The following is a 225,898-nucleotide window of genomic DNA, read 5'->3' as shown; positions in this document are numbered from 1 at the left end:
CATCCATCGGCGACTTCAACGGCATCAAAAACATCGGTAACATTGAACTGACCAACGACACAGCCATCACCCAAGTGTCCCAAATCCAGTTGAATGACACCATCGTTGGTGCCCTGGTTGACAGCTACCAAGCTGCTAACACCACAACCCACCTCGAACGTCTGACGATTCGTGCCATCGACAACTTCAACGTTGCAAACGCAACTGTTGGTGTCTCCATCGATGCCGGTGCCTTGACAGCACAATCTTCACTGGACGTCACACTGGGCCGTGGTGCCAACTTCCTGAGCCTGGGTGCTGGTGCTGACCGCGTTGTATTGCTGGGTAACTATGTTGCCGGTACTTACAACGTGACAGAAAACGGTGTTGCTCTGAATACAGAAGCCACAGCAACAGGCGTGGCACGTATCGTGACAGACACCATCAATCTGGGTGCAGGTAACGATACACTGGTTACTTACGGTGCGCTCAACCTGACAGGTGCTACATTGTCCGGTATCGAAGCGATCCAGGCGAACTCTGCTCTGGTCATCACTGCTTCTGAGTACGCTGGTCTGGTAGCTGCGCGTGCAGCATTGAGCCTGAGCACACCAGTGATCACGTTCAGTGGCAGCATGGTGCATCAACTGACGATCGTTGATGATATCGTTGGCGCCAACAACATCGATCTGTCCCTGATCTCGGTCACAGGCGGCTCGTTGATATTTGACGTGATCAATCAGTCCAATGCAACGGGTGGTGGCGTGAACAACACGACAACATCCAACGCAGTGATCGTATCTGGTGGTGCGTCCGCCAGTGCTGGTACAGTCGGTCTGACCCCAACGAACGGCGGTACTGCTGCCCTGACATCGCCTAACACATTGACGAACGGTGTTGATCTGTTCAACAATGCAACAGCGGGTCTGTTGAATGCAAACTTCGGTGGTATTGCTTACGCAAATCCAACATTGAATGCAGCAACCACATTGACTACAACACAAGCCAACCTGGCTGCTGGTGATGTGATTGCTTTCGGTACAGCAACAACTGACACATTGGCATTCTCAGGTGCGGTAACGAACTTGACCGTGTTGACTGGTAGCTCTATCAATGGCGTCACAGTCGGTGGTGTGGAAGTGCTGCAACTGGATAACGCGATCAACTCTGTTATCGTTACTAGCCAAAGCGTTGCTGGTTTGACGATTGTCGGTGGTACAGCATCTGATGTGGTGAATGTAACTGCTGTTGCAGCCGCTACAAACATCAATACTGGTGACGGTAATGATAATGTGACGATTGCAGGTTCTGCAGCAACTGCCGCAGCTGTATTTAATCTGGGTAACGGTAACGATACCTTCACGATTACTGGTGCCGCGACATCTGCAACTAACCTCAATGGTGGTGCAGGTACGGACACGATTGTGTTCGCTACAGCAGGTTTGATTACTGACGCTAACTTCACACTGGTATCGAATGTGGAAGTGGCATCGGTCAATAATACAGCTGCAGATAATGATGCACCTGATACATTGGCAGCTATCGCTGGTATCCGTACTTTGTTGCTGCAAAATAATGCCGCAACTACAGTGACACCAACGGCTTCTTACAATGCGATCGTTGCTGCCAATCCAGCAAGCAATGTGTTCACCATCAATGCAAATACCTTTACTGGTACAACGCTGTTGACGCTTGGTGCCGCAGTTACAGGTAATGTTGCTGTACTCGAAACAAGTGGTGGTTATTTCACAGCCGCAGGTTCCACAGCCAATGTGGATTGGACTGGTGCTGCTGGTGTTGCTACGCAATCAGCCATCGGTGGTAATGGTACGAACACATTCCGCCTGGGTACTGGTCTGGAAGCAACAGATGTGATCACGGGTGGTACTGGTGCAGATACAGTGATTGTTACTGGTACAGGTACAGGTTCTGCTGGTATCACTGCTGTTGAAACTATCCAGTTCAACGCAACTACTGCAGGTCAAACACTGAACACTGGTGCAATTGGTACTGGTTTGACTTCGATCACTGCTGCTGGTTCTACTGTTGGCGTCACTATCAACTCGTCTTTGTTGACTTTGACGACTACAACGATCACTGGCTCTGGCTTCGCAGATACCATTACTTCTGCTAACGTAGCGCAAACAATCAATGGCGGCGCAGGTATCGACGCGATTACTTTGGGTACAGGTTCCCAAACAGTCGTATTGGCAAATGCTGCAGCTAATGCGGATACCATCACTGGTTTCCTGGTTGGAACAGATAAACTGCAAGTCTCCAAAGCCTTGTTTGCTGGCTTGACTTCTGTTGTCGGCAACGGCTTCTCTGTTGCAGCTGAGTTCGTTTCTAATGCTACTGGTGCTGCTGTTGGTACCAATGCGCAATTTGACTACAACACTGCAACTGGTGTTCTGTCTTATGATGCAGATGGTACTGGTGCTGGTGCTGCAGTGACTGTTGCAACTTTGACTGGTCTCCCAGCCATCGTCGCTACCGATATCGTTATTGTTGCTTAATAACGCAGGTAGTTACAACGTGTTGTGACCTTGGCTACTTTTAGGCGACATCAAAAGTAGCTGAGTCGTAACACTCATTAAGGCCCATCTCCTTCAAAGGGATGGGCCTTATGTTTATTGAGTGTGTGTTTGGCTTCGGCAATATTTTTGGCCGATCAATAAAGACGCTAAAAATAAACATGCGCTCAGTGCTTGAAAATTATTAAGCACGCCCTAATTTGTTAGCGACGATCTAGTAAAACATCTAGAGTGCGCGAGTCAGCAACAAGCGAAGTGATCAGCACCAATGCAGTGATTTATTTTGCAGTGCTAGCCATTTTAAATGTGAGTATATTTTTTGGAGTTGTAAAATGTTTCTAAATGCTCAAACCCTGGACAAGACCCTGCATGGCTCTTTACGCTTTCAACCAGCAGCCGATTTTGCGTTTGCACGTAGCTTGGCTACTGCACCATTGGCGCCAATAGAAATTGCAGAAGCGGCCGAGTTTTACCCTGTTCTGTTCACGCCTAATGGCTTGTTGAATGCGGTTGCGGTTCTCGGCTTAAGAGAGCGTAATGTGTTCCTGAATGAAAAAAATCAATGGCTCGGTACCTATGTGCCGGTCCATGCACGTCGTTATCCATTCATTTTGGGGCGTGTTGCCGATACGGACGAGTATTTGCTGGCAGCGGATATGGATGCACCACAATTCAATACCACTGAAGGCGAACTGGTATTCACAGACAAGTCTGAATTGAATCCTTACTTCGATAAAGTGATTGAGTTGCTCAACACGTATGAAAAAAACCTGCGCGAAGGTCGTGTAGTCATGAATGAACTGGAAACAAGCGGTGTTTTGGTAGCCAAAGATCTGAGTTTCCGCGAAGGCCACGAAGTACACCTGATCGGTGGCTTCCGTGTGGTTGAGCGCGAAAAAGTCATGGCCCTTGACGACGCTACCCTGGCACGTTGGGTACGTAATGGCTTGATGGCATTGCTGGAACTGCACTGGGCTTCTTTCCGTCACCTGCCGAAAGTGGCTCTGGCTTCTTCTCGCCCAGACCAGGTTCAATAATTGACATGTTGTCGTGAATGACTACAAAATGGGGCAAAGTTTGCCCCATTTTCTTTGGCCCAATGCTCTCAAATGAATAGCCTGAAATTACTCCATGTTGGCTGCGGGCCGCAAAACAAGGCAGGAACCACACCGTATTTCCAGTCCGATGACTGGCAGGAAGTGCGGTTTGATATTGATGCAAGGGTGAACCCGGATATACAGGGCACACTGACCGATATGAGTGCGGTAGCGACTGGTTCCATTGATGCCGTCTATTCCTCGCACAATATTGAACACCTGTATCCGCATGAAGTCGCTGTCGCCCTGAGTGAAATATTACGTGTGCTGAAGGATGATGGTATTTTCGTCGTCACTTGCCCGGATTTAATGTCGGTCTGCAAGCTGGTTGCCGAAGACAAATTGCTCGAACCCGCCTATATTTCGCCAGCCGGACCGATTTCACCGCTGGATATCTTGTATGGCCACAGAGCCGCCATGGAAAAAGGTAATCTCTACATGGCGCATCGCTGCGGATTTACCCAAAAAGTATTGATGAATGTCCTGGCTGGCGCAGGTTTTAAAACCGTAGTTGTTGCTTCACGTGCAGCGGCGTTTGATTTGTGGGCGGTTGCCAGCAAGAATGCCAGACCAACCCCTGAAATGGAAAATCTATTGCGCGCCCAGCTTAAATAAATGGTTTTGCAAAGATCGCGATGCGGAAAAAATCCTGTTCTGCGAGACGCCCTCGAGCAGTCATCAACATCGAGGGGGATCTTGGGAACTGCAAGCCACACAATAACGCATGGATGTTCTGGAGATGTTTTTCAAGACTGATGGTGGAAAAGCCAGGTCGAACCAGAAATGACATATTCATGACCATCATTTGCGCCTGGACGGCGCGCCGGAAGCATACAAACACCTACCTGCAATCGGCACAGGCTAGACAGACCGGTTTTCAGCAAAATCACTGAAGTCCATGCGCTGATTGACGTTTATAGTGTGATAATCAAGTTTGTTCGTTATTCTGCCTATCCGCACCATGAAAATTCTGTTTGTTCATCAAAACTTCCCGGCTCAGTTCACCCATCTGGCACCAGCGTTGGCGGCCGATGCGTCGAATGAAGTCCTGGCCCTGACGTTGCAGAAAAACGCGCCAGCGTTATGGAATGGCGTGAAAATCATTTCCTATCAGGTGGCGCGCGGGACGTCGAAAGAGATTCACCCCTGGCTGGCTGACAGTGAACCCAAGGTCATCCGTGGTGAAGCGGCCATGCGTGCTGCCCTGCAAATGCGTGAAGCAGGATTTAGCCCCGATGTCATCATTGCCCATCCGGGTTGGGGTGAGAGCCTGTTCCTGAAAGAAGTCTGGCCGAATGCCAGAATGGGACTTTATGGCGAATTCTTTTATCATCCCAGAGGGGCAGATGTCGGGTTTGACCCCGAATTTCCCACCACTTCCATCGATCAGGTATGCAAGGTCCGGCTCAAGAATATTAACAACCTGCTCAATATGCCACTGGCAGATGCGGCCATTTCACCGACACACTGGCAAGCCAGTACCTTCCCCAGTTCATTCCGGGAGCGTATCAGCGTCATTCATGACGGCATTAATACCGATTTGATTGTCCCTGATCCGGGAGTATCCTTGAGCCTGGGTAATGGCCTGGTCCTGACCCGCGATGATGAGGTGATTACCTTCGTCAATCGTAACCTGGAGCCATACCGCGGTTACCATATCTTCATGCGTGCCTTGCCGCAGATCTTGGCCGAGCGTCCTAATGCCCGGGTTTTGCTGGTGGGAGGCGATGACGTCAGCTATGGTGCCAAATCTGCTACCGGGCAATCCTGGAAAGATATCTTCTTCAATGAAGTGAAGCACCTGATGCCAGAAACGGCACTGAAGCGCATTCACTTCCTGGGCATTATTTCTTACCAGCATTTTATTCCTTTGTTGCAGTTATCACGGGTGCATGTCTATTTGACTTACCCCTTTGTGCTGTCATGGAGCTTGCTGGAAGCCATGAGTGCCGGTTGCGCCATTGTTGCATCCGATACACAACCTCTGCGCGAAGCAATACATCACGATCAAACCGGTCGCCTGGTGAACTTCTTCGACGTTGCGGGATTGGCAAAAGAAGTGTGTGACTTGCTGGAGCAGCCTGATGCCAGACAAAGGCTGGGGGCCAGTGCAAGGCATTTTGCCCGGGAATTTTATGATTTGCAGCGTGTTTGCCTGCCCGCGCAGCTGGAATGGGTGCAGCGCCTGGCAACCGAAACAAAAGTTAACAATGCTGTGGATATATCGGAACAATCGCTGGTAAACACAGCCGGAATTGAGTTAAAATAAATCTATAGCCAGCAAGACCATTAAGAACTCGCGCCCCACAACGGATATTGTGGGGCGTTTTTTTATTTGGTGCCCGGCCTCTAGCGCACAAGCGCTACCCCTTCGTCACATGAAATTATGCATGGTTTCTGTGACTCCAATCACAAAACTGGCGACTATTTTCTCTCGGAAATAGCCTGTCTATGGTCGTTCTTTACATTTTCTTCTTCTTTTTTCAAAAAAATTAAAACGATAGGATGAGGGAGTATGTCATTAATTTCATTGGAAATTATCTATATACAGGGGGGGGTATATGGAATTTGCAAAGAAGCGTCAACAAAACACATTTAAAATCAAATTTACTTGTGTTACGCTTTCGAAAAATGTGATGTAGGTCACATTTAATTGATTTGTGAACAGGGATAATGCGGCCTTGTCTTGAAGCGCACTATAGTGACAAGTAGTGACCGTGCATCTTCATGCTGACATCAAGCGGTATCCCAATTAAATTGGCTGTTTTTAGCACTTGAATGTGCAAAGAATACAAATGATCTCGAAACTTAAAGCCCCACAAACTGAAATTGCACAAGTCTTGATGACTTTCAGGAGTGCATTTAGAACCGTTGGCATTTTCAGTGCCATCATTAATTTACTGATGCTGGCACCATCCCTGTATATGTTGCAGGTATATGACCGCGTTTTGCAAAGTCGCAATGAAATTACTTTGCTGATGCTGACCATGTTGATGCTGGGTGCTTATGCATTGATGAGCTCGCTGGAATATATCCGCAGCTTCGTCGTGATACGCCTGGGTGCCAAGCTCGACATGCAAATGAACAAGCGTGTATATACCGCAGCGTTTGAGCAAAACCTGAAACGTGGTGGCGGTAATGCCGGCCAGGCTTTGCAGGATTTGACGCAAATCCGCCAGTTCCTGACTGGTAGCGGTTTGTTCGCTTTCTTTGACGCACCCTGGTTCCCGTTTTACCTGGCGGTTATTTTCATGTTTGACGTCTACTTGGGCCTGTTCGCTCTGGGTGCGGTGATCATCATGGTGATCCTGGCGTATGCCAATGAAGTGGTGTCCAAAAAACCTCTGGCAGAAGCGAATGCCATGGCGATTATTTCCAGCAATCTGGCCACCAACAACTTGCGTAATGCAGAAGTGATTGAAGCCATGGGCATGTTGCCCAATCTGATGTCACGCTGGTTCAAATTGCATGGACGTTTCCTGCAATTGCAGGCAGAAGCCAGTGAAAAATCCGGCATTATCACCGCGATCAGTAAATTTGTACGTGTTTCGGTACAGTCGCTGGTACTGGGTTTTGGTGCATTGCTGGTAATCGAAGGCAAAATGTCACCAGGTATGATGATTGCCGGTTCCATCCTGCTGGGTAAGGCAACCGGTCCTATCGATCAATTGATCGGTGTCTGGAAACAATGGAGCAGTGTCAAGAGCGCCTATGACCGTCTGAATGAATTGCTGGGTGCAAATCCTGCACGCAAGGCCGGTATGGATTTACCTAAACCACAAGGTGCCCTGTCTGTTGAAGGCGTTACAGCAGCGGCTCCAGGTTCTACTGTGGTTGTGTTGAAAGGTCTTGGTTTCGCATTGCAACCAGGTGATGTACTGGGCGTGATTGGCCCTTCAGGTTCTGGTAAATCAACGCTGGCACGATTGCTGGTTGGCGTGTGGCCTGCCGCTGTCGGCAAAGTGCGTCTGGACGGTGCCGATATCTATCAATGGAATAAAGACCAGTTGGGTCCGAATATCGGCTACCTGCCGCAAGACATTGAGCTATTTGGCGGTAGCGTCGCAGAAAACATCGCCCGTTTTGGTGACGTGGATTCAGAAAAAGTCATCCTCGCGGCCAAGCGCGCCGGCGTGCATGACATGATTCTGCATTTTCCTCAGGGCTATGACACTCGTCTGGGTGATGGTGGTGCAGGTTTGTCAGGTGGACAGAAGCAGCGTATCGGTCTGGCGCGTGCCATGTATGACGATCCTTCACTGCTGGTTCTCGATGAACCGAACTCCAACCTCGATGATGTCGGTGAACAGGCATTGGTGACGGCGGTTAACGATTTGCGTCAGCGCGGTAAAACCATCGTGCTGATTACCCATCGCACCACCATCCTGGGTGCAACTACCAAATTGTTGCTGTTACGCGATGGTGCTGCTCAGGCTTTCGGTCCGCGTGACCAGGTATTGGCTGCACTGAATCAGGTTAATCAGCAGCAGTTGCAACAAGCCCAGCAAGCACAGGCTGCGGCGCAGCAGCAGGCAGAAGCACAGCAGGCGCAAGCTCAGGGCGGTCTGCAGTCTGCAGCGTCGGAACCACCGGCAGATACACAAGCAAGAATTGATGCCAGCGTCCAGGCACAAACGGATGCTACAGCGGAACAGGAATAATCATGAAAAATGCACTGGTTAAGAAAAACATAGTCACCGATGTGGCAACCCGGCCTGTAGAAGTGCTGGAAGTGAATACGGACGCACGTAGCTACTCTCGCCTGGGATGGATCATCATCCTGATTGGCGTGGTCGGCTTCCTGTTGTGGGCATCGCTGGCCAAGCTGGACAAAGGCGTGCCGATGAGTGGTAACGTGGCTGTGGCATCCAGCCGCAAGGTCATCCAGCATCAGACTGGCGGCACGGTGGATGAGATCCTGGTCAAAGATGGTGATGTGGTTCAGGCTGGTCAGGTTTTGGTGAAGATGAACAACGTCAACGCCAAATCCGCAGCAGAAATCGCCCGTGTACAATTGTTCACGGCGCAGGCCATCGAAGCGCGTCTGACTGCCGAACGCGAAAATGCGAAGTCCATCCGTTTCCCTAAAGAACTGGATGAAGCCAAGAATGATCCGCGAGTAGCCAGCAACATATTGTTGCAGCAACAATTGTTCACTACACGTCAAATCTCCATACAAAGTGAACTGGGTGCGCTGGATGAAAACATCAGTGGCCTGAAATCGCAGTTCAAAGGCCTGGAAGAATCCATGGTCAGCAAGAAGCAGCAATTGGTGTTCCTCAAAGAACAGCTCGACGGCATGCGTGATCTGGCCAAAGATGGTTATGTTGCCCGTAACCGCCTGTTGGATCTGGAGCGTACTTATGCCCAGGTGAATGGCAGCATTTCTGAAGATATAGGCACCATGGGCCGTGTATCCCGTCAGGTGACTGAAATTACCCTGCGCAAATTGCAGCGTCAGCAAGACTATCAGAAAGAAATCCGCACCCAGTTGTCGGATGTGCAGAAAGAAGCAGAGTCCCTGCAAAACCGTCTGACTGCCCTGGATTTTGATCTGGGCAATGTCTTCGTCAAAGCGCCGGTCGCAGGTACCATCGTTGGTTTGAATGTATTTACGCAGGGCGCGGTAGTGCCTAGCGGCTTCAAATTGATGGAACTGGTTCCACAAGATGACAAACTGATCGTTGAAGCGATGTTGCCAGTAAATCTGGTCGACAAAGTACACAAAGGCCTGAAGACAGAGCTGATTTTCTCTGCCTTCAATACCAATACCACACCGCATATTCCTGGCATCATTACTCAGGTATCGGCTGACCGCACTGTCGATGAAAGAACCGGTCAGGCATTCTACAAGGTACGTGCCGAAGTCGCACCTGAAGGCATGAAGATGATTACCAATCTGAACATCCGTCCGGGTATGCCAGTAGAATTGTTCGTTAGCACTGGTGGTCGCACGATGATGAATTACCTGCTGAAGCCAGTGATTGATCGTGCCAAAACCGCGATGACGGAGGATTGATCATGACTACATCCAGGATGCGTCTTAAACTGGTTGCGGCTGCTTGCGGTATCTGCCTGTTGTCTGCCGGTTCTGCGTCGGCGATGGGTCTGATGCAGGCGTATGAATCAGCGCTGGTGAATGATCCGACCTACCGCTCGGCGGTGTCGGAAAACATCGCTGGCAAGGAATTCAGGAAGATAGGCCGCGCCGGCTTACTGCCTACCGTGCAGTATAACTATGGCACGGCCAAGAATCAGGCTGAGATTACCCAGCCTAATCCTTATATATCCATACAGCCTGGTGTTCCGACTATCACCAATAACTATGATTACACCAGCCTGACGAATACGCTGTCCTTGCGCCAGACCCTGTTCAGTCTGGACACGACAGCACGTTACAGGCAGGGTATTGCCCAGACCAATTACAGCGATGCGCTTTTTACCGCACGCAGTAAGGATCTGATGATACGTCTGGTTGCTTCCTACGCCGATGCCAAATATGCGGAAGACCAGCTAGACCTGTTCCGCGCACAGCGCAATGCCTTTGCCGAACAGAAACGCATCAATGAACGCATGTTTGAAAAAGGTGAAGGCACCAAAACAGACATGCTGGAAACCCAGGCCAAGCTCGACGTTGCAGAAGCACAGGTGATTGAAGCGCAAGACAATCTGCTGACAGTACGTAATACCCTGGCGGCCATCGTCGGGGCGGAAGTGACGCAGCTTGACGGTTTGCGTCCGGATTTTCATATCATGTCAGTGGTACCCGCCAGTTTTGACGAGTGGATGAATATCGCGAATGAAAACAATCCTGAAATTATTGCCGGCAAATATTCGATCGAAGCTTCTGAAGAGGAAATCAACAAGAGCAAGGCTGGCCATACACCACGCCTGGAATTGAATGCAAGCTACAACCGTGCGATATCCGACAGTCTGGTCAACCGCAGTCAGGATCAGACCATCAAAAGCATCGGTGTGCAACTGGTCATTCCTCTGTATTCAGGTGGTTACGTGAATGCGATCAGCAATCAGGCGGTCGCCAATCGCGACAAGGCCAGGGCTGAACTGGACGCTACACGCAACAGGATTCTCATCGAATTGCGCAAGCAATTCAACGCCATGCAAACGGGCGTCACCAAAATTGACGCCTTGCAGAAATCAGTCAACTCGGCAACTTTGCTGGTGGAAGCCACCAAGCAAAGTGTCAAAGGTGGTGTGCGCATCAATCTGGACGTACTGAGTGCAGAACAGCAACTGGTGGCAACAAAACGTGATCTGGCGCAAGCAAAATATAACTACCTCATCAGCTTCCTGAAACTGCGCGTGGCTGCAGGTAACTTGACGATGGATGATTTGCAGACTGTATCAGCTTACTTTTCACCTTTGAATTAATCCTTGCTCGCCAGATTCACGAGGTCAACACGGCCTAACTTGGCAAGCAGCAAATAAAAAACGCAGCTAACAAGCTGCGTTTTTTTTGCCGGCCTTGATTAACTCGCCAGTTTCTTTTTCAGTAATTCATTCACCTGGGCTGGGTTGCCTTTACCCTTGGTCGCCTTCATCGCCTGGCCGACCAGGGAGTTGAATGCCTTTTCTTTACCCGCGCGGTATTCATCGACAGATTGCTGGTTGGCAGCCATGACTTCGTCGATGATTTTTCCGAGAATATTAACATCAGAAATTTGTCCGCCTATGGACGCGATCATTTTGTCGACTGCACCTACATCTTCAGATGGTGCCTGCCACATGGCAGCAAACACTTCCTTGGCAATCTTGTTGGAGATCGTGCCATCAGCAATGCGCTGCAACAGAACAGCCAACTGCGCTGCAGTCACCGGGATGGCGCTGATGTCCAGGCCTTCGCGATTCAGGGTTGCTGCCACATCACCCATCAACATGTTGGCAGCTGGTTTGGCTTGTGCTGCACCGGCGATGGTCACTACGGTTTCAAAATAAGTGGCCATGCCTTTGGATTGCGTCAGCACAGTGGCATCATATTCAGGCAAACCATATTGCTCGATAAAGCGCTGGCGCATGGCAGATGGCAGTTCCGGCATGGTGGCCCGTACTTGTTCTACCCATTCGCGGCTGATCTTCAGTGGTGGCAAGTCGGGATCAGGGAAGTAGCGATAATCCATCGAATCTTCCTTGCTGCGCATCGAGCGTGTTTCCTTTTTGTCCGGATCGTACAGACGTGTTTCCTGGACGACCTTGCCGCCGTCTTCTATTAACTCTATCTGGCGACGAACTTCAATATTAATCGCCTCTTCGAGGAAACGGAAAGAGTTCAGGTTCTTGATTTCGCAACGTGTGCCAAATTCTTTTTGACCAACCGGACGCACAGAAACGTTGGCATCGCAGCGGAAAGAACCTTCCTGCATATTGCCATCACAAATGTCCAGCCAGGTCACCAGAGAGTGCAATGCTTTTGCATAGCCAACCGCTTCAGCTGCACTGCGCATGACAGGTTCAGTGACGATTTCCAGCAAAGGCGTACCCGCACGGTTCAGGTCTATGCCTGTCATTCCTTGCGCTGCACCATGCATGGATTTGCCAGCATCTTCTTCCAGATGGGCGCGCGTTAATTCGATGTTCCTGAATTCCGTCTTGCCATCTTTTTCAAAGACGCAAGGGACAAACCCACCTTGCACCACCGGGATTTCAAACTGGCTGATCTGATAGCCTTTTGGCAGATCAGGATAGAAATAGTTTTTACGCGCAAAGATGGATTCCGGTGCGACCAGCGCACCGACTGCCAGGCCAAACTGTATGGCTTTTTCTACCGCGCCCTTGTTCATCACCGGCAATACACCAGGCAAGGCCAGATCCACCGGGCTGGCCTGGGTATTCGGCTCGGCACCAAACTGTGTCGACGAACCGCTGAAAATTTTGGAGTTGGTCTTGAGTTGTGCATGCGTCTCAAAACCGATAACGACTTCCCATTGCATAATAATTCCTTGTCTTGTTGCCTGATGCGGCCAGCTATTTACCGGTGAAGAGACTGCGTGAGAAACCGGATAGGTGGCCCATCAATTGATTTTATTGATCCTGCTTGCAACTGCCGGTTTTGACATCCAAATACATGGCCCTGCCAGGGAGAATTTCAAGTTCATTGCGGTGCGCGGGCATGCCAGTCTGTCACCTGCTGGAACTGGTGCGCGACATTCAACAATTTCGCTTCATCGAAATAATTGCCGATCACTTGCAAGCCGACCGGGCGTTTCGCATTTTTCTCACCCTGTCCAAAGCCGCAAGGGATGGACATGCCGGGCAAGCCGGCCAGGCTGGTCGATAAAGTGAAAATGTCCGCCAGATAGTTGGCCACAGGGTCATCTGCCTTGGAACCCAGGTCCCAGGCTACAGTCGGTGCCACCGGCCCCATGATGACATCGCATTTCTCAAAGGCCGCAGCAAAGTCTTGTGCGATCAGGCGGCGGATTCTTTGTGCCTGCAAATAATAGGCATCATAGTAGCCATGTGACAGCACATAGGCACCGACCAGGATGCGGCGTTTGACTTCGGCACCAAAACCTTCGGCACGCGACTTCTTGTACATGTCTTCGAGGTCTTTATAGTCCGCTGCGCGATGACCGTAACGTACGCCATCAAAGCGGCTCAGGTTCGACGAAGCTTCTGCTGGTGCGATGACGTAATACACAGGGATGGACAACTCGGTTTTCGGCAGTGAAATTTCCACCAGTGTCGCACCCAGCTTTTCATATTCGGCCAATGCAGCCCGCACAGCCTGTTCCACATCAGTTGCCAGGCCAGCAGAGAAAAATTCTTTCGGCACACCTATGCGCAGGCCTTGCAGCGACTTGTTCAGGTCACGGTTGAAATCTTCCTTCTTGCGTTCCAGCGAAGTCGAATCCCTGGCGTCGAAGCCTGTCATGGCATTCAGCAAGATGCCGCAATCTTCAGCCGTCTGGGCGATAGGGCCACCCTGATCAAGGGAAGATGCAAAGGCGATCATGCCATAGCGTGATACGCTGCCATAGGTGGGCTTGATACCTGTCACACCGCAAAACGAAGCTGGCTGACGGATGGAGCCACCGGTATCCGTTGCCGTAACGGCAGGTGCAAGACGTGCAGCAATCGCTGCTGCCGAACCGCCGGAAGAACCACCAGGTACGGCCGTCTTGTCCCAGGGATTTTTCACCGCACCGAAATAGGAATTTTCATTCGATGAACCCATGGCAAATTCATCGCAGTTCAGCTTGCCCAGGGTGACCGTGCCAGCCTTGTTGAACAGATCAACCACGGTAGCGTCAAAAGGACTGACATAGTTTTCCAGCATGTGTGAACCGGCAGTTGAGCGCCAGTCGCGGGTCACGAAAATATCTTTGTGCCCGATAGGGATGCCAGTCAGTGTCGTCGCGTCGCCCGCGGCCAGGCGCGCATCAGCCGCAGCAGCTTGTTTTAATGTCAATTCCGGATTGACATGCAGGAAGGCATTCAGGTCACTGGCAGCAATGCGAGCCAGGTAATGTTGGGCCAGTTCAGTGGCAGACACCTGCTTGCTGTGCAGCATGGCGGATAATTGCGAAATAGTCTTGGTATGCATAAGTGAATGTAAGACTTATTCAGTCTCTATAACCTGGGGTACGAGGTAGAGGCCATCCTGGGTGGCAGGCGCGGGTTTCTGGTAGTCTTCGCGATGATTGCTTTCGCTGACCACGTCTTCACGCAGGCGCAATGCCAGTTCTGGCAACAGCGCCGCGATCGGGTGGCTCAGCGGGGCAACGCCGGTGGTATCAACGGCTTTCAGTTGCTCTACCATCGAAAAAATGCCATTCAGTTTTTCCAGGGTGGAGATTCGCTCCGCTTCTGAGGTTTCTATTTTTGCCAGATTGGCAATTCTTATCACATCTTCAAGTGTCAGCGACATAGTTCAGGGGCGCAAAGCTGCGCGAAAAAGAGTATCAAAAAATACAAAAACCGATAGTCAACAGAAAGCTGAATTTTAGGTGTTGATATCGAATAAATTTATACAGATTATAAGGTAGAATGCCGGGTTAATACCCCAAATGCCTCGCTAAAATCCCTTAACTTGCTCAGATAGTCGCTTGGACAGATGATGGCAGGCAGGAGACAGGTGAGCTTGGGGCTAAAAGTTCGGTAGCGCGTTCCTTCAAAACATGGGCGTGCCCACAATCAGTTAAATACAGGACAATACATGTTTGGTTTTTTACGCAGTTATTTTTCAAATGATCTGGCGATCGATCTGGGAACAGCCAACACGCTGATTTATGTTCGCAGCCAGGGTATCGTACTCGACGAACCGTCCGTTGTGGCAATACGCCAGGAAGGCGGCCCTAACGGCAAAAAAACCATCCAGGCAGTAGGTAAGGAAGCCAAGCAGATGCTGGGCAAGGTGCCTGGCAATATTGAAGCCATCCGGCCGATGAAAGACGGCGTGATTGCCGACTTCACCGTCACCGAGCAGATGCTCAAGCAATTCATCCGCATGGTGCACGATACCAAATTTTTCAAACCTTCGCCGCGCATCATCATTTGCGTACCTTGCGGTTCTACCCAGGTTGAGCGTCGCGCGATTCGTGAATCGGCACTGGGTGCGGGTGCTTCCCAGGTCTACCTGATTGAAGAACCGATGGCGGCGGCGATCGGTGCCGGCTTGCCGGTATCTGATGCAACCGGTTCCATGGTGGTTGATATCGGTGGCGGCACTACCGAAGTCGGTATCATTTCCCTGGGTGGCATGGTCTATAAAGGCTCTGTGCGCGTTGGTGGTGACAAGTTTGATGAAGCCATCGTCAATTACATCCGCCGCAATTACGGCATGCTGATCGGTGAGCAAACCGCAGAAGCAATCAAGAAAGCAATCGGCTCGGCTTTCCCTGGTTCCGAAGTCAGGGAAATGGAAGTCAAGGGACGTAACCTGTCCGAAGGCATCCCGCGTTCTTTCACCATCTCCAGCAATGAAATTCTGGAAGCCCTGACAGACCCGCTCAACAACATCGTATCCGCCGTTAAAAACGCGCTGGAACAAACACCGCCAGAACTGGGTGCAGATATTGCCGAAAAAGGCATGATGCTGACCGGTGGCGGCGCACTCTTGCGCGATCTGGACCGTTTGCTGATGGAAGAAACCGGCTTGCCAGTCATCGTGGCAGAAGACCCGCTTACTTGCGTGGTGCGCGGTTCTGGCATGGCGCTGGAGCGCATGGATAAACTGGGTTCGATTTTTTCCTACGAATAAACAGTCGCATGCAGGAGCAAAGCAGATTGAAAATCTGCTTTGCTCCTGGTGCCATTGCCAATACGTGAATACGTGATAAGAGCCGCTGCTGCGGTTCTGACCAACTGAAAAAACCTCGATCAGGCTATTTCTGCTTATAAAAACTGGTTAACACTGGTTATTGAGAATCACCGGTAAAGTATGGATTACAGCCCACCACCACTCTTCAAACAAGGCGCGTCTGCCCGCGCCAGAGTGGTCTTCTTCGCCGTCCTGGCGATTTTTCTTCTGGTTGTTGATGCCCGTCTTAAATCACTGACCCTGGCCAGGCAAGTACTGGGTACCGTGCTTTACCCTGTGCAGATGATAGCGGTCATGCCGCGTGATACCGTCAAGCGGGTTTCCGATTACTTTGTGTCGGTGACTGCGCTGGAAAAAGAAAATACCCAACTGCGCCGGCAACAGACACAAAATGCCGATACCATGCAACAGACTGGGCAATTGCTGGCGGAAAATAACCGTTTCCGCAAATTGCTGGAAGCGCGTGAACGCCTGCCCGTTAAATCTGTCATGGCCGAGATCATTTATGATGCCCGCGACCCGTCAACCCGCAAGGTGATTATCGATCGCGGTATCAAGCATGGCGTGGCGCTCAGCCAGCCTGTGATTGATGACCTCGGTGTGGTTGGCCAGGTCACCAGAGTGTTTCCATTGACAGCAGAGGTCACTTTGCTGACGGATAAGAATCAGGCCATACCGGTGCAGATCATCCGCAATGGCTTGCGCAGCGTTGCCTATGGACGTGGGCAATCCAGTTACCTGGACATGCGCCTGACCGCCAATGCCGATATACAAAATGGTGATCAACTGGTGACTTCCGGTATTGATGGTGTCTATCCCGCCGGTCTGGCGGTGGCCAGGGTGGTACAGGTGGAAAACAAGGCCACCACCACCTTTGAAAACATCCTGTGCGTTCCCGCTGCCGGTATTGACCGCAACAAGCAGTTACTGGTGCTGATGGTATCCATGGACAATCTGCCTCGTCCTGATACAGAAGATGTGCGTGCCAAGAAAGAAAAACTGAATCGCAAGGTGACGCGTGATGCTGCTGCACCGGTTTCCGATGTGCGTCCGGTCGATCAGCCTTTCAATCAGCCGCCCAAGGATGCGCCAGCCAATCCGGTTAAAGATGTACCCGCCAAGGATAATCTGGTCAAGGATGTGCCGCTCAGCCAGCCTGCTAACCAGCCAGCCAACCTGACCAAAGACGTGGCCGTTAAAGATCAGCCAGTCAAGAATGTACCTGTCAAAGAAAGCCCGCTGGCACCCAGCAAGGAGAAAGGACAATGAACAGTCCCCATTACATACTGTTACCAGTTAGCCCATTCTTTATTGCACTCAGTTTTGCGGTTGCTTTTTTCCTCAATTTCCTGCCCTGGGGTAGCTGGATAGGGATACCGGATTTCGTTGCCCTGGTACTGGTGTTCTGGACCATTCATCAGCCGCGCAAGGTAGGCATAGGCGTGGCATTTGCCATGGGCTTGCTGATGGATGTGCATGACTCCGTCAATCTTGGTGAAAACGCATTGGCTTACACTTTGCTGTCGTATTTTGCGATCATGATACACAGGCGCGTGTTGTGGTTTCATCCGCTTACCCAGTCACTGCATGTATTCCCGCTGTTCCTGTTTGCCCAGGTAGTGCAGGTGACAGTACGCCTGCTGGTGGCGCCGAATGCCCATTTCCCTGGCTGGATGTATTTCCTGGTCAGCATCGTGACCACCGCCTTGTGGCCAGTCGCCACCTTGCTGTTGCTGGCACCGCAAAAAAGGGCGATTGATAAGGACGATACCCGTCCTATCTAGCATGGGTGCGCTGGTTCTGCCCACCCCGCATGAGCAACTTGCCGAATTGCATCTGTTAAGTTAGTCCCACATTGACCCTATGACCGAACTCAAGAACACGGAACGCGAATTACATTATTTCCGCATGCGCCTGCTTTTCATTGGCGTATTTGTGTTCCTGTGTTTTGCTGCGCTGATTTCGCGTTTTGTCTGGTTGCAGATCATCAAGCATAATGACTATGCCTTGCTGGCAGATGAAAACCGTATCGATATCGTACCGGTCGTGCCCAATCGCGGGCTGATCATGGATCGTAACGGCATCATCCTGGCGCGTAATTATTCTGCGTACACGCTGGAAATTACACCATCCAAAATCCGCATTGATCTGGATGTACTGATCGATCAACTGGCAGTACTGGTCGATATACAACCCAAGCACCGCAAGCGTTTTCGCAAGTTGCTGGAAGATTCCAAAAGCTTCGAAAGCCTGCCTATACGTACCCGCCTGACCGATGAAGAGGTCGCCCGCTTTACGGCGCAGCGTTTTCGCTACCCCGGTGTCGATATCCAGGCCCGTCTGTTTCGTCAATATCCACAGGGTGATGCAGCATCCCACGTGATTGGCTATATCGGTCGCATCAGCCCCAAAGATGCCGAAATTATCGATGAGATGGAAGACGCCGCCAATTACAATGGTACGGATTACATAGGCAAGGAAGGGCTGGAAAAAAGCTACGAAAAAATCCTGCACGGTAATACCGGTTTTGAAGAAGTGGAAGTATCGGCCGGCGGGCGTGCCGTTAGGGTATTGTCACGATCTGCCCCCACGTCAGGAAAAAACCTGATCTTGTCGGTGGATATAGAGCTGCAAAAAATCATAGAAGAAGCATTTGGCGAACGCCGTGGTGCACTGGTGGCGATAGAACCGGTCACTGGCGACGTATTGGCATTTGTGTCCAAACCCACCTATGACCCGAATCTGTTTGTAGAAGGTATCGATCAGCAAAGCTGGACTGAATTGAACTCCTCGGAAGACAAGCCACTGCTGAACCGGCCACTGACAGGTGCCTATCCACCGGGGTCCACCTATAAGCCCTTCATGGCGCTGGCTGCACTGCAACTGGGCAAGCGTACCATGACGCAGGCGATTGCTGATCCGGGTTATTTCACTTTCGGTAACCATACATTTAAAGACGATAAGGTAGGCGGGCATGGCATGGTAGACATGTACCGTTCCATCGTGCAATCCTGTGATACCTATTACTACATGCTGGCGAACGACCTGACGGTGGATGTCATGCATGATTTCATGGCACCATTTGGCTTCGGGCAAAAGACCGGCATTGATCTGGAACATGAACGCACCGGTCTGCTGCCATCTACGGCCTGGAAGCGTGCGACTTTCAAAAAGCCCGAGCAAAAACGCTGGGTGCTGGGTGACACGATCTCTCTGGGTATTGGACAGGGGCAAAATACGTTCACTCCTTTGCAAATGGCGCATGCTGTCGCCACCCTGGCTAATAATGGCGTGGTCATGCGGCCGCACCTGGTCAAAATGACGGAAGACCCACAAAGTCGTCAGCGGACGTTAACCGTGCCCAAGGAAAGTTATAGAATTCCACTCAAGCAGGAAAATATTGATTTCATCAAAAACGCCATGGTGGGTGTGACCAAGGAAGGGACATCGGCAAAAGTTTTTATGAATGCCGAATATGTGTCCGGTGGTAAAACTGGTACAGCGCAGGTGGTCGGTATCAAGAAGGGCGAAATCTATAACGCCAAACGCATCACAGCACGTCATGTGGATCACTCTCTGTATATCGCATTTGCCCCGGCCGACCAACCCAAAATCGCCATCGCGATTATTGTGGAAAATGGTGGTTTTGGGTCGGAAGCGGCAGCCCCTATCGTACGCAAGGCGCTGGATTATTATCTGTTGGGAAAACGTCCACAGGACAAGGACAGCAAAGACCCTGTGCCTCTACCGAAATCCCAAAGTGATATGGCCCTGTACCGTTCCGATGCAGAAATAAAAGCACCTGCCGAACCAGACCCGGGGCCGAAGCCCGGTGGCGAAACCAGCGGTAATAAGGATTGATCATGCAAAGACGCGGTATTAACTGGCATTTTATCCGCTCGCACATTCTGGTATTTGATGCGACGCTGGCGATTTTGATTTTCTTGATCATGTCCATCGGCATCGTCACGCTGTATTCTGCTGGTATTGATTTCCCTGGGCGCGTGGAAGATCAATTGAGGAACATCCTGGTTTCCTTCATCATCATGTGGATAGCTGCAAATGTGCCACCACAAACCCTGATGCGCTTTGCCATTCCCATCTATACCTTTGGTATCGCCCTGTTACTGGCGGTGGCAGCCTTTGGCATGGTAAAAAAAGGGTCAAGGCGCTGGCTTAACGTCGGTATGACCATACAGCCTTCCGAAATGATGAAGATCGCCACACCGCTCATGCTGGCCTGGTATTTCCAAAAACGCGAAGGGGCTTTGCGCTGGCGCGATTTTGTCATTGCCGCCGTCATCCTGGGCATACCAGTGGCCTTGATTGCCAAACAGCCTGATCTGGGAACGGCCATGCTGGTTGTCGCCGCCGGTTTTACCGTGGTGTTTCTGGCAGGGCTGTCCTGGAAGTTTCTGCTGTCGCTGGGTGTTGCTGCCGCCCTGATTATCCCGACGGTGGTCTGGCCCATGATGCATGACTATCAGCGGGACCGCGTCCTGACCATGCTGGACCCGAACCGGGATCCACTGGGCAAGGGTTTTCATATTATCCAGTCCACCATTGCTGTCGGGTCGGGCGGGTTGCATGGCAAGGGTTTTCTGAAAGGTACCCAGGCCCATCTGGAATTCATACCCGAACATACGACCGATTTCATTTTTGCCGTTTTCTCTGAAGAATTTGGTTTTGTCGGCAATGTGATACTGGTCAGCCTGTATTTTCTATTGATCTTACGTTGCCTGATGATTGCGGCAAATGCACCCACCATGTTTGCACGTTTGATGGCCGGTGCCGTGACCATGATATTCTTTACCTATGCCTTTGTGAACATGGGCATGGTGAGCGGCATCGTGCCCGTGGTCGGCGTACCCTTGCCATTTATGAGCTATGGTGGCACGGCCCTGGTCACCCTGGGTATGGGCCTGGGTATCATGATGAGTGTGCAGCGTAACCGTAAGCTGGTGCAAACATGAAAACAGTCGGTACAAAAAAAAATCGACAGGGCAGCCTGCTCCTGGCCAGCCTGGCCAGCCTGATCTTGCTGGCGGCCTGCGGCAGCGCACCGAAACAACATGTCATCATCGCCGACAATCAGCGCCCAGCTACCAGTAGCAAACCCGCTAGCGGCAACCAGGCTGCCACCGCACCCAAAGCCAATTCCGGAAAAGGTGCCTACTACAAGGATGACGGCCCCGGTGATAACCCGCCCGAAGGGCTGGAAAACACGATAGACCCGGTACCCATGGTGGAAGATTTTTCCCGTTCGGGTAATAAACCCTATGTGGTATTTGGCAAAACCTATACCCCGATTGCAGACAACAGCACACCCTTTGTACAGCGCGGCATAGGCAGTTGGTATGGCAAGAAATTCCATGGGCAGAAGACATCTTCCGGTGAGCTGTATGACATGTATAAAATCACTGCTGCCCATCCTACTTTGCCGATTCCTTCGTATGCACGGGTCACCAATTTAAATAACGGCAAGCAGATTATTGTACGCATCAATGACCGTGGCCCCTTCCACGCCACCCGCATCATTGATCTGTCATACACCGCCGCGCTGAAGCTGGATGTCATCGGCAAGGGTAGTACCCAGTTGGAGGTGGAACGTCTGTTGCCTGCCGATATAGAAAGAATGGCAGAAAACCGCAAGAACCAGCCGCCAGCAAGGCCGGTGACCGTGCTTGCCACCGCTAGCCCGACACCGGTGCCGGTAAGGGAAGAAGCCCTGGCCCGGCCAGCAGAAAAAACACCCAGTATGAGCATGGAAGAATTGCTGGCCGCGCAGGAAAGCCGGCCGGTAGAAAAATTGCCGGCACCAACAACTGCCCCGGTGGCATCAACAGGCAGCGCCTATTACATACAGTTTGGTGCTTATGCGTTACGGGCCAATGCCGAATCCATCATGAGCCATCTGAAGGGCAGGGCAACCAGCCTGCTGCCAGGTTTTGATATTGTCCGGCAGGGCAGTTTGTACCGTCTGGTCAGCGGCCCATTCAATAGCCGCTCTGAAGCCAACGCCGCGATTGCCCAGGCCAATGAACTGGGCGTGGGTCGTCCCATGGTGGTACAGCGCTAGTAGATATCGGGAGCTGGTTCAGTTTTTTTCAGCATCCTGCTTCATTTCCAGTGCCAGTTGATACAGGGCGTTTTTCTTTTGCCCCGTCAATTGCGCGGCCAGTGATGCTGCCTGTTTGACCGAGCATTCTTCCAGCAGGATAGTCAATACGCGCCGGGCATCCGCCTGTTGATCCTCTGCTACTGCCGCAGCAGCTTCGATCAGGATCACATATTCACCTTTTTCGCGATGGCTGTCAGCTGCCAGCCAGGCTGCGGCTTCACTTAGTGGGCAACGGTGGATCTCTTCAAAAAGTTTGCTGACTTCACGTGCCAGCACGATACGTCGTGTCGGGCCAAAAATCGCCAGCATGGCTTCCACTGATTCGATGATGCGATGTGGTGCCTCATAAAAAATCAGGCTGGCAGCCACATTACTCACTTCGCGCAGCATGCTCTCGCGCTGGCCTGCCTTGGCGGGCAAGAAACCGACAAAATAAAACCGGTCGTGGATCAGGCCGCTGGCCGACAGGGCGCTAATGGCGGCCGAAGCACCAGGCAGAGGTGTTACCGGCAGCCCCGCCAGTTTGATGGCATCGACGATTTTGGCACCAGGGTCGGATACGCCGGGCGTACCAGCATCCGATACCAGGGCGATGCGGTCCCCTGCCTGCAGGCGTTGCAGGATTTTTTCTGCCACTTCACGTTCATTGTGTTGATGGGCTGCGATCAATGGTTTGCTGATGCCATAACGCGTCAGCAATTGCGCCGTATTGCGGGTATCTTCACAGGCAATCGCATCGGCCAGCGACAGCAAATGCAGGGCACGCAAAGAAATATCCGCGACATTCCCAATTGGCGTGGCGACTACATATAATGTACCAGCCGGATAATTTTGCCGGGTTACCGTTTCTATGATGCTGGCACTTGTGAACAGTGCATTTTCAGTCGTGGTCATGCGCGCTCGTTCCTGTGCATAGAGAGAGGCAGTTGCAATAAGCTATGGTCCGTAGTGATGGGCCGCAGAACATTGCAACAACTCATTTGTTAAATCAATTTATCAGGATTGTACGCCAATGAGACCTACCCTGACCGCACAACCGCAAGCTGACCAGCCGCAGGATGATCGCCGTACCAGCCGTCGTCGCAGTGGCGATGAAGCCGAAAACCAGGCACTGCTGTATTTGCAAAAAGCGGGCTTGAAGCTGGTGCTGCAAAACTTTTCCTGCAAAGGGGGAGAAATTGATTTGATCATGCTGGATGGTGCAACACTGGTGTTTGTCGAAGTCAGAAAGCGTAGTTCCATGCAGTTTGGTGGTGCCGTGGCCAGCGTCACGCCGGCCAAGCAAAGACGCATGGTACATGCGGGGCAGGTATATTTGCTATCAAAAAAGTCGCAGGCGGCCTGCCGTTTCGATTTGATCGCGATGGATGGTGACAGCATCAACTGGCTGAAAAATATTATTGTCGCCTGAAGAATGCGGAAAAATGGCGACAAGTGTCACCAACAGACAGTAAAACATCGTTTCTGCCTGATATGTTGAACGAATATCCTTCCTCACCATGGATATCCCCATGCCGCATGGTGGTGCTCAGGTCCTGGAATTTGCGATAATTGCTTGGTCAGGCCCTGCCTGCCGTATAATTTGACGCACTATGACAAACCAACGCATATTGGCGCACTTCCGGGAAAGTGCCGAATTAAAGATGAGGGCAGCTGCCGAATTGGCCCTGCCTATTTCACAAGCCGTGGAACTCATGTTCCTGGCACTGTCTAACGGTAACAAGATACTCGCCTGCGGCAACGGCGGCTCAGCCGCGGATTGTCAGCATTTTGCGGCTGAACTGGTAGGACGTTTTGAACGTGAACGCCTGCCCTTGCCTGCCATGGCGTTGACAACCGATACATCCATATTGACTGCTGTGGCGAATGATTACAGTTTTCAGGAAGTGTTTTCCAAGCAGGTGCAGGCATTCGGGCAGTCTGGCGATATCTTGCTGGCCCTTTCCACTTCAGGCAATTCTGCCAGCGTGGTCAATGCGGTCAATGCTGCGCTTGAACGGGATATGCGTGTGATTGCGCTGACTGGCAAGGGTGGTGGTGAAATCAGGAATATCCTGACTGAGGCAGACGTACATATATGCGTACCGCATGAACGTACTGCACGCATACAGGAAGTTCATTTATTGGCCATACACTGTTTGTGTGACGGCATAGATGCCGCATTATTTGGAGGTGATGTAGATGAGTAAAAAAACCTGGAACATGTTTGTCCGTCCCATGGCGACGCTTGGGCTGTGCTGTGCTGCCGCCATGAGCCTGCAGGGCTGCGTGGAAATGGTGGTTGGCAGTGCGGTAGTCGGCACCTTTGCCGCAACTGATCGCCGCACTTTTGGTGCGCAGACCGAAGACAAAGCCATTGTGATCAAAGGCGAGACCCGCATTCCGCGTCTGCTTGGAAAAAATGGTCATGTCAACGTCAATTCATTTAACCGTCGCGTCTTGCTGACCGGTGAAGTCGTGGATGAAAATGCCAAGGCCGCGGCAGAGCGCGAAATGCAGGCCATAGACGGTGTTGTTTCAGTCATGAATGAACTGCAGGTTGGCGGCTCGTCAGATTTCGCTGCACGCTCCAACGATACCTTGCTGACCACCAAGGTCAAAGCAACCTTCGTTGACAACAAGGAATTGCAGGCGAATGCCATCAAGGTCGTGACCGAGGCCGGTGTTGTTTATCTGATGGGCAGGGTAACCCAGCGTGAAGGTAGCCTGGCTGCCGATCTGTCCAGCAGTATCAGTGGGGTTCGCAAAGTGGTGAAAGTGTTTGAATACATCAGCGAAGCGGAATGGAAAGAATATCAGGCCACGCCCAACAAGACGGAAAACAAGCCCGAAAACAATAATTAATTGAATTTGTAAGCAAGCAAGACCGACATGTTGTCGGTTTTGTTTTTTGAAAGGAGGCGCAGTGTTCTTGCTGTAGTGCATGAAACTGCGCCGGCAAATCTTTCTGCCCACATGCCCCTGCCCTTCATCTTTGACAGGAGAAATCATGTTCGCATTGGTATCGCTGGTCGTCGCTGCCCTGCTGGTATTTTGGGTGATCGGCGTCTACAACCGCCTGATCTTGGCACGCAATCATTTCAAGAATGCCTTTTCACCTGTTGATGCACATCTGAAACAACGTTATGAGCTGATACCAAACCTGGTCGAAGTCGCCAAAGGCTATATGAAGCATGAGCGCGAAACGCTGGAGGCCGTCATCATGGCGCGCAATCTGGCTGTGACCGCAATTGGCAATGCCAGTGCAGATCCGTCCAAAGCCAGGGCAGTACAGCAACTGGCAGCTGCCGAAGTGGCACTGATCGCCGCCTTGGCCAAAATGTACGCTTTGTCCCAGTCGTATCCTGATCTCAGGGCCAACCCGCACATGGTGCAGTTGAGCGAAGAGCTGAGCAATACGGAAAGCAAGATCGTGTTTTCACGCCAGGCCTACAATGACAGTGTCATGCAGTACAACATCAGCATCGAACAGATGCCTGGCTCGGTGATTGCAAAGCTGTTCTTCTTCCGTGCCGGCGCACTGCTATAAGCAATGTGCGCTGTTCATTGCATGGTGGTTCAGGTACGGCCGACGATAGACGCAGTCGCCATCAATTCGTCAATCAGCGCCAGCAAAATCTTGCCTGACATGCGATGTGGTTCCAGTACCGGCAAGGGTGAATATTTCAGCAGGATGGAGGGATTGATTTTCCCCATATTCGCCTGACCCATGGTCCAGCCTGAATAGCGGCGTTCAAGAATTTCTTCATAGTCGAGCAAGATCACGTCCGTGTGGCGAGGGTCGCGCAGGATATGGCCATACAGGGTGTTGACCGCGTCGCGGCCACCTTCCAGCACCTGCATGAAGACCTGGTCGCTGTGACAGAGCACACCGGTGATGCCGAATTGTGGATTGTGCAGACGTGACTGGCTGACGATGGATTGCACCATGTCGCAGATTTTATCGTCAACAGCGCGGCTGGCATAAAGTAGGCGTACTAGCATGGTCAATTCCGGTTAGCGTTTGATCAGAGATAAAAATTCACGGCGCAGGTTCGCATCCTTGAGGAAGGAACCATGCATCACACTGTTAATCATGGCCGTTTCCATGTCCTTGACGCCACGCCAGTGCATGCAAAAGTGATCTGCTTCCATCACCACGGCCAGGCCATCGGGCTGCATTTTTTCTTGCAGGGTGTCGGCCAGTTGTACCACGGCTTCTTCCTGTATTTGCGGGCGGCTCATGACCCATTCGGCGATGCGGGCATATTTCGACAGGCCGATCAGGTTTGAATGCTCATTCGGCATGACCCCTATCCAGACCTTGCCGATAATCGGGCAAAGATGATGCGAGCAAGCGCTGCGTACCGTGATCGGGCCGATGATCATCAATTCGTTCAGGTGCGAGGCGTTCGGGAATTCAGTGACGGAAGGCATGGGCACATAGCGCCCCTTGAACACTTCCTGGATAAACATCTTCGCCACCCGTCTGCCTGTATCCTGGGTGTTGTGATCGCTTTCGGTATCAATCACCAGGCTTTCCAATACGGCACGCAATTTTTCTTCCACTTCTGCCTGCAATTCCTCCATTTCGCCTGCTTCGATGAAACGGGCGATATTGTCGTTGGCGTGAAAGCGGGTTTTGCTGGCCGTGATACGTTCACGGATGCGCTGTGAAACAGGGACGTTGACAGCTTTGTAAGCGAGGGGCGTATCGTTGGACATGCTGAACTAACCAGATATAAAAGGCTTATGGTAACTGAATTGCCGGATCGGCGTCGTTGGCGCGGTCCCTCAGGGCTTCACGCTCGGCCTTCCATTGCGGCAGGCATTGCGCACAAAAACAACTGGCGTCGGTGTTCAGTTTACCATCAGGCAAGCTGCTCAGGGCGATCGGCGGCAGGGCTGTACACCAGCAAGGCTGGCCAGTCTGGTCCGCCATGGCGCAGGTAAACGCCGTCTGGCAACGTGGACAAATGCTCATTCGCCGCCGTCCTGCTTGTCAGGCTCTGTCGACGCCAAGGTCCACAAGGCAGATTGCCGCATGGCTGTGCGCATGAAGGACATTTGCCCATTGAAACTGGTGCAATAATCGCATATGGCCAGATGCATTTTCAATTTGCTGCGTTCGGACAGGCTCAGTCGCCGGTCCATTCCTTCCGAAATAAGCTGGTGTGCCTGTTTGCAAGCGATAAATAATGACATGTGTTTTCCTCTGCTACTTGTGGCCGAACCAGTTCAGGTCCAGGCATTCACGCAACCGCAGACGTGCGCGATACAGCACTACCCAAAGATTAGACGTGGTCAGTTCCAATTCCTTACAAATTTCTTCTGTCTCCAGTTCCAGCCACTCACGCATCATGAAAACCCGGGCAGTTTTGGCCGGCAAGTTTTCAAGACAGACTTCCAGTACGCGGAAAAAGTCTTTTTGTTGTAAAGCTGCTTCCGGTGCACCCCAGCCAGAAGGGGTACCGATGACGTGACCATTAGCATTAAATAAACTGTCTATCAAGTCGTCTTCGGATTCGTCTTCTTTTGTTTCCAGCGGTTTTTCTTTTTTCAGGCTGCGCAAGTGATCAATGATTTTGAACTTCAGTATGCCGGTGACGTAGGTGCGCAATGAAGAATTACCGGCAAAGCTGTCCGGTTTTTCTAGCACAGCCAGCAATGTTTCTTGCACGGCATCTTCTGCCGCGCTTTCATTTCGCAGTTGCAATTGTGCAAAGCGAAACAGGCCGGGACGCAAAGTTTCCAGCTGTTGGTGCAGATCTGTTATGGATGGCATAAGTTTCGTAACTGAATTGAAAAAGCTTTCGCTGCAATTCCTGTAAAATTCGGGTTAGATAAAATAACCTATTTTTCAGGACTTTCACAAAATTGTCCCCGTAAGAATCTGTTTACGATCTGTAGCGAGCGAGTGTGCGTGCATCAGCGGAGTGAAGAGCCGCGCATGAGCCCCGCTCGCGCTTAAGATAGTAAACAGGTTCTAAGACGTAGTAGCGACGACAACAGTAGCATTGGTCGACCGGGCGCTGCAACACAACTGGGGTGATTTTCTGAAAGTCCTGCTCATCATCTCTTCAGGATACCGTTATATGAGTGATTTGAATGCTAACACGGCAGAAGCGTCTGCAACCGAAGACAGACTGGCAGGCGTAGAACCTGCCATCAAAGCCGAAATCCTGGCGGAAGCCCTGCCGTATATCCGTAAATTCCACGGTAAAACCATCGTCGTCAAATACGGCGGCAATGCGATGACTGAAGAACGCCTGAAACATGGCTTTGCCCGCGACGTCATCCTGCTCAAGCTGGTAGGCATGAATCCTGTCGTGGTCCACGGTGGTGGCCCGCAAATTGACAATGCCCTCAAGAAGATGGGCAAGCAGGGTACCTTCATCCAGGGTATGCGTATCACCGATGAAGAAACCATGGAAGTGGTTGAATGGGTACTTGGTGGCGAAGTCCAGCAGGACATCGTCATGTTGATCAATCACTACGGCGGTCAGGCCGTGGGTTTGACTGGTAAAGACGGTGGCCTGATCCGTGCCCGCAAGATGATGATGCCGGATCGTGAAAACCCGGGTGCCATGCTGGATATCGGTTTTGTCGGTGAAATTGATGCAATCAACCCGGCGGTTGTCAAAGCGTTGCAGGATGATGCCTTTATCCCCATCATTTCACCCATAGGTTTTGGTGAAGATGGTCAGGCTTACAACATCAATGCCGACCTGGTTGCTGGCAAGATTGCCGAAATCCTGAAGGCTGAAAAGCTGATCATGATGACCAACATCCCTGGCGTAATCGACAAGCAGGGCAATCTGGTCACCGATTTATCTGCCCGTGAAATTGATGAAATGTTTGCCGATGGCACGATTTCCGGCGGCATGCTGCCGAAAATCTCGTCAGCGCTGGATGCTGCCAAGTCAGGCGTGAACACTGTGCATATCATCGATGGCCGCATCGAACATTCGCTGTTGCTGGAAGTGTTGACCGAGCAGGCTTTCGGTACCATGATACGCAGCCATTGATGGGCGGATTGTCTGTAGGCGGAGTGTCAGTCTGATGCGAAGACGCTCCGCGCCCCTGTGGCTGTTTGATCTCGACAATACCCTGCACAATGCTTCGCACGCGATTTTCCCGGGCATCAACCGCAATATGAATGCCTTCCTGGCACGTGTGCTGGGCGATGGTGAAACACCGGCAGATCCTGAAAGGGTGAATGCCATTCGGCAGGAATACTATGCGCGCTATGGCGTCACCATGCTGGGCATGGTCAGGCACCATGGCGTCAGGGCCGATGAATTCTTGCATGAAGTACATCATTTTGATGACCTCAGCAGCATGATACGGTATGAACGTGGCCTGAAAAAACTGTTGCGTCGCCTGCCAGGCAAGAAAATCCTGCTGACGAATGCGCCCCGTGCCTATTCCGGCCGCGTGCTGCGCCACATGGGCCTGCATCGCCATTTTGATGCCCATATACCGGTAGAAGCCATGCGCGTGCATGGCCAATTGCAACCCAAGCCTTCGCGCCCCTATCTGCGCAAGCTCCTGGCCACCTATGGCAAGCGGGCGTCCGACTGTGTTTTAGTGGAAGACAGCATAGAAAACCTGCGTGCCGCCAAGCAGGAAGGGCTGCGTACGGTGTGGGTAACTGGTTACACTCCGGCCCATCAACTGAAAAAATCTGCTGCTTGTGCCGATGTGAAAGTAAAATCAGTCATGCAACTACCGCGCCAAAGCTATCGCCTGTTTGCGCGCTGATCCCCTCTGTTTTGCTTCAAATGCCGTAGAACCTTCATTTTTTTGCTGTTTCTGACACAGAATGCTGGCAGGGGGATTGCTTAGCTGCAAGTCAGTCTTTAAAATCCGCTGCGGTAGCGGTGACATGTTGCCTGCTGGAATCTGATCTCCGGCATTTATTAATTTACTTCATACTGATAAAAACATGGCAAGCACCAAACCCGGCGAAAGAAAATTACAAATCCTCCAGACGCTGGCGGCCATGCTTGAGCACCCCAAAGGTGAAAAAGTCACCACGGCTGCCCTGGCAGCCCGGGTCGAAGTATCAGAAGCGGCGCTGTACCGGCACTTTGCCAGCAAGGCCCAGATGTTCGAAGGCTTGATCGAATTCATCGAAGCCTCGATTTTCGGGCTGATCAACCAGATTTGCGAATCCCAGGACCAGGGCTTGATGCAGGCCCAATCAATCTGCGGCATGTTATTGAATTTTGCCGAAAAAAATCCCGGCATGACCCGTGTCCTGATTGGCGATGCACTGGTGAATGAAGATGAACGCCTGCAATTACGCATGAACCAGCTGGCTGAAAGACTGGAAATGGCATTCCGCCAATCCCTGCGTCTGGCCGTCAGCCAGGGATATCTGACGGAAGCCGAAGTGCAGGCGCGAGCCAACCTCTTGTGCAGTTTTGTGATGGGCCGCTGGCTGCGCTTTGCCAAGTCTGGCTTCAAATTATCGCCGACTGACCTGGCACCCATGCAAATTGCCCTGTTGCTGCGCTGACCCTGTGGGCAGTGGCTGCTGGGGTGATTGATCTCGCGCTGTGGAAGCCCATCTTTGTTGACGCCGCGCTGTTGACGTTCATTTAGTGCTGGTGCCATACTCGGTCGTAATGGTGTCCTGCAATCTGCGGGACCGTCACGCAGTCTGCCAATCGCCCATGAAACTGCCGGTTCGACCAGGACACTTATTCTTGTGGCGCGGATATGCACTGGTTATTTCGCCGGGCATCGATTCCACGCCGCATGCGCATTTTGCCTTGCAACTCAGCTACGGCCTGGACCGGCCATTCCGGGCGCGCCTGTCACCCGACGAGCCCTGGACGGAAACCCGCAGTGCCTGTTTCGTTGCCAACCGTATCCACCAGATTGATAGCAATGGCGGCATGCTGGCCCATCTTTTCATTGAATTGCCACGCACCAGTCAGGCCGATTTTACCGACCTGCAAGCCGCATTTGGACAGCATCCGGCCTTTGCCTCTATCGCAGCGACACTGGCAAACCAGGCCGCCGCGCTCAATATGCAGGGCGCAGAGGTCCTGCGTCTGGCGTGGCAGGCATGCGCATTGCCCGACAGTCTGCTGACGACCAATTATGATACCCGCATCAGTCAAGCGCTGGCCCACATCCATGCGCAGCGTGACGGGCTATGCACAGGTGCCAGCCTGGCACGCCAGGTGCATTTGTCTGAAAGCCGCTTTACTCATTTATTCCGGCAACAGACCGGCATGACACTGTCGCGTTATTTGCTGTGGTCACGCATGCTGGATGCAGTTGCTTTTGTCGCGGAAGGGCAAAACATGACCGCCGCTGCCCATGAATCCGGCTTTGCCGACCTGGCCCACATGAGCCGTACCTTTCGCAGCATGATGGGAGTGGCACCTTCAGAATTGCACAGGATGGCGATTGCGTTCAAGCGTGATGCTGTTTGATGCTTTAGTCTGGACCATGCACCTATGCAATGCCACACGACCAGGCTGATCTGAATGTACTGGCTGGTGCGCATCAATACAAAATAAAGGAGATCGTCATGGAACCAGGCAGCCCCCCACACACACCTCACACCACCCAGACCAGGCAGATAGACCTGTTACTGTCGAAATACAGCGAAAGTCACTTGAACCCGACCAATGAACTGATACATTGCGTCTGCGTACCCGCCATCGTTTTATCTTTCCTGGGGCTGATCTGGGCAGCGCATCCACTGGCTGCCTTGCTGGTGACGGTCGTGTCGCTGGTCTATTACATGAGTTTGTCTGTCAGCTTTGCTATTGGCATGCTGGCCATGTCAGCCAGTATGTTGTGGGTACTGTCGCAACTGCCACAGCAATGGATGTGGCAAATCTCGCTGGGGATTTTTGTGGTGGCCTGGATAGGGCAGTTCATCGGCCACAAAATAGAAGGCAAGAAACCTTCTTTCTTTGATGACCTGCGTTTTTTACTGATAGGCCCGTTGTTTGTATTGGGTGTTTTATTTCGCCGCCTGCGTATCGCTTATTGATGGAATCTTGGCGGACGGTCAGAATTCCTGATGCTGGATAGGTGGTGAGGCCTTCGGCAGGTCGCTGCTGAACAGCCGCCAGGTATTGCGGCCTTCTGCTTTTGCTGCTTTCAAGGCGACGTCTGTGTTATGCAGGAACAGACGTTGTTCTTTGGCATGCAGGGGGCAGCAGGCCACACCAATACTGGCAGTGATGACGATTTGCTTGCCGCGCAAGGTCATGGGCTGATGGATGGCCTGTACCAGGCGCTCGGCCAGGGTCTTGACCACCTCCAGATTACCAACCTGCGGCATGATGACGGCAAATTCATCGCCATCTACCCGGCACAGAGTATCGGTGCTGCGCAAGACAGCGCACAAGCGGCTGGCCATGGTTGTCAGGATCAGGTCGCCAGCATCGTAACCAAAACTCTCGCTCAAGCCCTTGAAGTGATCGAGATCGATAAACATCAGCGCTGCCAGTTCATCACTGGCGACGGCATCGTCCAGACAATTGGTCACCAGCCGATGGAAATAATGGCGATTCGGTAACTTGGTCAGGCTGTCATGATTGTTCAGGATGGCCAGGCGGCTGTCAGCTTCGCGGCGCTCGCGGGCTTCGCTTTGCATATCATTTTCCCATGCCTCCATGCGCGCCAGCACCAGGTTGAAATGCATGTTCAGGCTACCAAAATCATGCTCGGGGTCTTGCGGTGCGCGCAGGCTGTAATCACCCAGGGTCGAGACTTTCTCCGCGATGACAGTCAGGGCCAGGATGGGGCGCAAGTCCTGTAACTGTTTTTTCGTCAGCCAGTAAGCTGCTGCGACCGTCATCAAAACAGCAATCAAACCAGCGGCCAGTAAAAAGCTCAGTATATGCTGACGTAGCGGCTGGCTACTGCTGTATAGCAACACCTGGCCAATCACGGTACTCCCATTGGTGATAGGCGCAACCGCCATGAAATAGCCAGAACGATATTCAGACTGGTGACGCCTGACCAGGGAAACGGCGCTGAACTCATTGGTCTTGATCAATTGCCCCTGTATATTCCAGGCCAGTATGGCCACGCCGTTGCGGTCATACACCGTGGCACTCTGCATGTCCTGGGTATTGGTGGCATTTAACAGCCTATTCTGCAACTGGCGGGTGTCACCGCTTGCCATCGCATCGGCCATATTGCTGGCCAGTGTGTCGGCCTTATAGATGGTTTCTGCGCGTATGCTTGCCTGCATCAGGTAGGTGGATACGCCCAAGGTCAACAACAGCACGACCAGCATGGAGATTGCCATCGTGATCAGATTCTGGCGAAATATTTTTTTTGCCAATGGCAACCTGAAAAAAGCATTTTGCATGGATGGGAAGATAGGCCGAATTTATGCAGGGGAAATCATCAATGAGCGACTATACCTTTGTGGCACGGCAATGTCATATAAAAATGGTGTCTCTGCTAATCACAATCTTTAATATTGGCAAGCTCCCGCAGGTCAGGCTGAAAAAGCAGGACATGCACAAGTCTGCGTCTGCGGGTAAACTGCGCCTCATCTCTTCATTGGCCTGAAAAAGCGTGTCAGATTTTCCCAACAATGTTTCATTGTCCTTTCCTTTGCCGCTGGCTGGGGAATGTTTTGCCTTGCTCGATGATGCCAAGGCTGAGACTGCCCAGTCACGCCTGTACACTGACTTACAAGCCAGGCTGTTTTGCCGTTCGAAAGAAGAGTGGCCCGGCTTATGGCAGGATACCCAGGCAGCCTTGCAACAGGGCTGCTTTGCCGTTGCCCTGTTGTCGTATGAAACCGGGGCGCAGTTACAGGACATTGCACCTCGTGACAGGCCGATGGGGCAAGCGGAGCAGGCATTTTCACAGATATTGCTTTTTCGCCACTGCCATGTGCTGACATCGGCACAGGTGCAGGATTTCTTGAATCTTCAATCGGTGACTTGTGCACCAGCGGCTGGCGGCATGTCCGACGTATCCGATATTGCCGGTATTGCAGGTATTGCCGCTGTCCGCGCGAATGTTGATGCGGCACAGTTTGATGCCGGGATAGCCAGCGTGCTTGCCTATATCGCAGCTGGTGATACCTATCAGGTGAATTACACTTACCGCCTGCATTTTGACAGTTATGGTTCACCCCTGGCCTTGTACCAGCGCTTGCGGCAGCGTCAGCCGGTGCCCTATGGGGCGCTGATTTGCCTGCCAGACGGCGAGGCTGTGCTGTCGTTTTCACCGGAATTATTTGTCCGCCATCAGCAGGGACAATTATTGGCCAGACCCATGAAAGGCACTGCCGCAGCCAGTGGTGATGCCGATGAAGACCAGCGCCTGGCCGCCGCATTGGCAGCCGACAGCAAAAATCGCGCTGAAAATCTGATGATCGTGGATTTGTTGCGCAATGATCTGGGCCGCATTGCTGCTACCGGGTCGGTCCAGGTACCTGCCCTGTTTGAAGTCAGCCGCTTTTCCAGCGTCTTGCAGATGACATCGACGGTGCAGGCTGAATTGCGCGAGGGCCTGGGCCTGGGCGAGATACTGACTGCGCTATTTCCCTGTGGTTCGATTACCGGTGCACCCAAGCGCCGCACCATGCAGATCATACGTGAACTGGAAAGCGAGGCGCGTGGTTTATATACCGGTGCCATAGGCTGGTTTGATCCGCCGCAAGCGCCTGCCAGGTTGGGGGATTTTTGCCTGTCGGTACCGATACGGACTTTGCAATTGCAGGCACCGGCAGCGCAGCAGATGACAGGTGTACGTCGTGGTGTACTGGGAGTTGGTGCCGGCATCGTGTATGACAGCGTGGCCCAGGAAGAATTTGCTGAATGCCACCTGAAAGCCAGTTTTTTAACCGGTTTGCCAGCACAATTTGAACTGTTTGAAACCATGCATGCCAGTCGTGAAGATGGCTGCCGGCACATTGATCGCCATTTGCAACGCCTGCGCGCGTCCGCCAGCTATTTTGGTTTTGCCTGGGATGAATCCCTGATACGGCAGCGCATACAGGAAGCCTGCCAGCAATTGCCACTAGCGCAGGCTTGTCGTTTGCGGCTGGCAATCAACGCGAAGCTGGACATCAAGTTGAGCAGCGGCGAGTTAAGCCCGCTGCCAGCCAGACCAGCTGTCATGTTGGCGACCAGAACAACGCGCCACGACGACTTGTTTTTACGCCACAAGAGCAGCGTACGCCAGCAGTACGACGCTGCCTGGCAGGCAGCCGAACAGCAGGGCGCGTTTGATATGCTGTTCTTCAATGAACACGGTCATTTGACCGAGGGCGGGCGCAGCAGCGTACTGTTGAAAAAAAATGGAAAATGGCTGACGCCGCCTGTTAGCGATGGTGTATTGCCGGGCATCATGCGCGCAGTCTTGCTGGATGACCCGCAATTCGGTTTGCGCGAATCCAGCCTGGTGCTTGACGATGTATTGATGGCCGAAAAAATCATGCTGTGCAATGCCCTGCGTGGTGCGTTTGAAGTTGAATTATTGCGCTGATCATTAGCAGATCAAGTCAAATTCAAGCCAGGCACAAACGCAGATCAGCGGAAAAGACCAGCCTGCAACGGTGTCATATCTTGCATGTTGGAAATATAAGAACCTGTTTGCGATCTTACTGCGCGAGCGTGATCGGGATTCATGCGCTGCTCAAAATGCTCATGTACTACAGTACATTCCGCTTTTTGCGCTGCTCTTCATCCCGCTGACGCACGCTCGCTACAGATCGTAAACAGGTTCCAAGAAAAAACTGCCAAAAACCGCTTATCTGAAGTATAAAGAGTGATTGCCGCCTGTGCCAGGTTGTGCCTGCACGTCAAAATTGGCACTGCTGTTGTGCCTGGACATAGGAAAGGTTACACTGAATAAAAATTAACCGACCGATCGGTCGGTTAATGGTATTCCATAAATAAAAAACAAGACAGGAGACTATCCATGAAGAAACGATTCGCACTGGCTGCTTTGCCAGTTATGTTGTCGCTGGTATTGGCAGGTAGTGCTTATGCGCAGATCAAGGTGGGCGTGAATGTATCCGCTACCGGCCCTGCTGCTTCCCTGGGTATCCCTGAAAAAAATACCTTCGCCCTGTTGCCGAAAGAAATTGCCGGCAAGAAGGTGGAATACATCGTGCTGGACGATGCGTCTGATACCACGACCGCCGTCAAAAATGCACGCAAGCTCATCGCTGAAGACAAGGTCGATATCCTGATCGGTTCTACCATCACGCCAAATTCACTGGCCATGATCGATGTCGCCGCTGAAAATGAAATCCCCATGATTTCCATGGCAGCGTCATCGGCGATCATTTCACCAGTGGATTCAAAGCGCTTCTGGGTGTTCAAGACCCCGCAAAATGATTCACATATGTCGACGGCGATTACCGGCCACATGAATGACAATGGCATCAAGACCGTGGCTTTTATCGGCTTTGCCGATGCTTATGGTGAAGGCTGGTTCAAGGAATTTTCCAAAATCGCCGAACTGCGCAAACTGAAGATTGTTGCGAATGAACGCTTTGCCCGCAATGACACGTCAGTAACCGGGCAGATCCTGAAAATCATGGCGACCAATCCGGATGCAGTGTTGATTGCCGGTGCCGGCACACCAGCAGCCTTGCCACAGAAAACCCTGAAAGAGCGCGGCTATAAAGGCAAGATTTACCAGACCCACGGCGTTGCCAACAATGATTTCCTGCGCGTCTGCGGCAAGGATTGTGAAGGTACCTGGTTGCCGGCCGGCCCCTTGCTGGTGGCCGAGCAATTGCCCGCCGATAATCCAGTCAAGAAATCTGCCATGCGCTATCTGAAAGCCTATGAAAAAGAATACGGTGCTGGCTCGGTTTCCACGTTTGGTGGCCATGCCTGGGATGCCAGCCTGTTGCTGGAAACCGCAGCAACAGCGGCTTTGAAGAAAGCCCAGCCTGGCACCAGAGAATTTCGTGCTGCCTTGCGCCTGGCACTGGAAAACATCAGCAACCTGCCCGTCTCACACGGCATCGTCAACATGAGTGACACTGACCATCTTGGCCTTGATCAGCGTTCACGTGTCATGGTGCAAATCGTCAATGGCAAATGGAAGCTGTTCGGTCAGGCCAACTGATCTCTGCATGTCTGAAAGAAGGGAGCTGCGGCTCCCTTTTTATTCGGCATGTGGACTGAAAAAAATATAGCAGGACTTATGTAAACCAGGATCTGCAATGTAGCCGGCGCAGTTTTGCATAAGCCCTGATCAGGTAACACCAAAGAAAGTCAGGTATCCATGGATTTTTCAATTGCGGCCATCCTGGCCCAGGATGGCATTACCAACGGTGCCATCTATGCCTTGCTGGCATTGGCGCTGGTATTGGTATTTTCGGTCACGCGGGTTATTTTCATACCGCAGGGTGAGTTCGTCGCCTTTGGTGCGCTGAGCCTGGCCGCCATCCAGTCGGGCAAGTTTCCCCAATCTACCAGCCTGTTGCTGGCCTTTGGCTTGCTATGCATGATGAAGGAAGCCTGGTTTGTCCTGCGGGCCGCGCAGCCAGTGGCCAACGCGGGCAAGAGTCTGCTGTTCAGTGCGGCGCGGCTGGTGCTGGCACCTTTGTGTATCTGGCTGCTGGCACGCAATGTGTCGGCCCAGGAATGGCCGCTGTTTGCGCAGGTTGGCCTGGCATTGGCGATCGTGATACCGATGGGGCCGATGATATACCGGCTGGCTTATCAGCCACTGGCCGAAGCCAGCACGCTGGTGCTGCTGATTGTGTCTGTCGGCGTGCATTTTGCACTGACCGGTTTGGGATTGGTCATGTTTGGTGCTGAGGGCTCGCGTACCACGGCTTTCAGCGATGCCCGCCTGGAAATCGGCGCCATGCAGATATCTGGCCAAAATCTGGTAGTGATAGGGGTGTCGGGTTTGCTGATCGCAGCCCTGTATTTTTATTTTGAACGCAGCCTGTCTGGCAAAGCCTTGCGTGCTACGGCTGTCAATCGCCTGGGTGCGCAATTGGTGGGAATAGGAACCATCAAGGCCGGACGCCTGGCATTTACCCTGGCGGCTGCCATGGGTGCGCTGTGCGGCGTACTGATCGCCCCAGTGACGACGGTCTATTACGACGGTGGTTTTCTGATCGGTCTCAAGGGTTTTGTCGGTGCCATCGTCGGTGGCCTGGTCAGCTATCCGGTGGCTGCAGCTGGTGCCTTGCTGGTGGGCTTGCTGGAATCCTATTCATCGTTCTGGGCCAGCGCTTACAAGGAGGTCATCGTATTCACCCTGATTATCCCTGTCTTGTTGTGGCGCTCACTGAACAGCAAACACAATGATGAGGATGAAGAATAATGAAGACACTCATCCAACATGGAAAGTGGGTATTGCTGCTACTGATACTGTTGTTCCCGCTGATGCCGGTACCAGAATTCTGGATCACCCTGGCCAACTATATCGGCCTGTATGCCATCGTCGCACTTGGGCTGGTGCTGTTGACCGGTGTCGGTGGCATGACTTCATTCGGGCAGGCGGCCTTTGTCGGACTGGGAGCTTATTCCAGCGCCTATCTGTGCACGGCATTGGGATATTCACCCTGGCTGGGTTTGCTGGCAGGCCTGGTACTGACCATGGTGGCGGCATTGACCATAGGCATGATCACCATGCGTCTGTCTGGCCATTATCTGCCACTGGGTACCATCGCCTGGGGCCTGTCGCTGTTTTTCCTGTTTGGCAATATGGAAATTCTGGGCAAATACGATGGCCTGAACGGTATCCCGGCAATTACCCTTGCCGGCTTCAAACTGGATAGCGGGCGCAGCATGTTTGCGCTGATCTGGGTCATCCTGCTGCTGGCGATCATCGCTATCCAGAACTTGTTGCAATCCCGCCCCGGCCGCGCCATACGCGCCTTGAAGGGGGGCGGTGTCATGGCCGAAGCCATGGGTGTCAACACCGCCAGGATGAAGGTCATCATCTTTGTGATTGCCGCCATGCTGGCGAGTATTTCCGGCTGGCTGTACGCCCATCTGCAACGTGCGGTGAATCCTACGCCTTTCGGTTTGAATCAAGGTATTGAATACCTGTTCATGGCAGTGGTGGGTGGTGCCGGACATGTCTGGGGTGCCTTGCTGGGCTCCGCCTTGCTGACCCTGTTGAAAGACAAGTTGCAAAGCATTCTGCCGGTCTTGCTGGGCGCGAACGGCAATTTTGAAGTCATTGTGTTCGGTGTCTTGCTGATACTGCTACTGCAAAGGGCGCGCGACGGCGTATGGCCTTATCTTGCGCGCTGGACTAGGCGTATTTTCGCTGCCTGGCTGCCAGAAGACCAGGGCATACAAGTCAAGCCGGGGGCGGCGGTCCTTAGCACGCGCACCAAGCCTGCGGCCAATACCGTCATTCTCGAAATTGACAAGGCCCGCAAACAGTTTGGTGGCCTGGTGGCCGTCAATGACATGCAGTTCACTGTCAGTGCTGGGCAGATCGTCGGTTTGATCGGCCCGAATGGCGCGGGCAAATCCACCATGTTCAATCTGGTGACCGGGGTTTTGCCATTGAGCAGTGGTGCCATCCGCTTTTATCGCGATGGCCAGTTGCGCGATATCGGCAACCTGCCATCGCGGGAGATTGTCAAACTGGGTATCGGCCGTAGCTTCCAGCATGTGCGTTTGCTGGCCAGCATGAGCGTGCTGGAAAACGTCGCCATCGGTGCCCATTTGCGCGCCAAGGGTGGTGATGTGATGGAAGTGATGTCCAGTATTTTGCGACGTGACAGCAAGATAGAAAATTCCCTGCTGGCAGAAGCGCAGCGACAACTGGAAAGGGTGGGCCTGGCCCACCTGATGCAGGAAGAAGCCGGCAGCCTGGCACTAGGGCAGCAGCGCATACTGGAAATCGCCCGTGCGCTGTGCTGTGACCCGACACTGCTGTTGCTGGATGAACCAGCAGCCGGTTTGCGCTACAAGGAAAAACAGGAACTGGCAGAATTGCTGCGCAAATTACGCGGTGAAGGCATGAGTATTTTGCTGGTCGAACATGATATGGACTTTGTGATGAATCTGACCGATCATCTGGTGGTGATGGAATTCGGCACCAAGATCGCCGAAGGCTTGCCGCAAGAGGTACAACAGCATCCGGCCGTGCTGGAAGCATATCTGGGTGGGATAGACTGATGACGACGCCAATTGCTACAGACTCGCCGGCAGCGCCGGCCATCCCGGTGACTTCATCGAGCGAACCCGGCTTATTGCAGACCCGGGATTTACAGGTTTTTTACGGCAAGGTTGAAGCTTTGCAAGCCGTCAACATCCAGGTGGATGCCGGACAGATCGTGACAGTGATCGGTCCCAATGGTGCCGGCAAATCCACCATGCTCAATGCGATTGCCGGTGCCTTGCCGGCGAATGGCAGCCTGCGCGGGCAGATACTTTTATCTGACAAAGATTTGGCCGGTGTCGCCATAGAAACCAGGGTTGCTCAGGGCATGTCACTGGTGCCGGAAAAGCGCGAATTATTCGCCAGCATGAAGGTGGAAGATAATCTGCTGCTGGGCAGCTATCGTCGTTACCAGGCTGGTGAAAAAAATTATGCAGACCAGTTGCAGGTCGTGTTTGATTTATTCCCGCGCCTGAAAGAAAGACGCAACCAGGAAGCTGGTACCCTGTCGGGCGGTGAACGTCAGATGCTGGCACTGGGGCGCGCCTTGATGGCCAAGCCACAATTGCTGATGCTGGATGAACCCAGCCTTGGCCTGGCGCCTTTAATCGTCAAGGAAATTTTTCACATCATTCAGCGACTCAGGCAAACTGGCGTCGCCATTTTGCTGGTCGAGCAAAATGCCCGCGCCGCGCTGCAGGTAGCAGACTATGCCTATGTGCTGGAAACCGGGCAGATCGCTTTGCAAGGTCTGGCGGCTGAACTGGCGAATGATCAGCGGGTGATTGATACCTATCTGGGGTTAGCAAAAAAAACGCATTGAAGAAGGAGTATTCCGTGATTTCGCATGTGTTCATAGGTATTCGTGATTTTAGCGTCGCGTTCGATTTTTATTCAGCACTGATGGCCGAGCTTGGCATGATGCTGAAATTTAGTGATGCAGAAAAGCCCTGGGCCGGCTGGATGGCCAGCGGGCAGCCTCGTCCGCTATTCGTGATTGGATTGCCATTTAATGACGCGCCAGCCAGTGCCGGTAACGGCCAGATGATTGCGTTGCTGGCAGCATCACGTGAAACAGTCCGGCGCTGTTATGAGGTCGCCATGGCACATGGTGCTGTTGATGAAGGCCAACCCGGTCTGCGTCCGCATTACCACCCCCATTATTATGGCGCGTATTTTCGCGACCCTGACGGTAACAAGCTGTGTATCTGCTGCCATCATGCGGAAGAGGATGGCGAATAAAAACGCGGTCCGACGGATTGGTCTTTTTTAAACGGCTGAGAAGTTTGGATGACAAGCGAAAGTCAAGCATGATGTTCCATTTTTGACGAGTGACCAGATGAGAGTTCTGTTTTGTTTTGCCGCCCTGCTGTTGACAGCCTGCGCATCCAGTTCCGGTGTGATGTCGATAGGTAAGGACATCTACATGGTATCGCGTCAGGCAGCGACCGGATTTTTCGGGTCTGGCACACTGAAGGCAGAAGCTCTTCAGGAAGCCACGCAGTATTGCGAAAAACTGGGTCAATCTTTCCAGCTCGTCAGCACCCAGGAAGCCCGCCCGCCTTATCTACTCGGGAATGTCCCCAAGGCTGAAATACAGTTCACCTGTATCAACCCGACACCGACGCCGCCGGGTTGAACCGATCCCAGCTGGAAAAGCCCCCATGATACGGCTTGTTTCAGCTTTGATCTTCCATCCATTTTTTCAAGCCATTCACCCATTTTGCCGCAGGCAGTTTGGTGGCCAGACGTATGGCGCTTGCGCGTTCATACAGGTCATCGAAATCAACCACGGGGGCCTGTTTGAAAGCGATGGCGACGGTGTTGGCGTCATGCACCAGCGGTAGCCAGACCACGGCGTCAAAGCTTGCTTCCAGTGCGGTGATGTTGGCTGCACAACTGGCTTCATAATTTTGCGGATTGCCGAACAGGTTCACAGTCAGCATGCCATCTTGCTTCAGACAGTCTGCGCAAGCTTGATAGAAAGCCGGGCTGCTGAGTGCCGGCGCTGCTGCGGCGGCGTCATACAGATCGATTTGCAGGATGTCGATGCTGGCATGATTTTTTTCATTGCTGACGTACAGCATGGCATCCATTTCCAGCACTTGCAGGCGTTCATCATCGGCTGGCAGTTTGAAATCCTGATGGCAGGCTTGTATCACATTTGGATTCAGTTCTATTGCCGTGACCCGCGCCTGCGGAAACTGGCGATAGCAAAACTTGGTCAGTGATGCCGCACCCAGGCCCAGTTGCACGATATGTTGTGGCGTTGCGCTGAACAGCATCCACATCATCATTTGCTGTACATATTCAAGCTCGATCTGGTCAGGCATTGCCAGGCGCATGGCACCCTGTATTGCCTCGGAAGACAGATGCAGGTTGCGGACACCGCGAAATTCAGTGAAGGATACTTCTGGGTGGATGATGGTGGCCTGCATGGCCGCCTGGTTGGCGGCATACAGATCACGGGCTTTGCTGGACTTATTCACTGGATTCGTTCAATTGGATGTCACTTTCGGCCAGGCATCGATGCCTTCGATGGCTACCATTTTTTGCCAGCTGGGGCGGGCGATGACCATGTGTGCCAGCCGGTTCAGTGCGGGCCATTCCGTCGCCGTGCGTGGCATATTGCGTGACCAGCGCATCAGCATGGTCAGATGCAGATCAGCGCCAGAGAACGTGTCACCAAGCAGGTAGGGACCATGCTGGCTCAGGTGCTGTTCAAGCTGGTCCCAGATCGCAGCAATGCGTTTTTGCAAGGCTAGCCGTGTGACTTCCGTATGTTCTTCATAGCCCAGCTCGGCCGGATAAAACCAGACACGGAAAGCTGTCTGCAGGCTGGTGCTGATGAACACTATCCATTGACGCCACTGATCGTGCTCTATGCTGCCAATGGCGGGCATCAAACCGGCTTCCGGGTGGCGTTCGGACAATAACATCAGCAATGCTGCAGATTCCAGATAAGGGCGATTGTCGAAGACCAGGGTCGGCACCACCCCGTTCGGATTCAGGCGCAGGTAAGCGGGATCTTTCTGCTGTTTTTTTTCTACATCGACCAGTTTCAGTTCATATTCTGCGCCGATTTCCAGCAAGGCCAGGTGGACGATCATGCTGGCAGAGCCGGGGCAGTAATAGAGTGTGTACATGGTTTTCCTTCAAAGCGACATGAGTTGAGGAGTCAGTGCCAGGAGCATACAGAGATTCAGGCAGCGTGATGCTGACCGCAGACAGTGCAGGCAGGGTTCTTGCTGATACCTATACTGGTCCACTCCATCTGCAAGGCGTCCAGCAGCAGCAGGCGACCGCTGAGCGGTTTGCCGATGTGCATGATGAGCTTGAGTGCTTCTGCTGCCTGGGTACTGCCTATGATGCCAACCAGCGGGGCAAACACGCCCATGCTGGAACACAGCACTTCTTCAAACACTTGGTCGGGCGGGAACAGGCAGGCATAACAGGGTGATTCGGGCTTGCGGCTGTCAAAGACGCTGATCTGGCCATCAAAGGCAATGGCAGCACCCGACACCAGTGGCACAGCATGTTTGACGCAGGCGGCATTGACTGCATGCCGGGTGGCGAAATTGTCGCAGCAGTCGAGCACGATACTGGCCTGGCTGACCAGTTCTTCCAGTCGCTCGTGTTCAGCTCTTTCCTGGAGTGCCATGATGTGAATGTCGGGATTGATACCCTGCAGGCTCAGCTTGGCAGAGCCGACCTTGGCCATGCCCACCCGTTCTGTCGTGTGCAGGATTTGCCGTTGCAGGTTGGTCAGGTCCACACTGTCATTGTCGACGATGGTGATACTGCCGACACCGGCGCTGGCCAGATACAGTGCAGCCGGGGACCCAAGGCCGCCGGCACCGATGATGAGGGCGCGTGCTTCAGTGATTTGCTGCTGGCCTTCTATGCCTATCTGGTCAAGCAGGATATGACGGGAATAGCGTAAGAGTTGCTGGTCGTTCATCGTAGTAAAAAAGGCCGCTGCGTGCGGCCTTTTTGTCAGGGTTTATTTTTTCTTGCTGTCGGTTTTATGTTCGGGTTTGTCTGCTTTATCTGACTTGTCCGATTTATCTGATTTATCCGATTTGCCACCTTTTTCAGCGTCCTTGCCTGTGTCTTTGGCATCTTTGCTGTCCTTGCCATCCTTATCGGCGACTTTGACTTCAGTGACTTTGACTGGCAGGCCCTTCAGGTGATTCAGTGCCTGGGCCAATTGGAAGTCTTCTGCGCCACCATATTCCAGCGGCTTGCTCTTTTTCGCCAGGGCGATCAGACGCTGCTCTTCTTCCGCTTCATCGACTTTAGGACGGGCGACTTCTTTTTCCTTGTCATTGGTCAGATGTTTTTGCAAATCGGCTTCACGGGCACGCAGGCCATTGAAACCATCACCGTCGGCGGTTTCTTCCACGTTCAGGTCGGGGACTATACCCTTGGCCTGGATGGAACGACCATTCGGCGTGTAGTAACGGGCCGTGGTCAGCTTGACGGCGGTATCGGCAGAAATCTGGCGTATGGTCTGTACCGAGCCTTTACCAAAACTCTGGGTACCCAGAATAGTGGCACGCTTGTAATCCTGCAGGGCACCGGCCACGATTTCAGACGCAGAAGCCGAACCAGTATTGATCAGGACCACCATAGGTACGTTTTTTACCGCTTCTGGCAGTTTTGCCAGCGGGTCACTCAAGGTGCGTCCCGAGTAAAATTCGCGCCTTGCGTAGAAGGTTGCCTTGGAATCAGGTAACTGACCATTGGTGGAGACCACTGGCACATCCTTCGGCAGGAAGGCCGCAGAAACACCGATAGCACCCGGCAAGACACCGCCCGGATCATTGCGCAAATCCAGGATCAGGCCCTTGATGGCCGGGTCCTGTGCATACAGGGTCTGGATTTTCTTGGCCATGTCTTCGACCGTCGGTTCCTGGAACTGGGCGATCCTCACCCATGCATAACCAGGTTCGACGATCTTGGCTTTGACGCTTTGCTGTTTGATGAGCTCGCGTATGATGGTGACAATAATCGGTTTGTCTTCCGTCTTGCGGGCAATTGTCAGCGTAATTTTGGTATTCGGTTCGCCGCGCATTTTTTTCACGGCTTCGTCCAGCGACAAGCCCTTGACTGGCAGTGAATCCAGACGGGTAATCAGATCGCCCGGTTTCAGGCCGGCACGGTAAGCCGGTGAATCTTCGATAGGGGAGATGATTTTGACATAGCCATCTTCCATACCGACTTCGATACCCAGGCCGACAAATTTGCCCTGTGTACCTTCTTTTAATTCTTTAAATGATTTTTTGTCCAGATAGGCGGAGTGCGGATCCAGCGACGCCACCATGCCGGTAATGGCTTCAGTCAGGAGTTTGTTGTCTTCCACCGGTTCGACATAATCTGATTTGATCAAACCGAAGACATCTGCGAGCTGCCGTAATTCTTCTACCGGCAAAGGATTACCTGTGGTTTTTTGAGCCACTGCGGAAAACTGCATGGAAACCGCTACACCCGCTACCATGCCGAGGCCAATTAAACCGAAATTCTTGAATTTGCTGCCCATGATTCACCTAAAGCCTATTTAACGACGATCCAGTTGAGAGGATCAAATGTACGCCCTTGATGACGTACTTCAAAGTATAAACCTGATTCTTCAATGCCGCCGCTGTTTCCAGCGCTGGCAATCACATCACCTGCTTTTACGACATCACCCACATGTTTCAATACGGCCTGGTTGTTGCCATACAGACTCCAGTACTGGCCACCATGATCAACGATGATCATATTGCCATAGCCTTTCCACCAATCGGCAAAAATTACCTTGCCAGGGGCGATGGATTTGATCTCTGCACCCTCGCTGGCTTTGATGAACATGCCTTTCCAGCTTGGACCATCGGCACGCTTGCTGCCGTATTTGGCCACGATTTCACCTTTGACCGGCAAGCGCAATTGACCCTTGAGCTTGTCAAACTCACCCGGCGGCGGTGTTTCTGCCTTCGCCTGCCTTGGTGGTTCGTCGGCATCGATCGCATTGGGATTGATGATTTTTGCCGGCTTCTTACCCTGTGCTGCCTGTCTTGCTCTTTCTTTCTGTGCTGTTGCAATTCTTTCCTGGCGCTGTCTTTCTTCCAGCGCTGCCTTGGCGGCGTCGGCCCTGGCTTGTTCTTCTATGACTTTATTTAATTGTGAGACCAGATTGCCCAGTCTTTGTTCATCTTTTTCCAGGCTATCAGCCTGTTTTTTTTGTACATATAATTTTTCTGCCAACTGACTTAATAAAGTGGCATGCCGTTTTTTCTCTTTTTCCAGCGCCGACTTGTGGCTTTTTTCTTCGTCGGCGATTTCATCGAGTTCCGCCTTGGCTTCTCTGGCATCATCGGCATTTTTTTCTGCCGCTTTCAGGCTGACACGCAGGGCATCGATCATTTTCGCCTGGGTTTGCGATACATAGCTCATGTATTGCAATTCGCGATTGATGCGGTTGGGGTTATCGCCAGACAGTAGGAGCTTGATACGGTCACTGTCACCGCGCATATACTGACGACGCAGGAAACTGGATAACTGGTTCTTTTGTTTTTCAACTTTCGCCGCGAGACGCTGTTGTTCATCGGCCAATTGTTTGACTTTTCCTTCGGTTTCGCTCTGCTCGGTCTGTAAATCACGCAGCGAGCGATTCGCGTCGGAAATCGATTTTTCTGATTCTGCCAGGGCGTCACTGGCATTGTCTTTGGCTGTTTCTGTCTTGTTGATGTCGTTTTTTAGTGACTTCAGGCGATTTTGCAACTCCAGGCGGTCTGCTTCCGCCTTGCTTTTTTGCACTGCACGGGTATTGCTGGCCGCCATGGCAAAGGCTGCCATGCCCGTTAACGATAGGCATAGCAAGATGCTCAGCAGGGGTTTCAGCGACTTCTGTGTAAGTGGCATCAAATGCTTATTTGGATTTACCCTGGCTGGCGACGGCCTGCAAAGCCGCTGCAATGGCTGCCTGGTCACCCAGGTAATAATGCCTGATCGGCTTCAGATCGGCATCCAGCTCATACACCAGGGGTTGGCCGTTGGGGATATTCAGGTTGACGATGTCGTCGTCGCTGATACCGTCCAACATCTTGATCAGGGCACGCAGGCTGTTGCCATGGGCGGAAATCAGGATGCGTTTGCCGCTGCGGATGGCTGGTGCAATGCTATCGTTCCAGGCTGGCATGACACGGGCGACTGTGTCTTTCAGGCATTCGGTCAGCGGGATCTGGCTGCGTTCCAGACCGGCGTAACGCGGGTCATTGAACGAGGTACGCTCATCATTTACATCCAGTGGCATGGGTGGCGTGTCATAGCTGCGACGCCATACCAGCACTTGCTCGTCACCGTATTTGGCTGCTGTTTCAGCCTTGTTCAAACCTTGCAGTGCGCCGTAATGCCGTTCATTCAGACGCCAGTCGTTGATGACGGGCAACCACATCATATTCATTTCATCCAGCGTACCCCAGAGCGTACGGATGGCACGTTTCAGTACCGAGGTGTAGGCCAGGTCAAAGCTCAGACCGGCTTCTTTCAACAGTTTGCCAGCCTGGGTCGCTTCGGCGACGCCTTTTTCCGTCAGGTCAACATCGGTCCAGCCGGTAAAGCGGTTGTCCAGATTCCAGGTAGATTCGCCGTGGCGCATGAAAACGATTTTGTACATAGAGTGTGCGAGAACGTGAGGTAGGTGAAATTGGTGAAATAGGTGAGATAAGTGATTTAGTATGCATCTGCGGCATCTATTTTATAATGACGCGCTTCTGATAACCATTCTTACTACTGGAAACCTGTGAAATTCATTCTTGATAATATCTTTTTGATAGGTATTGCCCTCATTTCCGGTGGAGCCCTATTGTTCCCGGCTTTACAGAAACGTGGTGCCAAAGTATCGCAATTGCAAGCCACCCAATTGATAAATCAGGGAAAAACCCTGGTATTGGACGTGCGCGACGCTGAAGAATTTGCCACCGGGCACCTGCCCAACGCGAAAAACATTCCTCTGGCAGAATTAGACAAGCGCCTGAAAGAAATCGAAAAATCGAAAAACAATGCGGTCATTACCGTTTGTGCACGTGGTGTACGTTCAGCCAGTGCTGCTGCCTTGTTGACCAAGGCTGGTTTCGGACAGGTTGTCAGTCTTGAAGGCGGTATCGATGCGTGGAAAACGCAAGGCTTGCCGACAGTAAAGTAAGCAGGAGAGAATGATGAAACCCCATGTAGTCATGTATAGCACGGCTGTTTGCCCGTATTGCAATATGGCAGAGCGTTTGTTGAAATCCAAAGGGATTGATGACATAGAGAAGATCCGTGTCGATCTGGATCCTTCCATACGCGAGGCGATGATGCAGAAAACCGGGCGCCGTACCGTGCCACAGATCTACATAGGGGATACCCATGTAGGCGGTTTTGATGACTTATCGGCACTGGACCGGGCCGGAAAACTCGATCCACTACTGAATCCGGCAGGCTAAAACGCGAAATTTGCCGGATTTTCTACGGGTTTTTCAGGTAAATTGCTGTTTTTGCAGACTACTTGCTACAATAGCGCGCCGCGACCTTGAAATGGCTGTAAATGACCTTATCTGCCAGTCTCGCTGTTCATTATTAATCTTTTAGAATATTAGAAAGTTTCACATGTCTGACGAAAATCTGCAGCCCGTATTCCAAATTCAACGCGTATATCTGAAAGATTTGTCGCTTGAACAGCCAAATTCCCCATCCATTTTCCTGGAACAGGAAGCGCCTGGTATCGAAGTATCCGTTGATGTTGGCTCTGAAAAGCTGGCCGACGGTATCTACGAAGCGACCGTCACCGTGACTGTCACAGCAAAAATCGGCGAAAAAGTGGCTTTCCTGGTAGAAGGCAAGCAAGCCGGTATTTTCGAAGCACGCAATATTCCTGAAGACCAGCTCGATCCACTGCTGGGCATCGGTTGCCCGAATATCGTTTATCCTTACCTGCGTTCCAACGTAGCGGATGCGATCACACGTGCAGGTTTCCCACCTATCCACCTGTCTGAAATCAATTTCGAAGCCTTCTACGCACAACGCCTGGCGCTTGCTGCTGAACAAGGTAATGCAGATGCAACAGCCGAAGCACCAGCAACCATCCAGTAATTGAAGCAGCCTGATCCGGTGAAAGCTGGATCAGCTTGATGAAGGAAGCCCATGCAACGCCTGATAACGACCCTGCCCTTGATTCTGCTTGCCCTGACGGCAGGTGGTACAGCACAGGCGCTGGAATTTCGTTCTGTCGGTGCGTCCCCGGTCATCATGTATGATGCGCCAGGGGCCAAAGGGGCCAAATTGTATGTGGCACCGCGTGGCATGCCGGTGGAAGTCGTGTTTACATCGGGTGCCTGGAGCAAGGTAAGGGATATGTCCGGTGACATGAGCTGGGTCGAGTCCAAGGACTTGATCACGCGACGCAGCCTGGTGGTGCGGGTTGCCAATGCCAAGGTACGCGCTGCGGCCGATGATGCCGCTGCGCTGGTATTCAGCGCTGACAAGCATGTCTTGCTGGAAATGGCCGAACCGGTAAGTGCCGGCTGGGTCAAGGTCAAGCACAAGGATGGCCAGATCGGCTTCGTTAAAATAAACGAAGTCTGGGGTCTGTGATCGGACCTGTCAACACGCTTTAATACCGGGGACAGCATGCTGTCCTTTTTTTACATCCGGAATTCAGCAGTTTGAAATTTCAACTTAGCAGCGTGGTCAGGGGATAGTATGAATATCAGCGTATTGGGAGCAGGTGCCTGGGGTACTGCCATGGCCATGGCTTTGGCGGCAAAAAACCAGGTCTTGCTGTGGGGCCGTAATCAGCAGGCAATCGCTGCCATGCAGGCGGAGCGTCAAAACACTGCCTATTTGCCAGGTTTTGCGTTTCCAGCCTCCCTGCAAGTAACGGCAGATTTTTCTGCAGCCCTGGCGCATGCTGCCGGGCCGGATAATTTGCTGGTGGTGGCGACCTCGGTATCTGGTTTACGCTCTACGCTGGAAGCCTGCCTGCCTTATCAAACCAGCAATATTGTCTGGCTGTGCAAGGGTTTTGAAGAAGCCAGCCAGTTACTGCCGCACCAGGTGGCGCATGCAGTGTTGGGTGACAAGATGGCTTTTGGTGCCCTGTCAGGTCCATCCTTTGCGCAGGAAGTCGCACAGGGCCTGCCTTGTGCTTTGACCATCGCTTCCACTTCTGCCACGCTGAGTCAACTGGTGGTACAGGCTTTGCACGGGAATGCCGTGCGGGTGTATTCCAGCGACGATATGATCGGGGTTGAGGTCGGCGGTGCGGTCAAAAATATCATGGCCATCGCTACCGGTATGGTTGACGGTATGGGGCTGGGCCTGAATGCCCGCGCGGCACTGATCACCCGTGGCCTGGCCGAGATCAGCCGCCTTGGGGTGGCACTCGGTGCCCGGGCGGAAACCCTGATGGGATTGACGGGTGTGGGTGACCTGATACTGACCTGTACCGGCGACCTGTCACGCAACCGCAGGGTAGGGCTGGCACTGGCACAGGGTAAGTCGCTGGAAAATATCGTGCAGGAGCTGGGGCATGTTGCCGAAGGCGTGCGTTGTGCCCAGGCGGTACGCGGGTTGGCACGCCAACTTGGGGTCGATATGCCCATCACCGAAGCAGTAGCAGGTGTGTTGTTTGATGGCGTATCGGCACAGCAGATGATGAGCCGTTTGCTGGCAAGGGATGCCAAGCAGGAAAGCCATTGATTCAATAACGTCGCCGGTATTCTGGAAAGCGCAGCACTCTGCTAATCACTGAATCTGGCACCTGATGCTTGCGCAAAAAATCCATGGCCTTGTCCAGCCCCAGTATTTCCAGGTAATGAATCCCCAGATCCACCATGAACCGGGTCAGCAGATCACGCCTGCGCAAGAGCTGCTTGCGCTTGCGTTGCATTTTCCGGCGTCGGTTCCCTGACATGTGACTACCTCTACTGATACGTATGTTTCAGTGTAGAACGGCAACACAATCAAGGACGGATTTTTGACATAGCTTAACAAAAAAGACCAAGTCCGCCTTGGTCTTTGTCTGTCGTCAGCCACAAGAAATCCCGCAATGCAGGGTCCAGACCGGCTTATTTGATATCGCTGGCAGCCATGAAAATGGCGACCAGTTGTTCCAGGCCTTGCTGATCGTCGAGGCTGAATCTGTCCAGGCGTGGACTGTCGATATCAAATACACCAAATAATTCACCATCCTTGATCAGCGGGATGACGATTTCAGAATTCGATGCCGAATCGCAGGCGATATGGCCGGGGAAGGCATGGACATCAGACACCAATACCGTGCGTCTTTCGGCAGCCGCCGTGCCACAGACACCACGTTTGAAAGGGATGCGGGTACAGGCGACCTTGCCCTGGAAAGGGCCGAGCAAGAGTTCATGCGGGAAATCCGCCGTCGGTTTGCTGGCATGCGTGCACAGATAAAAACCGGCCCAGTTGAGGTCACTGATGCTGTTGTAGATAAAGGCAGAAAACTGCGCCGCATTGGTTATCAGATTGCGCTCGCTTTCCAGTATGCTGGCAAGCTGGCGCGACAGCATGGAATAGTTGGGTTGGTTGCTGGTGGTCGGGCTGGCAGTCGGGCTGACAAACATAGTGTTTCCTCTTTTTGAAAGGGATTATTTGTTCCCTGACTTGTCTTTGCGGGTGGCATTGACAGCAGGGAACGGTAGTTGATTATTCACAGCCAGGCCACGATAGGCCGGTGGCATTTTCTTGCTGTGCTGCTGGGTACGATAGACTGCTACCTGTGCGGGTTCAACGCGGAACTGCATGCGTTGTCGTGTTGCCAGCGCCTTGTTTGCCATGTTGAACCCTTGGGTTGTAAACTAAAAATTACAGCACGTAGCGCGACAGGTCTTCATTCACCGACAGGGCTTCCAGGCGCTCATTGACATAGGCGGCATCAATGACAACGGTCTTGCCACTGTTCTGGTGTGCATTGAAAGAAATTTCCTCCAGCAGCTTTTCCATCACGGTGTACAGGCGACGGGCACCGATGTTTTCGGTGGTTTCATTGACCGCATACGCGATGCCAGCCAGACGTTCCACCCCTTCCGGCGTGAAGTCTATCTGCACGTCTTCGGTCGCCAGCAGGGCCTGGTATTGACGTGTCAGACAGGCGTCGGTACCGGTCAGGATACGTTCAAAATCAGCGATGGACAGGGATTCAAGCTCCACGCGGATAGGGAAGCGGCCTTGCAGTTCCGGTATCAGGTCAGACGGTTTGGCCAGATGAAAAGCCCCCGACGCAATAAACAGGATATGGTCAGTCTTGATCATGCCGTATTTGGTGTTCACGGTGGTGCCCTCGACCAGCGGCAGCAAATCGCGTTGTACGCCAGCGCGTGAAACTTCCGCACCGCCAGTTTCAGAACGTGAGGCGATCTTGTCGATTTCATCGAGGAAGACGATGCCGTTTTGTTCTACATTGCGAATTGCTTCCTGCTTCAGTTCTTCTTCATTGACCAGTTTGCCTGCTTCTTCTTCAATCAGCAGCTTCATCGCTTCCTTGATTTTCAGCTTGCGTGATTTCTTGCGGCCACTGCCCATGCCCGAGAACATGGTCTTGATCTGCTCGGTCATTTCTTCCATGCCGGGTGGTGCCATGATTTCCATGTGGGCCACGCCTTCGGCTACTTCGATTTCAATTTCCTTGTCATCCAGCGCACCTTCACGCAGACGCTTGCGGAAAGTCTGGCGGGTGGTATTGTCCGTCGGCGCTGCTTCGGCTTCATTCGGCTGAAAACCGAAATCACGTGCTGGTGGCAACAAGATGTCGAGTACCCGGTCTTCTGCCGCATCTTCGGCACGGGCGCGTACTTTGCGGGTGGCAGCTTCACGGGTTTGCTTGATGCCTATATCGATCAGGTCACGGATGATGGTATCGACATCACGGCCCACATAACCCACTTCAGTGAATTTGGTGGCTTCGATCTTGATGAAAGGGGCGTCGGCCAGCTTGGCCAGGCGACGCGCGATTTCGGTTTTACCGACACCAGTCGGGCCTATCATCAGGATGTTCTTGGGGGTGATCTCATGGCGCAGCGGTTCCTCTACCTGCTGACGACGCCAGCGGTTACGCAGGGCGATGGCAACGGCACGCTTGGCCTTGGACTGGCCAACGACATGTTTATCGAGTTCAGAGACGATCTCTTGCGGGGTCATGTTCATTGCTTATTCCAATTCATTCCAGTGTTTCTATGGTGTGCGACAAGTTGGTGTAAATGCACAATTCACCGGCGATAGTCAGCGATTTCTTGACGATGTCGACGGGCGACAGGTCGGTGTTTTCAAACAGGGCGATCGCTGCCGATTGGGCAAATGTACCGCCCGAGCCGATTGCACCTATGCCCTGATTGGGTTCCAGTACGTCGCCGTTGCCGGTGATGACCAGGGTAGTGTCTTTGTCTGCCACCAGCAACATGGCTTCCAGGCGGCGCAGCATGCGGTCAGTACGCCAGTCTTTGGCCAGTTCTACCGAAGCACGCATCAGGTGGCCCTGGTGTTTTTCCAGTTTCGATTCAAAACGTTCGATCAGGGTAAAGGCATCGGCAGTGCCGCCGGCAAATCCTGCCAGTACCTTGTTGTGATACAGCTTGCGTACCTTGCGGGCTGTACCCTTCATGACGATATTGCCAAGGGTGACCTGACCATCGCCGCCGAGGGCAACCAGATTGCCGCGTCGCACCGTCAGGATGGTGGTGCCGTGAAATTGTTCCATATGAACCTCATTGATATTCGCTACGCCTGCTGCAAATGCTCAGGCCGGATGGGCTGAAGGCGGATGCCGGGCTGGATTGCCCGTTTTTTTGAAAATGGGGTGTTTTCGTGGAATTACAAGCGTTGCAGTCAGCGTTACAGTCAGTGATACAGCACAGGCAAAGCCGCAGCCGAATGAGACATCCTGCAGATGCAGGTAGTTCATTCAGCCCAAGCGCTTGCTATTCTGGAAACTGCTTTAGTGTTTGCGGACGATGATGCTGGCAATATTCTTCAGGCCCATGGCGTGGAATAGCATCATGACCAGATAATTGACGTTTTCAAAGCGTATGTTCATGCCGCTTTTGCCGGCAATAGGGGCCAAGCCATTCAGCAATTGTGCCGAGGCACCAAACTCTACCCGCTCCAGTCGTGAGCAATCGAGTATCAGCGGATTTTGGCTTTCCGCCTGTTCGGCGATGCCTTGCAGCAGGAATTCGGTCTTGCCTTCTACCACTTTAGGCATCAGGAAGCTGTCAGAAGCGGCTTCTTCCTCGTTATTGATTTCCGGGAAGGAACTGGTGATATTGTTTTTCGGTGCTTCGAAAGAAGGTGGCGAGACTTCGAAAGTGATGCAGTAATCCATACTGACTTCTTCGAAGGCTTGTTCAAAATGCAGCAATTGCAAGATTTCCAGCAACAGCAGCCATGGTGCTTCAGTTTCGTCGCGACGGCCTACCAGCAAAATTGCACGGATTTTGTCCGACAGGTCTTTGGCACCAATCAGTATCAGGTCGTGGCCGGATTTCTTTAAATTCTTGAATGCACGCAATAGCAGGCCGCAACCGATGGGGTCCACTTCCTTGACGCGTATAAAATCCAGGCGCAGGCTGCGGCTCTTGGCGCTGGCGTTCTGGATTTTTTCCAGTACCTTGACAATGCCAGCATCCAGTTTGGCCGGGAAGCTGATATTGGCCATGGTGTTGTCGGACCGATTATCCACATCCTGGTCGGTATTGTTCAATACCTCTGGCCACAAAGGTGGGGAGGTTTCAAATTTATTGGCGTAGTCGAGCGACAGGCTTTCGAACTTGTGCTGGTGATTGCCGATGCGATACAGGTCAAACAGCATTTGCCAGCCGATTTCGGTGGCGTCACCCAATTCCTGATGGACGGCGGCCACCAGCATTTGCTCGGCAACCTCGGCCTGGCCACTGGCGAACAGGATCGCGGCTTCTTCCAGCAAGGGTACGGATTCACTGTGCGCAACGGCGGACCCCGACATTTCCGAATTCTGCCCAAGCAGATAATCGGTAGGCAGGGTCAACGGCATCGTTGTCTGGAATTCTACGGGAGGATTTTTTTTCGACGGCACTTCAGCCGGCGGGTTCATCAGATCAGTCTTGGTGACAGTTGGCGGCCTGGTCTTGACGATGTCACGCGACATTTCAAATTCAATCGCGTCAATTTTTCTTTCCGTGGCACGGGCGATATGGCGCTGAGCAATAATTGAATTGCTAAACACCTCGCTGTCCTGGAAACCGCCAATGACGGTATTACCATTCTTGGAGCGCGTCTTTCTAGAAGAAGATTTCTCGGTGGAGCGATCTTCCTGCTTGACACCTTTTTTACCGAAAAGAGAAAAAATCCCCACTTTGTTCCCGAATAAGAATAAACGCTAACCGCCCGCTAGCGAATTTGACGAGTGCTTAGTATATTCTGATTTGCGATGGAATGGTTGACTGGGCTCAATGGGTCCAAGCAGTTTTTTTTCAAATGCTCTTTTAAATGCTACGCGATATTCTCAAAAACAAACTGATTAGACCGGTTTTTTAATGAAATTGGAGGTGAATACCACCTCCAATACTTATAGGTTATGAATTGATAACTAAATGCGCAATTACATCTGCTTACATTTTTCTTGCAACTCTTAGCTGACTTTTTTGCATTAGAACGTGTTTCCGATCTGTAGCGAGCGAGCGTCAGCGGGGTGAAGAGCAGCGCAAAAAGCGGAATGTACTTATAGTACATGAGCATTTTGAGCAGCACATGAGCCCCGATCACGCTCGCGCAGTAAGATCGCAAACAGGTTCTTAGAAGCTGACTCTTAGCCCCGCAAGAACGTTCCTGCCCGGTTGCGGCACACTTTCCCGCAGTACCGAGGTAGACAGGCGGATATCCTGATTCAGCAGGTTTTTCGCCATCAGGAACCAGGTCAGCTGGCTGTTCTGATAAGGATGGGTATAGGTCAGGCTGGCATCCACCTTGGTGTAGGACGGTGTTTCGAAACTTTCAAAGCTGGCCAGCCGGTCTTGTCGCTGTGCGTGCAGGATATTCAGACCGGCACGCCATTTCCCTTCGCGATAGCCAAGGTCCAGGCCGGTGCGGGTCGCCGGTTGCAACGGCAGGCTGCCCAAGCTGTCGAGGCTACCGCGTGAATAGTCGGCAAATGCGCGTATTGACGGACCTTCACCCAGCAGGTTATAGCTGATTTCAGCTTCGCCGCCACGGATGGTGGCCGATGCCTGCGACCAGTTACGGCGGGTAAATTCGGCGTCAGTATCGGGTATACCCTCTTCATCTACCTTGGTGCCGTCCGTGTGGCCGTAGATATAGTTGCTGACCTTGTTGAGGAAGGCATTCACTTTCCAGTGCAGGATGCCACTGGTCTTTTGCAGGCTGAGTTCCACATTGCGCGAGACTTCTTTCTTCATGTTGACACTACCTATGTCAAATGTCGCGGTGGACTCATGGGGGCCGTTTGAATACAGTTCTTCGGTCGCTGGTGCGCGCTGTGCCCAAGACAGGCTCAGGCCAGCACTATAACCTTTCTCAAATTGCCAGAGTCCACCTGCCGAGGCGGAAAACAGATTGAATTCGCGCGAGACCAGGCCGGTGCCTGCGTCCGGTTTACGGTTGACATTTTCCATCCTGACACCAGTGCTGGCGAGGACATCACCAAATTGCTTTTGTTCGACGGCGAAAGCGGCCAATGAGGTGGATGTGGTTGGTGGAACGGTATCGGCGCGACCACTGCTGGCGGACAGGGCGGAGAATTTCACCTGTTCGGTCTGCAGGCCCCAGCTACCTTGCCAGCCAGCCCAGGACGGGTGCGACAGCACTACGCGGCCTTCCATGGATTGATTCTTGAAAAAGGTGTTCGGTGAGCCATTCTCTGCTTTTTCTGTATGCTGATAATCGGTGGCGCTGAATTTGTATTTCAGGCTGTCAAAGCCATTGACGGGCGAGTTCAGCAAACCATCGAGATCGAAACGATTCTGGCGCAGGTCAATAAATGAGCGTTCCGCCGTCGGGATACCGTAATGATCATTCAGTGTCTGCACTGCTGCACCCAGGTAACCCCATGGCTGGATCACGGATGCACCCACAGCCAGGGTGGATTCGCGGGTAAAGCTGGAATTCAGGCGGCCACTGGCCGAGGCTGGATTATTCCATTCGCTGTTGCCCGGGATTTTATAGTTGCTGGTATCGCGGCTGCTGCCGTCAGCATGCAGGCCAATCACACCGCTGGAACCATCGATGGAAAAGGACAGGCTCTTTTCCTGGTTGACAGTACCGACGCGGACTTCGGCTTCGCCGGTCGTTTGCTTGTTGAGTACGGTAGGGATGCGGTAATCAACCACATTCACCAGGCCACCAATGGCACCGCTGCCATACAACAGTGCGGCAGGGCCACGCAAGACTTCAATCTGCTGGGCAGTCGAGCTTTCGCTGGCAACTGCATGGTCATTCGACAGGCTGGATACGTCGGCAACACCCATGCCGTTTTGCAAGATTTTGACACGCGGGCCTTCCAGGCCACGGATGATGGGGCGTGATGCGCCAGCGCCGAAGCCAGATGCCGATACGCCCAGTTCACCACTCAGTGTATCTCCCAGGGAAGTGCCTATCTTTGCCTTCAATTCCGGCCCTGCCAATATCTTGGCCGGTGTCAGTACCTGCAGGTTTTCATCATTGCTGATGGGATTGGATGTGACTGTGACAGTGTTGATGGGCGAGCCTTCAGCCCGGGCGCCATGGTTGAATTGGGCGAGCAGTGCCATGACTGCGGTAGTAATCAGTGTACGTTGAAAAGCCATATTGTTTCCTGTTTGCAAACGATGCAATGTCAGACTTCAGCCAAGCTGGTCTGGACAAATTGATGCCAGGCCCGTCCTTCACCGAGGCAAAGGAGGGCGGATAAAAGATTCAGGCAAACAGGACAGGTGGGGCGCGGGACGAGAAGGGGACGCGCAGCAGGGCTTGCCAGCCGGTGCTGCTGGTATTGCTGGAAGCCAGGGCATGTCCATCCAGCAGGACAATCTGCTCAGGCAGCAGGTGCAGGTATTCGGCGACGCAGGCGGCGTCGTACAGGGCGCAAGAATGCTGGGTGCTGCTGTCATCCTTGCTGTTTGGCCACAGCGTATCGATCAGGCTGGTGGCGTTGCTGGCTTGCTGGCTAAGAACGACCGGTGCGTTGCCTTCCGCCCAGCCCGCATGCGACATGCGATGCGCAAACCCCAGCCACTGGCTGAATAACAGCGCAGACAGCAGAAAGAGCAGCAAGTAGCGCTTGCTGTTGTTCTTGCTTGAGCTTAGTGACGGCAACATGGTGTGGCTGGTTTATCTGAGGCTAGTCGGTTAGTTGGTTAGTGGGCAAATGGGCGAGTAGAATAATAGGGCTTGAGGCAAAAACGAAAAAACGCAAAAAGCACACAAAACACCTGAAAAAAGAATTTAAAAATTGTAGCAAAAAACCGACATTTTGGACTGCATGTACTGCGGATGTGCGGCAATTGACGGCATCGTTACCGCCGTTTGAGTTGTTTTAGCGGCAAAAGTTCAGGCGCCTGCAACATTGTTGCATTCCATTTCGTAAAAAAGCGCGCAGTGGTTAACTGCACGCTCTTTAGCTGCATGTTTTTAGCCGCACGCTTTTTAACTGCAGGCTTATCGCACTCTGCAGTGCAGTCAGCCCGGGTATTATTCAGTCGCCGTACAGCTTTTGCTTCATTTCACGCCTTTGCTGGGCTTCCAGGGACAGGGTCGCTGTAGGGCGCGCCAGCAAGCGTGGGATGCCGATCGGTTCACCGGTTTCTTCGCACCAGCCGTAATCGCCGTCATCAATGCTATTGATGGATTGCTGTACTTTTTTCAGCAACTTGCGTTCACGATCGCGGGTGCGCAATTCCAGCGCATGTTCTTCCTCTATCGTGGCACGGTCTGCCGGGTCTGGTACCAATACGGTTTCACGAAGATGCTCGGTGGTTTCGTCGGCGTTCTTCAATAAATCCTTCTCAAGCTGCTGCAAACGGGCCTTGAAAAATGCCAGTTGTGCAGCGTTCATATAGTCCTTCTCGCCCATCTTGAGGATTTCTTCCTCAGTGAGCAGAGCTTCCGGGGCGCTGACTGTAGCAGTCGATTTAGTTGATTTAGTTGCCACTTCGCTTACTTTCGATACGACGGGTTAATACATAGAACAAATCTGAAACATGTTTGCTCCAGATAATTATCCTCCCCTTATTGATAAAGTAAATGACATTTGCATGAACGCCACTTGCACGACAGACAACAGCTGCCTTCAATAGCCCGCTAGTTTATACCAAACAATGCTCCAAACCTTCAATAAATATGTCTTTAGGTAGATTTTTGCCAATAAACACCATCTTGCTTTCGCGCAATTCGTCTTCTCCCCATTTGGCACCAATGTCGGTGCCCATGATTTGGTGCACTCCTTGGAAAATCACCTTGCGGTCAGCACCTTCCATCAGCAAGACTCCTTTGTAACGCAGCATGCGCGGGCCAAACACCTGCACCAGTCCGCCCAGAAATTCATCCAGTTGGCCGGTATTGAAGGGCCGCGTACTCTTGAAAACAAAGGCGGCGATATCGTCGGAATGATGAGCATGATGGTGGTTGTGCACATGATGTTCATCTTCATTCCCATCCTTATGTTCATCATGATGATGGTGCTCATGCGTGCAATGATCATCGCAATCATCATGTTCGTGCGCATGTGCATCTTCTTCCGCACGCAAGAAGTCGGGGTCCAGATCCAGCTTGGCATTCAGGTTGAAGCCTTTCAGGTCCAGCACTTCACTGATCGCCACTTTGCCAAAATCGACCGCTGTGATGGGTGCGCGCGGATTCATGCGCGCCAGGCGGGTGCGCAGTGTGCTTACTTGCCCGGCATCGACCAGATCGGTTTTGGACAGCAGTATCTTGTCGGCAAAACCCACCTGGCGCTGGGCTTCTTCATGTTCGTCCAGTTGTTGCATGGCATGGCGGGCATCAACCACTGTCACCACTGCATCGAGCATATAGTAGGTGCCAACCTCTTCATCAACGAAGAAAGTCTGGGCAACCGGGCCCGGGTTTGCGAGGCCCGTGGTTTCTATGATGACGCGGTCAAAATGCAGCTTGCCTTCATTTTTTTGCTGTATCAGCTTGCTCAGGGCGATGATCAGGTCACCGCGCACGGTACAGCAGATGCAGCCATTATTCATTTCCACTATCTGCTCATTGCTGTCCTGCACCAGGATTTCATTATCAATATTTTCCTGGCCAAATTCGTTTTCTATGACAGCGATCTTGTGGCCGTGATCTTCTTGCAGGATGCGATTCAGCAGTGTGGTTTTGCCTGCACCCAGGAAGCCGGTGAGGATGGTGGTAGGAATTAATGCCATGATTTTTCTCTAAAACAGTTTGTTGATGGTCTTGCAGATAAGCTTGCAAAACCTGTAAGCCCTACTTGCCTGGCGCCATCACTTGGCACAATCGGCACACCAGCCCTTGATGGTCAGTTCCACATCATGACTTTGAAAGCCGGGTCCCAGCGTGGATTGCAAGCTAGCCTGCAATTGCATCCGCAACGAGGCCGGTGCCTGCGCTTCATCCAGGCAAAAGACCCGGGAGCAGCGTGTGCATTTGAAATGGCCATGCTGATGCTGGACCTGACGTTCATGCTGCCCATGTGCATGGACAGCATCATTGCCGGTGCTGTAGCGAAACACGCGGTCATCGCCGGATATTTTGTGAGCCAGGCCGGCATCGGTCAGGCAATCCAGGGCGCGGTACAGGGTGACCCTGTCCATTGCTGGCATGGCATCCTGGATTTCCAGATGGGACAGGGCGCGTTGGCTGAGCAAGAGTTCGGACAAGACATTCAGACGTGCATCAGTGACGCGCACACCTGCCTGCCGCAGCAGATTACCGGCATTACCTTCCGTGCCGGGGGCTGGCACTGTGGCTGGCGGGCGTGATGTGGGGGATATGCGGGCGGTTTTCATAAATGATCATCAGTGACTCAGGGATTTACCAGCGACACCAGATGCGATGCCGGTCATGCGCAATATTATGCCTGAAAATGCAATTCAGTTGCAAAAGCCTTTATTTGCAAAAACTTTTACCTGCAAAAACTTTTGTTCCGCCGCGACATCCGTTCACCCCAAGGGTTTCTTTTTACATCCTGGCTGATTTCATGACAATGCGGGCGTTTCACTTGCCTGTCACGTTCGCTTCTTATACTCCAGTCCGAACTTAGCCTTACTTGTAATACCGTTTTTTACAGCGGAGGCTGATGCAAGAGGATGCACATTGCAACAGACCTCACACGGCACAGGTGCAATCGGCAGCACACCGGTTTCCATGTGGCTCTTTTTGTTGATATCAACTATTGGAATGCAAATCATGTCAGATTAAGCAAGTGTTGGAATTGGGACTGTTGAAAAATCCTGTGCTACATTAACAAGTCATTGCAAAAACCGTCATTTTTCAAGGAGTCTTGAACATCATGCACAATTTGCTGAAATCATCCCTGCTCATCGTGACTTTCCTGGCCAGCCAACTGGTTCTTGCTGCCAGCAATCCCGCTTATGAAAAAGTGCTTACCACCGATGCCCCGAATGCCAAGGATCATCCACTGACCGGGCGTTACCAGGGTTCCAGCATACTGTTGCAGACGCAAAAAGCCTTTGACGAAATTGCCTTCCCGGCGGGGCCGGCGACAGAGCCGGATTACAGCAGCAACAAGAAATTTTCCAAGTTGCAAAAAGCAGAAGGGACGCTGACCCGGACCGTGTATATGGTGCCGAAAGGGCGCTCGTCACTGGAAGTGTTTCGCAATTTTACCGACAGTTTGAACAGCAAGGGTTTCAAGCCAGTCTTTCAATGTGATAACGACAGTTGCGGCCCTTCTTTCAAAAGCCTGAAATACAACTGGAATGACAAGCGCACCCATGTGCAAGGCGAGGGCTATGACGTCAACCGCAATCGTTTTGTGCAGGCAGTGTTTGATGGGGCCAAGGATTTGCGCTATGCCTTGCTGCAAAAAGGCGCGGGAGCTGCTGCCACCTATGTTGGCGTGTATGCCGCGCTGAATGCTGGCGGCACCATGGGCGATATCACCGATAGCATGAACGACCGTGTTGCGGTTCTGGTTGAAGTACTGGAACCCAAAGCCATGGAACAGAATATTGTCACCGTGGATGCGGATGCCATCAGCAAGGAATTGGCAGCAAACGGCGCAGTCAGTTTTTATGGACTGTATTTTGATACTGACAAAGCCGTCATCAAGCCCGAATCCAAACCGCAACTGGATGAAATGGCGAAATACCTGAAAGCCAATACTGCTGCCGTGTATATCGTTGGCCACACCGATACCCAGGGCGTGCTTGACTACAATATGACTTTGTCAGGCAAGCGCGCCCAGGCCGTGGCAGATGCGCTGAAAGCTTATGGCATTGCCGATGCCCGTTTGATCGCCAAGGGGGTAGGCCCGCTGGCACCACGTGCGTCGAATGCGGCTGAGGCCGGACGTGCCAAGAACCGGCGTGTAGAAATGGTGTTGCGTTAAGCTAGTGTAATGCTGCACTAGTAGCCGCTGCCTATTTTTTAGCTCTGGGATGGGTTTGATCGTAGACCTTGGCCAGATGCTGAAAATCCAAAGACGTGTACACCTGGGTCGCTGCGATGGAGCTGTGGCCCAGCATCTCTTGCACGGCGCGCAAGTCACCGGACGATTGCAGCAGGTGCGAAGCAAAGGAATGGCGCAACATATGCGGATGCACATTGGCCGGGATATCCAGGCTTTGCGCATGCGCTTTCAGGCGCAGTTGTATCAGGCGGGTAGAAATACGGGTGCCGCGTTCGCTCAGGAATAGCGGATGCGGGTCCAGTTTGACCAGCGTAGGGCGCACGGCCAGCCAGTCTGCCAGTGCTGCCAGCGCGGGTTTGCCGACTGGAACTATACGTGGCTTGCCGCCCTTGCCGGTGACATGCACTTCCCCTTCGACCATATCGACATAGCCGGCTGAGCTATAGCCACTTTCATGGATGGCCGCTACGTCGAGGCTGGCCAGTTCAGACACGCGCAGGCCGCTGGAATACAGTAGTTCAAACATGGCCCGATTGGCTCGTGATGTGGGCTGATCGCTAGCTTTCTGATCAACCAGCCGGACGGCATCATCAGCCCCCAGTGCTTTCGGCAGGGGTTTATTTTTCTTTGGTGCACGCACCCCTTCGACCGGATTGGCTGCCAGATCCTGTTCTTCGGTCAGCCAGCGGTAAAAGCCGCGCCAGCTCGACAGCTTGCGTGCAATGCTGCGGGCATTTTGTCCGCTGGCATGCATTTGCGCAGCAAAACGGCGTATATGGTGGGTGTTCAGGCTGGCCAGGTCTTGTTGCCCAGCCAGTTTGATGAGCTCACGCAGGTCCAGCAGATAACTGTCCAGCGTATGCTGGGACAATTGCCTTTGACTACGCAAGACCTCCAGATAGCTGGCCAGATACTGATCTTGTGTCGTCATGCGGACCTCCTGCAACGGCCCGGTATGGGCGCATGGTACTAGTGGTTGATTACAGATCCACCAGGCAGCTCAATGCTGCACTGCTGGTACTGGCAATCTTGATCAGGAAATCGGTCGCCATGTCCTTGGTGTAACGTGCCGGGTCGGGCGAACCCAGTACCAGCAAGCCAAAGGTGGGTGAAGTTGCGGTCAGGCGCAGTGGCAACATGGCCAGCGATTGCACGGGCTGCTCGGCATCGATCCAGCCAGCCGCTTCAAAATCATGATTCTTGCCACAGTAAGGTGCGGTCAGGCCCTTGGCGAACAAACGGGCATCGTCACTGGTGGTGCTGGCGAACCAAGTATGCGCATAGTCTATACCGACATTCCACAGGCGCAGGGTGGCGTGCGGCAAATTAAAAATATCCTGCAGGCCTTGCGTCAATACATGGGGCAGATCGACATCATTGCGTGCCAGCAGCAATGCCCGTGTCCAGCTTTGGAATTTTTGGCTGATGTCATGATTTTCTTCCGCGATACGCAGCAAATCTGCCATGCGCAATTCCAGCCCCCGGTATTTTTCGCGTACCACTTCCATCTGACGTTCTTGCAGCGAGATGGCGCGCCCCATAACCGGGCTGGTGAGTTTGATGGTGCCCAGCAATTCTGCATGTTCTTCAAAAAAATGCGGGTGCTGTATCAAATAAGTGGCGATGTCGTTGGAATTCATGCTGTTTCTGTGAGATTAATTTCGCCTTCGAAGACGGTCACTGCCGGACCGCTGAGGAATACCGGCTTGCCTTCACCCTCCCAGGCAACCGACAGTTCACCGCCACGCATGCTGACACGTACCGGGCTATCCAGCAAGCCCCGGCGTATGCCAGTGACAACTGCTGCGCAGGCACCGGTACCACAGGCCAGGGTTTCACCGGCACCACGCTCATGAACGCGCAGGCGTATGTGCTTGCGTTCCATCACCTGCATGAACCCGGCATTCACTCTTCGTGGGAAGCGTGGATGATTTTCTATCAAGGGGCCATCGACCGGTATCGGAAAATCGTCAACCGAGGCCACTACCTGCACCGCATGTGGATTGCCCATGGAAACGGCAGAAATCCATACGGTCTTGCCATTGATTTCCAGCGGCCACAAACTATCATCAGCCTGGTGCATGGGGATCAGCTCATCAGCCTGGAAGGGGACTTGTGCGGCTTCCAGTATCGGCGCACCCATGTTGACGGTGATGCTACCATCTTCTTCCCTGCGCGGCTCGATGATGCCGGACATGGTTTCCACCCGTATGCTGGATTTGGTGGTCAGGCCTTTTTCAAGAACAAACTGGACAAAGGCGCGTGAGCCATTACCGCATTGCTCCACTTCACCACCATCGTTGTTGTATATGACGTACCGAAAATCCACATCCGGTTTGCTGGACCGTTCCACCACCAGTATCTGGTCGGCACCGATGCCAAAGCGACGGTCAGCAATCAGCCGCCATTGGGCTGAGCTAAGATTGATTTGCTGGTTGATGGCGTCAATGACGACGAAATCATTGCCTGCACCATGCATTTTGGTGAATTTGAGTTTCATATCATGATTATATCGCGGCGCGGCATTTACCACGAGATTATGCTGCAAGCCTTACCGATTGGCGCTTCTAAACCTTCAAACCGGGCCTAAACCTATACCTACACCTTGTAGACGCCGCAGCCCAGGACCAGGTTGTCAGCCACGATTTCGATATATGAGGTTTTGGATTCCACCTTCTTCGATGTGGGATTGACGATGGTGTAATCGATCCAGCCCCCGGTTGCCCCTACCTTGAAGGCATCCCCGACCAGTTTTTTGCCATCCAGGCCATCAACATGGAAGAGATTGACCTTCAGCTTGGCCGCATTGCCGGCAAATGCCAGGTATTGGCCCTTGCGGTCAAAGGCAAACACATACATGTCGCGATCAGCGTACAGCTTGTCTGCATTCGCCGTGATCATGGCCAGGGCGCGTTGGCCATGGCTGTCATACAGGGTGGCTGCTTTCTTGACCAGGGCAAAGGCTTCATCTGCCGTGCCTTGCAGTAACTTGAAGGTGGATACCGACTTGGTCAGCGCCCGCGCCCGTTCTTCCAGGCTCAGCGAAGAATGTTTGGCATGGTCTGCCATCTGCGCATTGCTTTGTGTGATTTCATCCAGGTGACGCAGGGCTTCAGAGATTTGTGACAAGCCATTGCTTTGTTCACTGGAAGCGGTAGAGATGGAGTTGATGTTACCAGCCAGACTGCGTATGCCTTCGACGATTTCACTCAGGGTTTGATTGACGTTGTTGATTTGCCTGACACCATCATCAACCCGATTGACCGAATCATCAATCAGGCGGCGTATCTGGCGGGCAGAGTCGGCACTGCGCTGTGCCAGGCTGCGCACTTCGGTGGCGACGACAGCGAAACCGCGGCCATGTTCACCTGCGCGTGATGCTTCTACCGCCGCGTTCAGGGCAAGGATATCGGTCTGGAAGGAAATGCCATCGATCAGGCTGACAATTTCTTGCACCTTGCGCGCGCTTTGATGGATACCGTTCATGGATTCGACTGCTGCTCGCATGTCATCCCCTGTGGATTCGGCGATCAGCCGTAAATTGGCGGCCAGATTATCGACGGCACGTGCACTGTCGGCATTCTTTTTGACGGTATCTGCCAGGTCGTCGACGCTGGCCGAAGTTTCTTCCAGACTGGATGCCTGCTGTTCCGTACGTATGTTCAATTCGCTGATCCCCAGCGCCAGACCTTGCCCCAGTTGCGCCACCATGCTGGCATTACTGCGCACATTGGCGACCAGGCGTGACAGGTTTTCATTCATGCCTTCCAGCAGATTACCGGTACGTGCCAGTTCGTCGCGACCGGTGATATGGACGTGATTGGTCAAGTCACCAGCAGCGACCGAATGGGCAGAGCGGCCAACTTCATTCAGGGCAAACATGAAACCACGATAAAAGCCCAGTGCCAGATAACAGCTGAGTAACACGATCAGCAGCAACACGGTCAGCATCACCTGACGGTAAGTATCGAGACGGTCGATACGTTCTTGCAGCAGGGTACTCAGCCTGCCATGCATGGTCTTTTGCAATACGACGGTCTTTTCTATCGCCGCTGTACCCAGGGCGAAAAACTCATTGGCGTCGCCGCTGACGCTTTCCCCCAGCAGGTTTTTCTGGGCCTGCGCGGCAAAGGCGAGACTGGCATCCAGCGCTTCTTTTTCCGGTACGGCGATATTCTCACCCGCGCGTTTCAGGGCATCATCCATGTCCGTGACTGCATTGATGGCGGTTTGCAGGGCATCCGTGCGTGAAACCATGCCTGCTTTTTCAGGAAATTCCATGCTGCCTGCCTTGATATAGGCAGAACCCACACCGCGCAGCAATGCCAGGTTTTCTATCCAGACGGGCATTTTTCGTATTGACACATCCATCAGCAAAAAACTGGCGTTTTCGGTATTGCTTAACAAGCCGGTTTTTTCATTGACCAGGGCAGAAAACAACAGGCTTTGCTTGATCAGGCGGCTATGATGCCCCGTGTTTTCCTTGACGCTGGTGGCAGCCTGGCCCGCTGCCAGTTGCTGCAATTCATTGGCAGTGGCTTTCCAGCCACTTGCCAGGTCCGGTAGCTGGATGCTGGGTAAAAAGCTATCCAACTGGTCGAGACTGTCCTTCAGTTCTTTGCGGGTTTTGGCCAGGTCATCGTCCAGATTCTGTCCGGACAGCTTGAGGTTCATCTGACCACGATGTTTTTGCGTCTGGACCACGATTTTCATGATCAATTGTGTTGCTTCCGCCCCCTTCAGTTCGAGCCGGGAGTTGTCAGAATCTTCCGCAACCTGATGTAGGACTGTGCCTGTCAGCAATACCAGAGGTAGCAGCAAGGTGGCAAATATACCCAATAACTTGACGTGCAGGCTGAGCTTGCTCATCAGGAATAAGCTGGGTTTCATGAACTTGCTAAGCAGTGTTGCCTTGGTTTGCGACATGGTTTTCCTTGCGATTTAAAGGCCGTCAAAAGTATTTTCCCAGATTCTTGCCTTGGGTACGAGAGGAAATAAATAAAAAAACAATTTATCCTGAAAGCAATCATTGTTTTGATTCCAGTACACTTTGCCAAAGTGTCAGTCATACTGTACTGGTCTTTTTGTGTGTTACTGTCCATTGGGATGGCCAGTACAGCGTGTTAATGTGCTACCGCTACTAAAAGTATATGATTCACTCACAAGGTGATTCTGTTTTGTTGCGCACACCATTGCCCAAACGATAAAAAGCACGGAGACCCCATGAATGCACCACTCAAACCCGAGCAGCATGCGCTGATCGACAACCATATTTCCCTCGACGATAAATTCACGCTGGAGCGCGGTCGCGCTTTCATGACCGGCACCCAGGCCCTGATACGCCTGATGATGTTGCAGCGCCAGGCCGATGAAAAAGCAGGCTTGAATACAGCTGGTTACATTAGCGGTTATCGTGGTTCGCCATTGGGTAATGTCGATCTTACTGCTGCCAAGGCCAGAAAACACCTGGAAAAACACCATGTAAAGTTTCATCCGGGCGTGAATGAAGACCTGGCTGCCACTACAGTATGGGGCACGCAGCAGGTTAACATGTTCCCGGGTGCAAAATATGACGGCGTATTTGCCATGTGGTACGGCAAGGGTCCGGGTGTGGATCGTTGCGGCGACGTGTTCAAGCATGCCAATTTGGCCGGGTCCTCCCGGCATGGGGGTGTGCTGGTGGTGGCCGGTGATGATCATGCAGCAAAATCGTCTACGGCTGCGCATCAGAGTGAACATATCTTGAAAGCCTGCGGTATTCCAGTCTTGTATCCGTCCACCGTGCAGGAATATCTGGATTATGGCCTGCATGGCATCGCCATGTCGCGCTATACCGGTCTGTGGGTATCGATGAAATGCGTGACTGACATTGTAGAATCTGGTGCCGTGGTTGATATTGATCCAGATCGTGTCAAGCCGATTATTCCTGAAGATTTTGTCTTGCCTGCCGATGGCGTGAACATCCGCACACCTGACCCGGTGCTGGCGCAAGAAACCCGCATGAATAATTACAAATGGTATGCGGCGCTGGCCTATGTGCGTGCCAACAAACTCAATAAAATCATCTGGGATAGCCCACATGCCAAGATCGGCATCATCACTGCCGGTAAATCCTACCTTGATACGCGCCAGGCCCTGGCTGATCTGGGTATTGATGAGCAAGTCGCCAAAGACATAGGCATACGCCTGTACAAGATAGGCCTGACCTGGCCGCTGGAATCCGAAGGCGTACGTGAATTTGCCACCGGCCTGGAAGAAATCCTGGTGGTCGAAGAAAAACGCCAGATCCTCGAATACGCTCTGAAAGAAGAGCTGTATAACTGGGAAGACAAAGTCCGTCCACGCGTAGTCGGCAAATTTGATGACACTGGTGAATGGAGTAATTTGCATGGTTCCGGCCATGGTGAATGGCTGCTGCCAGCGACGTATGAACTGAACCCGGCACAAATCGCCCGCGCGATTGCGTCCCGCATCAGCCGTTATTTTGCGGGCCATCCGGTAGAGCAGCACGTGAAAGAACGCGTGGCGTATCTGGAAGCCAAAGAAGCCATGCTGAATGTGGTGTCCAAGCCTGATCCTAATAAGGACCGTGTGCCGCATTTCTGTTCCGGTTGTCCACACAATACCTCTACCAAAGTACCGGAAGGCAGCCGTGCCCTGGCCGGTATCGGCTGCCATTACATGGTGACCTGGATGGACCGCGAAACGTCCACCTTCACCCACATGGGTGCAGAAGGTGTGACTTGGGTAGGCCAGGCACCGTTCACAACCGAAAACCATGTGTTCTGTAATCTGGGTGATGGTACCTACTATCACTCTGGTTTGCTGGCGATACGCGCTGCGGTATCGGGTGAAGTGAATATCACTTACAAAATCCTGTTCAATGATGCCGTTGCCATGACTGGCGGTCAGGAATTTGATGGTCCGCTGGACCCAGGCATGATTTCACGCCAGATCGCTGCTGAAGGCGTGGGCCCGATTATCGTGGTCACTGACGAGCCAGAAAAATATGGTGCCGGTTATCCTTGGGCAGCGGGCGTCACCGTGCGCCATCGCAGTGAACTCGATGCCGTGCAGCGTGAATTGCGCGTGGCCAAGGGCGTATCAGCGATGATCTATGACCAGACCTGCGCTTCTGAAAAACGTCGCCGCAGGAAAAAAATCGACAAGGATGGCAAACCCGGTTTCCCTGACCCTGCCAAACGTGCAGTCATCAATGAAGCCGTGTGTGAAGGCTGTGGCGATTGCTCGGTACAATCAAATTGTCTGTCGGTAGAGCCGCTGGAAACCGAATTTGGTCGCAAGCGTCAGATCAACCAGTCTTCCTGTAATAAGGATTTCTCTTGCGTCACGGGGTTCTGCCCCAGCTTTGTCACGGTAGAGGGTGGCAAGCTGAAAAAACCGAAGAAAACCAAGATAGAGCCAGGCAATGCACTGGACGTAAATACCCTGCCTTACCCAGCCTTGCCAGATACCAGGACACCCTTCGGTGTACTGGTCACCGGTGTAGGTGGTACTGGTGTCATCACCATTGGCCAGATCATGGCCATGGCGGCACATTTGCAGGGCAAAGCCTGTTCGGTGTTGGACATGACAGGTCTGGCGCAAAAAGGCGGCGCGGTGATGTCGCATGTGCGCCTGGCTGACAAGGCAGATGACATACAGTCGACACGTGTGGGTACAGGCATGGCTGATCTGGTCATAGGCTGCGACCTCATCGTGACAGCCGGCAAGGATGCCCTGTCACGCATGGGTGAAGGCCGCACGCATGCCGCCATCAATGCGAATGGCACACCGACTTCAACTTTCATCAAGAACCCGAACTGGCAATTCCCTGGTGAATCGGCAGAAAATGATATCCGCAGGGCTTGTGGCGCAGACCGGGTTGACCTGATTGATGCGGCATCGATAGCCACTGCTTTGATGGGTGACAATATCGCCACCAATATGTTTATCCTTGGTTATTCGTGGCAAAAAGGCTGGGTACCGCTGGAAGAAGTGGCCTTGATGCGCGCCATAGAACTGAATGGCGTATCGATTGATTTTAACAAACAGGCCTTCAACTGGGGCCGCCTGGCCGCGCATGACCTGGCAGCAGTACAACGCCTGGTGGCACCGACCCAGGTCATAGAACTGAAACGCGCACCGACGCTGGATGACACCATCAGCAAGCGTGTGACTTTCCTGACAGATTACCAGGATGCCGCCTATGCCAGCCAATACAGTGAATTTGTCAACCAGGTCAAGGCCGCAGAAAGCAAACTGATCGATGGCAACAAGCCTTTGCGTCTGACGGAAGCGGTAGCGAAATACCTGTTCAAACTGATGGCCTATAAAGATGAATATGAAGTCGCCCGCTTGTATACCGACGGCAAATTCCAAAAGAAAATTGCCGACATGTTTGAAGGTGATTACGCCATCAATTTCCACCTGGCGCCACCACTGTTTGCCAAGCGTGATAATAAAGGCCATCTGATCAAGCAACAGTTTGGCCCATGGATGATGAAAGCCTTTGGCGTGCTGGCCAGGTTCAAGTCTTTGCGTGGCGGCAGCTTTGATATCTTCGGTTATACCGACGAACGCAAGATGGAACGTGCCTTGCCAGTGGAGTACAAACAAACCCTGAACAGGTTACTGCCCTTGCTGAATGCAGACAATTTGTCCAAGGCGGTGGCGATTGCCAGTATCCCGGAAGACATACGCGGTTATGGCCATGTCAAGGAAAGGCATTTCAAGGCTGCCAAGACCAAGGAAGCAACGCTGATTGCTGAATTCAATACGGCACAGTCTGCGCAAAAAGCAGCCTGACTGGGTTTAAATTAGTTTGACTAAGGTAGTAATGGCAAGAAAAAACAGGTCGCCTGCGGGCGACCTGTTTTATTTCATGTGGCCTAAATTTTTTTGAATTTGTTTCTCACATTGTGCAGATAAAAATATGTGGGCTTGACATCAGCATATTTCATCTTGACTTACAATTCAGCTTTACTGAATTCCCAGGACACATCATGCAAGCACGTTTCTTTATCGCTACTGCGGCCATTCTCATGTTCACAGGTGTCGCCGCAGGAGCTTTTGGTGCGCATGCGCTGAAACAGATACTGAGTGCCGACATGCTGGTGATCTGGCAAACCGCTGTAACCTACCAAATGGTGCATGGCCTGGGTATGCTGGCGCTGGGCATCATGTTGCAACAACAGGATCATGCCATGCTGCGTCGGGCAGCCTGGGCGATGTTGCTAGGGGTAGTGATTTTCAGTGGCAGCCTGTATGCGCTGGCGCTGACTGGCATACGTGTGCTGGGGGCGATTACCCCTATAGGTGGCGTGGCGTTTCTGGCAGGATGGGCGATGCTGGCGTGGGCGGCATTAAAACGTTGAGATACAAGGTCTGCTCACCATGCCCACAAATTGTTCTGTGGGCACGTGCTATTTTCTTTCTTACTCGCCGTTTTTCGCCACCGCTTTTTGATAAGCAGGACGCGCCGCTACCATATCGACAAAGCGGGTCAGGTTAGGGAAGGCTTCACGCCCGCCACCGCGTACAGCGGACTGTATGGCGAAAGATAGTTGTACGTCTGCGCCTGTCAGGCTGTCACCCACGAAGTAATCACGGCCTTCCAGTTCCAGATTCAGATAACTGAAGTGGTTTGCCACTTCGCTGCTGATACGCGGGTGCAGCGGTGCGCCCGCTTCACCCAGGCGGCCTACATACAGCTTCAGTAGCAGCGGCAACATGGCGGAACCTTCGGCATAGTGCAGGAACTGCACGTAGCGGTTGTAGTCTGTCGTGCCGACAGCGGGCGCCAGGCGGCCATTGCCATAGGTGCGGATCAGGTATTCAATGATGGCACCAGACTCAATCAGGATCTGGTCTTTATCACGTACGACCGGGGCTTTACCCAGAGGGTGAATTTTTTGCAGTTCTGGCGGTGCCAAACGCGTCTTGGGATCACGGTCATACGAAATGACGGTGTAGTCCAGCCCCAGTTCTTCCAGCAACCAGGTGATACGACGTGAGCGTGATTCTTTTAAATGGTGGACTTCTATCATGGGAACCTCGGGTTGTGGACAGTAAAAGCCCATTATGCCCAGTTTTCAGAAAGCGTGCGGCAGTGGCTACAGAAGGCTTAGAGAGGGCGCTCTAGAATTTCCTGATGGAATTTTCGCCGGCGTCACATCCCTGACATAAGGCAGTCCTACTATCTCTCATTTTCCAGGGGAGTAGAGCCAAATGCAAAACGATCAGAAAAAAAGTTCACAAGCACCAGCAAATATCGCCAGACGCGGTTTTGTCATCAAGATGTCTTCAGTTGCTGCCGTCATGGCATCCGGTGGTGTTCTGACTGCTTGTGGTGGTTCTTCGACTATCCTGAATGGAGAAATGGCGGCCTTCAATTATGGGGTTGCCAGTGGTGACCCATTGTCTGATCGCGTGATCTTGTGGACGCATGCCAAGATATCGACCGATGCCAGTGTGGACCTGACCTGGCAAATGGCTGCGGATGCGAGTTTTGCCAGCGTGCTGTTGTCAGGCAAGGTCACAACAAGTTCAGCCAGCGGTTTTACTGCCAAGGTGGATGCCATAGGCCTGGCTGCCAATACCGAATATTATTATCGCTTCGTGGCACCGAATAATAGCGTGTCACCTGTCGGTCGTACCCGTACCCTGCCAGTCGGCAATGTTGACCAGGTCAAGCTGGCAGTGTTCTCTTGCAGTGATTATCCTGCCGGTTATTTCAATGCCTATGACAGTGCGGTGTCATCAGGTGCCCAGTTCGCCCTGCATCTGGGCGATTATATTTATGAATACAAGGATGGTGTTTATCCACCGGTCGCCTCCCAGGTGGCAGGCCGTATTTCTGCGCCTGCCAGCGAGATAGTTACCGTGGCTGATTACCGCGCGCGCCATGCCTTGCATAAAGCTGATCCGTATCTGAAAGCCCTGCATGCACGCATGCCCATGATCACCATCTGGGATGATCATGAATTTGCCAATAATGCCTGGATGGATGCTGCGGAAAATCACAATCCTGCCACCCAGGGAAGCTGGGCTGCGCGCAAGGCAGCGGCCAGCCAGGTTTATCATGAGTGGATGCCAATACGTTCACCAGATACCGCCAATTTGTTGAAGATTTATCGGTCGTTTGATTTTGGCAATCTGCTGTCACTGCACATGCTCGACACCCGTATCATAGGTCGTGAGCAGGCACCGGATCGTATGCTGGATGCACAAGGTCGTGATGTTGCTGATCCCAATTTCCTGCCCTATGCCTTCAACAAGAACAAGCAATTGCTGGGCACTACCCAGCAAGCCTGGCTGGATACACAGATGACAGCTTCCAAAGCAAGTTGGCAGATATTGGGTAACCAGACTGTTATGGGACGCATACAATTGCCAGCTTCGGTACTGCTTACGAATTTGAGTGCGGATTCCGTGACGGCTTACCTGACTGCCAAGGCAACCCCGGTAGCGGCACAGACACAGGCACAAAAAGATTTGCTGGATCCGCTGAAGAATCCAAAGATTTCCTATAATTTCGATAACTGGGAAGGTTATCCGAATGCCCGCGATAACGTGTTTAATTCGGCAGCGAAACTGAAAACGGCAGGCAAGAAATTCCTGGTCCTGTCGGGCGACAGCCATAACGCCTGGTTCAATAAACTGACCCTGACGGATGGTACACAAATAGGGGCAGAATTTGCCGGCATGTCGGTGACTTCTTCCGGTTTTGAAGGGGTGTTCCCACCCTCAGTAGTGGCACCGGCAACGCTGGCCGGCACCATCAAAGCACTGGTGGATGACATAACTTACATCGATACCTCTCGTCGCGGCTATATGCTGATCACCGTGACACCTACTCAGGCCAAGGGTGAATATGTGTATGTCAGTACCGTCACCAGTTCCAGCTATACCACCAGTGTGGATACTTTCACGTATGCAGGGTAATACCGGGCAATACCCAATACCCGTTCACAGCCGAAGCCAGCAGTGTGCTGGCTTCGCCATGACTCTTTAAACGCTGTATTCCATTGCCAATACCTCTGCATTTGATTCTGCCTCGACCGCTACAAAACCGAGTTGGCTGTACAAATGCAAGGCCCCTGGATTATCACGGTACACGCGCAGGCTGACGACAGACAAGCCTGTCACGGCGATGGCCTGCTGCATCAACTGTTTACACAATACTCTGCCATAGCCCAGCCCACGTGTTTTCGGGGAGACGATGACACGGCCCAGATGCACACGCTGCGCATCGCGCCGCCAGAATTGGGAAAATCCGGCTACTTCCTTGTCCGCATCGATCAATACAAATGCCTGCGCTTCTGGTTTCGCCAGCAAGGCGGGCAAGTCTGCGCTGTCGAACGGGAAGACTAGTTGTGGCCCAGCCCAGCGGGCACAAGCTTTAGCATCATTGATCCAGTTGGCGATGACAGCATAATCAGCCATCACTGCGGAGCGTAAGGTCGGTGACATTTATCTGGGATGTATGTGTCAGGAATTTGTTTATTCAGAAACAGGCTGGATGATGTAAACGGTATTTATTTTATAATTTTACCGTGGACTGGGTACGGCGGTGTGCAGATAATCCACACTTAGCTCAGCAGAGTATGCAGGCACAATTATATGTCTTGATAAACCCAATTGAAAATCATCCATGTCAAACACGCTCATTGGTAATACCAGACAGACCAGGCAGGGCTATTATTCCAGCTTGAAAATGCTGGGCCGCTGGGGCCTGAGAATCTTCCTGGTGCTTACAGCTATTGTGCTGTTGTTGCTAGTGACATTTATTGCCATTAACTGGAAAGATGAAGCCTTGACACCTGAGGCGCAAGCCTTATTGCGTACGCAGGAATTTCATGTGCCTGATGCGCAAAATGGCTTTTACATACTGGTCATGATGAACGCAGCACTGGGCACCGATCTGCTAAAAAACGGTATCGATAAAATCAAGGCTCAGCAGGCGCTATATCAGAAAGATAAAGCCTATTACGAAAGCCATCCTCATCCTGAAACGGAGGCGAATCCCCTGAGCTTTAACTGGAACAATAATCGTTGCAGGCAAACCATACAAAATTGCGTACAGATGGATTTGGCAAATCGTGCCGGGCTGACGGACCAAATGGCCAGCAATCAGGTATTGGCTGAACGTTATGCACTGATGCGAAAATTGGGGGACTATGAAGAACACCTGATACCGGCTGTCAATGCAAGTCTGCCAGCATACAGTAGTTTAAGTCGTGCAATTGATTTGCTGCTGACACAGGCCAGTTTTGATATCGCCGACGGTAAACTGGATGCCGGTTTGCAGCGTATGGAAAGTAATAACCGCTATCTCAGAGTGGCATTGAAAAACAGTTCCAGCCTGATTTCCAAAATGGTGATGCAGACTGCCCTACGCAAACAGGCGCGTGCGGTCAGCGAACTGCTGGTTTTGTATCCGGCATTGCTGGAACAATATGCAGAGCGCATCAGCCAACTGGTGTTGCCCATGACCGAGGCAGAGAGAAGCCTGGAACGGCCATTTTTGTATGAAGCAGGTGTGCAGGCACATTTTTCCCAAAATCTGCGTGCCAGTCTGGCGATGACACAAGACAAATCAGAAATTGTACCGTGGCCGTTGAATCTGCCAGGTGATTTCACTTTTCAGCCGAATGCCACGACCAATATGGTCGTCAGGAACTGGACATTCATCATCGATGCGGCCAGAAATACAACTGTAGATTTCAGCACATCAAAAGATAACTTTAAAAAAATGCGTGAAGCCTTGAACACCGGCAGCATTTCTTTTTACCTTGCACATGCCTACAACCCGGTCGGAAAAATCCTCATGCAGGTAGGTATGCCAGACTATGCTTTGACGTATATTGGCAAGAGCCTGGACACAGATGCCTATCTGCGCCTGGTCAGCTTGCAGATTGACATCTTGCGTAAAAAAATCCCCGATGCGGCTATCCCAGCCTATCTTGCGCATGCCCCAGCGGCGTTGCGCAGCCCGTATGACGGTTCGGCCATGTTATGGGATGCCAAGTCAGCGCAATTGAAATTTATCGGTCATGAAAAAGCCAGCAGCAACATGGATGCGGGCAATGTTAATATCGTTGCTTTACGCTAGCAGGGTCTCGACAGAATTGAGACCGCGTATTTATGTCAACAGTCGTCGTCGCTATCGTCCTGTTCGCGGCTTTCCTGCATGCTGCATGGAATGCGGCGATCAAGGTCGGTGAAAACAAGTTTTTCAATACGGTATTGGTCACCAGCGGTGCCGGTTTTGTCTGCGCGCTGGTTTTGCCTTTTGTCAGCCAGCCCGAGAGGGCAAGCTGGGCGTATATTCTTGCCTCGGTCGTCTTGCAGGTCGTGTATTTTTGTTTGCTGGCGGCTGCTTACCGGGTTGGAGACATGAGCCAGGCTTATCCGCTCATGCGGGGAACAGCGCCCTTGCTGGTGGCCGTGGGCAGTGGCAGTATCATTGGTGAAGCGGTGCCTGCCATGCGCTGGCTGGGCCTGGGCCTGCTGGTTCTGGGTATCGTCGGATTGTCGGTACTGGACAGGGCACCGAAAAAGTCGCAGGGCAACGGTTTTTCGACGCACGCTTTGGCGCTATTGAACGCATGCTTTATCGCTGGCTATACCATGTGGATATTCTTGCTGACTGCGTTGCTGGTGTTAAGTCTGGTCTTGCTCAGAGACCGGCATGTTTTTTTCAATTACAGCAAGGGCAAGGTTGTGCTGGGCATAGCTGGTGGCAGTTGTTCAGTTGCCTCTTACGGCCTGGCCTTGTGGGCAATGACGCTGGCACCGGTGGCTGCCATCGCTGCTTTGCGCGAAACATCCATCCTGTTTGCCACTGCGATTGCGGCCTGGATACTGCATGAAAAAATAACAGCAAGACGGTTGACGGCTGTCCTGCTGGCGGTAGCAGGCGCAATAGTTATCCGCTACACATAAGACAACTGAGGCCGTTCTGCTGCTTGCTGATTATTCCTTGATGGCTTCAACACTGAATGACAAGGTCACTTCATCGCTGACAAAGGGCACGTAGCGCCCAACGCCATAATCACTGCGCAAGATCTTGGTATATCCATTCGCACCACAGGCGCGCTTCAGGTACAGGATCATGAAGCGACATTCAAAGTGGGTGATGTCTACCTTTACCGGGCGTTTGATATCGCGTATGGTCAAGTCACCTTCTACCTGTACCAGCTTGTCTTCATTGAAAATCAGTTTGCTGGATTGAAAAAGTATTTTAGGATACTTTTGTACGTCAAAAAAACCTTCAGAGCGCAATATTTTATTGAACGCGTCTGAGCCTGTATTGATGGAATCAGCATCGATGTCAATTTGCAGGCTACCGCTCTTGTTGTCGGTATCGAGTTCTATGCTGCCGGTATTCTTGTCGAAGCGTCCGCGCTGCATCGACAGACCCCAATGCTTGTATTCAAAACTGCTGAAGGTATGTTCGGTATCGACCAGGTAGCGATCCAGCGCCATGGCTGGCAGGCAGCCAGCCAGCGTGATCAGGGCGAGTGCAAGGTGATGCAAAGGGGTACTGAGCATAGTGGCGCATGAAATAAAAAAGGCAGTAGCGCCATGATAGGCCCTTACTGCCTTTGCTACCAGAAATCAATATCCTGCCTGCCACACTGGCACAGGCATGTGTGGCAGATATTCCGCTCAGAGATTAAGATTTGACGAATTTCAAGGTCATGCGGTCGCTTTCACCTATGGCTTCATACTTTGCCTTGTCTTTTTCCTTGTTGGCAAAAGTGGGTGGCAAAGCCCAGACACCGTTTTCATGGTCAGCCATGTCTTTGGGATTGGCATTCACTTCAGATTTTGCGGCCAGCTTGAAGCCTACGCTTTCCGCCAGTTGGATGACATAGCTTTCATGCACATACCCGGTGCTGGCTTTTTCATCCTGGGCTTTGCTGGCGGGCAGGCGATGTTCAACCACGCCAAACACACCACCTGGTTTCAAACTGTCATAGGCGCTCTGGAACAGGGCTTTCATGGCGGGTTCGCCATTGCCTATCCAGTTATGGATATTCCTGAAAGTCAGTACCAGGTCGACACTGCCCTTGGCTGCATAGTCGAGCTTGGCTGGGGGCGCAAAAACACCCATTTGTACCTTACCGTAGACGGCAGGGGTGGCATCCAGTTTTTGCTTGAAGCTGGCTGCACCCTTGCTGACTGCCGGGTCCCCCAGGGCAGCGATCATCTTGCCGTTGTCGCGCAAATACGGTGCCAGGATTTCTGTATACCAGCCACCGCCAGGCGACAATTCAACCACCGTCATGGTCGGCTTGATGCCAAAGAAAGTCAGGGTTTCGTAGGGGTGACGTGCACTGTCACGTACCGTATTGGCCGGAGTACGTTGTGGGCCAGCGATGGCTGCTTTCAGGGCGTCATCGGCCATGGATACCTGACTGGCACCTAAGCCTGCCAACAGGCTTACAGCGAGTAAAAACTGTTTCATTCGGACTCTCCTAAGGAAAAACGATATGACCATCAGATCGCGTAAACGTTCCCTGACAGGGCAAGCGGCTATCGTGCAGCGCATCATAAGCGGTTTTGGCAAGATGTGCTGCATGCTTAGACCTCAAACCTGTCGATGAAATGAGTCCACTAGCTGTGATTGTTGGTGTCGGCCTGGTCTTCAGATGGCCTGCCGTCATTCACCCATTCCATGATGTCGCCGGGCTGGCAAGCCAGGCGTTCACAAATTTTTTCCAGGGTGGAAAAACGTATGCCTTTTACCTTGCCTGATTTGAGCAGGGACAGATTCTGTTCCGTAATGCCGACAAATTGTGCCAGTTCCTTGGATTTGACTTTGCGCCTGGCCAGCATGACATCGAGATTGATGATGATGGACATCAGATGAAGCCCTCGTTTTCCTCTGCCAGCCTGCGGCCCTCATGCATCATGCCTGTGACGAGATAAAAGGCTATGCATACCAGCAACAGTATCAATTCTTCTGAAGATACAGATACCGTGAAACCGCCATCCTGCAGCCCGGGCAGTAGCCGCATTACGGCCGTACGGGCAGGCACTTCTGCGATGGATAGCAGGGTGGACAGGGCTATGGCACCGGAAAATGTTCGCAGACGCGCTATATTCTGCAAGGAAAACAGGTTTTTCTGCTGGATACCGGCCAGCAATCTGTCCAGCTTCCACAGTCCATACAACATGCACAGCAGTGCGGGCAGGCCCAGCAGGATACCGACGCTGCGTTCCATGGTGGGCATGGTATGCATCTGTTCAATGAGCAGGCCCTTGGCAGCAACATGCATGGACCAGGGGCCCAGATACAACAGGGTGTTTGTCCAGGCCAGGATAAAGAAAGCCACTTCCGTGGCAGCGCACAGCAAGAGTAAGGGCCGGATCAGGCGGGATAGTTGGCTTATTTTCATAAATAATTGTATTGTGATCATAAATTATCGTTTTACAGTAATTTATTTCTGTTATAGTTTAATTGTAATAGACTTGTCGGCAAACCGTAAGGAGTAATGATGCGCAACTTGATGTGCAACTTGTTCAGGGGCTCTAGCCTGGTATTGATGTGTTTGGCGGCATTCTGTCTGTCTGCTTGCATGAGTGTGCAGGTCAGTGAAAACCAGTTCATTCATCCAGATAGCCGTTCCGGTTATCGCCTTGCCGAAAAACTCGATGCGGCCAGCGTCCAGCAAATGGCAGCCAATGCCGAGCTGACGGAATGGCGGCTGGACAGTAGCGATGGTGTAACTTTGCAGGGCATACGCATACAGTTGAAACAGGCGCAGGTCAGCGTGCTGTATTTCGGTGGCAATATGTTCCATCTGGATGATGGCGCAAAATACCTGTTACCTGCCATGCAGCAATGCGGGGTGAATTTGCTCAGCTTTGACTATCGCGGCTATGGCCGCAGCAGTGGCCAGCCCAACGTCGCCAACATGCAGGCAGATGCCTTGCGCATTTATGATTATGCAAGGGCCCAGACCACGGGTAAACTGATCGTGCACGGTCAGTCATTGGGCAGTTTTATTGCCGGCTATGTGGCGCAGCACCGGCAACTCGATGGCCTGGTGCTGGAATCAACGGCAAGCAACGCCATGGACTGGGCGTTGGCGAACATGCCCTGGTATGCCAAAGCTTTCGTCACTATTGAACTGAGCCCGGCTTTGCAGGACATAGACAATACCCGTGCTGTTGCCGGTTTTCGTGGCAAGAGCCTGGTCCTGGTTGGGGATCAGGACCAGATCACGCCATTGGCTTTGGGACGCAAGGTGTATGACGCGCTGCCCTCTGCTGATAAACGTTTTATGGTCAGCTCTGGTGGCGGCCATAATGGCCTGATGCGCCGTACCGATATGGTGGACGCGTATTGTGGTTTCGTTCGTTCCATCTGAACCACGGGAGGCAGGTCGGCTAATGTGCTGATTAAATGTACACTAAGTACACACTAAGTGCACACTAAATACACACTGGAAAAGCATGGCAAATCCAGACGGATGCACCTAATATGAATCTATAATGCGGTTCACATCTTTTACTGGTACTTGTCATGAAGAAATTAAGTTTTGTCTTGCTATTACTGGCTTTCCCCTTGGCCAGTTTTGCACAGACACCGGTATTTCGTTGTGAAGTGGATGGCAAGCCGGTATGGTCAGATCAACCTTGCAAAAAGAAAGGCAAGGCAGTGACGGTCAAGCGCCTGCAATCGGGTACGCCTGGTGGCAATCCTGCATCCACACCAAAAAATCCCCCGCCCAAGTAAATCAAAATAAACACGGTACTGACTGACTAAGTCAGTGCCGCTATCCTGTCTTCCCTGCTGCAATGCTGCCAAGTGCTTGTTTTAAAAGCGAAGGGAACTTAATCATCTGTCTATAGTCAGACTGGCATCAACAACAATCACCAACAACCAATACCAATCAACAACGCAGGAGATTATTTTGGATACTTTATTTTCCCGTCGCCATATCCTTGGTGCCATGCTGGTACTGGCCAGTTTGCCTGCCGCCGCAGATTGGTCGGATGGATGGTTTAGAGGCAAGGCTGTCGCCGGTTCCGGCAGTATTCAAAAACAGGACCGTGCAGCAACGGGCTTTACCGAAGTTGACCTTGCCTTGCCTGCCAAAATGGAATTGCGTCAGGGTGATAAAGAGGGTATCCAGATAGAAACGGACGACAACCTGCAAAGCCTGATAGAAACCGTGGTAGAGCGCGGGCGGCTGAAGATCCGGTTGGCAGACAAAAATAAATATCCCGCTACCAAGAGTCTGAATATCGTGGTCTTTTTCAAAAACCTGGAACAATTGTCCGTCGGTAGTTCTGGAAAAGTCTGGTCCGACAAGATCCTTGTCAAGGATTTGCAAGTGGCTATTGGTGGTTCCGGTGATATCCAGTTGAAGACAGCGAAGGCGGATACGATTAAAGTGAATATCGGTGGCAGCGGCAACTTTTTGGCAGCCGGTCAGGTAAGTGATTTCAGTGGCAGCATCGGTGGCTCCGGCAATATCCATACCGGCAAGCTGGAAGCACAGACGGTCAAAATCAAAATCGGCGGATCGGGCACGGCAGAGGTCTGGGCCAAAGACAACCTGGATGCCAGCATAGGCGGCTCTGGCGATGTGAGCTATTACGGTGACCCCAAACTCAAGAAATCCATAGGCGGATCTGGCTCGGTGACACGCAAAGGCGACGTACCTGCCTGATGCCTAGTGTAGTGCTGCACTCTTCTTGCCACTTATAAAATGCGCCTTTTCCGCCGATATTGCGTCAAAAATCCTCGCGATTTTATAAGCGTCAATCTGCGTGCAACACTACACTAGCGCAAAGGCATATAAATATTCGTCAGCAATTCTGTTGGTGCCGTATCGCGCGGATTGTTCAAGTATTCTTCAAACGGCGGTGCATCATCGATTTCCTCGCCGGAAGCAGGCAGCCAGGCACCAAAGAACCAGCGATACACCGGTTGCATGTCAGAATACGGGCCTTTGTATGTCAGCACCGCATACTTGCCGCCCCGCAGTTCAGTGACCGACAGTGGGGACTGCAAGGCTTGTTCTGGCAGCGGCCGGGGTGCGCTGATGCAGGCTTTGGAACGCAATTTTTCTTCCTCCACCGTCATCGCATCGTCATAATATATCCCTATCCAACGCGTATCCGGCCTGAACAATTGCCGCGATGCGGCGCAGCCGTTCAGAATATCAAATGTTTTACTGATACCCATATAGCTGCCAAGATTATCAATGCTGAGCAATTGCTGGGTAGCGACGCCAGTGATGTTAACCGGAAAGTGCAGGTCGGCGCTGAGTTCATCCGGCAAGGGAAATTGCTGGTGGCTGCCCTCTTTGCGATAACGCGCCGGGGGCAGGCCATACACCGCTGCAAAGATGCGGGTGAAGGATTGCAGGTTCGGGTAGCCGGAAAATTCGGCAATCTGTTCTATCGCCATGCTGCTACGGGCCAATAAGGTGGCGGCCCTTTGCAGGCGCAAACGCTTGACGGTCGCCACCACGCTTTCGCCATGTATCGCACGGTAGATGCGGTGCCAGTGATAGGGCGACATGCAGGCAATCTCTGCCAGCCTGTTCAAATCCAGGTCTTCATCGAGATGCTCATGCAGGTAACTGGTGACGCGGCTCAGACGTCGTTCATAACTGATTTGATGGACTGGGTTGGCTGGCATGCGAGTCTTCAATTTTTATTGACTGAACTTATTTTATACCGATGTAGATGGCAGCTTGCTGCGGCCCCGGATATTCTTCAAAATCAGTCTGATAGCACCGTTCGTGTTCTGTATTGCTGGCGAAATAAGACCAGACCTTGCCCCAGCCTTGAATCACCGCCATGGGCATCTCACCGTCGCAGGCAAATACCAGGTATTTGCCTGCCTTGATGCTTACTGTGGCAAAACCCTCTGCTGGGGTCGATACTGCTGCCCCTGCCATGACATCAAATTCGCCGCTGGCATCCGATTCGTAATTGGAATAGACGCCATAGACTTTTGCACCGCTTGCTTTGTTTGGCAGTTTTTCCGCCAGTTGCCGGTTAAAAAAATCTCCCCACATGGGACCGATTCTGGCCGTGGATGGATCGGTTTCGTTGGCGTTGTGGGTACGAACCTGCAAGCCGCTGACCTGAAAGCTGCTGATATCCTGTATCTGTGTTTGCATGGCAATGTCCTGTTGTATTGTTGACTTGAGTCTGTACATTAACATGACAGCATTTGACAAATCTTGCGGACTTGCACGATATGATTGGCACATCGTCGATAGAATTGAGCGTCTCGTTTTATACGCCGCTGTACCTGACTTGCGCTTTTGAATCCGTGGAAGGCATCATGCTGCATTTGCCGGGTGGCACCAGGACTTGCGCTACACTCTGACAGAGCGGATTGTGAACGTCTCGATAAAATGCCGTCATTTCCTTGAAAGTGCAGCATGCGAAAACTGTTAAGCCTGCCCGTGCGGATTACCCTGATTGTCCTGGGCATCATCATGTTGCTGTTCAGTATGGTGTGCTTTGCCATCTTGCTGACCTGGGCGCCGGACAAGCCGGTGGAAGAACTATTGCCGCGCTGGGCACCTGCGCCCTCACAATTCATCGCAGTAAAAGGTTTGCCGGTCCATGTGCGTGATGAAGGTCGGCGCGATGACCCGGTGCCGCTGGTACTCATCCATGGTACGTCTGCCAGTCTGCATACCTGGGAAGGCTGGGTAGCTGCACTGAAAAGCCAGCGGCGCATCATTAGCATGGATATTCCTGCCTTTGGTTTGACCGGACCGAACTTTGAAGATGATTATCACAGCCCGACCTATGCGAAATTTATCCTGGATTTGATGGATACCATGCGCGTCAGCCACTTCATCATCGGTGGCAATTCATTGGGTGGTGAAATTGCCTGGCAGGTGGCAGTGGCCGCGCCGGACAGGGTAGAACGCCTGATTCTGGTAGATGCCGGTGGCTATGCGTTCACGCCGACTTCCATGCCGCTGGGTTTCCGTCTGGCGCGCATGCCAGAGGCAGCCTGGCTGATGGAACATACCCTGCCGCGTCACATGATGGAAGCCAGCGTGAAAAATGTGTACGGTGACCCGGATAAGGTGACTGCAGAACTGGTTGACCGGTATCAGGCCATGACGCTGCGTGCCGGTAATCGCCATGCACTAAGGCTGCGTTTCAGCCAGCTTGATCATGGTGCACAGGCGGCCAGCATCAAGCGCATAAAGATACCCACGCTGATTATCTGGGGAGGAAAAGATCATTTGATCCCGCCGGAAAACGCCAAAAGGTTTCAGCAGGATATCGTTGGCAGCAAACTGGTGATGTTTGAACAGCTTGGTCATGTGCCACATGAAGAAGACCCGGTCGCAACCGTGGCTGCAGTCAGGGATTTTTTGCAGTCGGTACCGTAAAAGCTGCGGGGAAAAGGAAAAAGCCCGCCTGCGGTATTGACCGTGGGGCGGGCATCTCTACATTCTGGTAACTCGTCAACAACCCATGCTATCTGCATGGTGCCATTGACTTGGCATCACCCGTGCTATCTGCGCGGTGCAATGTGGGTTTGAGTTACCTTGTCCTGTCGGCCAATGAAATGATTCATGTCACGACAGGGTTTACCACGAATGAGGTCCTTCAACACTTCACTACACCATTTTCCGGTTTGCACATAGGCGCAAATCTGGCCGGTGAGAATGAAGGCGCGACGGAGTAGACTGAAATTACTCTGCGGTGTTGTTCACAGGGGACACTGATCAACAGTGGGCCCTTTAACGACAATACCATTTTCCAACAACCCATGCTATCTGCGTGGTGCCACTGGCCGGTAAGTATCATTCTGCGCATCAATCATTCGTGCTGGACGAAGACTGACAGATGAAGGGTTTGTCGCATTCGCTTCCTGTAGACTGTGCCAGCAACCCATGCTATCTGCATGGTGGCACTGGCCGGTAAAAATTTCAGACTTCAGAAAGCGTTACAACTGAACAAACTTGGAGACTGTTACACCATCAGGATGGCGGGGCGAATTTACGCCGCTACACACCGCTAGCCTGACAGGTAAAGACTCTTGTTTTTTCCTGGGTCTGTAAAGACCCGTCATTCAATTCTGATTAAGACAGAACTTGAATGTTACTTGCCTTGTCGCCCTTAGGGCTGGCAGTACGTTCGAACGAAACGCGTTGGTTTTCGCTCAGGCTTTTGAAGCCGCTGGATTGTATGTCCTGGAAGTGGGCGAACAAATCTGCACCGCCTGCATCAGGAGCAATAAAGCCGAAACCTTTAGCGTCGTTGAACCATTTAACTATACCTGTTTGAGTACTCATGTTTTTTTCCTTTTGATAAGACCATAGGCAACATTGCCCGAGGGGGCACTTGTAAGCAAGTGATAAAACCGGTGGAAATAAGACAGAACAGCCAGAGAGATAAAGCTATGCGGAATTGGGACCAACAAATTAAGGACTTGATGCAAGTACGAGAAGGAATATACACCTTAAATTGGAAATCACCTAATCTTCTTTTCAAGTATTTTGAAAGAAGATGATTTGACAGCATCTAAGCCACCTGTTGCGACTGCTCAAAATGACGACTATTTTCCTAGGTTTTACATAGGAGAATAAGTTAGCGAAACTGTACTGTGTAACAATTGATTTTCTTGCTTGACAAGGGGTGGTCAGCAGGTACCATGTGGTTTTAAAGGCAAGATATTTATCTGCAGACGTTCAAATCGAACTCTGCGGCCTACTCAAGCCAACTCAGCTCCATCAACACCCGTCAATTTTAAGGCGCTATTCGATGAAACATTACTTTGAATACCAGGATTCCAAATCATACAAATTTTGGCAAGTGGAAATGGAAGCCAGCACGCTGACTGTGAAGTACGGAAAAATCGGTACCGCCGGTCAGGAAAAGATCAGCAATTTTGAGTCCGTAGAAAAGGCACAAAAAGAAATGGACAAGCTGATCGCCGAAAAAACCAAAAAAGGTTATGTGCAAAAGACCGATGCCAGTGCAAAAAAAGTCGCACGACGCTTGGGTGTAGGCTATGACGAGGCAGAAGAGGGCAAGACCTTGGCAGAAAAAGTATTGGCTTTCCTGGAGACGACGCAGGCTGCAGATGTGGAATCGCTGGTCATCGCTGCCTGGGAAGATGCGTATGAAAACGGACCGCAAGATGCCCTGGGTTTGCTGGTGGCAAACCATGGCAAGCTGGCTAATTTGAAAGAATTGTTTGTCGGCGACATGGATTCCGAGGAATGCGAAATTTCCTGGATTAACCAGGGCGACTACACCTCTGTTTTTACGGCCTTCCCGGCGCTGGAACGTCTGCATATCAAGGGTTCTACAGGTTTGGAATTGTCGTCCCTGCCGCTGAAGCATGACAAGCTGAAAGCACTGACCATAGAATGTGGCGGCTTGCCGAAAAAAATCATCGAAACCATTGCTACTGCACATTTGCCGAATCTTGAATACCTGCTGCTTTACCTGGGTGTGGATGACTATGGCTTCGACGCCAAGATAGATGATCTGCGCCCCCTGATGCAAAAGGGCTTGTTTCCCAAGCTGACTTATCTTGGTCTGGCTGACAGCGGCATCGCCAATGAAGTCGCAATGGCGATTGCTCAAGCTCCGGTACTCGAGCAACTGGAAACACTGGACTTGTCCATGGGTACGCTGACAGATGAAGGTGGACGTGCCTTGTTGGACAGTAAAAAAATCAGCGGCCTGAAAAAACTGGATTTGCATTACCACTACCTGTCCAATGCCATGATGAAAGAATTCAAGCAATTGCCGATATTGGTGGACGTATCGGATCAGCAAACCAGCGATGACGACGATTGGCGCTACCCGGCAGTGACGGAATAGCTGCTGGATGCGCAAGCTTTCTTCATTTGTGCTGATAGGCAATCCTGAAAACAGACGTGTGCGTTTTTTTCAGGAAGCATTGCAGGACGCTGGACGGGAGCCGGCCCTGGTCATTCCTTATCTGGATGTATTGAATGATATTTGCATACTGGACGAGGTATTGGCGAAAGCATGCACCGTCAGGATAGAGTCACCCGGTGAAAACTTTGAAGTGGAAAAAAGAATACTCGCTTTGGGTGGCCTGGAAAATGCGTTGGCGCTAGAAGACGAGCGCGGCAGAATCTACCATCCGCGATTATGGTTTCAGGGTTTTTCTCAATTGATGACATCGATTGCCCAGCGTGCAGGAAAAGTGGACTGGTTTAATCACCCGGCAGATATCGTCAGCATGTTCAACAAACCGCTATGCAAGCAATTGTTGCAAGCGTATACCTTGCCAGCCTGTCCGGTGTTTTCCTGCTATGACGAATTTTTTGCATTCGTGGAAAAGCAGCAAGCCAGCCGCTTCTTCATCAAGCTGAATTCAAGTTCGTCAGCGTCTGGTGTGGTGGCTTATGAATACAATAAAAGCAATGGCCGCGAACAGGCTTATTCTACGGTGGAAGTCGTGCATGGGATGAATGGCATGAATGGCACACATGGCACGAATGGCGAGCGGTTTTACAATTCCCTGAAAGTTAAAAAATACACAGCGCGCGATACCATACGGACCGTGCTGGATTTTCTGTTTGCGCAAGGTGCTTTGACAGAACGCTGGATACCCAAGGCCAGTCATGAAGGTAGTTCTTACGATTTGCGGGTCATGGGTATAGCCGGCAAGCGGCGGCACGCTATTGCCAGATTAAGCCGCGGCCCTATGACCAATTTGCACCTCGGTAATCAGCGCTGCGCAGTGGATGAACTGGAATTGTCGTCAGTAACCTGGAAAGACATCGATACGCTGGTAGAAAACACCATGCAGGCTTTTCCACTATCCCTGTATGCAGGACTGGACATATTGCTGCCCAGGGATGGGCAGCCACCGGTGCTGCTGGAGGCCAATGCCTTTGGCGATTTATTGCCGAATCTGTTGCACGATGCAGAAAACACCTATCTTGCGGAAATCAATGCTGTCCTCAGACGGCAGGCAGGTGAGCATGCCGAACACTGAAAAAGCCAGCCTGCTGTTTGATATCGACAATACCCTGATAGACAGGGATGCTGCGTTCAAGCTTTATTTGCAGGACTTCATGGACAGGAACCAGGGCGCGTTTGCAGACGAAGATGCAGCACGTGCAAGGGAGGATATTCTGGCCCTTGATTGCCATGGAAGAAAAGATCGCAAGCTGTTTTGCCAGGCTTTATTGCAACGCTTTCCCGGTCTTTCTTATACGGCGGATACTTTGTGGGCAGACCACCTGACACTGCCGGATTTTGTGCAAGCAGATAAATTGCTGGGTAATATGCTGGAACGACTCTCGGCACAATATCAACTGATGATTATTTCCAATGGTTCTGCCAGCATGCAAGGCCGCAAACTGCATAGCGCAGGGCTTACGCATTTTTTTGAACATATCTTTATTTCTGCTGAAGTCGGCTATGACAAGCCTGACCTGAGACTGTACTCGCATGCACTAGTCTATTGCAGGCAGGCGGGGGTTGTCATGATAGGGGATGATTATCTCAACGATATGCAGCCCGCCATGGCCCTGCAGTTGAAAACCATTTTCGTCAATCCTGGCAAGGTGCAGGTACCCGCACGGCCAGACCGGGAAATCACCAGCATCCATGCGCTGGAGGAGGCGCTGACATGTCTGATATGAAAAACAGTTTGGCTAGGACGAATATGCCGGATATGCTGGATATGAATGCGCTGGTTGGCAAGGCCAACTTCCTTTTCATCACTTTTGATACCCTGCGTTACGATGTTGCGCAGGCCGAACATGCGGCAGGTCACCTGCCTTTTCTGGCCAGCATATTGCCCAACGGCTGGGAAGAGCGCCATGCGCCGGGGTCCTTCACCTATGCATCGCACTGTGCTTTTTTTGCTGGCTTTCTGCCGACACCAGCACGTCCAGGGATACATGAAAGATTGTTTTCCCTGCAGTTTGCTGGCAGTGAAACTACCGGTGAGCGCAGCTATGCTTTCGATACACCGGACATCGTTGCCGGTTTTGCCGGATTGGGGTATCGCACCATTTGTATTGGTGGTGTTGGCTTTTTTAAAAAACAGAATCCACTGTCCTGTGTCTTGCCCAATCTTTTCCAGGAAAGTTACTGGCAGCCTGAATTTGGCGTCACTGATCCTGAATCAACCAGGCATCAGGTTGAGTTTGCTATCCAGCTATTGCAACAAAAACCCAGGGGAAAAGTTTTTTTATTTATGAATCTATCCGCCCTACATCAACCCAACTGCCATTACCTGTCAGGCTCTGCTGGCGATAGCCTGGCAAGCCATGCTGCTGCGCTGCGCTACATCGATAGCCAGTTGCCACCTTTGTTCCAGGCACTCAATCAACGTGGCGACACCTTTGTGATACTCAGTTCCGATCATGGCACGACCTATGGTGAAGACGGTTATACAGGACACCGTCTGGGACATGAAAAAGTCTGGATCATTCCCTATGCCGATTTCTTGTTGCCGCAAGGGAGCTTGCCATGACCGATATTGGCACGGCGTTTCGTCGCTACCTGGAAGAAAACAATCGCTTTCAGAGCTATCTGTATTCGTATCCGCACAAGACGGCCTACCGGCCATTCGAGCAAAAGCTGGATTTGAAAACCCTGTGGGCACCGGAAAAAAAGAGTTCGCTGTATTTGTACACGCATATCCCTTTTTGCCGCATGAAATGCGCGTTCTGTAATTTGTTTACGGTTTCCAATCCGCAAGAAGACCTGGTCAGCCTGTATCTTAAAAAAGTGCAACTGGAAGCCGAAGTGGCGCGGGACACGCTGGGCGAGTTCAGCTTTGCCGGGTATGCGATTGGTGGCGGCACGCCCAGCCACCTGGAAGTAGGGCAGTTGGAGAAATTATTTTCAGTCTATACCAATACCCTGGGGCTGGATTTGAAAAATACGCCAGGCTCGTTTGAGATTTCTCCTGACACCATCAACGATGAGAAACTTTCTTGCCTGTCACAGCATGGCGTGCAGCGCATCAGCATAGGCATACAAAGCTTTATCGATGCAGAAGCGCGTTCAGTCGGTCGTGTACAGCCAGATGCGGTGATGGAAACGCTGCTGGAAAAAATCCACAGTTACCAATTCCCGATTTTCAATCTGGATCTGATTTATGGCATTCCGGGGCAAACGCCGGAAACCTGGCTGGCATCGCTGGAAAAGGCCGTGCAATTCCAACCAACGGAAATATTTCTGTACCCCCTCTACGTGCGCCCTTTGACGACACTGTTCAAAAAGCACGGCAATACCCAGGCCGAAGATCTGCGCAGCACACTGTATCGCATAGGACGGGAATTTTTGCAGGCACATGGCTATGTCCAGGATTCGATGCGCCTGTTTCGGCGGCCAGTTGCTGGCTTGCGTGAAAGCTCAGAATATTCATGCCAGGAAGATGGCATGATAGGGCTGGGTACCAATGCCCGTTCCTACACCACAGACGTGCATTATTCGACAGAATATGCGGTATCCAAACCGAATGTGGCAGCCATCATCAATGATTATGTGGCCAAGGAACGTGCCGACTTCATGACGGCGGGTTACGGTATTCGCCTGTCTGAAGATGACAGAAAGCGGCGTTACCTGATCAAGTCACTATTGAAGGTCGAAGGACTGGATGGGGCACATTATCAGTCCCTGTTTGGTCAGTCGGCACATGCCGATTTCCCTGAATTGTCTACCCTTATGGAAATGGGATTGGCGCAAGAACAGGCGGGTCGCATGCAATTGCATGGGAATGGCATGGCGTACTCTGACCTCATCGGTCACTGGTTTATTTCACCAGAGGTTAAGCACAAAATGCAGGAGTATGTACCAAGATGAGCCTGAAAGTGATTTATCGCGGGCACCTGACTGATTGCAACTACAGTTGTGAATACTGTCCCTTCGCCAAAGAAAAGAACAGCAGGGAAATGCAGGCGCTGGATAAAAACGACCTGGACAGATTTGTCACCTGGGTAGAGCAAAACAGCAGTGCCGACTATCCCATGGAGATTTTTATTACGCCCTATGGTGAAGCCCTGGTGCGTAAATGGTATCAGGATGCAGTGATACGGCTGTCGCATTTACCGCATGTGCGCAAAGTGGCGGCACAGACCAATCTGGCATGGAACCCGCAATGGTTATCACGTTGCAATCCGCAGACCACAGCTTTGTGGACGACCTATCATCCGGATTTTGTCAGCGAAAATAAATTCGTCGAGAAATCGAATGCACTCAGTGCCCTGCATATTCGTCACAGTGTCGGCGTGGTGGGACTGAAGCAGCATTTTCCGCACATCACCGCCTTGCGCCAGCGCCTGCCACAAGATATCTATATGTGGATCAACGCCTACAAGCGTGAAGCTGATTACTATAGTGAGGCAGAAATCGCCTTCCTGGAAAATATCGATCACTTGTTCAGGCTGAACCTGCCCTGGTATGACAGCATGGGCAAAGCCTGCAAGGCGGGGAATGAGGTGGTGTCCATAGAAGGCAATGGTGACCTGTTTCGCTGCCACTTCATCAAGACCAGGAAGGGCAATATTTTTACCGACCCGCTGGCCAGCATGCTGAAGAAGGAAGCCTGTACCAAAGCGACTTGCCACTGTCACATAGGTTATATCCATCTTGATAGCATGAAATCCGATGTAGTGTATGGCAGCGGTTTGCTGGAAAGAATCCCTGTACGGTTTGCTGGATTAGCGGAAAACCAAGCGGCAACTTAGTGACAAACCAGATAAACAGTTTTTGCCTTATATGATTTTTTCATGCTTTTAGCTGAAAACAATCGTTTGTCGTCTATGCCCAAGGAAGTAATATCGGTTCAACTTAAAGCTCACTAGCATAGAAAGAGATCCCGTATGAACATAGCTACAAACCTGTTTTTACCAAAGCGACGTAATGCAGTATTGGCGGCAGCAATCGTTTCTACCTTTTCAGCTTTTTCTGTCGAGGCACAAGAAATCATCCCGCCTCAGTCAGATACCGTTATTGTGACCGGTACACGTAGCATCAAGCGCACTGTGTCGGATTCTGAAGCACCGATCGATATCCTGACATCCAAGGATTTGCAATCTACCGGCTCTGGCGAGCTGGCGGCGGTATTGAGCCGTTTGCTGCCTTCACTGAACTTCCCGCGTCCGGCAGTGGCCGACGGCACGTCGGCCAGTCGGCCTGCACAATTGCGCGGCCTGTCGCCGGACCAGACACTGGTACTGGTGAATGGCAAGCGCTGGCATACCTCGGCGGTGGTGAATGTGAATGGCACCGCAGGGCGTGGTTCTTCGCCTGCCGATCTGAATACCATCCCCATCAGTTCCATCGACAAGATAGAAGTTTTGCGTGATGGTGCGGCAGCACAATATGGCTCGGATGCGATTGCTGGCGTCATCAACATCATCCTGAAAAAAGGGGCAGATGGTGGCGAAGTCCAGGTCGGCGGCGGTCAATACAGCAAGCGCGACGGTACGCAAGGCAGTCTGAGCGCCAACTTTGGTACGGTTTTGGGTGACAAGGGCTGGGCACGTTTTACTGCAGAGCAGCGCAATCAAAATGAAACCAATCGCGCCGGTGCCGATTTCCGTAATCCGCTTGAACCTTTATACGGCAGAGTCACCCAGGTGCAAGGTGACCCCAAGTTGCAACAAACCAATCTGGGTGTGAATGCTGCGCTGGCACTGGCGGCAGATCTTGAGCTGTATGGTTTTGCTAACTACAGCCGTCGCAATACCGATGCTGCAGCGACCTGGCGCACTGCGTATACAACCGGCACGACTTTGCGTTCACCGCTGTATCCAAATGGTTTCTTGCCGAATGAAGCGGCGACGAATACCGACGTATCGGTGGTGGGCGGTATCAAGGGCCGTACCGATGGCTGGCGCTGGGATGCCAGTGTCAATTACGGCACTAGCGAATTCAGCCTGGATGTCACCAATACCGTGAACCTGAGTTTGGGTGCCACCAGCCCAACGCGCTTTTACGCCGGCAAGCTGAAAAATACCCAGACCCTGGCAAATTTTGATGTGGCGAGAGAGATAGAACTTGCCGGCCTGGCGAATCCGCTGACACTGGCGCTCGGTGCTGAATACCGGCGTGACCAGTATGAAATCGGTGCCGGTGAAGCGAATTCTTATTTCGGTAGTGGTGCGCAGGGCTTCTCTGGCTTCCAGCCTTCGAATGCTGGCAGTTTCAGCCGTCACAGCGCATCGATTTATGCCAATATCGAAGCGGAACTGACCAAGCAACTGAGTGCTTCGGTCGCTTTGCGGCATGAAAACTACAGCGATTTTGGCAGTGTGACTTCGGGCAAGCTGTCGGGCCGGTTTGAATTCACCAAGGAATTTGCATTACGTGCAGCCGTATCGAATGGTTTCCGCGCACCTTCACTGGCACAGCAAAATTATACGATCTCCACCACCAATCTGATCAACATCAACGGCACATCACAACTGGTGGATACCGGAACCTTTGGCGTTGCCACAGCTGCTGCCAAGGCTTTGGGGGCGATACCGCTGGAAGCTGAAAAATCACGCAACTACAGTCTGGGCGCAGTATTGCAGCCGAGCAAAAATGCCTCACTGAGTATTGATGCCTATCAGATCGATATTGATAAGCGCATCCTGTATTCCGGCAACCTGATCTTGCCTGCAGCCTTGCAAAGTGTGCTGGCCAAGCAGGGCGTGCTGGTCGGTGCGGCGCGTTATTTCACCAATGCACTCGATACACAGACCCGTGGTGTGGATGTCGTCGGTTCGTATCAAATTCCTTTGTCGGGGTCAGACAAACTGGGCTTTACCGTCGCTTATAACCACAATGACACCTCGGTGAAGCGGGTGGCAGATAATCCGGCAATACTGACGCAAAACAATCTCTTGCTGATAGACAGGCAAACCGTCAACCGTGCGACCCTGGCGACACCGAAAGACAAATTCAGTATTGCGGCAGACTATGGTTTCAACAACTGGACCATCCATGGCCTGGCAACACGCTATGGCAGTTTTGTCTCACCACAAAATAACGTGACCCTGGATCAGACTTATAGCGCCAACCTGGTGCTGGATGTCGCCGCTAGTGTGAGGCTGGGCAAATGGACGATCAGTGCCGGTGTCGATAACGTGACGGACAAATATCCAGATCAGGTGACTTCGGCAGGCAATCTGAATTCTGGTGGTACCCTGGCGTACAGTACCTTCTCGCCGTATGGCTTTAATGGTCGTTACTATTATGCGAAGGCGGCATACGCCTGGTAACTTAGAGACTGTTTCGAAATTAATCTGGCGTTGTTGCGTTGCCCAGTGTGTACCTTGTACTAAAGTACTGTCTGCGGCAACGGCGCCTAGCCGGGGGCGCCTAGCCATCTTAACTTCGTAACAGCCTCTAAGTAGGTGACTTGGTATTTTGAGGAAGGGCTGCGTTATGCAGCCCTTTTTGCGTCTGCTGCTTAAAAGTCGACGAAATTATTATCGATATTTATTTATCGATAATCGATAAAAAACTATTGCATTTCGAAATTCATGGCTTTAGAATTGAGTCACTTTAATTCAACCAGGGGCTACAAATGCAAGTTCAGAAACATGCCAGGATTGCCAATATCCGTAAGCTGAGCAGGTACTTTTTATTTCTTAACATCTTCGCCATGGCCGTGGTGGCTATCGGGGGTGTCGCCTTTCCTATCATCATGGTGACGGCACCTTCCGGAGACTTGACGCTGATTGCCTACCTCGCGAAAGCAGTGACGGTGAAAGACGGTTTTTATGATCTGCTACAAAGTGGGATAACGACTGACCTGAAAGTAATCGCCTCAGTAGTAGCTATCCTCTCCTGTGTTTTGCTGGAATTTGTTCTCATCCACATCAATAAATTGCTGACCTGTTTTTATGAGGGCGAAATTTTCAACAGGAATGCCATTTTTCACGCTAGGAGGGCATTTACTCTGAACCTGATCTTGGTCGCTGGGGGGCTTGTGATCGAAATCTCTGCCATCATTCTCAGTTATACCCAGTCCGTTACGGGTGGTTCAGGCGATATCGGGCATTTGCTGGGCAGTGTTCTCGATCAACTGACATGGATAGGATTTTGCCTGCTATTGCTGTGGTCGCTGGAAATAGGTGTAGACCTCAATGAAGAAGCTGAACTGACCATCTGAGGACGCATATGCCGATTACTGTCAATCTGGATGTGGTGCTGGCCCAGCGCAAGATGCGTTTGAATACGCTGGCTGAGTTGGTGGATATCACGCCACAAAATTTATCTGTGTTAAAGACGGGCAAGGCCAAGGCCATACGCTTTGATACGCTGGAAAGAATTTGCCAGGTGCTGGAATGCCAGCCCGGTGATATTCTGGCTTATACGCCTGATATGCTTGATACGGAAGTCTAGTTCGAAACATAGTACCGAAGCTTAATATCAAAGCCTGATTTAAACTGATTTGGTATCGGGAAATTTGCCCACATACCTGGCACGTGGGCGTATCAACTGGCCTTCTGCCACCTGTTCCATGGCATGGGCTATCCAGCCTGCCGTACGGCCCAGGGCAAACAGGATCTGGGCCGCACCTGGTGGCAGCCTGCAGGCAATTTCGACTGCGACCAGCGCATAGTCGATATTCAGTGCCTGGCCGGTCAGGTCTTGTGCCGCATCGGCCAGATCAAACAAGCTGGCATGTGTTTTTTTGTCGAGCATGCTCATCAACAAGGCTCCACGCGGGTCGCCATTCGGATAAAGCGGATGACCAAAGCCTGGCAGCCGTGGTGAAAAATGATGGCTGGCATCATGCTTATGCAGGCGCTGTTGCAGGAACTCCGCCATGCCCTGCGGCCCAACTGCCAGCCCGGCCCTTACCATGCTGCCGACACGCAGGCTTTCGCCGCCATGCTTGGGGCCCGATAGTGCCGCCAGCCCGGCAACCAGGGCCATACCCAGATGGACACCGGCAGAAGCGACACAGCGCACGGTAAAGGTGGATACATTCAATTCATGATCAGCGCTGACCACCAGGGCGGCACGCAGCAGATCTGCCTGGCTTGCATCGAGTTGCCAGGCTGTTGCCAGCTTGTGGTGAAATGGCTGATAGTCGGGTTTCACACCCAGCAATGCAGCGGCCGTCAGGTGCATCCACAACAATGCGTGCTGGTGGGGGTGGATGTCTCTGGTCTGATTGACTGTTGCGGCCAGCAGGGGGAGCACGCTGATGGCTCTTTCATAGGGCGACAGGGTTGCGCTCAAGTCCATCAATTGGGGCCACAGCGTATCCAGTCCGGTTAAATGGATATTCTGCAATTCAGTTGTAGCATGGCTGTCCCACAAAATCAGCGCCGTTTGTTCCAGCGTATGTGTGCGTGCCAGATCATCCACGGGCAGGCCACGGTAATACAGCTTGCCATGGCTTACCTGGGTTATCTTTGATTCCAGTATGGGTACACCCCAGTCTATGGCAGATTCCGCAGCACTACCCGCCCGCTTGCTGTCGGTATTGCGGACCAGCAGGCGTAATACTTCTTCCTTCAGATAACGCCTGGCTCTTTGCCCTTCATGCAGATGTGATTGCAGCAAGCCACGGCTGACATAGGAATACAGCGTGGGCAGGCTAATGCCCAGCAACTGAGCGGCTTCTCTGGCAGAGATAAGATTTTCCACTATAAATTTTTATATTGATTGGCAGAATCAAGATTGACCATAGTGTGATACAGATCCTAGACTGAACGCAAATATGACCGTACATGCAGCAGCTTATCGCATTGTGCGCCAATTTGATTTCCTATTTTGATTTCCTATTGGGAGAACATCATGTCTGCAGAAACACTACTGGCATCCTTATGGCACATGGGCGGCGGCGCGTCTGAGGCTTTGCCACAACTGACATTTGGTGGTGATACCGCGCAATTGCCATCGACGTTTCCAGTGGGGGAGGTGGCGTCGGCCACGATTGCGGTGCAAGCCTTGATGGCGGCGCAGCTTTGGCAGGCACGCGGTGGTGAAGCCCAGAGCATCACTGTTGACCGGCGTCATGCGCTGGCCATGTTCAAGAGTGACCGCTATCTCAGCGTCAATGGCCAAGCACCTGAAGACCCCTGGAGCAAGATTGCCGGTTATTACCAGGCTGGAGATGGGCGCTGGATACAATTGCATACCAACTTCCCGCATCACAGGGATGGCGTGCTGGCGATCTTGCAATGTGTTGAGGAGCGCGCCGCAGTCGCCCGAGCAATTGCAGGCTGGCAAGCGGCAGAGCTGGAGCAGGTATTGGCCCAGGTCAACATGTGTGCCGCCATGATACGCACAGAACAGGAATGGCTGGCCCATCCGCAGGCGCAAGCCATCGCAGATTTGCCCCTGTTTGAAGTCAGGCGGGTGGGCGATGGCCCCGTCATTCCCCTGCGGCCTGATGGGCGGCGTCCCCTGAGTGGTGTGCGCGTACTGGATTTATCCAGAGTGATTGCGGCCCCGGTCGGTGCCCGTACTCTGGCACAGCATGGGGCTGAGGTGCTGGCCATCAGCGCTGCTCATCTACCTAACATCATGCCGCTGGTGATGGATACCGGCCGTGGCAAACGTTCTGCACAAATTGATTTGCGCCAGGCAGAAGGGCGGCAGCAACTGCATCAGTTGATCAATGGCGTCGATGTTTTCATGCAGGCTTATCGTCCGAATTCTCTGGCACAGCTTGGGTATTCGGTTGAGGAATTGTGTGCCATGCGACCCGGCCTGATTCATGTCAGCTTGTCGGCCTACGGGCATGTCGGCCCGTGGGCACACAGGCGCGGTTTTGATAGCCTGGTACAGTCAGCCAGTGGCATTGCCGAGGCCGAAGGACGGGCAGCAGGTGGTACTGCACCCGGCAAGCTGCCGTTCCAGGCACTCGATCATGCCACTGGTTATTTATTGGCTTATGCGACCATGCTGGCGCTGCAAAAGCGGGCTGTCGAAGGGGGGAGCTGGCAAGTCAGGGTTTCGCTGGCGCAGACCGGACGCTGGCTGCAACAGATGCCCAGACGCGGTTTACATGATCATGCCGCTGAATTGCGCAAGGAAGAAATCGCCCGTTTTGTGCAGACATCTACCTCAGGCTATGGACAGATACAGGCCATCGCACCGGTGGAACACATGCCTGCCACGCCTGCGCATTTTGACTTGCCTGCGCCGGTTCTGGGTGAGCATGCGCCAGTCTGGCAGTAGTTGGTTTACAGCGTATTCCTGCTTAGCCATTTATCCAGTAAGACGATCAGTTCTGATGCTTTTTCCAGTGGTGACATGTGGCCGCAGTCTTCAATGATTTGCAGTTCGGCATGAGGCAGGCCGTGTGCCAGTTTTTCAGATTCTTCAAGGCTGCGCATCTGGTCGTTCCTGCTGGCGACCACCAGGGTGGGACAGCGTATCAGAGGCAGTTCATGATGTCCATCCCGTCTTTGTATGCCCAACTGGCGCAGGAAAACTTCTTTTCCCAGTGCCACCGACATGGCCTGTAAATGCGCCAGCATGGCGGTATCGTCCTGGCGCTGCGGATGCAGGGCGCGGCGCAGTGCCGTCATGGTCTGGCCCTTGTAGGGGTAAGTGGCCAGCATGTGGATTTGCTGCTGGTTTCTGCGTATTTCATCTTCGGTACTGGCACGTGCCGAGGTATTCAGTAACACCAGACCCGTCGGCCCCGGACCAGCAGCCTGCATGCTCAAGCGCCAGGCCAGGTGACGTGCCACATAACCACCCAGCGAAAAGCCGATGACGATTGCCTGCTCAGGTGTCGTTGTCTGTATGCGTTGCGCCATGCTTTCTATGCTGTCACCCTGGTTCAGGTCTGCCAGTTGCACATGCCCGCGTTGCTGCAGTGCCGGTAACAGCAATTGCCACAAACTGGCATCGCACATAAAGCCGGGGATCAGCAGGAAGTGTCTGTCTTTATGCATGGGCGCTTGACGTGTGGCTGCAAGGATTCATCATGCTTATTTTTTCTTCAGGTTTTGCAGCAGGTTGTTGACCTGATCGCTCAGGGGAATGCCGTGCTGGCGCAGCAGTTGTATATGCAGCACCAGGTTTTCCAGCACCAGCTTGGCGGCGACAGCCAGCAGGGTGACCTGGCGGTCTTCCTGGCTGAAGCTTTCCATGGCATCGGCCATCTCGCATAAATGGGTGGCGGTGATGGCGCGTAATTCATCTTCTTCGAAAGGCAGATCGGCAAAATCGATGGGATCTTCCTGTTCGACTTCTTTCATCAATTCCTGTAGTTGCTCTGGAGTGATGGACATGCATAGGCTCCTGAAAAAGTAAGATCGTAAACAGGTTCGAAGACCAGAACTCACTCCTGTCTATGGAATGAGTACAGTCATTTTATGCTGAATTTTTCTTGAAGGTAAGATGGTTAGATCAGCCTGCTTTATCAGGCTGCTTTAGCGGCCAAACGGAAAACGCGCAGATAGTTGAAAATCTGCACCCGGCTGAGGTTCGGTGAACAGAGCAATGCTGTTGATGTCGAGTGGTGTATCCAGATCAAAATACGCTTGTGCTGCCGCGTGGAAGTGGTCTGCCAGTGGGCCTTGCTCCAGCCTGTCGGTCAGCGTCATGTGGAAGCGGAATTCCTCTTGTGTATAAGGGTAACCCCATTGCATCAGCAAGGCTTGCTGCCTGGCGTTTAACGGGTGTTGCTGGCGACGGGCCAGGTCTGCCGTGCTCATGGGGGCGCGAAAGCGGTCAAATTGCTGGACGCAGGCAAAGGCCAGTTCATTGATCGCGGTTTGATTTTTTGTTGGTCGCAGGGCCAGAAAATTGCCCATCCATTGCACGCCTGGCGCCAGCCCTGTGACGGGAGCCAGTTGCTGGCAAAATTCTTCCAGGGCCAGGTGTAGTGCTGCTTCGGTGTAGCCGGGTGCCAGGTGGAAAGGGGCTTTCAGTGTTGCATGAAAACCATAGCGGCGGGCATCTTGCGTCAGTTGGTGCTGCACATCTGGCTGGATACCATCGAGTGGTGGTTGCGGCAGATCGCGCGCGGCGTCGGCGTCGCGTCCCAGCCATTGGTTGCCGGCATGCCACCAGGCGTTGTCGCTATCTGGCGCAAAATACAGGGCATAGCGTGTCATGCCTTCACGACCCTTGCCAGCATCAGTCACCCACCTGATCCGTCGGGAAACGCAGTGAATCCCTGAGCAGGAAGCCCATGGACATATTCATGTTGATATTTTTTGGAGGAATAGCTTTCATGAACCATTTTTCATAAATACGGTAAATCTCACCTTCGTGGATGAGTCTCAGCATCTCATTATCAACGATTTTCTTGAAGCCGGGATCATCCTTGCGCATCATGATGGAATACGGCTCTATCGACAGGGGCTCACCAATGATGGCAAAGCTTGCCGGGGCTTTGGACTCTGCCCTCAGGCTGTACAGCAAGACATCATCCATGGGAAAGGCATCGGCCTTGCTATCTTCCACCATCTTGAAGGATTCCTGATCGCTATTGCCTTCTACCAGTTTGATGTTGAGGGAAATCGTGTCGCTCCTGTCATTCAGCAGCTTGACGGTGGTGGTGCTTTTGGTGGTGACGACGGTGCGGTTGCGCAATTGTGACCAGTTCTTGATGCCGCTATCGGTCTTGACCAGGGCGCGCACGCTAGAGAAAAAGTGCGGTATCGTGAAGGCGACCTTTTTGCGTCTTTCTGCATTATTGGTGGTGCTGCCACATTCCAGGTCTATCTTGTCTTCCAGCAGGGCGCTGAAACGGGTAGCAGAATCAACGGGATAAAATTGCAGCTGCATGGCAGGCATCTTTAATTCTTTTTTTGATGGCGTCTGCCACTTTCAGGCAAAGATCAACCGAATAACCGAGTGGCTGTTTGTCTGCATCGGTATAGGAAAAAGGCGCTGTTTCACGTATGCCTATCACCAGGGTCTGGGTCTTGCGTATTTTCGTCAGCGTGTCGGCGGCCTGGGCGCATAGTGGTAAGGACAGGCACAGCAATGTAGTAAAACCAGTCAGCATTTGACGCATCATATTTTCCGCCTGTTGTTAGGTGAGCTACATCGCGAGGTGTTCTAGGTCAACACTTCCTAGTCAATCGACTCTAACAGTCAGGGTGCAAGACAAAGTATGAATTTCCGGTGGCATGGCAAAACAAGATTTCGTTAAAAAATCAAAACAATATTGCTCAATTTCAATAAATGGCATGGGATTTTTTATCGCCCTGCTATGAGCCGCAAGGCGATTATTACTTGGAGGACACGCATTTTTTCGGTTTACCTGGGTCCACAGCGAGATGATGGATTTGATAGTCGCCCGGCAAATCATGATAAGGTGACGTATGTAATTAATTGCTTTTTATTATCATGAATTTTTCAGAAACCGGATTGGCAATTCGTAATGCCCGCATCGTCACTGCGGATGCTGTTTACAGCGGATCGATGGCAGTCAGCGCGGGCCTGATCAGTGATGTCGGTAGCAATGGTCTGCATGGTGAAGACTGGCAGGGCGATTTCCTGTTGCCGGGGCTGGTCGAGCTGCATACCGATAATCTGGAAAAACACCTGATGCCGCGTCCAAAAGTCGCCTGGCCAGTCATGCCAGCGATTTTGGCGCATGATGCCCAGATTGCCGCCGCCGGTATTACCACCGTGCTGGATGCCATATCCGTCGGTGATATTGACCCCGACAGCATACGCATGCAAAGTCTGCTGCCCTGTGTAGAAGGCTTGCGGGTAGCAGCAAAGGGTGGTTTTTTGCGTGCCGAACATCTTCTGCACATGCGCCTGGAACTGGCGGAACCCAATTTGCTGTCCATGTTCACTCCTTTCATACGGGATGAGCGGCTAAAGCTGGTGTCGCTGATGGACCATACGCCAGGTCAGCGGCAATGGACAGACCTGAGCCATTACCGTGTCTATGTGACCGGCAAGCGTGGCTGGAGTGAACAGAAAGTGGATCAGATGCTGGGCCTGTTGCGCGAACGCCAGGAACGCCATGTGGCAGAAAACCGCCAGCAGGTGGTGCAGTTGTGCCAGCAGCAGACCCACCCCATACCGCTGGCATCGCATGACGACACCACGGCGGAACATGTGCACGAAGGGGTGGCAGAGGGTATCAGTATTTCCGAATTTCCGACCAGTCTGCTGGCGGCGCAAACGGCGCGGCAGCAGGGTCTGTCTATCGTCATGGGTGCGCCTAACCGCGTGCGTGGCGGCTCGCATTCAGGCAATGTATCTGCATCTGAACTGGCCAGGCATGATTTGCTGGATATCCTCTCGTCTGACTATGTGCCAGCCAGCCTGTTGCAGGCAGCATTCATGTTGCAGCAGGATGGATACAGCCTGCCCAGGGCCGTTGCCACCATCAGCCGTGCGCCGGCACAGGCGCTGGATTTGCATGACAGGGGCGCGATCACTCCAGGCTTGCGGGCTGATTTTATCCGGGTGCGCATGTTGCAGGATATTCCTGTCGTCATGGGTGTCTGGCGGGCTGGTCAGCAGATTGCCTGAAGCTAAGGTGCAGCGTCCATCAGTGCCTGAATGGCGGTCAATGCCTCCAGTGCTCCCATTGCCAGACCTACATCCTGGGCGAAGGCAACTTGTGGCTCACGCAGATTGATGCGCAACAGGCGGCCACCGTGTTGCAAAAGCACGCGATGGCTGAAGTTGCGCACCGAAGGGATGGTCGTGCCAGCGCCCAGTTCTATCACCAGCGGGCGGGATACCTGGTCCAGCCACCGTTGCTGCTGCGCGAGTTGCTGCTGCTGGCGCTGGTCATTCCAGTCCCAGTCATCAAACATCAGAATATTCGGCCTGGCCATGCCGCCACAATGGGGGCAGGTCGGTGCCTTATTCATCAACTGGCACTGGACGGTATCCACCTCTGGCTGGAAATCATCTGCTGGCCATATGCTGTCACGACAGGGTAACAGGCACTGCAGATAATGGATGGAGCCGTGGCATTCATAGACCTTGTCTGCCTCTACGCCCGCCGACTGGAAATGTCCGTCGACATTGCTGGTGAATACAGATAGCCCATGAGGCATCCTTTGAGCCCACTGCTGCATAATCTGGAAGCCGCTATGAGGCCGGGTTTGCCGGTACAGTGCCAGCCTGTGGCCATAAAACCCCCAGGCCTGGCCAGGGCGGCGCCGGAAAGCAGACGGACTGGCAATTTCATGAAAAGGAATGGCTTGCTGCCCAAGCGCCGGATAAGCTTTCCAGAAACCCTCGGTACCACGGAAATCCGGCAGGCCGGAATCAACGCCCATGCCAGCCCCGGCAGCAATCACCAGCGCATCTGCCTGCGCGATAAGGTCAACGGCCTGATGAAGGAGGTGAACAGGGTGCATGGGCTACTTGTACGATGACTCTTGCAACTGCTTTGCCATATCCATTCCGGTTGAGCTAGCACAGTTAAATTGTAAGCAAGAGTGAAATTTATCCAATTGACAGTATATCCTGAGGCAAACTACCTTTTACGTACTCATTTTGTAACCATGCGTGAAATGTGTATGTGCGCTGTCATACATTCCGGACGGCCGTGATCTTGTCCGGTTCTATGTATCAAATGAGTTCTGCAAAAATATAACACTCTGGAGACATCATGCTACGTACACCTTCCCTTCTGGCAGGATTACTGCTTGTGCTTTCGCTGTCTGTGCAGGCCCAGGAGCCGCCAATACGTATAGGTATCATTGGCCCGTTCACCGGTAAATCGTCCACCGACATGGGGGAAAGCATACGTGGTGGTGCGCAGGTGTTTCTGGCCGATATCAACCAGATAGGCGGCGTCATGGGGCGGCGCATAGAACTGGTGGAACGTGATGACCAGGCCAAGCCAGATATCGGTGTGGCACTGGCCAAGGAGTTGATAGAAAAAGAAAAGGTCGTGGCCGTCGTCGGTTTTGCCAATACCGGGGTGGCGCTGCCTTCGGCCAAGATATTCCAGGAAGCAAAAATCCCGCTGATTATCAGTGCCGCGACAGGTGCGGCAGTGACCAAGCAATACATGCCACCTGCCATACCCAACAGCTTCATCTTCCGCCTGGCGGCCAGTGACAATCTGCAACCGGCGGTGATACTGAATGACGTCATCGACAAACGCAAGCTGACCCAGGTCGCGGTATTGCATGACGAAACGCCTTACGGCCAGTTTGGCAAGGACAGTCTGCTGGCGGAAATGCAGCGTCGCAAAATGACACCGGTAGCCATAGAAAGCTTCAAGATCGGCGATCAGGACATGACGGCGCAATTGACACGGGCCAAACAGGCCGGTGCGCAGATCGTTATTCTGTATTGCCTCAGTACAGAAGCCGCGATGGTGGCCAACAGTGTCAGCAAGGCTAAGCTGAATCTGCCGCTGGTCGGTTCCTGGACGCTGTCACAGCGCAGCTTTGTGGAGCTGGCCGGCAATAATGCCGAAGGGGCGCGCATGCCGGTCACCTTCATCGAAAATGAAGCCAGCAACCGCAGCAGCAGTTTTGTGGCCAGCTATCTGCGCCTCAATAATGTCAAATCCATCCCTTCAGCCGTGGCTGCGGCACAAACCTATGATGCCCTGAGAATATTGACCCTGGCGCTGATGCAGGCGAATGCTACCGACGGAGAAAAAATAAAGGCCGCTCTGGAAGACATGAAATATGATGCCACGTCGACCGTGATTTCACGCTACAAGAAACCGTTCTCCAAAAATGACCATGAAGCGATTGCCCAGAACATGGTTTTCATCGGCGAAATTCGTAAAGGCCATGTCGGCTATGCGTATCGCGAAGATGCCAGCAGCAGCTTGATTGTACGCACCAAATAAATCCTGAATAAATTCTAAATAAATCTTTTTTAAGACCTGATTGCAGATACTGATTTGCCCATGCAGATCAGTGCTGCAAGCTCTTTTTTGCACTTTGCTGCGTCTGTAGTTACCTCAATATTGCCTTAGCGTACGATAAGAAAAACTTAACTAAATTTAACTTCGTCCTGACGGGCATTCGGCTATGCTGTTAATTTTCAGGCATGCATGATCATGCACGTCCTGCCTGTTATTGATCGCTGTTTGGAAGTGTGAACATGCATGTCAGGACGAGGTACATCTTTAGAACAAGGAAGCTTGCTTATGAGTAAGGAAAAAATCCGTCAGGTATTGCAAGACCATGGCAAATTTGCCGCCAATATGGATACCCTGAACGACGATGCTGATCTGTACGAAGCCGGAATGACATCGCATGCGAGTGTGAATGTCATGCTGGCGCTGGAAGATGCATTTGATCTCGAATTTCCGGACCGCATGCTGAAGCGCAGCGTGTTTGAAAGCATCAATGCGATACACACCGCCGTACAAGAATTGACTGCCTGACATGGATACTTCATCCCCGCTGCGGCAGGCTGCCAGGCTGGTGGCAAAAGAATTTACAGCACCCTATGCCGATGCTGTGGACCAGGAAGCCCGTTTTCCCATTGAAGCCGTGACTGCCCTGAAACGTGAAAAATTGTTGAGTGCCTATGTACCAGCGGAACTCGGTGGCGGTGGCGCTGGCCTGACAGAGCTGGTAGATATTGTCGAAATTCTGGCGCGTGAGTGCGCGGCGACGGCAATGATCTTTGCCATGCATCAGATACAGGTCATCAGTATCGTGCGCCATGCCATGCATAGTGACTGGTACAGGAATTATCTGCGTGAACTGGTCGCGCATCAATATCTGATCGCGTCGGTGACTTCAGAAGTCGGCGTCGGTGGTGAAATGCGTCGTAGCAATTGCGCGGTAGAAGTGACTGGCGAACGCTTCAGGCTGATCAAGGATGCCACCACCATTTCTTATGGGGCGCAGGCCGATGATTTGCTGGTGACTGCCCGACGCAATCCTGAAGCGGCAAACAGTGACCAGTCATTGATACTGGTGCGTAAGGCCGATTACACGCTGGAACAAAAAGGCGGCTGGGATACCATGGGCATGCGTGGCACCTGTAGTCCACCTTTCCTGATGACATCCAGTGGCGATGCGGCGCAGATCATAGATGCACCCTTTGGTGATATGTCCGCACAGACCGTGGTGCCGGTATCGCATTTATTGTGGGGCGGTTGCTGGATGGGTTGTGCCGCAGCGGCGGTCAACAAGGCCAGGGCTTTTGTCCGTGGCCAGGCCCGCGCCAATCCCGGTACTGTGCCACCGACAGCTTTGCGCCTGGCAGAACTGGTCAGCATGATGCAGAGCCTGCGTACATCGGTACAGGCCTGCCTGACTGAATATGAACAATTGTCGGTTGCCGACGATGCGGCAGTAGGCACCCTGACGTCGATCGCGTATTCACTGAAGATGAATAATCTGAAGATAGATGCGACCCAGGCCTTGCCACAGATCGTCACCAAGGCATTGTCCATCTGCGGCATACTTGGCTATAAAAACGACAGCAAGTTCAGCATGAGCCGGCACTTGCGTGATGCGCATTCGGCTGCCATCATGGTTGGTAATGACCGCATTCTGGCGACCAATGCCAACCTGCTGCTGGTGCTGAAAGACGATTAGGAGAGGCGCACGATGTCTATCGATTTTTCTCCCGAAGGGCTGACAGAGGATCTGGTTGCTGCTGGCCATATCATTCCTGTTGGCGTGCAGGGTATTTTTGGCCGGGGCCCGGTGTTTGAAGATGTACTGCGCCGCTTCGATGATTATGTCAGTCGGGTAGCCGTCAATGATGGCGCGACCAGGATGTCTTTCCCACCCTGCCTGGATCGCAAGGTACTGGAACGCAGTGAATATCTGGATTCTTTTCCGCAACTGGCCGGTACCATATTCAGCTTTACCGGCACCGAAGCGCAGCACAAGGAATTGATAGAAAACGTGCATGAAGGCCGGCCCTGGACGCATTTGCAAACCATGACGGCGGTTTGCCTGACGCCGGCTGCCTGTTATCCGGTCTACCCCAGTTTTACCGGCACCATCCCTGCTGAAGGGCGTTTGGTGGATATGCAAAACTGGGTATTCAGGAATGAGCCTTCGCCAGAGCCGACCCGCATGCGGTCTTTCCGCGTGCGCGAGTTTGTGCGCGTAGGTACGCCAGAGATGGTGGTTGCCTGGCGTGATACCTGGTTGCAGCGCGGCCTGGATATTTTAAAGTCTTTGGGTTTGCCTGCGCATTCGGATGTGGCTTCCGACCCCTTTTTTGGCCGTGGTGGCCGCATGCTGGCCGCCAATCAGCGTGAACAGCAATTGAAGTTTGAAGTGCTGGTGCCGGTGATATCCGAAGCCAGGCCAACTGCAGTCTGCTCCTTCAATTATCACCAGGACCATTTCGGCAAACTGTTTGAAATTTATCAGCAAAACGGTGAGCTGGCGCACACCGCCTGCCTGGGTTTTGGCCTGGAACGCATCGTCATGGCCTTGTTCAAGACCCATGGCATGCAACCAGAGCATTGGCCGCAGGCTACCCGTGACGTATTGTGGTCATGATGTGCTCATGAGCCTGCACGCTTTATCACAATTTCTCGCTAGCGAATACCAGCCACATGCCTTGCATGGTGCAGATCGCGCCTGGGCCGAAACCAATTGTTATATCGACGTCTGGGTAGAAATCTTGCATGCGCAAGGCTTGAATCCGCTGGCCTGCCTGCCCATGGTGTTCGCCAATGATTTTGATGGCGACCAGTGGACCTTCTACAAACCACCGCACGAAGACCTGTACGCCCTGTACGGTATCGATGTGCAGGAACTGAATGTCTGGCGTGGCTTGCTCAGCAATGCCAGCACCCAGCTAGAGCGTGGTCGCCTGGTGCTGACAGAAACGGATTCTTTTTACCTGCCGGATACTGCCGGTACTGATTATCGAAGCAATCACGTCAAGACTACCATAGCTATACAAGAGATCGATCTGGAAAACCACAAACTCGGCTATTTCCACAACAGCAGTTATCATGAGTTACAGGGTGAAGACTTTGTCGAAACCTTCCGGGTGGACAAACCGCATGACCCGGCTTTCATGCCACTGTTTGCCGAATTTGTGAGACTAGATCATGTGCAGCACAGGACAGATGCAGAACTGGCGGCCATTTCTTTGCCGCTGTTGCGCAAATACCTGGCCAGACGCCCGCGCAATAATCCTGTCAACTGCTTCCAGCCTGTTTTTTTACGCGATGTAGAACAATTGAAGGAAGAAGGCATGGCAGCCTATCATGCTTATGCCTTTGCCTGCCTGCGCCAACTGGGGGCGGGCTTTAGCCTGGGTGCCCATTATTTGCGCTGGCTACAACAACATCAGTCCTTGCAGTTTGACGCGGCAGCGGCAGAATTTGAAGCGATATCCGATCTCACCAAAACCTTGTTGCTGAAAACCGCGCGCGCCGTCATGAGCAAGAAAGCCGTGGACCTGGCACCGCTGCTGGAACAACTGGCGCTGCACTGGCAACAAGGCATGGATGCCCTGGACCGTAGTCTGGTGAACGGATGATAGTGCGGATATGACCCAGCAGACACTTATACCCCTGACAGAAAACTGGCACGCCATACAGCTTGCCAGTGGCAGCCAGGTGTTGCCTTCGGCATTGAAGGTGGCTGACTTGGTCTGTTTGCCCGCGCAAGTGCCCGGCACCATCGCTGGCGCGCTGCGTGCGGCGGGACAGTTTGCGTATGACAAAGACAATTTCGATGAAGTCGATGTCTGGTATTTCTGTGATCTGGATTTGCCCGATAACGCTGCCTGTCTGCATTTTGCAGGCCTGGCGACCCATGCTGAAGTGTACTGGAATGACAGCCTGGTCTTGCGCAGCGAGAATATGTTCATCGCTCACCGTCTTGATCTGGCCGTGCACAGGATCAGTGGTAAAGGCCGTTTGAGTATGCGCTTTCTGGCCTTGAATGCCCAACTGGCGCAGCGTCGCCCGCGTCCGCGCTGGAAAACCAGGCTAGTCGAACAGCAGCAATTGCGCTGGTTGCGCACCAGTCTGCTGGGGCGCATGCCGGGTTGGTCACCACCCGTTGCACCGGTCGGACCCTATCGCCCGGTTGTCCTGGAATTACAAAGCCCGGTACAGATTATCGACCAACAGCTGACCAGCAGGCTGGATGGTGAAGATGGTATGCTGGAAATCGAATTGACGGCGCACAGCCTGCAAGCGATTTCGTCCTGCTTCATCAAGATAGGTGAACAGACAGCAGCCTTGAAGTGGCAAAGTCTGGGTGAAAACTGTTATCGCATTCTTGGCCTGTGTCGCCTGCCGAAAGTCAAAAAATGGTGGCCGCATACCCATGGTGAGGCGACCTTGTATGCGCTGGAATTGCAGATTCAAACTGCTGATCACAGCCAGGTACTGAAACTTGGGCGTACCGGTTTCAGGCAGATCAGGGTCGATCAGCGTGATGGCGATTTCCATCTGCATGTGAACGATGTCTCCGTTTTTTGCCGTGGTGCCTGCTGGACACCGGTGGACGTGATCTCGCTGCAAAACCAAGCCAGTGACCTGCGCCAAATGTTGGGCCTGGCGCGTGACGCCGGCATGAATATGCTGCGCGTGGTCGGCACCATGGTGTATGAGACAGCGGCGTTTTACCAGTTCTGTGATGAACTGGGTATCCTGGTCTGGCAAGACTGCATGTTTGCGAATATGGATTATCCGGTGAACGATGCGGAATTTGCTGCCAGTATCACTCTGGAAGTACAACAGTTCCTGCAACGCACCCAGGCGTCGCCGTGTATTGCCGTCGTCTGCGGCAATAGCGAGGTGGAACAACAGGCTGCCATGCTGGGGCAGCCAGCAGAATGGTGGCGCAATGATTTCTTTGCGCAGACTTTGCCGGCGCTATGCCTGCAAATGCGGCCTGATGTGCAGTATTGGCCATCCAGCCCCAGCGGTGGTGTCATGCCTTTCCAGCTGGATAGCGGTGTTGCCCATTATTTTGGTGTCGGTGCCTATTTACGTCCGCTGGAAGATGCCCGTCGTAGCGACGTACGCTTCACTTCGGAATGCCTGGGTTTTTCCAATATGCCTGATGATGATTTGCTGGACAGCATGCTGGAAAATGGCGAGACAGTGGGGCCGCATCCTGTCTGGAAGCGGGGCATACCACGCGACAATGGCAGCAGCTGGGATTTTGAAGACGTGCGCGATCATTATATGGCTGGCTTGTATCAGGTCGATCCTGCAGGCCTGCGCCATGCAGATCAGCAGCGTTACCTGGCATTGGCGCGCACAGCCAGCGGCGAAGTCATGGCCCGCACCATGGCCGAATGGCGGCGTGCCGGTTCAAGCTGTCATGGCGCGCTGATCTGGCTTTGGCGCGACCTGCGGCCAGGTGCAGGCTGGGGCGTGTTAGATGCACTTGGCAAGCCCAAGGCTGCTTATTATTATTTGAAGCGCGCCATGGCACCGCTGACTGTATTCATGATTGATGAAGGCTTGAACGGTCTGGCCTTACATGTAGTGAATGACACTGCGCAGGCATTGGAAGCTGAACTGGAACTTGGCCTGTACCGTCATGGGACAAATCGCATTGCGCACGGCCGCATCAGCGTGCGGGTCGCTGCCCATACCGCGATCAGCGTGCGGGATTATGTACTGTTGCCGCACTTCATGGATACCACCTATGCCTATCGCTTTGGTCCGGCTGGACATGATGTGGCGGTGGTGCAGCTTTACCGTGCCGGTAGTGCACAGGTGCTTGCCAGTGATTTTCATTTTCCTGGCGGGCAGCAGTTTACCCAGGCGGCCGACCTGGGTTTGCAAGCGCATTGCGTCATGTCAGAAGAGGGCAATCTGGTGCTGCATCTGAGTACACAGAAAATGGCGCAGGCGGTGGCAATACAAATTCCTGGCTGGCTGCCTGACGACAATTATTTTCATCTGGCCCCAGCGAGTGAAAAGCAGGTCATCCTGCGCGCCACGGGTGGCACGCAAATCCAGACCGGGCAAGTGCAGGCATTGAATGCACAGGGCACTATCCGGGTGCAGATTCCTCATTAGCGGGCGGCAGATTTGGCAACACAACTGTATCCTAGCAAAGATATCCTGTATTCACCACAAGCAAGCTGGTTTGGTGATGAGGCCGGCCCCATGTTGGGCTGGTATCACCCGGCAAAATTGCGTGACGCCGGTGGCAGCCGTCAGTGCGGTGTGGTTTTATGTCCGCCTTTTGGTCATGAATACATGGTCTCTTACCTCGCTTACAAGCACCTGGCCAACCAGCTTGCCAGGGCCGGGTTTGATGTCTTCTTTTTTGATTACAGCAATACCGGTGATGCGGCCGATGTCGATGTGCTCACCGACAGAATCGGCCTGTGGCAAGAAAATATTCGTCAGGCTGCAGCGCAATTGCGGAAAATGGCGGGTGTGCAGCACATCACCCTGTTTGGCCTGCGCCTGGGCGGCTTGCTGGCTGCCAGTGTGGCGCACGAGATTGATGCCAGGGCCATGCTGTTGATGGCACCGGTGATTTCTGGTCGTGCGTATGCGCGTGAAATGCTGGTCTTGCGTAACATGAGCAGCATAAGTGGCATAAGTGACCTGCAGGCAGATGTCGATCTGGATCAGGCACGTGACCCGGCGCATACAGTCACCGACGATGAACTGACCGGCTATGAATTCAGCGCCGCCACCCGCAGCAGCCTGGGCAAGCTGGATCTGCTGAAGATGCCGGCACCGGCCATGCCCGTGTTTATCCAGGCCCGTGACGACGTCAGTGGCCAGGAAGCAAAACTGGTGAATGCCTGGCATCACCACGACAACGCCCTGCATGTATCCGATTTGCCCGGCTATGCCGCCATGATGACTGAAGACGCACACGATACCGTGGTGCCGATGGCAGTTTGGGCTGCCATGCAAGACTGGCTGAGCCAGTACTTCCCGCTTGCCAGCATTGACAGCCGACCCTATGCGGTGACCCGCGATGTTGCCAGCATCGCTTTTAACAGCCAGGTCGTCGAAGAAGAATTGCTGGAATTTGAGGGCATGTTTGGCATCGTCAGCCATCAGGCCGGGGCCGACCCCAAGGCTTTGCCTGCCGTGGTCTTGTGCAATATCGGTGCCAATCATCATGTTGGCAATCATCGTTTATATGTGACGCTGGCACGTACCCTGGCCAGCCACGGTTTTCATGTGCTGCGCTTTGACAAGTCCGGTATAGGCTATAGCAAGGCGACGCCGGATGACAGGGAAAACGATGTCCATGCAGCCGCAGGTGTGGATGATGTCAGCAGTGCCATGTATTTCATGCAGGGCAAATACCATAGTCCTTCATTTGTGCTGGCCGGTCTCTGTTCGGGGGCCTACCTGTCGTATATGGCCGGACTGGATGATGAGCGGGTCAGCGGCCTGGTCTTGATGAATCAGCTTACCTACCGTTGGCAGGAAGGCGATACCATCGATGCCCGCCGTAAAAACACCATCAAGTCCAGCCACTATTATCTGCAAGCGCTGGCTAAAGCCGATACCTGGAAACGGGTGTGCAAAGGGCAGGTGGATTTTACTCAGATCGCTGGCAATATGTTGCGCCGCATAGGCAAGCGCTTGCGCACCCAATGGCAATTGCTGCTCACTAGCCTGACGCATAATAATTTATTGCTGGGACGGGTCGCACGCAATTTCCGTAACATGGAAGCACGCGGTACAGAACTCTTGTTGATCTATGACGCCAGTGACACTGCGGTGGATGTCATGACAGAACAGCTAGGCCGGCACGCCAGCCTGCTGGGCCGTAGTGAGCGTATACGACTGGAAATTTTCAATGGGGCAGATCATACCTTTACCCCGCGCTGGGCCCAGAGCGCACTGGCAGAGTTAATCAGCAAGCATCTGTACAAGCGGTTTAACGCTGCCTCTGCAAACGCGGCAAAATAAAGCGCCATACCACCACCAGTTCAAAAATCTCGACCACGATCAGGGCCAGGATGGCACCGGGCGCGCCCATTCTGGGAATGCTGAATGCAGTGATCAGCAATACCAGGAATAGGGTGACACTGCCGAGGAAAAACATTTCCTTGTAAGCGCCACCGCTGGATAGCCATGAAGTCCCGACCCAGCGGGCGGCATTGATAGCGAAATAACCGCCCCACAGCATGACCATCGGGTCAAGCCCGCTATATTTGGCGCTGATGACATGTCCCTCCAGCCATGGCAGTGCGGTCAACAGCAAGGCGACATAGGCGACTACCACCAGTTCTATGCCGGCGATGGAAAACAGGGTCAGCCTGCGCAAGCCGCGCCAGTTACTCTCTGCCATCAGGCGGCTGGCTTCCGGTCGTGCCACCCGTGACCAGGCCGCGACTGCCAGTGGAATAGGCATCAGCATCAGCCGCGATGCATTCAGGTCTGCAATCGCGGCGACACCCAGCCAGGCCCCCGACAAATACACATAACTGTAATTCGATAACCAGCCGACGATCCCGCCCGATACCGCCCAGCGTCCATGGCCACGTATGGTTTCATGGTGGGCAGCCATGGCCTGCTGGATTTCTTCTTTGGCGTGTGCCTCGGCATCGCTGGATGTATGCGCCAGGAAATGCTGACGACTGGCCAGTGTGCACAGAAACGATGAACCCGCCAGCAACGCAAATACCGTGATCAGATCAAAATGATGGCTGAAATACAGGGCAGCAAGGCCACCGGCCACCAGGCTCACATACAACACATCCTGCCGCAGTACAGAGATGATGTCTGACTGGATAAAGCCGACCGTGCGTCCATATTCACGTATGCCGTTACCGAACAGATAGGCGGCAAAAGCAAGGCCCAGTATCCAGCTCTTGTCGCTGTAGTGTGTCGCCACCGGAAAAAATTCCACGATGACAAAGGCAATCACCCCCATCATCAGCGTCCAGCTGACCTGCCGGTACCAGTAGTGACGCAACAGGGATTTGCGGGTGTCGCCGTGCACGGAAGAAGCCACCGTGGTCAGTGGCCCGGCGATCCAGGAATCGACGATCAAGCCTACCAGCAAACCACCAGCGTACAATTGGCCGTACAGGCCGTAGTCATCTTTCGTCACCAGATTCATGAGCAAAATGCCAATGACAAAATTCAGGGCACTGAGCATGCCCTGATCGATGACCGATAAAATGGAAGAAGAAAGAAATTTTTTATAAAAGCTCATGGGCTTGCACGAGAGGCACGTTGGCTTATTATGCCGGGGGAACTCATAAAATGAGTTTTGGAATCCACGATAAGCCTACTATATTTTTCAATAGAACCTTACCATCAAGGTCTGTTGTTATACAAAGTGTTTCATTCTTTTACAATGGCTTTACCTTATTTTTCGATGAACTATGAACAAAATAACCACCAATGACCGTGCCCTCGTTCTGTTTAGCGGTGGACAGGATTCTGCTACCTGTCTGGCCTGGGCCTTATCGCATTATGCGCATGTGGAAACCATAGGCTTTGATTATGGCCAGCGGCATGCGATAGAACTGACAGTGCGTCCCACCTTGATAGAAAAAATGCGGGCATTCTCACCCGAATGGCAGCAGCGCCTGGGTGACGACCACATGATAGACCTGGGCCTGATTGCGCAACTGTCACATACCGCCATGACAGAAGACATCGCCATAGAAATGCAGGACAACGGTTTGCCAAACACGTTTGTGCCGGGCCGTAACCTGATGTTCATGCTGACTGCGGCCACTCTGGCATACCGGCGTGGCCTGAACGTGCTGGTCGGTGGCATGTGTGAGACTGACTTTTCGGGCTACCCGGATTGCCGCGACGATACCATGAAGGCGCTGCAGGTCGCGCTGAACCTGGGCATGAATACCCGCCTGAAACTGGAAACTCCGCTGATGTGGATCAACAAGGCCCAGACCTGGCAACTGGCAGAACAACTGGGTGGCAGCGCCCTGGTCGATCTGATACGCGAAGATACGCATACTTGCTACCTGGGCCAGCGTGGTGACATGCATCCCTGGGGCCATGGTTGTGGCACCTGCCCGGCCTGTACTTTGCGCGCGCGCGGTTATGAAAAGTACCGTGCCGGTGAGTTTGCCATGAGCGAAAATTGATTTGTAAGCATGAAGTTAGTTAGTGGGTCTACAATGAAGACTTGAACCACTGAATGATCTCCCATGCTGATAGCTATCCTGACAGACCTGCACGCCAATCGCGAAGCCGTAGAGGCTTGCCTGGCGCATGCCCAACAGCAAAAGGCAACGCGCTATGCTTTCCTGGGGGATCTGGTCGGTTATGGTGCTGACCCAGGCTGGGTGCTGGATACCGTCATGGACCATGTACGTCAGGGTGCGTGGGCGCTGATTGGTAATCATGATGCAGGTTTGTTGCCAGGCGACAAGCAGGGTATGAATCCGACAGCGCGCAAGGTGGTGGACTGGACCAAGGAGCAATTACGTCCCGATCAACTGGAATTCATCGCCCAGTTGCCGTATTGCATCGAATGGGAAGACATCCTGTTCGTGCATGCAAATGCCTGGGCGCCGGAAAAATGGGAATACATCGATGGCGTCATGGAGGCCACCCGCAGCATGCATGCGACCAAGGCCAGCATTACCTTTTGCGGACATGTCCACATGCCCACGCTGTTTCACCTGAGCCTGACCGGCAAGACCGGTGAATTCCTGCCGACGCCGGAAGAAGGTATACCTTTGAGCAAGCAGCGCCGCTGGCTGGTGATACCTGGCTCTGCCGGACAACCACGCGATGGCAACCCGGCCGCCTGTTATGCAACTTTTGATACCGATAGCCAGGAGCTGACGTATTACCGCATCCCCTATGATACCGAAACCGCCTGCCAGAAAATTATCAGTGCCGGTTTGCCACCCACGCTGGGCCACAGGCTGATCAACGGTAACTAGGATGGACAGCGCCACCATGCAAATCATCCGCAGACCAGAGCAGGCACGATGAGCCAGGGCAGTCCGCACGCCCTGCAAGCCAGCATGGAATTCGATGGTTATCGCCTCGAAGAAAAGCTGCACACCGGTGGCATGGCAGCGTTATGGCGTGTCAGCGATCTGCGTGAACGGCATCCGGCAACGCAGGATACGGGTCAGCCGTTTCCGCTGATCATGAAGGTGCCCTTGCTGTATTCCAGTGAAGATCCGACTGCGATTGTTGCTTTTGAAGTCGAGCAGATGATCATGCCCAAGCTCAAGGGCCAGCATGTACCACGCTATTTTGCTGCGGGTGATTTTGATGCCCAGCCGTATATCGTTATGGAGCAGATTGCTGGCACTTCTTTGCGCAGCCGTTTCGAGCAGGCACCTTTGCCGGTCGACGAAGTGGTGGAGGTCGGTATCAAGGTTGCGCATGCCTTGCAGGACCTGCATAAACAGCATGTGATTCATCTCGATATCAAACCCAGCAACATCATGTTCCGACCGGATGGTACGGCCGTGCTGATCGACTTTGGCCTGTCGCGACATGACCGCCTGCCGGATTTGCTGGATGAAGAATTCCGCCTGCCCATGGGTACCGGGCCGTATATTTCACCCGAGCAAGTCATGGGCATACGCAATGAACCGCGCAGTGACCTGTTTTCGCTGGGGGTATTGCTATATCACCTGGCAACCGGAGAAAGGCCTTTTGGTCATCCAACCTCGGTCTCTGGTTTGAAAAAACGCTTGTATCGTGACCCTGTTCCTCCACGCAGCCACCGGCCTGAGCTGCCTCTGTGGCTACAGGAAGTGATCTTGCGCTGCCTGGAAGTAGAACCGCAGGCACGCTTTGATACCGCAGCCCAACTGGCTTTTCTATTGCAGCATCCGGACCAGATACAATTGACGGGCAGGGCAGAAAAACAAAACCAGGATGGTTATCTGTCGGTGCTGAAACGACGTTTTCAGGTGGCCGGTGCCGAGCCTTTGCCCACCCACAGCGTGTCGGAACAATTGGCCAAGGCCCCGATTATTGTGGTGGCGCTGGACTTGAATCGCGGTTCGGAAGCATTGGCAGAAAGCCTGCGCAATATCACGCGGCGCATGTTGCAGACCGAACCGGGTGCACGCCTGGCGTGTCTGACGATACGCAAGATCAGCCGGATAGGCATGGACGACAGCCTGATACAGCAGGGTGAAAACATCCATGTGAAACAGTTGGTGGACCTGAAGCACTGGGCACGTCCGCTGAACATGAACGCCGACAAAATCACCTTCCATGTATTGGAAGCGCCGGACCCGGCCACTGCCATTGTGGATTATGCGCACAGCAACCGGGTTGACCATGTCATCATCGGTTCACGTGGTAGTTCTGCCTTGCGCCGCTACCTGGGTAGCGTATCGGCACAGGTGGTGGCGGAAGCTGAATGCACGGTTACCGTCGTCAAGGCGCAAGATAAATAAGCATACAATCAATGCTTAGTTTTTCTTAACGCTTTCCAGAACCTGATCGACAAAATCACCATCGGCATCGCTGAACTTTAAACGTACCGGATACCATTCCATGCCGGGTGCCAGCCATAATTCCAGTTGCTGGTCTTTGGAGTCTGGCGGCGGAGCCTTGCTGACATGGATCACCGCCAGTTCACCCATGGGCGTCTTGATGGTGGCTGGGCCGATGACCTTGAAGGTCCAGGGGTCGGCATCACGTCGGCCTGCAACAAACATTTTCCATTCTGTGCCCGCCTTGAAATTGTCGCCGGCCGCGCGGGCGATGGAAATCAGTTGCCAACTGGCGCTGGTGCGGTCCTGTTCGCCACCTTTCAGATTATAGGTTTCACCCGACGCCGTAAAACGCAGGGTCTTGCTATCGCGCTCAAAGCTGGTCGTGGTGGCGGGTTTGCCAAAGCGTTTCTCGACAAATTTATCCGGTGCCAGGCCATAGTCGTCAATCGCGCCTTGGCTGCTGGCATCCAGTATTTTGCCGACCAGCATGGCGCGGGTTTCAGTCTGGATACTGTATTTCTGATCGGCATACTGCCATTTGACCGATGCCGAGCCACTGAGTGACAAGCCACTCTGGCGCGCCTTGATACTGTATTGCAGTTCTGCCGGCGGCGGCAGTTTATAGGCATGTTTTATCGCCGCTTCATTGCCTGGATTACTTTGGGCCGCACTGCTGAGACTGGCGCTTGCCAGCAACAGAGTGGCCATCATGATGGGGATTGCACGCATAGTCATCTTTCTGTGTTGTTACAGCTGCTTATTTACAGTTGATTATTTACCGCTGCTTATTTACCACTAATTATCTTGTCGGCAGTCTGGGTGGTGATGGCACCATTGCTTTCTGTATTGCGTATCTGTACCGGATACCAGTAGTAATCCGGTGCCAGCCAGATTTCCAGCCTGGAATTGTATGAGCCTGGCCGGGGCGGCCGGTTCACATGCCAGGTCATGATTTTTCCCATGGGGGTATCGATTTCTTCCTGACCAGTGATGACGAAGACGAAGTTGCTGACATCCCTGTCTTCTGCAACCTGCAGCCTGATTTCACGTCCGGCCTGGAATTTTTCAGGCTCAGCGTAAGCGATACCCGCCAATTGCATCATGACACTGGCCTTGTCTTGTACGCCATGGTTGACGCTACTGGTTTTATTCGATGAAGAAAAACTGACGGTGCGCTCATCCTGATTGAAATGCGTCGCCGTTTCACTACGGCTGCGTCGGGCTTCGGTGCTGAGTGCAGGCGCGATGCCATAGCTGTCCTGCTTGCCTTCACTGCGCAGGGTATACAGATTCAATGAGGTAATCAGCAGATTCAGTGACGCTTCGACGCGCATCTTGTATTGCCCGTTTTCGAAATCCCAGTGTATTTCGCCCTGGCCATTGACGGGATGGCGATTGTTTTCTGTACGCACGATGCGCATCATGATGGCACCCGATGGCGGCGGCCGTACCGCATAGGCTGGCTCACCTTCGGCGACTGGCTTTGCTGGTACTGGCTGTGTCTCCCTGGCGACCTCTATAGGCGGGGTGTTGTCTGTCAGTAGCGCTGTTGTATCCGGCACGGGCAGGCTGGTTTTTTCCATTACCTCAGACACGGGGAGGGGCGGTTTGTCTTGCGCTTGCACGAATGGTGTGGTGTGCGTGCGGGTGGCAGATGAGACCGGTCTGAGCCTGGCCATTGTGGGGGTGGGGTTTGTATGGGCTGCTTCCGGTGCTGGTGCCACACTTTCACGCAAATGTACCCGCACTATTTGTTCAGTATGCAGAGGGTTGCCGACCACGGGCGTGTTGTTTAAATTGAACAGCACAAGCAGGTGCAATAGCAGGGCCAGGGCACAAAATGCCAGGCCCTGACGGTTGAGCAGGCTATAGTCTGCAGGTTTGAAAGTTGGGCTCATCACAAAATGGTAAACGCAGCAGTCACCATAAGGATGACCGGGCCACGCCAGCAAGAGGGTAGAATGCTATCTTTATTGCAAGAAACAGTTAATAGTGTTGTGCAGGATGCGCCGCATTTTCTCATGCTTAGCCCCACAAGCGTGTTCTGGAGGAAAATTTGAATGTCCGTACTAAAGAAATCATATTTCAGGGTTGCCATGTTTGCCGCTCTGCTCGGCCTGCTGTTAAGCACCAGCCTGGCAGCAGCGCAATCACCGCAGGCCAATACTAACACCAGCACCAGCGCCAAAATTTTACCGCCAGTGCGCATAGGCATGATCGATGGCCTTAGTGGTGCATTTGGCAATGCTGGTGAAGCGGTACAAAGAAACCTGCAGATTGCCATCGATCGCGTAAATGCCCGTGGTGGCGTGCGCCTGCCCGATGGTCAGCACCAACTGACACTGAGCAGTTTCGACAATAAACAGGGCGTGGAAGAATCCCTGACTGCACTCAAACACCTGACTGATCAGCATATTCCCTTTGTCGTGCAGGGAAATAGTTCTGCCGTTGCGCTGGCGCTGGTGGATGCCATCAACAAGCATAACCAGCGCACGCCGGATAACCGCGTGTTGTTTTTTAACTATTCAGCGGTTGACCCGGTACTGACCAATGAAAAATGTAGCTACTGGCATTTCCGTTTTGATGCCAATGCCGATATGCGCATGCATGTCTTGACCGAGGTCATCAAGGATGACAGCAGGGCCAAAAAAATCTATCTGATCGGCCAGGATTACAGTTTTGGCCGCCAGGTTGCCAGGTCGGCACGCAGCATGCTGGCTCAAAAACGCCCGGATATCAGTATCGTTGGTGACGACTTGCACCCCATAGGCAAGATCAAGGATTTTGCCCCCTATGTCGCCAAGATCAAAGCCAGCGGTGCCGATGCGGTGATCACCGGTAACTGGGGTAATGATCTGAGCTTGTTGGTGAAAGCCGCCAAAGATGCTGGCATGGTGCTGAAGTTTTATACTTTTTACGGCAATGGCCTGGGTGCGCCCGCCGCCATTGCCGACGCTGGCATAGGCCGGGTCCGTGCGGTTGCTGAATGGCATCCGAATGCCGGTGGCAGTGACAGCGATGCGTTTTACAGCCAGTTCCGCCAGCGTTATCCTGATCCCCGCGATGATTATGTGCACCTGCGCATGCAAGTCATGATAGAGATGCTGGCCAGTGCCATAGAAAAAGCCAAATCCACTGAAGCGGTTGCCGTGGCGCGTGCCATGGAAGGGGCGCAGTACAAGAACGCCTTTCATAACGCCCTTATGCGTGCCGAAGACCACCAACTGATACAGCCTTTGTATGTGTCCGTCATGCAAAAAAAGGGAGAAAGTGGTGTGCGCTTCGATAATGAAGGTAGTGGTTATGGCTTCAAGACTGAACGTTATTTCGATGCGCGATTGACGGCCTTGTCGACCTCATGCAAGATGACTAAGATGTAAGAACGTGTTTACGATCTTACTGCGCGGGCGCAATCGGAGTCCACGCGGGGCTCATGCGCTGCTCAAAATGCTCATGTACTTAAGTACATTCCGCTTTTTGCGCTGCTCTTCTCCCCGCTGACGCTCGCTCGCTACAGATCGTAAACACGTTCTAAGAGCCCCTATTCATATCTGCTGGAAAAACCTAAGGAAGAAACTCATGAGTAATCCATTTTCTGGTACAGAAATCCCCGGCATGAATGCCATGGGTGATACGCTTTCTTTTGTCAAAAAACTCTGGGGCAGCATGCAGGTGCCGGGCATGGTGGCACCACCGATGTCGCTCGATGAGCTGGATAAGAAAATCCAGGACTTGAAGACCGTGGAATCCTGGCTCACCGTCAACATGAATATGCTGCGTGGGACCATACAGGCGCTGGAGGTGCAGCGCGCCACCATCGCTGCCCTGCAGTCGCTGGGCGAAAGTTTTGCCCAGCACGCACAGCAGGCTGGTGCCATGGCTGAGCAGGCTGCGGCAAATTTTGGTGCCGCCGGCAATGCCCATACTGACAGCAGCAGCGCTACCACAACCCATACGAAAGCCAGCGCCAGCCACGCAGACTGGCCGATGCACCCAGCCACTGCCAAAGTGCCGGAACCAGACCCGGATGAAGAAGTGGATGAAGAATTGGAAGACATGCCGCCAGACACTGTAGCAGACGCCAGCCAGGAAGCAGAACCCGAAGAAAAGCCGGAAGAAGCACCCGCCGACAAGTCTGCTACCCAGTCTGACGCCAGCGCACAGTTCGCCAATCCTGCTGCATGGTGGGGCTTGTTGCAGGAACAGTTCAAGCAAGCGGTTAGCAAGGCCCTGGAAGGCGAACCAACAGATATCAAGGCAGATGCGGCTCCCCCGGCGGCAAGTGCAACTGCAAGCAAACCCCGCTCAGCAGGCAAGACGACTAAAGCAAAAACGGTGGCGACACCAGCCAGGGCAAGCAAGGCAACTCCCGCCAGCAAGGCAAAAAGCACGGGCAAGACCGTGATCAAAGCCGTTGCCAAGTCCGGTAAGCCTGCTGCAAAGCCTGGCGCTGCAAGTAAATCGACAGGCAAGACTGCAAGCAAAACAGGTCCGGCAAAGTCCGGCAAGTAGTCATTAAGCCGACATGGTGGATTACTATGTTGACCTGATGTGCGACAAACTGTCGTGCGGACAAAGATGATATACAAATAAGATGCGATGAGATGCGATGGGGTAACCCGGGGGAAGGCATGCGTGGATTATTGGTTGAGTTGGTCTGGTTGGCAGGTGTAGTGATTTTTTAACCCGCTATTGACTGCCCTGTCCGCCTTGCCATCCCGCGTTATGAGGCAAACGCATCTCACCCCTATTTATGAAATGAGTTCTAGTACAAATATGGGTGGCGCATTGTCATGAAAGGACACCTGCTGGTGTCCAATTCAAATTTTTATGAGGCTTGCAAGGGCGCTTCAATAGAACGCGCTTGTTTGCGGGCATTTGACCTTGCTGGCGGGCTTGACTTCAGTCAGTTGCAGCTTGCTATCCAGCATCCAGCCACTGACACGCTTGCGGCTGAGAATATTCCCTTTCCCATAGCTGTCGATACTGATTACAAAGGCCATGGCAGATTTGCCATAACTGCATTCGGTTTCAAATTTCACGCCTTCTTTGGCTGTGACAGCTGGCAAAGGAAGTGTGTACTGTTTCAAAGGCGGTTTTGCCATCTCTGCAGCAGTAGCCTTTTCATAGTCGTTAATGGTATCGACAATCACTGCGGCATTTGAATAATGATCAAGTCCTGGTCCTGTCGGGGTGTCACTGGACCGTTGTGCCAATACCTGCACAAAGTGGCCAGTGATGAATTCGGCCGTAACGTTACCCCATTTTTCTTTCCATTCCTTGCGCGACAGTGACATCGTGCTGGTGGCCGCGGTGGCCGTTGTAGCCACTCCAGCGGGCTCCGCAGCAGGGGCGGGCATAGTGCTTGCGGCAGGAGCTGGCGCAGCTGCTTTGGGTGCTGGTGCTGCAACTAATGCTGGTTTGACAGGAGCGGCAGCAACTTCCTCACCCTGGAACGCATATTTACCATCAAAGGGAACATCGCCCCAGGAACCTGCACATGCCTCTACATGCAATTGCATGCCACCGGCAGCGCGTTTCAAGGTCATTGTGCAACGTCCCTCGCTAAAGTTCCACCCGCCAGGTGCATCTGATAATTTACCTTCCCCGGACCCGCTGCGCAAATTGCCCGGCTTGCCTTTCTCAGAAACTTCCAATGTGAATTTGCCGTCAGGTTTTACCGTCAGCAAACGCTCAAAACCCTTATCGCTGGCATCGTAAATACCGGCCTTGGGATAAGGACTATAGTCCGCCGCCAGCACGGGAGCTGCCAGACAAGACAGTGCCAGACTTGCTGACAACAAACGGAGAGCGCCAGAGGTAGTAGATTTTTTCATGTAAGCCAATGAGTTGAATATCGTGGATGAACAAAGCTGCAGGCCAACACGCCCAGAGCATAAAGCCAGAGCACAATTGCTGCATCAAGCCAGATGATGGTGCATGAGGTCAAAAACCACGTCAATCAATTAATTGTGTGTTTTATATTAATACGCAACAAAGTGTAAGTGGGCTTGTGCGGGCTGTTTGACTTTGATAGTTGCGGTCTTTGTCCTGACTCGCTTTGTCCCGGAGACAGGCATGCATGATTTGCGGGGGAGAGGGTATTGAACACAGAAAGAACTAGTTCTTTCGGACATAAGCCCTCTCCTTATGCATCTTGAATAATCACCGTCAGAGGAATTTCTAAATAAGCCAGCAGTCCTTAAGCTGATAGCACCTATAAAAGCAAAAGGAGCTGTCATGGCTAGTCAGGGCAAAGCCTATTCGGTGCTGGGTTCCAGCACGCTGGCGTTCACTGTATGTTTTACCATCTGGATGATGTTTGGTGTGATCGGTATTCCGATCAAGGCCGCATTACATCTCAACGAAACGGAATTTGGCCTGCTGACGGCTATGCCTGTGCTGACGGGTTCGCTGATACGCGTGCCACTTGGTATCTGGACTGACCGCTTTGGTGGTCGTATCGTCCTGTTCTTGCTGATGTTGTTTACGGTCGTGCCGATTTACCTGATCAGCTATGCAACGGCTTACTGGCATTTCCTGGTATTGGGCTTGTTTGTTGGCCTGGCCGGTGGTTCTTTTTCTGTTGGTACCCCATACGTCGCACGCTGGTTCAAGAAAGAGCGGCAAGGCCTGGCCATGGGTATATTTGGCGCTGGTAACTCGGGCGCGGCGGTAAATAAATTCATTGCGCCGGCATTGATCGCAGCCGCAGGCTGGACCCTGGTGCCCAAGGTGTATGCCGTCATGATGCTGGCTGCTGCCTTGATATTCTGGGTGTTCTCCGCAACGGACCCCAGCCATAACGTCAAATCAAATATCAGCTTTCTGGCCCAGCTGAAAATGCTGAAAGACCCCAAAGTCTGGCGTTATTGCCAGTACTACTCCGTCGTATTTGGCGGCTATGTCGGGCTGAGTTTGTGGATGGTCAAGTACTACGTGACCGAATATGGCTTTGACATCAAGAGCGCGGCCTTGCTGGCTGCCTGTTTCTCTTTACCTGGTGGTGTTCTGCGTGCCTTTGGCGGCTGGTTGTCCGACAAATTTGGCGCCTATAAAGTGACATGGTGGGTCATGTGGGCGTGCTGGGTTGCCTTCTTTGTGCTGTCTTATCCACAAACTGATTTCACGATCAAAACCATCAACGGCATGCAGACATTTCATATAGGTCTTACACCGTTGATGTTCACTGCCATCCTGTTTGTCGTTGGTATTGCGATGGCGGTGGGTAAGGCATCTGTCTTCAAATTTATATCGGATGATTACAGCAGCAATATTGGTGCCGTATCCGGCGTGGTTGGATTGGCTGGTGGTCTGGGCGGTTTTATCTTGCCGGTCTTGTTCGGTGCCATTGTCGACATAACCGGTGTGCGCAGTTCCTGTTTCATGCTGTTGTACGGCACGGTCTGTGTGTCTCTGGTATGGATGCATTTCCAATTTCGCAGGGAGGGCATGTTGGCCGCTCAGGCGGCTATGCCAGCCTGATATCGGTAAGCAATGTGATTACGTTTTTTAAAAAACCAGGAGCATATGATGAGCCATGTATTAAACCGTTGGGAGCCAGAGAATCTTGAGTTCTGGCGCAAGGAAGGCAGTTCGATTGCGAATAGAAATTTATGGATTTCCATTCCCAGTCTGATGCTGGCATTTACAGTATGGATGCTATGGAGCGTGGTTGCGGCTAATCTGGACAAGGCTGGGTTTCATTTCGGTAAGGACCAACTATTCTTTCTGACGGCCTTGCCTGCTTTGTCAGGCGCGACTTTGCGAATTTTCTATTCTTTCCTGGTGCCGGTATTTGGCGGCCGTAAATGGACCGCAATTTCCACTGCAAGTTTGTTGATTCCTGCTATCGGTATGGGCTTTGCCTTGCAAGATCCGACGACCAGTTATTCGACCTTGCTGATCCTGGCCCTGCTGTGCGGTTTGGGTGGTGGAAATTTCAGTTCCAGCATGGCGAATATCAGTTTCTTTTTTCCGAAATCACGCAAAGGTTATGCAACCGGCATGAACGCCGGTATCGGCAATCTTGGTGTCTCTGTGGTGCAGTTCGTTACCCCACTGGTGATTTCTTCTGCCATGTTTGGCGTTAGTGTGTCTGGTGATGGTTTCTTGTTTCATAACGCCAAAACCGGTGCAGACACTATGTTCTGGCTGGCGAATGCCGGATTTATCTGGGTACCGTTTATTGTGGTGGCAACGCTGATGGCCTGGTTTGGCATGAATGATATCGCTTCGGCAAAAGCTTCTTTTGCTGATCAGGCGGTGATATTCAAGCGCAAGCACAATTGGCTGATGTGCTGGTTGTATATCGGTACCTTTGGTTCTTTCATTGGTTTTTCTGCCGGTTTTGCGATGTTGATCAAGGCGCAGTTCCCAGAAATTGATGTCGTGAAATTTGCCTTCCTTGGTCCTTTGGCTGGCGCACTGGCCAGGCCAATTGGCGGCATGATTTCTGATAAGGTCGGTGGTGCCAGATTGACATTCTGGGTATTCGTCGCCATGGCCATCACGATAGTCGCAGGTATTTTGCCAGCCTTGCATGAGCATCAGTTCATGCCATTTCTGGTGTCCTTTATCGTCATGTTCATTTTGACCGGCTTGGGAAACGGTTCAACCTTTTGCATGATACCGGTCATTTTCCAGCTGGACCGTGAACGTGCAGCGAAAGGCAAGGGCGAGCCAGCCTTGAAACAGGCCCGGCTGGATGCCGCCAAAGAATCTGCCGCTGTGCTGGGTTTTTCTGGTGCCATCGGTGCTTACGGCGGTTTCTTTATTCCACAGAGTTTCGGAACCTCCATCAAAATGACGGGCGCGCCTGATATGGCGTTGTATGTGTTCATCGCCTTTTACATCAGTTGCATGGCCATCACCTGGTGGTATTACTCACGCAAAGGTGCAGAGATGCCTTGCTAGATTTCTAATAGGCAGAAATATCCTGAAAACAGCCTGTGTATCTACGGGCTGTTTTTTTGCAAGTCTGCTTGCAGGAATCCCTGAGTAAGCGTCGCGCAGTAGCTTAATCAGGGATTCCGTAGTTCTAAAGGACTAGATGGACTAGTGCGAATGCGCAACAAAATACACCGCACCGAAGAATGGGCGGGAGCATCTTGATTCCCTACACTCTCAGTATGCATTAAAGAAAATGTGGGTACGTCACCCACCTGATATGGAGTTTACGATGAGTCATTTTCTGGATAGATTGAAGTTCATGTCGCGGGTGAAGTCTACCTTCTCCGATGGTCATGGTGCCGTGGTAGAAGAAGACCGTAAGTGGGAAAATGCTTATCGCAGTCGCTGGCAGCATGACAAGATTGTGCGCTCTACCCATGGTGTCAATTGCACTGGTTCCTGTTCCTGGAAGGTATATGTCAAGAACGGTTTGATCACCTGGGAAACCCAGCAGACGGATTATCCGCGTACCCGCCCTGATTTGCCCAATCACGAACCACGTGGTTGCCCGCGTGGTGCATCATATAGCTGGTATGTGTATTCAGCACAGCGCGTCAAGTATCCGATGATACGCGGTCGTCTGATGGAAATGTGGCAGGAAGCCCGCAAGACCATGGGGCCGATCGATGCATGGGAAGCCATCAGCCAAAATCCTGAAAAAGCCAAGCGCTACAAGTCCGTGCGCGGCCTGGGTGGCTTTGTCCGCGCTGACTGGGATACGGCACAGGAAATCATCGCCGCATCGAATGCCTACACGATCAAAAAATTCGGCCCGGATCGCGTGGTGGGTTTTTCACCTATCCCGGCGATGTCCATGGTGTCGTATGCAGCCGGTTCACGCTACCTGAGCCTGATAGGTGGCGTACCGCTGTCCTTCTATGACTGGTATTGCGATCTGCCACCAGCCAGCCCACAAATCTGGGGCGAGCAAACTGACGTGCCTGAATCTGCTGACTGGTATAACTCGACTTACCTCATGGTGTGGGGATCGAACGTACCGCAGACGCGTACTCCGGATGCTCACTTTTATACGGAAGTACGCTACAAAGGTACTAAAACCGTAGCCGTGTCATCTGATTTTGGTGAGATGGTCAAGTTTGGTGATATCTGGATGGCACCGAAACAGGGTACCGATGCCGCGCTGGCCATGGCCATGGGCCATGTGATATTGAAGGAATTCCATCTCGGTAATAAATCCGCCTATTTCCGCAGCTATGTAAAACAATACACCGACATGCCGATGCTGGTACGCCTGGTGGAGCGCAACGGCTGCTATGTGCCAGATCAAATGCTGCGTGCTTCACAAATGCCGGGCAATCTGAACGAAGCCAATAATCCAGACTGGAAAACGCTGGCTATCGATGAAATCACGGGTGATATTGTATCGCCCAATGGTTCCATCGGTTATCGCTGGGGTGAAGGGAAGTTCGACGACGGTGCCAAGGTCGGTCGCTGGAACCTGGAAGCCAAAGACGGCAATTCAGGTCGTGCCATTGACCCGCAACTGAGCCTGATAGGCAAGCATGACGAAGTAGTCACTGTCGGTTTCAACTATTTTGGCGGCACAGACGCCAATGATATGTTGTTGCGTCATTTGCCGGCAAAACGTGTGACCCTGGCTGATGGCAGTACTGCTCTGGTGGCGACTGTGTATGACTTGTCGATGGCGAATTATGGCGTTGACCAGGGGCTGGGTGGTGCGGTTGCCGCATCGTATGACGATGATGTTCCCTACACACCAGCCTGGCAGGAAAAACATACCAGCGTCAAGCGTGATCTGGTCATACAGGTAGCGCGTGAATTTGCACAAAATGCCCATGACACCGAAGGCAAGAGCATGGTCATCGTCGGTGCTGCCTTGAATCACTGGTACCACAATGACATGATTTATCGCGGCATCATCAATATGCTGATGATGTGCGGTTGTATCGGTAAATCTGGTGGTGGCTGGGCCCATTATGTTGGGCAAGAAAAACTGCGTCCACAGTTTGGCTGGGCACCGCTGGCATTTGCCAGCGACTGGGTACGCCCCGCTCGCCAGATGAATGGTACCAGTTTCTTCTACGCACATACCAGTCAATGGCGTCATGAAAAGCTGGCGATGGATGAGATCCTGGCACCGACGGCAGACAAGTCCAAAATCAGCCACATGAGCATGATAGACATGAATGCCAAATCCGAGCGTTTGGGCTGGTTGCCATCCGCACCGCAATTGGAAACCAATCCGCTGGATGTTTGTGATGCAGCAGAAAAAGCAGGCCTGACACCGCAGGATTATCTGAAGAACAGCCTGAAATCAGGCACGGTCAACATGAGTTGCGATGACCCGGATAATCCTAAAAACTTCCCGCGCAATATGTTTGTCTGGCGCTCGAATATCCTGGGTAGCTCAGGCAAAGGACATGAGTACTTCCTAAAATATTTGCTGGGTACACAAAATGCCTTGTTTGATGACCCGGATGAAGCGGTCAAACCATCGGAAGTCAAATACCGCCCAGTGGCGGCAGAAGGTAAGCTGGATTTGCTGGTAGTGCTGGATTTCCGCATGAGCACCACTTGTCTGTATGGTGACATCGTCCTGCCGACTGCAACATGGTATGAAAAAGATGACCTCAATACCTCTGACATGCATCCCTTCATTCATCCATTGAGTGAAGCTGTGCAACCGCTGTGGGAAAGCAAGACCGATTGGGAAATCTATAAAGGCATTGCCAAGAAATTTACCGAAATTGGTGGTGACTATCTCGGTACCCGCAAGGACATTGTCTTGCAACCCTTGATGCACGATACTCCGGGTGAACTTGGCCAGGCTTTTGAACCCAAGGACTGGAAAAAAGGTGAATGCGATCTGATTCCGGGCAAGACTGCACCTAATTTCTTCGTCGTAGAACGCAACTATAAAGATATCTACAAAAAATTTACATCGATAGGACCTTTGCTCGACAAACTGGGCAATGGCGGTAAAGGGATCAACTGGAACACCGAACATGAAGTCAAGGAAATCGGTGGCATTACCAAGCTTGTGACAGAAGAAGGTATCAGCAAAGGTCGCCCACGTCTGGAAAGTGCCATTGACGCCTGCGAAATGATACTCACCTTCGCACCGGAAACCAATGGCCATGTTTCAGTCAAGGCATGGGAAGCGCTGGGCAAGATTACCGGCCGTGATCATACGCACCTGGCAGTTGGTCGTGAACATGACAAGATCCGTTTCCGCGATGTGCAGGCACAACCACGCAAGATCATTTCTGCACCAACCTGGTCTGGTCTGGAATCTGAAGAAGTCAGCTACAGCGCCGGTTACACGAATGTGCATGAATATATTCCATGGCGCACGCTGACTGGCCGCCAGCAGTTTTATCAGGATCACCGCTGGATGCTGGATTTCGGCGAAGGTTTGTGTGTTTACAAACCGGCTATCGATACCAAAACCGTGGCACCAATGCTGAATAAGTCACCAAACGGTGAAAAGGAGATCGTTCTCAATTTCATTACGCCGCATCAGAAATGGGGTATCCATTCCACCTATTCAGACAATCTGCGCATGCTGACACTGAGTCGTGGTGGCCCCCATGTATGGATATCCGAAGGTGAAGCGAAAGAAGCCGGTCTGGTGGATAACGACTGGGTTGAAGTCTTTAACAGCAACGGTACCCTGACCGCCCGTGTCGTGGTCAGCCAGCGTGTGCCGAAAGGTATGTGCCTGATGTATCACGCCCAGGAAAAGATCATCAATACCCCTGGAGCGGAACTCAGCGGCAAACGTGGTGGTATCCATAACTCGGTCACGCGTGCAGTCCTGAAGCCCACCCACATGATAGGTGGGTATGCGCAACTCGCTTATGGCTTCAATTATTACGGTACCGTCGGCAGCAACAGGGATGAGTTCATTGTCATGAGAAAAATGAAAAAGGTCGATTGGCTGGAAGGCAAACTGGAAGAGGAGTCAGCATCATGAAAATTCGTGCACAAGTCGGCATGGTACTGAATCTGGATAAGTGTATTGGTTGTCATACCTGCTCAGTCACTTGCAAGAATGTCTGGACCAGTCGTGATGGTGTTGAATACGCGTGGTTCAATAACGTTGAAACCAAACCTGGTATCGGCTATCCGAAAGAATGGGAAAACCAGAAGAAATGGAAAGGTGGCTGGCACCGCAATGAGGCTGGCAAGCTGGAGCCGAGACAGGGCGGCAAGCTGCGCATACTCGCCAATATTTTCGCCAACCCGAATTTGCCTTCGATTGATGATTATTACGAGCCTTTTACATTTGACTATGAACATCTGCAAAACGCACCCTTGATGCAGACACCGCCGACAGCACGCCCCATATCTGTGCTGACCGGCAAGAAAATGGACAAGATAGTCTGGGGCCCGAACTGGGAAGATGATCTGGGTGGCGAGTTCAGTGCGCGCAGCAAAGATGCCTTGTTTGAAGGCGTGCAAAAAGAGATGTACAGCACCTTTGAATCCACCTTCATGATGTATTTGCCGCGTCTGTGCGAACACTGCCTGAACCCGGCTTGTGTGGCATCCTGCCCGTCAGGCTCCATCTACAAACGCGAAGATGATGGCATCGTACTGGTGGACCAGGATAAATGCCGTGGCTGGCGCATGTGTATTTCCGGCTGCCCCTATAAAAAGATTTATTACAACTGGAGTTCGGGCAAGGCTGAAAAATGCACTTTCTGCTACCCGCGCATTGAGGCTGGCCAGCCTACTGTTTGCTCAGAAACCTGTGTAGGCCGCATCCGTTATCTGGGCGTCTTGCTGTATGACGCAGACAAGATCGAAGCAGCTGCTTCGGTGCCGGATGAAAAGGATTTATATGAAGCGCAACTCGGTTGCTTCCTCGATCCGCACGATCCAGAAGTGATTGCCGAAGCACGCAAGCATGGGATACCTGAAAGCTGGATACAGTCAGCACAAAAGTCGCCTGTCTACAAAATGGCAATGGAATGGAAGATAGCTTTTCCGCTGCATCCGGAATACCGCACTTTGCCCATGGTCTGGTATGTACCACCGCTGTCACCTATACAAAAGGCGGCAGAAGCAGGCCATATGGGCATGAATGGCATTATTCCTGATGTGAAGTCTTTGCGCATTCCTGTACGTTACCTGGCCAATTTGCTGACAGCCGGTAAGGAAGAGCCGATAACCGATGCCCTGGAACGCATGCTGGCCATGCGTGCCTACAAGCGTTCTGAAACCGTGCACGGGCAGCTTGATCATGAGGTATTGAAACAGGTCGGACTGAGTGCTGCGCAAGTGGAAGACATGTACCAGACCCTGGCGATTGCCAACTACGAAGACCGCTTCGTGATTCCATCTTCACATAAGGAAATGGTGGAAGACAGCTTCAATGAAAAAGGCAGTTGCGGATTCACTTTTGGTAACGGTTGTTCGGGTGGGACATCAGATGGCGCCTTGTTTGGCAAGAAACCACAAGGCAGCGTGATTTTTGTGGAAATGCCCAAGTCGCGTAAAAAAATGTCGACCACTGAATAATTTGTCCGGGCGCAGTAAATGTGCCCTGTATTGACGCAAAAAGGAAATTGTATGCAAATTTATCGCATCTTGTCGGCATTGATGAGCTACCCGCAGCCTGATCTGATTGCCGCCTTGCCAGAGATTGAACAGGCGCTGCAAGATGAGCCAGAATTTCTGGACGCACTGCAAGCCATATTGAGCTATCTGAAATCAAACAGCCTGATTGCACTGCAAGAAAACTACGTGGGTACGTTTGACCGTACGCATTCTTTGTCCCTGCACCTGTTTGAACATATTCATGGTGAAAGTCGTGATCGCGGGCAGGCCATGGTTGATTTGATAGAAGAATATCGCACTCATGGTTTTGAGCCAGAGGCCAGTGAATTGCCGGATTTTGTTCCACTGTTCCTGGAATTCCTGAGCCTGATGGACGAAGCTACTTCAGAGAAATTGCTTGGTGAAGCCATTCATGTGCTGGCGGCAATCGGGATGCGCCTGCAACGCAAGGACAGCCCTTACGCCAATCTGTTTTTGTTGCTGACAACATTGACTGATGTGGTACCGCATGAACAGGGGGAGCCTCCAGTACGTGATATGGATGACGCAATGGAAACTTTTGGTCCTGGTGCGGACGGTGTGGAACCTTTATTGAAGCCCAATTTGTCGGGTACGCATCCGGTGAATTTTTATCCCAGACAGCCTAAACAAGGTGCTGTTGCAGCCCAATAAACAGGGAGACCATCATGACTTACCTGCATCAATTTATTTACGGGATTTATCCCTACATCGCGCTGGCTATCTTTCTGTTTGGCAGCCTGGCGCGTTTTGAGCGTGAACAATATACCTGGAAAAGTGATTCATCGCAGATGCTGCATACCGGCAATCTGCGACTAGGCAATATCCTGTTTCATGTGGGGATACTGGGCCTGTTCTTTGGCCATCTGGTGGGTTTGCTGACCCCGGTTGTCGTCTGGGACACGGTGGGTATCAGCCATAGCTTCAAGCAAATGATCGCCATCGTCGCTGGTGGCATCTTTGGCACCCTGTGCATGCTGGGCTTGCTGATCTTGTTGCACCGTCGTCTTACTGATGCACGTATCTCTGCGGTGACAAAAACAGGAGACAAGGTCTTGCTGTTATGGATATTCGTGACACTGGGTTTGGGTTTGTCGACGATTTTTGAATCAGCGAATCATAGCGATGGCCACATGATGGTGTTGCTGATGACCTGGGCCCAGCACATCGTCACTTTCAAGGGTGATGCTGCCGAATTCATTGTTGCCGCACCTTTGCTGTTCAAGCTGCATTTATTCATGGGTTTGAGTCTGTTCGTGATCTTCCCATTTACTCGCCTGGTGCATGTCTGGAGTGGTTTTGCTTCAGTGACTTATATCAGCCGCGCATGGCAGTTGGTAAGGCCACGCTGATTTATCCATAGATTCAATAAGTTTAGTAAGGGAGAACAATATGCCAGTCATTGTCAACGATTACGAACTGACAGACGCCGATATGGAGCGGGAACTGCCTGCTCATCAGGATGCCGCAGACGCGATGAAAAGTGCCATGACCGCACTGGTGCTGCGCCGGGTCTTGCTGGATGAGGCCCGGCATCTGGGTTTGCAGCATGAAGACGACGATGCCAGGGTCGATGCCTTGCTGCAGCAGGAAGTCAAAGTGCCGACACCAGGGCGTGATGAATGTCTGCGTCAGTATCAGGCTTATCCGGATCGTTTCAAAGTCGGTGAGCTGGCCGAAGCCAGCCATATCCTGTTTCAGGTGACACCAGGTGTAGACCTGGAGGCTTTGCGCAAGCATGCTTCCGTGGTCTTGGCAGATTTGCTGGAAAATCCATCCCTGTTTGCCGAATGTGCGAAAGCAAATTCAAATTGCCCATCCAGCGAAGTGGGTGGCAGCCTGGGACAGATAACACGCGGTGCGACCGTGCCAGAGTTTGAGCAAGCCGTATTTGCGGCAGAGCCTGGACGTATTATTCCCAAGTTGGTGGAAACCCGCTTTGGCCTGCACATCATCCTGGTGGGGCGCAAGATGGATGGAAATTTACTGCCTTTCGACGATATAGAAAGCAATATCGCCAAGGCCATGCATCAGGCCAGCCACGATCACGCCTTGCGCCAATATCTGCAATTGCTGGTGGGGCGCGCAAAGATTTCTGGCATTGACATACAAGGCGCAGATACGCCTCTAGTCCAATAATTAAGAAAGTAAACCATGTCGCAGGCAATGAAAAAACTCGTGCTTCAGCATACGGAATGTGATGAACAATTGAATCGCTGTGAAACGGCCTTGCATAAAGGGGATGTGGCAGTTGCCGCGCGAAATTTCCGTTTATTTAGTCAGCAACTGGATAGTCATTTCGCTGTGGAAGAAGACAAACTTTTCCCCGCTTTGGAAAAAGCAACCGGCATGCTGCACGGCCCTACGGCAGTCATGCGTGCCGAACATGCAGAAATCCGCAGTTTACGCGATGAAGCAAACGCTGCCATGGCAGTTGGACAAGCAGAGCAGGCACTGGCCGTGCTGGATACACTGAACGTCCTGATACAGCAACACAATATCAAGGAAGAGAATATTCTGTATCCCATGTGCGGCGGCAGTATTCCTGATCTGGAAGAAGTTCTGGGAATGGGTAGTACCTGTTGTGGCGCCTGTTCTTGCGGTTAGAGAGTTCACTCCGTTTTAGAGAGTTCACTCCGTTCGTGCTAAAACAATACACAGATCGCCATCTATGGCTGGTGTAAAAATTCTTAACTACGAGCTGTCTCCTGCGCCAGCCACTATCTTTGGCTGTTTATTGCCTGCCCCCTGGATGGGTGTGCTGACAGGTTTGTTGCTGACATTCGGCCCGCAGCAGGGCTTGCCGGATAGGTTTTCGCCTTTGACGTTGGCGCTGACTCATTGCCTGGTGCTGGGGATGTTGGCACCCGTCATGATAGGTGCCCTGTTTCAATTAATGCCTGTGGTAGCGGGGCAGGCAGTGACAGGCGCGCGCAAGATAGCCCCTTTTGTAGCAATTGGTTCGGCCCTTATTGCGGCGGGACTTAGCCTGGGTTTTTTGCGGGCTAGCAACGCAGGATTTGTTTTTGCCGGCGTGCTGGCCTTGTTATTGTATGGTGCTATTACATTGGCTTTGCTCACATCGGCGTGTGAGGTTGCGGTGGTCGATGCCACCACCCGTACCTTGCGGTGGATAGTGCTGGCGCTGTTGCTGGTGGTAGCCCTGGGTATCAGCCTGGCTGGCAATTTTGCCGGCTGGTGGCAATTGGATGTCATCTACATGCTGGATTTGCATGTAGGCTGGGGATTGACAGGCTGGATAGCGACGCTGGTAGTTGGTATCGCGTCAACAACGGTACCCATGTTCTGGCAAACAAAACGTCCATCAGCATCTTGGCACAGAGCATTGCCGGGTGTATTGTGGCTGCCCTTGTTGTTGGCATTCTGGCCTGCGCTGCAGCCATTTGCTTTGTTACTCGCTTGCCTGGTGATTTTTCTGTTGGCGTCCATCTCGTTCGTGACCATCTGGTGTGCCAAACGTCGCTTTGATCCGGCCTGGAGTTTATGGCTGGTGTGTGCAGCCAGCTATATGTGTGCAGCTGTGCTTGCCGTGTTCAAACATATAGGAGGGTCTTTTTTTTCGGACTTTATTTTGCCGGATTTTATCTTGCAGACACTACCCTGGTGGATCGGCGTGCTGGTATTGGTTGGTGGTGCGGTATTACCGGTCAATGCAATGCTGGTCAAGATTATTCCATTTCTGGTGTTTATGCATTTGAGAAGACAAACACCCATGGGGCAACGGGTACCTACCATGCAAGCAGTTTTGCCACCACAGCGCTTGCGGTGGCAAGCGCATAGTGTGTTACTGGCTTTTGGCTTGTTACTATTACTGCCATTGGCACCGGGCTGGCTTGCTGTTGCGGCTGGAATTGCCTTTTCCCTATCTCAGGCTTATCTGGGCAGCCTGCTGATCATGTGCTTGTTGCGTTACCGGCACGAGTTAACAGCCGTATTTCTGGCCGGATGAGTCGTTTATATACGTCGAAAGAACTATCTTCCTTTAGCTTGGCGGCGAATTGTACTGTTGCCTGTCAGCGACCACAATGCAGGTATGGAAACTCCTGCCCTCACTTCATCCGGACCTGCACTGATAGACCGTTTTGGTCGCCGGGTCAGCTATTTGCGTCTGTCTGTCACTGACCGTTGTGATCTTCGTTGCAGTTATTGCATGCCCAAAGGTTTTTCCGGTTTTGAAGAGCCGGAGAACTGGCTGCGTTTTGATGAAATCACCCGGGTGGTCGCCGCCTTTTCGCGCATGGGTGTAGGGCGGGTGCGCCTGACGGGGGGTGAGCCCTTGTTACGCCGTGGTTTGCCACAACTGGTGGCGCAGTTGTCCGGCTTGCCGGGATTGAAAGACATTTCGCTTTCCACCAATGCGACACAATTACACAAGCATGCCCAAGTCTTGCACGATGCCGGCGTGCGTCGCATCAATGTCAGTCTGGACAGCCTGGACCGGGCTTGCACAGAAAAAATCACAGGGCGCGACAGTTTCGCCAGCATCATGGCCGGGCTGCAAGCTGGCAAGCAAGCAGGTTTTGATCCTATCAAGCTGAATATGGTCGTGATGCGTGGCATCAACGATCATGAAATCATGCGTATGGCGCAATTCTGCTTTGAAGAAGGCTTTATCTTGCGCCTGATCGAGGCCATGCCCATGGGTGAGACAGGACGAAACAGCCAGTATATGGATATAGGTCCGATACGCGATCAATTGGTCAAGCGGTTTAATTTAATCCCCGCAGCGGCAGAACTGGGTGGTGGCCCTGCCCGTTACTGGACTACAGGCGACAGCAAAGGCACTATAGGCTTCATCTCCCCCATCAGCCAGCATTTTTGCGCAACTTGCAACCGTGTGCGACTGTCGGTAGATGGCACTTTATACATGTGTCTGGGGCAGGAAGAAAAGTTTGAACTACGTCCCTTGCTGCGCGCCGGTATCAGTGACCAGGAACTGGATGCCGCCATACGGACAGCGATAGAATTAAAGCCGGAGCGCCATGAATTCAAGGAACAGCCGCATAAAATTATTCGTTTCATGTCGCAAACAGGTGGTTAGCCACACAATGAAATTGTGGATGGAGTAGAGAATGGAAGTCAGAAATATTCAGCAATTCATAGAGGGGTTCCAGCGTTTCCAAAGCAAATATTTCACAGGTGAAGACAAGCTGTTTGAAAAGCTGAATCACGGTCAGAGCCCCACCACTTTATTGATAGGGTGTTGCGATTCACGGGTAGACCCGGCCTTGTTGCTCGATTGCGACCCTGGGGATATCTTTGTGGTTCGCAATGTTGCTAACCTGGTGCCACCCTGCAATGAATCAGCACAACAACATGGCGTGAGTGCCGCCATACAGTTCGCCGTCGAGGCACTGAATGTAAAACGCATCATCGTCATGGGCCATGAAAAATGCGGTGGCATACGGGCGCTGATGCAGGGTTACCAACCTAGCCGCAAGATAGATTTCATAGGCCGCTGGATGAAGATCGTTGAACCAGTCAAGCAGCAAGTGCTGCAACAACTGGCGAACTGTTCAGAATCGGAACAGATACGCGCCTGCGAATTGGGGGCAGTCATCAATTCATTGAATAATCTGCGCAGTTTTCCCTGGATATCCGAGCGTGAAGCCAGAGGTGAGATTGCTTTGCATGGCTGGTATTTTGATATGAGCAATGGTGCCTTGCTAGCTTATTCAGAACGGTCTGATACTTTTTTACCTATGGTCTGCCCGTTAAACATTGCTACCAAGGCCATCATCAAGGAAGTCTCGCAGAACGTGTTTACGATCTGTAGCGAGCGAGCGTCAGCGGGGTGAAGAGCAGCGCAGAAAGCGGAATGTACTTAAGTACATGAGCATTTTGAGCAGCGCATGAGCCCCGCGTGGACTCCGATTGCGCCCGCGCAGTAAGATCGTAAACACGTTCTTATAGTGAACCATGAAAAATGCTCCATATTGCGCCTATACTACTCTTCTGACTACCGCTGACCCCTACTCGCTAAAGTGCCCACATGAACCCAATCTCAGGCTCCCCCCATACCTTGCCGGTAGGCAAGCGCCTGACTTTCAGGATACTGCTGACGACATTGATAGGCCTGGGCCTTACGCTGGCAGCAGTCGGCTACACTTTATTGCTGTCATGGCAATTGGAAGGTGGTGGTGCTGCGATCAATGAAGCAGGCAGTCTGCGCATGCGTTCTTACAGATTGGGGATGGAACTTGAACATGATCAGACCGCCACGAAGATAGAGGCTGAACTTGAGGACTTCAATCGTACTTTGAACGACCTGCAAACGGGCGACGCCAAACGACCTCTGTTCTTGCCTGCCTCCAAGCCCATTCACGAGCAAATGCGCTTGGTTCAAAATGAATGGCTGCAACATATACAGGTCAATGCCCGAAAAGTACTGATTGAAAAAAACCCACAAAATAAGCAGTCAGCGCTAGCCTTGTATACAAAAGAGCTACCTGTTTTTGTGGAAAGCATCAATAAGCTGGTGTCTCTGGTCGAAGTCGAACTGGCGGAAAAAACCACCTGGTTGCGCTTATGTCAGACCACGCTGATTTTTATGTCACTGGCGGCCAGTATCGCATTGCTGTATTTGTTATACCTGTGGATAGTTGGCCCGGTCACGCGCATGCAGGCAGGTATCGCCCGCATGTCCAAAGACGATTTGAGCGTGCGCTTACCAATTGAAACAGAAGATGAGTTTGGCGTTCTTGCACAAGCCTTCAATCAAATGGCCGATCATGTACAAACTGTACATCGCACGCTGGAGGAGCGTGTCGCAGAAAAAACCGCCAAACTGCAAGACCAGAATCATGAGGTCAGTACCCTGTATGATATCGCTGGTTTTCTGGCAGGGCCACATGCGATAGAAGAATTATGTCGTGGGTTCTTGCACAGGATAATGCAGAGAATAGAAGCTGATGGCGGCACGGTACGCATCCTCGATAATCAAAGCGATAACCTGCATATTACTGTGCATGAAGGTATTTCGGAAAAAATGATAGAGGAGGAGCATTGCATCAAAACTGATGATTGCCTGTGCGGGACCGCAACCCACCAGGGCATCATTATTGTCCGGGATTTTCGCAAAATGGACCAGCAGCGCCGTTATCGTTGCCAGGAGGAAGGTTTCTTCTCTCTGGCAGTTTTCCAGATACTGGCGCGTGAACAAGTCATCGGCAGTTTCTCATTGCATTTTTCCAAGGAACGCAATATCACCAGCGAAGAACGACGCCTGCTGGAAACTCTGGGAAAAAATCTGGGCATTGCAATTGAAAACCAGCGGCTGATCGCCAGAGAAAAAGAATTTGCGGTATCGAATGAACGCAATCTGCTGGCGCAGGGTCTGCACGACAGCATTGCGCAAGGCTTGAACTTCTTGAATTTGCAAGTACAGATGCTGGAAGATTCCTTGAGTCGTAATGATATAGAAGAAATCAAAGATATCACCCCCATGTTGCGTGCCGGAGTACAAGAGAGCTATGAAGATGTACGGGAGCTGTTATTGAATTTCCGCACGCGCCTGCAAGACAGTAATCTGGAATCTGAAATGCGCAATGTCGTCAGCAAATTCCAGCGTCAGACTGGTGTGCATGGTGAGATTGAATTTGTCGGCAATGGTGCACCGCTTGCGCCTGAACAGCAATTGCAAGTGCTATTCATTTTGCAAGAAGCCTTATCAAATGTGCGCAAGCATGCGCAGGCCAGTGAAGTAAAAGTCATGGTGCATAATGAGCGCGATTTTTCTCTGACGGTGACTGATGATGGCGAGGGATTTAATATGGATAGAGTCCACGAAAAAGACGAAACCCACGTTGGCCTGCGCATCATGCAAGAACGGGCAGAGCGCCTGGCTGCCAAATTTGACATCAAGAGCCAGGTCGGTGAAGGTACCACGATCGCACTGGAGTTAATGCGGCAAGAACGTCTGGTAGCATGACATCATCGTATAAAAAGATCAGAAAGCACGGGAAATAAATGCCAATCAAGATTTTATTAGTGGATGACCACACACTCTTTCGTAGTGGCATACGTTTGCTGCTACAGCGCAATCCAGAGTTTGAAGTGGTAGGCGAAGCCGTGGATGGTCTGGATGGTGTTAAACGCGCAAAGCAATTACGCCCCGACGTGGTCTTGATGGATTTAAATATGCCAGGCCTGTCAGGGCTGGAAGCGATGCAGCTTATTGTTGAAGATTTACCCGACACGGCGGTTTTAATGTTGACCGTATCGGAAGAAGCAGAGGATTTAACCACGGCATTGAAGAACGGTGCACGTGGATATTTATTAAAAAATATAGAAGCAGACTATCTGACGCAGGCAATCAAGCGCGCCGCCGCCGGCGAACCGGTGATTGCCGAATCCATGACAGCCAAACTTGTCATGCAATTTCGTTCTGGCCATAACCAGAGCAATATCCCTAAAAAAGAAAAGCTGACACCCAGGGAACGCGAAACCATGGTCTGTCTGGCGCGAGGTGAAAGCAATAAAGAAATTGCCCGCAATCTGGATGTTGCAGAAAGTACGGTGAAAATTCATGTGCAAAATATTCTTAAAAAGCTGAATTTGACCAGCCGTGTGCAGATTGCCGTGTATGCGGTTGAACATGGACTGGATAAAAATTAGAAACCTTACCCCTTCTTACCCATTTGCAGCATCTGCCTAGTCCTCCCGGCGTATTGGCGTAACAGCCGATCACTTCTACACTTGATCTCTATCAGTGTGCCGGGGATCTGTGATGACAAAAATAAATTTGTTGGATTTGCTGCAAAATCATGCGCTGTTTCGCCACGTTTCGGTAGAGGATTTCAGCGAACTGCAAAAAGAAGTCGTCAAGATAGAGTTGCACAAGGGCGCGATGTTGTTTCGCAAAGGCGACATCGCGGAAGGAAGCTACATTGTCGTATTTGGCTTGATGAAGCTGTGCATTCCCTCGTCGCAAGGCAATGACAAGGTCCTGGAATTAATTCGTGCAGGGCAAAGCCTGGGGGAAGCCTTGATGTTTCTCGAAGAGCCCTATCCCTTCTATGCAGAAGCCCTCGAAAATACTTTGCTGCTTAAAATTCCCCGGCATGCTTTATTGCAATTACTTGAGCGGTCCCCGCTGATATCACGGCAAATGATGGCAGGCCTGTCTTATCGCTTATTGGGATTTATTCGCAATGTCGAACGTTGTTCCCTGCAAAATTCTACCCAAAGAGTGATCGATTATTTACTGCAGCTATCTGCCTTGCAGGGGCGCAAGGATATTCGTCTCGAACTCAAAAAACACCTGGTTGCATCCCTGTTGAACGTATCACCCGAGACCTTGTCACGGGTCTTGCACCAATTGATGAACAAGCAATTGATCAAAGTATGTGGTGCCACCATTCATATAGATTCGGCAGAAGCACTGAAATCCTATCAGGAAAATGTTCCGGTTTTTGGCTAGGAACAGATAAAGCCATAGGATTGCGCTTGCGTTTTATTGACCCACGACAATGAGCAAGCAAATTAATTTTGTTACTATTTTAAGTCATGAAACCTATTGATCTGGTGGCCCCTGCCGGTAGTCTGGTTGCCTTAAAAGCAGCTGTGGACAAAGGGGCAAATGCGGTGTACCTCGGTCTGCGCAATGCAACCAATGCACGCAATTTTGGTGGGCTTAACTTTGGCGACCATGATATACGGCAAGGTGTTGCTTATGCCCATGCACGTGGCCGACAAATCCTTTTTGCCATCAATACCTATCCCCAGGCGCGGGCCGTAGCCGAATGGCGGGCCGCCGTTGACACTGCAGTACAGATGGGGGCAGATGCAGTGATACTGGCAGACCCCGGCCTGATGGCTTATGCGCGTGACAGCTACCCGGATTTGCGCTTGCATCTGTCTGTACAGGGATCAGCAACCACGCTGGATGCCATAGAACTCATGCGTGAGCAATTTGCGATCAAACGTGCCGTGTTGCCACGTGTTCTGACCTTGTCAGAAATTGAAAAAATCATCCGTCAGACCAGTGTGGAAATCGAAGTCTTCGGTTTCGGCAGCCTGTGCGTGATGGCAGAAGGTCGTTGTCTTTTGTCCAGTTATGTGACCGGCGATTCACCGAATAACAAAGGCGTCTGTTCACCCGCCCATGCGGTAAGCTGGGAAGAGAAAGATCAAACCATGTACGCCCGTCTGGGTGGAACCCTGATTGATCGCTATGCGCCAGACGAAGCTGCCGGCTACCCGACATTGTGTAAAGGACGTTTCGATGTCGAAGGCGAGACCGGCTATGCACTGGAAGAACCAACTAGCCTGAACGCGATTGGCTTGCTGCCCAAACTCATCAATATGGGTGTTGCTGCCATCAAGATCGAAGGCCGGCAGCGCAGTCCCAGCTATGTGAGCCAGGTGGTCGGCACCTTACGTGCTGCCCTGGATGCAGCGCAGCGTGACCCCGAACGTTATTCGCCGCGTACCGACTGGCAGGCCAGCCTGGCCCGTCATGCCGAAGGTGCGCAGGTGACGCAGGGCGCTTTTGAACGTCCATGGAAATGAATATGTGTGACAACTTACCATCGGCAACGCCTTTACTGTCTCTCGCACCTTTGGCTTATTACTGGTCAAAAGAAGATACTTTGCGGTTTTATGTCGATGCCATGCAATGGCCGGTCGACATTGTTTATCTGGGGGAAGTCATTTGCTCACGCCGGCATCTGATGAAGCTGGATGACTGGCTGGCACTGGGACGGGAATTGCGTGCCGCTGGCAAGCAAGTGGTGTTATCGAGCCTGACTTTGATTGACAGTGAAGCAGACCGGCGCAATATGCATAGAATGATAGAGCGCGCCTGTGCTGAAGATTTTCTGGTGGAAGCCAATGATTTCAGTGCCGTGCGTGCCATGCAGGGCAAGCCCTTCGTCGCTGGCCCGCATTTGAATATCTACCATGCAGACACGCTGTTATGGCTCGCCAGCCTGGGGGCCAAGCGCTTTTTAGCGCCGATAGAAATGGGTCGTGATGATCTGGCCGCGTTGCAGCATCAGCGTGCACAGCATATGCAACAGATGCAGACCGAAGTGCAGGTGTGGGGGCGTCTTGCCCTGGCGTTTTCATCACGCTGCTTTACGGCGCGACATCATCGCTTGCACAAGGATAGTTGCGAATTTCGCTGTGAACAATATCCCGATGGCCTGGCGCTGGCGACGCGTGAAGGCAAGGACTTTTTGACGATTAATGGTATTCAAACCCAAAGTGCCAGCTGCCTGGATTTAGGTGCGCAATTGCCCGAACTGGCTGCCATGCAGGTGGATATTTTACGCCTGCAACCACAGGCACAAGATATGGCAGAGGTGATTGCAGCGTTTGACCGCGCCCGGACAATGTGCACCGGCGCCAATGTCAGTGAAGCTTTTTTGCCACCCCATGCACGGCGCAGCAATGGATACTGGGTGGACAAACCGGGCATGCAATGGTTGGCTAACGAACAGACAGGCTAGGGCGTGTTGACCTATCTTTTAGGCAAAGCATTCCCCCCACAGCGCGGGCTGGCAATGTGGTGGAGCAGGGGTTGCGGGCGGCATGCAGCCCGCCTGCGCAACGATGTGCGCCTACCAGCGCACATGCGCCCTGCAAGGGCGGCGCAGTCAGGGCTGGTGCCTCTGACAAGACGTGCAACGCAGTCCAGCGCGCGCTATGGGCGGAACCCGGAGGGAATGGGTCCGAAACCTCGCCTGGCGTTGTTGCGCGTCGCTTACTTGGATCACCAAGCAGCGCTCCGCACGCCTAGTCAGGCAAGGTTTCAAACCCATTTGCTTGCCTAAAAGATAGGTCAACACGCCCTACTAAGAGATAAATATTATGGATCTGAGCAATTTTCGTTTCCCCAAAAGCATACAGACTGTCGGTAGGTATTTGCCAGCACCCTTGGCGAATGCACCTTTAATGCTGATGCTGGAATTGGCCAGGCGACGCGCCCTATTGGTGGCACCGGTGAGCTTGTATGGCAAGAGCTTTCGTATCAAGGTGGAAGATCTGGGCCTGTCGCTGTGTTTTTATTGCGACCAGGGTAAGTTCAGGTCCCGTTCTTCCCGGACTCAAACAGATGTCAGCCTGTCTGCCAGCGCCATGGATTTTTTTAAATTGGCTTCTGGTCAGGAAGATGCAGATACACTTTTCTTCCGTCGTCGTTTAAAGATGGAGGGCGACACCGAACTAGGGGTCGCCGTGAAATACTGGCTAGATGCAAGCGAACGCCCTGCTTGGCTGAGCCAGTTTGCCCAGCGGTTTACCCATACCGGTGAGACTATGTAATGAAAACCGATGAGTTGCCCCTGGTCTATGCGTGTTCAGGCTGTTCCAGCGTGGCGCAGTTGGCCAACGATTGCGCGGTCAGGCTGGACCGCGAGCAGAAGGCGCAGATGTCATGCATCAGCGGCGTCGGGGGTGGTGTAAGCAGTCTGGTGAAGCTCGCCCAATCTGGCAGGGCGATACTGGCGCTGGATGGCTGTGCATTGGCTTGCGCCAAAGCCTGCTTGCAACAAGCCGGGGTGGAACCTGGTGTTCACCTGGTGCTGAATCAGCAGGGAGCACGCAAGCGTTTTCATGCCGACGCAACTGAAGCTGAGGCTCAGCAGGTGTGGCAGACTATCGAAATGGCATTGCAGCGATTGAATGCCAAAACGCAGACGATTGATTTCGACGACTGATTTCAACGCTCAATGTCAACAATGCATGTCACCAATTCATGTCAACAATTCATGTCAACACCTGATGCCAACCCTAGCGTAGCTTGAATTTTTCCTGAGCTTTATTTACTTACCGGATCGACTATCATGAAACGCCTTGCAAGCGCTCCTCACAGGCTGTATTTTTTTCTCGGTGCAGTGGCTGTCTTTGTCCTGTTTTTCTGGTGGTGGTTGCAGGTTCAACATCCGCAGACAATGGCAATACCTTTGCATGCTTTACTGATGCCATTGGGTGTTTTCCCTTTATTCATCTTAGGCTTTACTTTTACCGCTGGCCCTAAATGGCTGGCGGTTACAACAGTAGATGATTATTTCTTACTGCATGGTGCGACCTATTTCTGTGGGCTGATACTGGCAATGCTGGCGGCCAGCCTGGACCTGTATCCCTTGCGTAGTTCGGGCTTCGCCCTGATGCTGTGCGCCTGGCTTGCTGTGACCTGGCGCTGGGGAAGTTTGATACGGCGCAGCACCGCGCCGGACAAAAAACATGCCCTGGCCATTTTCCTGGCCATGTGCGGTGGTGCATGTGCGATTGCTGCAACTCTGGCGTGGAGCGGTGGCTGGAACGGTGCCTGGATAATCGCCAGGCAATGTGCTTTTTTCGGCTTTTTACTGCCTGTGTTTTTGACTGTGTGTCAACGCATGTTGCCATTTTTTAGCAGCAATGTGATCAAACCCTATGCGATCTGGCGCCCCTATTGGCTGCTGGGCCTGTGGCTGGGCGGATGCCTGATACTGGTGGTCGCCGGCATCATGCAATGGCGCTTGTCTGAGGCTGTCACTGCAGCAGCGTTGAGTCTGAGTTTCATCTATACATCATGGCGCTGGGGTGTCATGCGCTGTATGGCGAATCGTCTGTTGGCGATGCTGCATTTTTCATTTGCCTGGCTGGCCGTCGTATTTGCGCTACAGGCAGCGGCTGCGTTTGGTGTCGCAGTGGGATCAGCACCGATACATGCCCTGGGATTGGGGTTCATGGGAACCATGCTGGTCGGGTTTGTGAGCCGCGTATCCTTTGGGCACAGTGGCCGGCCTTTACAGGTATCGAATTTATTATGGGGCATCTATCTTGGATTGCATCTGGCTGCCTTGCTACGCATTGCGGCAAGCTTATTCTCGCTCCCCCTGTTAATTACCCTATCCGCAACGGCCTGGTTGCTGTTACTGGCAGCTTGGATAGGGATGATGTTGCCGATCTACCTTAGAGCACGCGCCGATGGTCAGTCGGGCTAGATAATGATGTGGTTAGTATCTCTGTTTACTATTTCTGTTTATTATTTCTGTCTGGAGAAGATAATTTTCAGTAACAACTATGAATTTCCTATCTTGGTTTCAATGAAGTTTGCTGCAGCGAAATCCCAGTTCACCAGACTCCAGTAAGCTTCCATATAGGCGGGACGTTGATTACGGTAATCAATGTAGTAGGCATGTTCCCAGACATCGCATGTCAGCAATGGCTTGTCGACGCCGATTAATGGTGTGGCCGCGTTTGAGGTATTCGCAATTGCCAGTGAATCGTCAAAGCGTTTCAGCAGCCATGTCCAGCCAGAGCCAAAATTACTGATACAAGACTGCGTAAATTCTTGCTTGAATTTCTCAAATGAACCCCATTGGGTAGTGATGGCATCTCCCAGCGCACCGGTGGCAACGCCGCCACCGCTGGGTGTCAGGCTTTGCCAATAAAAATTGTGGTTCCACACCTGTGCAGCATTATTGAATATGCTGCCGTTTGATTTCTTGATGATATTTTCCAATGACTCTTCGACAAATTCTGTGTCCTTGATCAGGACATTCAGATTCGTCACATAGGTTTGATGATGTTTGCCGTAGTGATACTCCAGCGTTTCCCTTGAGATATGCGGTTGCAACGCATCCATGGCGTAAGGCAGTTCGGGTAAAGTATGTAGCATGATAGTTTCTTCCGGTTTTCGCCTGACGGCTTTTGCTTTGCTGTTGTCATTATTTACGGCTGGTTTTACGGAGTGCTATCCACTCGCAGTGTCGCCTGTAGTGTTATCTCAGGAACACTGGCAAGTGCCTTCGACAGAGGGCAATCACGTTTTGCGATTGTCGCAATTTCCTGGAATTGCTCATCATTGATACCTGCGACAGAGGCTTCCATTGTCAGTTGAATGCGGTCAATGGCGAAGCCTTCACCCTGTTTGGATAATCTGATGCTGGCGCTGGTATCCACATTGGTGGTTTTCCAGCCGGCTTTTTCACAGGCAAAAGAAAACGCCATGGTGAAGCAGGCAGCATGGGCCGCGCCCAGTAATTCTTCTGGGTTGCTGCCACGCCTGTCATCTTCAAACCTGCTGGCGAAGCCGTAGGGATAGTCTTTCAGTGCCCCGGTTTCGGTGCTGATATTGCCTACAGCAGTTTTGCCTGAACCTTCCCAATGTACACTGGCAGTTTTTTCGGTCATGGTGAATCCTTTTCTGTGGGTGTAGCTAAAGAAACCAGCTTAATTATCTGCGCCAGAAATCCAGCTTGCGCATCAATTTTCCTGATCATGAATTTAGAATCTGACAACAGGCTATGCCTCTACCTGAAAGGCATCTGTTCGCTAACACACGGAAGAATTTTTAGGCGCTTTTCTACTGTTGCTGATAGTCATTTTTTGGTTTTATTGGCTAGCCATATGTGAGTCAACGCACAGATTAGCGCCCGTCATCTCCATAAGCTGTATCAGTATGCTCAGTGATGAATTTGGTGCAGGCTATCGTGTCAGGTTTATTGATCCGACTTTTTGTACAGAAGAATTGGCCATAAAATGAATGTCTATCTCCACCATGTATCTGGTTTTTTCGCTCAACGCGATGCGGCCGAAAGGTCCATGAGCGTCTTGCTTTCGAGAGGTATCCCTTCAGAACGCATGCAGATTTTTGACAGCGAGCTTGCGACACCGCCGGCGGCAGCATTGCCACAGCAGCCTGGTCCTGTGGCGGGCAGTGACAGGGCATTGAAAGATATACTGATCGGTGGCGCGATTGGTACTGTGATCGGTACCGGATTGGGCGCGCTGGCTGAAGTGGCATTGGTCGCTGCCAATGTTCGTCTTTTTATTGCCAGTCCACTTATTGCACCTTTGGTGATGATGGGGTGGGGAGCCAGTATCGGTGGTTTGTTAGGCGCTACTTACGGTGCTTTCAGGAAAAATGCTGGTAGCACATCATCCGGCGACGCAGTGGAAACTGACAAATCGGGCGCAGACAGGCAAGGCTGGTTATCCAGCTTGATAGACGATGCCATCCACAGCGGGCAGTTTGTATTGGTCATGCAAACCAACACAGAACAAGAGACAGCCATTGCCCAGGAGGTGATAGAGGCATCAGTCGGTACGTACAAGGATGACAGCATTGCTTGATGCCTGTCAGAGCTTACGCAAAACCGCGCTGGCTGTGTTGCTGACGCCTTGCCGGGACGATTTTGCGTAAGTCTGATTGATGATGGTTAAGACAGCATCAGCTTAAAAAGTATTGCGTAAAACTTGTAGAGCTTCTTTGGTCCACTGCACCCGACTCTCTTCAAAAGTGATGCCCGCTTTCAGGATCAGGTAATGCAGTTGGGCTTCGCGTGGCAGATGCGGCGCGCTGAAGTCGCGTTGTTCTATGGCCCGGTAGTTCTGCAATTCCTGTTCATGCATTTGCAGGCGGCGTTCAAATTCGTCTGCCAGGCCCAGTGGGCCTATGGCGGCATCGGCGCGCAATTTGACCATCATGTCGTCACGCAATTTCATCGGCGCACTGCTTTCAATGGCCCAACGATGCAATTCTTCCCGCCCGGTTGGCAGGATGTCGAATAGTTTCTTGCCGGCACGCCCACCTTCCACTTCTGTGGAGATGACCCAGCCCTGGGTTTCCATACGTGCTAATTCCCTGTAGATTTGCTGATGGGTCGCATGCCAGAAATAACCTATGGATTTGTCAAAACGCCTGGCCAGGTCATAGCCAGAGCAGGGTTTTTCAGCGATCGACGTCAGCAAAGCATGCGGCAAGGACATATTTAGAGTGGGTATACGGTGTGGTTTTCAGACATTTTATATGCAACTGGTTGCATAAATAAAGTTGTTTCGCTATTCTCTTATGCAATCAGTTGCATAAAAACAGAGTTGATCAACAAGATCGACCATTGAAGCAGTTGGCAAGCACTCACATATAAGGAATGCACCATGTCATTTTATCCTCACCTGACGAAGCCACTCGATCTGGGCTTTACCACTTTGCCGAATCGCCTGCTAATGGGGTCCATGCACGTGGGGCTGGAAGAGGTGGACAATGGTTTTGAACGCATGGCGGCATTTTATGCAGAACGTGCACGCGGTGGCGTAGCCCTGATCGTTACCGGCGGCATCGCTCCGAATGAAAGAGCGCGCCCCATGCATGGCGGTGCCATGCTGACCACAGAGGCAGAAGCAGAACACCATAAAATCGTCACCAGGGCTGTCCATGAAGCAGGTGGCAAGATTGCCATGCAGATTTTGCATTTTGGCCGTTATTCTTACCAGCCTACGCTGGTTGCACCCAGTGCGATCAAGGCACCCATCAATCCCTTCAAGCCCCACGCGTTGACGACGGAAGAAGTGGAAGAGACCATTTCTGACTTTGTGCGCTGTGCCACACTGGCCAAATCGGCCGGTTATGACGGCGTTGAAGTCATGGGTTCGGAAGGGTATCTGATCAATGAATTTATCGCCTCCCGCACCAACCAGCGTGATGACGAATGGGGCGGCGCTTATGAAAACCGTATCCGTTTCCCGATTGAAATCGTGCGTCGCATACGTGAAAAGGTCGGCAGTAATTTCATCATCATTTATCGCCTGTCCATGCTGGACCTGGTCGAAGGCGGTTCGACGCTGGATGAGGTGATACAACTGGCACAGGCGATCGAAGCAGCTGGTGCCACCATCATCAATACTGGCATAGGCTGGCACGAAGCCCGCATACCTACCATTGCCACCAAGGTGCCGCGCGCGGCATTTGCCTGGGTCACCAAAAAACTCAAGGGCCATGTCAAGATTCCGCTGATTGCCACCAACCGTATCAATACGCCAGAAGTGGCCGAGCAATTGCTGGCCGACGATTATTGCGACATGGTTTCCATGGCCCGCCCTCTGTTGGCTGACCCATTGTTCATGCGCAAGGCCGAACAGGGCAAGGCAGATGAAATCAATACCTGCATAGGCTGTAACCAGGCTTGTCTCGACCATACCTTTGGCGGCAAGATCACTTCTTGCTTGGTCAATCCGCGTGCCTGTCACGAAACTGAACTGGTCGACGCGCCACTGGTCAAGGCCAAGCGTATCGCAGTCGTCGGTGCCGGTCCCGCGGGCCTGAGCTTTGCTACAACAGCAGCCCACCGTGGTCATACCGTCACCCTGTTTGATGCGGCATCAGAAATTGGTGGCCAGTTCAATATCGCCAAGCAAGTACCAGGCAAGGAAGAGTTTTACGAAACCCTGCGTTATTTCGGCAAGCAGATCAGTCTGACAGGCGTGACGCTGAAACTGAATACCAAAGTGACAGCCACCGACTTGCAAGACTTTGATGAAGTGGTGCTGGCTACCGGCATTCTGCCGCGCACACCGGCGATTGATGGTATTGATCACCCTAAAGTACTGAACTATCTGGATGTCTTGCGCGACAAGAAACCGGTAGGCAAGATGGTTGCCATTATCGGTGCAGGCGGTATCGGTTTTGACGTTGCAGAATACCTGAGCCATAGCGGTACCAGCCCTAGCCTGGATCCCAAAAAATTCTTTGCCGAATGGGGTGTGGATACCGATTATAAAAATGTCGGCGGCCTGTGTGCAGCCGAAATAGAAAAACCGGCGCGCCAGATTTTCCTGCTACAGCGCAAGACTTCCAAGGTCGGTGATGGTCTGGGCAAAACCACCGGCTGGATACACCGCACCGGTTTGAAAAACCGTGAAGTGCAAATGATTGCCGGTGTCAGCTATGACAAGGTGGATGATGCCGGTCTGCATGTCACTGTTGAAGGTGTGCAGAAATTGATCCCGGTAGATAACGTGATCTTGTGCGCAGGCCAGGAACCCAGGCGTGAATTACACGCTGCACTGGAAGCCGCAGGCAAGCCCGTACACCTGATCGGCGGTGCCGATGTCGCCGCCGAACTGGACGCCAAACGGGCCATCAATCAGGGTACGCGCTTGGCAGCTACTATCTAAAAGACCTCTCAACACAGAGACACAGAGAAAAGCACAGAGAATAGCGCGGAGAAAAGCAGAGAAAGGGTTCTGATGAGCCCTCCATGCATAGAATCGATTCTTCTTTTCTCTTTGCTTTTCTCTGTGCCTCTGTGGTTAATGGTCTTGCTTTTTTTCCGTCGTACATCATAAAGAGACATCATGAAAAATCTGCCTGATAGTGTTGCAGCTTCTTTACAGACCTGGCATCAGATGATCGCCAGTGGTGATCTGTCTGGTTTGCCGGGGATAGTTCATCCCGACGCCGTGTTTCGTTCACCCATGGCGCATCAGCCGTATGCATCTTCACAGGCAGTCGTGCTGATTTTAAGTACCGTCAGCAAGGTATTTGAAAACTTTGCTTATCACCGTGAACTGGTGTCTGATGATGGCTTGAATGTCGTGCTGGAATTCAGTGCAACGGTCGGTGACAAGCAATTGAAAGGCATAGACATGATACGCTTTGATGAGGCAGGAAAAATCGTCGACTTTGAAGTCATGATCAGACCCATGAGCGGCTTGCAGGCACTGGGGCAAGAGATGGGTGCCAGGCTGGCAAGATATCTGCCAGCCTACAAGGCTGCGATTTAGCGCAACACGTCCTGATCGGAACAGAGTAAGCCCTATTATTTACGTGCTATCCATTTCAGTACGCGCATAAGGCTGCCCAGTAGTGGCAGCTTTTCATACAGTTCTTCTGCCACGTCCCAGTAATCGCGATGAAAACTGACCCGGCCATCAACGTCAAAGCGGATATGGGTAGTGCCGCGTATGCATTGCTGATGGGTGTGGAAATGCTTCATGGTGAACAAAAAGTCCCAGCACAGGAAGGCGCTGTCACCTTCCAATACGCTGGACGTGATGCGAAAGCTGGGATCAAGCACCTGTTCAAACATATGCTGGAACACATGATTGATGGCAGCAATGCCACGCAATTCATTGAAGGGATCTTTGAAGTAAGCGTCTTCCGTGTACACTGCAGATAAATCCTGGCAAGCTTCGAGTGACACGCTTTCAAAAAAGCGGATCAGTTTTTGCAGGCTGGCGCGGTGATCAAGATGACCAGCCGGGTTGCCAGTTGAGTTGTCAACTGAGTTGCCCGATAAGTTGCCAACAAAAGGCTGTACATTCATTTATAAACCTGTGAATTTGTGAACCAGATAAAAATAACTGCGGTAGGGTAGCAGGCGTGCCAGACGTAACCAGTTTGTGAAACGGTGCGGGAAGTGGATGTGAAAATCACCGCGTACCAGCCCCCTGATCAAAGCCTGGGCGGCGGCTGGGGCTGTCATCAGCGCTGGCATCTTGAAGTCATTGCCTGCGGTTAAAGGCGTTTCCACGAAGCCGGGGTTGATCATATACACGCCTATGTTTTTTGGCCGTAAATCCAGGTACAGCGATTCGCACAGATTGATGATCGCTGCCTTGGTCGGGCCATACACCAGTGCCTTGGGCAAGCCGGACAAACCGGCGACAGATCCGACTATGCCAATCGCGCCATGCCCCTGTTTCAGCAAACTTGGCAACACCACATCCAGACATTGGTAGATACCACGCAAATTGATATTGATCAGGCGTTCTGCTGCTACCAGGTCAAAGCTGTCTGCCCGCATTTCATTGTAGGCACCGGCCACGATCAGCACCAGGTCGATTTTACCCCAGCGTTGCATCAATTGCGCATGGCTGCGGGCGATGCTGGCATGGTCTGTAATATCCAGGGCACTCGCATAGGCATGCGTATAAGTCAGGGCGATGCGTTCCAGTTGCATCTGGTTTCTGGCAGAGACGGTAACGTGTGCCCCCAGCGTCAGCAATTGCCGCGCGGTTTCTTCACCTATCCCACTGGAGGCACCAATAATCCAGACGCGCTTGTCATGCCAGGTGCTGATTTTCGGGTTCATGGCAGCTTGTTGTTGCGTTTGGTGAACGACAAGGTCACGCTGCCCAGTTCGACGCCAAACTTGCGCATGATGGCGCGGTTCAGCATAACCTGTTCATCCATCAATACCATGGTGTCGTCAAAATCGACGTTGTACACACTGCCATCGACAGGCAATGCCAATACATAATTCCAGTGCAGGGTATTACCTGATACCACACCCTGTGCTTCGCCAACCACATCGGCAGCGGTACCGCTGAAGCGATCAGGCCCCAGCTTTTTCAGTGTCCAGATGCGTCTCTGCTTGCTGCCATCTGAATAGCTGAAGTCTTCATTCAGGGTACCGATGTCACCTGTCCATTGACATGTCATGGCCACGGTAAAGCGTTTGACGATGGCACCAGACCTGTCCTGGAACATGCCCCAGGCATCCAGCTTGCCATTGAAATAGGTCTGCAAATCCAGCGCTGGTTTTTCATTCACATAGCGCGCCGGCTCATACGAGCTGGCGCAAGACGCCAACATAACAAGCAGACTACAAGCTAGCAGACGTCGGTACAGCAGGTGTTGACGCAGCAGGTATTGACTCAGCGACGGCGGTTTCATGATGATCCTTGGCATAGTCTTTATCAAACACCATGCGGATTGGGTTATTGGGGTAAGGAAAACTTCAGTTCGTTTCTGCTTTAGTTCCCAGCAACTTGCTGCGCAAGCTGGGTGCCGAGCTTTTCTTGTCCAGCCAGATGGCAAAGAAGGCATGCGCAAATTCGGCGTCCTTGATTTCACCCAGCAGTTTTCCATTCAGATAAAAGCGTGCGGCCTCGTTTGGTATATGGATGCCGGTGATATGCGTACCTTGTTTCACATCGGGAAACAGGGCTTTCATCTGCGCCAGCCAGCGTTGCCGCTTTTCTGCTGTACCCAGCTTCAGTTTTTCAATTTCATCGATGCTGGCATCAGCAATCTTGCTACCGTACAGCCTGCGGGCATATTCAAGGTCCAATGCAAAGCGTTGCGGTTTTTCGCTGTCCGGCTTATAGCCTTCTGTGGTACTCCACAGGCTGGCATCATAGATGTGCAGGCCAAACCAGCGAAAACTGCCACTGCCTTGCAGGCTTGCCTGCGGTATTTCCTCGCGTATGTGGGGCGGCACGGCAACTGTGGTTTGGGCGCTGGCAAGCAGCAGTCCACAGGACAGCATCAACAGTATGACTGCCACCAGGTAGCGCAATGCAGTCAAGGCTTGCCTGTCGGTCCGGGTACTCATTTTTTCCTTAGCGTGAATTGGCTGACATTAATGCTGCCAGCAGTGAAACCTGCTTCGCAATAAGCCAGGTAAAATTCCCAGGTGCGCAAGAATGCATCGTCAAACCCCTGTGCCTTGACCTGTGGCAGTTTTTCCATGAAGTTATGTCGCCATATCTGCAAGGTGCGTGCATAGTCCGGGCCGAAATGGAAGGTATCGACGACTTCCATGCCGTATTCGTTGGCCATTGCATGGAATTTTTCTACCGAAGGCAGCATACCGCCAGGAAAAATATATTGCTGAATGAAATCCGTGCCCTTGCGATAGCGTTCAAACAAATCATCTGCAATGACAATGCTTTGCACACAGGCACGACCACCCTGTTTCAAATTGCGTTGCAGGCATTCAAAATACCCGTGCCAATAGGCTTCACCGACGGCTTCAAACATTTCTATCGAGGCAATGCCGTCATAGCTGCCATCGGCATCGCGATAATCTTGAATCTTCAAATCACTTTGTGCGTGCAGGCCGGCCTTGTGCAGACGTTCATGGGCATAATGTAATTGCTCGCTTGACAGTGTCAGTCCGGTCACGTGGGCGGCACCATCGCGTATCGCCATCTCGGCAAAACCACCCCAGCCACAACCGATTTCCAATACCTTGGCCTGTGGCGGCAAAGCCAATTGTTCAAGGATGCGGCGATACTTTGACTGTTGTGCTTGCTCCAGATTTTCCGTCTGGTCACCAGCGAACAGGGCGCTGGAATACGTCATCGATGGGTCCAGCCACAATTGGTAGAAGTCGTTGCCGATGTCATAGTGGGCATGAATGTTTTTTTTGCTGCCGGCACGTGAATTGCGATTCAGCAAATGCTTGATGCGATAAAGCAGGTTACCCCACCAGCTACCATAAATCACCGATTCCAGTTGCGCGCGATTGTGCGAGATCAGTTCTATCAGGCCAGCAAGGCTGCTGGTCGTCCAGTGACCGGCAATATAACTCTCGGCAAAACCGATATCGCCGGATTTCAGCACCGAGCGATATAACTGCCAGTCTTTCAGATGCAGGCTGACGTGCTGACGGCCATCAAAGGCACGTCCAAAGCTGGCGGTTTGCCCGTCTGGAAACTGTATGGTCAGGCAACCATGTTCCAGTCTGTTCAGCAGGCTGAGCACGAACTTGGCTTCAGCCGGAAAATGTTTGCTGTTCAGTTCACTCATAGGCGCGTGATGATTGCTCAGCCCTGTATGGGAAGCATGGCTGTTGCTGGATGTGCCGGACGAAAAAGTGGGTTGTAGGCTGCTCATCGACTTAGCTCTTCAGTAGGTGGAATTGGTTTGGAAATAAACGGTACGCGCCTGATCCACAGACGCAGTGCCTGCAAATGGATGCGCAACACGACGCCCAGGGTCATGAAGGGATAACGCAGCAGGACCTGTACGATCCGCCAGTCTGTGAAATCTCTTTCAACACCAGTAATGCTGGTCAGTAACAGGGGACCATCGGCATCGTCATAATCTATGCGTGCCAGATGTTTTTTGATGGGCACCGTTTGTCCAGCCTGTTTGGCCTGTTCAGTTTGTTGAGTTTGTTCAGCTTGCTCAGTTTGTTGACTGGGCGCGGTGACGCCGATTTTTTGCCCGCCCTGCATGAAGCGGAAACGATAGCTACCCTCGACTTTACAGAAGGGGGATACGTGGAAGATTTTCTTCGCGCGCAATTCTTCACCGTTGGCCAGGCTATCGCCGTTTTCCAGCAGATACAGATGTTTTTCACCAAATGTATTGCGTACTTCACAGACTATGGCCCGCAGCTTGCCATCGGCACGATGACAGAACCAGAAAGAAACCGGATTGAACACATACCCCAGCACACGCGGAAAGCACTGAAGCCAGAGTTCGCCATCTGCATCATGTATGCCCTCGGCCTTCAGCAATTGATCCAGCCATGTTGCCAGCGCTTGCTGGCCATCACCGTGATCATGCTCGTGAAAGGACAGCAGATTGAAACGGTTGAGGGAAAACAGGCGGGATTGGCAGACCGGTTTGCCACTGGCCACAGCACGCAATGGCAGGCGGATGAAAAATACGCCATAGCGGAAAGCATTTTTTGCCGGGCGCGTGCGTACGTGCATGACTTCACCCGTGCATAACACTGCATGTGGGTGTTGACCTGTGTTTGTGGCAGAAGTCGTCATGGTGTCATGCCGCACGTATGCGTAATTCTTGTGCTGCTTCCACTTGCGCCAACAGGCACTCGGCCACGCGCAGGCCGGATTTCAGGCCATCTTCGTGGAAGCCATAGCCAGTCCAGGCACCGGCAAACCAGATATTCCTCTTGCCCTGGATATTTTTTAGCTGGCTTTGTACTCTGACTGCGCCTGCATCGAATACCGGATGGGCATAATCAAAGCTGGCGATGACGGTGGCCGGTGCCGGCTCCTGTATCGGATTCAGGGTGACGATGACGGGCGTCTTGAACGGTAGCGGTTGCAACTGATTGATCAGGTAATGCACGCAAACCCTGGCTTCTTCGCCGCTTTCACTTTGATAATTCCAGGCTGACCAGGCTTTTTTGTTTTCGGGTAAAAAGCTGGCGTCGGTGTGCAGTACAGCGCGATTCGGCTGGTAAGTCACGCCAGACAGAATCTGGCGTTCGGCCAGGTTGGCATCGGCCAGCAGGTTCAGGCTTTGGTCGCTATGACTGGCAATCACGACATGCGAGAAATTCTGCGCGCCGCTGGCTGTTTTGACTTCAATCACGCCATGTGCTTTTTCCCGCACAGCCTGTACTGGCGTATTCAGATAGGTATGTGCAATCAGCGGCAGGATTTTGTCCACGTACTGCCTGGCACCACCCTTTACCGTTTGCCATTGTGGCCTGTCATTCACTTGCAGCAAGCCATGGTTATGGCAGAAATTGACAAATGATGACAAGGGAAACGCCATCATGGTCGCTGTTGGGCAAGACCAGATGCAGGCTGCCATGGGCAATAAATACCAGCGACGGAATTCCTGGCTGTAAGCATGCTGGTCGAGGAATTCGCCCAGTGGCAATTGAAAATCTTTTTGTCCCGGTGCCTTGGCCAGTGCCGTCGTTTGTTTGTTGAAGCGCAGGATGTCGCGCAACATGCGTAAAAATGCCGGACGCAACAGATTGCTGCGTTGGGCAAATACGGTGTCGAGATTGGCACCGGCCCATTCCAGCGTACGGCCGCTGCCAGGATTGCCGGTGGTGGACTGGAATGGCATCTTTACCGAAAAAGACATATCGGTTGCCACCGTTTCTATCTGCAGCTTGGCAAACAGCTTGACCAGATTCGGGTAAGTCTTGTGGTTAAACACCAGAAAGCCGGTATCGACGCCATATGTCTGGCCTTCCAGCGTGACATCCACCGTATGCGTATGGCCACCAAAATAGTCATTTGCCTCAAACAGGCTTACCTCATGGCCAGCATTGGACAGTTCATGCGCACAAGACAGACCGGAGATGCCGGAACCGATGACGGCGATTTTCATATGTGTATAAGAGCTATAAAGATATCAATGGATTAATTAATTGGCAGAGCAGCAGAGCAGCAGAGCAGCAGAGCAACAAAGCAGCACATCAATCATCTGGCTTGATAGTAAATTGAATTGCAAAATGCACACCAGATACAAGCTTGCTACCGATTCATATCAATACATACGCACAATTTTTACTTTCGGATTCACTGGTCTGTGAATAATTAAATGGCGAAACCCGTGCAGAAATTGCTTATTGCGCTAAAATATGACTATGAATTTCAAAACGTGACTGATAAGTCACAAAATATACTACAAAGTTTTTACTTGTGCAGAAAAAATAATGGAAATCAGAATTCCTTTTAAAAAACAACAGTTTGATGCGCGTGAAGAAGCCATCATTGATGCGGTCAATCACCTTTTGTCAGAAAAAGGCTATGACTTGATGACCATGGATGACGTGGCAGATGCGGTTGGCATAGCGAAGGGAAGCCTGTACAAGCATTTTTCTTCCAAGGAAAAATTGGCGGGGGCAGCCATGACCCGGCTCTTGAAGGCTACCCAGGCTGAACTGGATACCTTGGAGGCAGCCCTGCCTGCAATAGACAAGATCAGGCATATCCTGGCCTGGTCTTTGCGCTTGCGGCTGCAAGGCGGCGTGCCACATTTGCCGTCAACCAGCCTGGCCTTGCAGCGCAGCCTGATGCTGAATCTGGATTATGTGATGGTGGCCTTGCGCGTCAATAAGCGTTTTTATGCCCTGGTGGCGCAAGCCAGGGAGCAGGGCGCGCTCACGCCGCTGGTGCCGGATGATGTATTGGTCTACACCCTGTATTCACGCGCCTGTGATCCGACCATGGAATTTCTGGTGCGCGACAAGCGCCTGACGCATGCACAGATTGTGGACGCCATGGTCCATGCGACTATCGGTGGTTTTTTGTCCGAGCAGGCCAGAAAGGCTTAGGCTTGCTTGTCTGCGGCCAGACGCAGGGCTTGCGCCAGGGTATCCAGCTCGCCGATATGATTTGCCAGCAGCAAGATCAGTTTGGCGTTCAGCTTGCTACTGTCTTCTTCACTCAGATCCCTGTGGGCATCAATCAGCATCTGGTAAAAATCATCACCAGCGACATGGTCGCGCAAGCCCCGTTGTTTGTTGGGGTCGGCATAATGAAAATTAGGCTGTAATTGCAATGGCATGGCCATGTCCTTCCATGGATGAGGTGGCACGCCCTAGTGCGGCAAGCACGTTTTCCAGTTCAAACTGACGCCAGCGCGCCGCCAGATGCTGGTCGGGCCGCAGCAGGTAATAGCTCGCATGCTCAGCCAGACGCGCGTCATAGCGTTCGGCCAGGACACCCTTGACGTCATGCAGTATCTGATAATCACCGCGCTTTGCCGGTGTAGCGCTGATGATGAGAGTGTGCACTGGTATGCGCAGTTTTTTCAGTGCTGCAAATCCGGCCAGTGTTTCAGCGGGAATTTTGCTGGCATCGGCACAAAAATATAGCCCATAAAAATAATGTTGCAACAATTCAAGCAGATAGCTTGGGGTGCCCTGACAAGCTACCGGCCCATCCTCGGCAGCGGCACCAAGCTGTAACTGGGCTGCAAAGACCGCGCTGTCTGCCGTATTCAAGCTGGATGTTTTCAGTATGCTGGGTACCGACAGCCGGCCGGAATTGACCAGCTTGCGGGCAAACGCATGTGCTTGTGCCAATTCCAGCACGGCATTGCGAAAGCATTTGCTGACGGTACTTTTGGGCGTGATGAAATCGGTGGAGCGGGTGGAATTCAAAAGATTTTCATCGGCGGCAAAGACTCGCTCTTCCGAATAGCTGTCGAGTAAATTTTCCGGGGCAGCACCATTGATGACCAGTTTCAATTTCCAGACCAGGTTGTCGGCATCCTGTATGCCAGAATTGGCACCGCGTGCGCCAAAGGGGGATACCTGATGCGCTGCATCGCCGGCAAACAGCACGCGCCCATGGCGGAACTTTTCCATGCGCCGGCACTGGAAGGTGTAGACGCTGACCCATTCGAGTTCAAATTCCCTGTCGTCACCCAGCATGGCCTTGATCCGTGGGATGACGTTTTCCGGCTTGCGTTCTTCCACCGGGTCGGCATCCCAACCCAGTTGAAAATCGATGCGCCAGACATGGTCGGCTTCACGATGTAACAGCACCGATTGATTGGGGTGAAACGGTGGATCGAACCAGAACCAGCGTTCCGCCGGAAAATCTGCCTTCATGAGCACATCGGCAATCAGGAAGCGGTCCATGAAGACTTTGCCTTCGACTTCCAGCCCAAGCATCTGACGTATGGGGCTGCGTGCGCCATCGCAGGCGACCAGCCAGGCAGCTTGCAAGGCATAATTGCCGTCGGCTGTTTCAATGTGCAGGGTAGCAAATTGCGGTGCCTGTTCCACCGCAGTCACGCGATTTTTCCAGCGCAATTCCACACCTAGTTCTGTTGCCCGTTGCACCAGAAATTCTTCCAGATAATATTGCTGCAAATTAACCATGCCCGGGTGCTTGTGATCTGCTGCCGGCAACAGGTTGAAATTGAATACTTCATCCTCGCGAAAGAAGGTGCGTCCTACATTCCATTCCACGCCTTTATTGCGGACGGCGTCCGCTACTCCCAGCCGGTCGAGTATTTCCAGCGTGCGCTTGGCATAACACAGGCCCCGAGAACCGACTGACACCGTATCGTCATCATCCAGCACCAGCACATCCAGCCCCTGCAACTTGCAATCAATCGCCGCCGCCAATCCCACTGGCCCGGCACCAACGATGATGACCTGACGACGCGGAATGCCCCCCGTCTGCAACTCAGGCGGGGTGCGATAAGGAAATTTTTGATATTGATAAGTGCCAAGCAAAATGGGCCTCCTCTTGCATCTTTTATGATAGGTGCTTTTCAAGCAGAGACTTACAAATTTTTGCAATGGGAAGGTAAGTTTCTCATTGCTTTTATCTGTTGTTCCGCGTCTCTATGCTGAGAGGTCTTCTAGCTTTCCAGACTCTTCCACATCTCCACATCCCTTTCTGCCGTCCACACGCGCGGATCAACGTGCCCCGAGGCCTCGTCAAACGCCCGTGTCACATCAAACGGCAGGCAGTGATCAAAAATCACCCAGTGACCGTACTTGGGTTTCAGTGACGCATAGGTGTTTTTGTAGATGGTATTCAGGTCATGCTGCTGTTGCTGCCCTGCCTTGACGCTGGCAAACAGGTCGCTGATAAAAGAATGTGTTTCACTCAGGCCTGCTGCCACCAGTTCGGGCGAGGTCAGGGCCGCACCGCGACCCGGTACTAGTTTATTGGCCCGCATGGCTTCCAGATTGCTCAGGGTTTGCGGCCAGTCTGAATAATAGGCATCGCCAGCATACGGTGTCGCGCCAAATTCGACCAGATCGCCAGAGAACAAGACTTTTTCTTGCGGCAGCCAGACAATGGTGTCGCCCTTGGTATGGCCGCGCCCTACCTGCATGATCTTCACTTCCAGCTTGCCCAGCCAGAGCGACATTTCACCCTTGAAGGTAATTGTTGGCCAGGTCAGGCCGGGCACGCTTTCCACCGCGCGGAACAGGCGCGGGAAGCGCCCTATCTCACTCTTCATGTCGGCTTCGCCCCGTTCAACGATCAGATCATAGGTATCGCGGCTGGCGATGATATGCTCAAGACCTTCGGCTACATAGCCGCTGGCACCCAGCACCCGTACCGCATGGTAGTGCGACATCACCACATATTTGATGGGCTTGTCGGTGACTTCACGTATGCGTCGCACCACATCCTGCGCCATGATGGGGGTGGCCTGGGTATCAATGACCATGACGGCATCGTCGCCGATAATGATGCCGGTATTTGGGTCGCCTTCTGCGGTGTAGGCATAGGCATGTTCGGACAGTTGCTGGAAGCTGACTTTCTTTTCTTCCAGATCGGCGTGGGAGGCAAATTGCTTGGTCGTCATGACAACATCCTTGTCTTCAATTTTAGATTTGCTCAACAATTGAGCAATTTAACTAAAACAAGAATAAGCATTAATTCGTTATTTGTAAATGCGTTTGTTAATAGTAAAATTCATTCGGACGCAATTCGTGCACAATTCAGGGCAATCAGAGGCTGAGATGACAGAAAAAAACAAGGAAAGACGTGGTATCGGTGCCATCGAGGTTGGTGGCCTGCTGTTGAACGCCCTGGTCAGTTCTTGCCGTGCCATGTCATTAGGTGATCTGGCGCGTGAAAGTGGCATGCCTGCCTCCAAGGCGCATGCCTATCTGGTCAGCTTCGGTAAATTGGGTCTGATACAGCAGGATGGGGCGACGGGCGCTTACCAACTCGGTCCTTTCGCCCTGCAAATGGGTTTGGTCAGCCTGCAGCAGATGTCGCCGGTCAAGCTGGCGATACCCGAAGCCACGCGCCTGGCGGCCAGCATAGACCAGACGGTGGCGCTGGCAGTCTGGGGCAGTCATGGGCCTACCGTGATTTATATTGCAGAATCCAGCCGCCCGATCCATGTCAACATGCATGCGGGGACGGTCATGTCTATGCTGGGTACGGCTACCGGCCTGGTGTTTTCTGCCTACCTGCCAGTGACATTGGTAGATAAAGTGATTGCCAGGGAAATGCAGGATGAACTGGTGATCGGGCAGGCTGGCGTACAACTGAATAGTCAGGATATTGCCGGTGTGCTAACAGAAGTGCGCCAGCAAGGTCTGGCGCGCGCCCAGGGTTTGCCTATCCCTGGCATCAATGCCCTGAGTGCCCCCGTGTTTGACCATACCGGCGCACTTAGTCTGGTGATGACGGCAACCGGCACGAAAGGCAGTTTTGATGCAGACTGGAAGGGGGAACTGGCGCTGGCCCTGCGTGAGAGTGCCAGCCGCGTCTCGCATCAACTGGGCTATCTGCCCGGCTGATGCTGGGGCTTGCCAGGCGCACTTCATCCATGGCGATGAAATGCGTGTTAGCTGATTATTGAGCTGATGAGCTGATTGGCTAATTATTGCGCCAGGGCTTTTTCTACGTCAGCCACCAGTTTTTTATCGTCTGGTGTGGTCACGCTGGAATAGGCGGCAATGACATTGCCCTTACGGTCGATCAGGTATTTATAGAAATTCCATTTCGGTGTGGTGCCCGTGGCCTTGATCAACTGCGCATGCAGGGGGTTAACATCCTTGCCCATGACCGAGGTTTTGGTGAACATCGGAAACTTCACGCCATAGGTGTTAAAGCAGAAATCAGCGATCTGCTGATCGTTGCCTGGCTCCTGCTTGCCGAAATCATTTGACGGGAAACCTAATACCACCAGGCCTTGTTCGCTGTATTTGGCATACATCGCCTCCAGCCCTTCATATTGCTTGGTAAAGCCGCAATAACTGGCAGTGTTCACGACCAGCGCGACCTTGCCCTTGTACTGGCAAAGATCCTGTGTCGCTTCATCCTGCAGGCGTTTGAATTTATGGTTCAGTACGGCTGGGCAGGCATCCCCGGTATCCGCCCAGGCGCCCACGGAGCAACTGATCAGACCCAGAAAAACAGCAAGTTGTATTGGTGTGCGTCGCAGCATGGTTAACTCCTGAAAAAGATAATGTCATCTTAGCGCAGATTTAGAAAAAATGTAGATCAAAACCATGCAATTTCATAGGCAAATCAGTAATCGTATTTTCTATTGATAAAGAGACACCGGAAAAGCAAAAGGGCGCATAACAGATGGCCGGTAAGCTTCATTGGCAACCGTCACAGAATTACTCCTCAGTGCCCTTCTTTGTTGCTGTGCCTCTGTGGTGCGCCTTTTGGTCTTTCATTTTGAGAGGAGTAAGGTTTTCGCTTATGCGTAAATCGCATATAAAACATCGAAACACTTCGTTTTAATTTATATAGCCTCGTTTTATTCTGTATTCCTCATAAAAATATTTTCACCTCAGGACGTACAGATGACTATCAAAAAAATAATCCTCGCAATTTCTCTTGCCACTGTCGGTACTTTTTCTGCTGCTGTGCATGCGGCCGACGTGACTCTGCTCAATGTGTCGTATGACCCTACCCGTGAGCTGTATCAGGATGTGAACCAGGCTTTTGCCAAGCAATGGAAAGCAAAAACCGGTGACAACGTCACCATCAAGCAATCGCATGGCGGTTCAGGCAAGCAGGCGCGTGCGGTGATTGATGGCCTGGATGCCGATGTGGTCACGCTGGCACTTGCCTATGACACTGATGCCCTGGCTGAGAAGGGCCTGCTCGACAAGGCATGGCAAAAACGCCTGCCGCACAATGCGTCACCGTATTCTTCCACCATCGTGTTTTTGGTACGCAAAGGTAATCCTAAAGGCATCAAGGATTGGGCTGACATCGTCAAACCAGGTGTTGCCGTCATCACGCCTAACCCAAAAACCTCGGGCGGTGCCCGCTGGAACCATCTGGCAGCCTGGGGTTACGCCCTGAAACTGCCGGGCGGCAGCGAAGCGACAGCCAAGGAATTTTTGTCCAAGCTGTATAAAAACGTACCAGTACTGGATTCTGGCGCACGTGGTGCCACTACTACCTTTGTTGAACGTGGCATAGGTGATGTCTTGCTGGCATGGGAAAACGAAGCCCTGCTGGCGATCAAGGAACTGGGTCCGGACAAGGTAGAAATCGTTGCCCCTTCCACCAGTATCCTGGCAGAACCTTCTGTCGCCGTGGTGGATAAAGTGGTAGATCGTCGCGGTACCCGCAAAGTGGCAGAAGCTTACCTGAACTACCTGTACACCGACGAAGTCCAGGACACTATCGCCAAGCATTACTACCGTCCGACCACAGAAAAAGCATCGAAAAAATATGCGGCGCAATTCCCGAAAGTGAAACTGTTCACGATCGATGACACCTTCGGCGGTTGGACCAAGGCACAGAAAGAACATTTTGCCGATGGCGGTATCTTCGACCAGATTTATCAACCGGGCAAAAAATAAGATTTGCTGCGGACGCTATAGAAAGCACGATCATGACCATACTGCTGCTATCAGGAAGCCCTTCTTCACCGTCAAGGTCGGCCCGCTTGCTGAATTTTATCGGTGAAAGACTGAATGAACTGGGGCAGCGCACTGTCAGCCTGCCTGTGCGGGATTTGCCGGCACAAGCTTTAGTGCATGCGGATTTTTCAGATCCAGAATTGCAGGCTGCCAAAACCCTGCTGGCAAGAGCTGATGCGATCGTGATTGCTACACCGATCTACAAGGCTGCCTATAGTGGTTTGCTGAAAAGTTTCCTGGATATCTTGCCGCAAGACGGGCTGGAAGGAAAAATAGTCTTGCCCGTGGCAACCGGCGGCAGCCAATCGCATATGCTGGCGCTGGATTATGGTTTGCGGCCAGTATTGGCTGCCCTGTCTGCACGCCATATCCTGCCCAGCATTTATGCGACCGATACCCAGGTGGTGTGGACCGATGGACAGGGGCTGCAACTGGATGAGGCGATCTCCAAACGGGTACAGGATGGCACCCACCTCTTGTTGGAAAGCCTGGTGTCTTTACAACGCAGCAAGCCGGTCGCGCAGCCTGTGCAAAGTCCAGCCCTGAATGGTTTGCCCTGTTGACGCAGGCTGAATACATACACGACACCAGTAACAAATTTAAAAAAAAATAAGGCAGCAAACCCAGCTGCATAACTGAATTGCGAATTGCAGTCCTCCTGTTTATATGCCGTGCACGTCGGCAGGGGGAAGTCTTGCCCAAAATTGAAGGTAAAGTATGAGCGACGATAAAAAGAAGCTGTTTGCAAGCGATACAATGAGCACAGAAAAGCATACGCAACGCGATGCCAAGCGTCTTACTCTCAGTCGTCTGTCTGCCCTGTCGGCGATGGCCCTTGGTGTGGTATTGCCCAAGGCCTTTGCGCAAAACAAGGCGCCTGTTCCAGGTACATTGCGCATAGGTTTTCAAAAATATGGCACGCTGACTTTGCTGAAAGGCACAGGTGCGCTGGACAAACGTCTGGCCGCCCTGGGTGTGGATGTGAAATGGGCAGAGTTTTCTGCCGGGCCGCAATTGCTGGAAGGCCTGAATGTAGGCAGCATAGATTTCGGTACCACCGGCGAAGCGCCGCCGATTTTTGCCCAGGCTGCAGGTGCGGATTTGCTGTATGTCGGCAACGAGCCGCCAGCACCGGGCGGCGAAGCCATCATCGTACCCAAGAATTCTCCATTGAAATCAGCCGCAGAACTCAAAGGCAAAAAAATCGTTCTCAACAAGGGATCGAATGTGCATTACCTGCTGGTCAAGGTGCTGGAAAAAGCGGGCCTCAATTACAAGGACGTAGAAACAGTGTTCTTGCCACCGGCAGATGCGCGCGCTGCCTTTGAGCGCGGCAGTGTGGATGCCTGGGCCATCTGGGATCCTTTTTTGGCTGCAGCGGAAAAACAGATTGGTGCCAGGATACTGGTAGATGGCAAGGGCGCGGTCAGCAATCACCAGTTTTATCTGGCGGCACGTGCTTATGCACAAAAAAATCCCGAAGTCTTGCGCATCGTTCTGGAAGAACTGGCGAAGGTCGATGAATGGGGTGCAAAAAACCTCAAAGAAGTCAGCAGCATACTGTCTACCCAGATTGGTCTGGACAACAGCATCGTTGAATTGTCCACTGCGCGCTTCGGGTTTGGCGTCAAACCACTGACCGAACAGGTGATACGCGAGCAGCAGAATATTGCCGACACCTTTGCCGACCTGAAATTGATACCCAAGCGTATCAATATCCGGGATGCAGTATTCACTGTCAAGCTGTGAGGGTAATGATGTCACCGCTGTCACCGCTGTCACTGCTCTCATTGTCACGACGTGCTCTGCTGGCGTCGACCTTGTTCATCCTGTGGCCAGCGCTGGGTTTGGCGGCACCAGGTGCCGGTGAGCTGCCGAAAGAAATCCGCATCGGTTTTCAGAAAAGCTCGGTCAACCTGACACTGTTGAAACACAGGCACGCGCTGGAACAGCAATTGAAGGATGTGAAAGTCAGCTGGTTTGAATTCACTGCCGGTCCGCAAATGCTGGAAGCGCTGTCGGTTGGCAGCATCGATTTCGCCACCACCGGTGAGCCACCACCTATTTTTGCCCAATCTGCCGGTAGCAACCTGGTGTATGTCGGCGCTGAACCAGCCAAGCCGGGTGTCAGTGCCATTCTGGTCAAGCCAGAGTCACCGATACGCACACTGGCTGACCTGAAAGGTAAAAAGATCGCCTTCCAGAAAGGTTCCAGTGCCCACTACCATGTCTTGCGTGCTATCCAGCAAGCTGGCTTGCAGTGGGCGGATATTACGCCGGTCTATCTGGCACCTGCTGATGCACGGGCCGCCTTTGAGCGCGGCAGTGTGGATGTCTGGGCCATCTGGGATCCGTATTGGGCGGCGATAGAACAAAACACCTCAGTCAGGGTGGTGGCCACCGGCAAGGGCCTGGTCAACAATCTTTCGCATTATCTGTCGTCGCGCAGCTTTGCCGACCGCTATCCGAAAGTGATACAGCTGCTGTTTGAAGAATTGACGCGCAGTGACAGCTTCGTGCAGAAAAACCGGGATGTAGCAGTTGCCATTATCGCTGCCAGCACTGGCCTGGACAAGCCGACTATTGCCAGTTTTCTGGAACGCAGGCCGCGTTCACCGGTGGTTTACCTGACGCAGAACATTATCGATGAACAACAACGCGTTGCCGACAATTTTTATCAGCAGAAATTGATACCCAAGGCTGTTAATGTCAGGGACGCAGTCTGGCTGCCACCTGCGGCCAAAGTCGCATTGAATAAGTAAGAACAAGGAAGGAAGAAAGATGAGCTTGAACATATTCTGGTTTATTCCTACTCACGGCGACAGCCGTTATCTGGGCACGACCAAAGGGGCGCGCCAGATCAATTATGAATACCTGCGCCAGATCGCCGTGGCGGCTGACACCCAGGGCTATGATGGTGTATTGCTACCGACTGGACGTTCTTGCGAAGATGCCTGGGTAGTCGCATCCAGTCTGATCAGCGCCACCACCAAATTGAAATTTTTGGTAGCGATACGCCCCGGCCTGACTACACCGGGTCTGGCAGTACGCATGGCGTCGACTTTTGATCGTTTGTCGAAAGGCCGCTTGCTGATCAATATCGTCACCGGCGGTGACCAGGGCGAACTGGAAGCGGATGGCCTGTTTGCCGACCATGAAAAACGCTATGAAATCACGGAAGAATTCTTGCGCGTCTGGCGCGCTTCCCTGGCTGGCGAAGGTGGTGATACCGGTTATGATTTTGAAGGCAGACATATCACGGTCAAGGGGGCCAAGACCTTGTTCCCGCCTGTGCAAAAACCGTATCCACCTTTGTATTTTGGTGGCTCATCCGAACCTGCGCATGAACTGGCGGCTGAGCAGGTTGATGTCTACCTGACCTGGGGAGAGCCACCGGCCGCAGTGGCAGCCAAGATTGCCGATATGCGCGACCGCGCCGCCAGGTATGGCCGTACCTTGCGCTTTGGCATACGCCTGCATGTGATCGTGCGCGAAACCAATGACGAAGCCTGGCAGGCGGCAGAAGACCTGATCCGTTACGTCGATGATGATGTCATCGCCAGGGCGCAAAAAGCCTTCGCCAAGATGGATTCTGTCGGGCAGCAACGCATGGTTGCCCTGCACGGCGGCAAACGCGACAAGCTGGAAGTATCGCCTAACCTGTGGGCCGGTGTTGGCCTGGTGCGTGGCGGCGCCGGTACGGCCTTGGTGGGAGACCCGGAAACCGTGGCTGCGCGTATCAAGGAATATGCGGCGCTGGGTATTGACACCTTCATCTTCTCTGGTTATCCGCATCTGGAAGAGTCGTATCGTTTTTCCGAACTGGTATTTCCATTGATAGGCAAACAGGTACCTGACGTGTCCAGCAGCCTGACCGGGCCATTTGGCGAAGTCATGGCAAACGGTATCGTGCCCAAGGTGTCACAAAGCTAGGAGCGTATATGGGTCCCATCATCACCGAAGTCGCGCAATTTGCCGAGTTGCCGGGACATCCACGCCAGGGTGGCGGCGCTGTGCCTGAAGGAATATTCAGCGGTATCGCATGGCGTCAGCTTGGTGTGCAACTGTTAGGGAAATTATTACCCTGGGCCCTGCCACTGGCGCTGATACTGGTATGGCAGATTGCCGCCCAGACGGGTTATTTGTCCAGCCGTATTTTGCCTGAACCGCTGGCTGTGGCGCGGGCTTTCTGGACTCTGGGTGTGTCAGGTGAAATCTGGATCCACGCAAAAACCAGCCTGTGGCGTGCGATTTCCGGCTTTGCTGTTGGTGGCGGGCTGGGTTTGTTGCTGGGTTTGCTGACTGGCAGTTTCCGGTTTGCTGAAACCCTGCTTGATACCACGCTGCAAATGATCAGGAATATTCCGGCGCTGGCCCTGATCCCGCTGGTGATCTTGTGGTTTGGCATTGATGAATCAGCGAAACTGTTCCTGGTATCGGTCGGCGTCTTTTTCCCGGTGTACCTGAATACCTTCCACGGCATCCGTACGGTCGATAAAGGCTTGATAGAAATGGCGCAAAGTTATGGCCTGTCTGGCTGGGCTCTGTACCGCGATGTGATCTTGCCAGGCGCATTGCCATCGATACTGGTAGGCGTACGCTTTTCACTGGGCCTGGTGTGGGTATTGCTGATTGTTGCCGAAACCATTTCGGCGCAGGCTGGTATAGGTTACATGACCATGAATGCGCGTGAATTCTTACAAACCGATGTGGTGCTGGTGGGAATATTGCTATATGCCTTGCTGGGCAAGCTGGCAGATGTGTTGTCGCGGGTGCTTGAACATTATTGCCTGCGCTGGCATCCGTCTTATCAAAGGAGGGCATGAACATGTATCGGTTCCCTGAATTTCCACTGAGTGCCGTGGCAGAAATTGCTGCCTTGCGTGAAGAACTGGATGGCGGTTGGGAAACCACTGCTGCCGGCGAATGGGGTAGCGCGGCCAACGACCAGGCCGAAGCCGGGCGTGGGGCTTCGCTGGACTTGCGTGTCATACAAAAATCCTATCAGGGGCGGCAGGTATTGAAATCACTGAACCTGCAAGTACAGGCCGGCGAATTCGTGGCCGTGATCGGTCGCAGCGGTTGTGGCAAAAGCACGCTGCTACGCCTGATAGCCGGTTTGGAACAGGCCGATAGCGGCAGCCTGGAATTCAATGCAGATCAGGCCCAGGGGCAGCCCGGTAAAAAACCCGATACCCGAGTAATGTTTCAGGATTCGCGCCTGCTGCCATGGAAAACCGTGATTGATAACGTGGCGCTTGGCCTTGGCAGCGACCAGTCCGCCGCCCGCCAGGCCTTGCAGAAAGTCGCGCTGGCAGAGCGCGCTGATGAGTGGCCATCTGTCCTGTCAGGTGGCCAGCGTCAGCGCGTTGCGCTGGCAAGGGCCCTGGTACATGAACCAGCCTTGCTATTGCTGGATGAACCTTTGGGTGCACTGGATGCCCTGACCCGCATAGAAATGCAGAACCTGATTGAAAGCCTGTGGCAACAACGCGGTTTTACTGCCGTGCTGGTGACCCATGATGTACAGGAAGCGATAGCCCTGGCGGACCGTGTGATCCTGATAGAAGATGGTCAGATCACCCTGGACAGCAGGATCGATTTACCCAGACCACGTTCACGCGGCAACCCCAGGTTTGCCGAACTGGAAGAAAGCATATTAAGGCGGGTACTGCAAAAACCGCCGGCAGAACTGGATACCGAACTTGGTGATATATCACTGTTGAGAACCGTAAGCCAGGTCGCCTGGGCGATTTAGAGGACTGCGAGCTGCATATGCAGCGCGCATTGCAGGTAATTTATATTTTAATTTTTTAAAGGAAGCATCATGAGCATACAAGCCATCAACGTCCGCAACCAGTTCCGCGGCAAAATCAAAGCCATCATCGAAGGTTCAGTGGTATCTGAAGTCGATGTGGAAACACCGGCTGGTATCGTGACATCGGTGATTACCACCCGTTCCATCAAGGACCTGAACCTGGTCATCGGTTCTGAAGTCGTGGCATTGGTCAAGGCCACAGAAGTGTCGATTGCAAAATTGTAGAAACATGACTGTTATCGAAGTGTGAGGTCTGCATGCACTATCCCGCATTGCAAAACTATCTGAGCCGCCTGCAAAGTACGCTGGCCACCACCAATCTGTGGCTGGACGAGCAGGGGCGTGCCCGTGGGCGTTATTTCAATTCCACCCTGACCAGTGCTTTCCAGGCGATACGTTCCGGTGATGACGGCCGTGTTGTGGCCTATGAAGCCTATGCCCGCAGTTATGCCAGCGATGACCAGGGCTTGAATATCTGGAAGTTGCTGGAAAACGCCGCCAACGATGATGAGTCGGTTGAACTGGACAGACTCTGCCGTCTGCTGCATACCCTGAATTTCTATCGCCAGCCCGAAAGTGCACATCTGGACCTGTACCTGAGTGTGCATAGTCGCCTGTTGGCCGCGGTGGAAGGAAACCACGGCATGGCTTTTCGCCGTATTCTGGATGTGCTGGAATTACCGCATCATCACATCATCCTGCAATTGCCGCAGATTACACCCAGCCAGCGCTGGGTATTGACCCATGTGGCCGAAAATTACCGTCGCAATGGCTTCCGCATCGGCCTGCATGCCGCCAGCCTGGAGCAGGCCGGTGATTTGCTGGACCGCATCCGGCCTGATTCCATCAAGGTCGATATCAGTCTGGCCAATGATGCAGAAGCACAGATTCGTTTGCTGGAACAGGCAGATCGTGGCAATTGCCATGTGATTTTCCGCCGTATTGAAAATCAAAAAAGGCTGCAGGCATTGCGTGATGCCAACCAGACCGCCAGCCCTTATCTGATACAGGGCTTCCTGTTTGACTTGCCGAAAGCCGGTTTGCTAAGCCGGGCAGAACACCAGCAAGCGGTAGTGTTTGAAGATGCTGTTAAATTTGCATATTGATCAGTATTATCTGGTTAATTGCTAAAAAATTACCAAAAAATCGACAAAGGCGATAAAAAAAGCTGGTTTTTGCTGCTCCATATGCGAAAAACGAATTTAGGAATAAGAAAAAATTCGTTTTCTATATAACTAAAAACTGCCAATATTACTCATCAATAGTCGTATCTGTAATAAGGGCTGCATATGGCAAGGTTTTTTGGTAACAATCCACAAGTCAGGCGCGTTATCCCGGGGTTTCATCTTTCCTTGGGATTTACCGTGTTTTATCTGGGTCTGATCGTCCTGATACCGCTGTCGGCGGTTTTCCTGAAGACCTTTACCATGACCTGGGAGGCATTCTGGAATACAGTCACTTCTGACCGGGTTATCGCTTCCTACAAACTGACTTTCGGTGCTTCCTTGCTGGGTGCGCTGATCAATGTGTTCTTTGGCGGCATTGTCGCCTGGGTGCTGGTGCGGTATAAATTCCCCGGCAAAAAACTGGTGGATGCTCTGGTCGATCTGCCATTTGCCCTGCCGACTGCGGTGGCCGGCATCACCCTGGCAACCCTGTATGCACCGAATGGCTGGCTGGGCAAATTGCTGACACCGCTGGGTATCAAGGTTGCTTACACGCCGCTGGGGGTACTGGTTGCCCTGACCTTTATCGGCCTGCCTTTTGTCGTGCGTACCGTGCAGCCGGTACTGGAAGAGGCTGAAAAAGAATTGGAAGAAGCCGCCGTCAGTCTGGGTGCCAGCCATTTCCAGACTTTTGCACGGGTCATCTTCCCTAGTATTTTGCCGGCCCTGATGACCGGTTTTGCGCTGGCGTTTGCCCGCGCCACCGGTGAATACGGGTCGGTCATTTTCATCGCCGGCAACATGCCCATGGTTTCTGAAATCACACCTCTGTTCATGATTACCAAACTCGAACAATACGATTACGCCGGTGCAACCGCGATAGCGGTGGTGATGTTGTTACTGTCCTTCAGCCTGTTGCTGTCCATTAATGCCTTGCAGGCATGGACCCGCAGCCGACAAAACGCAGGGAGAGAATAATGACTGCCATCACCATCAATGCACCCGTGGCAGCACGCCGGTATGAACCTGTCATCACCCCCGCTGCCACCACAGAACCTTTGTGGGTGCGCATCGTTTTATCGGTGACTGCACTGGCTTTCCTGACGCTGTTCCTGTTCGTGCCGCTGGCTGCGGTGTTTTCTGAAGCGTTGAAAAAAGGCTGGCAAGTGTACCTGGCTGCCATCGTCGAGCCAGACGCCTTGTCCGCCATCAAGCTGACCCTGATTGCGGCTGGCATCGCCGTGCCGCTGAACCTGGTGTTTGGCGTGGCGGCGGCCTGGACCATCGCCAAATTCGAATTCCGTGGCAAGAATATCTTGCTGACGCTGATCGACTTGCCGTTTTCGGTATCGCCCGTCATTTCCGGTTTGATTTATGTATTGCTGTTTGGTGCCCAGGGCTGGTTTGGCGAATGGTTGCGCGATCATGAAATCAAGATACTGTTTGCCGTGCCAGGCATCGTACTGGCGACGATCTTCGTCACCTTTCCCTTTGTCGCGCGTGAACTGATACCCCTGATGCAGGCGCAGGGCAGTGAAGAAGAAGAAGCGGCGCTGGTGCTGGGTGCATCCGGCTGGAAGACTTTCTGGTATGTGACCCTGCCGAATATCAAATGGGGTTTGTTGTATGGCGTGATCTTGTGTAATGCCCGTGCCATGGGTGAATTCGGTGCGGTGTCGGTAGTGTCTGGCCATATCCGTGGCGAGACCAATACCATGCCCCTGCAAGTCGAGATTTTATATAACGAGTACAACTTCACTGCTGCCTTTGCTGTCGCTTCGCTGCTGACTTTGCTGGCTTTGCTGACGCTGGCACTCAAATCACTAGTCGAATGGCGCACCAATGAAAACCGCCAGTTGCCACAGGAATGAAGAGAAATAAGGGAGTTCACCGTGAGTATCGCTGTTAATCAATTACAAAAGCGCTTTGGCAATTTCACTGCACTGGATAAGGTATCGCTGGATTTTCCGAATGGCGAACTGACCGCCTTGCTGGGCCCGTCGGGCTGTGGAAAAACCACGTTGTTGCGTATCATCGCTGGTTTGGAATATGCCGATAGCGGACAGGTCTTGCTGGATGGCCAGGATGCATCAGCCCAGCATGTGCGCGAACGCCAGGTTGGTTTCGTATTCCAGCACTATGCGCTGTTCAAGCATATGACCATCTTTGAAAACATCGCTTTTGGCCTGCGTGTCAAACCGCGTCATCTGCGCCCGAAAGAAAGCGAGATCAAGGAAAAAGTCACCAAGCTGCTGGAACTGGTGCAGCTTGACTGGCTGGCCGATCGCTATCCGCCGCAGTTGTCTGGCGGCCAGCGTCAGCGTATTGCGCTGGCGCGTGCGCTGGCGGTAGAACCGCGCGTATTGTTGCTGGACGAACCCTTCGGTGCACTGGATGCCAAGGTGCGTAAGGAATTACGCCGCTGGTTGCGCCGCCTGCATGATGAATTGCATGTGACCAGTATCTTCGTCACCCATGATCAGGAAGAAGCGCTGGAAGTGGCTGACAAGATCGTACTCATGAACCATGGCAAGGTGGAGCAGGTAGGGGCACCGGCCGAGGTTTATCATCATCCGGCCACGCCTTTCGTATATGGTTTCCTGGGTAATGTGAACCTGTTCCGTGGCCGTATCCATGAAGGCATACTTGATGCAGACGGTGTACCGTTTGAAGCACCAGGTCATGCTGAAACGCGGGACGCCTTCGGTACCGGTTATGTGCGACCGCATGAGCTGGAAATTGACCGCTATTCACCGGGTGCTGCCGGGCTGGTCGTGCAATTGCGCCGTGTGCACAGCATAGGGCCACTGGCACAGCTGGAACTGGAACGGGATGACAACGGCGAACTGGTGGAAGCCATGATTTCTACAGAACGCTATGAACAACTGAAACTCAAAGTCGGTGAAGCACTGGTAGTACGCCCCAAGCGCCTCCACGTGTTTGTCGACGCTCAATAAGGTAAGCCATGAATTTCCAACAATTACGCTCCATCCGTGAAGCTTCGCGCCGTGGTTATAACCTGACTGAAGTCGCCAATGTCTTGTTTACCTCACAGCCTGGCGTCAGTCGCCAGATTCGCGAACTGGAAGAAGAACTGGGCGTCGATATTTTTGAACGCAACGGTAAACGCCTGACCGGGCTGACCGAACCTGGCCGCGACATCTTGCCCATAATAGAACGCCTGTTGCTGGAAGCAGAAAACTTGCGCCAGGCAGGCGAAGATTATTCTGACCAGACCAAGGGTACGCTGACCATCGCCACTACCCATACCCAGGCCCGCTACGTCTTGCCGAAAGTGGTACAGGGTTTCCGTCAGGCTTTCCCGGATGTGCGCATCGCCTTGCAACAAAGTTCACCTGAACACATTGCCGAATGGGTCTTGTCTGGTAAGGCGGATATCGGTATCGCGACGGAAGGTTTGTCGCAATTCAAAGACCTGGCCTCATTTGCCTGCTATGAATGGAACCACGTGGTGGTGGTTCCCGAAAATCATCCCCTGCTGAACAAGGACGTGCTGACGCTGGAAGACCTGTCGAATTACCCGTTGATTACCTATGACGTAGGATTTACCGGTCGCGGCCATATCGATGATGCCTTCCGTCTGGCGGGTCTGCGTACCGACATTGTGCTGACAGCCATGGACTCTGACGTGATCCAGCAATATGTGGCATTGGGTCTGGGCGTGGGTCTGGTTGCCTCGATGGCGATAGAAGTGCAGCGTGCACATGGTCTGCGGACGATAGAGGCGAGCCACCTGTTTGCGTCGAATGTAACGCGGCTGGCAGTCAGGCGTGGCGCTTACCTGCGCAGTTATACCTTTGAATTCATACAGCAGTTTGCCCCAAATCTGGACCGTGAAGAAGTCAGACAGGCAATCAGCGAAAATGACATCAGTTGAGCTAGTGGACTTGCACTGGAGCTACTTATTGGCAAAATAAGGCTTGTCGTGAAGCCGTCACATCTCTCTGGTAAAATTAGGTAAAAGATTCTAATTTTTGCTATATCTATCAGAGGTTCACCATGCTTTACCCTGAATTATTCAAGTCTCTGGAGCAAGTGCGCTGGAATATGGAGTCAGATATCCCCTGGGATAAATTTGACGCCAGCAAGTTGACGCCAGAGCAGGCACAAACCATCAAGATGAATGCCATCACTGAATGGTCGGCCTTGCCTGCGACAGAAATGTTTTTGCGCGACAATCGCGGTGACAGCGATTTTTGTGCCTTCATGTCGATCTGGTTTTTTGAAGAGCAAAAACACTCGCTGGTATTGATGGAGTATTTGCGCCGTTTTCATCCCGAACTGGTACCGACAGAAAAAGAACTTGATAACGTGCGTTTCGAGTTCGACCCGGCACCGCCACTGGAAACACTGATGCTGCATTTCTGTGGCGAGATACGTTTGAATCACTGGTATCGTTGCGCATCTGAATGGCATACCGAACCGGTGATCAAGCATATTTACAAGATCATCAGCCAGGATGAGGCAAGACATGGCGGTGCCTATCTGCGCTACATGAAAAAATCCCTGGCCGAAGTCGGCGATGTGGCACGTGCAGCGTTTTCCAAGATCGGTGTCCTGATGGCATCGGCCAGACGCACGGAAAAACCCTTGCATCCTACCAATCTGCATGTCAATCAGGCCCTGTTCCCGAACGACACCATACAGTCTCGCCTGCCAGACCCGGACTGGCTGGAACGCTGGCTGGATGGCCAGATCAAGTTTGATGGCGTGTGGGAAAAGAAAGTCGTTGACCGCATCCTGCATAATATGTCGCTGCTGTTCGAGCGTACATTTGAAACCGTGCAAGACTTGAACCGCTACCGCAAGGAAGTGGCGCAAAGGCTGATTATTCTGCCAGGCAGTTTGCCAAGCGCAGCTTAAACCTGCTTTGAACCTGTACAATCGCCGCTATCATTAGCGGCTTTTTTATTTCTTAAATCAAGACCTCTCAACACAGAGGCACGGAGGCATAGAGAAAAGCACAGAGAAAACCGAAATCGTATTTTCTCGTAGGTTGGGCTACGTTTCATCAGCCCAACACTGTGCATTTGATAAGCAAATACCTTATTTAGATGCTGGGTGTTGGGCTGATAATTCGTAGCCCAACCTACAAATTCGCAATCATTCGCGTTTATATACTCTTGCACTTCTCTGTGCACCCTCTGTGTCTTCGAGCCCCTTTGGTGAGTGGTTTTCGTAAAATACCCACAAAGTTTCTTATGCCACAATTCGAAAAAAAACTTACTACCCGCGAAGAATTAGCTGAGCGTGTGCTTGCGTTGCCGAAACCTGTGGTCATGACCAATGGCGTGTTTGACATCCTGCATCGCGGCCATGTCAGTTACCTAGCAGATGCGCGGGCGCTGGGGGCGTCGCTGGTGGTGGCGGTGAATACCGACGCCTCCGTCAAACGCCTGGGCAAGGGCGACGACCGTCCTGTGAATACCTGCGAAGACCGCATGGCAGTGCTGGCCGCACTGGAAGCGGTCAGTCTGGTAGTTGAGTTTGATGAAGACACAGCCTTGCAGGCAGTGCTGGCCGCACATCCGGATATCTACGTCAAAGGTGGTGACTACGATATGACTACCATACCCGAAGGCCAGGCCGTACTGGCATATGGTGGGCAGGTAGCAGCGATTCAGTTTGAACATGACCGTTCCACCAGCAAATTGCTGGCCAGAGTCAGGTCAGCTGGCTGAGGATTTTTGTTGTTGCAGCAAGAGTTCAAATTCTTCTGGTGGCAGCGGTTTGGCAAACAGATAGCCTTGCGCAAAGTCGCAGGCAGCCTGTTCCAGCAACTGGCGTTGCTGTACCGTTTCCACCCCTTCTGCAACCACTCGCAACCCCAATTTGTGGGCCATCATGATGATTGCTTCGGATAAGGCGATATCGCTGGAACCATGAGCCAGATTGCGGATGAAGGATTGGTCTATCTTCAGGTAATCGATATCGAATTTCTTCAGGTAAGACAGGGAAGAATAGCCGGTACCAAAATCATCCAGCGCCACCTGTATGCCGGCATCGCGGAACTGCAACAGCTTGCTGGTGATGGTATGGCTTGCATCCAGCAGCAGGCCTTCGGTAATTTCGACGATGATGGCCTGGCCCGGCAGGTCCTGGTTTGCCAGGTGCTGTATCCAGTTCACATAGCGTTCCTGATCCCCCTGGAATTCCATCGGTGACTGGTTGACGCTGATCTGGAAGTCAGGATGATAGTCGCGACGCCATTGCTTCACCCATTTGACTGATTCACGGAACACCAGATCGCCGATCGCCAGGATCATGCCACTGGTTTCTGCAATCGGTATGAATTCCATGGGACTGATGAAACCCAGTTGCGCATGCCGCCAGCGTACCAGCGCCTCGGCCTTCTGTATGCGGCCAGTGTGGAGGTCGACGATGGGCTGGAAATAAACTTGCAGATGTTGCTCGGCTATCGCCACCCGCAAATCATTGGTCATGCGCAAACGTGCCAGTGCCGCAGTCTGCAGACTGGGCGTGAAATAACTGAAGCGGTTGCGGCCCTGGTCTTTGGCCGCATACATGGCCTGATCGGCATGTTTGATCAGGTCGTCCAGGTTGTCGGCATCACGCGGATAAATGGTGATGCCCACGCTGGCCGACAGATAGATTTCTTCACCCGCAATCTGGAACGGGGTAGACATGGCGCGGATGAGATTTTGTGCGACGACCTCGGCCCTGTCCTGTTCCCGCATTTCTGGCAGGGAAACGGTGAATTCATCACCGCCCAGGCGGGCCACCGTATCACTTTCCCGTACGCAATTGCGCAGGCGCTGGCCAGCTTCCACCAGCAGGATATCACCAGTGGCATGGCCCAGGGTATCGTTGACTTCCTTGAAAAAATCCAGATCGATGAACAATACTGCCAGCGATAATCTGCGACGCTTGCTGAGCTTGATGTCGTGGTCCAGTCTGTCATAAAACATGCGGCGGTTAGGCAGGCCCGTGAGCGTGTCGATATTCGCCTGTTGCCAGATCAGTGCTTCGGTTTTTTTCTTTTCCGTGATGTCGAGTACCGTCCCCAACATGCGTAGTGGCTTGCCGTCGCTATCCCATTCGACGATGGCCCCGACTGAAAGTATCCAGCTCCAATCACCTGTTGCTGTTTTTTGCCTGAACTCGACACGATATTCCTTGGTCCGGCCTTCCAGGTGACTTCTGTAGGCGCGCTCAGCCACCGCGAAATCGCCTGGATGCAAACGGGCTTCCCAGTTATTCCTGTTTTCCTCGAAGCCCTGGTGCGCATAGCCCAGCATATTTGCATATTCGGCGCTGACGATAGCTTCGCCAGTCTGTACATTCACGTCATACAGGCCCTGGTTGGTGGCCGACAAGGCCATGCGCAAGCGTTCTTCGCTTTCACGCAAGGCAACTTCAGCCTGTTTCCGCTCGGAGATATCGGTGTGGGTACCGATTACCCGTGTGGGTTTGCCGGCGGCATCTCTTTCGATGACGGCACCACGCGTCAATATCCACTTCCAGCGCCCATCCTTGCATTGCACACGGTGTTCATTGATATAGATAGGGGCCTGTCCGTCAAAATGTGCCTGTCGGTCACGTTGCATTTGCAGCCGGTCATGTGGATGTGTGCGACGATCCAGTTCTTCCGACAGGTCGGCAATGTCATCCTTGCTGTAACCATAGATTTCTCTCAGGCGATCCGACAGGATTTCCACTCCGGTTTGTGGATACCAGTCCCAGACGCCATCGCCCGACCCTTCGAGTGCCAGTTTCCAGCGCTCTTCGTTGAGATGCAATTGCTCTTCATCCTGCTTGCGCTTACTGATGTCAACGACCATGGCATAGCAGCCACGTACCTCCCCCTGCTTGTCGAACACGGGAAATAACTGGGCGGCAATATCTTTGTTGCCATGTTTATAGGGAATGCTTGTTTCATAGGAGACGGCATGGCCGCTGAATGCCTGATCCAGGTGAGAGCGTACATGCGCAAAGGCATCCTTGCCGATGACATCGATGACATGCCGACCGAGAACTGCCGATCTGGGAAGTCCAAACCAGTCGATGTACACGGCATTGATGAACTGGTAGCGGTATTCCCTGTCCACAAAAGAAATACACACCGGCAGGGCATCGATCAAATGCTGCAGTTGCTGAAGATCATCCCCAAATGCGTCGCCGGGAGAATTTGGCACCTTGTGGTCTTGGTTTTCCACGTTGTTATAGGAATAGAAGGACGCTTTTTGCGTCGTCCAGAATCAGGATGTGATATATGAATCCTAAAGGATTTTCTGGGGAATTAAACAAATTTCCATTACTGATGTGGTAATTACGGTAATCGGACCTTCGCTGTATTGCTGTCCGCTGTGTCGTTTGCCGCGTGGTGCTTAGCGTGCTGCTTAGTGCGGTGCTCAGTGTTGTGCTCAACTACCGCCGGCAAAACCGTTTTGTCGCCATGCCTCATAAACGACCACTGCCACAGTGTTGGACAGGTTCAGGCTGCGGTTGTCTGGCCGCATCGGCAGGCGTATACGCTGTCCGGGCGGGAATGATTCGCGCAATGCAGGTGCCAGGCCGCGTGTTTCAGCGCCAAATACAAAATAATCGCCCGGCTGGAAAGCCAGGCTGGCAAAGGCCGAGGACCCATGTGTGGTCATGGCAAACATGCGTTGCGTGTCTGGTTGTTCCGCAGCCAGGAAGGCCTCCCAGTTTTTATGCACTTTCATGGTGGCATAGTCGTGGTAATCCAGGCCGGCGCGCTTCATCTTGCTATCGTCCAGCGGAAAGCCGAGCGGCTCGATCAGGTGCAGTTGCACCCCGGTGTTGGCGCACAAACGTATGATATTGCCAGTATTTGGCGGGATTTCCGGTTCAACCAGGACGACGTGAAACAAGGTATTTCCTTCATTAAGTGTGGGGAAGGGTGCGGGCAAACACATAAGTGCTGACTTTGGCCGCGCCAAAACGTTTCAGCATTGTAGCGATTTCATGCATGGTCATGCCAGTGGTCATGACATCATCGATGATGCCGATGTGCAAGTCCTTCACCGTATGCAGTGCATGTTCGTCAAGGCTGAAGGCTTGTCTGATATTGCGGGCGCGGGCATCAATCGGCAGGCTGCTCTGCCTAGCTGTCTCGCGGCTGCGATGCAAAAGTTTCGTGTGCAGCGGTACACCCAACTGCCGTGATAGCGGGCCGGCAATTTCCAGCGCCTGGTTGAAGCCGCGCTCGGTCAGTCTTTGCGCGCCCAGTGGCACGGCACACAGGTAATGGGGCAATTCAAAAGCGGGCCGACGCAGAATGCTGTCGCGTAACATGGCAGCAAACCACGGAGCAAGTGCTAACTGATGGCCAAATTTAAGCGCCAGCACCAGTTGATCTTGCGGTGCGGCGTAGTCACAGACGGCGACCGTCATGTCAAACGCGGGCGGATTGCGCAGGCAATCGCCACAACGCAGGCTGGCAGCATTAGCGGGCAGAGGCAGGGCACATTGCAGGCAGCGTTCCTGTTGGTGTTCAAAATAGGCGTGGCGACAGCCCGTGCAGACCGCCATGTCGGCCTGTTGCTGGCACAAGGCGCAACTGCCGGGGAGTAGCGCGCTGACACTATGTTTAAGGTGGCGCAACAGGGTGCCGGGTAAGGCTTGCATGAGTTTATCTGTGTTGAGAGAGGCAGGCTGGTAAGCAAGCGTGTAAACTGCCAGCTTATCGCATGTTCAGTGTTGTTAAAATCATTATTTGCTTATGTTGAGTGCCCCCATAGATCTGCAACTGGTTCGTCGCCTGTTTGCTCGGCCAGAAAAAATCCGGCCTTCCGCCTTCCTGCGACGTGAAATTGCCAGTCGCATGCGGGAAAAATTGGAACTGGTGAAAATCCAGCCGCACAGCCTGCTGGATGCTGGCTGTGGCGAAACCGATGATGTGGCCGAGTTGCAAAAAAATTATCCCAGTGCGCTTGCCTACGGTGTCGACGCTTCTTTGTCAATGTTGCAGGCGGGCTTGCAAAAACAGCAAGCTGCGCTGTCTGCAGTCGGCCGTTTGCTGGCGAAATGGACGCCGGGTGTATTGCGGCAAGAGGCAGCCCAGCAATTATTGTGCGCCGATTTTGCCCGCTTACCGCTGGCGAACGCGTCCATGGACCTGATCTGGTCGAACCTGGCCTTGCACTGGCATCCACAACCCGATCTGGTATTTGCTGAATGGCGGCGGGTATTGCGTACTGAAGGTTTGCTGATGTTTTCCTGCTTCGGCCCGGATACCCTGATCGAGTTGCGCCAGGCTTTTGCCGGTGTTGATGAATTGCCGCATACCATCCCTTTTGTCGATATGCATGATTTTGGCGATATGCTGGTGAATGCGGGATTTTCCACGCCGGTCATGGATATGGAAAAAATCACCTTGACTTATACGGACGTGAATAAACTCTTGCTGGATGTGCGTGCCATAGGCGGCAATCCTTTGATGACGCGCCGTCAGGGTCTGTTTGGCCGCAGTGCCTACCGCAAGTTGCTGAGCGGGCTGGAACAGCAGCGCAATGCACAGGGACAGTTAGTGCTGAGTTTTGAAATTGTGTATGGCCATGCATTCCGTCCGGTATCCAGAAAAACCGCAGCAGGTGAAGCCATTATCCGCTTCGATCCACACAAAAAAGGGCTTTAACTCACGTCAATGAATAGGTGGAAAGCTGGATTTCCTGGCATAAATCTTTGTGACATTTGAGCCAGATCATGGCTAGCTACTATGTATTCTGCTTGATATCACCCTGCTTTACGCCTTATACTCTCGCAGTTGTGGAAGTTGCCGGTACGCATTTGTAATTTTTGAATCTGTGTCCCTGGCGCTCTGTTAAAAGAATTCTAATCGGGTTTTGGGGAAATTCATGAAACATGCTAAGCGATTAAAGTCGTTCATGCTGGGTGCTTCGCTGTTGGCGGCTAGTCTGCCGTCTTGGGCGGTGGTGAATGGTCCGGCTGTTGACAGCCAGGGCGGGCCGGCGATAAAGCAGTTAAATCTGCAACCGCCTGTCACACAAATTGCAGAGCAAATCTATTCCATTCATAACCTGATGTTGGTTATCTGTCTGGTGATTTTTGTTGCAGTTTTCGGGGTGATGTTCTACTCCATATTGAAGCATCGCAAATCTGTTGGTCACAAGGCTGCCACTTTCCATGAAAGTACGGCAGTTGAAATTGCATGGACTATTGTTCCATTCATTATCGTTATCGTCATGGCTTTGCCTGCAACCAAAACGGTTGTGGCAATGAAAGACACGTCAAATGCCGACATCACCATTAAAGCCACCGGCATGCAATGGAAATGGGGCTATGACTACCTGAAGGGTGAAGGCGAAGGCATTTCCTTCCTGTCCACACTGTCTACTCCTCGTACGCAAGTGGGTGCACCAGGTGTTGAACCGACTGAAAAACGCGGTGACAACTATCTGCTGGAAGTGGATAACGAAGTGATCGTGCCGGTCAATAAAAAAGTCCGCATCATCACTACAGCGAATGACGTCATCCATTCCTGGACTATTCCGGCTTTCGGCGTCAAGCAAGATGCGATCCCTGGTTTTGTGCGTGATACCTGGTTCAAGGCTGAGAAAATCGGTACTTACCGTGGTCAATGCGTGGAATTGTGCGGTAAAGAACATGCTTTCATGCCTATCGTGGTCAAAGTGGTTTCTGATGACGACTACAAAAAATGGGTAGACGTCAAGAAAAAGGAAATGGCTGCCAAGGCAGATGATCCAAGCAAAGTCTGGACGATAGACGAGTTGAAACAGCGCGGCGAAAAAGTGTATGCAGCGAACTGCGTGGCCTGCCATCAACCAACTGGTAAAGGTTTGCCTGGTGCTTTCCCTGCGCTGGATGGTTCTGCTGTTGTCGCCGGACCAAAAGAGGTGCAGACCGGTATTGTGCTCAATGGTAAGGGTGGTATGCCAGCCTGGAAGGCAACTTTGTCGGATACTGAAATTGCAGCGGTAATTACTTACACACGCAATAGCTGGTCCAATAAAGCCGAACAAAACATCGTCCAACCGGCTGAAGTTTTGGCTGCGCGTAAGTAATAAACAGGAAGAACAGGAGAAAAGATGAGCACTACTACAGCTGATCACGCTCACGATCACTCTCACGACCACGCGCATGACCATCCCCATGGTTGGCAGCGCTGGTTGTTTGCAACCAACCATAAAGATATCGGTAGCCTGTATCTGTGGTTCGCTTTCACGATGTTGCTGGCCGGTGGTGTCATGGCTTTGGGCATTCGTAGCGAATTGTTCCAGCCAGGCTTGCAACTCATGCAGCCGGAGTTCTTCAACCAGTTGACCACCATGCATGGTCTGGTCATGGTGTTTGGCGCGATCATGCCGGCTTTCGTTGGTTTTGCCAACTGGATGATCCCGCTGCAAATCGGCGCATCCGATATGGCATTTGCCCGCATGAACAACTTCTCGTTCTGGCTCATGCCACCGGCAGCGCTGTTGCTGTTGGGTTCCTTCTGGGTACCTGGCGGCGCTACTGCTGCAGGCTGGACTTTGTATGCACCATTGTCGACACAGATGGGCCCTGGCATGGACATGGCGATTTTCGCTGTCCACATCATGGGTGCATCTTCCATCATGGGTTCGATCAACATCATCACCACCATCCTGAACATGCGCGCTCCTGGCATGACGCTGATGAAGATGCCGATGTTCTGCTGGACCTGGTTGATTACGGCTTACCTGCTGATCGCTGTGATGCCGGTTCTGGCTGGTGCGATCACCATGACTTTGACTGACCGTCATTTCGGTACGTCCTTCTTCAATGCTGCAGGTGGCGGTGACCCTGTCATGTATCAACACATTTTCTGGTTCTTCGGACATCCAGAGGTGTACATCATGATTTTGCCGGCCTTCGGTATCGTTTCCCAGATCGTTCCTGCATTTGCCCGCAAGCCTTTGTTTGGTTATGCATCGATGGTGTATGCAACAGCATCCATCGCTATCCTGTCCTTCATCGTCTGGGCGCATCACATGTTCACAACCGGTATGCCAGTGACGGCACAGTTGTTCTTCATGTATGCCACCATGCTGATTTCGGTACCTACCGGTGTGAAAGTGTTTAACTGGGTAGCAACAATGTGGAAAGGCTCGATGACTTTCGAGACACCTATGCTGTTTGCTGTCGGCTTCATCTTCGTCTTCACCATGGGTGGTTTCACAGGCCTGATCCTGGCGGTGACACCGATTGATATCCAGTTGCAAGATACTTACTACGTGGTTGCCCACTTCCACTATGTGTTGGTAGCGGGTTCCCTGTTTGCTCTGTTCGCCGGTTATTACTACTGGAGTCCGAAGTGGACTGGTTTCATGTACAACGAACTGCGTGGCAAGATCCACTTCTGGGGCTCGCTGATCTTCTTCAACGTCACCTTCTTCCCTATGCACTTCCTGGGCCTGGCAGGTATGCCACGTCGTTATGCCGACTACCCTGCGCAGTTCACTGATTTCAATCAGCTTGCAACGATAGGTGCATTTGGTTTTGGCTTTATGCAGGTGTACTTCATCCTGGCAGTGGTGATCCCGTCCATCAAAGGTGGCCAGCCAGCACCTGCGAAACCCTGGGATGGCGCTGAAGGTCTGGAATGGACAGTGCCTAGCCCTGCGCCTTTCCATACGTTTGAAGAACCACCAGAATTCAAATAATAGTAGTACGGCTTAGGCTTGCTCCGGGTGTACCGGAGCAAGACAAAAAATGAGTAATCAAAAAAAACCGAACAACTTGCGAACAGCCATCATTTTGTTTTCTGTGGCGCTGGTGTTTTTTGCTGGCGTCATCATCAAGCAGACCTGGTTACGCTGATAGGGGTAGTACATGTTGCAAGATGAACCCGACGCAGGCGGCAGGCGCAAGCTGAATGCAAAAATGCTGGGCAAGTTGCTGGTGATTGCAGTCTTGATGTTCGGTTTTGGGTATGCGCTGGTGCCTGTCTACAAACAGATTTGTGAATTGACAGGGGTAAATATTCTGACCCCCAAGGATATTTCGGTAAAAGAAATATCGAATTCACAGATCGACAGAAGTCGTGAAGTCACCATAGAGTTTGATGCGAATACGCAAGGTCCATGGCGTTTTCGACCTATCGTGGCAAGCATGAAAGTGCATCCCGGTGAGATGGCGCAAGTCGTCTACGAAGTAGTTAACAAGCAGGCTTACAAAATGGATGCGCAGGCAATACCAAGCTACGCACCACAACAGGCCAGCGGCTACTTCAAGAAAATGGAGTGTTTTTGCTTCAAGCAGCAAACGTTGGGGCCGAATGAAGCGCGGCAAATGCCGGTGGTGTTTTATATAGACCCGGCCTTGCCCAAGGATGTCAAGACGATTACCTTGTCTTACACCTTCTTTGAAGTCGGCGGTAAACCGCAGGCGGCAGCGGCAGAAGGGCAGGGCAAGTCATGACAGATTTAAAAGAAGCAAGCAAGCGCAAGGCTTCGTTTTTAGCAACAATGAAAGCCGTATTCTGGTCGTTTTTAGGGATACGCAAGAAAAATGATTATGAACAGGATGCAGCGCAGTTGAATCCTGTTCACGTGATAATTGCCGGTATCATAGGCGCGTTGATTTTTATCGCAACGCTGATCGTGATCGTGAAGCATGTTGTCGCCAAATAACAATTCAAGTAGTAAATTAAATTGCATCGGGAGATGGAAATGAGTTCTCAACACGCTAAAGTGCCCTATTATTTTGTGCCAGGTCCATCCAAATGGCCTGTTCTGGCTGGCACTACCTTATTGCTGACCATGCTTGGCGCGTCGGCCTGGGTCAATGGTCAGGCATGGGGTTCTTACCTGAACTTTGCCGGTATCATCCTGACGCTGGTCGTGTTGTACAACTGGTTCGGTGATGCGATTGCCGAATCCGAAGGCGGTAAATACAGCGCACGTATTGACGTGTCGTTCCGCTGGAGCATGAGTTGGTTCATCTTCTCTGAAGTGATGTTCTTTGCAGCTTTCTTCGGTGCTCTGTTTTATGCACGCAGCATCAGTATGCCTTGGCTGGCTGATCTGGATCACAAGGTATTGTGGCCTGATTTTGCTGCCAACTGGGGTAACACCGGTCCGGCTGGCACCATCGATGCTTTCAAGACCATGGGTCCTTTCCCTATCCCTACCATCAATACAGCATTGTTGCTGACTTCTGGTGTAACGCTGACGATTTCCCATCATGCACTGCGTGAAGGTCATCGTGCGAAAACAGCAATCTGGCTGTTTGCTACCATATTGCTGGGTGCCGTATTTATGGGTTTCCAGGCTTACGAATATATCCATGCTTACCATGAACTGAACCTGAAGCTGACTTCCGGCATCTATGGTTCCACATTCTTCATGCTGACCGGTTTCCATGGCTTCCATGTGACCATGGGTGCGATCATGTTGTCCGTGGTACTGTACCGTGTGTTGAAGGGCCATTTCACACCTGAACACCATTTCGCATTTGAAGGTGCCGCCTGGTACTGGCACTTTGTTGACGTGGTCTGGCTTGGTCTGTACGTTGTAGTCTACTGGTTGTAAGCATACATTAGCTACCCAGAGTGGCATAAAAAAAGCCGCACAGATAGTGCGGCTTTTTTACTTGGCTTTTTACCTGGCTTTTTACCTATATAAAACACTTGATTGCAGTTATTGAATCCAACTCACGGCACAGCAGGGCAGGCAGGTTTACCTGATGCCGGTCGGCTGTATCAAGCCAAAATGATTGGCCAGCAGGATCAGCAAAAACAGGGTGATGGAAAATCCGACGCGAAATGCCAGCGCTTTGACGGTGCGATTACTTTTCCCCTTGTCCTTCATCAGATAAACCAGGGCAGATCCCAGGCTGAAGAGGATGAGGAAAAACGCGATGGCGACAAGAATTTTCATACTGAGCTATTGTTGATGCTGGTTTAACTGATGTTCTCATTGTAATACCTTAATACCTGAATGCCTATTTCCTTCCGTTTTCGTCCCATCCCTTTCATTGCCTGCCTGCTGTTGGTCAGCCTGGGCATTGCATTGGCACAATGGCAGACGCGACGCGCGCAAGAAAAGGAATTGGTTGCCGCGCAGATGGCCGAGCGCCAGCACTTACCAGCGCTGGCATTGACGGCAGCGACGCCGGCAACACAGATATTGCCATTTCGCACCCTGCAGTTGCGCGGCCAGTTCATCAATGACTGGCCGGTTTACCTGGATAATCGCCCTTTGCAGGGCAAGGCCGGTCTGTATGTGCTGATGCCCTTCAAGCTGGCAGGCGGTAACCGTTACGTGTTGGTGGCCCGGGGCTGGCAGCAACGCGATGCACGTGATCGCATGCATGTGTCAGCCGCACCTGCGCCGGCAGGCGAGCTGCTGCTGGAAGGCATAGTCAGGGATCAACTGGACCGCGTCATGCAACTTGGCACACCGGAAACCGTCAAACCTGGCAGTATCGTGCAGAACCTGGAACTGGATGGACTGGCGCAGCAGACTGGATGGAATTTCTATCCTTTCATACTGGAACAAACCTCTGCCACCCAGGATAACTTGTCACGTGACTGGCCTTTACCATCTGCCGGTGCCGACAAGCACAGGGGCTATGCGTTTCAATGGTATGCCCTGGCCCTGATGGCTTTTGTATTTTTTGTTGTTACTGGATTTCGTCGTGGAAAAAATAGATAAACAAACTTCGGGTGGTCGCTGGAAATTACTGATCGTGCTGGCAGTCTGTGCTGCCCCCATGATTTTTTCTTACCTGGCTTATTATGTCATCAAGCCCAGCGGTCGTACCAATTACGGCAGCATACTTGACCCGCGCAATTACCCCATGCCGAAAATAGCCGGCCATCCATTGGGCGCTTCCGCGACGGATGCTGTGGTGGGGTTGGATGCCTACAAAGGTAAATGGATCATGTTGCAAATCGACAGTGGTGCCTGTGCTGAAGCATGTCAAAAGAAAATGTATGACATCCGTCAGTTGCGCGTGGCACAAGGCAAGGAAATGGACAGGATAGAACGGGTCTGGCTGATCACGGATGACGTCGCCATCGATACCGCATTGATACGCCAGCACGATGGTGCGCGCATGCTGAAAGTGGACCCAGCAGTGCTCAAGTCCTGGTTGCCGACCGAAAGTGCTACCCAGATCAGCGATCATATCTACATGATTGATCCGCTCGGTAACCTGATGATGCGTTTCCCCAAAGATGCAGACCCGAACAAGATCAAGAAAGACCTCGGCAAATTATTGCGTGCTTCAGCGATAGGGTGATGTATGTGGTTGCAACTTGCACTGACAGGTTTGATGGTGGCGGTAATACCGCTGACTCTGGTGGTTTTTTCCAGGGAAAAAAATAAATACCGCAAACTGATCGCCGTCACCGTGGCGCTGACCTTTGAGTTGATCATGTTTGGTGCCTTCACGCGCCTGACCGATTCCGGCCTCGGCTGTCCGGACTGGCCGGGTTGCTATGGCCAGGCCAATCCCCTGCAATCGCATGCAGCCATCAAGGCGGCGGAAATTGCCATGCCCAGCGGGCCGGTGACTTTGCAAAAAGCCTGGATAGAAATGGTCCATCGCTATCTGGCCATGAGCGTAGGTGTGCTGATCGCGGCGCAAATGGCAATTGCCTGGGCGCGCAGGCGACAATTGAACACAGCACCCTGGTTATCCACCTTCCTGCTTTTCTTCGTTTGTCTGCAAGGGGCGTTCGGGGCATGGACGGTTACACTGAAGCTGCAACCCGTCATAGTGACTACTCACTTAATTCTCGGCATGGGCTTATTGGCCTTGCTGAGTGCCAGCCTGGAACAGCAAAGTCATCAGGATCAGGGTGAGGCGCTGCGACAGGTGGATGCCAGTCGCCTGCTGTTGCCCGCCAGCCTGGCTCTGCTGCTGCTTTTCATGCAGATTGCTTTGGGTGGGTGGGTAAGCACCAACTATGCTGCCTTGGCCTGTCACGACTATCCATCATGCAATGGCGAAATGATGCCGGCAATGGATTTTGAACATGGCTTCAGCCTGTGGCGACAACTGGGGCAGACCGTGAATGGCGATTACCTGCCTTTCAATGCCCTGGTGGCAATACAATGGGTGCACCGCAATTTTGCACTGCTGGTGGTTGCCGTCTGTCTGTGGGCAGGCTGGAAAACCCGCCAGACTCCCGGTCTGAAAAAGCTGGGCAGAAATATCTTGCTGGCGATTGTTGCCCAGTTCCTGATCGGCGTATCCACCGTGTTTTTTTCCTGGCCCTTGTTACTGGCGGTTTTGCACAATGGTGGCGCAGCGACCCTTGTGCTGTTGCTGACCATGTTAAACTACCGCATAAGGCATGTGAGCCTTGCCGCTGCCGAAGATAGATCATGACCACTTTAAGTTTGCCCTTCAATCGTTTTGCCCAATACTGGGCTTTGACCAAACCCCGTGTCACCCAGTTAGCCGTGTTCTGTGCGGTGATAGGCATGTTTCTGGCAACGCCGGATTTACCTGACTGGCGTATCGTCGTCGCTGCCGCTATTGGTATCTGGCTGCTGGCGGGTGCCGCCTTTGCAGTTAATTGCCTGGTAGAAAAGGAAATTGATTCGCGCATGGCAAGGACTGCGCGCCGTGCCACGGCCCAGGGTGACATCAGCGTTCTGCAGACACTGGTATTTTCCGGCGTCATTGGCGGCATGGGCATGTGGATACTGTACACCATGGTCAATCCACTGACGATGTGGCTGACCTTTGTCACCTTTGTCGGTTATGCCGTGGTCTACACGATTATCCTGAAACCGGCGACGCCACAGAATATTGTCATCGGTGGGTTGTCTGGTGCCATGCCACCGGCGCTGGGCTGGGCTGCGGTGGCTAACGAAGTGTCCATGCAGGCCTGCTTGCTGGTTCTGATTATCTTTGTCTGGACGCCACCGCATTTCTGGGCGCTGGCCATGTACCGCCGCGATGATTATGCTCGCTCAGGTCTGCCAATGTTGCCGATTACTCATGGTATGGAGTTCACACGTCTCCATATCTGGCTGTACACCATCGCCCTGTTTGCCACCACCATGTTGCCGTATGCGGTACATATGAGCGGCCTGATTTACCTGATCAGCGCAGTGATACTGGGTGCGATTTTCCTCTGGTATGCATGGCGTATCTACAAACACTATGATGATGCGCTGGCTCGCAAGACCTTTGCCTTTTCCATCATCTACCTGTCCCTGTTGTTTGCGGCCTTGTTGATCGACCACTACATCAAGCTATGAAGATATCCAGCGTATTCAAAGGGTTAATGGCTGCCGTGCTTGCAGTGTTGCTGCTGGCTTGCCAGAAACCGGCAGAAAAATTCGTCAATACCGATTTGACCGGCCTCGATTACGCCGGGGACTTTGCCCTGACCGACCATAACGGCAAACCACGCACTCTGGCAGATTTTCGTGGCAAGGCAGTGGTGATTTTCTTTGGCTATACCCAATGCCCGGATGTGTGTCCGACCACCATGGTGGAAATGGCGAATGTCATGAAAGCCCTGGGGCCGCTGGCGCAAAAAGTACAGGTCCTGTTTGTGACGATAGACCCGGAAAGGGATACCCAGGCCCTGCTGGCCAATTATGTACCGAATTTTGACCCCAGCTTCCTTGGCTTATATGGTGATGCCGCCGCGACTGCCAAAGTCGGCAAGGACTTCAAGGTGTTTTATCAAAAGGTTGCCGGCAAAACGCCTGGCAGCTACACCATGGATCACACAGCTGGCAGCTACGTATTTGATCCCGAAGGCCGTATACGCCTGTTTTTGCGGCATGGTCAGGGGCCAGAACCGATCGCGCATGATTTGAAGATGCTGCTGCAGTAAGCGCACAGATAGCGCGACAGAAAAAACAGCGCAAAACCAGGTAGTAAAAAGTAAAAAGAAAGTAAAAAAGGCACTCATCGAGTGCCTTTTTTATGCAGTGCCGGTTTCAGGAAGTGAAACTGGCGAGGCTGCCTTTCATTTTCTTCAGTGCCGCGCTTTCGATCTGGCGTATGCGTTCGGCAGATACACCGTATTCATCTGCCAGCTCATGCAGGGTTGCGCCGGTACCATCATCATTTTTCAACCAGCGTGCTTCGATGATGTGACGTGAACGTGCATCCAGCTTGGACAAGGCTGATTCCAGGCCTTCGCTTTGCAGACGATCATACTGGCGTGTTTCCAGCACACGGGTAGGCTCGTCAGATTCTGTTTTCAGATAGGCGATAGGAGCAAATTTTTCATCATCGTCATCGGTAGGTGCATCCAGGGCAATATCATGACCGGACAAGCGCATTTCCATTTCGATGACTTCTTCACGTTTGACATCCAGCGTTGATGCCAGGGCATCAATCTGCTTGGGTGTCATGGCATCCAGGCCTTCTTTATGGCTGCGCAGGTTAAAGAACAACTTGCGCTGTGCCTTGGTCGTTGCCACTTTAACCAGGCGCCAGTTTTTCAGGATGTATTCATGCATCTCTGCCTTGATCCAGTGCATGGCATAAGACACCAGACGCACACCTTGATCAGGATCGAAACGCTTGACGGCTTTCATCAGGCCGATATTGCCTTCCTGGATCAGGTCAGCGTGGGGCAGGCCGTAACCGAGGTAGCCGCGTGCAATCGAAACAACCAGGCGCAGATGCGACATAACCAGTTGTTGCGCTGCTGCGAGATCATTGTCATTACGCAATTTTTTTGCATAATCAATTTCTTCTTCATGCGTGAGCATGGGCAGGCGATTGACTGCCGAGATATAGGCATCAATATTTCCCAGCGTGCCGCTAAAGCCAAGGGCCAGTGCGGTGCTGTCAGTAGCAGGGACTAATTGTGTCGTAGTTGTTGCCATTTTTCCTCCTCATTGCTGCCATCCTGAGTATCAATTACCCGATCTGGCACGTTCAAGTTCCTATATTAGCACTCTCTTGAGAAGAGTGCTAATACTGTGATTCTATGAATCCCATCAAAAAAATCTATCGAAAAACTTGTATTAATATGAAGTACTTATAAGGCTTTGATGCCCACCAGCCCTGAAAGTTGCAATCACTGAGGTAAATTTTGCCTTTACAGGACTATCTGTATGTAATGAGTAAGGCGTACTGACATGAAAATTTAACTGGCGCGTGCCAATTGTCGTCTGACAGATAGCCACACCCCGATCAGCCCCAGCAACATGCTGATAGCCAGCAAGAACAAACTGGGCAGCATCGCCAGCGGTACCAGATGGAACTCGGACGCATACAGTTTGGCAAATTCGGCAATGGCCAGGTTCAAGGGTTGCAGGGCTGCTGCAATCAAACCCAGCGCAATACCACCTGCCAGCAAGCCCAGCAGGCCGCCAGTATAGTAATACGGCTTATGGATAAAACTATTGGTCGCCCCCAGCAGGCGGGTGACCGCAATTTCTGACTGATGGGATATAACTTGTAGCCGGGTGGCATTAAATACCACCACCACAACCACGACAGAAAGTGTTGCCGCCAGGAATAATAAGCCCAACTGCATGATTTGCACCAGTGCCGCCAGCCGCTTGACCCAGGCCGAGTCCAGTTGCACTACATCGACGTCAGGCATGTGCTTGATTTCTTCCACCAGCATGTCGAGCTTGTCAGCATCGTTGTTTGACAGCGACAGGATATACGCATCCGGCAAAGGGTTGCCACCCAGCGTGGACAGCACTTCGGCCAGATTGGATGATTGTTCCAGGCTGGCCAGTGCCTTGTCCTTGGGGATGAAATTCAGGCTGGCCGTAATATTTTTTTCCTTAAGCAACTTTTTGATCGGTATCGACAAGGCAGTAGCCGTTGGCCGTGGCGTATCCGGGCTGACAAAGATACTGATCTCAGGTTCTATCGACAATTGTGAAGAAATGGGCCGGATATTTTCTATCAGCGTCAGGCCGGCGATGGGCAAGGCCAGCGCAATGGCGACCACCAGCACATTGAACAGAAAATTACCGGGGCTGCCGCGTAAATGTGTCAGGGCGCTTTTTAAGGCAAACAGATGCTGGCGAAACCAGATGGTCATGAATTCTTCCTCTGTGGGCAGCTACTATAGGGCAGCAATAATAATCAGGCGGCGAGTGAGGATTTCCAGGTATCCACGACCTGACCCTGGCTCAGATAAATCACACGGCTGGCCTGGTCCAGAAACTGTTCATCATGGCTGGAAATAATGCAGGTGACGCCCGCACTCTGGAACGCCCTCAGTGCGCCCAGAACCTTGTTGGCATTCTCGCGATCCAGAAAAGCGCTGGGTTCATCCGCCAATATGATCTGGGGGCGATTCACGATGGCGCGGGCAATCGCCACCCTTTGCTGTTCACCACCAGACAATGCCATGGGCAAGGCAGTCGCCTTGTCTGGCAAGCCGACTTTTTCCAGGGCGATGCGGGCACGCTGCTCTGCTTCAGCAGATGAGGCGCCAGTGACGATCAGTGGCAGCATCACATTCGCCAGCACGCTGCGGTCAGTCAGCAACTTCTGGTCTTGCAATATCAGGCCGAGCTTGCGGCGCAAATACGGCAGGCTACTGGTCTTTAGTTTGCTGATGTCCTGGCCATTGACGCTGACCCGGCCGCTGCTGGGCTTTTCTATGCCGGCGATCATTTTCAACAGGGTGGATTTGCCGGCTCCGGAAGGGCCAGCCAGAAAAATCAGTTCACCATCTGCAATCGACAGTGACACATCTTTCAGTGCATAGGCATCTTGCGAATATTGTTTGCTGACGTTTTCAAAGACTATCATGGCCGGCCAATTCAGAGTAAGCGAAAGAAGTGGAAGTGAGCATTCAAATTCTGTTTTATTCAGGACTTACGCAAAATCGCCCCAGCTGCGTTGCAGCTCCTCTCCTAGGAGCCGCGTACTATTCGTACTGTCTTCGTCGCTGCGCCTTGCTGGGACAATTTTGCGTAAGTCCTATTATTAATACGGCAGTGCCGAAGCAAAACTACTGCAGTCGTGTAAGTTCGGCATCGCTGTGATGGCTACAAAGCTTAAACCGCAACAACCCAAGTCAACTCAGCAAGGCATCCACAAATTCCTGCGCATTGAAGGGTTGCAAATCTTCAATCTGCTCACCTATGCCAATGAAATACACAGGTACCGGACGGTTTTTGGCTATCGCTGCCAAGACGCCGCCTTTTGCCGTGCCATCCAGTTTGGTGATCACCAGGCCGGTAAGTTGCAAGGCATCGTCAAAAGCCTTGACCTGTGCCAGGGCATTTTGGCCGGTATTGCCATCGATGATCAGCAAGACTTCTTGCGGTGCGCCGTCCATGCCCTTGCCTATTACGCGCTTGATTTTCTTTAACTCTTCCATCAGGTGTAACTGGGTAGGCAGGCGTCCGGCGGTATCTACCATCACGATATCCGTGCCGCGTGCCCGGGCCGATGCGACAGCATCAAATGCCACCGCTGCCGGGTCACCGGATTCCTGCGAAATGACGGTGACATTATTGCGTTCGCCCCATATCGTCAGTTGTTCACGCGCCGCTGCACGGAAAGTATCGCCCGCTGCCAGCAACACCGATTGCTGATGGCTTTGCATATGCTTGGCCAGTTTGCCTATGGTCGTGGTCTTGCCGGCACCGTTGACCCCGGTAATCATCATGACCAGTGGTTGATAGCGTCCCAGTTCCAGCGGTTTTTGCAGAGGCGTCAGCAATTCCAGCAGTAACACTTTCAATGCAGATTTGACTTGCTCGGCTTCGGTCAGTTTTTCTTCCTTGACCTTTTTTTTCAGCCCGTCCAGCAGGAATTGTGTGGCTTCGACACCGGCATCGGCGGTCAGCAGGGCCGCTTCCAGCTCTTCATACAAATCATCATCGATACGAGCGCCGATGAAGAGGGTGGTAAGATTCGTGGATGTCTTGGCCAGGCCCGCTTTCAGGCGGCTCAGCCATGAGCGTTTTGGTTCTGCCTGGGCTACTTCAGCAATGGCCAGTGCTGCTGGCGTGGCCGCAGGCTCGGCAGGCGCAAAAACAGGTACTTCAGCGGGCACAAGGGTAGGCACAACAGCGGGTGCTTCTTCTTTGGGCTTCTTTTTAAAAAAACTAAACATCGGGAGTGATTTACCGGAATGCGGATGGCCAGAATGCCCATCCTGATATGAGAATGCTGCCATTCTAACAGACAGCGCCCGGTAAACTTATGCTCTGGTGTCAAGCATGCAATGAAAACAAATAGTAAAAAAATTACAACGATAAAACGTCCCAGTCATCAAGTCAGGATCATCGGTGGTCAATGGAAGCGCACCGTCCTCAGTGTCATAGAAGCAGAGGGCCTGCGCCCTACACCTGACCGTGTGCGTGAAACTGTATTTAACTGGTTAAACCATTTGCTGGACAATGCCTGGAATAACAAGACTTGCCTGGATTTGTTTGCCGGTAGTGGTGCCCTGGGTTTTGAGGCAGCCAGTCGCGGTGCCTTGCAGGTATATATGGTGGAGTCACACACACCGGCCTTCCGCCAACTGGAACAGATCAAAGAAAAGTTGCAGGCCAGTCAGTGCAATCTGATACGTGGTGATGCCGCCAAGGCGCTACAGGTATTTGCTGACAAACAACAGGCCATGGATGTTGTTTTTCTGGATCCGCCTTTTGGACAAGACTGGCTGGCCCGTATCCTGCCTTTGTGTAGTCAGGTGATGCATGCCAGGTCGGTTTTATATGTGGAGGCAGAATTCTCGCTGGCAGAGCCGCAAGATGATGAAAACCTGGCAAAAATACTTTCCGAATGGCAAATTGTCAGGGCAGATAAGGCAGGTAGTGTGTTCTTTCATATACTGCAACGCAACATCTTGCCGCATGAGACGCACGAAAATCAGGCATAATGCCTGCTCAACTTGGTGCATATCATTATGCATATTGCGAAAAAGGGAGTGAAGATGGTCACAGCCGTTTATCCGGGAACATTTGATCCGTTGACGCGTGGTCACGAAGATCTGGTGCGTCGCGCCTCGGGTCTTTTTGATACTTTGGTGGTGGGTGTGGCAGATAGCAAGAGTAAAAAACCTTTTTTCTCTCTGGAAGAACGCCTGACGATTGCCAATGAAGTGTTGGGACATTATCCGAATGTGAAGGTCGAGAGTTTTTCCGGCTTGCTGAAAGACTTTGTCCGTAAGAATGATGCGCGCGTGATCGTGCGCGGCTTGCGTGCTGTATCCGATTTTGAGTATGAATTCCAGATGGCTGGCATGAATCGTTACCTGCTGCCAGATGTCGAAACCCTGTTCCTGACACCATCGGACCAGTACCAGTTCATTTCTGGCACCATCGTGCGCGAGATTGCCATGTTTGGTGGTGATGTATCAAAATTTGTATTCCCTTCCGTCGATCGCTGGCTCAAACAAAAAGTGGCCGCGCTGGGCGACAGGAATTGATCGCTATTTGCTGGTAGTGGCAGTAATAACGGTTTGACATAAACCGCTTGAATGAGAAGTGAGTTGGTATGGCCCTGATGATTACAGATGATTGCATCAATTGCGATGTCTGCGAACCTGAATGCCCGAATGATGCGATTTACATGGGCCCGGAAATTTATGAGATTGATCCTCATAAATGCACCGAGTGCGTGGGTCATTACAAAGAACCGCAATGCCAGCAAGTGTGCCCGGTGAGCTGTATCCCCTTCAATCCGGAATGGCGTGAGACACCGGCGCAATTGCAGGCGAAATATGAAAGCCTGCAGGCTGATTCATAAGCCGGATCGTAAACTATTCAATAAATGAAAATGGACCTGGGGATTGCTGTTTCAGCAGTCCCTTGTCGCTTCAATAGCAGCGTACCTGATTGCGCCCGCTGTTTTTAGCCTGATATAAAGCCCGGTCTGCGCGTTGCAGCATGTCGCGCGCGACGACACTGGCATTGTCCTGGTTGGACTTTTCATCGATGGTCGTCAGGCCTATGGAAATCGTGGCCTGGCAAGTGTCTGCTGCCGTCAACGTGAATACTTGGTCGGCGATACTCTTGCGTATGCGTTCTGCTACCAGTATGGCATCATGCAGATTGGTGTTGACCAGCACCACCACAAATTCCTCGCCACCAAAGCGCCCCAGTGTGTCGCTCAGGCGCAGTTCGGCCTTGATACGCCTTGCCACTTCCTTCAGCACATCATCACCACCTTCGTGGCCATAGCGGTCATTGATCTGTTTGAAAAAATCAATATCCAGATACATGCAGGCGATACTGTAACGCTGCCGGCGCGCACGGCCTATTTCTTCCAGTGCGCGCTGTTCTACATAGCGACGGTTGCTGACATTGGTCAGCGGATCGGTCATGCCTATATAGGTCAGCCGTTCATTATTGATGACATTTTCCAGGCAGATGGCGATAATGGAACCCAGACGCTCGATAAAATCGGTGGCCATATTCGGCTGGAAGCGGTCAGCCCGGAAGCTGCCTACATTCAGGCAACCGATCAGCCTGCCCTGGCGGCGCATGGGGATGATGGCGATGCTTGCCGGCTTTTTGTTGAAACTGGTGAAATACGATGCATACGCCAGACTCTGGTACAGGCCCAACTGTGGCTTGCGCAAGGCTGATTCGGGCTGGCTTAATTCAACTTCATGTCGCAGAAACAGCAGGTGAGGGAATTCATTGAGATCGATTTTCAGGTCGGTCAGCATTTGTTGCAGGTCGCCATATTTATCGAACAGCACCAGTGACACCACATCCAGTTCGGAAGTAATCGCCAATGCACTGAAAATATTGGTGATCAGTTCACGGAAGCTGTTGGCACCGATGATTTTTAAATCAAAACTTTGATGGCGCGCCATGATGCTTTGATTGCGGTGTGCCAGTTCCAGCAGGTTTTCCAGTCGCGCACGCAAGGTCTGATTTTCGCGCTGCAATTCATGCAGCGCATCCTGAGCATCAAGCTCCAGGGTATCGTCGTTGGGTGTGGGGATGGGGCTATCCATATTGAAGCTTGTGCTTTTAAAAGGCAATCTGCATATTCACTTCATCACCAAGTCGCAAGGTGTGCCCGGTGCCACTGTCCAGAATCACGTTCATGCCAAAAGTAATGCCGCCATCCACCAGCGGGTTGGCGCGGTAAGTCTGCAAGATGTCCAAAGGATCGGGACCGACTGTGCCGGTCAACTGATCAATCGACGGTATCGGGCAGCGCGGGCAGGGTTTGACCGGGCGCAACTGTATGTCCGTACCGATTTCAAAGCATGCAGCATAGTCTTCTTCAAAGGCTTCCATCTCATCCAGCACTACATTCGGGCGGAAACGATTCATCGGTAAAGCGTCACGGCCTTGCTGTTGCAGGCGCTCATTCAAATCATCCAGCGATGCCATGCCTGTCAACAAGATAGGGAAACCATCAGAAAAACGCGTGGGTACGAGTTTATTCGCTGTCCATTTCTGATTGGCAAAACGCCGGGTTTGCGGACTTGAACGTACCAGGCGACAACTGACACCCAGTGCCTGGCTGAACCAGGCTGCTGCTGCATCACCAGCATCTACGGCAGAAAAATTTTCTTCCCAGATCGTCACCTGCACAGTTGCGCTACTGGCTTGTACGGCGGGCATTTGCAGGGCCAACTGCAAAGTGGGCATATTGGGTGCGTGTACCAGCAAATGGCTGTTGCCCAGTTCCGGGCGTATCGTTGCCATCAGCGGATATTCCCTTTGCGTCAGGAACAGGCCCTGTTCATCGACCAGCATCCATTCCCTGTCATGCACGCCACCCGCGCTCAGGCCGGTATCGGTCAGGACGGCCGTGCTCAGCCGTATGCCCGCACAGGATTTGATCGGATAAATGTTCAGTTCAGCGATGCTAGGCATGGTAATGGGATGAATTGAGGGCCAGAGATACGGTAGCAGCTATTTTAAAGGGGATCATGGCATTCATGCAGGCATATTTTGTGCCCGCTCGCAGGAAAAGGGCCAGCGCTCAGTCTTCACCGCGAAATGCACGTCGGTAAGCCGAGGGGGAAATCCCGAATTCGCGGGCAAAATAACGTCGCAGCAACAAAGCAGAACCAAAGCCGCTATCCATGGCGATATCGTCAATAGAGCGTTTGCCAGCTTCCAGTTGCCGTTGGGCCAACACCAGACGCTGGTTCAGCAGCCATTTGCCGACGGTGGTACCGGTTTGCTGCTGGAAATGGCGGGTAAAGCTGCGCCTGCTCATCAATGCCCTGGCAGCCAATTCATCCAGGTGCTGGGCGTCTGCGAGATGCGCCAGCATCCATTCCAGCACTTGGGCCAGACGTTCATCCGTGGCCAGCACCGCCAGCGGCTGCTCTATGTATTGTGCCTGGCCACCCTGGCGATGCGGGGCCACCACCATGCGGCGCGCCACATGCGCGGCTGCTTCTGCCCCATAGCTGGTGCGCAAGACATGCAGGCAGCAATCGATGCCGGCAGCGGTACCGGCCGAAGTGATCACGTCACCATGATCGACATACAGCACATTCGGGTCCAGCCTGATCTGTGGATAGCGCTCAGAGAATTCTTTTGCCAATGCCCAGTGCGTGCTGGCACTGCGCTGGTCCAGCAAACCGGCTTCTGCCAGCACAAACGCACCCAGACACAAGCCTATGATACGTGCCCCGGCCTGGTGGGCGCGTCGTATCGCTTTCAACAGTTCAGGTGAAGCCGGACGCAAATCATCATGCCAGGACGGTATCACCACCATGTCGGCGCGGGCCAGTACGTTCAGTCCATGCTGTGTCTGTATGTTGAAACCGGCATTGGTGCCTATGGTGCGTATGGTACGCAACTTGTCAGCCCCGGCGCTGCCGTCTGATGTGAAAGGGGAGCTGCATACACGCAGATGAAACCGTGGCAGGTCGATACTCGCATGGTGTTCGCCAAACACCATGCAAGGTACAGACAGATGAAACGGGCTGATGCCGTCAAAGGCCAGCACAGCCACATTCACACGATTGACAGGCTTAATTGTACGCATGGCCCAATTGTATCGAATATTGGCAATCGGGTCACTTATTCAATAGGGCATTTGCACAGAGAATGATGCACATGGACAGCACACAACTGATTATTTTTGATCAACCCCAACAACAGGAACCAGCCATGACTACCGCTACAGCTAACCAAAAATTAAAACGTGCCCTGATCGTCATCGATGTGCAAAACGAATATTTCACCGGCAATATGTTGATTGAATACCCTGACCCTCAGGTATCTTTGCGTAATATCGGCAGGGCGATGGATGCAGCCAAAGAGGCTGGTGTCCCCGTACTGGTGGTCCAGCATTCTGCACCAGAAAATTCGCCCATTTTTGCGCGTGGCTCGCAAAGCTGGCAATTGCATGAAGTCGTCGCCAGCCGTCATGCTGACCATAGGATAGAAAAAAATATGGCCAGCGTATTTACCGGTACCGATGCGGCTGCCTGGCTACAGAAAAATGCGATCACAACCGTCAGCGTGGTTGGCTACATGACCCATAACTGCAATGCCAGCACCATCTATGAAGCTGCGCACAATGGCTATGCAGTAGAAGTGCTGACCGATGCCAGCGGCGCCTTGCCCTATGCAAATGCAGCCGGCTTTGCCAGTGCGGAAGAAATCCATCGCATCTACAGTGTGGTCTTCCATTCGAGTTTTGCTGCAGTGACCGGCACGGATGAATGGATAAAAGCAGTGCAGGCAGGTACCCCGATTGCCAAAAGCAATGTACTGGAATCACATCTGGCAGGCCGCCAGCATCGCGATGGCGAAAATACTACGCAATAATCCTGTTATTTCATACTGCTGATGAGGTAAGCAATAGCATCCTATGCGGGCTGGTGGGTTTCCGAATGCAAGGCAACCCGATTACGCCCGGCATTTTTTGCCCGGTACAGGGCATGGTCTGCTGCCCCAACCAGGGCAGTCAAGTCAGCACCTACAGTCAGTGAATCCGAGACTCCGGCACTCAAAGTGCTTTTCAGAATATCGTTTTTCCAATCGATGTGTAGCTCTGCATATAACAGGCGCACACGTTCGGCCAACTGTGCTGCCCCTCGCTCAACGGTACCGACCAGTAAAATACAAAACTCTTCACCACCGTAGCGGGCCAGGCAATCTTCACTTCGGATGACCGCATGCAGCAACCTGGCAAGACGACGCAAAACTTCATCGCCAGCCTGATGGCCATAATGATCATTGACGCGTTTAAAGAAATCCACGTCGATCATGATCACAGACAGAGGTTCGCCGGTTCTGACTGCCCGCGCCAGTAAACGACTTGCCTCATCTTCAAACCGACGTCGGTTCATTGCACCTGTCAGACTGTCATAGGAGGCTTGTTCATGTAAGTCTCTGACCAAACGGAAAGTAATTAACAATACCAGCGAGAGCGTGATGGCAAGTTGCGACAGACCGCCAAGGATAAGGAAGACAGGATTGATATCGCCTTGTGCAAATAGCCTGATGCCTTCAGCAGGTGTCAGGTAAATATTCATTGCCCTGAGCAGGCTCATCAATGCGATAAATGAAAAGGAAGCAGCAGCCAGACCATATGCTGTTTTAAGTGGCTGCGTGGTTTTCAATCTCAGGTTCAGTGCGCAAGCCGCAAATACACAACCGGCCAACAGGGAGTTGGCCAACAGCATGGTCCGCATGTCATTTTGTGCAACACTAAACCAAATGCTTTGCACCGTCATTTGCAAGCCTACCCATGCGCTTACCCAGTAGTTGCAGCGCTTTCCATTGAAGGCTTGAATGCCATTGTAGATAAAACCAAAACCGCAGCCTGTGACGAGTGGTATGGTGGCGAGAATCCACAATGGCCAATCCGGCGATAGTTGCGTGCTGGTGAAAATACCTATGAACATGCAGCAATGCCCCAGCGCCCACTGGCGCACGCCTCTGACATTATTTGCATGAAAACTGATGAGCGCCATCATCCCCGCACCCAGGAGGTTGATCCCGCTCAGCATTAGCATGATGGTTCGAACATCAAGTTTCATGTCGAACTCGCATCGATGATGTGTGGGGGATTCTTGTCAGGCAAATTTTCTCCGTGATGGGGACGCAGTCGGATGACGCAGGATAGCCAGAATAGCGCAAGCTCAAATTATTATATCTTAGAGGTCGTCGCAAACTGAACCAGGCGTTGTTACCTTGCCTCAATGTTTTGCTTGTACTGAGGTACTGTTTGTAGCGACCGTGTTCAACTGACGAATAGCTAATTAGCTTTGCTGCAATCTCTCAGTGGCAGAAATAAAAAAAGCCGCAAGTGCCGTGGCCTTTTAGCTGGCTTGATTCATATGAAAGTTAAATAATGTAAAATTACACCTAGGTTTGAAATGTCCTGTATTGCCAGCTATCTTGACGTAAAAAAATGCAGGGTCATCAAACTATGTGACCAATCTTATTATTCTCACACATGAAAATCTTCGTTACCCTGATGTTTTATTTTTGTGCGCTCAGCGCTGGCCATACCCAAAATCTCTGGCCGGATCAGATTGAATTGGGAAAGAGTGCCCAGGCCGGATTTGAAAAATACAAGGAACATAAGGCCAAGAAAGCCTTTGCCGTGGCTGCTGATGGCGCTTGGGGTACAGGTTATGGCCTGAGTACCGACATCCTCGCTATACGCTCAGCGCTGTCGAATTGTCAGCGCCATAGCAAGAGCAATTGCAAACTGTATGATCTTGATGATGATGCTTTCCAGGACAAATATGCACAGTTCCTGTCGCAATCTGAAATAGCGATACGAAATCTAAAAATCCAGGATGGTTATCAAAACTTTGAAAATGGCGATTGGTTATTGCCACCGGTGAAGCGGCTCCGCCCTGGCAGTGAAGGCTTTCACTACGCTACTCCAACCAGCATAGAAGGCATCAGAAACATCAGCACGCCGGAACTGGTAGAGAAACTGGGCAAAAAACAGATCAGCCTGATTGATGCGCTTGGCATAGATAATACCGGCATGACTTTGCCGTTTGCTATTTCTCTTGATGGTGCCGCCAATCTCGTTGATGACCCACAAGCCAGCTTCAATACAAACCTCGATGAAGATTTGCGTGCTGTCATGAAAAAAAATTTCCCGGAAAAGGAGGCTGCCATCGCGGTATTCTGTATTTCTGAAGAATGCTGGGTAAGTATCAATACGCTGCTGCGCATGAAAGATATCGGGTATTCCAATCTGTATTGGTATCGTGGAGGAATCGCTGCCTGGCAAGCGGCAAAATTACCTACGGTGAAAGCCGTACCATTATTGACAGTATTACGCTAAACCTGCCGCACCGTCAGAACCCAGGGCCCTCAAATGATGGCCCTGCTTCTTTGGGAGGGGAGTCTGATAGTTACGAAGTGATACTGGCCGTGCAAGCACCAGGCTCAGGGCTTTTGCAACCAGGACTTCAATGGCTGTTGCGCATAGGCTTGCATTTTTTCACCGACAAACATTTGCGGCTGTGAGGGGTCGTATTTCGCTTTTTTCTCGCGTTCGATAACGATTTCCTTGGTATGCTCAAACACCTGCATCAGGGTTTGCCCGGGGTCGAGTTTGCTACCGAACAAGGCATCAATGAAAAAAGTATTGTGCTCTAGCGCCTGGCAGCCATATGACACCTTGTTTTCTGCGGAAGCGGTCACGATGATTCGGTTCGGGGCTTTCAACTGAGAGATCAGTGAACCTGAATAACAGGAAGAAATGATCAGCACCGTGGGCAATTTTTCCAAAGGTAACAGTGCTGTTTTCAGATAGCGTGTCAGGATGGGCGCATATGCTTTTTTTCCAATTTCTACCGATACCAAATCTGTAAAGCCATGGCTGCTGAGTAATATGGCGACAACGTCACCCTGCTTGGCCTGGCTGGCAATATCTCTAGCGGTTTGGTCTATGCTGCCCAAGTGGGCAAAAGGAGCATCGAGCTTGTTCTGTTGTGGCTGATTGTCAAAGTTATAGCTGATCAGATCGGGATTGATTTCTGCCAACCTTTGCCTGGCCAGTTGTACATCACCCAGAAAAGCCTTGGAACCCGAATGCAAGCCAAAACCGGCAAACCAGACACGGTGATCGGTAATGGCATTTGCCATTTCCTGATTTTTCAGCCTTTGCTGTTCCATCAATTGATTACTCATTTCGAGCGCGTTGGCCTGACTGGGATCCAAGTCTGCACTGGCTGCCATCACCATGTTACCAAGAGAAAACGCAAGTAGGCCAGCCATCCAAAGGGACCAGGAAAGTTTGTTCATTTTTATCTCTACGCCACTTCTTTAAGCGATCAAACTAGCTATCATAGCATTTGTTAAAAAATGTGTCATGGCGAAGTGCAGGATATTTCGATACCAGCGTGTGTGAAAGTTTCACCAGCTCGGCAATCACTTCATGAGCAACAGGTGCAGGCAATGGGTATGAATACCTGCCCACTGGCCGGACAAAGCCTGGCCCAAGTTAATACTACAAATATTTGTAGGCTGCAGAACCGCCTTCGTGGTGCACTTCATAGAAGTTTAATGCTGCATTAACACGTAGTTCCATCAGACACTCTGCCTAACCCATTCCAATGTCCCATTGCCACCCGTTCACGAGCTTCCTCCAGTTGATCTATTTTTAAACATCACCTGAATTGAGCCGATCTTTATCAGGCGCGCTGAATTCCTTCCACCGGAGTGAAAGAAAGAGCAATCCCACAGTTTATTAGACTGTTATCGAGCCAAATGCGTTTGCCTGCCGGAATTGAAATATCTTGCCCAACATCTTGTTTGATCATAGAGTTTGGTGTGCTGCAAGTCTCCGCACCCACAAATAAAAAAGCTGCGGATGTCGCAGCTTTTTGTGAAACCTTCTCAACACATCGAGTGACGTCAGACGTTGAACAAGAAGTTCAGTACATCACCATCCTTGACCACATATTCCTTGCCCTCGGCGCGCATCTTGCCTGCTTCCTTGGCACCGGTTTCACCTTTGTAAGTGATGTAATCGTCGAATGCAATGGTCTGGGCGCGGATGAAGCCGCGTTCAAAATCGGTGTGGATGACGCCCGCAGCTTGCGGTGCCGTGTCACCGACATGAATGGTCCAGGCGCGGACTTCCTTGACACCGGCGGTGAAGTAAGTCTGCAAGCCCAGCAATTTAAAACCGGCACGTATCAGGCGATCGAGACCTGGTTCCTGCATGCCCATGTCGGCCAGGAAGTCAGCTTTGTCGGCGTCGTCCAGATCCGCGATTTCAGATTCTATCGATGCACAAATTGCCACGATAGGGGCGTTCTGTGAATTGGCATAGGTGGTCAGTTGATCCAGCAAGGGGTTATTGGTAAAACCCGTGTCGGACACGTTGGCCACATACATCGCCGGTTTCGCTGTGATCAGGCACAATGGCTTGATCAGTAACATTTCTTCTGCATCCAGGCCCAGCGCACGCACAGGCTTGGCGTCGTTCAGGGCAGGCATGATGCGTTCTAATACAGCCACCAGTTTGGTCGCCTCCTTGTCGCCAGAACGGGCTTTCTTGTTTTCACGATGGATGGCTTTTTCTACCGTACCCATGTCGGCCAGCGCCAGTTCAGTCTGGATAACTTCGATATCGTCCAGCGGGCTGACCTTGCCTGCTACGTGGATGACGTTGTCATCTTCAAAGCAGCGCACCACATTGACGATGGCGTCGGTTTCACGGATGTGCGCCAGGAACTGATTGCCCAGGCCTTCACCTTTGGAGGCACCAGCCACCAGGCCAGCGATATCGACAAACTCAACGATAGCGTTCTGGATGCGTTCAGGCTTGACGATGTCGGACAGTTGTTTCAAACGTGGATCAGGCACTTCAACCACACCCACATTCGGCTCTATCGTGCAGAAAGGATAATTTTCTGCCGGTATGCCTGCCTTGGTCAGCGCATTGAACAGTGTGGATTTGCCGACGTTAGGCAGGCCGACGATGCCGCATTTGAGACTCATGATGTTTTGCCAGTTGGATTTGATTAACCCGCTATTTTACTGGAACTGGCCGCCTTGCTGACTGATTCCGCAATGAATACCCCGAAATAGAATCAGCTGTCGCATCCGGATGAGGCACAAAGCTCACTGTTTTAGACAGGGGATAAGTACATCCGCCATATTTTGAGGCGATTTTTATCAAAAAAACAGGTATGAAATTTGCTCTAAGCTATATGAAACCAACAAATGTACAGGAGCAACAAAATGGACAGACGTGGATTTATAGGCAAAAGCGTGTTGGCGGTGGGCAATCTGGCGGTCATTACCTATGCCATTGCCCAGGTCATCAACCTGAACGAGGCCATTAACAAGTCGGGCAAGCAACGCATGTTGTCACAGCGTCTGGCCAAGGCCTATTTGCAAATGGGGCAGGGCATCGAGGTCGAGCAGTCAAAAAAGATACTCGACACATCCCTCACCAGTTTCGAGCGGCAATTGGGGGAATTGAAAACCTTTGCGCCCACTCCCGACAACCGGCACATGCTGGCAGAAGTGGAAAAAAACTGGCTGCTGTATAAAAAGGTATTGCTGGAAAAAGCCCCTAATCAACAGGATGCCAAAGTCATCATGGTATTGAATGAAGAAGTGCTCAGCCTCGCGAACAAGGCCACTGTGCAGCTGGAAGCCTTTTCTGGCACGGTCATGGGGCAGTTGGTGAACGTATCTGGCCGGCAGCGCATGCTGTCGCAAAGAATGGCCAAGTTTTACCAGGCACAGCAATGGGGAGTGGCACCACCGGATGTCATGGCCAAGCTGGAGGCAGCACGCAAGGACTTCGTTGCCGGCATGGCGACCCTGCAAGCGGCATCTTCCAACACTGCACGCATTAAGGATGAGTTGGCCCTGGCGCAACAGCAATGGATGTTTTTTGATGATGCATTGCGCCAGATTGCAGAACCCAAAAATGCGCGTCAATATGCCGTCAATGTGGCCACGACCAGCGAAAGAATTCTCAGCACCATGGATGGCATTACCAGCCTGTATCAGCAACTAAGCTGACGCTTTTGTGCCTGAGCAGCGGACGCAGCATCCTGCAAGCTTCAGCCAGCTTGCAGGATACGTCTGCTGCTCAGGCGTTGCAGGAACAGGGTCAGCAAGATACCGGCAATGGTCAGGCCGAGTACCAGGCCTATCCAGAAGCCGCGTGCTTCCATTGCCTGTTGTGGATGCCCTGGCATCCATTCTGGTGCCAGGCCCAGCAGGCAGCCCAGCGGCAATGCAAAGCCGTAAAAAGCCATGAGGTGTATCAGCATTGGTGTGCGTGTCACCTTGTAGCCGCGTATGGCGCAAGATGCAGTGACCTGTGCGGCATCCGACAACTGAAAAATCGCGGCATACAATAACAACTCTGATGCCAGTGCCTGTACCGCCAGATCCGACGTGTAGGCGGCGGCAATCTGGTCACGCATCAACATGATACCCAGCGCCGACAAGACGGCAAAGGCCATGGACAGCGCAAAACCTACCCAGGACACAAAGCGCGCCCGCGTCGGGTCACCCTCACCCAGTGTCTGACCAACACGGGTGGTCAGGGCGATACCCAGACTCAACGGCACCATGAATACCAGAGAAGAGAAATTCAGTGCAATCTGGTTGGCAGAAACCGGCACCACACCGAAGCGGGCAATCAGCAGGCCGACCGCACCAAAGGCAGATACCTCGGCAAAATAAGTGATACCTATCGGCAGGCCCAGCCGCAGGGTGGAACGTATCTCTGTCCAGTTGGGCGCTTCAAAATGGGTGAAGGGGAAGGTGCTGTGATACACCTCAGAACGACGCATCCAAAAGATCATCGCACCCAGCATCAGCCATAACCCGACACCGGTCGCCAGTGCACAGCCGGTAGAACCCAGTTTCGGGAAACCCAGGTGACCATAGATGAATAGCCAGTTGACTACAATGTTAAAAGACAGGCCACCCAGTGCAATCATCATCACTGGCTTGGTCTGGTTCAGGCTGGTGGTGTAACCATACAGCGCGCGATACATGGCCAGGGCCGGCATGCCGATGCTGATAACATGCACGAATTGCGATGCCTTGGCATTGATGGCGTCATCTAGTTGCAGGTAATTGAAAATCAGGGTGGCAATATTCAGCAGCAGGCAGGCAATCAGGCCCACGCCCAGGCCCAGCCACAAAGACTGGCGCACCATATGCGGTACACGTTCATGATTTTCTGCACCGACTTCATGTGCAATCACGGTGTTGACTGCCATCATGATACCCATGACGGTCACCAGTATGATGGCCCAGACATTGGCACCCAGCGAAACCGAAGCCAGGGCATCCGCACTCAGGTGGCCGGTCATGGCCACATCTGCCACACCCATACCCACGGTCGCAAGCTGGCCTATCAGGACAGGCCAGGCAATATTCCAGAGAGCGGCAGCTTCAATACGGATACGGGTTTTCATGCGGGGACAAACAAATCAAATAAGAATGCGGACCAGCATCTTACCGTAGAAAAGAAATATGCTGCTTTACACCTTCGATGGAGCTGGCTGAGTTGGTAATAATTGGAAAGTTGTACTCTGGTAAGTATTCAGATAATATCCGCCGTTAGAACCTGTTTGCGATCTTACTGCGCGAGCGTGATCGGGGCTCATGCGCTGCTCAAAATGCTCATGTACTTAAGTACATTCCGCTTTTTGCGCTGCTCTTCACCCCGCTGACGCTCGCTCGCTACAGATCGTAAACACGTTCTTAGATAAATTCAGTATTTTGAGCTGGGAAAAATAATCCGGCCGTCACTGGAATGGGAAGCCGTAGTTTTACCCGGTGTTATGGGGAAACTAACTGTATTAAAAGTGTTATATCAATATAAACTTAATATGGAGACTTCTTATGAATACGTTTTTATCAATGAAAAGATCTTGTTTTAGCCTTCTGGCGAACTTGTTCTTGCTACTACTCAGCGTCAATGCGCTTGCGCAAACCGTCGATATCAATCCCAATACCAACTATCAAACCATGCGTGGATTTGGTGGATTCAATGGTGCGGGGTGGATAGACGATCTCACCAGTGCCCAGGTTGACAGTGCTTTTGGTACTGGCACAGGGCAGATCGGTTTATCGATCTTGCGCATGCGGATAGATCCTTCAAACAGCAACTGGCAAAGACAGGTGCCCACCGCCCAGTTGGCCAAGGCCAAAGGCGTGACCCTGTTTGCGACACCCTGGTCGCCGCCAGCCTATATGAAGACCAATAATAATCTTGTTTCGGGCAGGCTATCGCCGACTTACTATCCGGATTATGCGACGCACCTCTTGAATTTTGCATCCTATATGGAATCGAGTAGCGCCGCCTTATACGGAATTTCTGTTCAAAATGAACCTGATTGGGATCCCACCTATGAAGGCTGCCAGTGGAATTCTACAGAGTTCATTAATTTCCTGGCGGCGCAAGGTTCACGTTTCGGCGCGCTGAAAGTCATGACACCAGAGTCCTTGAATTTCAGTAAAACACTGGCGGACCCGATACTCAATGATGCGAATGCTGCACCGCAGTTTGACATTGTTGCCGGCCATCTTTATGGCGTCAGCCCCAGCGATTATCCACTCGCGCGTAGCAAGGGAAAAGAGCTGTGGATGACCGAGCATTACACTGATAATTCTGATGCCAATGACTGGACCAAGGCCATGCCTGCCGCGCTGGAATTACACAACAGCATGGTCGCCAATTACAGTGCGTATGTGTGGTGGTATATCCGCCGTTCCTACGGCCTGATCACAGAAGACGGCAACGTCAGCAAGCGCGGCTATATCATGTCGCAATACGCAAAATATGTACGCCCTGGATATACGCGTATTTCAGCGACGGAAAAACCTTACTCGGATGTGTTCGTCACCGCTTACAAAAATAGTAGTGGGAAAATAGTAGTGGTGGCAATCAATAACGGTACTTCGCAAAGACAGGTCAAACTGCAATTGAGTACAGGGAGCGCGGCCTCTTTCGTGAAATACAGAACATCGTCCAGCTTCAATAATGAATACGCTGGTCAATATACGGTTACCAGTGGTTTGGCTACTGCTTATATTGATCCGGGTAGCGTCAATACATTTGTCAGCCAGTAAGCATTAACACCTTTTCTGAAGAGCCTTGTACCGTTTTTTTCATACTTTCTTCAGTTTTTTTAAGACTGCACCACGATCCTGAACTTGCGGTCGTGGTGCTTTTATTGATGGCATGAGTTCTACTGTCTAAGCCACATTTCATCGAACGAAACAAAGCCAAATGGCGTCATCCTGACACCGGCCACATGCGGGGCAATGCGGACTTGCTGGTTTTCATGTGAAATGGGTATCAGCCAACCTTCCTGCACCAGGCGTTTTCCTATGCGGGCATAGGCCAGCATGCGACGCTTGCTGTCGGCTAGTGTCTTGATTTTCATCAGATCAATGTCTATCGGTTTCAGGGCGGATTCCGGCATCCAGCGACGGAACACACTGTCAGCGGCAAACCATTCATAGCAACCAAAATCCTGATCGTCGTGCATGACTTCACGGGTGATCACCAGATCAGTATCTTTCATCCAGTCACGCGCAAGCAATTGATCAAACGGCAGGCTGGTCCAGATAACATGCACCCCGCCTGCTTCCAGTCTTTGCTTGATGGTTGCCGCAAGGTCCAGCATTTCAGGGGTCTGGCCACTGACCATGCGTAATTTGCAGCCGGCTTTGAAACTGCTGCACCTGGTTTTTTTCGCGACACGGTGTTTCCAGATCGCCAGCAAGCCGGATGCTGCTTTTCTGCTGCGCTCATTCGTGTCAATCAGCATGTCAGGTGACAGCCAGTCGGCCAGTGCCAGCCTTTGTTCCACTGTTTTGAAAACGCTGCGCGAGGGATTGCAGATAATATAGGTGCAGCCCGATTCTGCGCCCGCTACGGTTTGCTTTTTCGTGCAGTCTTCATTGGTATAACCAAACTGCAAATCAAATCCGGATGGGCCGGATGGTGGTGGCAGCATCCACAAATCGATTTCATCCAGCAGAGGGCGTTCGCGATAATAATCCTTGAATGCCTGCAAAGTCAGTTGGTAAGCGTTGTGGCGTATCAGGCGGAATGCACCGCTGCCTATGGGAAAGCGGCCAAAATCGGCAGCGCGCTGGCGTGGCACGATGGATGAATTGGCGGTCGCCATGCAATGTGGCCACAACTGGTCACTGTGATCCAGGTAAAAGCTCACACGCTGGCTACTGCCGGTTTGTATCTCGCGCAAATGCCGGTATAGCGACTGGTAAATGGCTGACTGTTCACGCAATCGCAAGAAGCTGGCGCACACGTCTTCCACCCCCAATTCGCTGCCATCATGAAAGCTCAGTCCCGGGCGTAGCCAGAAATGCCAGACAGTCGCATTTTTCTCGCTTTCCCAATGATGGGCAATGGCAGGCACCAATGTATTTTGTTGATGATCGAAGGTGGTCAGGCGTGAAAAAATCTGGCGTACCAGATGCGCTTCCAGACGCCCGTGTACTTTTAGCGGGTCAAGGTTTTCCACCTTGCGAAACAGCGGCATGCGCAGGCTGCGACAGGCACTGTCTGGCACACCCAGATAGTCTGGCAAGCGTGTTGCCAGTTGCTGACGCTGGTTATCATCCAGACTGGCAAACGCCTGTTCCAGATCACCGCGTGCCAGAAAGTGTGACAGGTGATCAAGCGCCAGACTATCTGGTGTCTGCAAAAACTGTAGATGCGAATGGTTGCCACGTCCGCGCCCCGCCTGCCAGTCTAGCCAACCACGCTGCTGCATTTTCGCCAGTAGATTGCGCATATTACGTTCACTGCAATGCATGGCTAGTGCCAGCGATGGCAGGCCTGGTTGCTGGTCATGGTGCTGCAGGAAAGCATGCAATTTGCGGTATTGATCGAGTAATTTCATGGCGGAGAGTCTATCTGGATGTCGGCGCAATAAAAGAGGAAAAATTTTTTTAAATTATATCCATTTTTTGTTTCATCTTTTTTTACCATACTCATGGATATCAGTAATTCCCCGGTTTTGAACGCTCAAAAAAGGAAGATGATGTCCCGCTTTCCCGTTGCCGTGATACGGCTTTTATTCAGTTCATTTGTCTTTGTCATGGGGCGCGCAGTCGCTTTGCCTTTCATGGCACTGTATTTGAATGAGCATTTGGGTATCAACCCGCAAATGATAGGCTGGGTCCTCGGCGGCAGCATTTTCTGTTCAACGCTATTCAGCCTGTATGCAGGTTATCTGGCGGACCGGCTCAGCAAGAATTTTCTGATGAAACTGGCTGGCATTGTGGTTGCAGTGTGTACGGCTTCCTTGACGATTGCACCGAATGCATTTGCTGCCTTGCTGGTCCTGATATGCATAGAGTCGGCGTTGACACTGCGTAGTATTTCACTGAAGGCGATGTTGGCCGATTTATTGCCGCCAGAGCAAAGGCCGAAAGCATTCTCGCTCAACTATATGCTGATCAACGTGGCTTTTGCCCTTGGCCCTTTGCTGGGTGCATGGCTGTTTGCCATCAAGATATCTGGCCCTTTATGGCTTGCTGCGAGTTTTTCTTTGCTGGCATCACAGGTACTGGGCAGGCAAGCCATGGCAGCCACCATAGCAACGACAGCATCAGAAGCCAAACCCAATCCCGCCGGGTTCAAGGCAACCATGCAGGTGTTGCGAAGCGACCGCCGCCTGATACTGTTCACCATGGGCAGCGTACTGACATCGTTCGTGTTTGGCCGTTTTGTCTCAGGTTATCTGTCGCAATACCTGATAATCGGTCAGGGTACACAGGCGACCGCACAGTTGCTGCCATTTATTCTCATTACCAATGCGGTAACCGTGGTGAGCTTGCAATATCCCGTGGGCAAACTCATGCAGCAAAAAAACCTGTTTCGCTGGGTAAGTCTGGGTGCCATGTTATATGCCGTCGGTTTGCTGGGTTTCATGCATGCCAGCAGCGTTGTGGGCTGGGTGCTGGCAACGCTGATATTCACCGTAGGTGAAGTCATCGTTATCCCGTGTGAATACATGTTCATCGACATGATAGCCCCAGCTGACAAACGCGGAAGCTACTACGGGGCGCAAAGCCTGGCCATGTTCGGTGCTGCACTCAATCCGGTGGTCTGTGGATACCTTTTGGTACATTTTCATAGCGACGTCATGTTCTGGGTATTGATATCGGCCAGCATGTTGGGTGTATTGATGTATTTTGCCGGTACGCGCAGCAAACCTGTTGCGAAACCATTACCTGAAGTGGACGCCGGGCCAGAAGCTTGCGCACAGCAAGCTGGTCTTTCAGCACTGGCTGCCAGCAAACATTTTGGTAGCAACCGCGTGAAAAACCTGTTTCCCCTAAGCTGAATCCAGGCCAGCACGCTAAGGTCTTTAAAAGGCGACCCGTATGCCGGGTAGCCTTTTTGTCATTTCCTGGCAATTTCCACTTTTCCTTGACATTCTCATGATCTCGCCCTAAAGTGATATCACTTTGATTTCAAAGTGCCATCTATCAGGAGAAAGTATGAGTACTACCTCAGTGTCAGCGACTGCTAAAAAATTAATACAAGAGCGCTCGCGCCCATCGCTAGACGGTTATTTCATGATTGTTGTTGGTCTGCTAGATGTGGCAGGCGGTGTCTATAGCTTAATCGGCCTGTTTGGTGTGGGTGGCGACCCCAGTGTGCCGGGGGTATTGCTACGTCTGGCTATTGTGGTGGTAGGCATTTTCATATTGACCGGTTTGTACATGCTGCAACCGAATGAAGCTGCTTTATTGTCACTGTTTGGACAATACAAGGGAACAGATCGCAGCGAAGGCCTGCGCTGGGTGAATCCTTTTTATTCCAAACGCAAGCTCAGCCTGCGCGCCCGCACGCTGAACACGGCCGCTTTGAAGGTGAATGACAAACGCGGTAATCCGGTTGAAATCGGCGCTGCCATCATCTGGCGCGTGCAGGATACGGCGCTGGCCATTTACAATGTCGATGATTTTGAACGCTTTGTCTACATACAGGCGGAAGCAGCAATACGTCATCTGGCCACGCAGTACGCCTATGACGATGGCGAAGATCTTGCCGAGGGCGAGACTACCCTGCGGGCGGGCATGGATGTGGTTGCCACTGCCATGCGTGACGAATTGCATAAGCGCTTCACTGCTGCCGGTATTGATGTGGAAGACGCCAAGCTGACCCATCTGGCCTATGCAGCAGAAATTGCCCAGGTAATGTTGCGTCGCCAGCAGGCAGAAGCCATCATCAGCGCCCGTAAGAAAATTGTGCACGGCGCAGTCAGCATGGTGGAAGCTGCACTGCAAGGCCTGTCAGAACGCAAGATATGTGAACTGGATGATGAAAGAAAAGCGGCCATGGTCAGCAATTTGCTGGTGGTGCTGTGTTCCGACAAGGAGACCCAGCCTGTCATCAATACCGGCACTTTATACAATTAAAAGCTAATGGACCAAGCATATGCAACACCCTATTTATGTGGAAAGACAGTTATTCAAGTTTTTATGGATATTCATGCCATTGATGAGTTTGTTTAACTTGTGGATGGAGACGCATGCGATAACCCCCCGGGGATCATTGTTGCCATTCATTGTACTGCTGATTAATTTGCTGGTATTGCTGGCACTGGGTAGCCTGACCATACGGGTGGATGCTACCCATTTGTCCTGGTGTTTTGGCTGGCTCGGCTGGCCGGTGTGGAAGGTCGCACTGGCTGACATCGAGGTGGCGGGGCCTACCAATACCAGCTTTCTGGATGGCTGGGGCATACGCAGGACCAGGGAGGGCATGCTGTATAACGCCCACGGCAAACAGGCGATACGGCTTGGCATGCGTAATGGCAAAAGCATACGCCTGGGTACACAAGACCCGCAACGTTTGCTCAGTTACCTGACCCCGCGTCTGAACGGCAGATAATGGCCAGCCCCGGGAAAAAATCCTTCCCCCTGCGTATCGATCCCGTGTTGTGGAACGAGATCGAACGCATGGCGGCCCAGGAACTGCGCAGCGCCAATGCGCAGGTTGAATATCTGCTAAGGCAAGCGCTGCAGCAGCGCGGCAGGCATATTCCTATGCCGGGCAGGGCTGATGATGACGACGATGCAACCCAGGCCGATACCGAAGGGCCGTAAGCTTACGCTGCCGCCGCTGTTCGGCAGCTTAGTCCAAAGCGGGGTAAACTCCGCTTGACCCTATGAACTATCTCGCCCACATCTTCCTGGCACAACAAAGCGACCAAGCCATGCTTGGTGCCCTGCTGGGGGATTTCGTCAAAGCCAGTGACACAGCACGCTATGCACTGCCCATACAGGCCGATATCATCCTGCATCGCAAGATAGACAGCTATACCGACAGCCATCCGCTGGTGCTGGATGCCAGGCGGCTGTTCCAACCCCAGCACCGGCGCTATGCAGGGATCTTGCTGGATGTGTTTTATGACCATGTGCTGAGCCAGCACTGGTCGCGCTACTCCGACGCACCCATGCAAGATCTGATCGCCCGCTTCTACGCTGCCTTGCAGGCGCATGAAAACATCTTGCCAGATAGGCTGCAACGCGCATTGCCGTATATGGTCAGCCAGGACTGGCTGGGTTCTTACCAGGACTTTGCCGGCGTCGATATCGCCTTGCGCCGGGTGTCGCAAAGACTGTCAAAGAATGGTCATCTCTTGCGTGAAGGTATCGCTGACCTGGAAACCCATCATGCAGCCTTGTCAGCCGGTTTTCTGGAGTTTTTTCCTGAGCTGATTGCCTACGTGGCAGAGCAACGGCAGAACATGGCCCTGGTCTTGCCATCATCCGTCATGATGTCAACGTAGATGTTACACGCACGCCGCATTGCACATCAAAAAATCAGCGCACATCAAAAATTCAGCGGTATGACCTGGCCCATATCTGGCTTGGCTACAAATGCAGCAAAGTCGTCGCGTATGCGGCTGCTTTCCGAAATCGCGAGTTTCCAGTTCAGTATGCGGAAATCGTGGTCGGTGCCATAGTAAAAAAAGTCTTTGCGGTCTGGCAGTTTGCTGCGTGACAGGGTTCTCAAGAATGCCGGTGACGGTGCGATCATCAGCACATTGTCCAGCCATTCGCGGTTTCTGCCCAGACCGGCGCGGCGCCAGGGCAGGGGCTTGTCCAGCCAGCCGGGTACGATATGGTCAGTGAAATGCGGGTACAGCACCAGGCCGCCATCCTTGTCACCGGCAACGCGCGAATACGGCAGCGCCAGGTGGTAATCGATAATGCCGCCATCCCAATAATTGCCAGCTGGTGCGTGTGGAATATGCTCTACCGGCTCCATGATCAGCGGTAGTGTGCCCGAAGCCAGCAGGGCAGGGGCCAGATTGTCTTCTGTCAGCTGGCAGAAATGCGTGTCAAAACTGTCAAAGCGCGCCTTCAGCCAGAACAGCGGGTCGCGCATGTCACCCACCACCACTCTGTCCAAATGCTTTGCAAGACGCGAACGTGAAGCCAGATTGGCAAAACTGGCTGCCACAAAACCGGCCTTGGCCTTGTGCCGGGATTTGGGCGCATTCAGCAAGCCGCGACCACGTCCGGCCAGCAAATGTAATCTGTGCAGGGGTTGATGCACGATGTGCGATTCATGACCACCGATAAAGGCATGCAGCAGTTGTTGTATTTCTCGTGTGACGTATTGGGCCGTCGGTTTTTCTGGATAACGCTGTTCACAATACAAATCACCCAGGCGGGCAAAGGCGGCTACCGGGTCTGCCTGGCTGGCTGCTGCCATGCGCCAGGCACCAATGGATGCACCTATCAGCGTGCGTTCACGCGGAGCGGTTGGCAACCATTCACCAAAAATCCATTGATCCAGCGCTTGCAGTATCAAGCCCTTGGGGCCACCTGCTGCAGCGGGAATGATGGCCACATCCTGCGCCCGCAAGCCATGCTCGCGCAGATGGTCAAAGGCCTTGCGACCTGCATGAATTTGGATGGCCGAGTTCATTTTGTGGTGTGTAGTTGCATCATCGCTTCCGGGAATTTTCCGTCTATCAGCAAGGGTAATACATCCAGGCTCCTGGCGATCGCTTCATCGATCAGGCTTAGTTCTTCCTTACGCGGACGATGCAGTACAAAGTCTGCCACACCCTGTTGCAGGTTCAGGCTGCGCGGGTGGCCTATGCCTATGCGCAAGCGCCAGTAATCCTGGGTACCAAGTACGGCAGTGATATCCTTGAGACCATTATGCCCGCCGGAAGAACCACCCTGTTTAAGTTTTGCAACACCCGGCAGCATATCCAGTTCATCATGCACCACCAGTATTTGGTCTGGTGTGATTTTGTAAAAGCGACACAGAGCACCTACCGATTGGCCAGAACGGTTCATGAAAGTCTGCGGTTCCAGCAACCAGACTTCATGACCGGCGATGCGGGTCTTGCCAACCAGCGCATTAAAATTCTTGTCCCTCTGCAGGTTGACCGGCAACTGGTCGACCAGCCAAAAACCCGCATTATGGCGGGTTTGTTCATATTCGGGGCCGGGGTTTCCCAGGCCAACTATCAGGCGTATGCTCATGGTTGCGGCAGATTCTTTTATCGTGTTTTGCTGCGGCATGCCGCGACGGATTAAATTCTATTATAACCAAGCACTGTTGCGTATCCGCAAATGTGGATTTGGGGCAGCTCTTTGTGAACTGCTTCACCCATTAAAAAGCCGTATTTCCCGCTAAGGAAATACGGCTTTTTGACTACGCCAGAGTATGACTATTTTGATTTTTTCAACAAAGGCAACAGGTATTTACCAGTGACGCTGTCCGGATTGGCCGCCACTTCTTCCGGCGTACCGGTAGCAATAATCTTCCCACCGCCAGCACCGCCTTCAGGGCCCAGATCTATCAGCCAGTCAGCCGTTTTGATGACGTCCAGATTATGTTCAATGATGACCAGTGTATTACCCTGGTCACGCAGCTTGTGTATCACCTTCAGCAGCAGGGCAATATCGTGGAAATGCAGACCTGTGGTTGGTTCATCCAGAATGTACAGGGTGCGGCCAGTGTCACGCTTCGACAATTCCAGCGACAGCTTCACACGTTGTGCTTCACCGCCCGACAGCGTGGTCGCACTTTGCCCCAGGCGTATATAACCCAGACCCACATCCAGCAGGGTTTGCAATTTGCGGGCGATGATGGGGACCACCTTGAAGAATTCAAACGCATCTTCCACCGTCATGCCCAGCACTTCATTGATGTTCTTTCCCTTGTAATGCACTTCCAGGGTTTCGCGGTTATAGCGTTTGCCGTGGCAGACATCGCAAGGCACATACACGTCCGGCAAAAAGTGCATCTCGACCTTGATCACGCCATCGCCCTGACAGGCTTCACAACGACCGCCCTTCACATTGAATGAGAAACGGCCTGCACTATAACCACGTTCTTTTGCTGTTGGTACCGTGGCAAACAGATCGCGTATCGGTGTGAACAAGCCGGTGTAAGTGGCAGGGTTGGAACGTGGGGTACGACCAATAGGTGCCTGGTCGACAGAAATGACTTTATCAAAATGCTCCAGACCGCTGACATGGTCAAACACAGCCGGTTCGGTTTGTGAACCATACAAGTGGCGCGCAGCGACATGGTACAGCGTGTCGTTCACCAGCGTTGATTTGCCGGAACCAGACACACCTGTCACGCAAGTCAGCAAGCCAACCGGCAGTTTCATCGAGACTTTTTTCAGGTTGTTGCCACGCGCACCGGCAATCAACAATTGCTTGGCAGGGTCAGCCTTGGTACGCTTTTTAGGCACAGCAATTTCCAGGGCGCCACTCAGGTATTGCGCTGTCAGCGAACGCTTGTTGCTCATGATGTCTTCCAGCGTACCCTGAGCGATAATTTCGCCGCCATGTACACCCGCACCCAGGCCCATGTCCACCACAAAGTCGGCGCAACGTATGGCATCTTCATCATGTTCCACCACCAGCACGCTGTTACCGATATCGCGCAAATGCTTGAGTGTATCGATCAACCTGTCATTGTCACGCTGATGCAGACCAATCGACGGTTCATCCAGCACATACATGACGCCAGTCAGGCCAGAGCCAATCTGCGATGCCAGACGTATGCGCTGGGCTTCGCCGCCGGACAGGGTATCGGCACTGCGTTCCAGCGACAGGTAATCCAGGCCGACATTGTTGAGGAAAGTCAGGCGGGCCGTGATTTCCTTGATGATGCGGTCGGCGATGTCGCGTTTGGCACCGGTCAGTTTCAGGTGTTCAAAGAAATGCAGGGTTTCACGCAGCGGCATGGCGCTGATATCGTAAATTGCTTTCTCTTGCTTGCCGGTGCCGACCTTGACGTAACGTGCTTCTATGCGCAGGCGTGCACCGTCACAGGACGGGCATTGCTTTTCATTGATGAACTTGGCCAGCTCTTCCTTGACGGCCATCGAATCGGTTTCGCGATAACGGCGCTGCAGGTTGGTGACCACGCCTTCAAAGCTATGTTCCTTGATGACGGTGCGACCTTTTTCATTGATATAGGTAAACGGTATCTGCTGCTTGCCCGAACCATACAAAATGATTTGCTGCGCGGATTCTGGCAATTGCTCGAAAGCGGTGTCGATATCAAATTCATAGAAGGCTGCCAGGTTGGACAGCATCTGGAAATAAAACTGATTGCGCCTGTCCCAACCCTTGACGGCACCACTGGCCAGCGACAGGTTAGGGAAGGCGACTATACGTTTGGGATCAAAAAATTCTATATGCCCCAGGCCATCACATTCCGGGCAGGCACCCATGGGATTATTGAAAGAGAACAGGCGTGGTTCCAGCTCTTGCAATGAATAACCGCAGATAGGGCAGGCAAATTTGTTCGAGAATAATTGCTCGTGATTGCTATCCATATCCACAATCAGGGCGCGGCCATTTGCCAGGCGCAGGCAAGTCTCGAAAGACTCTGCCAGACGCTGCTTGATATCCGCCTTGACCTTGACACGGTCTACCACGACATCAATCGTATGCTTCTCGGTCTTCTTCAGTTTGGGCAGGTTATCGACTTCATATATTTTGGCGTCATGCGTGCCGCTCTGCACGCGAAAGCGCACAAAACCCTGGGCCTGCATCTGCTCAAACAAATCCATGTGTTCACCCTTGCGGTTGGCTACTACCGGTGCAAGGATCATCAGCTTGGTATCTTCCGGCATGGCCAGCACGGCATCCACCATTTGCGATACAGATTGCGCCGCCAGCGGGTTCTCTGGATGGTCCGGGCAATACGGCGTGCCGACGCGGGCATACAACAGACGCAGGTAATCATGGATCTCGGTGACGGTACCGACCGTGGACCGCGGATTATGCGACGTGGCTTTTTGTTCGATGGAAATTGCCGGTGACAGACCTTCGATCAAGTCCACATCTGGTTTTTCCATCAGTTGCAAAAACTGGCGTGCATAGGCTGACAGTGATTCCACATAACGACGCTGGCCTTCGGCATACAGCGTATCAAAAGCCAGAGAGGATTTACCTGAGCCAGACAGACCGGTGATCACCACCAGCTTGTTGCGCGGCAGGTCAAGGCTGATATTTTTCAGGTTGTGCGTGCGGGCGCCGCGTACGCGTATCAAGTCCCGCTTTTGCGCCAGCTGAATATCAGTGGTATCAAAATCGATTTCTGCGGGTTTAGCCGCTTTTGCTGCTTTTGTACGTGTGGTCATGGTATTGGAGCTGAATTTGGGCCGGATTGGAAGAAGTAGGCGTGCAACCTGATACTATAACGGGTTTTGAAAATTACCGTGGGCTCGTCTTTGCTTTATGTAAGCTAAATAAGCTAAATTGATTAGGCGGGTTTTGAATATGACTATTGCAACACCTTCAGATGCTTCTGCGCTGAATGAAATGGACCCTGTCGGCATGAGCCGGCAAGAAATCAATGCCAGTACTTCGCTGGCATCCATCTTTGCCCTGCGCATGCTGGGCCTGTTCCTGATCTTGCCGGTTTTTGCCATTCACGCCAAGACTTTGCCGGATGGCGATAACGCCAGCTTGATCGGTCTGGCCATGGGTATCTATGGACTGAGCCAGGCATTTGGGCAGATACCGTTTGGCATTGCCTCAGACAAGTTCGGACGCAAGCGCATTATCGTGATTGGCCTGCTGTTGTTTGCCATCGGCGCTTTTGTTGCCGCATCGGCAAGCACGGTGGTTGGTGTCATCATCGGGCGGGCCATCCAGGGGGCAGGGGCGATTTCTGCCGCCATTACCGCCCTGATCGCCGATTCTACGCGCGAAGAACACCGTACCAAGGCCATGGCCATGGTCGGCGGCTCTATCGGTCTGACCTTTGCGTTTTCGCTGGTGGCTGCACCTCTGTTGTATCAACGCATAGGCATGGGCGGCATTTTTGCCATGACCGGCGTGCTGGCCCTGGTCGGCATTGCCGTCGTGGTGTTTGTGACACCAGATGCCCCCGCCATCCGCCACGCGCCTGTACCGTTTTCTGTCATTCTTAAAAACCGCGAGCTGATGCGCCTCAATTATGGCGTGTTTGCCCTGCACATGACACAGATGGCCATGTTTGTCGTCGTGCCTTCTGCGCTGGTGCAATATGCCGACTTGCCGGTAGCAGCCCACTGGAAAGTCTATCTGCCGGTGATGTTTGCCTCTTTCATCGCCATGCTCCCCGCCATTTTCATCGGTGAAAAATTTGGCAAAATGAAACAGGTTTTCGTCGCAGCGATTGCTTTATTGCTGGTGGTAGAGCTTGGCTTATGGCAATACTTGCAATCTCCAGCCATGCTGGTAGGCTTGCTGTTTGCATTTTTTATGGCCTTTAATATCCTGGAAGCCTGCCAGCCTTCACTGGTGTCACGCATTGCACCGCCTTCAGCCAAAGGCGCGGCGCTGGGTGTGTACAACACCTTGCAGGCGATTGGGCTGTTTTGTGGTGGGGCAATCGGCGGCTGGCTCAAGCAAAGTTTCGATCCGTCATCAGTTTTTGTTGTTAGCGCCGTGTTGACCGCAGCCTGGCTTATAATCGCTGTCTACATGCCGAATATACCGAAACGCAGCAAGGCTGCCGCGCCGGTACAGGCTTAAAGCTTAACAGGCCGGGTCAGCCAGGGTTGACCAGGTCAGTGCCTTACATATTGAATCAGGAAAAATAGGAGAACTACATGGCATCTGTGAATAAAGTCATCATCGTCGGCAATCTGGGGCGCGACCCCGAAACACGTTATATGCCAAGTGGTGACGCCATGACCAGCATCACCGTGGCTACCACTGACAGTTGGAAAGACAAGACCAGCGGCGAAAAGAAAGAACAGACCGAATGGCACCGCATCACCTTTTTCGGCAAGCTGGCAGAAATCGCCGGCCAATACCTGAAAAAAGGCTCTCAAGTCTATGTAGAAGGCAGTCTGCGCACCCGTAAATACACCGACAAAGATGGCGTAGAAAAATACGCGACCGACATCAAGGCAGACAGCATGCAAATGCTGGGCAGCCGCCAGGGCATGGGCGGCGGCGCACCGATGGATGAAGGCTACGGTGGTGGTGGCGGAGGTGGCGCACCAGCACCACGCCCACAGGCAGCACCACAGCAACGCCAGGCACCAGCATCACGCCCGGCACCGAATTTCTCGGATATGGATGATGATATTCCGTTTTAAGAACTAAGGCTTTGTCGTACAAATATCCTGTCCCACTTCTTTTATGAGAAGTGGGATTTTTTTTGTCAAAGATATGATTTAGTTAATACCTATGTAATTGAGCTAAAACTTGAAATTACTTCAGTATTCGGCAGATACGATTTTGTAGATGTTTTTTGACCACGTCAAAGTACCGAGTACCATTATCTATTTCAACTGCCCCACGTAAATCGGAATGAAGTTCAATATTTACTTTGATATTGGCTTTCTCCAGTGTTTTTTTAATTTCGCATAAGGCACTAAGTCTTCCGGCCAACCAAAAATTGTTGTCTGGCGATGTCATGTAGATGACATCTTGCAATCTGCATTCGAGTTTTTGCCTTAAGTTGATTAAAGCACTTTTATCTCGTTTGTCGAAAGCAGGGCTGAGGATGTAATGATTTCCTTTAGCATTTATCAGATCGTACTTATCCACCAAATAGCTTTGCCAGCCCTGTCCACTACCCACGGTCTCTACCTCTCCAGTAAAAACGTCTACCAAATGTGCACTTACGCCGACATAACAACGTTCCTCCATTCCACGAAGGACATAGTCCGCACTATTTGCGCGAACGACCCAATAGTCATTGCGGGGTGAAAGTACGCAAGATTGAATCACAAATTCATTCGCTTCTCTTCCTTGATGGCAAAGACGAAGAATGATTGTTTGAGCATCTTCAGCTGTAATCATAAATTGATGTTAATGATGATCAATGACGTGGCAAGTTATTTCGATTGAATAATCGTTCGATAGGTCATGATGAAGAGCTTATCAGATAAGGTACTCACTTTGATCGGTCTTTAGCGGATTGCGATTCGGCTGCAGACTGAATTTTGGTTATTTAAAAAATATTACCTATCGTCGCCGGGTACATTCAAGGAGCAGGCAAAGCCATCGCTGCGAAACGCGCCAAGTGTGCTTAAGTTAATGGTTATTAAATCCGACCTGTAGTCTTCCTATTCCACCCCAGCACCAATCTCCGCCCGCAGTTGTTCCAATAACCACCGGTGCCCAGCATCTTTTTCGCTGCGTGGATGCCACTGACAGGTCGAACTGTCCTGCTTCCAGCGGCAGGTCAAAGCTGTTGAGGCGGTCGGCGTGGGCGGACAGGAAGTCTTCGGGCATGGTGCAGACGAAGTCGGTGGCGGTCACGATGGTTGGCACTAGGCTGTACTGGGATACCGAGATTGCCACTTCACTCTTCAAGCCGCGCGCTTCCAGCAAACCGTCCATGAAGCCGCGAAAGCCGCCTTCGTTAGAGACAATCACATGACGCAGGGAGCAATACTGTTTTAATGGCAGTGGGCCGGTGCCATGCGGATGTCTCTTCGCTGGCCTAGCCTGTGATACATACGTGCGATCTGCCGTACCCGCGGCGCTTCTGGTGTGAAGCGGGCACTACCGGGCAACAGGTCAATTTCGCTATATAAATTATCGAGGTAACGGAACTTTGGCGAAGAACCACGAATCCCGGCAGTGCCTCAACTTGGTGGGCATTTGTATAAGGCTGCGCATGTCGCTTATCTATGTTGTGCGGTGCGGACGACACCCCCAGCGCTATCAATGTCATTGAGATAATGTCGATTTACGCCTGGACATGTCGCGTATGCCAGGCAATGCCAGGGTGTAGTTGGATGTGTTGCTACTGTCATCCAGGCTGATCGCCATGCCGCAGTGATCAAATGCTTCTGAAAACAATCCCATGTTAATACATGCACCCGCCAGCCACGACGGCGCCTCGCGAGGCGCCGTTGTTACATCAGCGCCACCGCATCTGCACCGGCTGCAATGCGCAGCGGCGCATTCGGATCGGTGGCTGCCAGCCACACCGCTTGCACCACATCAGCAGGCTGTGTGACCTCCTCAGTCGATTGTGCCCAGCCGGCAAACACATCTTGCGCCATCATCGCATACGCTTCCAGGATCTGTATGCGCTGCTGCGCGTTGGCGCCAAAGCTGGTGGTTGGTGAGCGGCCTGGTAACACAAGGTTGACCCGCACGTTGAACTGTTCCAGCTCCAGCGCCAGAGATTCAGTGAAGGCGTTGACCGCCGCTTTGCTGGCCGTGTACAGCGACAACAGCGGCAACGATTTCAACGTCACGCTGGACGTCACGTTAATTACCACGCCCGCCTTGCGCTGGCGGAACTGTGGCAGTACTGCTTGCGTCATCGCTATGGTGCCAAAGGTATTGGTCTCAAAGACCTCGCGCATGGCGGCCATCGGCGTGCCCTCCACTGCGCCCAGCATACCGATGCCGGCGTTGTTGACCAGTACATCGACCGGACCGGCAGCATCGAGCAGGTTACAGATGCTGTCCGCATCGGTGACGTCCAGTGGCAGCACGCGCAGTCGCTTCGAGCGTGGCAGCAGTTCTTCATCTGGCACGCGCATGGTGGCGATCACTTGCCAGTCGCGCTCAAG

Annotated in this window: 221 protein-coding genes and 1 pseudogene (1 of these 222 running past the window's edge); 134 read left to right on the top strand and 88 right to left on the bottom strand. The window is 52.3% G+C overall.

From position 1 onward, the window contains the following. From ACO0K9_RS08570 to ACO0K9_RS08540, 7 genes are all read left to right on the top strand, one after another. Nucleotides 1–2,495, top strand: a 2,495-nt coding sequence (locus ACO0K9_RS08570; protein WP_422983795.1) for a beta strand repeat-containing protein, incomplete at its 5' end; no start/stop codon positions are given. Nucleotides 2,496–2,845: 350 nt separating this feature from the next. Beyond that, nucleotides 2,846–3,550 carry a SapC family protein gene (locus ACO0K9_RS08565; protein ID WP_422983793.1) on the top strand — a complete coding sequence of 235 codons (705 nt, stop codon included), beginning with the start codon at nucleotides 2,846–2,848 and terminating at the stop codon, nucleotides 3,548–3,550. A 72-nt stretch (nucleotides 3,551–3,622) separates the two neighbouring features. Continuing rightward, nucleotides 3,623–4,225, top strand: a complete 603-nt coding sequence (locus tag ACO0K9_RS08560) for a class I SAM-dependent methyltransferase (RefSeq protein ID WP_422983791.1) — start codon at nucleotides 3,623–3,625, stop codon at nucleotides 4,223–4,225. A gap of 346 nt (nucleotides 4,226–4,571) precedes the next feature. Continuing rightward, nucleotides 4,572–5,879 (top strand): glycosyltransferase family 4 protein, encoded by a 1,308-nt coding sequence (locus ACO0K9_RS08555; RefSeq protein ID WP_422983789.1) that lies wholly within the window; start codon nucleotides 4,572–4,574, stop codon nucleotides 5,877–5,879. Nucleotides 5,880–6,405: 526 nt separating this feature from the next. After that, a complete protein-coding gene (locus tag ACO0K9_RS08550) occupies nucleotides 6,406–8,271 on the top strand; it encodes a type I secretion system permease/ATPase (RefSeq protein ID WP_422983787.1) in 1,866 nt (621 codons plus the stop codon). 2 nt (nucleotides 8,272–8,273) lie between these two features. Further along, nucleotides 8,274–9,629 carry an HlyD family type I secretion periplasmic adaptor subunit gene (locus ACO0K9_RS08545; RefSeq protein ID WP_422983785.1) on the top strand — a complete coding sequence of 452 codons (1,356 nt, stop codon included), beginning with the start codon at nucleotides 8,274–8,276 and terminating at the stop codon, nucleotides 9,627–9,629. 2 nt (nucleotides 9,630–9,631) lie between these two features. Then, a complete protein-coding gene (locus ACO0K9_RS08540) occupies nucleotides 9,632–11,002 on the top strand; it encodes a TolC family outer membrane protein (protein WP_422983783.1) in 1,371 nt (456 codons plus the stop codon). Nucleotides 11,003–11,100: 98 nt separating this feature from the next. On the opposite strand, the gene gatB is transcribed toward ACO0K9_RS08540, so the two are convergent. The 3 genes from gatB to gatC form a co-directional block, all read right to left on the bottom strand. Beyond that, nucleotides 11,101–12,558, bottom strand: a complete 1,458-nt coding sequence (gene gatB / locus ACO0K9_RS08535; RefSeq protein ID WP_422983781.1) for an Asp-tRNA(Asn)/Glu-tRNA(Gln) amidotransferase subunit GatB — start codon at nucleotides 12,556–12,558, stop codon at nucleotides 11,101–11,103. A 161-nt stretch (nucleotides 12,559–12,719) separates the two neighbouring features. Further along, nucleotides 12,720–14,174 (bottom strand): Asp-tRNA(Asn)/Glu-tRNA(Gln) amidotransferase subunit GatA, encoded by a 1,455-nt coding sequence (gatA, locus tag ACO0K9_RS08530; protein ID WP_422983779.1) that lies wholly within the window; start codon nucleotides 14,172–14,174, stop codon nucleotides 12,720–12,722. A 15-nt stretch (nucleotides 14,175–14,189) separates the two neighbouring features. Next, nucleotides 14,190–14,498: an Asp-tRNA(Asn)/Glu-tRNA(Gln) amidotransferase subunit GatC gene (gene gatC, locus ACO0K9_RS08525; protein WP_422983777.1), complete on the bottom strand. Its 309-nt coding sequence runs from the start codon at nucleotides 14,496–14,498 to the stop codon at nucleotides 14,190–14,192. 288 nt (nucleotides 14,499–14,786) lie between these two features. Here gatC and ACO0K9_RS08520 point away from each other — a divergent pair, with 288 nt between their 5' ends. From ACO0K9_RS08520 to ACO0K9_RS08495, 6 genes are all read left to right on the top strand, one after another. After that, nucleotides 14,787–15,830: a rod shape-determining protein gene (locus tag ACO0K9_RS08520; protein WP_422983775.1), complete on the top strand. Its 1,044-nt coding sequence runs from the start codon at nucleotides 14,787–14,789 to the stop codon at nucleotides 15,828–15,830. 180 nt (nucleotides 15,831–16,010) lie between these two features. After that, nucleotides 16,011–17,159 carry a rod shape-determining protein MreC gene (mreC, locus tag ACO0K9_RS08515; RefSeq protein ID WP_422983773.1) on the top strand — a complete coding sequence of 383 codons (1,149 nt, stop codon included), beginning with the start codon at nucleotides 16,011–16,013 and terminating at the stop codon, nucleotides 17,157–17,159. Then, a complete protein-coding gene (gene mreD, locus ACO0K9_RS08510) occupies nucleotides 17,156–17,674 on the top strand; it encodes a rod shape-determining protein MreD (RefSeq protein WP_422983771.1) in 519 nt (172 codons plus the stop codon). The genes mreC and mreD overlap by 4 nt, the downstream gene beginning before the upstream one ends. A 79-nt stretch (nucleotides 17,675–17,753) precedes the next feature. After that, complete coding sequence (gene mrdA / locus ACO0K9_RS08505) at nucleotides 17,754–19,751, top strand: penicillin-binding protein 2 (protein ID WP_422983769.1); 1,998 nt, start codon at nucleotides 17,754–17,756, stop codon at nucleotides 19,749–19,751. 2 nt (nucleotides 19,752–19,753) lie between these two features. Continuing rightward, complete coding sequence (gene rodA, locus ACO0K9_RS08500; RefSeq protein WP_422983767.1) at nucleotides 19,754–20,863, top strand: rod shape-determining protein RodA; 1,110 nt, start codon at nucleotides 19,754–19,756, stop codon at nucleotides 20,861–20,863. Then, nucleotides 20,860–21,969 (top strand): septal ring lytic transglycosylase RlpA family protein, encoded by a 1,110-nt coding sequence (locus tag ACO0K9_RS08495; protein ID WP_422983765.1) that lies wholly within the window; start codon nucleotides 20,860–20,862, stop codon nucleotides 21,967–21,969. The genes rodA and ACO0K9_RS08495 overlap by 4 nt, the downstream gene beginning before the upstream one ends. An 18-nt stretch (nucleotides 21,970–21,987) precedes the next feature. Here ACO0K9_RS08495 and rsmI read toward each other — a convergent pair whose 3' ends face one another. Continuing rightward, on the bottom strand, nucleotides 21,988–22,905 hold the full coding sequence (rsmI, locus tag ACO0K9_RS08490; protein WP_422983763.1) for a 16S rRNA (cytidine(1402)-2'-O)-methyltransferase: 918 nt from the start codon (nucleotides 22,903–22,905) through the stop codon (nucleotides 21,988–21,990). A 118-nt stretch (nucleotides 22,906–23,023) separates the two neighbouring features. Between rsmI and ACO0K9_RS08485 the strand changes: the two genes are divergently transcribed. The 4 genes from ACO0K9_RS08485 (at nucleotide 23,024) to ACO0K9_RS08470 (ending at nucleotide 25,540) form a co-directional block, all read left to right on the top strand. Beyond that, nucleotides 23,024–23,422, top strand: coding sequence for a YraN family protein (locus ACO0K9_RS08485; RefSeq protein ID WP_422983761.1), 399 nt, complete (start codon nucleotides 23,024–23,026; stop codon nucleotides 23,420–23,422). Nucleotides 23,423–23,603: 181 nt separating this feature from the next. Continuing rightward, the gene (locus ACO0K9_RS08480) at nucleotides 23,604–24,200 is read left to right on the top strand and encodes a phosphoheptose isomerase (protein WP_422983759.1); all 597 of its coding nucleotides are present in this window, start codon (nucleotides 23,604–23,606) and stop codon (nucleotides 24,198–24,200) included. After that, nucleotides 24,193–24,855 carry a BON domain-containing protein gene (locus ACO0K9_RS08475; RefSeq protein ID WP_422983757.1) on the top strand — a complete coding sequence of 221 codons (663 nt, stop codon included), beginning with the start codon at nucleotides 24,193–24,195 and terminating at the stop codon, nucleotides 24,853–24,855. Before ACO0K9_RS08480 ends, ACO0K9_RS08475 begins: the two co-directional genes overlap by 8 nt. 145 nt (nucleotides 24,856–25,000) lie before the next feature. Next, the gene (locus ACO0K9_RS08470; RefSeq protein ID WP_422983755.1) at nucleotides 25,001–25,540 is read left to right on the top strand and encodes a LemA family protein; all 540 of its coding nucleotides are present in this window, start codon (nucleotides 25,001–25,003) and stop codon (nucleotides 25,538–25,540) included. Nucleotides 25,541–25,569: 29 nt separating this feature from the next. Here ACO0K9_RS08470 and ACO0K9_RS08465 read toward each other — a convergent pair whose 3' ends face one another. Genes ACO0K9_RS08465 through ACO0K9_RS08445 form a run of 5 tightly spaced genes read right to left on the bottom strand, consistent with a single transcriptional unit; the run spans nucleotide 25,570 to nucleotide 27,775 of the window. After that, entirely contained in the window at nucleotides 25,570–25,995 is a 426-nt protein-coding gene (locus ACO0K9_RS08465) for a BLUF domain-containing protein (protein WP_422983753.1), read from the bottom strand. 12 nt (nucleotides 25,996–26,007) lie between these two features. Next, nucleotides 26,008–26,715 (bottom strand): GTP cyclohydrolase I, encoded by a 708-nt coding sequence (gene folE / locus ACO0K9_RS08460; RefSeq protein WP_422983751.1) that lies wholly within the window; start codon nucleotides 26,713–26,715, stop codon nucleotides 26,008–26,010. 25 nt (nucleotides 26,716–26,740) lie between these two features. Continuing rightward, the gene (locus ACO0K9_RS08455; RefSeq protein ID WP_422983749.1) at nucleotides 26,741–26,974 is read right to left on the bottom strand and encodes a cysteine-rich CWC family protein; all 234 of its coding nucleotides are present in this window, start codon (nucleotides 26,972–26,974) and stop codon (nucleotides 26,741–26,743) included. Continuing rightward, the gene (locus ACO0K9_RS08450) at nucleotides 26,971–27,195 is read right to left on the bottom strand and encodes a zf-HC2 domain-containing protein (RefSeq protein WP_422983747.1); all 225 of its coding nucleotides are present in this window, start codon (nucleotides 27,193–27,195) and stop codon (nucleotides 26,971–26,973) included. The genes ACO0K9_RS08455 and ACO0K9_RS08450 overlap by 4 nt, the downstream gene beginning before the upstream one ends. Nucleotides 27,196–27,208: 13 nt before the next feature. Next, complete coding sequence (locus ACO0K9_RS08445; protein WP_422983745.1) at nucleotides 27,209–27,775, bottom strand: sigma-70 family RNA polymerase sigma factor; 567 nt, start codon at nucleotides 27,773–27,775, stop codon at nucleotides 27,209–27,211. 310 nt (nucleotides 27,776–28,085) lie between these two features. Here ACO0K9_RS08445 and argB point away from each other — a divergent pair, with 310 nt between their 5' ends. The 5 genes from argB to ACO0K9_RS08420 all read left to right on the top strand — a co-directional run bounded on the left by argB (nucleotide 28,086) and on the right by ACO0K9_RS08420 (nucleotide 32,011). Next, nucleotides 28,086–29,018: an acetylglutamate kinase gene (gene argB / locus ACO0K9_RS08440; RefSeq protein ID WP_422983743.1), complete on the top strand. Its 933-nt coding sequence runs from the start codon at nucleotides 28,086–28,088 to the stop codon at nucleotides 29,016–29,018. 34 nt (nucleotides 29,019–29,052) lie between these two features. Beyond that, complete coding sequence (locus ACO0K9_RS08435) at nucleotides 29,053–29,754, top strand: pyrimidine 5'-nucleotidase (RefSeq protein ID WP_422983741.1); 702 nt, start codon at nucleotides 29,053–29,055, stop codon at nucleotides 29,752–29,754. A 184-nt stretch (nucleotides 29,755–29,938) separates the two neighbouring features. Beyond that, nucleotides 29,939–30,514: a nucleoid occlusion factor SlmA gene (gene slmA / locus ACO0K9_RS08430; protein WP_422983739.1), complete on the top strand. Its 576-nt coding sequence runs from the start codon at nucleotides 29,939–29,941 to the stop codon at nucleotides 30,512–30,514. A 157-nt stretch (nucleotides 30,515–30,671) separates the two neighbouring features. Continuing rightward, on the top strand, nucleotides 30,672–31,442 hold the full coding sequence (locus ACO0K9_RS08425; protein WP_422983737.1) for a helix-turn-helix transcriptional regulator: 771 nt from the start codon (nucleotides 30,672–30,674) through the stop codon (nucleotides 31,440–31,442). 98 nt (nucleotides 31,443–31,540) lie between these two features. After that, entirely contained in the window at nucleotides 31,541–32,011 is a 471-nt protein-coding gene (locus ACO0K9_RS08420) for a DUF962 domain-containing protein (protein ID WP_422983735.1), read from the top strand. An 18-nt stretch (nucleotides 32,012–32,029) separates the two neighbouring features. Here ACO0K9_RS08420 and ACO0K9_RS08415 read toward each other — a convergent pair whose 3' ends face one another. After that, nucleotides 32,030–33,280, bottom strand: a complete 1,251-nt coding sequence (locus tag ACO0K9_RS08415) for a diguanylate cyclase domain-containing protein (protein WP_422983733.1) — start codon at nucleotides 33,278–33,280, stop codon at nucleotides 32,030–32,032. A 104-nt stretch (nucleotides 33,281–33,384) separates the two neighbouring features. Between ACO0K9_RS08415 and ACO0K9_RS08410 the strand changes: the two genes are divergently transcribed. The 8 genes from ACO0K9_RS08410 to ACO0K9_RS08375 all read left to right on the top strand — a co-directional run bounded on the left by ACO0K9_RS08410 (nucleotide 33,385) and on the right by ACO0K9_RS08375 (nucleotide 41,734). Then, nucleotides 33,385–33,549, top strand: coding sequence for a hypothetical protein (locus tag ACO0K9_RS08410; RefSeq protein ID WP_422983731.1), 165 nt, complete (start codon nucleotides 33,385–33,387; stop codon nucleotides 33,547–33,549). 6 nt (nucleotides 33,550–33,555) lie between these two features. Further along, a complete protein-coding gene (gene pabB / locus ACO0K9_RS08405) occupies nucleotides 33,556–35,481 on the top strand; it encodes an aminodeoxychorismate synthase component I (RefSeq protein ID WP_422983729.1) in 1,926 nt (641 codons plus the stop codon). A gap of 435 nt (nucleotides 35,482–35,916) precedes the next feature. Next, nucleotides 35,917–37,080 (top strand): ABC transporter substrate-binding protein, encoded by a 1,164-nt coding sequence (locus ACO0K9_RS08400; protein WP_422983727.1) that lies wholly within the window; start codon nucleotides 35,917–35,919, stop codon nucleotides 37,078–37,080. Between the two features lie 159 nt (nucleotides 37,081–37,239). Then, nucleotides 37,240–38,295, top strand: coding sequence for a branched-chain amino acid ABC transporter permease (locus tag ACO0K9_RS08395; RefSeq protein WP_422983725.1), 1,056 nt, complete (start codon nucleotides 37,240–37,242; stop codon nucleotides 38,293–38,295). Beyond that, nucleotides 38,295–40,112 carry an ABC transporter permease subunit gene (locus tag ACO0K9_RS08390; protein WP_422983724.1) on the top strand — a complete coding sequence of 606 codons (1,818 nt, stop codon included), beginning with the start codon at nucleotides 38,295–38,297 and terminating at the stop codon, nucleotides 40,110–40,112. Before ACO0K9_RS08395 ends, ACO0K9_RS08390 begins: the two co-directional genes overlap by 1 nt. Beyond that, nucleotides 40,112–40,918 (top strand): ABC transporter ATP-binding protein, encoded by an 807-nt coding sequence (locus ACO0K9_RS08385; protein ID WP_422983722.1) that lies wholly within the window; start codon nucleotides 40,112–40,114, stop codon nucleotides 40,916–40,918. Before ACO0K9_RS08390 ends, ACO0K9_RS08385 begins: the two co-directional genes overlap by 1 nt. Before the next feature lie 14 nt (nucleotides 40,919–40,932). Continuing rightward, on the top strand, nucleotides 40,933–41,337 hold the full coding sequence (locus tag ACO0K9_RS08380) for a VOC family protein (RefSeq protein ID WP_422983720.1): 405 nt from the start codon (nucleotides 40,933–40,935) through the stop codon (nucleotides 41,335–41,337). Nucleotides 41,338–41,434: 97 nt separating this feature from the next. Continuing rightward, the gene (locus ACO0K9_RS08375; protein WP_422983718.1) at nucleotides 41,435–41,734 is read left to right on the top strand and encodes a hypothetical protein; all 300 of its coding nucleotides are present in this window, start codon (nucleotides 41,435–41,437) and stop codon (nucleotides 41,732–41,734) included. 40 nt (nucleotides 41,735–41,774) lie between these two features. Here ACO0K9_RS08375 and ACO0K9_RS08370 read toward each other — a convergent pair whose 3' ends face one another. Genes ACO0K9_RS08370 through gpmA form a run of 6 tightly spaced genes read right to left on the bottom strand, consistent with a single transcriptional unit; the run spans nucleotide 41,775 to nucleotide 47,752 of the window. Next, on the bottom strand, nucleotides 41,775–42,584 hold the full coding sequence (locus ACO0K9_RS08370; RefSeq protein ID WP_422983716.1) for a fused MFS/spermidine synthase: 810 nt from the start codon (nucleotides 42,582–42,584) through the stop codon (nucleotides 41,775–41,777). 9 nt (nucleotides 42,585–42,593) lie between these two features. Further along, nucleotides 42,594–43,241, bottom strand: coding sequence for a glutathione S-transferase family protein (locus ACO0K9_RS08365; RefSeq protein ID WP_422983714.1), 648 nt, complete (start codon nucleotides 43,239–43,241; stop codon nucleotides 42,594–42,596). A 56-nt stretch (nucleotides 43,242–43,297) separates the two neighbouring features. Beyond that, nucleotides 43,298–44,056, bottom strand: coding sequence for a HesA/MoeB/ThiF family protein (locus ACO0K9_RS08360; RefSeq protein ID WP_422983712.1), 759 nt, complete (start codon nucleotides 44,054–44,056; stop codon nucleotides 43,298–43,300). A 42-nt stretch (nucleotides 44,057–44,098) separates the two neighbouring features. Beyond that, the gene (locus tag ACO0K9_RS08355; protein WP_422983710.1) at nucleotides 44,099–45,637 is read right to left on the bottom strand and encodes a S41 family peptidase; all 1,539 of its coding nucleotides are present in this window, start codon (nucleotides 45,635–45,637) and stop codon (nucleotides 44,099–44,101) included. A gap of 14 nt (nucleotides 45,638–45,651) precedes the next feature. Beyond that, entirely contained in the window at nucleotides 45,652–46,998 is a 1,347-nt protein-coding gene (locus tag ACO0K9_RS08350) for a murein hydrolase activator EnvC family protein (protein WP_422983708.1), read from the bottom strand. Nucleotides 46,999–47,005: 7 nt separating this feature from the next. Next, nucleotides 47,006–47,752, bottom strand: a complete 747-nt coding sequence (gpmA, locus tag ACO0K9_RS08345; protein WP_422983706.1) for a 2,3-diphosphoglycerate-dependent phosphoglycerate mutase — start codon at nucleotides 47,750–47,752, stop codon at nucleotides 47,006–47,008. Between the two features lie 126 nt (nucleotides 47,753–47,878). Here gpmA and ACO0K9_RS08340 point away from each other — a divergent pair, with 126 nt between their 5' ends. From ACO0K9_RS08340 to ACO0K9_RS08320, 5 genes are all read left to right on the top strand, one after another. Continuing rightward, nucleotides 47,879–48,280, top strand: coding sequence for a rhodanese-like domain-containing protein (locus tag ACO0K9_RS08340; RefSeq protein ID WP_422983704.1), 402 nt, complete (start codon nucleotides 47,879–47,881; stop codon nucleotides 48,278–48,280). Between the two features lie 13 nt (nucleotides 48,281–48,293). Next, nucleotides 48,294–48,560, top strand: coding sequence for a glutaredoxin 3 (grxC, locus tag ACO0K9_RS08335; RefSeq protein ID WP_422983702.1), 267 nt, complete (start codon nucleotides 48,294–48,296; stop codon nucleotides 48,558–48,560). 163 nt (nucleotides 48,561–48,723) lie between these two features. Beyond that, complete coding sequence (gene secB, locus ACO0K9_RS08330) at nucleotides 48,724–49,206, top strand: protein-export chaperone SecB (RefSeq protein WP_422983700.1); 483 nt, start codon at nucleotides 48,724–48,726, stop codon at nucleotides 49,204–49,206. 51 nt (nucleotides 49,207–49,257) lie between these two features. Continuing rightward, nucleotides 49,258–49,707: an SH3 domain-containing protein gene (locus ACO0K9_RS08325; RefSeq protein ID WP_422983698.1), complete on the top strand. Its 450-nt coding sequence runs from the start codon at nucleotides 49,258–49,260 to the stop codon at nucleotides 49,705–49,707. Nucleotides 49,708–49,815: 108 nt separating this feature from the next. Beyond that, a complete protein-coding gene (locus ACO0K9_RS08320; protein WP_422983696.1) occupies nucleotides 49,816–50,814 on the top strand; it encodes an NAD(P)H-dependent glycerol-3-phosphate dehydrogenase in 999 nt (332 codons plus the stop codon). A gap of 1 nt (nucleotide 50,815) precedes the next feature. Here ACO0K9_RS08320 and ACO0K9_RS08315 read toward each other — a convergent pair whose 3' ends face one another. The 11 genes from ACO0K9_RS08315 to ACO0K9_RS08265 form a co-directional block, all read right to left on the bottom strand. Further along, complete coding sequence (locus ACO0K9_RS08315) at nucleotides 50,816–51,028, bottom strand: hypothetical protein (protein WP_422983694.1); 213 nt, start codon at nucleotides 51,026–51,028, stop codon at nucleotides 50,816–50,818. A 154-nt stretch (nucleotides 51,029–51,182) separates the two neighbouring features. Beyond that, nucleotides 51,183–51,704 (bottom strand): GAF domain-containing protein, encoded by a 522-nt coding sequence (locus tag ACO0K9_RS08310; protein WP_422983692.1) that lies wholly within the window; start codon nucleotides 51,702–51,704, stop codon nucleotides 51,183–51,185. Between the two features lie 24 nt (nucleotides 51,705–51,728). Continuing rightward, nucleotides 51,729–51,917 (bottom strand): hypothetical protein, encoded by a 189-nt coding sequence (locus ACO0K9_RS08305; RefSeq protein WP_422983690.1) that lies wholly within the window; start codon nucleotides 51,915–51,917, stop codon nucleotides 51,729–51,731. 28 nt (nucleotides 51,918–51,945) lie between these two features. Beyond that, on the bottom strand, nucleotides 51,946–53,283 hold the full coding sequence (gene hslU, locus ACO0K9_RS08300) for an ATP-dependent protease ATPase subunit HslU (protein WP_422983688.1): 1,338 nt from the start codon (nucleotides 53,281–53,283) through the stop codon (nucleotides 51,946–51,948). A 13-nt stretch (nucleotides 53,284–53,296) separates the two neighbouring features. Continuing rightward, nucleotides 53,297–53,833 (bottom strand): ATP-dependent protease subunit HslV, encoded by a 537-nt coding sequence (gene hslV / locus ACO0K9_RS08295; protein WP_162043733.1) that lies wholly within the window; start codon nucleotides 53,831–53,833, stop codon nucleotides 53,297–53,299. 237 nt (nucleotides 53,834–54,070) lie between these two features. After that, entirely contained in the window at nucleotides 54,071–55,336 is a 1,266-nt protein-coding gene (locus ACO0K9_RS08290; protein ID WP_422983686.1) for a hypothetical protein, read from the bottom strand. Nucleotides 55,337–55,904: 568 nt separating this feature from the next. Then, a complete protein-coding gene (locus ACO0K9_RS08285) occupies nucleotides 55,905–57,911 on the bottom strand; it encodes a TonB-dependent receptor (protein WP_422983684.1) in 2,007 nt (668 codons plus the stop codon). 109 nt (nucleotides 57,912–58,020) lie between these two features. Beyond that, entirely contained in the window at nucleotides 58,021–58,422 is a 402-nt protein-coding gene (locus ACO0K9_RS08280; protein WP_422983682.1) for a hypothetical protein, read from the bottom strand. Between the two features lie 376 nt (nucleotides 58,423–58,798). Continuing rightward, nucleotides 58,799–59,203 carry an RNA polymerase-binding protein DksA gene (dksA, locus tag ACO0K9_RS08275; protein ID WP_422983813.1) on the bottom strand — a complete coding sequence of 135 codons (405 nt, stop codon included), beginning with the start codon at nucleotides 59,201–59,203 and terminating at the stop codon, nucleotides 58,799–58,801. A 205-nt stretch (nucleotides 59,204–59,408) separates the two neighbouring features. Then, entirely contained in the window at nucleotides 59,409–60,497 is a 1,089-nt protein-coding gene (locus tag ACO0K9_RS08270; protein ID WP_422983680.1) for a CobW family GTP-binding protein, read from the bottom strand. Between the two features lie 78 nt (nucleotides 60,498–60,575). Continuing rightward, a complete protein-coding gene (locus ACO0K9_RS08265; RefSeq protein ID WP_422983678.1) occupies nucleotides 60,576–61,100 on the bottom strand; it encodes a Fur family transcriptional regulator in 525 nt (174 codons plus the stop codon). 503 nt (nucleotides 61,101–61,603) lie between these two features. Here ACO0K9_RS08265 and ACO0K9_RS08260 point away from each other — a divergent pair. Continuing rightward, the gene (locus ACO0K9_RS08260; RefSeq protein ID WP_422983676.1) at nucleotides 61,604–62,665 is read left to right on the top strand and encodes an OmpA family protein; all 1,062 of its coding nucleotides are present in this window, start codon (nucleotides 61,604–61,606) and stop codon (nucleotides 62,663–62,665) included. A gap of 31 nt (nucleotides 62,666–62,696) precedes the next feature. On the opposite strand, the gene xerC is transcribed toward ACO0K9_RS08260, so the two are convergent. The 4 genes from xerC to ACO0K9_RS08240 all read right to left on the bottom strand — a co-directional run bounded on the left by xerC (nucleotide 62,697) and on the right by ACO0K9_RS08240 (nucleotide 67,612). Beyond that, a complete protein-coding gene (gene xerC / locus ACO0K9_RS08255; RefSeq protein WP_422983674.1) occupies nucleotides 62,697–63,617 on the bottom strand; it encodes a tyrosine recombinase XerC in 921 nt (306 codons plus the stop codon). Between the two features lie 49 nt (nucleotides 63,618–63,666). After that, nucleotides 63,667–64,326, bottom strand: a complete 660-nt coding sequence (locus tag ACO0K9_RS08250) for a DUF484 family protein (RefSeq protein ID WP_422983672.1) — start codon at nucleotides 64,324–64,326, stop codon at nucleotides 63,667–63,669. Continuing rightward, the gene (gene dapF / locus ACO0K9_RS08245; protein WP_422983670.1) at nucleotides 64,323–65,186 is read right to left on the bottom strand and encodes a diaminopimelate epimerase; all 864 of its coding nucleotides are present in this window, start codon (nucleotides 65,184–65,186) and stop codon (nucleotides 64,323–64,325) included. Before dapF ends, ACO0K9_RS08250 begins: the two co-directional genes overlap by 4 nt. Nucleotides 65,187–65,284: 98 nt before the next feature. Next, complete coding sequence (locus ACO0K9_RS08240; RefSeq protein ID WP_422983668.1) at nucleotides 65,285–67,612, bottom strand: methyl-accepting chemotaxis protein; 2,328 nt, start codon at nucleotides 67,610–67,612, stop codon at nucleotides 65,285–65,287. A 297-nt stretch (nucleotides 67,613–67,909) separates the two neighbouring features. On the opposite strand from ACO0K9_RS08240, the gene ACO0K9_RS08235 reads away from it, so the two are divergent. Next, on the top strand, nucleotides 67,910–71,494 hold the full coding sequence (locus ACO0K9_RS08235; RefSeq protein WP_422983666.1) for an indolepyruvate ferredoxin oxidoreductase family protein: 3,585 nt from the start codon (nucleotides 67,910–67,912) through the stop codon (nucleotides 71,492–71,494). A gap of 197 nt (nucleotides 71,495–71,691) precedes the next feature. After that, nucleotides 71,692–72,063, top strand: coding sequence for a DUF423 domain-containing protein (locus ACO0K9_RS08230; protein WP_422983664.1), 372 nt, complete (start codon nucleotides 71,692–71,694; stop codon nucleotides 72,061–72,063). 60 nt (nucleotides 72,064–72,123) lie between these two features. Here the strand turns inward: ACO0K9_RS08230 and ACO0K9_RS08225 are convergent, their stop codons facing one another. Then, on the bottom strand, nucleotides 72,124–72,735 hold the full coding sequence (locus ACO0K9_RS08225; RefSeq protein ID WP_422983662.1) for a glutathione S-transferase family protein: 612 nt from the start codon (nucleotides 72,733–72,735) through the stop codon (nucleotides 72,124–72,126). A 181-nt stretch (nucleotides 72,736–72,916) separates the two neighbouring features. Between ACO0K9_RS08225 and ACO0K9_RS08220 the strand changes: the two genes are divergently transcribed. Further along, the gene (locus ACO0K9_RS08220; RefSeq protein ID WP_422983660.1) at nucleotides 72,917–74,632 is read left to right on the top strand and encodes an alkaline phosphatase D family protein; all 1,716 of its coding nucleotides are present in this window, start codon (nucleotides 72,917–72,919) and stop codon (nucleotides 74,630–74,632) included. A 66-nt stretch (nucleotides 74,633–74,698) separates the two neighbouring features. Here ACO0K9_RS08220 and ACO0K9_RS08215 read toward each other — a convergent pair whose 3' ends face one another. Next, nucleotides 74,699–75,160, bottom strand: a complete 462-nt coding sequence (locus tag ACO0K9_RS08215; RefSeq protein ID WP_422983658.1) for a GNAT family N-acetyltransferase — start codon at nucleotides 75,158–75,160, stop codon at nucleotides 74,699–74,701. A 181-nt stretch (nucleotides 75,161–75,341) separates the two neighbouring features. Between ACO0K9_RS08215 and ACO0K9_RS08210 the strand changes: the two genes are divergently transcribed. Together ACO0K9_RS08210 and ACO0K9_RS08205 are read left to right on the top strand one after the other, a co-directional pair. Continuing rightward, nucleotides 75,342–76,802 (top strand): hypothetical protein, encoded by a 1,461-nt coding sequence (locus tag ACO0K9_RS08210; RefSeq protein ID WP_422983656.1) that lies wholly within the window; start codon nucleotides 75,342–75,344, stop codon nucleotides 76,800–76,802. A gap of 32 nt (nucleotides 76,803–76,834) precedes the next feature. After that, complete coding sequence (locus ACO0K9_RS08205) at nucleotides 76,835–77,635, top strand: EamA family transporter (RefSeq protein WP_422983654.1); 801 nt, start codon at nucleotides 76,835–76,837, stop codon at nucleotides 77,633–77,635. A gap of 30 nt (nucleotides 77,636–77,665) precedes the next feature. On the opposite strand, the gene ACO0K9_RS08200 is transcribed toward ACO0K9_RS08205, so the two are convergent. From ACO0K9_RS08200 to ACO0K9_RS08185, 4 genes are all read right to left on the bottom strand, one after another. Further along, the gene (locus ACO0K9_RS08200) at nucleotides 77,666–78,244 is read right to left on the bottom strand and encodes a YceI family protein (RefSeq protein WP_422983652.1); all 579 of its coding nucleotides are present in this window, start codon (nucleotides 78,242–78,244) and stop codon (nucleotides 77,666–77,668) included. A 124-nt stretch (nucleotides 78,245–78,368) separates the two neighbouring features. Then, nucleotides 78,369–79,163 carry a class I SAM-dependent methyltransferase gene (locus ACO0K9_RS08195; protein ID WP_422983650.1) on the bottom strand — a complete coding sequence of 265 codons (795 nt, stop codon included), beginning with the start codon at nucleotides 79,161–79,163 and terminating at the stop codon, nucleotides 78,369–78,371. Between the two features lie 149 nt (nucleotides 79,164–79,312). Beyond that, nucleotides 79,313–79,561 (bottom strand): helix-turn-helix domain-containing protein, encoded by a 249-nt coding sequence (locus ACO0K9_RS08190; RefSeq protein WP_422983648.1) that lies wholly within the window; start codon nucleotides 79,559–79,561, stop codon nucleotides 79,313–79,315. Next, a complete protein-coding gene (locus ACO0K9_RS08185; protein ID WP_422983646.1) occupies nucleotides 79,561–80,097 on the bottom strand; it encodes a DUF2975 domain-containing protein in 537 nt (178 codons plus the stop codon). The genes ACO0K9_RS08190 and ACO0K9_RS08185 overlap by 1 nt, the downstream gene beginning before the upstream one ends. A 99-nt stretch (nucleotides 80,098–80,196) precedes the next feature. Between ACO0K9_RS08185 and ACO0K9_RS08180 the strand changes: the two genes are divergently transcribed. The 3 genes from ACO0K9_RS08180 to ACO0K9_RS08170 all read left to right on the top strand — a co-directional run bounded on the left by ACO0K9_RS08180 (nucleotide 80,197) and on the right by ACO0K9_RS08170 (nucleotide 82,380). Then, nucleotides 80,197–81,072 (top strand): alpha/beta hydrolase, encoded by an 876-nt coding sequence (locus ACO0K9_RS08180; RefSeq protein WP_422983644.1) that lies wholly within the window; start codon nucleotides 80,197–80,199, stop codon nucleotides 81,070–81,072. 155 nt (nucleotides 81,073–81,227) lie between these two features. Further along, nucleotides 81,228–81,440 (top strand): hypothetical protein, encoded by a 213-nt coding sequence (locus tag ACO0K9_RS08175; protein WP_422983642.1) that lies wholly within the window; start codon nucleotides 81,228–81,230, stop codon nucleotides 81,438–81,440. Nucleotides 81,441–81,618: 178 nt separating this feature from the next. Next, nucleotides 81,619–82,380, top strand: a complete 762-nt coding sequence (locus ACO0K9_RS08170) for a head GIN domain-containing protein (RefSeq protein ID WP_422983640.1) — start codon at nucleotides 81,619–81,621, stop codon at nucleotides 82,378–82,380. A 113-nt stretch (nucleotides 82,381–82,493) separates the two neighbouring features. Here the strand turns inward: ACO0K9_RS08170 and ACO0K9_RS08165 are convergent, their stop codons facing one another. Beyond that, nucleotides 82,494–83,357: an AraC family transcriptional regulator gene (locus ACO0K9_RS08165; protein WP_422983638.1), complete on the bottom strand. Its 864-nt coding sequence runs from the start codon at nucleotides 83,355–83,357 to the stop codon at nucleotides 82,494–82,496. A gap of 28 nt (nucleotides 83,358–83,385) precedes the next feature. Next, nucleotides 83,386–83,844: a GyrI-like domain-containing protein gene (locus tag ACO0K9_RS08160; protein ID WP_422983636.1), complete on the bottom strand. Its 459-nt coding sequence runs from the start codon at nucleotides 83,842–83,844 to the stop codon at nucleotides 83,386–83,388. 53 nt (nucleotides 83,845–83,897) lie between these two features. Here ACO0K9_RS08160 and ACO0K9_RS08155 point away from each other — a divergent pair, with 53 nt between their 5' ends. After that, on the top strand, nucleotides 83,898–84,056 hold the full coding sequence (locus ACO0K9_RS08155) for a hypothetical protein (RefSeq protein ID WP_422983634.1): 159 nt from the start codon (nucleotides 83,898–83,900) through the stop codon (nucleotides 84,054–84,056). 55 nt (nucleotides 84,057–84,111) lie between these two features. Next, nucleotides 84,112–85,086 (top strand): alpha/beta fold hydrolase, encoded by a 975-nt coding sequence (locus ACO0K9_RS08150; RefSeq protein ID WP_422983632.1) that lies wholly within the window; start codon nucleotides 84,112–84,114, stop codon nucleotides 85,084–85,086. A gap of 696 nt (nucleotides 85,087–85,782) precedes the next feature. Here the strand turns inward: ACO0K9_RS08150 and ACO0K9_RS08145 are convergent. Then, nucleotides 85,783–85,995 carry a cold-shock protein gene (locus ACO0K9_RS08145; RefSeq protein ID WP_186947843.1) on the bottom strand — a complete coding sequence of 71 codons (213 nt, stop codon included), beginning with the start codon at nucleotides 85,993–85,995 and terminating at the stop codon, nucleotides 85,783–85,785. Between the two features lie 469 nt (nucleotides 85,996–86,464). Between ACO0K9_RS08145 and ACO0K9_RS08140 the strand changes: the two genes are divergently transcribed. The 9 genes from ACO0K9_RS08140 (at nucleotide 86,465) to ACO0K9_RS08100 (ending at nucleotide 96,049) form a co-directional block, all read left to right on the top strand. Further along, entirely contained in the window at nucleotides 86,465–87,535 is a 1,071-nt protein-coding gene (locus ACO0K9_RS08140; protein WP_422983630.1) for an STM4015 family protein, read from the top strand. A 7-nt stretch (nucleotides 87,536–87,542) separates the two neighbouring features. Then, nucleotides 87,543–88,685, top strand: coding sequence for an STM4014 family protein (locus ACO0K9_RS08135; protein ID WP_422983628.1), 1,143 nt, complete (start codon nucleotides 87,543–87,545; stop codon nucleotides 88,683–88,685). Beyond that, nucleotides 88,672–89,337 (top strand): HAD family hydrolase, encoded by a 666-nt coding sequence (locus ACO0K9_RS08130; protein ID WP_422983626.1) that lies wholly within the window; start codon nucleotides 88,672–88,674, stop codon nucleotides 89,335–89,337. The genes ACO0K9_RS08135 and ACO0K9_RS08130 overlap by 14 nt, the downstream gene beginning before the upstream one ends. Next, nucleotides 89,325–90,176: an STM4013/SEN3800 family hydrolase gene (locus ACO0K9_RS08125; protein ID WP_422983624.1), complete on the top strand. Its 852-nt coding sequence runs from the start codon at nucleotides 89,325–89,327 to the stop codon at nucleotides 90,174–90,176. Before ACO0K9_RS08130 ends, ACO0K9_RS08125 begins: the two co-directional genes overlap by 13 nt. Next, a complete protein-coding gene (locus ACO0K9_RS08120) occupies nucleotides 90,173–91,513 on the top strand; it encodes an STM4012 family radical SAM protein (protein ID WP_422983622.1) in 1,341 nt (446 codons plus the stop codon). The genes ACO0K9_RS08125 and ACO0K9_RS08120 overlap by 4 nt, the downstream gene beginning before the upstream one ends. Further along, nucleotides 91,510–92,397, top strand: a complete 888-nt coding sequence (locus ACO0K9_RS08115) for an STM4011 family radical SAM protein (protein WP_422983620.1) — start codon at nucleotides 91,510–91,512, stop codon at nucleotides 92,395–92,397. The genes ACO0K9_RS08120 and ACO0K9_RS08115 overlap by 4 nt, the downstream gene beginning before the upstream one ends. A 135-nt stretch (nucleotides 92,398–92,532) precedes the next feature. Further along, on the top strand, nucleotides 92,533–94,920 hold the full coding sequence (locus ACO0K9_RS08110; RefSeq protein WP_422983618.1) for a TonB-dependent receptor plug domain-containing protein: 2,388 nt from the start codon (nucleotides 92,533–92,535) through the stop codon (nucleotides 94,918–94,920). 308 nt (nucleotides 94,921–95,228) lie between these two features. Next, nucleotides 95,229–95,816 (top strand): hypothetical protein, encoded by a 588-nt coding sequence (locus tag ACO0K9_RS08105; protein ID WP_422983616.1) that lies wholly within the window; start codon nucleotides 95,229–95,231, stop codon nucleotides 95,814–95,816. Between the two features lie 8 nt (nucleotides 95,817–95,824). Continuing rightward, complete coding sequence (locus tag ACO0K9_RS08100; protein WP_422983614.1) at nucleotides 95,825–96,049, top strand: helix-turn-helix domain-containing protein; 225 nt, start codon at nucleotides 95,825–95,827, stop codon at nucleotides 96,047–96,049. A 39-nt stretch (nucleotides 96,050–96,088) separates the two neighbouring features. On the opposite strand, the gene ACO0K9_RS08095 is transcribed toward ACO0K9_RS08100, so the two are convergent. After that, nucleotides 96,089–97,306, bottom strand: coding sequence for a citrate/2-methylcitrate synthase (locus ACO0K9_RS08095; RefSeq protein ID WP_422983612.1), 1,218 nt, complete (start codon nucleotides 97,304–97,306; stop codon nucleotides 96,089–96,091). A 150-nt stretch (nucleotides 97,307–97,456) separates the two neighbouring features. Between ACO0K9_RS08095 and ACO0K9_RS08090 the strand changes: the two genes are divergently transcribed. Further along, nucleotides 97,457–98,845 carry a CoA transferase gene (locus ACO0K9_RS08090; protein WP_422983610.1) on the top strand — a complete coding sequence of 463 codons (1,389 nt, stop codon included), beginning with the start codon at nucleotides 97,457–97,459 and terminating at the stop codon, nucleotides 98,843–98,845. 5 nt (nucleotides 98,846–98,850) lie between these two features. Here ACO0K9_RS08090 and ACO0K9_RS08085 read toward each other — a convergent pair whose 3' ends face one another. From ACO0K9_RS08085 to ACO0K9_RS08065, 5 genes are all read right to left on the bottom strand, one after another. Continuing rightward, the gene (locus tag ACO0K9_RS08085; RefSeq protein WP_422983608.1) at nucleotides 98,851–99,570 is read right to left on the bottom strand and encodes an alpha/beta fold hydrolase; all 720 of its coding nucleotides are present in this window, start codon (nucleotides 99,568–99,570) and stop codon (nucleotides 98,851–98,853) included. 36 nt (nucleotides 99,571–99,606) lie between these two features. Next, on the bottom strand, nucleotides 99,607–99,909 hold the full coding sequence (locus ACO0K9_RS08080; RefSeq protein WP_422983606.1) for a hypothetical protein: 303 nt from the start codon (nucleotides 99,907–99,909) through the stop codon (nucleotides 99,607–99,609). Between the two features lie 141 nt (nucleotides 99,910–100,050). Beyond that, nucleotides 100,051–100,767, bottom strand: coding sequence for a DUF1045 domain-containing protein (locus ACO0K9_RS08075; protein ID WP_422983604.1), 717 nt, complete (start codon nucleotides 100,765–100,767; stop codon nucleotides 100,051–100,053). After that, complete coding sequence (locus ACO0K9_RS08070; RefSeq protein ID WP_422983602.1) at nucleotides 100,760–101,413, bottom strand: amino acid ABC transporter substrate-binding protein; 654 nt, start codon at nucleotides 101,411–101,413, stop codon at nucleotides 100,760–100,762. The genes ACO0K9_RS08075 and ACO0K9_RS08070 overlap by 8 nt, the downstream gene beginning before the upstream one ends. After that, nucleotides 101,388–101,645, bottom strand: coding sequence for a hypothetical protein (locus ACO0K9_RS08065; RefSeq protein WP_422983600.1), 258 nt, complete (start codon nucleotides 101,643–101,645; stop codon nucleotides 101,388–101,390). Before ACO0K9_RS08065 ends, ACO0K9_RS08070 begins: the two co-directional genes overlap by 26 nt. A 335-nt stretch (nucleotides 101,646–101,980) precedes the next feature. On the opposite strand from ACO0K9_RS08065, the gene ACO0K9_RS08060 reads away from it, so the two are divergent. Further along, on the top strand, nucleotides 101,981–103,126 hold the full coding sequence (locus ACO0K9_RS08060) for an alpha-D-ribose 1-methylphosphonate 5-triphosphate diphosphatase (RefSeq protein WP_422983598.1): 1,146 nt from the start codon (nucleotides 101,981–101,983) through the stop codon (nucleotides 103,124–103,126). Nucleotides 103,127–103,128: 2 nt separating this feature from the next. Here the strand turns inward: ACO0K9_RS08060 and ACO0K9_RS08055 are convergent, their stop codons facing one another. Continuing rightward, entirely contained in the window at nucleotides 103,129–103,968 is an 840-nt protein-coding gene (locus tag ACO0K9_RS08055; protein WP_422983596.1) for an SIR2 family NAD-dependent protein deacylase, read from the bottom strand. 254 nt (nucleotides 103,969–104,222) lie between these two features. On the opposite strand from ACO0K9_RS08055, the gene ACO0K9_RS08050 reads away from it, so the two are divergent. From ACO0K9_RS08050 to ACO0K9_RS08020, 7 genes are all read left to right on the top strand, one after another. Then, entirely contained in the window at nucleotides 104,223–105,425 is a 1,203-nt protein-coding gene (locus tag ACO0K9_RS08050) for an ABC transporter substrate-binding protein (RefSeq protein WP_422983594.1), read from the top strand. A gap of 303 nt (nucleotides 105,426–105,728) precedes the next feature. Continuing rightward, on the top strand, nucleotides 105,729–105,968 hold the full coding sequence (locus ACO0K9_RS08045; protein WP_422983592.1) for an acyl carrier protein: 240 nt from the start codon (nucleotides 105,729–105,731) through the stop codon (nucleotides 105,966–105,968). A gap of 1 nt (nucleotide 105,969) precedes the next feature. Continuing rightward, complete coding sequence (locus ACO0K9_RS08040; RefSeq protein ID WP_422983590.1) at nucleotides 105,970–107,136, top strand: acyl-CoA dehydrogenase family protein; 1,167 nt, start codon at nucleotides 105,970–105,972, stop codon at nucleotides 107,134–107,136. Nucleotides 107,137–107,148: 12 nt separating this feature from the next. Then, nucleotides 107,149–108,060, top strand: a complete 912-nt coding sequence (locus ACO0K9_RS08035; RefSeq protein WP_422983588.1) for an amino acid--[acyl-carrier-protein] ligase — start codon at nucleotides 107,149–107,151, stop codon at nucleotides 108,058–108,060. Nucleotides 108,061–108,067: 7 nt separating this feature from the next. Beyond that, nucleotides 108,068–109,054: a DUF1839 family protein gene (locus ACO0K9_RS08030; RefSeq protein ID WP_422983586.1), complete on the top strand. Its 987-nt coding sequence runs from the start codon at nucleotides 108,068–108,070 to the stop codon at nucleotides 109,052–109,054. Nucleotides 109,055–109,064: 10 nt separating this feature from the next. Then, nucleotides 109,065–111,563 (top strand): glycosyl hydrolase 2 galactose-binding domain-containing protein, encoded by a 2,499-nt coding sequence (locus ACO0K9_RS08025; RefSeq protein ID WP_422983584.1) that lies wholly within the window; start codon nucleotides 109,065–109,067, stop codon nucleotides 111,561–111,563. A gap of 12 nt (nucleotides 111,564–111,575) precedes the next feature. Then, a complete protein-coding gene (locus ACO0K9_RS08020) occupies nucleotides 111,576–113,435 on the top strand; it encodes an alpha/beta fold hydrolase (RefSeq protein WP_422983582.1) in 1,860 nt (619 codons plus the stop codon). Here ACO0K9_RS08020 and ACO0K9_RS08015 read toward each other — a convergent pair. After that, nucleotides 113,404–114,687 (bottom strand): lipopolysaccharide biosynthesis protein, encoded by a 1,284-nt coding sequence (locus ACO0K9_RS08015; protein WP_422983580.1) that lies wholly within the window; start codon nucleotides 114,685–114,687, stop codon nucleotides 113,404–113,406. The two genes, ACO0K9_RS08020 and ACO0K9_RS08015, sit on opposite strands and share 32 nt — an antisense overlap. A 172-nt stretch (nucleotides 114,688–114,859) precedes the next feature. On the opposite strand from ACO0K9_RS08015, the gene queC reads away from it, so the two are divergent. The 3 genes from queC (at nucleotide 114,860) to ACO0K9_RS08000 (ending at nucleotide 117,883) form a co-directional block, all read left to right on the top strand. Further along, complete coding sequence (gene queC / locus ACO0K9_RS08010) at nucleotides 114,860–115,591, top strand: 7-cyano-7-deazaguanine synthase QueC (protein ID WP_422983578.1); 732 nt, start codon at nucleotides 114,860–114,862, stop codon at nucleotides 115,589–115,591. 63 nt (nucleotides 115,592–115,654) lie between these two features. Next, nucleotides 115,655–116,398 carry a metallophosphoesterase family protein gene (locus tag ACO0K9_RS08005; RefSeq protein WP_422983576.1) on the top strand — a complete coding sequence of 248 codons (744 nt, stop codon included), beginning with the start codon at nucleotides 115,655–115,657 and terminating at the stop codon, nucleotides 116,396–116,398. 48 nt (nucleotides 116,399–116,446) lie between these two features. Then, nucleotides 116,447–117,883, top strand: coding sequence for a protein kinase domain-containing protein (locus ACO0K9_RS08000; protein WP_422983574.1), 1,437 nt, complete (start codon nucleotides 116,447–116,449; stop codon nucleotides 117,881–117,883). A 15-nt stretch (nucleotides 117,884–117,898) separates the two neighbouring features. Here the strand turns inward: ACO0K9_RS08000 and ACO0K9_RS07995 are convergent, their stop codons facing one another. Continuing rightward, nucleotides 117,899–118,654, bottom strand: coding sequence for a DUF3108 domain-containing protein (locus ACO0K9_RS07995; RefSeq protein ID WP_422983572.1), 756 nt, complete (start codon nucleotides 118,652–118,654; stop codon nucleotides 117,899–117,901). Between the two features lie 56 nt (nucleotides 118,655–118,710). Next, the gene (locus ACO0K9_RS07990; protein ID WP_422983570.1) at nucleotides 118,711–119,823 is read right to left on the bottom strand and encodes a DUF3108 domain-containing protein; all 1,113 of its coding nucleotides are present in this window, start codon (nucleotides 119,821–119,823) and stop codon (nucleotides 118,711–118,713) included. A gap of 162 nt (nucleotides 119,824–119,985) precedes the next feature. Here ACO0K9_RS07990 and ACO0K9_RS07985 point away from each other — a divergent pair, with 162 nt between their 5' ends. Together ACO0K9_RS07985 and ACO0K9_RS07980 are read left to right on the top strand one after the other, a co-directional pair. Next, nucleotides 119,986–121,305, top strand: coding sequence for a branched-chain amino acid ABC transporter substrate-binding protein (locus ACO0K9_RS07985; RefSeq protein ID WP_422983568.1), 1,320 nt, complete (start codon nucleotides 119,986–119,988; stop codon nucleotides 121,303–121,305). Nucleotides 121,306–121,504: 199 nt separating this feature from the next. Continuing rightward, the gene (locus tag ACO0K9_RS07980; protein ID WP_422983566.1) at nucleotides 121,505–122,437 is read left to right on the top strand and encodes a PhaM family polyhydroxyalkanoate granule multifunctional regulatory protein; all 933 of its coding nucleotides are present in this window, start codon (nucleotides 121,505–121,507) and stop codon (nucleotides 122,435–122,437) included. A gap of 338 nt (nucleotides 122,438–122,775) precedes the next feature. On the opposite strand, the gene ACO0K9_RS07975 is transcribed toward ACO0K9_RS07980, so the two are convergent. Beyond that, nucleotides 122,776–123,762, bottom strand: a complete 987-nt coding sequence (locus ACO0K9_RS07975) for a hypothetical protein (RefSeq protein WP_422983564.1) — start codon at nucleotides 123,760–123,762, stop codon at nucleotides 122,776–122,778. A 403-nt stretch (nucleotides 123,763–124,165) separates the two neighbouring features. Here ACO0K9_RS07975 and ACO0K9_RS07970 point away from each other — a divergent pair, with 403 nt between their 5' ends. From ACO0K9_RS07970 to ACO0K9_RS07880, 19 genes are all read left to right on the top strand, one after another. Next, nucleotides 124,166–125,410, top strand: a complete 1,245-nt coding sequence (locus ACO0K9_RS07970; RefSeq protein WP_422983562.1) for an MFS transporter — start codon at nucleotides 124,166–124,168, stop codon at nucleotides 125,408–125,410. Nucleotides 125,411–125,455: 45 nt separating this feature from the next. Next, on the top strand, nucleotides 125,456–126,841 hold the full coding sequence (locus ACO0K9_RS07965) for a NarK family nitrate/nitrite MFS transporter (protein ID WP_422983560.1): 1,386 nt from the start codon (nucleotides 125,456–125,458) through the stop codon (nucleotides 126,839–126,841). Between the two features lie 265 nt (nucleotides 126,842–127,106). Next, complete coding sequence (locus ACO0K9_RS07960; protein ID WP_422983558.1) at nucleotides 127,107–130,835, top strand: nitrate reductase subunit alpha; 3,729 nt, start codon at nucleotides 127,107–127,109, stop codon at nucleotides 130,833–130,835. Then, nucleotides 130,832–132,385 carry a nitrate reductase subunit beta gene (narH, locus tag ACO0K9_RS07955; RefSeq protein ID WP_422983556.1) on the top strand — a complete coding sequence of 518 codons (1,554 nt, stop codon included), beginning with the start codon at nucleotides 130,832–130,834 and terminating at the stop codon, nucleotides 132,383–132,385. Before ACO0K9_RS07960 ends, narH begins: the two co-directional genes overlap by 4 nt. Before the next feature lie 51 nt (nucleotides 132,386–132,436). Next, nucleotides 132,437–133,096: a nitrate reductase molybdenum cofactor assembly chaperone gene (gene narJ, locus ACO0K9_RS07950; protein WP_422983554.1), complete on the top strand. Its 660-nt coding sequence runs from the start codon at nucleotides 132,437–132,439 to the stop codon at nucleotides 133,094–133,096. A 14-nt stretch (nucleotides 133,097–133,110) separates the two neighbouring features. Then, nucleotides 133,111–133,794 (top strand): respiratory nitrate reductase subunit gamma, encoded by a 684-nt coding sequence (narI, locus tag ACO0K9_RS07945; protein ID WP_422983552.1) that lies wholly within the window; start codon nucleotides 133,111–133,113, stop codon nucleotides 133,792–133,794. 40 nt (nucleotides 133,795–133,834) lie between these two features. Then, nucleotides 133,835–134,581, top strand: a complete 747-nt coding sequence (locus tag ACO0K9_RS07940; protein WP_422983550.1) for a peptidylprolyl isomerase — start codon at nucleotides 133,835–133,837, stop codon at nucleotides 134,579–134,581. A gap of 15 nt (nucleotides 134,582–134,596) precedes the next feature. Further along, a complete protein-coding gene (locus ACO0K9_RS07935; RefSeq protein WP_422983548.1) occupies nucleotides 134,597–135,049 on the top strand; it encodes a hemerythrin domain-containing protein in 453 nt (150 codons plus the stop codon). Between the two features lie 64 nt (nucleotides 135,050–135,113). Then, nucleotides 135,114–136,412: a hypothetical protein gene (locus ACO0K9_RS07930; protein WP_422983546.1), complete on the top strand. Its 1,299-nt coding sequence runs from the start codon at nucleotides 135,114–135,116 to the stop codon at nucleotides 136,410–136,412. Between the two features lie 84 nt (nucleotides 136,413–136,496). After that, nucleotides 136,497–137,504: a GTP 3',8-cyclase MoaA gene (moaA, locus tag ACO0K9_RS07925; protein ID WP_422983544.1), complete on the top strand. Its 1,008-nt coding sequence runs from the start codon at nucleotides 136,497–136,499 to the stop codon at nucleotides 137,502–137,504. A gap of 31 nt (nucleotides 137,505–137,535) precedes the next feature. Continuing rightward, nucleotides 137,536–138,261 carry a carbonic anhydrase gene (locus ACO0K9_RS07920; RefSeq protein WP_422983542.1) on the top strand — a complete coding sequence of 242 codons (726 nt, stop codon included), beginning with the start codon at nucleotides 137,536–137,538 and terminating at the stop codon, nucleotides 138,259–138,261. A gap of 194 nt (nucleotides 138,262–138,455) precedes the next feature. Continuing rightward, on the top strand, nucleotides 138,456–140,393 hold the full coding sequence (locus tag ACO0K9_RS07915; protein WP_422983540.1) for a type IV pili methyl-accepting chemotaxis transducer N-terminal domain-containing protein: 1,938 nt from the start codon (nucleotides 138,456–138,458) through the stop codon (nucleotides 140,391–140,393). 38 nt (nucleotides 140,394–140,431) lie between these two features. Then, nucleotides 140,432–141,079: a response regulator gene (locus ACO0K9_RS07910; RefSeq protein ID WP_422983538.1), complete on the top strand. Its 648-nt coding sequence runs from the start codon at nucleotides 140,432–140,434 to the stop codon at nucleotides 141,077–141,079. A 112-nt stretch (nucleotides 141,080–141,191) separates the two neighbouring features. After that, nucleotides 141,192–141,884 (top strand): Crp/Fnr family transcriptional regulator, encoded by a 693-nt coding sequence (locus ACO0K9_RS07905; protein WP_422983536.1) that lies wholly within the window; start codon nucleotides 141,192–141,194, stop codon nucleotides 141,882–141,884. 86 nt (nucleotides 141,885–141,970) lie between these two features. Further along, nucleotides 141,971–142,975: a ubiquinone anaerobic biosynthesis protein UbiU gene (ubiU, locus tag ACO0K9_RS07900; protein WP_422983534.1), complete on the top strand. Its 1,005-nt coding sequence runs from the start codon at nucleotides 141,971–141,973 to the stop codon at nucleotides 142,973–142,975. A 2-nt stretch (nucleotides 142,976–142,977) separates the two neighbouring features. Next, complete coding sequence (locus tag ACO0K9_RS07895; protein ID WP_422983532.1) at nucleotides 142,978–143,916, top strand: U32 family peptidase; 939 nt, start codon at nucleotides 142,978–142,980, stop codon at nucleotides 143,914–143,916. A gap of 361 nt (nucleotides 143,917–144,277) precedes the next feature. Then, nucleotides 144,278–144,730 carry a ubiquinone anaerobic biosynthesis accessory factor UbiT gene (gene ubiT, locus ACO0K9_RS07890; protein ID WP_422983530.1) on the top strand — a complete coding sequence of 151 codons (453 nt, stop codon included), beginning with the start codon at nucleotides 144,278–144,280 and terminating at the stop codon, nucleotides 144,728–144,730. Continuing rightward, a complete protein-coding gene (locus ACO0K9_RS07885) occupies nucleotides 144,730–145,125 on the top strand; it encodes a putative zinc-binding protein (protein ID WP_422983528.1) in 396 nt (131 codons plus the stop codon). The genes ubiT and ACO0K9_RS07885 overlap by 1 nt, the downstream gene beginning before the upstream one ends. A 126-nt stretch (nucleotides 145,126–145,251) precedes the next feature. Next, complete coding sequence (locus ACO0K9_RS07880; RefSeq protein WP_422983526.1) at nucleotides 145,252–146,397, top strand: NnrS family protein; 1,146 nt, start codon at nucleotides 145,252–145,254, stop codon at nucleotides 146,395–146,397. 77 nt (nucleotides 146,398–146,474) lie between these two features. On the opposite strand, the gene ACO0K9_RS07875 is transcribed toward ACO0K9_RS07880, so the two are convergent. After that, nucleotides 146,475–147,074: a superoxide dismutase gene (locus ACO0K9_RS07875; RefSeq protein WP_422983524.1), complete on the bottom strand. Its 600-nt coding sequence runs from the start codon at nucleotides 147,072–147,074 to the stop codon at nucleotides 146,475–146,477. 65 nt (nucleotides 147,075–147,139) lie between these two features. Further along, complete coding sequence (locus ACO0K9_RS07870; RefSeq protein WP_422983522.1) at nucleotides 147,140–147,589, bottom strand: OsmC family protein; 450 nt, start codon at nucleotides 147,587–147,589, stop codon at nucleotides 147,140–147,142. 411 nt (nucleotides 147,590–148,000) lie between these two features. Here ACO0K9_RS07870 and ACO0K9_RS07865 point away from each other — a divergent pair, with 411 nt between their 5' ends. Beyond that, nucleotides 148,001–148,531 carry a hypothetical protein gene (locus ACO0K9_RS07865; protein ID WP_422983520.1) on the top strand — a complete coding sequence of 177 codons (531 nt, stop codon included), beginning with the start codon at nucleotides 148,001–148,003 and terminating at the stop codon, nucleotides 148,529–148,531. 102 nt (nucleotides 148,532–148,633) lie between these two features. On the opposite strand, the gene ACO0K9_RS07860 is transcribed toward ACO0K9_RS07865, so the two are convergent. Beyond that, nucleotides 148,634–149,167 (bottom strand): PadR family transcriptional regulator, encoded by a 534-nt coding sequence (locus tag ACO0K9_RS07860; RefSeq protein WP_422983518.1) that lies wholly within the window; start codon nucleotides 149,165–149,167, stop codon nucleotides 148,634–148,636. A 168-nt stretch (nucleotides 149,168–149,335) separates the two neighbouring features. Between ACO0K9_RS07860 and ACO0K9_RS07855 the strand changes: the two genes are divergently transcribed. Then, nucleotides 149,336–151,351 carry an FAD-dependent oxidoreductase gene (locus ACO0K9_RS07855; protein ID WP_422983516.1) on the top strand — a complete coding sequence of 672 codons (2,016 nt, stop codon included), beginning with the start codon at nucleotides 149,336–149,338 and terminating at the stop codon, nucleotides 151,349–151,351. 180 nt (nucleotides 151,352–151,531) lie between these two features. Beyond that, entirely contained in the window at nucleotides 151,532–151,960 is a 429-nt protein-coding gene (locus ACO0K9_RS07850; protein WP_422983514.1) for a nuclear transport factor 2 family protein, read from the top strand. 35 nt (nucleotides 151,961–151,995) lie between these two features. Here the strand turns inward: ACO0K9_RS07850 and ACO0K9_RS07845 are convergent, their stop codons facing one another. The 7 genes from ACO0K9_RS07845 to ACO0K9_RS07815 all read right to left on the bottom strand — a co-directional run bounded on the left by ACO0K9_RS07845 (nucleotide 151,996) and on the right by ACO0K9_RS07815 (nucleotide 158,012). Continuing rightward, a complete protein-coding gene (locus ACO0K9_RS07845; RefSeq protein ID WP_422983512.1) occupies nucleotides 151,996–152,502 on the bottom strand; it encodes a nuclear transport factor 2 family protein in 507 nt (168 codons plus the stop codon). Beyond that, a complete protein-coding gene (locus ACO0K9_RS07840; protein ID WP_422983510.1) occupies nucleotides 152,503–153,270 on the bottom strand; it encodes an SDR family NAD(P)-dependent oxidoreductase in 768 nt (255 codons plus the stop codon). It abuts the gene before it with no gap. After that, entirely contained in the window at nucleotides 153,267–153,854 is a 588-nt protein-coding gene (locus ACO0K9_RS07835; protein ID WP_422983508.1) for a DUF3833 domain-containing protein, read from the bottom strand. Before ACO0K9_RS07835 ends, ACO0K9_RS07840 begins: the two co-directional genes overlap by 4 nt. A gap of 64 nt (nucleotides 153,855–153,918) precedes the next feature. After that, a complete protein-coding gene (locus ACO0K9_RS07830; protein ID WP_422983506.1) occupies nucleotides 153,919–154,515 on the bottom strand; it encodes a chalcone isomerase family protein in 597 nt (198 codons plus the stop codon). Then, the gene (locus tag ACO0K9_RS07825; protein ID WP_422983504.1) at nucleotides 154,512–155,801 is read right to left on the bottom strand and encodes a class I SAM-dependent methyltransferase; all 1,290 of its coding nucleotides are present in this window, start codon (nucleotides 155,799–155,801) and stop codon (nucleotides 154,512–154,514) included. Before ACO0K9_RS07825 ends, ACO0K9_RS07830 begins: the two co-directional genes overlap by 4 nt. Next, on the bottom strand, nucleotides 155,798–156,691 hold the full coding sequence (locus tag ACO0K9_RS07820) for a DUF1365 domain-containing protein (protein ID WP_422983502.1): 894 nt from the start codon (nucleotides 156,689–156,691) through the stop codon (nucleotides 155,798–155,800). The genes ACO0K9_RS07825 and ACO0K9_RS07820 overlap by 4 nt, the downstream gene beginning before the upstream one ends. A 4-nt stretch (nucleotides 156,692–156,695) precedes the next feature. Beyond that, on the bottom strand, nucleotides 156,696–158,012 hold the full coding sequence (locus ACO0K9_RS07815; protein ID WP_422983500.1) for an NAD(P)/FAD-dependent oxidoreductase: 1,317 nt from the start codon (nucleotides 158,010–158,012) through the stop codon (nucleotides 156,696–156,698). A 328-nt stretch (nucleotides 158,013–158,340) separates the two neighbouring features. On the opposite strand from ACO0K9_RS07815, the gene ACO0K9_RS07810 reads away from it, so the two are divergent. Continuing rightward, nucleotides 158,341–158,961 (top strand): TetR/AcrR family transcriptional regulator, encoded by a 621-nt coding sequence (locus ACO0K9_RS07810; RefSeq protein WP_422983498.1) that lies wholly within the window; start codon nucleotides 158,341–158,343, stop codon nucleotides 158,959–158,961. Here ACO0K9_RS07810 and ACO0K9_RS07805 read toward each other — a convergent pair. From ACO0K9_RS07805 to ACO0K9_RS07795, 3 genes are all read right to left on the bottom strand, one after another. Then, nucleotides 158,958–159,194, bottom strand: coding sequence for a DUF2783 domain-containing protein (locus tag ACO0K9_RS07805; protein WP_422983496.1), 237 nt, complete (start codon nucleotides 159,192–159,194; stop codon nucleotides 158,958–158,960). The genes ACO0K9_RS07810 and ACO0K9_RS07805 overlap by 4 nt on opposite strands. Then, on the bottom strand, nucleotides 159,172–160,878 hold the full coding sequence (locus ACO0K9_RS07800) for an FAD-dependent oxidoreductase (RefSeq protein ID WP_422983494.1): 1,707 nt from the start codon (nucleotides 160,876–160,878) through the stop codon (nucleotides 159,172–159,174). The genes ACO0K9_RS07805 and ACO0K9_RS07800 overlap by 23 nt, the downstream gene beginning before the upstream one ends. Nucleotides 160,879–161,006: 128 nt before the next feature. Further along, the gene (locus ACO0K9_RS07795; RefSeq protein WP_422983492.1) at nucleotides 161,007–161,969 is read right to left on the bottom strand and encodes an MBL fold metallo-hydrolase; all 963 of its coding nucleotides are present in this window, start codon (nucleotides 161,967–161,969) and stop codon (nucleotides 161,007–161,009) included. Between the two features lie 157 nt (nucleotides 161,970–162,126). Between ACO0K9_RS07795 and ACO0K9_RS07790 the strand changes: the two genes are divergently transcribed. Next, entirely contained in the window at nucleotides 162,127–162,918 is a 792-nt protein-coding gene (locus ACO0K9_RS07790; RefSeq protein ID WP_422983490.1) for an IclR family transcriptional regulator, read from the top strand. 83 nt (nucleotides 162,919–163,001) lie between these two features. Here ACO0K9_RS07790 and ACO0K9_RS07785 read toward each other — a convergent pair whose 3' ends face one another. After that, on the bottom strand, nucleotides 163,002–163,568 hold the full coding sequence (locus ACO0K9_RS07785; protein ID WP_422983488.1) for a glutathione peroxidase: 567 nt from the start codon (nucleotides 163,566–163,568) through the stop codon (nucleotides 163,002–163,004). 367 nt (nucleotides 163,569–163,935) lie between these two features. Here ACO0K9_RS07785 and ACO0K9_RS07780 point away from each other — a divergent pair, with 367 nt between their 5' ends. The 15 genes from ACO0K9_RS07780 (at nucleotide 163,936) to rfaE2 (ending at nucleotide 177,695) form a co-directional block, all read left to right on the top strand. Further along, nucleotides 163,936–164,949 (top strand): sulfate ABC transporter substrate-binding protein, encoded by a 1,014-nt coding sequence (locus ACO0K9_RS07780; RefSeq protein ID WP_422983486.1) that lies wholly within the window; start codon nucleotides 163,936–163,938, stop codon nucleotides 164,947–164,949. A gap of 32 nt (nucleotides 164,950–164,981) precedes the next feature. Then, the gene (gene ssuE, locus ACO0K9_RS07775; RefSeq protein WP_422983484.1) at nucleotides 164,982–165,572 is read left to right on the top strand and encodes an NADPH-dependent FMN reductase; all 591 of its coding nucleotides are present in this window, start codon (nucleotides 164,982–164,984) and stop codon (nucleotides 165,570–165,572) included. 193 nt (nucleotides 165,573–165,765) lie between these two features. Beyond that, on the top strand, nucleotides 165,766–166,758 hold the full coding sequence (locus ACO0K9_RS07770) for a sulfonate ABC transporter substrate-binding protein (protein ID WP_422983811.1): 993 nt from the start codon (nucleotides 165,766–165,768) through the stop codon (nucleotides 166,756–166,758). A gap of 5 nt (nucleotides 166,759–166,763) precedes the next feature. Then, on the top strand, nucleotides 166,764–167,771 hold the full coding sequence (locus tag ACO0K9_RS07765; RefSeq protein ID WP_422983482.1) for a sulfonate ABC transporter substrate-binding protein: 1,008 nt from the start codon (nucleotides 166,764–166,766) through the stop codon (nucleotides 167,769–167,771). Nucleotides 167,772–167,796: 25 nt separating this feature from the next. After that, the gene (ssuD, locus tag ACO0K9_RS07760) at nucleotides 167,797–168,942 is read left to right on the top strand and encodes an FMNH2-dependent alkanesulfonate monooxygenase (RefSeq protein ID WP_422983809.1); all 1,146 of its coding nucleotides are present in this window, start codon (nucleotides 167,797–167,799) and stop codon (nucleotides 168,940–168,942) included. Nucleotides 168,943–168,950: 8 nt separating this feature from the next. Then, nucleotides 168,951–169,835 (top strand): aliphatic sulfonate ABC transporter permease SsuC, encoded by an 885-nt coding sequence (gene ssuC, locus ACO0K9_RS07755; RefSeq protein ID WP_422983480.1) that lies wholly within the window; start codon nucleotides 168,951–168,953, stop codon nucleotides 169,833–169,835. Further along, nucleotides 169,832–170,767 carry an ATP-binding cassette domain-containing protein gene (locus tag ACO0K9_RS07750; protein WP_422983478.1) on the top strand — a complete coding sequence of 312 codons (936 nt, stop codon included), beginning with the start codon at nucleotides 169,832–169,834 and terminating at the stop codon, nucleotides 170,765–170,767. The genes ssuC and ACO0K9_RS07750 overlap by 4 nt, the downstream gene beginning before the upstream one ends. A gap of 69 nt (nucleotides 170,768–170,836) precedes the next feature. Then, nucleotides 170,837–171,052, top strand: a complete 216-nt coding sequence (locus ACO0K9_RS07745; protein ID WP_110256421.1) for a TOBE domain-containing protein — start codon at nucleotides 170,837–170,839, stop codon at nucleotides 171,050–171,052. 32 nt (nucleotides 171,053–171,084) lie between these two features. After that, nucleotides 171,085–171,933 carry an EAL domain-containing protein gene (locus tag ACO0K9_RS07740; protein ID WP_422983475.1) on the top strand — a complete coding sequence of 283 codons (849 nt, stop codon included), beginning with the start codon at nucleotides 171,085–171,087 and terminating at the stop codon, nucleotides 171,931–171,933. Nucleotides 171,934–172,116: 183 nt separating this feature from the next. Beyond that, nucleotides 172,117–172,971 (top strand): sulfate ABC transporter permease subunit CysT, encoded by an 855-nt coding sequence (gene cysT, locus ACO0K9_RS07735; protein ID WP_422983473.1) that lies wholly within the window; start codon nucleotides 172,117–172,119, stop codon nucleotides 172,969–172,971. Further along, nucleotides 172,971–173,864 (top strand): sulfate ABC transporter permease subunit CysW, encoded by an 894-nt coding sequence (gene cysW, locus ACO0K9_RS07730; RefSeq protein WP_422983471.1) that lies wholly within the window; start codon nucleotides 172,971–172,973, stop codon nucleotides 173,862–173,864. Before cysT ends, cysW begins: the two co-directional genes overlap by 1 nt. Nucleotides 173,865–173,885: 21 nt before the next feature. Further along, nucleotides 173,886–174,950 (top strand): sulfate/molybdate ABC transporter ATP-binding protein, encoded by a 1,065-nt coding sequence (locus tag ACO0K9_RS07725; RefSeq protein ID WP_422983469.1) that lies wholly within the window; start codon nucleotides 173,886–173,888, stop codon nucleotides 174,948–174,950. 8 nt (nucleotides 174,951–174,958) lie between these two features. Next, nucleotides 174,959–175,891, top strand: coding sequence for a CysB family HTH-type transcriptional regulator (locus tag ACO0K9_RS07720; RefSeq protein ID WP_422983467.1), 933 nt, complete (start codon nucleotides 174,959–174,961; stop codon nucleotides 175,889–175,891). Between the two features lie 122 nt (nucleotides 175,892–176,013). Then, nucleotides 176,014–176,877, top strand: coding sequence for a ferritin-like domain-containing protein (locus ACO0K9_RS07715; protein WP_422983465.1), 864 nt, complete (start codon nucleotides 176,014–176,016; stop codon nucleotides 176,875–176,877). A gap of 338 nt (nucleotides 176,878–177,215) precedes the next feature. Beyond that, nucleotides 177,216–177,695: a D-glycero-beta-D-manno-heptose 1-phosphate adenylyltransferase gene (gene rfaE2, locus ACO0K9_RS07710; RefSeq protein WP_422983463.1), complete on the top strand. Its 480-nt coding sequence runs from the start codon at nucleotides 177,216–177,218 to the stop codon at nucleotides 177,693–177,695. Here the strand turns inward: rfaE2 and ACO0K9_RS07705 are convergent. The 3 genes from ACO0K9_RS07705 to ACO0K9_RS07695 all read right to left on the bottom strand — a co-directional run bounded on the left by ACO0K9_RS07705 (nucleotide 177,684) and on the right by ACO0K9_RS07695 (nucleotide 181,626). Further along, nucleotides 177,684–180,191: a sensor domain-containing protein gene (locus tag ACO0K9_RS07705; protein WP_422983461.1), complete on the bottom strand. Its 2,508-nt coding sequence runs from the start codon at nucleotides 180,189–180,191 to the stop codon at nucleotides 177,684–177,686. The two genes, rfaE2 and ACO0K9_RS07705, sit on opposite strands and share 12 nt — an antisense overlap. A gap of 207 nt (nucleotides 180,192–180,398) precedes the next feature. Next, nucleotides 180,399–180,869: a tRNA (uridine(34)/cytosine(34)/5-carboxymethylaminomethyluridine(34)-2'-O)-methyltransferase TrmL gene (gene trmL, locus ACO0K9_RS07700; RefSeq protein WP_422983458.1), complete on the bottom strand. Its 471-nt coding sequence runs from the start codon at nucleotides 180,867–180,869 to the stop codon at nucleotides 180,399–180,401. 13 nt (nucleotides 180,870–180,882) lie between these two features. After that, nucleotides 180,883–181,626: a phosphoribosyltransferase family protein gene (locus ACO0K9_RS07695; protein WP_422983456.1), complete on the bottom strand. Its 744-nt coding sequence runs from the start codon at nucleotides 181,624–181,626 to the stop codon at nucleotides 180,883–180,885. Between the two features lie 94 nt (nucleotides 181,627–181,720). Between ACO0K9_RS07695 and ACO0K9_RS07690 the strand changes: the two genes are divergently transcribed. From ACO0K9_RS07690 to ACO0K9_RS07660, 7 genes are all read left to right on the top strand, one after another. Further along, nucleotides 181,721–182,635 (top strand): methyltransferase domain-containing protein, encoded by a 915-nt coding sequence (locus ACO0K9_RS07690; protein WP_422983454.1) that lies wholly within the window; start codon nucleotides 181,721–181,723, stop codon nucleotides 182,633–182,635. Between the two features lie 220 nt (nucleotides 182,636–182,855). Then, a complete protein-coding gene (gene coxB, locus ACO0K9_RS07685) occupies nucleotides 182,856–184,043 on the top strand; it encodes a cytochrome c oxidase subunit II (protein ID WP_422983452.1) in 1,188 nt (395 codons plus the stop codon). Between the two features lie 24 nt (nucleotides 184,044–184,067). After that, nucleotides 184,068–185,663 carry a cytochrome c oxidase subunit I gene (ctaD, locus tag ACO0K9_RS07680; protein ID WP_422983450.1) on the top strand — a complete coding sequence of 532 codons (1,596 nt, stop codon included), beginning with the start codon at nucleotides 184,068–184,070 and terminating at the stop codon, nucleotides 185,661–185,663. Nucleotides 185,664–185,712: 49 nt separating this feature from the next. Further along, a complete protein-coding gene (locus tag ACO0K9_RS07675) occupies nucleotides 185,713–185,820 on the top strand; it encodes a cytochrome oxidase small assembly protein (RefSeq protein WP_222619350.1) in 108 nt (35 codons plus the stop codon). A 12-nt stretch (nucleotides 185,821–185,832) separates the two neighbouring features. Beyond that, nucleotides 185,833–186,420 carry a cytochrome c oxidase assembly protein gene (locus ACO0K9_RS07670; protein ID WP_422983448.1) on the top strand — a complete coding sequence of 196 codons (588 nt, stop codon included), beginning with the start codon at nucleotides 185,833–185,835 and terminating at the stop codon, nucleotides 186,418–186,420. Continuing rightward, on the top strand, nucleotides 186,417–186,632 hold the full coding sequence (locus tag ACO0K9_RS07665; protein ID WP_422983446.1) for a DUF2970 domain-containing protein: 216 nt from the start codon (nucleotides 186,417–186,419) through the stop codon (nucleotides 186,630–186,632). The genes ACO0K9_RS07670 and ACO0K9_RS07665 overlap by 4 nt, the downstream gene beginning before the upstream one ends. Nucleotides 186,633–186,671: 39 nt before the next feature. Then, nucleotides 186,672–187,532 carry a cytochrome c oxidase subunit 3 gene (locus ACO0K9_RS07660; protein WP_422983444.1) on the top strand — a complete coding sequence of 287 codons (861 nt, stop codon included), beginning with the start codon at nucleotides 186,672–186,674 and terminating at the stop codon, nucleotides 187,530–187,532. A gap of 147 nt (nucleotides 187,533–187,679) precedes the next feature. Here ACO0K9_RS07660 and ACO0K9_RS07655 read toward each other — a convergent pair whose 3' ends face one another. Next, nucleotides 187,680–187,880, bottom strand: a complete 201-nt coding sequence (locus ACO0K9_RS07655; protein ID WP_110256438.1) for a twin transmembrane helix small protein — start codon at nucleotides 187,878–187,880, stop codon at nucleotides 187,680–187,682. 60 nt (nucleotides 187,881–187,940) lie between these two features. Here ACO0K9_RS07655 and ACO0K9_RS07650 point away from each other — a divergent pair, with 60 nt between their 5' ends. Genes ACO0K9_RS07650 through ACO0K9_RS07630 form a run of 5 tightly spaced genes read left to right on the top strand, consistent with a single transcriptional unit; the run spans nucleotide 187,941 to nucleotide 191,809 of the window. Continuing rightward, complete coding sequence (locus tag ACO0K9_RS07650; RefSeq protein WP_422983441.1) at nucleotides 187,941–188,657, top strand: SURF1 family protein; 717 nt, start codon at nucleotides 187,941–187,943, stop codon at nucleotides 188,655–188,657. Next, nucleotides 188,650–189,246 carry an SCO family protein gene (locus tag ACO0K9_RS07645; protein ID WP_422983807.1) on the top strand — a complete coding sequence of 199 codons (597 nt, stop codon included), beginning with the start codon at nucleotides 188,650–188,652 and terminating at the stop codon, nucleotides 189,244–189,246. Before ACO0K9_RS07650 ends, ACO0K9_RS07645 begins: the two co-directional genes overlap by 8 nt. Nucleotides 189,247–189,249: 3 nt before the next feature. Next, nucleotides 189,250–190,341: a COX15/CtaA family protein gene (locus ACO0K9_RS07640; RefSeq protein ID WP_422983439.1), complete on the top strand. Its 1,092-nt coding sequence runs from the start codon at nucleotides 189,250–189,252 to the stop codon at nucleotides 190,339–190,341. After that, nucleotides 190,338–191,222, top strand: a complete 885-nt coding sequence (gene cyoE, locus ACO0K9_RS07635; RefSeq protein WP_422983437.1) for a heme o synthase — start codon at nucleotides 190,338–190,340, stop codon at nucleotides 191,220–191,222. The genes ACO0K9_RS07640 and cyoE overlap by 4 nt, the downstream gene beginning before the upstream one ends. Further along, complete coding sequence (locus ACO0K9_RS07630) at nucleotides 191,219–191,809, top strand: SCO family protein (RefSeq protein WP_422983435.1); 591 nt, start codon at nucleotides 191,219–191,221, stop codon at nucleotides 191,807–191,809. The genes cyoE and ACO0K9_RS07630 overlap by 4 nt, the downstream gene beginning before the upstream one ends. Before the next feature lie 106 nt (nucleotides 191,810–191,915). On the opposite strand, the gene rpoH is transcribed toward ACO0K9_RS07630, so the two are convergent. The 4 genes from rpoH to ftsY form a co-directional block, all read right to left on the bottom strand. Beyond that, entirely contained in the window at nucleotides 191,916–192,815 is a 900-nt protein-coding gene (gene rpoH / locus ACO0K9_RS07625; RefSeq protein WP_422983433.1) for an RNA polymerase sigma factor RpoH, read from the bottom strand. A gap of 263 nt (nucleotides 192,816–193,078) precedes the next feature. After that, nucleotides 193,079–193,993 carry a cell division protein FtsX gene (locus tag ACO0K9_RS07620; RefSeq protein ID WP_422983431.1) on the bottom strand — a complete coding sequence of 305 codons (915 nt, stop codon included), beginning with the start codon at nucleotides 193,991–193,993 and terminating at the stop codon, nucleotides 193,079–193,081. Between the two features lie 44 nt (nucleotides 193,994–194,037). After that, nucleotides 194,038–194,712: a cell division ATP-binding protein FtsE gene (locus ACO0K9_RS07615; RefSeq protein WP_422983429.1), complete on the bottom strand. Its 675-nt coding sequence runs from the start codon at nucleotides 194,710–194,712 to the stop codon at nucleotides 194,038–194,040. Nucleotides 194,713–194,980: 268 nt separating this feature from the next. Then, nucleotides 194,981–196,027, bottom strand: coding sequence for a signal recognition particle-docking protein FtsY (gene ftsY / locus ACO0K9_RS07610; protein ID WP_422983427.1), 1,047 nt, complete (start codon nucleotides 196,025–196,027; stop codon nucleotides 194,981–194,983). A 111-nt stretch (nucleotides 196,028–196,138) separates the two neighbouring features. Here ftsY and rsmD point away from each other — a divergent pair, with 111 nt between their 5' ends. From rsmD to ACO0K9_RS07595, 3 genes are all read left to right on the top strand, one after another. After that, complete coding sequence (gene rsmD / locus ACO0K9_RS07605; protein ID WP_422983425.1) at nucleotides 196,139–196,798, top strand: 16S rRNA (guanine(966)-N(2))-methyltransferase RsmD; 660 nt, start codon at nucleotides 196,139–196,141, stop codon at nucleotides 196,796–196,798. A gap of 54 nt (nucleotides 196,799–196,852) precedes the next feature. Beyond that, entirely contained in the window at nucleotides 196,853–197,347 is a 495-nt protein-coding gene (gene coaD / locus ACO0K9_RS07600; protein WP_422983423.1) for a pantetheine-phosphate adenylyltransferase, read from the top strand. A gap of 68 nt (nucleotides 197,348–197,415) precedes the next feature. Beyond that, nucleotides 197,416–197,667, top strand: a complete 252-nt coding sequence (locus ACO0K9_RS07595) for a YfhL family 4Fe-4S dicluster ferredoxin (protein ID WP_422983421.1) — start codon at nucleotides 197,416–197,418, stop codon at nucleotides 197,665–197,667. A 70-nt stretch (nucleotides 197,668–197,737) separates the two neighbouring features. Here ACO0K9_RS07595 and ACO0K9_RS07590 read toward each other — a convergent pair whose 3' ends face one another. The 3 genes from ACO0K9_RS07590 to ACO0K9_RS07580 form a co-directional block, all read right to left on the bottom strand. Then, a complete protein-coding gene (locus ACO0K9_RS07590) occupies nucleotides 197,738–198,886 on the bottom strand; it encodes a DUF484 family protein (RefSeq protein ID WP_422983419.1) in 1,149 nt (382 codons plus the stop codon). 16 nt (nucleotides 198,887–198,902) lie between these two features. Then, complete coding sequence (locus tag ACO0K9_RS07585; RefSeq protein WP_422983417.1) at nucleotides 198,903–199,760, bottom strand: MOSC domain-containing protein; 858 nt, start codon at nucleotides 199,758–199,760, stop codon at nucleotides 198,903–198,905. 109 nt (nucleotides 199,761–199,869) lie between these two features. Then, on the bottom strand, nucleotides 199,870–200,889 hold the full coding sequence (locus tag ACO0K9_RS07580) for a GlxA family transcriptional regulator (protein ID WP_422983415.1): 1,020 nt from the start codon (nucleotides 200,887–200,889) through the stop codon (nucleotides 199,870–199,872). 125 nt (nucleotides 200,890–201,014) lie between these two features. On the opposite strand from ACO0K9_RS07580, the gene ACO0K9_RS07575 reads away from it, so the two are divergent. Continuing rightward, entirely contained in the window at nucleotides 201,015–201,677 is a 663-nt protein-coding gene (locus tag ACO0K9_RS07575) for a cysteine hydrolase family protein (protein ID WP_422983413.1), read from the top strand. Between the two features lie 41 nt (nucleotides 201,678–201,718). Here the strand turns inward: ACO0K9_RS07575 and ACO0K9_RS07570 are convergent, their stop codons facing one another. Then, nucleotides 201,719–202,894, bottom strand: coding sequence for a GGDEF domain-containing protein (locus tag ACO0K9_RS07570; RefSeq protein WP_422983411.1), 1,176 nt, complete (start codon nucleotides 202,892–202,894; stop codon nucleotides 201,719–201,721). A 419-nt stretch (nucleotides 202,895–203,313) separates the two neighbouring features. Between ACO0K9_RS07570 and ACO0K9_RS07565 the strand changes: the two genes are divergently transcribed. After that, nucleotides 203,314–204,165: a rhodanese-like domain-containing protein gene (locus tag ACO0K9_RS07565; RefSeq protein WP_422983409.1), complete on the top strand. Its 852-nt coding sequence runs from the start codon at nucleotides 203,314–203,316 to the stop codon at nucleotides 204,163–204,165. Between the two features lie 104 nt (nucleotides 204,166–204,269). On the opposite strand, the gene ACO0K9_RS07560 is transcribed toward ACO0K9_RS07565, so the two are convergent. After that, a complete protein-coding gene (locus ACO0K9_RS07560) occupies nucleotides 204,270–205,130 on the bottom strand; it encodes a C13 family peptidase (RefSeq protein WP_422983407.1) in 861 nt (286 codons plus the stop codon). Nucleotides 205,131–205,742: 612 nt separating this feature from the next. After that, on the bottom strand, nucleotides 205,743–206,834 hold the full coding sequence (gene ychF, locus ACO0K9_RS07555; protein ID WP_422983405.1) for a redox-regulated ATPase YchF: 1,092 nt from the start codon (nucleotides 206,832–206,834) through the stop codon (nucleotides 205,743–205,745). A gap of 243 nt (nucleotides 206,835–207,077) precedes the next feature. On the opposite strand from ychF, the gene ACO0K9_RS07550 reads away from it, so the two are divergent. After that, entirely contained in the window at nucleotides 207,078–207,872 is a 795-nt protein-coding gene (locus ACO0K9_RS07550) for a type IV pili methyl-accepting chemotaxis transducer N-terminal domain-containing protein (RefSeq protein WP_422983403.1), read from the top strand. Between the two features lie 41 nt (nucleotides 207,873–207,913). Here ACO0K9_RS07550 and ACO0K9_RS07545 read toward each other — a convergent pair whose 3' ends face one another. Then, nucleotides 207,914–209,287 carry an MATE family efflux transporter gene (locus tag ACO0K9_RS07545; protein WP_422983401.1) on the bottom strand — a complete coding sequence of 458 codons (1,374 nt, stop codon included), beginning with the start codon at nucleotides 209,285–209,287 and terminating at the stop codon, nucleotides 207,914–207,916. 487 nt (nucleotides 209,288–209,774) lie between these two features. On the opposite strand from ACO0K9_RS07545, the gene ACO0K9_RS07540 reads away from it, so the two are divergent. Further along, complete coding sequence (locus tag ACO0K9_RS07540; protein ID WP_422983399.1) at nucleotides 209,775–210,947, top strand: glycoside hydrolase family 30 protein; 1,173 nt, start codon at nucleotides 209,775–209,777, stop codon at nucleotides 210,945–210,947. Between the two features lie 119 nt (nucleotides 210,948–211,066). Here the strand turns inward: ACO0K9_RS07540 and ACO0K9_RS07535 are convergent, their stop codons facing one another. Continuing rightward, nucleotides 211,067–212,752, bottom strand: a complete 1,686-nt coding sequence (locus ACO0K9_RS07535; RefSeq protein WP_422983397.1) for an SgrR family transcriptional regulator — start codon at nucleotides 212,750–212,752, stop codon at nucleotides 211,067–211,069. A gap of 141 nt (nucleotides 212,753–212,893) precedes the next feature. Here ACO0K9_RS07535 and ACO0K9_RS07530 point away from each other — a divergent pair, with 141 nt between their 5' ends. From ACO0K9_RS07530 to ACO0K9_RS07510, 5 genes are all read left to right on the top strand, one after another. Next, nucleotides 212,894–214,201 carry an MFS transporter gene (locus ACO0K9_RS07530; RefSeq protein WP_422983395.1) on the top strand — a complete coding sequence of 436 codons (1,308 nt, stop codon included), beginning with the start codon at nucleotides 212,894–212,896 and terminating at the stop codon, nucleotides 214,199–214,201. A gap of 157 nt (nucleotides 214,202–214,358) precedes the next feature. Further along, on the top strand, nucleotides 214,359–215,282 hold the full coding sequence (locus ACO0K9_RS07525) for an SPFH domain-containing protein (RefSeq protein ID WP_422983393.1): 924 nt from the start codon (nucleotides 214,359–214,361) through the stop codon (nucleotides 215,280–215,282). A gap of 19 nt (nucleotides 215,283–215,301) precedes the next feature. Further along, nucleotides 215,302–215,757, top strand: a complete 456-nt coding sequence (locus ACO0K9_RS07520) for a hypothetical protein (protein WP_422983391.1) — start codon at nucleotides 215,302–215,304, stop codon at nucleotides 215,755–215,757. Continuing rightward, on the top strand, nucleotides 215,757–215,972 hold the full coding sequence (locus ACO0K9_RS07515) for a hypothetical protein (RefSeq protein ID WP_422983389.1): 216 nt from the start codon (nucleotides 215,757–215,759) through the stop codon (nucleotides 215,970–215,972). Before ACO0K9_RS07520 ends, ACO0K9_RS07515 begins: the two co-directional genes overlap by 1 nt. 62 nt (nucleotides 215,973–216,034) lie before the next feature. Then, a complete protein-coding gene (locus ACO0K9_RS07510; protein ID WP_422983387.1) occupies nucleotides 216,035–216,658 on the top strand; it encodes an ACP phosphodiesterase in 624 nt (207 codons plus the stop codon). Between the two features lie 44 nt (nucleotides 216,659–216,702). Here the strand turns inward: ACO0K9_RS07510 and ACO0K9_RS07505 are convergent, their stop codons facing one another. The 3 genes from ACO0K9_RS07505 to uvrA all read right to left on the bottom strand — a co-directional run bounded on the left by ACO0K9_RS07505 (nucleotide 216,703) and on the right by uvrA (nucleotide 221,503). Then, nucleotides 216,703–217,806 (bottom strand): patatin-like phospholipase family protein, encoded by a 1,104-nt coding sequence (locus ACO0K9_RS07505; protein WP_422983385.1) that lies wholly within the window; start codon nucleotides 217,804–217,806, stop codon nucleotides 216,703–216,705. Continuing rightward, a complete protein-coding gene (gene pth, locus ACO0K9_RS07500; RefSeq protein WP_422983383.1) occupies nucleotides 217,803–218,375 on the bottom strand; it encodes an aminoacyl-tRNA hydrolase in 573 nt (190 codons plus the stop codon). Before pth ends, ACO0K9_RS07505 begins: the two co-directional genes overlap by 4 nt. 188 nt (nucleotides 218,376–218,563) lie before the next feature. Further along, the gene (uvrA, locus tag ACO0K9_RS07495; RefSeq protein WP_422983381.1) at nucleotides 218,564–221,503 is read right to left on the bottom strand and encodes an excinuclease ABC subunit UvrA; all 2,940 of its coding nucleotides are present in this window, start codon (nucleotides 221,501–221,503) and stop codon (nucleotides 218,564–218,566) included. Nucleotides 221,504–221,699: 196 nt separating this feature from the next. Here uvrA and ACO0K9_RS07490 point away from each other — a divergent pair, with 196 nt between their 5' ends. Together ACO0K9_RS07490 and ssb are read left to right on the top strand one after the other, a co-directional pair. After that, nucleotides 221,700–222,884: an MFS transporter gene (locus tag ACO0K9_RS07490; RefSeq protein ID WP_422983805.1), complete on the top strand. Its 1,185-nt coding sequence runs from the start codon at nucleotides 221,700–221,702 to the stop codon at nucleotides 222,882–222,884. 77 nt (nucleotides 222,885–222,961) lie between these two features. Further along, on the top strand, nucleotides 222,962–223,456 hold the full coding sequence (gene ssb, locus ACO0K9_RS07485) for a single-stranded DNA-binding protein (RefSeq protein WP_422983379.1): 495 nt from the start codon (nucleotides 222,962–222,964) through the stop codon (nucleotides 223,454–223,456). Nucleotides 223,457–223,571: 115 nt separating this feature from the next. On the opposite strand, the gene ACO0K9_RS07480 is transcribed toward ssb, so the two are convergent. From ACO0K9_RS07480 to ACO0K9_RS07465, 4 genes and pseudogenes are all read right to left on the bottom strand, one after another. Then, on the bottom strand, nucleotides 223,572–224,165 hold the full coding sequence (locus ACO0K9_RS07480; RefSeq protein WP_422983377.1) for a hypothetical protein: 594 nt from the start codon (nucleotides 224,163–224,165) through the stop codon (nucleotides 223,572–223,574). Between the two features lie 234 nt (nucleotides 224,166–224,399). Beyond that, a pseudogene (locus ACO0K9_RS07475) lies at nucleotides 224,400–224,792 on the bottom strand (hypothetical protein); the annotation flags it as partial. A 249-nt stretch (nucleotides 224,793–225,041) separates the two neighbouring features. Then, complete coding sequence (locus tag ACO0K9_RS07470) at nucleotides 225,042–225,179, bottom strand: hypothetical protein (RefSeq protein ID WP_422983375.1); 138 nt, start codon at nucleotides 225,177–225,179, stop codon at nucleotides 225,042–225,044. 50 nt (nucleotides 225,180–225,229) lie between these two features. Beyond that, nucleotides 225,230–225,898, bottom strand: the 3' portion of a protein-coding gene (locus tag ACO0K9_RS07465) for an SDR family oxidoreductase (protein ID WP_422983373.1). The gene runs 63 nt beyond the window's last position; 669 of the gene's 732 nt are visible here — the last part of the coding sequence; its start codon lies off the right edge, out of view; its stop codon occupies nucleotides 225,230–225,232.

This window comes from Undibacterium sp. Ji50W (assembly GCF_049340445.1).
GTDB lineage: Bacteria > Pseudomonadota > Gammaproteobacteria > Burkholderiales > Burkholderiaceae_D > Undibacterium.
This window is presented reverse-complemented; position numbering and strand designations above follow the sequence as displayed.

What these genes read in the sequence shown, in the direction of transcription:
- ACO0K9_RS08565 (WP_422983793.1), top strand. Translation starts at nt 2,846, where the DNA reads ATGTTTCTAAATGCTCAAACCCTGGACAAGACCCTGCATGGCTCTTTA.
- ACO0K9_RS08560 (WP_422983791.1), top strand. Translation starts at nt 3,623, where the DNA reads ATGAATAGCCTGAAATTACTCCATGTTGGCTGCGGGCCGCAAAACAAG.
- ACO0K9_RS08555 (WP_422983789.1), top strand. Translation starts at nt 4,572, where the DNA reads ATGAAAATTCTGTTTGTTCATCAAAACTTCCCGGCTCAGTTCACCCAT.
- ACO0K9_RS08550 (WP_422983787.1), top strand. Translation starts at nt 6,406, where the DNA reads ATGATCTCGAAACTTAAAGCCCCACAAACTGAAATTGCACAAGTCTTG.
- ACO0K9_RS08545 (WP_422983785.1), top strand. Translation starts at nt 8,274, where the DNA reads ATGAAAAATGCACTGGTTAAGAAAAACATAGTCACCGATGTGGCAACC.
- ACO0K9_RS08540 (WP_422983783.1), top strand. Translation starts at nt 9,632, where the DNA reads ATGACTACATCCAGGATGCGTCTTAAACTGGTTGCGGCTGCTTGCGGT.
- gatB (WP_422983781.1), bottom strand. Translation starts at nt 12,558, where the DNA reads ATGCAATGGGAAGTCGTTATCGGTTTTGAGACGCATGCACAACTCAAG.
- gatA (WP_422983779.1), bottom strand. Translation starts at nt 14,174, where the DNA reads ATGCATACCAAGACTATTTCGCAATTATCCGCCATGCTGCACAGCAAG.
- gatC (WP_422983777.1), bottom strand. Translation starts at nt 14,498, where the DNA reads ATGTCGCTGACACTTGAAGATGTGATAAGAATTGCCAATCTGGCAAAA.
- ACO0K9_RS08520 (WP_422983775.1), top strand. Translation starts at nt 14,787, where the DNA reads ATGTTTGGTTTTTTACGCAGTTATTTTTCAAATGATCTGGCGATCGAT.
- mreC (WP_422983773.1), top strand. Translation starts at nt 16,011, where the DNA reads ATGGATTACAGCCCACCACCACTCTTCAAACAAGGCGCGTCTGCCCGC.
- mreD (WP_422983771.1), top strand. Translation starts at nt 17,156, where the DNA reads ATGAACAGTCCCCATTACATACTGTTACCAGTTAGCCCATTCTTTATT.
- mrdA (WP_422983769.1), top strand. Translation starts at nt 17,754, where the DNA reads ATGACCGAACTCAAGAACACGGAACGCGAATTACATTATTTCCGCATG.
- rodA (WP_422983767.1), top strand. Translation starts at nt 19,754, where the DNA reads ATGCAAAGACGCGGTATTAACTGGCATTTTATCCGCTCGCACATTCTG.
- ACO0K9_RS08495 (WP_422983765.1), top strand. Translation starts at nt 20,860, where the DNA reads ATGAAAACAGTCGGTACAAAAAAAAATCGACAGGGCAGCCTGCTCCTG.
- rsmI (WP_422983763.1), bottom strand. Translation starts at nt 22,905, where the DNA reads ATGACCACGACTGAAAATGCACTGTTCACAAGTGCCAGCATCATAGAA.
- ACO0K9_RS08485 (WP_422983761.1), top strand. Translation starts at nt 23,024, where the DNA reads ATGAGACCTACCCTGACCGCACAACCGCAAGCTGACCAGCCGCAGGAT.
- ACO0K9_RS08480 (WP_422983759.1), top strand. Translation starts at nt 23,604, where the DNA reads ATGACAAACCAACGCATATTGGCGCACTTCCGGGAAAGTGCCGAATTA.
- ACO0K9_RS08475 (WP_422983757.1), top strand. Translation starts at nt 24,193, where the DNA reads ATGAGTAAAAAAACCTGGAACATGTTTGTCCGTCCCATGGCGACGCTT.
- ACO0K9_RS08470 (WP_422983755.1), top strand. Translation starts at nt 25,001, where the DNA reads ATGTTCGCATTGGTATCGCTGGTCGTCGCTGCCCTGCTGGTATTTTGG.
- ACO0K9_RS08465 (WP_422983753.1), bottom strand. Translation starts at nt 25,995, where the DNA reads ATGCTAGTACGCCTACTTTATGCCAGCCGCGCTGTTGACGATAAAATC.
- folE (WP_422983751.1), bottom strand. Translation starts at nt 26,715, where the DNA reads ATGTCCAACGATACGCCCCTCGCTTACAAAGCTGTCAACGTCCCTGTT.
- ACO0K9_RS08455 (WP_422983749.1), bottom strand. Translation starts at nt 26,974, where the DNA reads ATGAGCATTTGTCCACGTTGCCAGACGGCGTTTACCTGCGCCATGGCG.
- ACO0K9_RS08450 (WP_422983747.1), bottom strand. Translation starts at nt 27,195, where the DNA reads ATGTCATTATTTATCGCTTGCAAACAGGCACACCAGCTTATTTCGGAA.
- ACO0K9_RS08445 (WP_422983745.1), bottom strand. Translation starts at nt 27,775, where the DNA reads ATGCCATCCATAACAGATCTGCACCAACAGCTGGAAACTTTGCGTCCC.
- argB (WP_422983743.1), top strand. Translation starts at nt 28,086, where the DNA reads ATGAGTGATTTGAATGCTAACACGGCAGAAGCGTCTGCAACCGAAGAC.
- ACO0K9_RS08435 (WP_422983741.1), top strand. Translation starts at nt 29,053, where the DNA reads ATGCGAAGACGCTCCGCGCCCCTGTGGCTGTTTGATCTCGACAATACC.
- slmA (WP_422983739.1), top strand. Translation starts at nt 29,939, where the DNA reads ATGGCAAGCACCAAACCCGGCGAAAGAAAATTACAAATCCTCCAGACG.
- ACO0K9_RS08425 (WP_422983737.1), top strand. Translation starts at nt 30,672, where the DNA reads ATGAAACTGCCGGTTCGACCAGGACACTTATTCTTGTGGCGCGGATAT.
- ACO0K9_RS08420 (WP_422983735.1), top strand. Translation starts at nt 31,541, where the DNA reads ATGGAACCAGGCAGCCCCCCACACACACCTCACACCACCCAGACCAGG.
- ACO0K9_RS08415 (WP_422983733.1), bottom strand. Translation starts at nt 33,280, where the DNA reads ATGGCAATCTCCATGCTGGTCGTGCTGTTGTTGACCTTGGGCGTATCC.
- ACO0K9_RS08410 (WP_422983731.1), top strand. Translation starts at nt 33,385, where the DNA reads ATGAGCGACTATACCTTTGTGGCACGGCAATGTCATATAAAAATGGTG.
- ACO0K9_RS08400 (WP_422983727.1), top strand. Translation starts at nt 35,917, where the DNA reads ATGAAGAAACGATTCGCACTGGCTGCTTTGCCAGTTATGTTGTCGCTG.
- ACO0K9_RS08395 (WP_422983725.1), top strand. Translation starts at nt 37,240, where the DNA reads ATGGATTTTTCAATTGCGGCCATCCTGGCCCAGGATGGCATTACCAAC.
- ACO0K9_RS08390 (WP_422983724.1), top strand. Translation starts at nt 38,295, where the DNA reads ATGAAGACACTCATCCAACATGGAAAGTGGGTATTGCTGCTACTGATA.
- ACO0K9_RS08385 (WP_422983722.1), top strand. Translation starts at nt 40,112, where the DNA reads ATGACGACGCCAATTGCTACAGACTCGCCGGCAGCGCCGGCCATCCCG.
- ACO0K9_RS08375 (WP_422983718.1), top strand. Translation starts at nt 41,435, where the DNA reads ATGAGAGTTCTGTTTTGTTTTGCCGCCCTGCTGTTGACAGCCTGCGCA.
- ACO0K9_RS08365 (WP_422983714.1), bottom strand. Translation starts at nt 43,241, where the DNA reads ATGTACACACTCTATTACTGCCCCGGCTCTGCCAGCATGATCGTCCAC.
- ACO0K9_RS08360 (WP_422983712.1), bottom strand. Translation starts at nt 44,056, where the DNA reads ATGAACGACCAGCAACTCTTACGCTATTCCCGTCATATCCTGCTTGAC.
- ACO0K9_RS08355 (WP_422983710.1), bottom strand. Translation starts at nt 45,637, where the DNA reads ATGGGCAGCAAATTCAAGAATTTCGGTTTAATTGGCCTCGGCATGGTA.
- ACO0K9_RS08350 (WP_422983708.1), bottom strand. Translation starts at nt 46,998, where the DNA reads ATGCCACTTACACAGAAGTCGCTGAAACCCCTGCTGAGCATCTTGCTA.
- gpmA (WP_422983706.1), bottom strand. Translation starts at nt 47,752, where the DNA reads ATGTACAAAATCGTTTTCATGCGCCACGGCGAATCTACCTGGAATCTG.
- grxC (WP_422983702.1), top strand. Translation starts at nt 48,294, where the DNA reads ATGAAACCCCATGTAGTCATGTATAGCACGGCTGTTTGCCCGTATTGC.
- secB (WP_422983700.1), top strand. Translation starts at nt 48,724, where the DNA reads ATGTCTGACGAAAATCTGCAGCCCGTATTCCAAATTCAACGCGTATAT.
- ACO0K9_RS08325 (WP_422983698.1), top strand. Translation starts at nt 49,258, where the DNA reads ATGCAACGCCTGATAACGACCCTGCCCTTGATTCTGCTTGCCCTGACG.
- ACO0K9_RS08320 (WP_422983696.1), top strand. Translation starts at nt 49,816, where the DNA reads ATGAATATCAGCGTATTGGGAGCAGGTGCCTGGGGTACTGCCATGGCC.
- ACO0K9_RS08315 (WP_422983694.1), bottom strand. Translation starts at nt 51,028, where the DNA reads ATGTCAGGGAACCGACGCCGGAAAATGCAACGCAAGCGCAAGCAGCTC.
- ACO0K9_RS08310 (WP_422983692.1), bottom strand. Translation starts at nt 51,704, where the DNA reads ATGTTTGTCAGCCCGACTGCCAGCCCGACCACCAGCAACCAACCCAAC.
- ACO0K9_RS08305 (WP_422983690.1), bottom strand. Translation starts at nt 51,917, where the DNA reads ATGGCAAACAAGGCGCTGGCAACACGACAACGCATGCAGTTCCGCGTT.
- hslU (WP_422983688.1), bottom strand. Translation starts at nt 53,283, where the DNA reads ATGAACATGACCCCGCAAGAGATCGTCTCTGAACTCGATAAACATGTC.
- hslV (WP_162043733.1), bottom strand. Translation starts at nt 53,833, where the DNA reads ATGGAACAATTTCACGGCACCACCATCCTGACGGTGCGACGCGGCAAT.
- ACO0K9_RS08285 (WP_422983684.1), bottom strand. Translation starts at nt 57,911, where the DNA reads ATGGCTTTTCAACGTACACTGATTACTACCGCAGTCATGGCACTGCTC.
- ACO0K9_RS08280 (WP_422983682.1), bottom strand. Translation starts at nt 58,422, where the DNA reads ATGTTGCCGTCACTAAGCTCAAGCAAGAACAACAGCAAGCGCTACTTG.
- ACO0K9_RS08270 (WP_422983680.1), bottom strand. Translation starts at nt 60,497, where the DNA reads ATGGCATTAATTCCTACCACCATCCTCACCGGCTTCCTGGGTGCAGGC.
- ACO0K9_RS08265 (WP_422983678.1), bottom strand. Translation starts at nt 61,100, where the DNA reads ATGAAAACCGCCCGCATATCCCCCACATCACGCCCGCCAGCCACAGTG.
- ACO0K9_RS08260 (WP_422983676.1), top strand. Translation starts at nt 61,604, where the DNA reads ATGCACAATTTGCTGAAATCATCCCTGCTCATCGTGACTTTCCTGGCC.
- xerC (WP_422983674.1), bottom strand. Translation starts at nt 63,617, where the DNA reads ATGACGACACAAGATCAGTATCTGGCCAGCTATCTGGAGGTCTTGCGT.
- ACO0K9_RS08250 (WP_422983672.1), bottom strand. Translation starts at nt 64,326, where the DNA reads ATGAATTCCAACGACATCGCCACTTATTTGATACAGCACCCGCATTTT.
- dapF (WP_422983670.1), bottom strand. Translation starts at nt 65,186, where the DNA reads ATGAAACTCAAATTCACCAAAATGCATGGTGCAGGCAATGATTTCGTC.
- ACO0K9_RS08240 (WP_422983668.1), bottom strand. Translation starts at nt 67,612, where the DNA reads ATGTCGCAAACCAAGGCAACACTGCTTAGCAAGTTCATGAAACCCAGC.
- ACO0K9_RS08235 (WP_422983666.1), top strand. Translation starts at nt 67,910, where the DNA reads ATGAATGCACCACTCAAACCCGAGCAGCATGCGCTGATCGACAACCAT.
- ACO0K9_RS08230 (WP_422983664.1), top strand. Translation starts at nt 71,692, where the DNA reads ATGCAAGCACGTTTCTTTATCGCTACTGCGGCCATTCTCATGTTCACA.
- ACO0K9_RS08225 (WP_422983662.1), bottom strand. Translation starts at nt 72,735, where the DNA reads ATGATAGAAGTCCACCATTTAAAAGAATCACGCTCACGTCGTATCACC.
- ACO0K9_RS08220 (WP_422983660.1), top strand. Translation starts at nt 72,917, where the DNA reads ATGCAAAACGATCAGAAAAAAAGTTCACAAGCACCAGCAAATATCGCC.
- ACO0K9_RS08215 (WP_422983658.1), bottom strand. Translation starts at nt 75,160, where the DNA reads ATGTCACCGACCTTACGCTCCGCAGTGATGGCTGATTATGCTGTCATC.
- ACO0K9_RS08210 (WP_422983656.1), top strand. Translation starts at nt 75,342, where the DNA reads ATGTCAAACACGCTCATTGGTAATACCAGACAGACCAGGCAGGGCTAT.
- ACO0K9_RS08205 (WP_422983654.1), top strand. Translation starts at nt 76,835, where the DNA reads ATGTCAACAGTCGTCGTCGCTATCGTCCTGTTCGCGGCTTTCCTGCAT.
- ACO0K9_RS08200 (WP_422983652.1), bottom strand. Translation starts at nt 78,244, where the DNA reads ATGCTCAGTACCCCTTTGCATCACCTTGCACTCGCCCTGATCACGCTG.
- ACO0K9_RS08195 (WP_422983650.1), bottom strand. Translation starts at nt 79,163, where the DNA reads ATGAAACAGTTTTTACTCGCTGTAAGCCTGTTGGCAGGCTTAGGTGCC.
- ACO0K9_RS08190 (WP_422983648.1), bottom strand. Translation starts at nt 79,561, where the DNA reads ATGTCCATCATCATCAATCTCGATGTCATGCTGGCCAGGCGCAAAGTC.
- ACO0K9_RS08185 (WP_422983646.1), bottom strand. Translation starts at nt 80,097, where the DNA reads ATGAAAATAAGCCAACTATCCCGCCTGATCCGGCCCTTACTCTTGCTG.
- ACO0K9_RS08180 (WP_422983644.1), top strand. Translation starts at nt 80,197, where the DNA reads ATGCGCAACTTGATGTGCAACTTGTTCAGGGGCTCTAGCCTGGTATTG.
- ACO0K9_RS08175 (WP_422983642.1), top strand. Translation starts at nt 81,228, where the DNA reads ATGAAGAAATTAAGTTTTGTCTTGCTATTACTGGCTTTCCCCTTGGCC.
- ACO0K9_RS08165 (WP_422983638.1), bottom strand. Translation starts at nt 83,357, where the DNA reads ATGCCAGCCAACCCAGTCCATCAAATCAGTTATGAACGACGTCTGAGC.
- ACO0K9_RS08160 (WP_422983636.1), bottom strand. Translation starts at nt 83,844, where the DNA reads ATGCAAACACAGATACAGGATATCAGCAGCTTTCAGGTCAGCGGCTTG.
- ACO0K9_RS08150 (WP_422983632.1), top strand. Translation starts at nt 84,112, where the DNA reads ATGCGAAAACTGTTAAGCCTGCCCGTGCGGATTACCCTGATTGTCCTG.
- ACO0K9_RS08145 (WP_186947843.1), bottom strand. Translation starts at nt 85,995, where the DNA reads ATGAGTACTCAAACAGGTATAGTTAAATGGTTCAACGACGCTAAAGGT.
- ACO0K9_RS08140 (WP_422983630.1), top strand. Translation starts at nt 86,465, where the DNA reads ATGAAACATTACTTTGAATACCAGGATTCCAAATCATACAAATTTTGG.
- ACO0K9_RS08135 (WP_422983628.1), top strand. Translation starts at nt 87,543, where the DNA reads ATGCGCAAGCTTTCTTCATTTGTGCTGATAGGCAATCCTGAAAACAGA.
- ACO0K9_RS08130 (WP_422983626.1), top strand. Translation starts at nt 88,672, where the DNA reads ATGCCGAACACTGAAAAAGCCAGCCTGCTGTTTGATATCGACAATACC.
- ACO0K9_RS08125 (WP_422983624.1), top strand. Translation starts at nt 89,325, where the DNA reads ATGTCTGATATGAAAAACAGTTTGGCTAGGACGAATATGCCGGATATG.
- ACO0K9_RS08120 (WP_422983622.1), top strand. Translation starts at nt 90,173, where the DNA reads ATGACCGATATTGGCACGGCGTTTCGTCGCTACCTGGAAGAAAACAAT.
- ACO0K9_RS08115 (WP_422983620.1), top strand. Translation starts at nt 91,510, where the DNA reads ATGAGCCTGAAAGTGATTTATCGCGGGCACCTGACTGATTGCAACTAC.
- ACO0K9_RS08110 (WP_422983618.1), top strand. Translation starts at nt 92,533, where the DNA reads ATGAACATAGCTACAAACCTGTTTTTACCAAAGCGACGTAATGCAGTA.
- ACO0K9_RS08105 (WP_422983616.1), top strand. Translation starts at nt 95,229, where the DNA reads ATGCAAGTTCAGAAACATGCCAGGATTGCCAATATCCGTAAGCTGAGC.
- ACO0K9_RS08100 (WP_422983614.1), top strand. Translation starts at nt 95,825, where the DNA reads ATGCCGATTACTGTCAATCTGGATGTGGTGCTGGCCCAGCGCAAGATG.
- ACO0K9_RS08090 (WP_422983610.1), top strand. Translation starts at nt 97,457, where the DNA reads ATGTCTGCAGAAACACTACTGGCATCCTTATGGCACATGGGCGGCGGC.
- ACO0K9_RS08085 (WP_422983608.1), bottom strand. Translation starts at nt 99,570, where the DNA reads ATGCATAAAGACAGACACTTCCTGCTGATCCCCGGCTTTATGTGCGAT.
- ACO0K9_RS08080 (WP_422983606.1), bottom strand. Translation starts at nt 99,909, where the DNA reads ATGTCCATCACTCCAGAGCAACTACAGGAATTGATGAAAGAAGTCGAA.
- ACO0K9_RS08070 (WP_422983602.1), bottom strand. Translation starts at nt 101,413, where the DNA reads ATGCAGCTGCAATTTTATCCCGTTGATTCTGCTACCCGTTTCAGCGCC.
- ACO0K9_RS08065 (WP_422983600.1), bottom strand. Translation starts at nt 101,645, where the DNA reads ATGCGTCAAATGCTGACTGGTTTTACTACATTGCTGTGCCTGTCCTTA.
- ACO0K9_RS08060 (WP_422983598.1), top strand. Translation starts at nt 101,981, where the DNA reads ATGAATTTTTCAGAAACCGGATTGGCAATTCGTAATGCCCGCATCGTC.
- ACO0K9_RS08055 (WP_422983596.1), bottom strand. Translation starts at nt 103,968, where the DNA reads ATGCACCCTGTTCACCTCCTTCATCAGGCCGTTGACCTTATCGCGCAG.
- ACO0K9_RS08050 (WP_422983594.1), top strand. Translation starts at nt 104,223, where the DNA reads ATGCTACGTACACCTTCCCTTCTGGCAGGATTACTGCTTGTGCTTTCG.
- ACO0K9_RS08045 (WP_422983592.1), top strand. Translation starts at nt 105,729, where the DNA reads ATGAGTAAGGAAAAAATCCGTCAGGTATTGCAAGACCATGGCAAATTT.
- ACO0K9_RS08040 (WP_422983590.1), top strand. Translation starts at nt 105,970, where the DNA reads ATGGATACTTCATCCCCGCTGCGGCAGGCTGCCAGGCTGGTGGCAAAA.
- ACO0K9_RS08035 (WP_422983588.1), top strand. Translation starts at nt 107,149, where the DNA reads ATGTCTATCGATTTTTCTCCCGAAGGGCTGACAGAGGATCTGGTTGCT.
- ACO0K9_RS08030 (WP_422983586.1), top strand. Translation starts at nt 108,068, where the DNA reads ATGAGCCTGCACGCTTTATCACAATTTCTCGCTAGCGAATACCAGCCA.
- ACO0K9_RS08025 (WP_422983584.1), top strand. Translation starts at nt 109,065, where the DNA reads ATGACCCAGCAGACACTTATACCCCTGACAGAAAACTGGCACGCCATA.
- ACO0K9_RS08015 (WP_422983580.1), bottom strand. Translation starts at nt 114,687, where the DNA reads ATGAGCTTTTATAAAAAATTTCTTTCTTCTTCCATTTTATCGGTCATC.
- queC (WP_422983578.1), top strand. Translation starts at nt 114,860, where the DNA reads ATGAACAAAATAACCACCAATGACCGTGCCCTCGTTCTGTTTAGCGGT.
- ACO0K9_RS08005 (WP_422983576.1), top strand. Translation starts at nt 115,655, where the DNA reads ATGCTGATAGCTATCCTGACAGACCTGCACGCCAATCGCGAAGCCGTA.
- ACO0K9_RS08000 (WP_422983574.1), top strand. Translation starts at nt 116,447, where the DNA reads ATGAGCCAGGGCAGTCCGCACGCCCTGCAAGCCAGCATGGAATTCGAT.
- ACO0K9_RS07995 (WP_422983572.1), bottom strand. Translation starts at nt 118,654, where the DNA reads ATGCGTGCAATCCCCATCATGATGGCCACTCTGTTGCTGGCAAGCGCC.
- ACO0K9_RS07990 (WP_422983570.1), bottom strand. Translation starts at nt 119,823, where the DNA reads ATGAGCCCAACTTTCAAACCTGCAGACTATAGCCTGCTCAACCGTCAG.
- ACO0K9_RS07985 (WP_422983568.1), top strand. Translation starts at nt 119,986, where the DNA reads ATGTCCGTACTAAAGAAATCATATTTCAGGGTTGCCATGTTTGCCGCT.
- ACO0K9_RS07980 (WP_422983566.1), top strand. Translation starts at nt 121,505, where the DNA reads ATGAGTAATCCATTTTCTGGTACAGAAATCCCCGGCATGAATGCCATG.
- ACO0K9_RS07975 (WP_422983564.1), bottom strand. Translation starts at nt 123,762, where the DNA reads ATGAAAAAATCTACTACCTCTGGCGCTCTCCGTTTGTTGTCAGCAAGT.
- ACO0K9_RS07970 (WP_422983562.1), top strand. Translation starts at nt 124,166, where the DNA reads ATGGCTAGTCAGGGCAAAGCCTATTCGGTGCTGGGTTCCAGCACGCTG.
- ACO0K9_RS07965 (WP_422983560.1), top strand. Translation starts at nt 125,456, where the DNA reads ATGATGAGCCATGTATTAAACCGTTGGGAGCCAGAGAATCTTGAGTTC.
- ACO0K9_RS07960 (WP_422983558.1), top strand. Translation starts at nt 127,107, where the DNA reads ATGAGTCATTTTCTGGATAGATTGAAGTTCATGTCGCGGGTGAAGTCT.
- narH (WP_422983556.1), top strand. Translation starts at nt 130,832, where the DNA reads ATGAAAATTCGTGCACAAGTCGGCATGGTACTGAATCTGGATAAGTGT.
- narJ (WP_422983554.1), top strand. Translation starts at nt 132,437, where the DNA reads ATGCAAATTTATCGCATCTTGTCGGCATTGATGAGCTACCCGCAGCCT.
- narI (WP_422983552.1), top strand. Translation starts at nt 133,111, where the DNA reads ATGACTTACCTGCATCAATTTATTTACGGGATTTATCCCTACATCGCG.
- ACO0K9_RS07940 (WP_422983550.1), top strand. Translation starts at nt 133,835, where the DNA reads ATGCCAGTCATTGTCAACGATTACGAACTGACAGACGCCGATATGGAG.
- ACO0K9_RS07935 (WP_422983548.1), top strand. Translation starts at nt 134,597, where the DNA reads ATGTCGCAGGCAATGAAAAAACTCGTGCTTCAGCATACGGAATGTGAT.
- ACO0K9_RS07930 (WP_422983546.1), top strand. Translation starts at nt 135,114, where the DNA reads ATGGCTGGTGTAAAAATTCTTAACTACGAGCTGTCTCCTGCGCCAGCC.
- moaA (WP_422983544.1), top strand. Translation starts at nt 136,497, where the DNA reads ATGGAAACTCCTGCCCTCACTTCATCCGGACCTGCACTGATAGACCGT.
- ACO0K9_RS07920 (WP_422983542.1), top strand. Translation starts at nt 137,536, where the DNA reads ATGGAAGTCAGAAATATTCAGCAATTCATAGAGGGGTTCCAGCGTTTC.
- ACO0K9_RS07915 (WP_422983540.1), top strand. Translation starts at nt 138,456, where the DNA reads ATGAACCCAATCTCAGGCTCCCCCCATACCTTGCCGGTAGGCAAGCGC.
- ACO0K9_RS07910 (WP_422983538.1), top strand. Translation starts at nt 140,432, where the DNA reads ATGCCAATCAAGATTTTATTAGTGGATGACCACACACTCTTTCGTAGT.
- ACO0K9_RS07905 (WP_422983536.1), top strand. Translation starts at nt 141,192, where the DNA reads ATGACAAAAATAAATTTGTTGGATTTGCTGCAAAATCATGCGCTGTTT.
- ubiU (WP_422983534.1), top strand. Translation starts at nt 141,971, where the DNA reads ATGAAACCTATTGATCTGGTGGCCCCTGCCGGTAGTCTGGTTGCCTTA.
- ACO0K9_RS07895 (WP_422983532.1), top strand. Translation starts at nt 142,978, where the DNA reads ATGTGTGACAACTTACCATCGGCAACGCCTTTACTGTCTCTCGCACCT.
- ubiT (WP_422983530.1), top strand. Translation starts at nt 144,278, where the DNA reads ATGGATCTGAGCAATTTTCGTTTCCCCAAAAGCATACAGACTGTCGGT.
- ACO0K9_RS07885 (WP_422983528.1), top strand. Translation starts at nt 144,730, where the DNA reads ATGAAAACCGATGAGTTGCCCCTGGTCTATGCGTGTTCAGGCTGTTCC.
- ACO0K9_RS07880 (WP_422983526.1), top strand. Translation starts at nt 145,252, where the DNA reads ATGAAACGCCTTGCAAGCGCTCCTCACAGGCTGTATTTTTTTCTCGGT.
- ACO0K9_RS07875 (WP_422983524.1), bottom strand. Translation starts at nt 147,074, where the DNA reads ATGCTACATACTTTACCCGAACTGCCTTACGCCATGGATGCGTTGCAA.
- ACO0K9_RS07870 (WP_422983522.1), bottom strand. Translation starts at nt 147,589, where the DNA reads ATGACCGAAAAAACTGCCAGTGTACATTGGGAAGGTTCAGGCAAAACT.
- ACO0K9_RS07865 (WP_422983520.1), top strand. Translation starts at nt 148,001, where the DNA reads ATGAGCGTCTTGCTTTCGAGAGGTATCCCTTCAGAACGCATGCAGATT.
- ACO0K9_RS07860 (WP_422983518.1), bottom strand. Translation starts at nt 149,167, where the DNA reads ATGTCCTTGCCGCATGCTTTGCTGACGTCGATCGCTGAAAAACCCTGC.
- ACO0K9_RS07855 (WP_422983516.1), top strand. Translation starts at nt 149,336, where the DNA reads ATGTCATTTTATCCTCACCTGACGAAGCCACTCGATCTGGGCTTTACC.
- ACO0K9_RS07850 (WP_422983514.1), top strand. Translation starts at nt 151,532, where the DNA reads ATGAAAAATCTGCCTGATAGTGTTGCAGCTTCTTTACAGACCTGGCAT.
- ACO0K9_RS07845 (WP_422983512.1), bottom strand. Translation starts at nt 152,502, where the DNA reads ATGAATGTACAGCCTTTTGTTGGCAACTTATCGGGCAACTCAGTTGAC.
- ACO0K9_RS07840 (WP_422983510.1), bottom strand. Translation starts at nt 153,270, where the DNA reads ATGAACCCGAAAATCAGCACCTGGCATGACAAGCGCGTCTGGATTATT.
- ACO0K9_RS07835 (WP_422983508.1), bottom strand. Translation starts at nt 153,854, where the DNA reads ATGAAACCGCCGTCGCTGAGTCAATACCTGCTGCGTCAACACCTGCTG.
- ACO0K9_RS07830 (WP_422983506.1), bottom strand. Translation starts at nt 154,515, where the DNA reads ATGAGTACCCGGACCGACAGGCAAGCCTTGACTGCATTGCGCTACCTG.
- ACO0K9_RS07825 (WP_422983504.1), bottom strand. Translation starts at nt 155,801, where the DNA reads ATGAGCAGCCTACAACCCACTTTTTCGTCCGGCACATCCAGCAACAGC.
- ACO0K9_RS07820 (WP_422983502.1), bottom strand. Translation starts at nt 156,691, where the DNA reads ATGACGACTTCTGCCACAAACACAGGTCAACACCCACATGCAGTGTTA.
- ACO0K9_RS07815 (WP_422983500.1), bottom strand. Translation starts at nt 158,012, where the DNA reads ATGAAAATCGCCGTCATCGGTTCCGGCATCTCCGGTCTGTCTTGTGCG.
- ACO0K9_RS07810 (WP_422983498.1), top strand. Translation starts at nt 158,341, where the DNA reads ATGGAAATCAGAATTCCTTTTAAAAAACAACAGTTTGATGCGCGTGAA.
- ACO0K9_RS07805 (WP_422983496.1), bottom strand. Translation starts at nt 159,194, where the DNA reads ATGCCATTGCAATTACAGCCTAATTTTCATTATGCCGACCCCAACAAA.
- ACO0K9_RS07795 (WP_422983492.1), bottom strand. Translation starts at nt 161,969, where the DNA reads ATGACGACCAAGCAATTTGCCTCCCACGCCGATCTGGAAGAAAAGAAA.
- ACO0K9_RS07790 (WP_422983490.1), top strand. Translation starts at nt 162,127, where the DNA reads ATGACAGAAAAAAACAAGGAAAGACGTGGTATCGGTGCCATCGAGGTT.
- ACO0K9_RS07785 (WP_422983488.1), bottom strand. Translation starts at nt 163,568, where the DNA reads ATGCTGCGACGCACACCAATACAACTTGCTGTTTTTCTGGGTCTGATC.
- ACO0K9_RS07780 (WP_422983486.1), top strand. Translation starts at nt 163,936, where the DNA reads ATGACTATCAAAAAAATAATCCTCGCAATTTCTCTTGCCACTGTCGGT.
- ssuE (WP_422983484.1), top strand. Translation starts at nt 164,982, where the DNA reads ATGACCATACTGCTGCTATCAGGAAGCCCTTCTTCACCGTCAAGGTCG.
- ACO0K9_RS07770 (WP_422983811.1), top strand. Translation starts at nt 165,766, where the DNA reads ATGAGCACAGAAAAGCATACGCAACGCGATGCCAAGCGTCTTACTCTC.
- ACO0K9_RS07765 (WP_422983482.1), top strand. Translation starts at nt 166,764, where the DNA reads ATGATGTCACCGCTGTCACCGCTGTCACTGCTCTCATTGTCACGACGT.
- ssuC (WP_422983480.1), top strand. Translation starts at nt 168,951, where the DNA reads ATGGGTCCCATCATCACCGAAGTCGCGCAATTTGCCGAGTTGCCGGGA.
- ACO0K9_RS07750 (WP_422983478.1), top strand. Translation starts at nt 169,832, where the DNA reads ATGAACATGTATCGGTTCCCTGAATTTCCACTGAGTGCCGTGGCAGAA.
- ACO0K9_RS07745 (WP_110256421.1), top strand. Translation starts at nt 170,837, where the DNA reads ATGAGCATACAAGCCATCAACGTCCGCAACCAGTTCCGCGGCAAAATC.
- ACO0K9_RS07740 (WP_422983475.1), top strand. Translation starts at nt 171,085, where the DNA reads ATGCACTATCCCGCATTGCAAAACTATCTGAGCCGCCTGCAAAGTACG.
- cysT (WP_422983473.1), top strand. Translation starts at nt 172,117, where the DNA reads ATGGCAAGGTTTTTTGGTAACAATCCACAAGTCAGGCGCGTTATCCCG.
- cysW (WP_422983471.1), top strand. Translation starts at nt 172,971, where the DNA reads ATGACTGCCATCACCATCAATGCACCCGTGGCAGCACGCCGGTATGAA.
- ACO0K9_RS07720 (WP_422983467.1), top strand. Translation starts at nt 174,959, where the DNA reads ATGAATTTCCAACAATTACGCTCCATCCGTGAAGCTTCGCGCCGTGGT.
- ACO0K9_RS07715 (WP_422983465.1), top strand. Translation starts at nt 176,014, where the DNA reads ATGCTTTACCCTGAATTATTCAAGTCTCTGGAGCAAGTGCGCTGGAAT.
- rfaE2 (WP_422983463.1), top strand. Translation starts at nt 177,216, where the DNA reads ATGCCACAATTCGAAAAAAAACTTACTACCCGCGAAGAATTAGCTGAG.
- ACO0K9_RS07695 (WP_422983456.1), bottom strand. Translation starts at nt 181,626, where the DNA reads ATGCAAGCCTTACCCGGCACCCTGTTGCGCCACCTTAAACATAGTGTC.
- ACO0K9_RS07690 (WP_422983454.1), top strand. Translation starts at nt 181,721, where the DNA reads ATGTTGAGTGCCCCCATAGATCTGCAACTGGTTCGTCGCCTGTTTGCT.
- coxB (WP_422983452.1), top strand. Translation starts at nt 182,856, where the DNA reads ATGAAACATGCTAAGCGATTAAAGTCGTTCATGCTGGGTGCTTCGCTG.
- ctaD (WP_422983450.1), top strand. Translation starts at nt 184,068, where the DNA reads ATGAGCACTACTACAGCTGATCACGCTCACGATCACTCTCACGACCAC.
- ACO0K9_RS07675 (WP_222619350.1), top strand. Translation starts at nt 185,713, where the DNA reads ATGAGTAATCAAAAAAAACCGAACAACTTGCGAACAGCCATCATTTTG.
- ACO0K9_RS07670 (WP_422983448.1), top strand. Translation starts at nt 185,833, where the DNA reads ATGTTGCAAGATGAACCCGACGCAGGCGGCAGGCGCAAGCTGAATGCA.
- ACO0K9_RS07665 (WP_422983446.1), top strand. Translation starts at nt 186,417, where the DNA reads ATGACAGATTTAAAAGAAGCAAGCAAGCGCAAGGCTTCGTTTTTAGCA.
- ACO0K9_RS07660 (WP_422983444.1), top strand. Translation starts at nt 186,672, where the DNA reads ATGAGTTCTCAACACGCTAAAGTGCCCTATTATTTTGTGCCAGGTCCA.
- ACO0K9_RS07655 (WP_110256438.1), bottom strand. Translation starts at nt 187,880, where the DNA reads ATGAAAATTCTTGTCGCCATCGCGTTTTTCCTCATCCTCTTCAGCCTG.
- ACO0K9_RS07650 (WP_422983441.1), top strand. Translation starts at nt 187,941, where the DNA reads ATGCCTATTTCCTTCCGTTTTCGTCCCATCCCTTTCATTGCCTGCCTG.
- ACO0K9_RS07640 (WP_422983439.1), top strand. Translation starts at nt 189,250, where the DNA reads ATGTGGTTGCAACTTGCACTGACAGGTTTGATGGTGGCGGTAATACCG.
- cyoE (WP_422983437.1), top strand. Translation starts at nt 190,338, where the DNA reads ATGACCACTTTAAGTTTGCCCTTCAATCGTTTTGCCCAATACTGGGCT.
- ACO0K9_RS07630 (WP_422983435.1), top strand. Translation starts at nt 191,219, where the DNA reads ATGAAGATATCCAGCGTATTCAAAGGGTTAATGGCTGCCGTGCTTGCA.
- rpoH (WP_422983433.1), bottom strand. Translation starts at nt 192,815, where the DNA reads ATGGCAACAACTACGACACAATTAGTCCCTGCTACTGACAGCACCGCA.
- ACO0K9_RS07620 (WP_422983431.1), bottom strand. Translation starts at nt 193,993, where the DNA reads ATGACCATCTGGTTTCGCCAGCATCTGTTTGCCTTAAAAAGCGCCCTG.
- ACO0K9_RS07615 (WP_422983429.1), bottom strand. Translation starts at nt 194,712, where the DNA reads ATGATAGTCTTTGAAAACGTCAGCAAACAATATTCGCAAGATGCCTAT.
- ftsY (WP_422983427.1), bottom strand. Translation starts at nt 196,027, where the DNA reads ATGTTTAGTTTTTTTAAAAAGAAGCCCAAAGAAGAAGCACCCGCTGTT.
- rsmD (WP_422983425.1), top strand. Translation starts at nt 196,139, where the DNA reads ATGAAAACAAATAGTAAAAAAATTACAACGATAAAACGTCCCAGTCAT.
- coaD (WP_422983423.1), top strand. Translation starts at nt 196,853, where the DNA reads ATGGTCACAGCCGTTTATCCGGGAACATTTGATCCGTTGACGCGTGGT.
- ACO0K9_RS07595 (WP_422983421.1), top strand. Translation starts at nt 197,416, where the DNA reads ATGGCCCTGATGATTACAGATGATTGCATCAATTGCGATGTCTGCGAA.
- ACO0K9_RS07590 (WP_422983419.1), bottom strand. Translation starts at nt 198,886, where the DNA reads ATGGATAGCCCCATCCCCACACCCAACGACGATACCCTGGAGCTTGAT.
- ACO0K9_RS07585 (WP_422983417.1), bottom strand. Translation starts at nt 199,760, where the DNA reads ATGCCTAGCATCGCTGAACTGAACATTTATCCGATCAAATCCTGTGCG.
- ACO0K9_RS07580 (WP_422983415.1), bottom strand. Translation starts at nt 200,889, where the DNA reads ATGCGTACAATTAAGCCTGTCAATCGTGTGAATGTGGCTGTGCTGGCC.
- ACO0K9_RS07575 (WP_422983413.1), top strand. Translation starts at nt 201,015, where the DNA reads ATGACTACCGCTACAGCTAACCAAAAATTAAAACGTGCCCTGATCGTC.
- ACO0K9_RS07570 (WP_422983411.1), bottom strand. Translation starts at nt 202,894, where the DNA reads ATGAAACTTGATGTTCGAACCATCATGCTAATGCTGAGCGGGATCAAC.
- ACO0K9_RS07565 (WP_422983409.1), top strand. Translation starts at nt 203,314, where the DNA reads ATGAAAATCTTCGTTACCCTGATGTTTTATTTTTGTGCGCTCAGCGCT.
- ACO0K9_RS07560 (WP_422983407.1), bottom strand. Translation starts at nt 205,130, where the DNA reads ATGAACAAACTTTCCTGGTCCCTTTGGATGGCTGGCCTACTTGCGTTT.
- ychF (WP_422983405.1), bottom strand. Translation starts at nt 206,834, where the DNA reads ATGAGTCTCAAATGCGGCATCGTCGGCCTGCCTAACGTCGGCAAATCC.
- ACO0K9_RS07550 (WP_422983403.1), top strand. Translation starts at nt 207,078, where the DNA reads ATGGACAGACGTGGATTTATAGGCAAAAGCGTGTTGGCGGTGGGCAAT.
- ACO0K9_RS07545 (WP_422983401.1), bottom strand. Translation starts at nt 209,287, where the DNA reads ATGAAAACCCGTATCCGTATTGAAGCTGCCGCTCTCTGGAATATTGCC.
- ACO0K9_RS07535 (WP_422983397.1), bottom strand. Translation starts at nt 212,752, where the DNA reads ATGAAATTACTCGATCAATACCGCAAATTGCATGCTTTCCTGCAGCAC.
- ACO0K9_RS07530 (WP_422983395.1), top strand. Translation starts at nt 212,894, where the DNA reads ATGTCCCGCTTTCCCGTTGCCGTGATACGGCTTTTATTCAGTTCATTT.
- ACO0K9_RS07525 (WP_422983393.1), top strand. Translation starts at nt 214,359, where the DNA reads ATGAGTACTACCTCAGTGTCAGCGACTGCTAAAAAATTAATACAAGAG.
- ACO0K9_RS07520 (WP_422983391.1), top strand. Translation starts at nt 215,302, where the DNA reads ATGCAACACCCTATTTATGTGGAAAGACAGTTATTCAAGTTTTTATGG.
- ACO0K9_RS07515 (WP_422983389.1), top strand. Translation starts at nt 215,757, where the DNA reads ATGGCCAGCCCCGGGAAAAAATCCTTCCCCCTGCGTATCGATCCCGTG.
- ACO0K9_RS07510 (WP_422983387.1), top strand. Translation starts at nt 216,035, where the DNA reads ATGAACTATCTCGCCCACATCTTCCTGGCACAACAAAGCGACCAAGCC.
- ACO0K9_RS07505 (WP_422983385.1), bottom strand. Translation starts at nt 217,806, where the DNA reads ATGAACTCGGCCATCCAAATTCATGCAGGTCGCAAGGCCTTTGACCAT.
- pth (WP_422983383.1), bottom strand. Translation starts at nt 218,375, where the DNA reads ATGAGCATACGCCTGATAGTTGGCCTGGGAAACCCCGGCCCCGAATAT.
- uvrA (WP_422983381.1), bottom strand. Translation starts at nt 221,503, where the DNA reads ATGACCACACGTACAAAAGCAGCAAAAGCGGCTAAACCCGCAGAAATC.
- ACO0K9_RS07490 (WP_422983805.1), top strand. Translation starts at nt 221,700, where the DNA reads ATGAGCCGGCAAGAAATCAATGCCAGTACTTCGCTGGCATCCATCTTT.
- ssb (WP_422983379.1), top strand. Translation starts at nt 222,962, where the DNA reads ATGGCATCTGTGAATAAAGTCATCATCGTCGGCAATCTGGGGCGCGAC.
- ACO0K9_RS07480 (WP_422983377.1), bottom strand. Translation starts at nt 224,165, where the DNA reads ATGATTACAGCTGAAGATGCTCAAACAATCATTCTTCGTCTTTGCCAT.
- ACO0K9_RS07470 (WP_422983375.1), bottom strand. Translation starts at nt 225,179, where the DNA reads ATGGGATTGTTTTCAGAAGCATTTGATCACTGCGGCATGGCGATCAGC.